The organism is Nocardioides nematodiphilus (assembly GCF_020216525.1).
In the GTDB taxonomy this organism is placed as follows: domain Bacteria; phylum Actinomycetota; class Actinomycetes; order Propionibacteriales; family Nocardioidaceae; genus Nocardioides; species Nocardioides nematodiphilus.
Window position 1 is genome coordinate 200,540 of the sequence record NZ_JAIWOY010000003.1, and the last position, 225,629, is coordinate 426,168.

Annotated in this window: 220 protein-coding genes, 4 tRNA genes and 2 riboswitches; of the genes, 172 read left to right on the forward strand and 52 right to left on the reverse strand. The window is 70.7% G+C overall.

The annotated features are described in order from the left end of the window. Positions 1-109 precede the first annotated feature (109 nt). The 6 genes from KSO98_RS06980 to KSO98_RS07005 all read left to right on the forward strand — a co-directional run bounded on the left by KSO98_RS06980 (position 110) and on the right by KSO98_RS07005 (position 6,246). Positions 110-610, forward strand: coding sequence for a hypothetical protein (locus KSO98_RS06980; protein ID WP_225284387.1), 501 nt, complete (start codon positions 110-112; stop codon positions 608-610). 238 nt (positions 611-848) lie between these two features. Beyond that, a complete protein-coding gene (locus tag KSO98_RS06985; RefSeq protein WP_225284388.1) occupies positions 849-1,730 on the forward strand; it encodes a universal stress protein in 882 nt (293 codons plus the stop codon). A gap of 9 nt (positions 1,731-1,739) precedes the next feature. Beyond that, positions 1,740-2,327, forward strand: coding sequence for a 2-oxoacid:acceptor oxidoreductase family protein (locus tag KSO98_RS06990; protein ID WP_225284389.1), 588 nt, complete (start codon positions 1,740-1,742; stop codon positions 2,325-2,327). Next, positions 2,320-3,576: a transketolase C-terminal domain-containing protein gene (locus tag KSO98_RS18800; RefSeq protein ID WP_225284390.1), complete on the forward strand. Its 1,257-nt coding sequence runs from the start codon at positions 2,320-2,322 to the stop codon at positions 3,574-3,576. The genes KSO98_RS06990 and KSO98_RS18800 overlap by 8 nt, the downstream gene beginning before the upstream one ends. A 26-nt stretch (positions 3,577-3,602) precedes the next feature. Beyond that, positions 3,603-4,610 carry a thiamine pyrophosphate-dependent enzyme gene (locus KSO98_RS07000; protein ID WP_225284391.1) on the forward strand — a complete coding sequence of 336 codons (1,008 nt, stop codon included), beginning with the start codon at positions 3,603-3,605 and terminating at the stop codon, positions 4,608-4,610. A gap of 1 nt (position 4,611) precedes the next feature. After that, complete coding sequence (locus KSO98_RS07005) at positions 4,612-6,246, forward strand: NAD(P)-binding protein (protein ID WP_225284392.1); 1,635 nt, start codon at positions 4,612-4,614, stop codon at positions 6,244-6,246. 198 nt (positions 6,247-6,444) lie between these two features. Here the strand turns inward: KSO98_RS07005 and KSO98_RS07010 are convergent, their stop codons facing one another. Then, complete coding sequence (locus KSO98_RS07010) at positions 6,445-7,251, reverse strand: ATP-binding cassette domain-containing protein (RefSeq protein WP_225284393.1); 807 nt, start codon at positions 7,249-7,251, stop codon at positions 6,445-6,447. Positions 7,252-7,430: 179 nt separating this feature from the next. On the opposite strand from KSO98_RS07010, the gene ppsA reads away from it, so the two are divergent. The 8 genes from ppsA (at position 7,431) to KSO98_RS07055 (ending at position 19,094) form a co-directional block, all read left to right on the forward strand. Then, positions 7,431-9,860 (forward strand): phosphoenolpyruvate synthase, encoded by a 2,430-nt coding sequence (gene ppsA / locus KSO98_RS07015; protein WP_225284394.1) that lies wholly within the window; start codon positions 7,431-7,433, stop codon positions 9,858-9,860. Between the two features lie 185 nt (positions 9,861-10,045). Next, positions 10,046-12,694, forward strand: a complete 2,649-nt coding sequence (locus KSO98_RS07020; RefSeq protein ID WP_225284395.1) for a cation-translocating P-type ATPase — start codon at positions 10,046-10,048, stop codon at positions 12,692-12,694. Continuing rightward, entirely contained in the window at positions 12,691-13,623 is a 933-nt protein-coding gene (locus KSO98_RS07025) for a universal stress protein (RefSeq protein ID WP_225284397.1), read from the forward strand. Before KSO98_RS07020 ends, KSO98_RS07025 begins: the two co-directional genes overlap by 4 nt. Continuing rightward, positions 13,620-15,164: a bifunctional aminoglycoside phosphotransferase/ATP-binding protein gene (locus tag KSO98_RS07030; RefSeq protein WP_225284399.1), complete on the forward strand. Its 1,545-nt coding sequence runs from the start codon at positions 13,620-13,622 to the stop codon at positions 15,162-15,164. Before KSO98_RS07025 ends, KSO98_RS07030 begins: the two co-directional genes overlap by 4 nt. A gap of 83 nt (positions 15,165-15,247) precedes the next feature. Then, positions 15,248-16,114, forward strand: coding sequence for a universal stress protein (locus tag KSO98_RS07035; protein ID WP_225284400.1), 867 nt, complete (start codon positions 15,248-15,250; stop codon positions 16,112-16,114). 54 nt (positions 16,115-16,168) lie between these two features. Continuing rightward, positions 16,169-17,122 carry a universal stress protein gene (locus KSO98_RS07040; protein WP_308012734.1) on the forward strand — a complete coding sequence of 318 codons (954 nt, stop codon included), beginning with the start codon at positions 16,169-16,171 and terminating at the stop codon, positions 17,120-17,122. Positions 17,123-17,573: 451 nt separating this feature from the next. Further along, positions 17,574-18,563: a zinc-dependent alcohol dehydrogenase family protein gene (locus tag KSO98_RS07050; RefSeq protein WP_225284638.1), complete on the forward strand. Its 990-nt coding sequence runs from the start codon at positions 17,574-17,576 to the stop codon at positions 18,561-18,563. Positions 18,564-18,728: 165 nt separating this feature from the next. Beyond that, positions 18,729-19,094, forward strand: a complete 366-nt coding sequence (locus KSO98_RS07055) for a Rossmann-fold NAD(P)-binding domain-containing protein (protein WP_225284404.1) — start codon at positions 18,729-18,731, stop codon at positions 19,092-19,094. A 13-nt stretch (positions 19,095-19,107) separates the two neighbouring features. On the opposite strand, the gene KSO98_RS07060 is transcribed toward KSO98_RS07055, so the two are convergent. Continuing rightward, positions 19,108-20,727, reverse strand: coding sequence for a PucR family transcriptional regulator (locus tag KSO98_RS07060; RefSeq protein ID WP_225284639.1), 1,620 nt, complete (start codon positions 20,725-20,727; stop codon positions 19,108-19,110). A gap of 137 nt (positions 20,728-20,864) precedes the next feature. On the opposite strand from KSO98_RS07060, the gene KSO98_RS07065 reads away from it, so the two are divergent. From KSO98_RS07065 to KSO98_RS07075, 3 genes are read left to right on the forward strand one after another with little or no spacing between them, the layout of a single operon-like run. Next, positions 20,865-22,391, forward strand: coding sequence for a CoA-acylating methylmalonate-semialdehyde dehydrogenase (locus KSO98_RS07065; RefSeq protein WP_225284406.1), 1,527 nt, complete (start codon positions 20,865-20,867; stop codon positions 22,389-22,391). Beyond that, on the forward strand, positions 22,384-23,754 hold the full coding sequence (locus KSO98_RS07070) for an aspartate aminotransferase family protein (RefSeq protein ID WP_225284408.1): 1,371 nt from the start codon (positions 22,384-22,386) through the stop codon (positions 23,752-23,754). Before KSO98_RS07065 ends, KSO98_RS07070 begins: the two co-directional genes overlap by 8 nt. A gap of 12 nt (positions 23,755-23,766) precedes the next feature. Then, positions 23,767-24,054: a type 1 periplasmic-binding domain-containing protein gene (locus tag KSO98_RS07075; RefSeq protein WP_225284410.1), complete on the forward strand. Its 288-nt coding sequence runs from the start codon at positions 23,767-23,769 to the stop codon at positions 24,052-24,054. Between the two features lie 68 nt (positions 24,055-24,122). On the opposite strand, the gene KSO98_RS07080 is transcribed toward KSO98_RS07075, so the two are convergent. Further along, positions 24,123-24,599 carry a MarR family winged helix-turn-helix transcriptional regulator gene (locus tag KSO98_RS07080; protein ID WP_225284411.1) on the reverse strand — a complete coding sequence of 159 codons (477 nt, stop codon included), beginning with the start codon at positions 24,597-24,599 and terminating at the stop codon, positions 24,123-24,125. A gap of 81 nt (positions 24,600-24,680) precedes the next feature. On the opposite strand from KSO98_RS07080, the gene KSO98_RS07085 reads away from it, so the two are divergent. Genes KSO98_RS07085 through KSO98_RS07100 form a run of 4 tightly spaced genes read left to right on the forward strand, consistent with a single transcriptional unit; the run spans position 24,681 to position 27,206 of the window. After that, on the forward strand, positions 24,681-25,025 hold the full coding sequence (locus KSO98_RS07085) for a hypothetical protein (protein ID WP_225284412.1): 345 nt from the start codon (positions 24,681-24,683) through the stop codon (positions 25,023-25,025). A 35-nt stretch (positions 25,026-25,060) separates the two neighbouring features. Continuing rightward, positions 25,061-25,237 (forward strand): hypothetical protein, encoded by a 177-nt coding sequence (locus tag KSO98_RS07090; RefSeq protein ID WP_225284413.1) that lies wholly within the window; start codon positions 25,061-25,063, stop codon positions 25,235-25,237. Then, positions 25,237-26,541 (forward strand): threonine/serine exporter family protein, encoded by a 1,305-nt coding sequence (locus KSO98_RS07095; RefSeq protein ID WP_225284414.1) that lies wholly within the window; start codon positions 25,237-25,239, stop codon positions 26,539-26,541. The genes KSO98_RS07090 and KSO98_RS07095 overlap by 1 nt, the downstream gene beginning before the upstream one ends. Before the next feature lie 29 nt (positions 26,542-26,570). Beyond that, positions 26,571-27,206 carry a YwaF family protein gene (locus tag KSO98_RS07100; protein ID WP_225284415.1) on the forward strand — a complete coding sequence of 212 codons (636 nt, stop codon included), beginning with the start codon at positions 26,571-26,573 and terminating at the stop codon, positions 27,204-27,206. Between the two features lie 13 nt (positions 27,207-27,219). Here KSO98_RS07100 and KSO98_RS07105 read toward each other — a convergent pair whose 3' ends face one another. Next, positions 27,220-27,786 (reverse strand): helix-turn-helix domain-containing protein, encoded by a 567-nt coding sequence (locus KSO98_RS07105; RefSeq protein ID WP_225284416.1) that lies wholly within the window; start codon positions 27,784-27,786, stop codon positions 27,220-27,222. 65 nt (positions 27,787-27,851) lie between these two features. Between KSO98_RS07105 and KSO98_RS07110 the strand changes: the two genes are divergently transcribed. Next, entirely contained in the window at positions 27,852-29,429 is a 1,578-nt protein-coding gene (locus tag KSO98_RS07110) for a bifunctional NAD(P)/FAD-dependent oxidoreductase/class I SAM-dependent methyltransferase (protein WP_225284417.1), read from the forward strand. Between the two features lie 15 nt (positions 29,430-29,444). Here the strand turns inward: KSO98_RS07110 and KSO98_RS07115 are convergent, their stop codons facing one another. After that, positions 29,445-29,798, reverse strand: coding sequence for a hypothetical protein (locus KSO98_RS07115; RefSeq protein WP_225284418.1), 354 nt, complete (start codon positions 29,796-29,798; stop codon positions 29,445-29,447). On the opposite strand from KSO98_RS07115, the gene KSO98_RS07120 reads away from it, so the two are divergent. The 3 genes from KSO98_RS07120 to KSO98_RS07130 all read left to right on the forward strand — a co-directional run bounded on the left by KSO98_RS07120 (position 29,776) and on the right by KSO98_RS07130 (position 34,150). Further along, a complete protein-coding gene (locus KSO98_RS07120; RefSeq protein ID WP_225284419.1) occupies positions 29,776-30,000 on the forward strand; it encodes a hypothetical protein in 225 nt (74 codons plus the stop codon). The two genes, KSO98_RS07115 and KSO98_RS07120, sit on opposite strands and share 23 nt — an antisense overlap. A 9-nt stretch (positions 30,001-30,009) precedes the next feature. Then, positions 30,010-32,841 (forward strand): aconitate hydratase AcnA, encoded by a 2,832-nt coding sequence (gene acnA / locus KSO98_RS07125; protein WP_225284421.1) that lies wholly within the window; start codon positions 30,010-30,012, stop codon positions 32,839-32,841. Positions 32,842-33,022: 181 nt separating this feature from the next. Then, the gene (locus tag KSO98_RS07130) at positions 33,023-34,150 is read left to right on the forward strand and encodes a methyltransferase domain-containing protein (protein WP_225284423.1); all 1,128 of its coding nucleotides are present in this window, start codon (positions 33,023-33,025) and stop codon (positions 34,148-34,150) included. 40 nt (positions 34,151-34,190) lie between these two features. Here KSO98_RS07130 and KSO98_RS07135 read toward each other — a convergent pair whose 3' ends face one another. Together KSO98_RS07135 and KSO98_RS07140 are read right to left on the reverse strand one after the other, a co-directional pair. Next, positions 34,191-35,237, reverse strand: a complete 1,047-nt coding sequence (locus KSO98_RS07135) for a hypothetical protein (protein ID WP_225284424.1) — start codon at positions 35,235-35,237, stop codon at positions 34,191-34,193. Continuing rightward, positions 35,230-35,460: a hypothetical protein gene (locus tag KSO98_RS07140; protein WP_225284425.1), complete on the reverse strand. Its 231-nt coding sequence runs from the start codon at positions 35,458-35,460 to the stop codon at positions 35,230-35,232. The genes KSO98_RS07135 and KSO98_RS07140 overlap by 8 nt, the downstream gene beginning before the upstream one ends. An 87-nt stretch (positions 35,461-35,547) precedes the next feature. Here KSO98_RS07140 and KSO98_RS07145 point away from each other — a divergent pair, with 87 nt between their 5' ends. Together KSO98_RS07145 and KSO98_RS07150 are read left to right on the forward strand one after the other, a co-directional pair. Then, the gene (locus tag KSO98_RS07145; protein WP_225284426.1) at positions 35,548-35,850 is read left to right on the forward strand and encodes a thiamine-binding protein; all 303 of its coding nucleotides are present in this window, start codon (positions 35,548-35,550) and stop codon (positions 35,848-35,850) included. Further along, positions 35,840-36,241, forward strand: a complete 402-nt coding sequence (locus KSO98_RS07150) for a secondary thiamine-phosphate synthase enzyme YjbQ (RefSeq protein ID WP_225284427.1) — start codon at positions 35,840-35,842, stop codon at positions 36,239-36,241. The genes KSO98_RS07145 and KSO98_RS07150 overlap by 11 nt, the downstream gene beginning before the upstream one ends. Here the strand turns inward: KSO98_RS07150 and KSO98_RS07155 are convergent. Beyond that, on the reverse strand, positions 36,225-36,449 hold the full coding sequence (locus KSO98_RS07155) for a hypothetical protein (RefSeq protein ID WP_225284428.1): 225 nt from the start codon (positions 36,447-36,449) through the stop codon (positions 36,225-36,227). The genes KSO98_RS07150 and KSO98_RS07155 overlap by 17 nt on opposite strands. Positions 36,450-36,499: 50 nt before the next feature. Here KSO98_RS07155 and KSO98_RS07160 point away from each other — a divergent pair, with 50 nt between their 5' ends. Genes KSO98_RS07160 through KSO98_RS07170 form a run of 3 tightly spaced genes read left to right on the forward strand, consistent with a single transcriptional unit; the run spans position 36,500 to position 40,890 of the window. Further along, complete coding sequence (locus KSO98_RS07160) at positions 36,500-37,441, forward strand: SMP-30/gluconolactonase/LRE family protein (RefSeq protein ID WP_225284429.1); 942 nt, start codon at positions 36,500-36,502, stop codon at positions 37,439-37,441. A gap of 26 nt (positions 37,442-37,467) precedes the next feature. Next, a complete protein-coding gene (dxs, locus tag KSO98_RS07165) occupies positions 37,468-39,369 on the forward strand; it encodes a 1-deoxy-D-xylulose-5-phosphate synthase (protein WP_225284430.1) in 1,902 nt (633 codons plus the stop codon). Between the two features lie 45 nt (positions 39,370-39,414). Next, on the forward strand, positions 39,415-40,890 hold the full coding sequence (locus KSO98_RS07170; RefSeq protein ID WP_225284431.1) for an amino acid permease: 1,476 nt from the start codon (positions 39,415-39,417) through the stop codon (positions 40,888-40,890). A gap of 114 nt (positions 40,891-41,004) precedes the next feature. Here KSO98_RS07170 and KSO98_RS07175 read toward each other — a convergent pair whose 3' ends face one another. Together KSO98_RS07175 and KSO98_RS07180 are read right to left on the reverse strand one after the other, a co-directional pair. Further along, a complete protein-coding gene (locus tag KSO98_RS07175) occupies positions 41,005-43,098 on the reverse strand; it encodes a 3-hydroxyacyl-CoA dehydrogenase NAD-binding domain-containing protein (RefSeq protein WP_225284433.1) in 2,094 nt (697 codons plus the stop codon). Next, the gene (locus KSO98_RS07180) at positions 43,098-44,294 is read right to left on the reverse strand and encodes a thiolase family protein (protein ID WP_225284434.1); all 1,197 of its coding nucleotides are present in this window, start codon (positions 44,292-44,294) and stop codon (positions 43,098-43,100) included. Before KSO98_RS07180 ends, KSO98_RS07175 begins: the two co-directional genes overlap by 1 nt. Before the next feature lie 224 nt (positions 44,295-44,518). Here KSO98_RS07180 and KSO98_RS07185 point away from each other — a divergent pair, with 224 nt between their 5' ends. Together KSO98_RS07185 and KSO98_RS07190 are read left to right on the forward strand one after the other, a co-directional pair. Continuing rightward, positions 44,519-45,460, forward strand: coding sequence for a proteasome assembly chaperone family protein (locus tag KSO98_RS07185; RefSeq protein ID WP_225284435.1), 942 nt, complete (start codon positions 44,519-44,521; stop codon positions 45,458-45,460). Next, positions 45,457-46,341 (forward strand): acyl-CoA thioesterase, encoded by an 885-nt coding sequence (locus KSO98_RS07190; RefSeq protein WP_225284436.1) that lies wholly within the window; start codon positions 45,457-45,459, stop codon positions 46,339-46,341. The genes KSO98_RS07185 and KSO98_RS07190 overlap by 4 nt, the downstream gene beginning before the upstream one ends. A gap of 99 nt (positions 46,342-46,440) precedes the next feature. Here the strand turns inward: KSO98_RS07190 and KSO98_RS07195 are convergent, their stop codons facing one another. Together KSO98_RS07195 and KSO98_RS07200 are read right to left on the reverse strand one after the other, a co-directional pair. Then, positions 46,441-47,328: a MaoC/PaaZ C-terminal domain-containing protein gene (locus KSO98_RS07195; protein WP_225284437.1), complete on the reverse strand. Its 888-nt coding sequence runs from the start codon at positions 47,326-47,328 to the stop codon at positions 46,441-46,443. 14 nt (positions 47,329-47,342) lie between these two features. Continuing rightward, a complete protein-coding gene (locus KSO98_RS07200; RefSeq protein ID WP_225284438.1) occupies positions 47,343-48,677 on the reverse strand; it encodes a 3-oxoacyl-ACP reductase in 1,335 nt (444 codons plus the stop codon). Positions 48,678-48,813: 136 nt separating this feature from the next. On the opposite strand from KSO98_RS07200, the gene KSO98_RS07205 reads away from it, so the two are divergent. Both KSO98_RS07205 and KSO98_RS07210 read left to right on the forward strand, forming a co-directional pair. Beyond that, positions 48,814-50,094: an acetyl-CoA C-acetyltransferase gene (locus tag KSO98_RS07205; protein WP_225284439.1), complete on the forward strand. Its 1,281-nt coding sequence runs from the start codon at positions 48,814-48,816 to the stop codon at positions 50,092-50,094. A gap of 112 nt (positions 50,095-50,206) precedes the next feature. After that, entirely contained in the window at positions 50,207-51,481 is a 1,275-nt protein-coding gene (locus tag KSO98_RS07210; protein WP_225284440.1) for a serine/threonine-protein kinase, read from the forward strand. A gap of 35 nt (positions 51,482-51,516) precedes the next feature. On the opposite strand, the gene KSO98_RS07215 is transcribed toward KSO98_RS07210, so the two are convergent. Continuing rightward, positions 51,517-52,239 (reverse strand): TetR/AcrR family transcriptional regulator, encoded by a 723-nt coding sequence (locus KSO98_RS07215; protein ID WP_225284441.1) that lies wholly within the window; start codon positions 52,237-52,239, stop codon positions 51,517-51,519. Between the two features lie 53 nt (positions 52,240-52,292). Then, positions 52,293-53,801 (reverse strand): ATP-dependent DNA ligase, encoded by a 1,509-nt coding sequence (locus KSO98_RS07220; protein WP_225284443.1) that lies wholly within the window; start codon positions 53,799-53,801, stop codon positions 52,293-52,295. Between the two features lie 23 nt (positions 53,802-53,824). Here KSO98_RS07220 and KSO98_RS07225 point away from each other — a divergent pair, with 23 nt between their 5' ends. The 9 genes from KSO98_RS07225 to KSO98_RS07265 all read left to right on the forward strand — a co-directional run bounded on the left by KSO98_RS07225 (position 53,825) and on the right by KSO98_RS07265 (position 63,001). After that, positions 53,825-54,751 carry a DNA-3-methyladenine glycosylase family protein gene (locus KSO98_RS07225; protein WP_225284444.1) on the forward strand — a complete coding sequence of 309 codons (927 nt, stop codon included), beginning with the start codon at positions 53,825-53,827 and terminating at the stop codon, positions 54,749-54,751. A gap of 193 nt (positions 54,752-54,944) precedes the next feature. Then, a complete protein-coding gene (locus KSO98_RS07230; protein ID WP_225284446.1) occupies positions 54,945-55,736 on the forward strand; it encodes an MlaE family ABC transporter permease in 792 nt (263 codons plus the stop codon). Continuing rightward, positions 55,736-56,563 carry an MlaE family ABC transporter permease gene (locus tag KSO98_RS07235; RefSeq protein ID WP_225284447.1) on the forward strand — a complete coding sequence of 276 codons (828 nt, stop codon included), beginning with the start codon at positions 55,736-55,738 and terminating at the stop codon, positions 56,561-56,563. Before KSO98_RS07230 ends, KSO98_RS07235 begins: the two co-directional genes overlap by 1 nt. A 26-nt stretch (positions 56,564-56,589) precedes the next feature. Continuing rightward, positions 56,590-57,675 (forward strand): MCE family protein, encoded by a 1,086-nt coding sequence (locus KSO98_RS07240; RefSeq protein ID WP_225284448.1) that lies wholly within the window; start codon positions 56,590-56,592, stop codon positions 57,673-57,675. Beyond that, a complete protein-coding gene (locus KSO98_RS07245) occupies positions 57,672-58,688 on the forward strand; it encodes an MCE family protein (RefSeq protein WP_225284449.1) in 1,017 nt (338 codons plus the stop codon). The genes KSO98_RS07240 and KSO98_RS07245 overlap by 4 nt, the downstream gene beginning before the upstream one ends. After that, the gene (locus tag KSO98_RS07250; RefSeq protein ID WP_225284450.1) at positions 58,688-59,668 is read left to right on the forward strand and encodes an MCE family protein; all 981 of its coding nucleotides are present in this window, start codon (positions 58,688-58,690) and stop codon (positions 59,666-59,668) included. The genes KSO98_RS07245 and KSO98_RS07250 overlap by 1 nt, the downstream gene beginning before the upstream one ends. Further along, complete coding sequence (locus tag KSO98_RS07255) at positions 59,665-60,744, forward strand: MCE family protein (protein WP_225284451.1); 1,080 nt, start codon at positions 59,665-59,667, stop codon at positions 60,742-60,744. The genes KSO98_RS07250 and KSO98_RS07255 overlap by 4 nt, the downstream gene beginning before the upstream one ends. Beyond that, positions 60,741-61,904, forward strand: coding sequence for an MCE family protein (locus KSO98_RS07260; RefSeq protein ID WP_225284452.1), 1,164 nt, complete (start codon positions 60,741-60,743; stop codon positions 61,902-61,904). Before KSO98_RS07255 ends, KSO98_RS07260 begins: the two co-directional genes overlap by 4 nt. After that, positions 61,904-63,001 (forward strand): MCE family protein, encoded by a 1,098-nt coding sequence (locus tag KSO98_RS07265; protein ID WP_225284453.1) that lies wholly within the window; start codon positions 61,904-61,906, stop codon positions 62,999-63,001. The genes KSO98_RS07260 and KSO98_RS07265 overlap by 1 nt, the downstream gene beginning before the upstream one ends. Before the next feature lie 21 nt (positions 63,002-63,022). Here KSO98_RS07265 and KSO98_RS07270 read toward each other — a convergent pair whose 3' ends face one another. Continuing rightward, the gene (locus KSO98_RS07270) at positions 63,023-64,276 is read right to left on the reverse strand and encodes a phospholipase D-like domain-containing protein (RefSeq protein WP_225284456.1); all 1,254 of its coding nucleotides are present in this window, start codon (positions 64,274-64,276) and stop codon (positions 63,023-63,025) included. A 60-nt stretch (positions 64,277-64,336) separates the two neighbouring features. On the opposite strand from KSO98_RS07270, the gene uvrB reads away from it, so the two are divergent. The 3 genes from uvrB (at position 64,337) to KSO98_RS07285 (ending at position 69,949) form a co-directional block, all read left to right on the forward strand. Continuing rightward, the gene (gene uvrB, locus KSO98_RS07275) at positions 64,337-66,466 is read left to right on the forward strand and encodes an excinuclease ABC subunit UvrB (protein WP_225284457.1); all 2,130 of its coding nucleotides are present in this window, start codon (positions 64,337-64,339) and stop codon (positions 66,464-66,466) included. Positions 66,467-66,708: 242 nt separating this feature from the next. Further along, the gene (locus KSO98_RS07280; RefSeq protein WP_225284459.1) at positions 66,709-67,992 is read left to right on the forward strand and encodes an MFS transporter; all 1,284 of its coding nucleotides are present in this window, start codon (positions 66,709-66,711) and stop codon (positions 67,990-67,992) included. 64 nt (positions 67,993-68,056) lie between these two features. Further along, the gene (locus KSO98_RS07285) at positions 68,057-69,949 is read left to right on the forward strand and encodes a sulfatase-like hydrolase/transferase (RefSeq protein ID WP_225284461.1); all 1,893 of its coding nucleotides are present in this window, start codon (positions 68,057-68,059) and stop codon (positions 69,947-69,949) included. Here KSO98_RS07285 and KSO98_RS18805 read toward each other — a convergent pair. Then, the gene (locus tag KSO98_RS18805) at positions 69,946-70,605 is read right to left on the reverse strand and encodes an ion channel (protein WP_225284463.1); all 660 of its coding nucleotides are present in this window, start codon (positions 70,603-70,605) and stop codon (positions 69,946-69,948) included. The two genes, KSO98_RS07285 and KSO98_RS18805, sit on opposite strands and share 4 nt — an antisense overlap. Positions 70,606-70,669: 64 nt before the next feature. Here KSO98_RS18805 and KSO98_RS07295 point away from each other — a divergent pair, with 64 nt between their 5' ends. The 4 genes from KSO98_RS07295 (at position 70,670) to KSO98_RS07310 (ending at position 75,004) form a co-directional block, all read left to right on the forward strand. Then, on the forward strand, positions 70,670-71,665 hold the full coding sequence (locus KSO98_RS07295; protein WP_225284464.1) for an NAD(P)/FAD-dependent oxidoreductase: 996 nt from the start codon (positions 70,670-70,672) through the stop codon (positions 71,663-71,665). Positions 71,666-71,850: 185 nt separating this feature from the next. Then, on the forward strand, positions 71,851-73,143 hold the full coding sequence (locus tag KSO98_RS07300) for a glycosyltransferase family 4 protein (RefSeq protein ID WP_225284465.1): 1,293 nt from the start codon (positions 71,851-71,853) through the stop codon (positions 73,141-73,143). Further along, a complete protein-coding gene (locus KSO98_RS07305; RefSeq protein WP_225284466.1) occupies positions 73,143-73,901 on the forward strand; it encodes a class I SAM-dependent methyltransferase in 759 nt (252 codons plus the stop codon). The genes KSO98_RS07300 and KSO98_RS07305 overlap by 1 nt, the downstream gene beginning before the upstream one ends. Next, positions 73,898-75,004: a glucosidase family protein gene (locus KSO98_RS07310; RefSeq protein WP_225284467.1), complete on the forward strand. Its 1,107-nt coding sequence runs from the start codon at positions 73,898-73,900 to the stop codon at positions 75,002-75,004. The genes KSO98_RS07305 and KSO98_RS07310 overlap by 4 nt, the downstream gene beginning before the upstream one ends. A gap of 8 nt (positions 75,005-75,012) precedes the next feature. Here the strand turns inward: KSO98_RS07310 and KSO98_RS07315 are convergent, their stop codons facing one another. Continuing rightward, positions 75,013-75,654, reverse strand: a complete 642-nt coding sequence (locus KSO98_RS07315; protein ID WP_225284468.1) for a class I SAM-dependent methyltransferase — start codon at positions 75,652-75,654, stop codon at positions 75,013-75,015. A 281-nt stretch (positions 75,655-75,935) separates the two neighbouring features. Here KSO98_RS07315 and KSO98_RS07320 point away from each other — a divergent pair. From KSO98_RS07320 to KSO98_RS07330, 3 genes are all read left to right on the forward strand, one after another. Continuing rightward, positions 75,936-76,008, forward strand: a tRNA-Gly gene (locus tag KSO98_RS07320). A 20-nt stretch (positions 76,009-76,028) separates the two neighbouring features. After that, positions 76,029-76,102, forward strand: a tRNA-Cys gene (locus tag KSO98_RS07325). 23 nt (positions 76,103-76,125) lie between these two features. Beyond that, positions 76,126-76,200: transfer RNA gene (locus KSO98_RS07330), tRNA-Val, on the forward strand. Between the two features lie 44 nt (positions 76,201-76,244). Here KSO98_RS07330 and KSO98_RS07335 read toward each other — a convergent pair. After that, positions 76,245-77,354: a lysylphosphatidylglycerol synthase transmembrane domain-containing protein gene (locus KSO98_RS07335; protein ID WP_225284469.1), complete on the reverse strand. Its 1,110-nt coding sequence runs from the start codon at positions 77,352-77,354 to the stop codon at positions 76,245-76,247. Between the two features lie 274 nt (positions 77,355-77,628). Here KSO98_RS07335 and KSO98_RS18810 point away from each other — a divergent pair, with 274 nt between their 5' ends. Both KSO98_RS18810 and KSO98_RS07345 read left to right on the forward strand, forming a co-directional pair. Beyond that, positions 77,629-78,183, forward strand: a complete 555-nt coding sequence (locus tag KSO98_RS18810; protein ID WP_225284470.1) for a 4'-phosphopantetheinyl transferase family protein — start codon at positions 77,629-77,631, stop codon at positions 78,181-78,183. A gap of 23 nt (positions 78,184-78,206) precedes the next feature. Beyond that, positions 78,207-79,028 (forward strand): aminotransferase class IV, encoded by an 822-nt coding sequence (locus KSO98_RS07345; RefSeq protein ID WP_225284472.1) that lies wholly within the window; start codon positions 78,207-78,209, stop codon positions 79,026-79,028. A gap of 9 nt (positions 79,029-79,037) precedes the next feature. Here the strand turns inward: KSO98_RS07345 and KSO98_RS07350 are convergent, their stop codons facing one another. Beyond that, the gene (locus tag KSO98_RS07350) at positions 79,038-79,469 is read right to left on the reverse strand and encodes an SsgA family sporulation/cell division regulator (RefSeq protein ID WP_225284473.1); all 432 of its coding nucleotides are present in this window, start codon (positions 79,467-79,469) and stop codon (positions 79,038-79,040) included. Positions 79,470-79,739: 270 nt separating this feature from the next. On the opposite strand from KSO98_RS07350, the gene KSO98_RS07355 reads away from it, so the two are divergent. Continuing rightward, positions 79,740-79,816, forward strand: a tRNA-Val gene (locus KSO98_RS07355). A 33-nt stretch (positions 79,817-79,849) separates the two neighbouring features. Here KSO98_RS07355 and KSO98_RS07360 read toward each other — a convergent pair. Next, entirely contained in the window at positions 79,850-80,713 is an 864-nt protein-coding gene (locus KSO98_RS07360) for a helix-turn-helix domain-containing protein (protein WP_225284475.1), read from the reverse strand. Positions 80,714-80,825: 112 nt separating this feature from the next. Here KSO98_RS07360 and KSO98_RS07365 point away from each other — a divergent pair, with 112 nt between their 5' ends. Next, positions 80,826-81,524, forward strand: a complete 699-nt coding sequence (locus KSO98_RS07365; RefSeq protein ID WP_225284476.1) for an SDR family NAD(P)-dependent oxidoreductase — start codon at positions 80,826-80,828, stop codon at positions 81,522-81,524. A 1-nt stretch (position 81,525) separates the two neighbouring features. On the opposite strand, the gene KSO98_RS07370 is transcribed toward KSO98_RS07365, so the two are convergent. From KSO98_RS07370 to KSO98_RS07400, 7 genes are all read right to left on the reverse strand, one after another. Next, positions 81,526-81,834 carry a GNAT family N-acetyltransferase gene (locus tag KSO98_RS07370; protein WP_225284477.1) on the reverse strand — a complete coding sequence of 103 codons (309 nt, stop codon included), beginning with the start codon at positions 81,832-81,834 and terminating at the stop codon, positions 81,526-81,528. A 91-nt stretch (positions 81,835-81,925) separates the two neighbouring features. Continuing rightward, positions 81,926-83,497: a fused response regulator/phosphatase gene (locus tag KSO98_RS07375; RefSeq protein WP_225284478.1), complete on the reverse strand. Its 1,572-nt coding sequence runs from the start codon at positions 83,495-83,497 to the stop codon at positions 81,926-81,928. After that, positions 83,490-84,818, reverse strand: coding sequence for a sensor histidine kinase (locus KSO98_RS07380; RefSeq protein WP_225284479.1), 1,329 nt, complete (start codon positions 84,816-84,818; stop codon positions 83,490-83,492). The genes KSO98_RS07375 and KSO98_RS07380 overlap by 8 nt, the downstream gene beginning before the upstream one ends. Further along, positions 84,815-85,837, reverse strand: a complete 1,023-nt coding sequence (locus KSO98_RS18815; RefSeq protein ID WP_225284480.1) for an ATP-binding protein — start codon at positions 85,835-85,837, stop codon at positions 84,815-84,817. Before KSO98_RS18815 ends, KSO98_RS07380 begins: the two co-directional genes overlap by 4 nt. 1 nt (position 85,838) lies before the next feature. Further along, a complete protein-coding gene (locus KSO98_RS07390; protein ID WP_225284481.1) occupies positions 85,839-86,255 on the reverse strand; it encodes an anti-sigma regulatory factor in 417 nt (138 codons plus the stop codon). Next, on the reverse strand, positions 86,236-86,640 hold the full coding sequence (locus KSO98_RS07395) for an STAS domain-containing protein (protein ID WP_225284482.1): 405 nt from the start codon (positions 86,638-86,640) through the stop codon (positions 86,236-86,238). Before KSO98_RS07395 ends, KSO98_RS07390 begins: the two co-directional genes overlap by 20 nt. After that, positions 86,640-87,476, reverse strand: coding sequence for an STAS domain-containing protein (locus KSO98_RS07400; protein WP_225284483.1), 837 nt, complete (start codon positions 87,474-87,476; stop codon positions 86,640-86,642). The genes KSO98_RS07395 and KSO98_RS07400 overlap by 1 nt, the downstream gene beginning before the upstream one ends. A 216-nt stretch (positions 87,477-87,692) precedes the next feature. On the opposite strand from KSO98_RS07400, the gene KSO98_RS07405 reads away from it, so the two are divergent. From KSO98_RS07405 to KSO98_RS07425, 5 genes are all read left to right on the forward strand, one after another. Then, the gene (locus KSO98_RS07405; protein ID WP_225284485.1) at positions 87,693-88,112 is read left to right on the forward strand and encodes an ATP-binding protein; all 420 of its coding nucleotides are present in this window, start codon (positions 87,693-87,695) and stop codon (positions 88,110-88,112) included. A 37-nt stretch (positions 88,113-88,149) separates the two neighbouring features. Then, positions 88,150-88,482 (forward strand): STAS domain-containing protein, encoded by a 333-nt coding sequence (locus tag KSO98_RS07410; RefSeq protein WP_225284486.1) that lies wholly within the window; start codon positions 88,150-88,152, stop codon positions 88,480-88,482. A gap of 10 nt (positions 88,483-88,492) precedes the next feature. After that, complete coding sequence (locus KSO98_RS07415; RefSeq protein WP_225284488.1) at positions 88,493-88,816, forward strand: STAS domain-containing protein; 324 nt, start codon at positions 88,493-88,495, stop codon at positions 88,814-88,816. 80 nt (positions 88,817-88,896) lie between these two features. Next, complete coding sequence (locus KSO98_RS07420) at positions 88,897-89,307, forward strand: ATP-binding protein (RefSeq protein ID WP_225284489.1); 411 nt, start codon at positions 88,897-88,899, stop codon at positions 89,305-89,307. After that, positions 89,304-90,086: a sigma-70 family RNA polymerase sigma factor gene (locus tag KSO98_RS07425; RefSeq protein ID WP_225284490.1), complete on the forward strand. Its 783-nt coding sequence runs from the start codon at positions 89,304-89,306 to the stop codon at positions 90,084-90,086. Before KSO98_RS07420 ends, KSO98_RS07425 begins: the two co-directional genes overlap by 4 nt. Positions 90,087-90,102: 16 nt before the next feature. Here KSO98_RS07425 and KSO98_RS07430 read toward each other — a convergent pair whose 3' ends face one another. Continuing rightward, positions 90,103-90,483, reverse strand: coding sequence for a S24/S26 family peptidase (locus KSO98_RS07430; RefSeq protein WP_225284491.1), 381 nt, complete (start codon positions 90,481-90,483; stop codon positions 90,103-90,105). Positions 90,484-90,572: 89 nt separating this feature from the next. Here KSO98_RS07430 and KSO98_RS07435 point away from each other — a divergent pair, with 89 nt between their 5' ends. The 29 genes from KSO98_RS07435 (at position 90,573) to KSO98_RS07575 (ending at position 119,360) form a co-directional block, all read left to right on the forward strand. Continuing rightward, entirely contained in the window at positions 90,573-91,391 is an 819-nt protein-coding gene (locus KSO98_RS07435; RefSeq protein WP_225284492.1) for an alpha/beta fold hydrolase, read from the forward strand. Beyond that, complete coding sequence (locus KSO98_RS07440) at positions 91,388-92,554, forward strand: SpoIIE family protein phosphatase (RefSeq protein ID WP_225284493.1); 1,167 nt, start codon at positions 91,388-91,390, stop codon at positions 92,552-92,554. The genes KSO98_RS07435 and KSO98_RS07440 overlap by 4 nt, the downstream gene beginning before the upstream one ends. A gap of 129 nt (positions 92,555-92,683) precedes the next feature. Continuing rightward, positions 92,684-94,666, forward strand: a complete 1,983-nt coding sequence (gene thrS / locus KSO98_RS07445) for a threonine--tRNA ligase (RefSeq protein WP_225284494.1) — start codon at positions 92,684-92,686, stop codon at positions 94,664-94,666. 171 nt (positions 94,667-94,837) lie between these two features. Further along, positions 94,838-95,857 (forward strand): AurF N-oxygenase family protein, encoded by a 1,020-nt coding sequence (locus KSO98_RS07450; protein WP_225284495.1) that lies wholly within the window; start codon positions 94,838-94,840, stop codon positions 95,855-95,857. A gap of 62 nt (positions 95,858-95,919) precedes the next feature. Beyond that, positions 95,920-97,578 (forward strand): FAD-dependent oxidoreductase, encoded by a 1,659-nt coding sequence (locus KSO98_RS07455; protein WP_225284496.1) that lies wholly within the window; start codon positions 95,920-95,922, stop codon positions 97,576-97,578. After that, positions 97,575-98,333: a TetR/AcrR family transcriptional regulator gene (locus tag KSO98_RS07460; protein WP_225284497.1), complete on the forward strand. Its 759-nt coding sequence runs from the start codon at positions 97,575-97,577 to the stop codon at positions 98,331-98,333. The genes KSO98_RS07455 and KSO98_RS07460 overlap by 4 nt, the downstream gene beginning before the upstream one ends. Next, entirely contained in the window at positions 98,330-98,902 is a 573-nt protein-coding gene (locus KSO98_RS07465) for an HIT family protein (protein ID WP_308012736.1), read from the forward strand. The genes KSO98_RS07460 and KSO98_RS07465 overlap by 4 nt, the downstream gene beginning before the upstream one ends. Before the next feature lie 211 nt (positions 98,903-99,113). Then, positions 99,114-100,235 carry a sugar ABC transporter substrate-binding protein gene (locus KSO98_RS07470; protein ID WP_225284499.1) on the forward strand — a complete coding sequence of 374 codons (1,122 nt, stop codon included), beginning with the start codon at positions 99,114-99,116 and terminating at the stop codon, positions 100,233-100,235. Positions 100,236-100,324: 89 nt separating this feature from the next. After that, positions 100,325-101,125 (forward strand): ATP-binding cassette domain-containing protein, encoded by an 801-nt coding sequence (locus KSO98_RS07475; protein WP_225284500.1) that lies wholly within the window; start codon positions 100,325-100,327, stop codon positions 101,123-101,125. Further along, positions 101,122-102,393 (forward strand): sugar ABC transporter permease, encoded by a 1,272-nt coding sequence (locus KSO98_RS07480; protein ID WP_225284501.1) that lies wholly within the window; start codon positions 101,122-101,124, stop codon positions 102,391-102,393. The genes KSO98_RS07475 and KSO98_RS07480 overlap by 4 nt, the downstream gene beginning before the upstream one ends. Positions 102,394-102,403: 10 nt before the next feature. Next, a complete protein-coding gene (locus KSO98_RS07485; RefSeq protein WP_225284502.1) occupies positions 102,404-103,645 on the forward strand; it encodes an ROK family protein in 1,242 nt (413 codons plus the stop codon). 21 nt (positions 103,646-103,666) lie between these two features. Next, positions 103,667-104,305 (forward strand): phosphatidylinositol phosphate synthase, encoded by a 639-nt coding sequence (gene pgsA, locus KSO98_RS07490; protein ID WP_225284503.1) that lies wholly within the window; start codon positions 103,667-103,669, stop codon positions 104,303-104,305. 44 nt (positions 104,306-104,349) lie between these two features. Beyond that, a complete protein-coding gene (gene pdxS / locus KSO98_RS07495) occupies positions 104,350-105,246 on the forward strand; it encodes a pyridoxal 5'-phosphate synthase lyase subunit PdxS (protein ID WP_225284504.1) in 897 nt (298 codons plus the stop codon). A 205-nt stretch (positions 105,247-105,451) separates the two neighbouring features. Further along, the gene (locus KSO98_RS07500) at positions 105,452-105,985 is read left to right on the forward strand and encodes an alternate-type signal peptide domain-containing protein (protein ID WP_225284505.1); all 534 of its coding nucleotides are present in this window, start codon (positions 105,452-105,454) and stop codon (positions 105,983-105,985) included. A gap of 25 nt (positions 105,986-106,010) precedes the next feature. Beyond that, positions 106,011-106,667: an alternate-type signal peptide domain-containing protein gene (locus KSO98_RS07505; protein ID WP_225284507.1), complete on the forward strand. Its 657-nt coding sequence runs from the start codon at positions 106,011-106,013 to the stop codon at positions 106,665-106,667. Further along, complete coding sequence (locus KSO98_RS07510; protein WP_225284509.1) at positions 106,664-107,230, forward strand: signal peptidase I; 567 nt, start codon at positions 106,664-106,666, stop codon at positions 107,228-107,230. Before KSO98_RS07505 ends, KSO98_RS07510 begins: the two co-directional genes overlap by 4 nt. Next, a complete protein-coding gene (locus KSO98_RS07515; protein WP_225284510.1) occupies positions 107,212-107,952 on the forward strand; it encodes a hypothetical protein in 741 nt (246 codons plus the stop codon). Before KSO98_RS07510 ends, KSO98_RS07515 begins: the two co-directional genes overlap by 19 nt. Next, a complete protein-coding gene (locus KSO98_RS07520; RefSeq protein WP_225284511.1) occupies positions 107,942-108,577 on the forward strand; it encodes a hypothetical protein in 636 nt (211 codons plus the stop codon). Before KSO98_RS07515 ends, KSO98_RS07520 begins: the two co-directional genes overlap by 11 nt. After that, positions 108,577-109,113, forward strand: a complete 537-nt coding sequence (locus KSO98_RS07525; RefSeq protein WP_225284512.1) for a hypothetical protein — start codon at positions 108,577-108,579, stop codon at positions 109,111-109,113. The genes KSO98_RS07520 and KSO98_RS07525 overlap by 1 nt, the downstream gene beginning before the upstream one ends. 16 nt (positions 109,114-109,129) lie before the next feature. Further along, positions 109,130-109,705, forward strand: a complete 576-nt coding sequence (gene pdxT / locus KSO98_RS07530) for a pyridoxal 5'-phosphate synthase glutaminase subunit PdxT (protein ID WP_225284513.1) — start codon at positions 109,130-109,132, stop codon at positions 109,703-109,705. Between the two features lie 10 nt (positions 109,706-109,715). Next, positions 109,716-110,486: a YebC/PmpR family DNA-binding transcriptional regulator gene (locus KSO98_RS07535; RefSeq protein WP_225284514.1), complete on the forward strand. Its 771-nt coding sequence runs from the start codon at positions 109,716-109,718 to the stop codon at positions 110,484-110,486. A 114-nt stretch (positions 110,487-110,600) separates the two neighbouring features. Next, complete coding sequence (gene ruvC / locus KSO98_RS07540; RefSeq protein ID WP_225284515.1) at positions 110,601-111,239, forward strand: crossover junction endodeoxyribonuclease RuvC; 639 nt, start codon at positions 110,601-110,603, stop codon at positions 111,237-111,239. Then, entirely contained in the window at positions 111,236-111,847 is a 612-nt protein-coding gene (ruvA, locus tag KSO98_RS07545) for a Holliday junction branch migration protein RuvA (protein WP_225284516.1), read from the forward strand. Before ruvC ends, ruvA begins: the two co-directional genes overlap by 4 nt. Positions 111,848-111,907: 60 nt before the next feature. Further along, entirely contained in the window at positions 111,908-112,945 is a 1,038-nt protein-coding gene (gene ruvB / locus KSO98_RS07550; protein ID WP_225284643.1) for a Holliday junction branch migration DNA helicase RuvB, read from the forward strand. Between the two features lie 131 nt (positions 112,946-113,076). Next, positions 113,077-113,475, forward strand: coding sequence for a preprotein translocase subunit YajC (gene yajC / locus KSO98_RS07555; protein WP_225284517.1), 399 nt, complete (start codon positions 113,077-113,079; stop codon positions 113,473-113,475). Beyond that, positions 113,475-115,172 carry a protein translocase subunit SecD gene (gene secD / locus KSO98_RS07560; RefSeq protein ID WP_225284518.1) on the forward strand — a complete coding sequence of 566 codons (1,698 nt, stop codon included), beginning with the start codon at positions 113,475-113,477 and terminating at the stop codon, positions 115,170-115,172. The genes yajC and secD overlap by 1 nt, the downstream gene beginning before the upstream one ends. Further along, complete coding sequence (secF, locus tag KSO98_RS07565) at positions 115,172-116,356, forward strand: protein translocase subunit SecF (RefSeq protein WP_225284519.1); 1,185 nt, start codon at positions 115,172-115,174, stop codon at positions 116,354-116,356. Before secD ends, secF begins: the two co-directional genes overlap by 1 nt. A gap of 23 nt (positions 116,357-116,379) precedes the next feature. Further along, positions 116,380-116,919 (forward strand): adenine phosphoribosyltransferase, encoded by a 540-nt coding sequence (locus KSO98_RS07570; RefSeq protein WP_263642451.1) that lies wholly within the window; start codon positions 116,380-116,382, stop codon positions 116,917-116,919. A 104-nt stretch (positions 116,920-117,023) separates the two neighbouring features. Then, complete coding sequence (locus KSO98_RS07575) at positions 117,024-119,360, forward strand: RelA/SpoT family protein (protein ID WP_372457769.1); 2,337 nt, start codon at positions 117,024-117,026, stop codon at positions 119,358-119,360. Positions 119,361-119,417: 57 nt separating this feature from the next. Here KSO98_RS07575 and KSO98_RS07580 read toward each other — a convergent pair whose 3' ends face one another. After that, positions 119,418-120,338 carry a type IV toxin-antitoxin system AbiEi family antitoxin gene (locus KSO98_RS07580; RefSeq protein WP_225284521.1) on the reverse strand — a complete coding sequence of 307 codons (921 nt, stop codon included), beginning with the start codon at positions 120,336-120,338 and terminating at the stop codon, positions 119,418-119,420. Between the two features lie 169 nt (positions 120,339-120,507). Beyond that, complete coding sequence (locus KSO98_RS07585; RefSeq protein ID WP_225284522.1) at positions 120,508-121,740, reverse strand: DUF349 domain-containing protein; 1,233 nt, start codon at positions 121,738-121,740, stop codon at positions 120,508-120,510. Between the two features lie 107 nt (positions 121,741-121,847). Between KSO98_RS07585 and KSO98_RS07590 the strand changes: the two genes are divergently transcribed. From KSO98_RS07590 to KSO98_RS07690, 21 genes are all read left to right on the forward strand, one after another. After that, positions 121,848-122,522: an MBL fold metallo-hydrolase gene (locus KSO98_RS07590; protein ID WP_225284523.1), complete on the forward strand. Its 675-nt coding sequence runs from the start codon at positions 121,848-121,850 to the stop codon at positions 122,520-122,522. A 27-nt stretch (positions 122,523-122,549) separates the two neighbouring features. Continuing rightward, entirely contained in the window at positions 122,550-123,890 is a 1,341-nt protein-coding gene (gene hisS / locus KSO98_RS07595; RefSeq protein WP_225284524.1) for a histidine--tRNA ligase, read from the forward strand. Positions 123,891-123,934: 44 nt separating this feature from the next. Beyond that, a complete protein-coding gene (aspS, locus tag KSO98_RS07600) occupies positions 123,935-125,731 on the forward strand; it encodes an aspartate--tRNA ligase (protein WP_225284525.1) in 1,797 nt (598 codons plus the stop codon). 281 nt (positions 125,732-126,012) lie between these two features. Continuing rightward, positions 126,013-127,683: an ABC transporter substrate-binding protein gene (locus tag KSO98_RS07605; protein ID WP_372457770.1), complete on the forward strand. Its 1,671-nt coding sequence runs from the start codon at positions 126,013-126,015 to the stop codon at positions 127,681-127,683. A gap of 121 nt (positions 127,684-127,804) precedes the next feature. Further along, entirely contained in the window at positions 127,805-128,710 is a 906-nt protein-coding gene (locus tag KSO98_RS07610; protein WP_372457771.1) for an ABC transporter ATP-binding protein, read from the forward strand. Continuing rightward, positions 128,707-129,795, forward strand: a complete 1,089-nt coding sequence (locus tag KSO98_RS07615; RefSeq protein WP_225284528.1) for an ABC transporter ATP-binding protein — start codon at positions 128,707-128,709, stop codon at positions 129,793-129,795. The genes KSO98_RS07610 and KSO98_RS07615 overlap by 4 nt, the downstream gene beginning before the upstream one ends. Continuing rightward, positions 129,792-130,733: an ABC transporter permease gene (locus tag KSO98_RS07620; protein WP_225284530.1), complete on the forward strand. Its 942-nt coding sequence runs from the start codon at positions 129,792-129,794 to the stop codon at positions 130,731-130,733. Before KSO98_RS07615 ends, KSO98_RS07620 begins: the two co-directional genes overlap by 4 nt. Further along, on the forward strand, positions 130,730-131,716 hold the full coding sequence (locus tag KSO98_RS07625) for an ABC transporter permease (RefSeq protein WP_225284532.1): 987 nt from the start codon (positions 130,730-130,732) through the stop codon (positions 131,714-131,716). Before KSO98_RS07620 ends, KSO98_RS07625 begins: the two co-directional genes overlap by 4 nt. Before the next feature lie 2 nt (positions 131,717-131,718). Further along, the gene (locus tag KSO98_RS07630) at positions 131,719-132,306 is read left to right on the forward strand and encodes a hypothetical protein (protein ID WP_225284534.1); all 588 of its coding nucleotides are present in this window, start codon (positions 131,719-131,721) and stop codon (positions 132,304-132,306) included. Positions 132,307-132,323: 17 nt separating this feature from the next. Continuing rightward, positions 132,324-133,709 carry a replication-associated recombination protein A gene (locus KSO98_RS07635; RefSeq protein WP_225284535.1) on the forward strand — a complete coding sequence of 462 codons (1,386 nt, stop codon included), beginning with the start codon at positions 132,324-132,326 and terminating at the stop codon, positions 133,707-133,709. Between the two features lie 26 nt (positions 133,710-133,735). Next, a complete protein-coding gene (locus KSO98_RS07640; RefSeq protein WP_225284536.1) occupies positions 133,736-134,284 on the forward strand; it encodes a hypothetical protein in 549 nt (182 codons plus the stop codon). Further along, complete coding sequence (locus tag KSO98_RS07645) at positions 134,281-134,571, forward strand: DUF6167 family protein (protein ID WP_225284537.1); 291 nt, start codon at positions 134,281-134,283, stop codon at positions 134,569-134,571. The genes KSO98_RS07640 and KSO98_RS07645 overlap by 4 nt, the downstream gene beginning before the upstream one ends. Positions 134,572-134,590: 19 nt before the next feature. Further along, positions 134,591-137,287, forward strand: a complete 2,697-nt coding sequence (gene alaS / locus KSO98_RS07650) for an alanine--tRNA ligase (protein WP_225284647.1) — start codon at positions 134,591-134,593, stop codon at positions 137,285-137,287. A 7-nt stretch (positions 137,288-137,294) separates the two neighbouring features. Continuing rightward, a complete protein-coding gene (ruvX, locus tag KSO98_RS07655) occupies positions 137,295-137,780 on the forward strand; it encodes a Holliday junction resolvase RuvX (RefSeq protein WP_225284538.1) in 486 nt (161 codons plus the stop codon). Beyond that, on the forward strand, positions 137,773-139,125 hold the full coding sequence (mltG, locus tag KSO98_RS07660) for an endolytic transglycosylase MltG (RefSeq protein ID WP_225284539.1): 1,353 nt from the start codon (positions 137,773-137,775) through the stop codon (positions 139,123-139,125). The genes ruvX and mltG overlap by 8 nt, the downstream gene beginning before the upstream one ends. A gap of 22 nt (positions 139,126-139,147) precedes the next feature. Beyond that, positions 139,148-139,999, forward strand: coding sequence for a shikimate dehydrogenase (locus tag KSO98_RS07665; RefSeq protein WP_225284540.1), 852 nt, complete (start codon positions 139,148-139,150; stop codon positions 139,997-139,999). Next, the gene (locus KSO98_RS07670; protein ID WP_225284541.1) at positions 139,996-140,742 is read left to right on the forward strand and encodes a prepilin peptidase; all 747 of its coding nucleotides are present in this window, start codon (positions 139,996-139,998) and stop codon (positions 140,740-140,742) included. Before KSO98_RS07665 ends, KSO98_RS07670 begins: the two co-directional genes overlap by 4 nt. Positions 140,743-140,764: 22 nt before the next feature. Beyond that, positions 140,765-141,949 (forward strand): chorismate synthase, encoded by a 1,185-nt coding sequence (gene aroC / locus KSO98_RS07675; RefSeq protein ID WP_225284542.1) that lies wholly within the window; start codon positions 140,765-140,767, stop codon positions 141,947-141,949. Further along, complete coding sequence (locus KSO98_RS07680) at positions 141,949-142,461, forward strand: shikimate kinase (protein ID WP_225284543.1); 513 nt, start codon at positions 141,949-141,951, stop codon at positions 142,459-142,461. Before aroC ends, KSO98_RS07680 begins: the two co-directional genes overlap by 1 nt. Continuing rightward, positions 142,458-143,585, forward strand: a complete 1,128-nt coding sequence (gene aroB, locus KSO98_RS07685) for a 3-dehydroquinate synthase (protein ID WP_225284544.1) — start codon at positions 142,458-142,460, stop codon at positions 143,583-143,585. Before KSO98_RS07680 ends, aroB begins: the two co-directional genes overlap by 4 nt. Continuing rightward, positions 143,582-144,016, forward strand: coding sequence for a type II 3-dehydroquinate dehydratase (locus KSO98_RS07690; protein ID WP_225284546.1), 435 nt, complete (start codon positions 143,582-143,584; stop codon positions 144,014-144,016). The genes aroB and KSO98_RS07690 overlap by 4 nt, the downstream gene beginning before the upstream one ends. Positions 144,017-144,074: 58 nt before the next feature. Here the strand turns inward: KSO98_RS07690 and KSO98_RS07695 are convergent, their stop codons facing one another. Both KSO98_RS07695 and yczE read right to left on the reverse strand, forming a co-directional pair. Next, complete coding sequence (locus KSO98_RS07695) at positions 144,075-145,046, reverse strand: threonine dehydratase (RefSeq protein ID WP_225284547.1); 972 nt, start codon at positions 145,044-145,046, stop codon at positions 144,075-144,077. Further along, positions 145,046-145,723, reverse strand: coding sequence for a membrane protein YczE (gene yczE / locus KSO98_RS07700; RefSeq protein ID WP_225284548.1), 678 nt, complete (start codon positions 145,721-145,723; stop codon positions 145,046-145,048). The genes KSO98_RS07695 and yczE overlap by 1 nt, the downstream gene beginning before the upstream one ends. 62 nt (positions 145,724-145,785) lie before the next feature. Here yczE and yczR point away from each other — a divergent pair, with 62 nt between their 5' ends. Further along, complete coding sequence (gene yczR / locus KSO98_RS07705) at positions 145,786-147,261, forward strand: MocR-like transcription factor YczR (RefSeq protein WP_225284549.1); 1,476 nt, start codon at positions 145,786-145,788, stop codon at positions 147,259-147,261. A 57-nt stretch (positions 147,262-147,318) separates the two neighbouring features. On the opposite strand, the gene KSO98_RS07710 is transcribed toward yczR, so the two are convergent. Both KSO98_RS07710 and KSO98_RS07715 read right to left on the reverse strand, forming a co-directional pair. Continuing rightward, positions 147,319-147,894 carry an RNA polymerase sigma factor gene (locus KSO98_RS07710; protein WP_225284550.1) on the reverse strand — a complete coding sequence of 192 codons (576 nt, stop codon included), beginning with the start codon at positions 147,892-147,894 and terminating at the stop codon, positions 147,319-147,321. Continuing rightward, on the reverse strand, positions 147,891-148,532 hold the full coding sequence (locus KSO98_RS07715) for a hypothetical protein (RefSeq protein WP_225284551.1): 642 nt from the start codon (positions 148,530-148,532) through the stop codon (positions 147,891-147,893). Before KSO98_RS07715 ends, KSO98_RS07710 begins: the two co-directional genes overlap by 4 nt. Before the next feature lie 225 nt (positions 148,533-148,757). On the opposite strand from KSO98_RS07715, the gene efp reads away from it, so the two are divergent. The 5 genes from efp to KSO98_RS07745 all read left to right on the forward strand — a co-directional run bounded on the left by efp (position 148,758) and on the right by KSO98_RS07745 (position 152,636). Further along, positions 148,758-149,324, forward strand: coding sequence for an elongation factor P (efp, locus tag KSO98_RS07720; RefSeq protein ID WP_225284552.1), 567 nt, complete (start codon positions 148,758-148,760; stop codon positions 149,322-149,324). Between the two features lie 2 nt (positions 149,325-149,326). Further along, the gene (gene nusB, locus KSO98_RS07725) at positions 149,327-149,731 is read left to right on the forward strand and encodes a transcription antitermination factor NusB (protein ID WP_225284553.1); all 405 of its coding nucleotides are present in this window, start codon (positions 149,327-149,329) and stop codon (positions 149,729-149,731) included. 125 nt (positions 149,732-149,856) lie between these two features. Continuing rightward, a complete protein-coding gene (locus KSO98_RS07730; RefSeq protein ID WP_372457772.1) occupies positions 149,857-151,278 on the forward strand; it encodes a fatty acid desaturase in 1,422 nt (473 codons plus the stop codon). Beyond that, positions 151,275-151,463, forward strand: coding sequence for a ferredoxin (locus KSO98_RS07740; RefSeq protein ID WP_225284554.1), 189 nt, complete (start codon positions 151,275-151,277; stop codon positions 151,461-151,463). The genes KSO98_RS07730 and KSO98_RS07740 overlap by 4 nt, the downstream gene beginning before the upstream one ends. Positions 151,464-151,466: 3 nt before the next feature. Beyond that, positions 151,467-152,636 carry an NAD(P)/FAD-dependent oxidoreductase gene (locus KSO98_RS07745; RefSeq protein WP_225284555.1) on the forward strand — a complete coding sequence of 390 codons (1,170 nt, stop codon included), beginning with the start codon at positions 151,467-151,469 and terminating at the stop codon, positions 152,634-152,636. Here KSO98_RS07745 and KSO98_RS07750 read toward each other — a convergent pair. Then, on the reverse strand, positions 152,605-153,813 hold the full coding sequence (locus tag KSO98_RS07750) for a PucR family transcriptional regulator (protein ID WP_225284556.1): 1,209 nt from the start codon (positions 153,811-153,813) through the stop codon (positions 152,605-152,607). The genes KSO98_RS07745 and KSO98_RS07750 overlap by 32 nt on opposite strands. Before the next feature lie 46 nt (positions 153,814-153,859). Here KSO98_RS07750 and KSO98_RS07755 point away from each other — a divergent pair, with 46 nt between their 5' ends. The 5 genes from KSO98_RS07755 (at position 153,860) to KSO98_RS07775 (ending at position 158,206) form a co-directional block, all read left to right on the forward strand. Continuing rightward, the gene (locus KSO98_RS07755; protein WP_225284558.1) at positions 153,860-154,879 is read left to right on the forward strand and encodes an NADPH:quinone reductase; all 1,020 of its coding nucleotides are present in this window, start codon (positions 153,860-153,862) and stop codon (positions 154,877-154,879) included. A gap of 66 nt (positions 154,880-154,945) precedes the next feature. Continuing rightward, positions 154,946-155,512 carry a bifunctional pyr operon transcriptional regulator/uracil phosphoribosyltransferase PyrR gene (pyrR, locus tag KSO98_RS07760; RefSeq protein WP_308012738.1) on the forward strand — a complete coding sequence of 189 codons (567 nt, stop codon included), beginning with the start codon at positions 154,946-154,948 and terminating at the stop codon, positions 155,510-155,512. Next, positions 155,509-156,456, forward strand: a complete 948-nt coding sequence (locus tag KSO98_RS07765; RefSeq protein ID WP_225284559.1) for an aspartate carbamoyltransferase catalytic subunit — start codon at positions 155,509-155,511, stop codon at positions 156,454-156,456. Before pyrR ends, KSO98_RS07765 begins: the two co-directional genes overlap by 4 nt. Beyond that, complete coding sequence (locus KSO98_RS07770) at positions 156,453-157,751, forward strand: dihydroorotase (protein WP_225284560.1); 1,299 nt, start codon at positions 156,453-156,455, stop codon at positions 157,749-157,751. Before KSO98_RS07765 ends, KSO98_RS07770 begins: the two co-directional genes overlap by 4 nt. A gap of 23 nt (positions 157,752-157,774) precedes the next feature. Next, positions 157,775-158,206, forward strand: coding sequence for a DUF1810 domain-containing protein (locus KSO98_RS07775; protein ID WP_225284561.1), 432 nt, complete (start codon positions 157,775-157,777; stop codon positions 158,204-158,206). A 31-nt stretch (positions 158,207-158,237) separates the two neighbouring features. Here KSO98_RS07775 and KSO98_RS07780 read toward each other — a convergent pair whose 3' ends face one another. Both KSO98_RS07780 and KSO98_RS07785 read right to left on the reverse strand, forming a co-directional pair. Continuing rightward, positions 158,238-158,624, reverse strand: coding sequence for a DUF1304 domain-containing protein (locus tag KSO98_RS07780; protein WP_225284563.1), 387 nt, complete (start codon positions 158,622-158,624; stop codon positions 158,238-158,240). Positions 158,625-158,629: 5 nt separating this feature from the next. Next, positions 158,630-159,163, reverse strand: a complete 534-nt coding sequence (locus KSO98_RS07785; protein WP_225284564.1) for a DUF1697 domain-containing protein — start codon at positions 159,161-159,163, stop codon at positions 158,630-158,632. Between the two features lie 175 nt (positions 159,164-159,338). Between KSO98_RS07785 and carA the strand changes: the two genes are divergently transcribed. The 10 genes from carA to metK all read left to right on the forward strand — a co-directional run bounded on the left by carA (position 159,339) and on the right by metK (position 170,078). Next, positions 159,339-160,478, forward strand: a complete 1,140-nt coding sequence (gene carA, locus KSO98_RS07790) for a glutamine-hydrolyzing carbamoyl-phosphate synthase small subunit (protein WP_225284565.1) — start codon at positions 159,339-159,341, stop codon at positions 160,476-160,478. Continuing rightward, positions 160,478-163,807 (forward strand): carbamoyl-phosphate synthase large subunit, encoded by a 3,330-nt coding sequence (gene carB, locus KSO98_RS07795; protein ID WP_225284566.1) that lies wholly within the window; start codon positions 160,478-160,480, stop codon positions 163,805-163,807. Before carA ends, carB begins: the two co-directional genes overlap by 1 nt. Beyond that, positions 163,807-164,847 (forward strand): quinone-dependent dihydroorotate dehydrogenase, encoded by a 1,041-nt coding sequence (locus tag KSO98_RS07800; protein ID WP_225284567.1) that lies wholly within the window; start codon positions 163,807-163,809, stop codon positions 164,845-164,847. The genes carB and KSO98_RS07800 overlap by 1 nt, the downstream gene beginning before the upstream one ends. After that, positions 164,844-165,656 (forward strand): orotidine-5'-phosphate decarboxylase, encoded by an 813-nt coding sequence (gene pyrF, locus KSO98_RS07805; RefSeq protein ID WP_225284568.1) that lies wholly within the window; start codon positions 164,844-164,846, stop codon positions 165,654-165,656. The genes KSO98_RS07800 and pyrF overlap by 4 nt, the downstream gene beginning before the upstream one ends. Before the next feature lie 90 nt (positions 165,657-165,746). Further along, a complete protein-coding gene (locus KSO98_RS07810) occupies positions 165,747-166,181 on the forward strand; it encodes a hypothetical protein (RefSeq protein ID WP_225284569.1) in 435 nt (144 codons plus the stop codon). 103 nt (positions 166,182-166,284) lie between these two features. Beyond that, positions 166,285-166,605, forward strand: coding sequence for an integration host factor, actinobacterial type (gene mihF / locus KSO98_RS07815; protein ID WP_225284570.1), 321 nt, complete (start codon positions 166,285-166,287; stop codon positions 166,603-166,605). After that, entirely contained in the window at positions 166,598-167,224 is a 627-nt protein-coding gene (gene gmk / locus KSO98_RS07820; RefSeq protein ID WP_225284571.1) for a guanylate kinase, read from the forward strand. The genes mihF and gmk overlap by 8 nt, the downstream gene beginning before the upstream one ends. Position 167,225: 1 nt before the next feature. Continuing rightward, positions 167,226-167,558, forward strand: a complete 333-nt coding sequence (gene rpoZ / locus KSO98_RS07825; RefSeq protein ID WP_308012739.1) for a DNA-directed RNA polymerase subunit omega — start codon at positions 167,226-167,228, stop codon at positions 167,556-167,558. Positions 167,559-167,565: 7 nt separating this feature from the next. Further along, on the forward strand, positions 167,566-168,813 hold the full coding sequence (gene coaBC / locus KSO98_RS07830; protein ID WP_263642542.1) for a bifunctional phosphopantothenoylcysteine decarboxylase/phosphopantothenate--cysteine ligase CoaBC: 1,248 nt from the start codon (positions 167,566-167,568) through the stop codon (positions 168,811-168,813). 65 nt (positions 168,814-168,878) lie between these two features. Continuing rightward, on the forward strand, positions 168,879-170,078 hold the full coding sequence (metK, locus tag KSO98_RS07835; RefSeq protein ID WP_225284572.1) for a methionine adenosyltransferase: 1,200 nt from the start codon (positions 168,879-168,881) through the stop codon (positions 170,076-170,078). Positions 170,079-170,218: 140 nt separating this feature from the next. Here the strand turns inward: metK and KSO98_RS07840 are convergent, their stop codons facing one another. Then, positions 170,219-172,309 carry a putative bifunctional diguanylate cyclase/phosphodiesterase gene (locus KSO98_RS07840; RefSeq protein WP_225284573.1) on the reverse strand — a complete coding sequence of 697 codons (2,091 nt, stop codon included), beginning with the start codon at positions 172,307-172,309 and terminating at the stop codon, positions 170,219-170,221. A gap of 187 nt (positions 172,310-172,496) precedes the next feature. Here KSO98_RS07840 and KSO98_RS07845 point away from each other — a divergent pair, with 187 nt between their 5' ends. From KSO98_RS07845 to KSO98_RS07870, 6 genes are all read left to right on the forward strand, one after another. Continuing rightward, positions 172,497-174,569: a primosomal protein N' gene (locus tag KSO98_RS07845; protein ID WP_225284574.1), complete on the forward strand. Its 2,073-nt coding sequence runs from the start codon at positions 172,497-172,499 to the stop codon at positions 174,567-174,569. Positions 174,570-174,599: 30 nt separating this feature from the next. Continuing rightward, on the forward strand, positions 174,600-175,145 hold the full coding sequence (gene def, locus KSO98_RS07850; RefSeq protein ID WP_225284575.1) for a peptide deformylase: 546 nt from the start codon (positions 174,600-174,602) through the stop codon (positions 175,143-175,145). After that, entirely contained in the window at positions 175,145-176,068 is a 924-nt protein-coding gene (gene fmt, locus KSO98_RS07855) for a methionyl-tRNA formyltransferase (RefSeq protein WP_225284576.1), read from the forward strand. The genes def and fmt overlap by 1 nt, the downstream gene beginning before the upstream one ends. Then, complete coding sequence (locus KSO98_RS07860; protein WP_225284577.1) at positions 176,049-177,449, forward strand: RsmB/NOP family class I SAM-dependent RNA methyltransferase; 1,401 nt, start codon at positions 176,049-176,051, stop codon at positions 177,447-177,449. Before fmt ends, KSO98_RS07860 begins: the two co-directional genes overlap by 20 nt. Then, entirely contained in the window at positions 177,446-178,063 is a 618-nt protein-coding gene (locus KSO98_RS07865; RefSeq protein ID WP_225284578.1) for a LysE family translocator, read from the forward strand. Before KSO98_RS07860 ends, KSO98_RS07865 begins: the two co-directional genes overlap by 4 nt. A gap of 107 nt (positions 178,064-178,170) precedes the next feature. Beyond that, positions 178,171-179,088 carry a putative endonuclease domain-containing protein gene (locus tag KSO98_RS07870; protein WP_225284579.1) on the forward strand — a complete coding sequence of 306 codons (918 nt, stop codon included), beginning with the start codon at positions 178,171-178,173 and terminating at the stop codon, positions 179,086-179,088. A 58-nt stretch (positions 179,089-179,146) separates the two neighbouring features. On the opposite strand, the gene KSO98_RS07875 is transcribed toward KSO98_RS07870, so the two are convergent. Beyond that, the gene (locus KSO98_RS07875) at positions 179,147-179,995 is read right to left on the reverse strand and encodes a hypothetical protein (RefSeq protein ID WP_225284580.1); all 849 of its coding nucleotides are present in this window, start codon (positions 179,993-179,995) and stop codon (positions 179,147-179,149) included. After that, a complete protein-coding gene (locus tag KSO98_RS07880; protein WP_225284581.1) occupies positions 179,995-180,495 on the reverse strand; it encodes a SigE family RNA polymerase sigma factor in 501 nt (166 codons plus the stop codon). The genes KSO98_RS07875 and KSO98_RS07880 overlap by 1 nt, the downstream gene beginning before the upstream one ends. Before the next feature lie 187 nt (positions 180,496-180,682). Here KSO98_RS07880 and ligD point away from each other — a divergent pair, with 187 nt between their 5' ends. Further along, positions 180,683-181,645, forward strand: a complete 963-nt coding sequence (gene ligD / locus KSO98_RS07885) for a non-homologous end-joining DNA ligase (protein WP_225284582.1) — start codon at positions 180,683-180,685, stop codon at positions 181,643-181,645. An 84-nt stretch (positions 181,646-181,729) separates the two neighbouring features. Here the strand turns inward: ligD and KSO98_RS07890 are convergent, their stop codons facing one another. Beyond that, the gene (locus KSO98_RS07890; RefSeq protein ID WP_225284583.1) at positions 181,730-182,296 is read right to left on the reverse strand and encodes an NADPH-dependent FMN reductase; all 567 of its coding nucleotides are present in this window, start codon (positions 182,294-182,296) and stop codon (positions 181,730-181,732) included. Between the two features lie 125 nt (positions 182,297-182,421). Between KSO98_RS07890 and rpe the strand changes: the two genes are divergently transcribed. The 10 genes from rpe to KSO98_RS07940 all read left to right on the forward strand — a co-directional run bounded on the left by rpe (position 182,422) and on the right by KSO98_RS07940 (position 189,558). Further along, positions 182,422-183,084: a ribulose-phosphate 3-epimerase gene (gene rpe, locus KSO98_RS07895; RefSeq protein WP_225284656.1), complete on the forward strand. Its 663-nt coding sequence runs from the start codon at positions 182,422-182,424 to the stop codon at positions 183,082-183,084. Between the two features lie 60 nt (positions 183,085-183,144). Further along, positions 183,145-183,289: riboswitch (FMN riboswitch) on the forward strand. Positions 183,290-183,383: 94 nt separating this feature from the next. Beyond that, entirely contained in the window at positions 183,384-184,436 is a 1,053-nt protein-coding gene (gene ribD, locus KSO98_RS07900) for a bifunctional diaminohydroxyphosphoribosylaminopyrimidine deaminase/5-amino-6-(5-phosphoribosylamino)uracil reductase RibD (RefSeq protein ID WP_225284584.1), read from the forward strand. Next, positions 184,436-185,035: a riboflavin synthase gene (locus KSO98_RS07905; protein WP_225284585.1), complete on the forward strand. Its 600-nt coding sequence runs from the start codon at positions 184,436-184,438 to the stop codon at positions 185,033-185,035. Before ribD ends, KSO98_RS07905 begins: the two co-directional genes overlap by 1 nt. 11 nt (positions 185,036-185,046) lie before the next feature. Further along, entirely contained in the window at positions 185,047-186,342 is a 1,296-nt protein-coding gene (locus KSO98_RS07910; protein ID WP_225284659.1) for a bifunctional 3,4-dihydroxy-2-butanone-4-phosphate synthase/GTP cyclohydrolase II, read from the forward strand. Next, a complete protein-coding gene (gene ribH, locus KSO98_RS07915) occupies positions 186,339-186,827 on the forward strand; it encodes a 6,7-dimethyl-8-ribityllumazine synthase (RefSeq protein ID WP_225284586.1) in 489 nt (162 codons plus the stop codon). Before KSO98_RS07910 ends, ribH begins: the two co-directional genes overlap by 4 nt. A 102-nt stretch (positions 186,828-186,929) precedes the next feature. Further along, positions 186,930-187,078, forward strand: a riboswitch (cyclic di-AMP (ydaO/yuaA leader). Positions 187,079-187,084: 6 nt separating this feature from the next. Next, complete coding sequence (locus KSO98_RS07920; RefSeq protein WP_308012740.1) at positions 187,085-187,414, forward strand: transglycosylase family protein; 330 nt, start codon at positions 187,085-187,087, stop codon at positions 187,412-187,414. A gap of 55 nt (positions 187,415-187,469) precedes the next feature. Further along, positions 187,470-187,886: a YccF domain-containing protein gene (locus tag KSO98_RS07925; protein WP_225284587.1), complete on the forward strand. Its 417-nt coding sequence runs from the start codon at positions 187,470-187,472 to the stop codon at positions 187,884-187,886. Between the two features lie 81 nt (positions 187,887-187,967). Continuing rightward, complete coding sequence (locus tag KSO98_RS07930; protein ID WP_225284588.1) at positions 187,968-188,231, forward strand: phosphoribosyl-ATP diphosphatase; 264 nt, start codon at positions 187,968-187,970, stop codon at positions 188,229-188,231. Between the two features lie 21 nt (positions 188,232-188,252). Continuing rightward, positions 188,253-189,110, forward strand: coding sequence for an ATP phosphoribosyltransferase (gene hisG / locus KSO98_RS07935; protein ID WP_225284589.1), 858 nt, complete (start codon positions 188,253-188,255; stop codon positions 189,108-189,110). Beyond that, the gene (locus KSO98_RS07940; RefSeq protein WP_225284590.1) at positions 189,094-189,558 is read left to right on the forward strand and encodes a PH domain-containing protein; all 465 of its coding nucleotides are present in this window, start codon (positions 189,094-189,096) and stop codon (positions 189,556-189,558) included. Before hisG ends, KSO98_RS07940 begins: the two co-directional genes overlap by 17 nt. 9 nt (positions 189,559-189,567) lie before the next feature. Here the strand turns inward: KSO98_RS07940 and KSO98_RS07945 are convergent, their stop codons facing one another. The 4 genes from KSO98_RS07945 to KSO98_RS07960 are packed head-to-tail and all read right to left on the reverse strand — an operon-like array spanning position 189,568 to position 192,700. Then, positions 189,568-190,485 carry an aldose 1-epimerase family protein gene (locus KSO98_RS07945; RefSeq protein ID WP_225284591.1) on the reverse strand — a complete coding sequence of 306 codons (918 nt, stop codon included), beginning with the start codon at positions 190,483-190,485 and terminating at the stop codon, positions 189,568-189,570. 10 nt (positions 190,486-190,495) lie between these two features. Further along, positions 190,496-191,050 (reverse strand): uridine kinase family protein, encoded by a 555-nt coding sequence (locus tag KSO98_RS07950; protein ID WP_225284592.1) that lies wholly within the window; start codon positions 191,048-191,050, stop codon positions 190,496-190,498. Further along, complete coding sequence (locus KSO98_RS07955) at positions 191,034-192,266, reverse strand: amino acid deaminase/aldolase (RefSeq protein ID WP_225284593.1); 1,233 nt, start codon at positions 192,264-192,266, stop codon at positions 191,034-191,036. Before KSO98_RS07955 ends, KSO98_RS07950 begins: the two co-directional genes overlap by 17 nt. Continuing rightward, positions 192,263-192,700 (reverse strand): hypothetical protein, encoded by a 438-nt coding sequence (locus tag KSO98_RS07960; RefSeq protein WP_225284594.1) that lies wholly within the window; start codon positions 192,698-192,700, stop codon positions 192,263-192,265. Before KSO98_RS07960 ends, KSO98_RS07955 begins: the two co-directional genes overlap by 4 nt. Positions 192,701-192,750: 50 nt before the next feature. Between KSO98_RS07960 and KSO98_RS07965 the strand changes: the two genes are divergently transcribed. The 7 genes from KSO98_RS07965 to KSO98_RS07995 all read left to right on the forward strand — a co-directional run bounded on the left by KSO98_RS07965 (position 192,751) and on the right by KSO98_RS07995 (position 197,151). Next, positions 192,751-193,269 (forward strand): SseB family protein, encoded by a 519-nt coding sequence (locus KSO98_RS07965; RefSeq protein ID WP_225284595.1) that lies wholly within the window; start codon positions 192,751-192,753, stop codon positions 193,267-193,269. A 288-nt stretch (positions 193,270-193,557) separates the two neighbouring features. Further along, a complete protein-coding gene (gene infC, locus KSO98_RS07970; protein WP_308012743.1) occupies positions 193,558-194,223 on the forward strand; it encodes a translation initiation factor IF-3 in 666 nt (221 codons plus the stop codon). Between the two features lie 61 nt (positions 194,224-194,284). Then, positions 194,285-194,479, forward strand: coding sequence for a 50S ribosomal protein L35 (rpmI, locus tag KSO98_RS07975; RefSeq protein WP_225284596.1), 195 nt, complete (start codon positions 194,285-194,287; stop codon positions 194,477-194,479). Positions 194,480-194,532: 53 nt separating this feature from the next. Continuing rightward, positions 194,533-194,916, forward strand: a complete 384-nt coding sequence (rplT, locus tag KSO98_RS07980) for a 50S ribosomal protein L20 (protein WP_225284597.1) — start codon at positions 194,533-194,535, stop codon at positions 194,914-194,916. A gap of 5 nt (positions 194,917-194,921) precedes the next feature. Continuing rightward, complete coding sequence (locus KSO98_RS07985; protein WP_263642456.1) at positions 194,922-195,719, forward strand: TrmH family RNA methyltransferase; 798 nt, start codon at positions 194,922-194,924, stop codon at positions 195,717-195,719. 50 nt (positions 195,720-195,769) lie between these two features. After that, the gene (locus KSO98_RS07990) at positions 195,770-196,777 is read left to right on the forward strand and encodes a sensor histidine kinase (RefSeq protein ID WP_225284599.1); all 1,008 of its coding nucleotides are present in this window, start codon (positions 195,770-195,772) and stop codon (positions 196,775-196,777) included. Continuing rightward, positions 196,774-197,151: a DUF1801 domain-containing protein gene (locus KSO98_RS07995; RefSeq protein ID WP_225284600.1), complete on the forward strand. Its 378-nt coding sequence runs from the start codon at positions 196,774-196,776 to the stop codon at positions 197,149-197,151. Before KSO98_RS07990 ends, KSO98_RS07995 begins: the two co-directional genes overlap by 4 nt. Before the next feature lie 43 nt (positions 197,152-197,194). Here the strand turns inward: KSO98_RS07995 and KSO98_RS08000 are convergent, their stop codons facing one another. Genes KSO98_RS08000 through KSO98_RS08020 form a run of 5 tightly spaced genes read right to left on the reverse strand, consistent with a single transcriptional unit; the run spans position 197,195 to position 205,188 of the window. Beyond that, a complete protein-coding gene (locus KSO98_RS08000; RefSeq protein ID WP_225284601.1) occupies positions 197,195-198,400 on the reverse strand; it encodes an MFS transporter in 1,206 nt (401 codons plus the stop codon). Further along, positions 198,400-199,155 (reverse strand): respiratory nitrate reductase subunit gamma, encoded by a 756-nt coding sequence (narI, locus tag KSO98_RS08005; RefSeq protein WP_225284602.1) that lies wholly within the window; start codon positions 199,153-199,155, stop codon positions 198,400-198,402. Before narI ends, KSO98_RS08000 begins: the two co-directional genes overlap by 1 nt. Beyond that, positions 199,152-199,841 carry a nitrate reductase molybdenum cofactor assembly chaperone gene (narJ, locus tag KSO98_RS08010; protein ID WP_225284603.1) on the reverse strand — a complete coding sequence of 230 codons (690 nt, stop codon included), beginning with the start codon at positions 199,839-199,841 and terminating at the stop codon, positions 199,152-199,154. The genes narI and narJ overlap by 4 nt, the downstream gene beginning before the upstream one ends. Then, positions 199,838-201,511 (reverse strand): nitrate reductase subunit beta, encoded by a 1,674-nt coding sequence (gene narH, locus KSO98_RS08015; protein ID WP_225284604.1) that lies wholly within the window; start codon positions 201,509-201,511, stop codon positions 199,838-199,840. The genes narJ and narH overlap by 4 nt, the downstream gene beginning before the upstream one ends. Further along, the gene (locus KSO98_RS08020) at positions 201,511-205,188 is read right to left on the reverse strand and encodes a nitrate reductase subunit alpha (RefSeq protein ID WP_372457773.1); all 3,678 of its coding nucleotides are present in this window, start codon (positions 205,186-205,188) and stop codon (positions 201,511-201,513) included. Before KSO98_RS08020 ends, narH begins: the two co-directional genes overlap by 1 nt. Before the next feature lie 154 nt (positions 205,189-205,342). On the opposite strand from KSO98_RS08020, the gene KSO98_RS08025 reads away from it, so the two are divergent. The 5 genes from KSO98_RS08025 (at position 205,343) to KSO98_RS08045 (ending at position 213,674) form a co-directional block, all read left to right on the forward strand. Further along, the gene (locus tag KSO98_RS08025; RefSeq protein ID WP_225284605.1) at positions 205,343-206,560 is read left to right on the forward strand and encodes a globin domain-containing protein; all 1,218 of its coding nucleotides are present in this window, start codon (positions 205,343-205,345) and stop codon (positions 206,558-206,560) included. Further along, positions 206,557-206,970: a hypothetical protein gene (locus tag KSO98_RS08030; protein ID WP_225284606.1), complete on the forward strand. Its 414-nt coding sequence runs from the start codon at positions 206,557-206,559 to the stop codon at positions 206,968-206,970. Before KSO98_RS08025 ends, KSO98_RS08030 begins: the two co-directional genes overlap by 4 nt. A 49-nt stretch (positions 206,971-207,019) precedes the next feature. Beyond that, a complete protein-coding gene (pheS, locus tag KSO98_RS08035; RefSeq protein WP_225284607.1) occupies positions 207,020-208,144 on the forward strand; it encodes a phenylalanine--tRNA ligase subunit alpha in 1,125 nt (374 codons plus the stop codon). Positions 208,145-208,148: 4 nt separating this feature from the next. Beyond that, complete coding sequence (pheT, locus tag KSO98_RS08040; protein WP_225284608.1) at positions 208,149-210,641, forward strand: phenylalanine--tRNA ligase subunit beta; 2,493 nt, start codon at positions 208,149-208,151, stop codon at positions 210,639-210,641. 81 nt (positions 210,642-210,722) lie between these two features. Continuing rightward, positions 210,723-213,674 carry an ATP-binding protein gene (locus tag KSO98_RS08045; protein WP_225284609.1) on the forward strand — a complete coding sequence of 984 codons (2,952 nt, stop codon included), beginning with the start codon at positions 210,723-210,725 and terminating at the stop codon, positions 213,672-213,674. Between the two features lie 16 nt (positions 213,675-213,690). On the opposite strand, the gene KSO98_RS08050 is transcribed toward KSO98_RS08045, so the two are convergent. Both KSO98_RS08050 and KSO98_RS08055 read right to left on the reverse strand, forming a co-directional pair. After that, a complete protein-coding gene (locus KSO98_RS08050) occupies positions 213,691-214,530 on the reverse strand; it encodes an ABC transporter permease (protein ID WP_225284610.1) in 840 nt (279 codons plus the stop codon). After that, positions 214,530-215,513 (reverse strand): ATP-binding cassette domain-containing protein, encoded by a 984-nt coding sequence (locus KSO98_RS08055; protein ID WP_225284611.1) that lies wholly within the window; start codon positions 215,511-215,513, stop codon positions 214,530-214,532. Before KSO98_RS08055 ends, KSO98_RS08050 begins: the two co-directional genes overlap by 1 nt. Before the next feature lie 80 nt (positions 215,514-215,593). On the opposite strand from KSO98_RS08055, the gene argC reads away from it, so the two are divergent. The 10 genes from argC to KSO98_RS08105 are packed head-to-tail and all read left to right on the forward strand — an operon-like array spanning position 215,594 to position 225,338. Beyond that, the gene (argC, locus tag KSO98_RS08060) at positions 215,594-216,631 is read left to right on the forward strand and encodes an N-acetyl-gamma-glutamyl-phosphate reductase (protein ID WP_225284612.1); all 1,038 of its coding nucleotides are present in this window, start codon (positions 215,594-215,596) and stop codon (positions 216,629-216,631) included. Beyond that, entirely contained in the window at positions 216,628-217,185 is a 558-nt protein-coding gene (locus KSO98_RS18820; RefSeq protein WP_225284615.1) for an ACT domain-containing protein, read from the forward strand. The genes argC and KSO98_RS18820 overlap by 4 nt, the downstream gene beginning before the upstream one ends. Next, a complete protein-coding gene (gene argJ / locus KSO98_RS08070) occupies positions 217,182-218,339 on the forward strand; it encodes a bifunctional glutamate N-acetyltransferase/amino-acid acetyltransferase ArgJ (RefSeq protein WP_225284617.1) in 1,158 nt (385 codons plus the stop codon). The genes KSO98_RS18820 and argJ overlap by 4 nt, the downstream gene beginning before the upstream one ends. Further along, positions 218,336-219,256 (forward strand): acetylglutamate kinase, encoded by a 921-nt coding sequence (gene argB / locus KSO98_RS08075; RefSeq protein ID WP_225284622.1) that lies wholly within the window; start codon positions 218,336-218,338, stop codon positions 219,254-219,256. Before argJ ends, argB begins: the two co-directional genes overlap by 4 nt. Continuing rightward, the gene (locus KSO98_RS08080; RefSeq protein ID WP_225284627.1) at positions 219,253-220,416 is read left to right on the forward strand and encodes an acetylornithine transaminase; all 1,164 of its coding nucleotides are present in this window, start codon (positions 219,253-219,255) and stop codon (positions 220,414-220,416) included. The genes argB and KSO98_RS08080 overlap by 4 nt, the downstream gene beginning before the upstream one ends. Before the next feature lie 5 nt (positions 220,417-220,421). Continuing rightward, entirely contained in the window at positions 220,422-221,363 is a 942-nt protein-coding gene (gene argF, locus KSO98_RS08085; protein ID WP_225284628.1) for an ornithine carbamoyltransferase, read from the forward strand. Then, on the forward strand, positions 221,360-221,902 hold the full coding sequence (locus KSO98_RS08090) for an arginine repressor (RefSeq protein WP_225284629.1): 543 nt from the start codon (positions 221,360-221,362) through the stop codon (positions 221,900-221,902). Before argF ends, KSO98_RS08090 begins: the two co-directional genes overlap by 4 nt. Next, positions 221,899-223,329 carry an argininosuccinate synthase gene (gene argG / locus KSO98_RS08095; protein WP_225284630.1) on the forward strand — a complete coding sequence of 477 codons (1,431 nt, stop codon included), beginning with the start codon at positions 221,899-221,901 and terminating at the stop codon, positions 223,327-223,329. The genes KSO98_RS08090 and argG overlap by 4 nt, the downstream gene beginning before the upstream one ends. Further along, the gene (gene argH, locus KSO98_RS08100) at positions 223,329-224,744 is read left to right on the forward strand and encodes an argininosuccinate lyase (protein WP_225284631.1); all 1,416 of its coding nucleotides are present in this window, start codon (positions 223,329-223,331) and stop codon (positions 224,742-224,744) included. The genes argG and argH overlap by 1 nt, the downstream gene beginning before the upstream one ends. Positions 224,745-224,747: 3 nt before the next feature. Next, on the forward strand, positions 224,748-225,338 hold the full coding sequence (locus tag KSO98_RS08105; protein WP_372457774.1) for a DNA-3-methyladenine glycosylase: 591 nt from the start codon (positions 224,748-224,750) through the stop codon (positions 225,336-225,338). Positions 225,339-225,629 lie beyond the last annotated feature (291 nt).

The following is a 225,629-nucleotide window of genomic DNA, read 5'->3' on the forward strand; positions in this document are numbered from 1 at the left end:
CCGCGGCTCGCCCGGCCGTCCCCGGGGTCGTCGGCGGGCTCTGTGCCTACGTCGTCTACACGGTCGTCACGGTGGTGCCGGCCAGGATTTCGGGCGCTATGCGGGCAATGTGGAGAAGGCGTTCCTGCTCTACGCCTCTATCGCCGCGGTGGCGATGGTTCTGCTGGTGGTCTGCGCGCGCATGCTCGCGCGCGCGGGTGACGTCACCGGGCCGCGGCAGGCGACGGCCTGGCTGCTGATCGTGGTCGCCACGGTCATCGCTCTGCTGTGGGTCGGCCAGCTGGCTGGGTTCTACCGGGACGGTCCGTCCCCGGAGTACGAGGCGGCCACCTCGCTCTTCTGGCTCGTCAAGCTCCTCGATCTGGCCATCGTGATCCCGCTGACCGGTTTCGTCGCGATCCTCCAGCACACGCCGTCGGCGGGATCGGACGCGGCGGCGGTGGTCGTCCTGGGCTTCATGAGCTGCCTGTTCCTCGCCCTGCTCGGCATGGCCGTCGAGATGCTGCGCCGTGACACCCCCGGGGCCAGCTGGGTCCTGGCGATCGGCGCACTCGTTCTCCTGGTGCCGACCGCGGCGCTCTGGGGGCGGTGGCTCCTCCATCGCGGGTGACCGGGTGTTGTCCAGGCTCGCCGGCTCTCGGACCTGCGCTCGCAGAGGTCATTGGTCCCACGCCGCCGGTGCCGAAGGTGCCGATCGTCGGGGACGGCCGGTGGGCCCTGCGCCCGTCGATCAGGAGCCCTAGGACCCTGTTCGTCCGCTCGCGTCCCGATGTGGGCTGAGACCTGACAGAACCACCACTTCCGGTCCGGTCGATCCGCTCGGGCCCGAGGACGCAACGGGAGGCGCCGTGAGCACCGAACAGCACAACGCAGTCGAGTGGGTGGTCGTCGGTTTCGACGGCTCACCCGGGGCGGAGGCCGCGGTGCGGTATGCCGTCGAGGAAGCGCGGCGCCGCCACGCCGGGGTACGGATCGCCCACGCGATGCCGGTGTTCCCCTGGGGCGTCGGAGCTGGAGTGATCGCACACGACGTACCGACGCCGACCGGGCGCAGCCTTCTCTCCGGCGCCGCCCGGTCGGCGCGCGACGCGGCGGGTGACGCCTCTGTTCCGGTCGAGTGCCGCCTGCTGGTGGGAGATCGCCGCGACGCGATCATCAGCGCGGCCGGCGAGGACGGCGTCGAGATCGTGCTGGGACGCGAGCACGAGCCGAGCCTGTTGCACGTCGCCACCGGCTCCACGGTCGTCGGTGTCGCCGCGCACGCCCCGGTCCCGGTCATCGCAGTCGCTCCTCAGAGCGAGGTGACCGTCCACCAGCGGATCGCCGTCGGCGTCAAGGACCCGCGCCGTGCCGACGCGATCGTGCACCGGGGTCTTGAGGCGGCCGCGGAGCGTGGTGCGAGCCTGTGGATCGTCAACGCCTGGGAGATGCCTCCCGGCTACGAGGCACTCGTCGCGACACCGGCCGAGCGCGAGAAGGTCGCCCGCAGCGTCACCGAGCAGCTCGAGACGACCATCGGCCGACTGGCCGCCGACTTCCCGCAGGTGGAGCACAAGATCTCGGTCGTGCACGGCAATCCCGCCCGCACCCTCGAGGAGGTCTCCCAGGAGTGCGACCTGCTCGTCCTGGCGCGACGTGCTCACCTCCTGCCGCGCGGTCACATCGGCGGCACGGCGCGCGCCGTACTGCGCCATGCTGCGTGCCCGGTGATGTTGGTACCGGCGGGCTGAGGACACCCGATGACCGGTTTCGAGATCAGGATCCACGGCCGCGGCGGCCAGGGGGTGGTCAGCGCCGCGGAGATGCTGGCGCGCGCGGCCTTCGAGGAGGGCCGCCACGCCCAGGCGTTCCCGACCTTCGGCTCCGAGCGCACCGGTTCGCCGGTGATCTCCTTCTGTCGCATCGCCGACGAGCCGATCCGAATCCACGACCCGATCACCCGTCCCGACGCACTGATCGTCCAGGATCCGACGCTGATCCACCAGGTCCGACTGTTCGAGGGGGTACGGCCGGACGGGTTCGTCCTGGTCAACACCGCCCGATCGTTCGTCGAGCTGGGACTCGGCCGACTGGAGGAGGGCCTCGATCCACACCGCGTGCGCTGCGTCCCCGCCACCGAGCTGGCCCGCGCCGAGCTGGGGCGGCCGTTGCCGAACACGGCCCTGCTCGGAGCCTTCGCCGCGATGAGCGGCATCGTGCGCCTGAGCTCGCTCGACGCTGCCATCCGTCAGACGTTCCCCGAGCCGCTCGCGGTCCGCAACATCGCGGCGGCACATGCCGCCCACGACCTCGTCTGCGCACAGAGCGGGCAGGTGAGCCGTGCTTAGCCAGCTCGAGGGATCGCAGGCGACCGCGAAGGCCGTCGCCCGCTGCCGCCCTGAGGTGGTGGCCGCCTACCCGATCTCGCCGCAGACCCATATCGTCGAGGCCCTGTCGGACATGGTGCGGCTCGGCGAGCTGGCACCCTGCGAGTACCTGACGGTGGAGTCGGAGTTCGGTGCCCTGTCCGCCTGCATCGGCGCCTCGGCGATGGGCTCGCGCACCTTCACAGCCACGTCCAGCCAGGGCCTGCTGTTCATGGCCGAGGCGCTCTTCAACGCCTCCGGCCTCGGGCTGCCGATCGTGATGACGGTGGCCAACCGTGCGATCGGCGCGCCGATCAACATCTGGAACGACCACTCCGACGCGATGGCGATGCGTGACAGCGGCTGGATCCAGCTCTTCGCCGGCTCCAACCAGGAGGCGGTCGACCTGCATCTGCAGGCGTTCGTGCTGGCGGAGCGCCTCGGGCTGCCGGTCATGGTCTGCATGGACGGCTTCGTGCTCACCCATGCCGTCGAGCGCATCGACCTGCCGACGGTTGAGGAGGTCGACGCCTTCGTGCCTCGCTTCGAGCCACGCCAGCTGCTCGACCCGGCCCACCCCGTCTCGATCGGGGCGATGGTCGGCCCCGAGGCCTTCACCGAGGTCAAGTACCTGATGCACGCCCGGCAGATGCAGGCCCTCGACGAGGCCCCGAGCATCGCTGCCGACTTCGGCGACGCCTTCGGGCGCACCTCGGGAGGCCTGATGCACTCCTACCGCACTGAGGGCGCTGACACGGTGGTGCTCGCGCTCGGATCCCAGGTCGGCACCATCGAGGTCGTCGTGGACGACTTGCGCGAGGAGGGCCACGCCGTGGGCGTGGTCGAGCTGGTCTGCTTCCGTCCCTGGCCCGAGACCGAGGTGCGTCGCGCCCTCGCGGGAGCCGAGCGGGTGCTGGTCATCGAGCGGGCCTTCGCACCAGGGGCCGGCGGGATCCTGGCCGCCGACGTACGCCTGGCCCTCGCCGGGACCGGAACCGAGGTGTTCGGGGTGGTGGCCGGTCTCGGCGGCCGACCGGTGACGCGCTCGGCGATTCGCGAGCTGGTCGACGACGTCCGCGCCGGGCGCCTGGCCCCGGAGGGAACCCACTTCCTCGGCCTGCGCACCGACGTGGTCGAGCACCAGCTGCGGCGCGCCGACGGCCCGCGCCCCGGGCCGCACGCCGAGAGCGTGCTCGCCGAGCTGGGCATCGTCGGCTCCGGCTCCCACTGACCACCACGCGGACGACGGAGGCACCCATGCCAGCACAACAGGTCAAGCTCTACCAGATCGGCACCTTCGCGGTCGGCAATCGGCTCCTCGACGCCGAACAGCGCACCGTCCAGGCCCGGATGGACCGCTCGAACTCCCTGACCTCGGGCCACCGCGCCTGTCGCGGGTGCGGGGAGGCGCTCGGTGCCCGCTACGTCCTCGACGCGGCGATGCGGGCGACCGGCGGTCAGATCGTCGCGGCCAACGCGACCGGTTGCCTGGAGGTCTTCTCGACGCCCTACCCGGAGACGTCGTGGCAGTTGCCCTGGTTGCACTCGCTGTTCGGCAACAGTCCGGCGGTGGCCAGCGGCATGGCGGCGGCGCTGCGCGCCCAGGGCCGTCGTGACGTACGCGTCGTGGGGCAGGCCGGCGACGGCGGCGCCGTCGACATCGGGCTGGGATGCCTGTCGGGCATGTTCGAACGCGACGATGACGTCCTGTTCGTCTGCTACGACAACGAGGGCTACATGAACACCGGCGTGCAACGCTCCGGGGCCACTCCGCCGGGTGCGCGCACCGCCACGACCAGACCCCTGGGGGCGCAACCCGGCAACGCCTTCGGTCAGGGCAAGAGCCTGCCTCTGATCGCGATGGCGCACGAGATCCCATATGTCGCCACGGCGACCGTCGCGGATCTGCACGATCTCGAGGCCAAGGTCGAGCACGCCATGACGCTGCACGGGGCGCGCTACCTGCACGTGCTGGTCCCGTGCCCTCTGGGCTGGGGCTCGGCGTCGGAGGACACCGTACGTGTGGCCAGGCTGGCCAAGGAGACCGGCATCTTCCCGGTGTTCGAGGCCGAGCACGGCGAGCTCACCTCCGTCTCTCGGATCCGGCAGCGGCGGCCGGTCGAGGACTACCTGATCCTGCAGAGCCGCTTCGCCCATCTCTTCGGCGAGCCGCGGCGTGACGACATCATCGCCCGCATCCAGCAGCAGGCCGACCGCAACATCGAGCGGTTCGGCCTCCTCGACCCACGAGCCCAGGAGGCATGACATGGACGAGCCCTTCGCCATCACGCTCGACGTCGGTTCGAGCCGCGCCAACAAGACCGGATCGTGGCGCACCGAGCGCCCGGTGTACGTCGACCTGCTGCCACCGTGCAGTGGCGCCTGTCCGGCGGGGGAGGACGTACGGGAGTGGCTCTACGAGGCCGAGGACGGGGCGGCGGGCTACGAGCGCGCCTGGCGCCGCATCATGGCCGCCAACCCGTTCCCTGCCACGATGGGTCGCGTCTGCTACCACCCGTGCGAGAGCAGCTGCAACCGCGGCCAGCTCGACGAGGCGGTGGGGATCAACTCGATCGAGCGCTTCCTCGGTGACGAGGCCCTCCGCCAGGGCTGGACCGTCGGCGTCGACGTGCCAGCGACCGGTCGGACCGTGCTGGTGGTCGGGGCCGGCCCCTGCGGTCTGGCCGCCGCCTACCATCTGGCGCGATCGGGACACACCGTCACCATCCGCGATGCCGGCCCGATGGCGGGCGGCATGATGCGCTTCGGCATCCCCGCGTACCGCCTCCCGCGCGATGTGCTCGATCGCGAGGTGGCCCGCATCGTGGCCCTCGGCGTACGTCTCGAGCTGGACACCAAGGTGGACGACCTCGATGCGGCCCTGCGGCGTGACGGCTTCGACGCGGCATTCCTCGCCGTCGGCGCTCAGGTCGGTCGCCGCGCCCACCTGCCCGCCGGTTCGGCGGCGCACGTGCTTGAGGCGATCACGATGTTGCATGACGTCGCCGAGGGGGAGCGGCCGCTGCTCGGTCGCCGCGTGGCCATCTACGGCGGAGGCAACACCGCGATCGACGCGGCCCGTACGGCACGGCGTCTGGGGGCGGAGGAGGCGGTGATCATCTACCGCCGCACACGTGAGCGGATGCCGGCCCATGACAGCGAGGTCCGCGAGGCCGAGGACGAGGGCGTGCTGTTCCGGTGGCTCAGCACGATCAAGCACGTCGACGGTGGTGTGATGAGGGTGGAGAAGATGGAGCTCGACGACACCGGCTTCCCCCAGCCCACCGGCGAGATCGAGGAGCTCGCGGCCGACTCCCTCATCCTCGCGCTCGGGCAGGACACCGACCTCTCGCTCCTCGATGCGATGGGTGACGTCGAGGTACGTGATGGAGCGGTCGAGGTCGACGCGACGATGATGACCGGACGACCGGGAGTGTTCGCGGGCGGAGACGTCGTCCCGGGAGAGCGCTCGGTCACCGTCGGCATCGGCCACGGTCGTCGTGCGGCCGCCTACATCGACGCGTGGCTTGCCGGCTTGCCGGACCGCAGCGAGGAGGTCCGCCGTACCGCCCCGTTCGAGCGGCTCAACACGTGGTACTTCAGCGAAGCGCCTCGCTCCCACCGCGCCCAGCTGGAGGCGGCACGGCGTGAGTCGACCTTCGACGAGGTCACCCACGGCCTGGCGCCCGACACCGCGCTCTACGAAGCGCGTCGGTGCATGTCCTGTGGGTCGTGCTTCTCCTGCGACAACTGTTACGGCGTCTGCCCTGACAACGCGGTCCTGAAGATCGGCGGACCGGGGCACGGCTACGAGATCGATCTGGACTACTGCAAGGGCTGCGGTCTCTGCGCCGCCGAGTGCCCGGCGGGGGCGATCGAGATGGTGCCCGAGCAGTACTGAGGCCCCGCCGTTCGGCCCTCCTCCTGCACGACCCAGGACCCTGCCTCGCGCGATGGCGCGCCCGCTCGGGGAGACGCCGCCGCTGGCGGAGACGCCCCCCCCCAGGACCACCGGGTGCAGGGGAGTCACGCCCCAGGGAACCGGATCGGCTGCCTGATCAAGGACGCCGCAGAACGCCGGAGTGCTCGTCGACGAGGGTCAGCGGCTCGACGGTGTCAGCGGGGTGGTCTGGCGCGCCGTCCCCGTCGTCATGAGCTCGACCACGCTGATCGGGTCGAGGGCGGCCGTCGCCCGGACCGCCACGAGGCGCCCGAGGGTGAGCACAGCGATCCTGTCCGCGACGGCGAAGACGTCGTTCATGTTGTGCGAGATCACGATGACAGCCAGGCCTCGGTCGGCCAGGCGCCGGATCAGATCGAGGACGACCTTCGTCTGCGCGACGCCCAGGGCTGCGGTGGGCTCGTCCATGATGACGAGCTTGGAGTGCCACAGCACGGACTTCGCGATCGCCACCGACTGGCGCTGACCACCCGACAGGTGCGCGACGCGCTGCCGGGGTGACTTCAGAGTCCGGACAGCGAGGGAGTCCAGGGTCTCGCGAGCCGACTTCTCCATCGAGTCCTTGTCGATCAACAGGTGGTGCACGGTCCGCTCGCGGCCGAGGAACATGTTCTCGACGATGTCGAGGTTGTCGCACAGCGCGAGGTCCTGATAGACGGTCTCGATGCCGAGCCCGGCGGCGTCGCGAGGTGTACGGATCGAGACCGGGCGGCCCTCCCAGAGGATGCGGCCCTCGTCCGGCGGGTGGATGCCGGCGATGCACTTGATCAGCACCGACTTGCCGGCGCCGTTGTCGCCCACCAGGGCGGTCACCTGGCCCGCGGGGATGTCGAGGCTCACGTCGGTGAGCGCCTGGATCTGCCCGAAGTGCTTGCTGACGTGCTGGAGCCGCAGCAGGGGCATGTCGTCGGTCGCGCTTACGGGGTCCGGCTCGATGGTTGTCATGCTCTCCTCCTGCGACGTGGCCCGTACGGGCACGGGACGTGTGGTGTCGAGATCGATGCTTCGCGTGCCGGAGGCAGGAGCGAACCGGCCCAAAGTCATCGGTGGGTGGGCCTTAGGGCCGTCACCGCCGCGGGACAAGGCCTCTCCACCGTGCCCCGCGGCGCTGGTGGAGTGGGAGCATGGAGAGTCAGGTACAGCCGAAGCAGGCCCGCGAGCCGGGCATCAACGACCACGACAGCCTCGTCCGGCGCTTCGAGGAGATCACCAACGCCGACGTCGGTTCCGTCGGAGGCAAGAACGCCTCGCTGGGAGAGATGTATCAGCGGCTCTCGGGGAACGGGGTGCGCGTGCCCGACGGGTTCGCGGTCACCGCGGAGTCCTATCGGCGCGTCATCGCCCAGCGGGACGTCGCAAGCCGCCTGCGCGACGTGCTCGAGGCGATCGAGGAGAGTGACAACGACAGCCTCGATCGTGGCGCCGAGCAGGCCCGCAGCATCGTCTATGAGGCCGGTCTCCCGGCCGACGTGGAGACGGCCGTCCGGTCGTCCTATGCGCGTCTGGAGAGCCAGTACGGCGCCGGCGTGAGTGTCGCCGTGCGCAGCTCGGCCACCGCCGAGGACCTGCCTGAGGCCAGCTTCGCCGGCCAGCACGAGAGCTACCTGGCGATCACCGGCGTCGTCGCCGTGTTGGACGCGGTCCGGCACTGCTTCGCCAGTCTCTTCACCGCCCGCGGCATCGACTATCGGCGGCGGCAGGGCTTCGACGACATGCAGGTGGCGCTCTCGGTCGGCGTGATGAAGATGGTCCGCTCGGACGAAGCCTCCTCGGGGGTGGCGTTCACCCTCGACACCGAGTCGGGTTTCCGCGACATCGTCCTTGTCACCGGCTCGTACGGCCTGGGCGAGACCATCGTTCAGGGCACCGTCGACCCGGACGAGTTCTCGGTGCACAAGCCGACCTATCTCGACGGCTACCGCGCGGTGCTGCGCCGGCGTCTGGGTGAGAAGGAGGTGCGGATGGTGCTCACCGACGACGGCCGCTCCACGCGGGTCATGCCGACGCCAGCGCAGGACCGGGAGCGGTTCTGCCTCACGGACGCCGAGGTGCTCGACCTGACCGAGATGGCTCTGACGATCGAGCGCCACTACGGCCGGCCGATGGACATCGAGTGGGCCAAGGACGGTCCCGGCGGGGAGCTCTACATCGTCCAGGCGCGCCCCGAGACCGCCGCATCACACCGGGCGCACGGGAAGGTCACCACCCGCACCGTGCTCGCCCATGGTGCGCTGATGGCGACCGGCCGTGCGGTGGGTGACGGGGTGGCCACCGGGCAGGCCCGCGTAATCACCGACGTGCGTCAGCTGCAGGACTTCCGCGAGGGCGAGGTGCTCGTCGCGGCGTCCACCACACCGGACTGGGAGCCTGCGATGAAGAGGGCCGCTGCGATCATCACCGACCACGGCGGTCGGACGTGCCACGCGGCGATCATCGCGCGCGAGCTCGGCGTGCCGGCTGCCGTCGGCACCGGGGACGGCACCCGAGCGATCGCGCCGGGACGTACGGTGACGGTCTCGTGCGCGGAGGGCGCCACGGCGCATGTCTACGACGGCGAGGCGACGGTGCGCTCGATCACCTCCCAGGCACAGGAGGCGGCGCGCCCCCGGACCCAGGTGATGATCAACCTCGGCAACCCGGACCTCGCCTTCGAGACCTCGTTCCTGCCCAACGACGGTGTCGGGCTCGCCCGGATGGAGTTCATCCTGGCGGCCGGGGTCAAGGTGCATCCGCTCGCCGCGCTGCACCCGGACCGGGTCGAGGACGACGCCCAGCGCGCACAGATCCTCGACCTGATCCGCGGCTACGCGGACGGTGCCTCCTACTTCGTCGAGCGACTCGCCGAGGGGATCGGCACGATCGCGGCGGCGTTCTACCCGAAGCCGGTGGTGGTCCGACTCTCGGACTTCAAGACCAATGAGTACGCCTCGCTGCTCGGGGGTGCGGCCTTCGAACCGGTCGAGGCCAACCCGATGCTCGGCTTCCGCGGCGCCGCACGCTATGCGCACCCGGCGTACGCGGACGGCTTCGAGCTCGAGTGCCGGGCGCTGTGCCGGGTGCGCGAGGAGATGGGCCTGCGCAACGTCATCGTGATGGTGCCGTTCGTCCGCCGCATCGCTGAGGCCGACCTGGTGCTGGCGAGGATGGCTGAGCTCGGGCTCGAGCGCGGACGCGAGGGGTTGGAGATCTACGCCATGTGCGAGGTCCCGAACAACGTGGTGCAGGTCGACGAGTTCGCGGCTCGGTTCGACGGCTTCTCGATCGGCTCCAACGACCTGACCCAGCTGACCCTCGGGGTGGACCGCGACAGTGAGGTCGTCGCCTTCGACTACGACGAGCGCGACCCTGGCGTCATGCGGATGATCGAGCTGGCCGTCGAGGGCTGCCATCGGCACGGCATCCACTGCGGGATCTGCGGGCAGGCGCCCTCGGACTACCCCGACTTCCTGGAGTTCCTCGTCCGCACCGGCATCGACGCGATCAGCCTCACCCCTGACTCCGTGGTGAGCGCGACCGAGGCAGTCGTGGCGGCGGAGTCGGCCCAGGAAGACTGACGGCCGCGGCCGCAGCGGGAACGAGGTCCCAGCCCCGGCACGAGCCGACGGCGGATCAGGCGCGGGCTGTCGGCATCCGCGGCCCGGGACGTTCGACTCCCGCTGTGAGGGACTCGGCCCCCTGTCCCAGGAGCGGTGCGCGACCAGACTGTGAGAGCAGCATCCCGACGAGCTGGAGGACCCCGATGGCTTCCGACCGCGGCGCACGGACTGCGTCGCAGACCGAGACAGGGGTCGAGCCGCCCGCTCGCTCCGCGGCCGTCTCAGCACCGACGCCCGAGGGCGGGCTCGACGCCGTCGACGTGCTGCAGCGACGCTCCGTGTTCGGGCCGAACACGCTGCCAGGGCGGGCTCCGGCGACGCTCCTTGATCGCGTCGTGGCGCAGCTCCGGGACCCCATGATCCTGCTCCTGCTGGGAGCGGCCGGGCTGAGCAGCGCGCTGCACGACTTCCGCGACGTCGCCATCATCCTGCTGGTGGTCGTGACCAACACCGCGATCGGCGTCGGACAGGAGGTTCGGGCGCAGCACGCCCTCGACGCGTTGCGTGCCCTCAGTCAGCCGACGGCCCGGATCTGGCGCAGCGGCTGCCTGATCGACCTTCCGACCGTCGAGGTCGTCCCTGGCGACCGAATCGTCGTCGAGGCAGGCGACATCGTGGCCGCAGACGCAACACTCGTCGGGGCTGCCGGCCTGGAGGTGGATGAATCGGCGCTGACCGGCGAGTCGCGCGCCGTCGAGAAGTCGGTCGGTCAGGACACCGATGAACGCCTCCTGGCAGGAACGGTCGTCACCCGCGGGAGGGGCACAGCGCTGGTGACCGCGACCGGAGTGAACAGCGCGATCGGCGGCATCGCCGCGCTGCTCGGTCACGAACCCACCCGGCCCACGCCGCTTCAGGACCGTCTGCGGGACCTGGGGCGGATCCTCGCGGCCACGGCCGTCGCGCTCGCCGCGCTGGTGATGGCTCTGGGCCTTCTCCGGGGCAGACCCGTCGGCGAGATGACCTTGATCGCGATCAGTCTGGCGGTGGCGGCGGTGCCCGAGTCGCTTCCTGCCGTCGTCACCTTGGCCCTGGCGCTCGGTGCGCGTCGGATGTCGCGACGAGCGGCGATCGTACGGCGCTTGTCGGCGGTCGAGACCCTCGGCGCTGTCACGGTGTTCTTGACGGACAAGACCGGAACACTGACGCAGAACCGGATGACCCTGGAGCGCGCGTATGCAGGTGAGCGTGAGTACGGCCTCGACGACATCAGCGCAGGGGCTGACGAAGGCCTGTTGCGCCTGTTGCGCGATGTCGCTCTGTGCAACGACGCCGATCTCGCTGCTCCCGATCAGCAGCATCCGGACTGGTGGCCGCGAGGTGAGGCGACGGACGTCGCTCTGCTCTCGGCGGCGCTGACCGCCGGCGTCCCCGTCCAGCACGACCGCGTGCACCTGCCGCGGGTGGGCGAGAGCCCCTTCGACAGCCAGAGAAAGCGGATGACCACGATCCACCGGACGGGAGACGACACAGACGAAGCTCTGGTGATCTGCAAGGGCGCACCGGAGGTGTTGCTCGCCGTCCCGGGTCTGCTCCGCAGGCCCGCCGGATCGCTTCAGGCTCAGATCGACCAGCTGACGGATCAGGGCCTGCGCGTGCTGATGGTGGCCGAAGGAAGGACGACCAGCCTCGACGCGGCGGCCGCGGAGCAGCACCTCGATATCGTCGGACTGGTTGCTCTGAACGACCCTCCTCGCGCCGATGCGCGTGCCGTCCTCGACTCGGTGAGGGAGGCGGGCATCGCGGTCGCCATGGTCACCGGTGATCACCCCGACACGGCTCGTGCCGTCGCCGAGCGGCTCGGCCTGGGGACCGACGTGGTCACGGGCACGGACCTCGAGCGCGGCGACGTCTTCGGAGACGCGTCGGGGGACATGGGAAGGATCCCTGCGGTGTTCGCCCGCACCCGCCCCGAGCAGAAGTACGACATCGTCACCCGGCTGCAGGCACGCGGGCACATCGTCGCGATGACCGGCGACGGGGTTAACGACGCGCCCGCCCTCGAGCGCGCCGACATCGGTGTAGCCATGGGCATGTCGGGCACGGAGGTCGCGAAGCAGGCCGCCGACCTCATCCTCACCGACGACAGCCTCGGCACGGTCGCCCATGCGATCGACGACGGCCGTCGCATCTATGCGAACATCAGAACGTTCCTGCGCTACGCACTCGCCGGAGGCGTCGCGGAGGTGGGTGTGATGCTGTTCGGGCCGTTCGTCGGGATCGGCGTCCCACTCCTGCCGGGGCAGATCTTGTGGATCAACCTGCTGACCCATGGGCTGCCCGGCCTCGCCTTCGGCGCCGAGCCGGGCGACCCCGAGGCGATGCACCGGCCGCCGCGATCGCCCCAAGCATCGGTTCTGGGCAACGGACTGTGGCGTCAGGTCCTTCTCATCGGTGCACTGATAGCGGTGGTGGCCCTGACAGCCGGTCTTCTCGTATCGGATAACGCCCAGGTGCAACGAAGCGCCGTGTTCCTGACGCTCGGCCTCGCACAGCTCGGGGTCGCTCTGGCGCTGCGACGCAGAAGCGACCGTCGGCACGTGCTGGGCTTCCTCGACCTGGCGGTCGCCTCATCGGTCGTGCTGCAGCTCGCCGCCGTGTTCGTGCCGTGGCTCGCCGAGCTGCTCGGAACCCGGCCGCTCCCGCTCGCTGACACTGCGGTCGTGCTGGCCCTCGGAATCGTGCCCGGCGTCGCCACATTCCTGGGGGCCGGTGGCCACGTGCTTCGGGACCTTCGCCTCCACCGCGCCGAGCTTCGGCGTCGCACGATGGCGGGGAAGGGAGAATCATGAACATTGAGCGAGACGCGCGGGTCGTACGGACCGCAGGCCGCGTCGTGGTGGGTGTGGATGACGGCGCGGCAAGCCGCGCGGCCCTGGTCTTCGGCGCGACGTTGGCGGGATGGCTCGGTGTGCCGCTCCTGGCGGTGCACGTGTATGCCGAGGGCCACGGGGGACCCGAGACGCCGTTGTTGCGGTTCGGTGACTCGGCGCGGCTGGCGCGCGAGACCCTCGACGGGGCCGTCGAGCGAGCTCAGGTCGAGGACGGCATCACCGTTCCGATCACACCGCTCCTGGTGAGTGGCCACCGTGCGCGGACCCTGATCGAGCACGGTCGCCGTGACGGCATCCTGGTCGTCGGGCGTCCTCAGCGTCACGGGCACGCCGCGCTGCTGCCGGAATGGTCGGTGCCGGCGCAGGTCGCGGGCCGCGCGAGGTGTCCGGTGGCGGTCGTACCCGCGTCGTGGCGTCCCGGTGCACTCCCAGCTCCGGTGTCGGTGGGCGTCGATCTGGCCCGGACAAGCGCGGTGCTACTGGAACAGGCCGTAGGACTGGCGCAGGCCGCTCAGCTTCCGCTCCGGGTCGTGCATGCGGAACCATCGCGCGGCCGTGCTGATCCGAGCGGGTCGGATCCGGGCCGGCTGCGTCGTATCCTCCAGACCGAGCTCGAGCGTGCCGCGCCACCCGCAGCGCGGGTGTCGCTCGCCGTCCGCGACGGTGCCCCGGGGCGCGTCCTCGAGGAGGCGTCGCACGATTCGGCGTTCCTCGTCGTGGGCCGCCACGGCGTCCGGCACCGCACGCCCCACCGTTTGGGGACCGTGGCGCGGCACGTCCTACGGACAGCCTCCTGCCCCGTCCTGCTCGTCGATGCACCGGACCGCTGCGTGCCGGCAGGGGAGCGGAGCGTGGCACGCGCCGTCTCGACCCCCGTCGGACGATGAACGGAGGCACCGCGCCGTACGCGGATCTCCATGAGACCCATTCGGGTGTCGTGCTCCTGCTCGGGGACGTGGCCTACAAGCTCAAGAAGCCCGTCACCCTGCCGTTCCTGGACTACTCCACCACGGCGCAGCGCCGCGAGGCATGCGAGCGCGAGCTCGCCCTCAACAGGCGGTTCAGCCCCGACGTCTACCTGGGCGTCGGCGCGCTCACGACGCCGAGCGGCGAGAGCGAGCCGACGGTGATGATGCGCCGCATGCCCGCCGACCGGCGGCTCAGCGCGATCCTCGACCATGCTGACACGGCCGATAGCGTCCGCGAGGTCGCCAGACTGGTGGCCCGTTTCCACAGCGGAGCGGAACGCAGCCAGGCGACCGCGGCCGAGGGGAGGCGCGACGAGGTACTGCGACGCTGGGAGCACAACCTCGATGAGGCGGCCCGTCTGCCGGGGACGCCGATCTCGTCCGAGCTCATCGCGGCCGTTCGTTCTGGGGCCGAGCGCTACCTCGCCGGTCGCGAAGTGCTCTTCCAGCAGCGCATCGAGGAGGGACGGGTGCTCGACGGCCACGGCGACCTGCTCGCCGACGACATCTTCTGTCTGCCGGACGGCCCGCGGGTGCTCGACTGCCTGGAGTTCGACGACCGGCTACGCCATCTCGACCAGATCGACGACGTCGCCTGCCTGGCGATGGACCTGGAGCGCCTGGGTCACGCCGAGCTGGCTGGCGGTCTGCTGCGTTGGTACAGCGAGTTCAGTGGCGACCACGCGCCCGCGTCATTGATTCACCACTACATCGCATATCGCGCGTTCATGCGCGCCAAGGTGAGTGCGGTCCGTCGTCAGGAGCCCGGCCCGCATCCGGCGTCGGGCGAGGAGCCGGTCGCACTCGCGCGCCTGGCACGCGACCACATCGACGCTGCCGCGGTCCGGCTCGTGCTCATCGGCGGGTCACCGGGCTCGGGCAAGTCGACGCTCGCCGGTCACCTCTCACACCGCCTCGGCCTCGCGGTGCTCGACAGTGACAGCATGCGCAAGGAGCTTGTCGGCCTCAGCGCCAGGAGCCCGGCCGCAGCGGGCTTCGAGGAGGGCATCTATTCGCCGACCAGCACCGCGCGAACGTACGACGAGCTGCTGCGCCGCGCGCGGCTGCTGCTCGAGCGCGGGGAGTCGGTCCTCCTGGACGCCTCGTGGAGCTCGGCACATCACCGGGCACAGGCTGCCAGGCTGGTGGATGCCGTCAGCGCGGAGCTGATCTCGTTGCGCTGCGACCTGCCCGCTGCCGTGGCGGACGTGCGGATCGCGGCCCGGCGTGTCGCCGGCGACGCGGTCTCGGATGCTGACCACAGCATCGCGGCACGGATGCGCAGCCGGCAGGACGTGTGGCCCGAGAGCGTCCGGCTCGACACCGCGCGCGACCTGGCCGAGACCGTGGACGAAGCCGTCGACGCGGTTCTTCGTGGGGCCGCCGGTACGGCCGGCTCGTCGGGGCGCCCTATCTCTGTGGCCGGACGGACTTTCGGCCCTGCGACACGGTGGGCCTAGGGCTCGACGAACAGGAGCCTTCGGCTCTGCCTCCACAGGTCGCTTCGCGCTGTGCTGGAGGCATGTCGACTTCAGGAGGAACGATGGTTGGAACGGGTTGGATCCTCGTCGGGGTCTCGGATTCACCGGGAAGCCGAGCCGCTGTGTTCTACGCGGCGCACGCGGCGGCGCGAGCCGAGTCGCGACTGCGGATCGTGCATGTGAGCCCTAGCTGCTCCTCACTGGTCGCGGCCGGCGGCACGGCCGCCACCACCCTCGCGCGTGCCGTCGACGAGGCGGGCTGGTACCTCTCCGAGGACCGGATCATGGGTGAGCTGGTGGTCGGAGACACCGGGAGGACCCTGTCCGACCTGGCCGACGGCGCCGTCATGATCGTGATGGGGCATGCCCGCGCTGAGGTGAGCGGGCATGCGTCGAGCGGCTCCCTCGTCGGCCGGGTCGCAGGCGCCGCCGCCGTCCCCGTGGTTGTCGTCCCCGACGCCTGGGCTCCGAGCGAGCCGCGCGCCCGCGTGGTCCTGGGCCTCAAGCTCGTCGACGAGATCCCCGAGATGCTGCTGCAGGCGGCGCTTCGCGTCGCCCGCACGCGCCACGCCGAACTCACCGTCGTCCACGTGCGCGAGCCGAACGACCCAGAGTCCCAGGCTCGTACGACCGAGGACACAGTGCACGACATCGAGCATCGGATCGCCGGGATCGTCCCCGCCGGCCGCTTCCCGAGGGTGCAGGTCGATGTCGTCGACGGTGCGCCGGGCGACGTGCTCGGACAGGAGTCCCGTAGCGCCGACCTGCTGCTCATCGCTCGTCGAGCAGGCACCACGCCGAGTGGTCGCTTCGGCGGCATCGGCCGCGAGCTCCTGAGCATCGCGCACTGCCCTGTCATGGTCCTCCCGGTCGCTGAGGCGCTCGACAGCGAGGACACCAGGCCCACCGCGGCACCGGCGCGCGGATGAGTTCCCCCTCCGGGGAGAAGGAGGAACGTGATGGACGGCAAGAGGCATGTCCTCGTGGGCATCGACGGCGAGGAGGGTGGTCGCATCGCCCTGAGGTACGGAGCGCAGGAGGCCTCCCGCCTGGGTATCGGGCTCCACCTGCTCCACGTGTGGCCAGACGCGCGGCCACTGATCGGTGACTGGAGGTCGTTCACTCCCGCCGTCGCCTCGGACAATGAGCGGATGGGCCGCCGGATACTCGACGAGCACGCGGCGATGGCGCGAGACCTCGCGCCCGGCGTGGAGGTCGCCACCACACTCGTGCACGGGGACCGCGTGGCCCACCTGGTCATCGCCGCGAACAGGGCCACGCTCACGGTGCTCGGCGACGAGAGCCAGCCGCTCTTGGACAAGATCCTTGTCGGCACGGTTCTGACGGGTGTCGCAGGCAAGGCATCCGCGCCGGTCGTCATCGTGCCTGCGGCCTGGTCCGGTGCGCCGGAGCCGCAGTCGGCGCGTACGGATGTCGTCGTGGCGGTGAAGTCCTGCGCGGGATCGGCAGAACTGGTGAGGCGCGCGATGCAGATCGCGAGCGATCGCCAGGCCCCGCTGACGCTCGTGCACGCCTGGCGACTGCCCCTGGTCTATGACGACGTCATCGCTGACCGGGTCGGAGAGGACGGATGGGAGGAGGCTGCGAGGACCGTGCTGCGTGCGGTGGTGGACAGCGTGCGCCGCGACGTCCCGGACGATCTCGAGGTTCGTATCGATGTCCGCCATGGGCAACCGGCCCGTGCCCTCGTCGACGCCTCGGAGAACGCGAGTCTCCTCCTGCTGGGAAGGCGATCGCACGGCTTCGCCTCGGGCCATCTCGGCGCGACCTCCCGGGCCGTGCTGCGAGCCGTCTCGTGCCCGGTCGAGGTTCTGCCGGAGCTGACGGGATCGGAGGGGCTGCCTGGCCTGGTCCTCGAGGAGGGTGGGGGGATGCTGAAGGCGGCAGAGCACCCCGAGACGATTACCTTCTCGTGAGGATGCGCCGCCCCAGGGGCAGCGCATCGCCGCCGGTGGAGGTCAGCCGCGCGTGATCGTCGAGTAGCCGCTGCTCTACTGCTGCTCGTACAGCTTCTCCCAGCCGTTGAGACCGGCGCCCGACGGGTGCCGGTTACCTGCGTCGGCGTACGTCGCAGGACCGCCACACCGCCGGGCGCGCGAGGGCCGACCGGACGGGGGTGCATCCGGGATCGGCCTGGCCTCTTGCTGTCACATCCTCAGTCCATCGCGGTTCTGTTCCCGTGCGCAGGGGAGGAAGTCCCCTGCGAGAAGGTCCTTCGGCTCGTGTAGCGACGGCATCGCCGGAGGAGCGTGGAGGAGTACCGGGAGACACCCGGTCGCGTGGTCACGGAAGGCACCTGCAATGAAGGCACTCGTCTATCACGGTCCCGGCCAGAAAGCGTGGGAAGAGGTCCCAGACCCCCAGATCGTGCAGCCCACCGACGTGATCGTGCAAGTTGACACCACGACGATCTGCGGCACCGATCTCCACATCCTCAAGGGGGACGTGCCGGCCGTGGCCGAGGGGCGGATCCTCGGGCACGAGGGCGTCGGCACGGTGATCGAGATCGGTCCGGCCGTCCGTACGCTCGCGCCCGGCGACCGGGTGATCATCTCGTGCATCAGCGCCTGCGGAGCCTGCTCCTACTGTCACGCCGGGCTGTACGCCCACTGTCTCGCCGATGAGGGTGCGAGCGGCATCGGGTGGGTCTTCGGCCACCTCATCGACGGCACGCAGGCGGAGTACGTGCGCGTCCCGTTCGGGGACAACTCGCTCTACCGTCTCCCCGACGGCGTCCCTGACGAGGCCGCTGTGATGCTCTCGGACATCTTGCCGACAGCCTTCGAGATCGGCGTGCGCTACGGCCAGGTGAAGCCCGGCGACACCGTCGCGGTGGTAGGCGCGGGCCCGATCGGGTTGGCATGCATGATGACCGCTCACCTGTACGGCGCCGCGCGGGTCATTGCCCTGGATCTGGATGCGAATCGGCTCACGCAGAGCCGATCCTTCGGCGCCACCGACGTCGTCGACAGCGCGGCGCCCGACTGGAGGGAGCAGGTGCTCGCCATGACCGATGGCCTTGGCGTCGACGTGGCGATCGAGGCGGTCGGCGTTCCGCAGACGTTCATCGCGTGCACGGAGATCGTGCGTCCGGGCGGCCGGGTCGCGAACGTCGGCGTGCACGGCGCCCCGGCCCAGCTCGCGCTCGACGAGCTGTGGATCAAGGACATCGCGATCACGATGGGACTGGTCAGCACCAACACGACCCCGATGCTTCTCAAGCTGGTGGCCCAGCACCAGATCCCGGCGGAGAAGTTCGGCACCCATCACTTCAAGCTGGACGACATCCTCGAGGCCTACGAGACCTTCGGCAACGCGGCTGACACCATGGCTCTCAAAGTGGTCATCCGACGGTGAGCCAGATGGCGCGCTGGCACGAGCGTGCTGTTCAGCGGTGATGTAGGCAGGGGCACGCATCCTCTGTTGCTCGCGCGTGCGCATCCGCCGTCGGCTGACGTGACGGTGGTCGAGTCGAGGATGGATCGTTCTCATCGGCCAGTCGACACGACCCTTCGGGACGCCGTGTGCCGTGCGGTCGAGCGGTGGACCGGTGGACCGGTGCTCATCCCGGCCTTCGCAGTGGACCCCACGGAGCTGGTCCTGCTGGAGCTCGGCCGGCTGATGGGCTGTCGCACCGATCGCAGGGAGGGCTGTGTGTGGACCGGATCATTTGTTCGATGTCGACCGGTCCACGGTGGGCAATGTCGCTCCTTCGAGGCTCAGGGCCGATTCCGGATCACCATCGTCAGCCCCACGGTGCTGACGGAGTCGAAGGCGAAGTACGCCGCGGTGTTCCTGGGATTCCCCATCGTGGACGGCCCGGCCGTGGGGGCGGCGCACCTTCGGTCAGTGGAGTCCTCGGAGACCGGGCAGGTGTACGCGCTCTGACGCCGCGGCGCCCTTACGCCGGTGCTCCGTCGCGGGCCAGTTGCGCCATCTCGTCGGCGATCAGCGCCACGTGCAACGAGACCCGCGTGTCCGCATCGTCCAGGGCTACGCCGAGCAGCCGTTCGAGTCGAGACAGCCGGTCGTAGAAGACCGGCCGGGAGACATGGATGCTCGCTGCCGCGTCAGACTTGCTGGCTGGGTGGTTGAGGAGGGCGACGAGCGCCGGCTCGAGCGCGTTCTCCGAACCGCGGTCGTGCTCGCGAAGGGCAGCGAGCTGGCGCTGGACGTAGGTCGCAACCCGCTCGTCGCCGGAGAGCATGGCCAGCAGTCCACGCAGGCCGACATCATCGAGGCGCCGCAACCGTCCGGACCGCAGCTCCCCGGAGGGCGTGGAGTCGACGACCTGTCGGCTCTCGCGCAGGGTGCGGTCGATCTCGCCCGGCCGGGCGCTGGTGCGCCCGGCACCGGCGACGACCGCATGGCGTCGCCCGACTCGCTCGGCGAGGTCGTCGACGAGTCGGTCGACGGGGGAGGAGATGGCCAGGGAGAGGACCGCGCGGACGTCACCGTCGAGGTGACAGACCAGGGCGGGGATCTTGAGCTCGTGCGCGGCGCGAACGGCGGCGGCGGCAACCTCCTCCACGCGCGTCCCGACGGTCGCCGAAGCCGGGGACGTGGGCGGCGCTGACCCGACGAGTGGGCGCAGGGTGATCCCTACGAACTGCCGGCGGGCGGTCGGCAGACCGGCCGCATCACAGCGTTGCACGAGGCCCGGAGCTGTGGGGTCTGAGAGGATGGCCACGATGAGTTCGTGGTGCGTACGCCGGACGGCGCTGTCGCGCTGCCGGTCGTGGAGACGGTGCAGGGCCAGAGCTGCGGCGGCCCGCTCCGCCATCGCCACCTGACGTTCGGTGGGACGCTCGGGGACCTGGACGACGAGACGGCCCCAGCCACGCTCCTTCTTGCCGACCCGCGTCACCAGCCAGCCGCGCTCCTCATCCCAGGTGGTGCGCTCGTCGAGGACGACGCCGCGTGACCGCGCCGGCCAGTCCGCCAGGAGGGTGGAGACGTCCTCGGGGCCGGAGCGGTAGTCCAGGACGTGGTGCTGCTCGCTCTCGAGCACGACCGCGGCGCCGGCGAGGCGCTGCACCGCCTCGAGGATGTCGCCGGGGCCGGCCTCGCTGATGCTGAGCTCGGTGAAGGTGTCATGGACGCGTTGGGCCTCGCGGAGCTCGACGAGCTGCTGGTCCACGATCCGCTCACCGATCGCCTGCGCCACGGCTGCGAACCGCACCTCACGCGCCAGGGCGATGAGGGGAAGACCGCGGGCGTCGCAGGCGGCGAGCAGCGCGGTCGGAAGCTCCTTCCAGCGGCGGCCGAGCTCGATCACCAGGCCGGCGGCGCCACTGTCCGCGAGGCTGCTGATCATCTCCGTCAGGCCGTCGTCGCTGTCCGGCATGGCGATGCCGGTGCTCAGCAGGAGGTCGCCCTCACGCAGCAGGGGGCCGATGTCGGCCAGCTCGGTGGTGTGCACCCAGCGGACGGGGCGGTGAAGGCCGTCGGAGCCGGCAACGAGCCGCGCCCCGGCGCTGCGCACGACAGCCATGGCCATCACATCGGTGACGCTGAGCATGCCCACGATGATCCTCTCGGCGGCAGGCCGTGTCTCCGACACTCTGTCGGAGAAACGTCGTTCATCCTACGACCTGTCGGGTCCCGACGAGGGCATCACGCATGAGGATCGGAGCATCGAACTGAAGGGACCCCTCCATGACCACCACCATCACCCACTGGCTCGACGGTGCTCCGTACGCGGGCGCCTCCGGCAACGTCGCCGACGTGACGAACCCCGCCACCGGCGTCGTGACCGGACAGGTCGCGCTGGCCAGTGTTGAGGACGCGCAGCGGGTCATCGGCTCGGCTGCCGCCGCCGCCGAGACATGGCGGAACACCTCGATCGCGCGCCGTACGCAGGTCATCTTCACCTTCCGCGAGCTGCTCAACGCCCGCAAGGAGGAGCTCGCCCAGCTGATCACCGCCGAGCACGGCAAGGTCCACTCGGACGCTCTCGGCGAGATCGCCCGGGGCCAGGAGGTCGTCGAGTTCGCGTGCGGCATCGCCCACCTGCTCAAAGGTGGCCACTCCGAGAACGCCTCCACCGGCTTGGACGTCCACTCCAAGCTCGACCCGGTCGGCGTCGTGGGCATCATCAGCCCGTTCAACTTCCCGGCGATGGTGCCGATGTGGTTCTTCCCGGTCGCCATCGCCGCGGGCAACGCGGTCATCGTCAAGCCCAGCGAGAAGGATCCCTCCGCCTCGCTCTTCATGGCGCAGCTGTGGAAGGAGGCTGGTCTCCCTGCCGGCATCTTCAACGTCCTGCAGGGCGACAAGGTGGCTGTCGACGCGCTGCTGCAGTCCCCGGAGGTCGCGGCGATCAGCTTCGTCGGCTCCACCCCGATCGCCCAGTACGTCTACGAGGAGGCCAGCAAGCACGGCAAGCGTGTGCAGGCCCTCGGTGGAGCGAAGAACCATATGGTCGTGCTGCCCGACGCGGACCTCGACCTGGCCGCTGACGCGGCGGTCAACGCTGGCTACGGGAGCGCTGGCGAGCGTTGCATGGCGATCAGCGTTCTCGTCGCTGTCGAGCCGATCGCGGACGACCTCATCGCGCGCATCGCCGACCGTACCCGCACTCTCCTCGTCGGAGATGGCAGCAAGACTCGCACCGAGCAAGGTGGCCGCGAGGCGGACATGGGTCCACTCGTCACCAAGGCCCACCGCGACAAGGTCGCGAGCTTCATCGACTCCGGCGAGAAGGCAGGGGCGAAGGTCGTCATCGACGGCCGCGATGTCCAGCCGCGCGGCGAGGCGGACGGATTCTGGCTCGGTCCCACGCTCTTCGACAACGTCACGACCGACATGGACATGTACACCGAGGAGATCTTCGGTCCCGTTCTGTCCGTCGTGCGGGTCCAGTCGTACGCCGAGGCCATCGAGCTGATCAACGCCAACCAGTACGGCAACGGCACCGCGATCTTCACCAATGACGGAGGCGCCGCCCGTCGATTCGAGAACGACGTCCAGGTGGGCATGATCGGCATCAACGTCCCGATCCCCGTCCCGGTCGCGTACTACTCCTTCGGCGGCTGGAAGAAGTCGCTCTTCGGCGACTCCCACGCCTACGGCCCGCACGGCGTGCACTTCTTCACCCGTACCAAGGCGGTCACCACCCGTTGGATCGACCCTGCCAACCGTCCTGAGGGTGGCCTTGAGCTGGGGTTCCCGCAGAATGTCTGAGTCGCTATCCGAGCCGCGCGCCTACCCGTCCTTGAACGACGACGCCGACCGCGCCTACGAGCTCGACCGAGCCCACGTCTTCCACTCGTGGTCCGCCCAGGCGACGCTGGACCCGGCGGTGATCACCAAGGCCGAGGGTTCCTACATCTGGGACCGTGACGACAATCGGCTGTTGGACTTCACCTCGCAGCTCGTCTACACCAATCTCGGTCACCAGCATCCGCGGATCGTCCGGGCGATCCAGGAGCAGGCAGCGACCCTGTGCACCATCGCACCCGGCTACGCCAACCCGGCTCGCTCCGAGGCGGCGCGTCTGATCGCGAGTCACACGCCCGGCGACCTGAACCGCATCTTCTTCACCAACGGAGGAGCGGATGCGAACGAGCACGCCATCCGGATGGCCCGTCTGCACACCGGTCGGAACAAGGTGCTCTCGACGTACCGCTCGTACCACGGCGGCACGCATCTCGCGGTCAACGTGACCGGCGACCCGCGTCGCTGGCCGAGCGACAACGGCTCCGCGGGCGTGGTCCACTTCTTTGGTCCGTTTCTCTACCGCAGCCCGTTCAACTCCACCACGGAGAGCGAGGAGTGCGAGCGAGCTCTGGCGCATCTCGAGAGCGTCATCACGCTCGAGGGCCCCGGCACCATCGCTGCGATCATCCTCGAGGCCATCCCGGGCACGGCCGGGATCATGCTGCCGCCGCCCGGCTACATGCAGGGCGTGCGCGAGCTCTGTGACCGGCACGGCATCATGTTCATCGCCGACGAGGTCATGTCGGGCTTCGGGCGCGCGGGCCGTTGGTTCGCGATCGAGCACGCCGAGGGTGTCGTGCCCGATCTGCTCACCTTCGCCAAGGGCGTCAATTCCGGATACGTCCCACTCGGCGGCGTCGCCCTCAGCGACGCCATCTACGAGACCTTCGCGCAGCGCCCGTACCCCGGCGGCCTGACCTACTCGGGCCACCCGCTCGCGTGCGCGGCCGCGGTGGCGTGCATCCAGGCGATGGAGGACGAGGGCGTCGTCGAGCACGCCCGACGTCTCGGCGACGAGGTGTTCGGACCGGGGCTGCGCGAGCTGGCCACCCGCCAGCCGTGGATCGGCGAGGTGCGGGGAACAGGAGTCTTCTGGGCGATCGAGCTGGTGCGGGACCAGGCGACCCGCGAGCCGCTGGCACCGTACGGCGGGAGCAGCCCGGAGATGGCTGCGTTGATCGGCGCCTGCAAGCGCCGCGGGCTCCTGCCGTTCGCCAACTTCAACCGGATCCACTTCGTCCCGCCCCTCACGGCGAGCGACGAGGAGGTCCGCGCCGGGATCCGGATCCTCGACGAGGCGCTGACCGAGGTCACTGCCCAGTCCTGAGGATCCCGAAGGATGCCCGTCGGGCTCAGCGATCTCGGCGTCGCTGTGCCGGAGCGCACGCTCCTGGCCACCCTCTCGGACTCGGAGAGCGCCCGCAGGAGCCGGCCCGCGATCACCGCCCTCGAGCTGAACCCGACCGCGACGATGAACGCGCGCCGTGCGTCACTCCTCGTCGAGCTGCTCCCGCTGGTCGACCTACTCCAGGCGCGGATCGCAGGTCTGCCGAGCGCGGGGCCGATCCTCACCAATACGCGCCTGCGGGTCCGCGCGTCGTCGCGTCGGGCCGAGGCGCCTCACTAGGCCGATGTGGACGCGCTTCGACGGTGCCAGCGAGGCCGCCGGAGGGTCACCGCGGGTGGCCCTCGAGGTCAGCGGGTAGCGGCCTGGATGACCTCGGTCAGGCGGGCGTGCAGGGCGTGCAGCTCGGTCAGGGGCATGCCGAGCCGGTTGATGATCGCCGGAGGGATGACCAGCGCGTCGTCGCGCAGGGCCCGACCGCGGTCGGTGGTCGCGATGGCGAGCGCACGGTCGTCCGTCGCGCTGCGCTCGCGACGTACGTAGCCGGCCGACTCCAGCCGCTTGAGAAGCGGCGAGAGGGTCGCGGGCTCCAGCTCGAGCTTGGCCGCCAACTCGTTGACGCGCAGCGGCTCGTGCTCCCAGAGGGCGAGCATGACGAGGTACTGAGGATGGGTCAGGCCGAGCGGCTCCAGCAGCGGGCGGTAGAGCGAGATGACGCTGCGGGCCGCGATCGCGAGGGCGAAGCAGACCTGCTGGTCGAGGGCCAGGAGGTCGTCTGCGGGCGCTCCGCTCGGGTCGTCCTCGTTGCCTGTGCTCACGTCCACCATGGGGTGAGGGTAAACCATGAGGGCGCTAACTGTGCGTGCCCTAGTTATGAGTGAGCGAATAATTAGTGTACAAACAATAGTGTGGAGACCTTGCCTGCCGAGCCGGCCAAGAAGCGGCCGCGCCACCTGATGGACCCGAACAACCCGGTCCGCCCGGTCAACGACAAGTCGCTGACCCACGTCCAGCGCTGGGTGCTCTCGGTGCTGGCCGTCTTCACGATCGCCCACCTGTGCGTGGGCATCGTGATCGCCGCGACCATGACCGACCAGCGCAGCGGCCAGATCGGGCTGAGCATCATCGCCGGCCTGTTCGGCGTCGGCGCCGTGATCCTCGGTCAGGGGATCCACAAGCACGACCCGCGCAACGGCTGGCTCCTGATCGGTCTGCTGCCGACCGCCGTCGGCCTCTTCCTCGTCCTGCGCTGAGCCCCGGCTCGGGGCCGGTGACGGTCTACTGCCGGGTGGGAGAGCGCAGCGCCCACAACCGGTTCGTCCTCCACGAGCAGCTCGACCTGCCGGACGTGCGCAACCACGACGGCTCCTGGGGTGAGGACGGCAGCCTCCTCGGCGCCCCGATCGAGGTCCGAGAGGCGGTCGGCTGGCATCACCCGGCCGGTCCCTGGCAATCTGGCGCCTGATGGACGTGCGCGAGGTGGCCCTGACACTCGACTTCTGCACCCGTGTCGGCGAGCTGCTCATCGCCTCGGGCACGGGCGCGGCCGACGCGGTCGACACGATGGGCATGGTCGCCCGGGCCCTGGGCCTGCGCAACTGCGACATCGACATCACGTTCGTCACCGTGGCGATGCAGTGCCAGCCGAGCCCGGACGAGCCGCCGATCACGGCGAGCCGACTGGTGAAGTCCCGCGCGATCGACTACGAGCACCTCACCCGCGTCGACCACCTGATCCGCGACGTGGTCCGCGGCGACGTCGACGTGCGCGCCGCACGGCAGCGCCTGGGCAGGATCACCTCGACCGGACACAGCCGCCCGCGGTGGGCGGCCACGCTCGGGCTCGCGGTGATGGCGGCGGCGGTCGCCGTCCAGCTCGGCGGTGACGGCGCGGTGGCGCTGCTGGCCTTCGTCTCGGCCGCGCTGATCGACCGGATCCAGCTGGTCCTGTCGCGACAGCGGATCCCGATGTTCTACCAGCAGATCGCCGGCGCAGGGGTGGCCTCGCTGCTCGCGGTCGCGACGGCGGCCACCCCGCTCGAGGTCGACGTCTCCTCGGCCATCACCGCGAACATCGTCGTCCTGCTCGCGGGCATCGGCCTGATGGGCGCCCTCCAGGACGGCCTGTCAGGCTTCTACATCACCGCGAACGCTCGAGTGCTGGAGGCGATGCTCTCGACCGCCGGCATCATCGCCGGTGTCAGCGCCGGGCTCACGATGGCGAGCTCGCTCGGCGTCGACATTCCCGCGATCGCGCCCGGCGCGACCAACCTCCAGAGCGTCGGGCTGACCCTCCTCGGATCTGCCGTCGGCGCCAGCGCGTTCGCCTACTCCTGTTATGCGCCCGGACGGATCCTCGTACCCATCGCGGTCATCTCCGCTGTCGCGATGGGCATCGCGACAGCCCTGCGCGGCATGGGTCGGGCCTGGCCCGTGGCGGTGGCGGCGTTCGTGATCGGCCTGGTGGCCTACGGCGTCGCCGCTCGGATGCGGGTGCCCCCACTGGTCATCGTGGTGCCGGCGATGGTGCCGATGCTGCCCGGCATCTCGATCTACCGCGGCCTCACCCTGCTGCTGTCGGACCAGGGGCCGAACAGCACGCCCGAAGGCCTGCTCGCGCTGTTCACGGCGGTGACCATCGCCGTCTCCCTGGCGGCAGGCGTGATCCTGGGGGAGTACGTCGCCCAGCCCCTCAAGCGCGGCGGCCGCCGACTCGAGGCGCGCCTCGCCGGGCCACGCCTCGTCGGCCCGTTGCGTGGCGGTCGCTGACGGCTTCCCGGACGCGGCACGCTGGTGCCGTGATCACCCCGCTCACGCAGGAGCGGTTCGAGCCCTGGTCGGGCCAGCACTACCTCCTGCTGGTCCTCACCGCGATCGGTGTCGTCACGGCCGCGGTGTGGGGCCGTAGCCACCGTGGGACGCCACGTGAGATCCACGCGCGCCGAGCCTTCGCACTGGTGGCGCTGTCGGTCACGATCGGCATGCAGATCTACTGGCTGATGCCGCACGTGCGCACCGTGCGCAACTCGTGGCCCCTGCAGCTCTCGGACCTCGCCGACTATGCCGCGGTCTTCGCGCTGTGGACCCGCGGGCGGCGTACGGCGGCCTTCACCTACTACGTCGGGCTCACCCTGACCCTGTCGGCGGTGGTCACGCCGTCGCTGTCCACGCCCTTCCCGGACCCGCGCTGGTTCGGGTTCTGGCTGCGGCACATCTTCGTGGTGTGGGCGGCCGTCTACCTGGTGTCGGGACTCGGGATCCGGCCCACCTGGCGGGTCTGCCGGACGACGGTCTTGGCCGCGTCCACGCCGCTGGATCTGCTCGGCCCGTGGCCCTGGTACGTCCTGGGTGCGCTCGCCTTCCTGATGACGCTGTGGGCGCTGGCGATGACGCTGCCTTGGCGACTCCTCGCCGCGCGGACCGCTCGAGGGTGAGGCGCAGGCGCGCTCAGTCGCTGCTGCGGTGGACGTGCGCCTGCTGGCCGTCGCGGTCGAAGATCATCAGCAGCTCGGCCGGCTCCTCGACCGCGGCGAACGCATGGGGTGTCATGGTCGCGAACTCGGCCGCCTCGCCCGCGTGCACGAGGATCTCCCGATCGCCGAGCAGGAGCCGGATGCGGCCGCTCAGGACGAAGAGCCAGTCGTGACCCGGGTGGACCCGCTGCTGGATCGGGATGTCCGTCGGCTCGAGGAGCATCTTGATCGCGATCTGACTGCTCCCGGGACGACTCAGGTTCCACGTCGTGCGCGCGCCGAGCCTGCTCGGCGTGGGGCGGATGACGACGTCGTCGTCCGAGCTCACGTCGAGCAGTGCTTCCAGGCCGACCTGCAGTCCGGCGGCCAGGGGGAGCAGCACGTCGAGGCTGATCGTCCGCTTGCCGGTCTCGACGCGACTGATGGTCGAGGGGCTGAGATGGGTCCGGGCGGCCAGCTCGTCGAGGGACAGCCCCAACGTCGTGCGCAGGCTGCGCAGCCGGGTGCGCACGACGTGCTCGATGTCGGTGAGGTCGGTCATCGGACTCCTTGCGAATACTGCAAGGAGTCTGGCGCAATCCGACAGGCGTGTCTACCGTCGGTGCCATGAGCCACCACCACGAGCCCGATCCCGCCGTCATCCGGCACTGCGATGTCGTCGTGATCGGCGGCTCTTCCGCGGGCCTGGCGACCGCACTGCAGCTCGGTCGTCAGCGCCGCTCGGTGATCGTGGTGGACTCCGGCGAGCCCCGCAACGCCTCCGCGGCACACATGCACAGCTTCATCGGTCGCGACGGCACGGCGCCGGCCGCGCTCATCGAGGACGCCCGTGCGGAGGTACGCGGCTACGGCGTGGAGGTGCTCTCCGGGCGGGCCGTCGGGGCGGGTCGCGCCGACGATCGCTTCGTCGTCGAGCTCGCCGAGGGGCACTCGGTGGTCGCGCGACGGATCGTGGTCGCCACCGGCCTCGTCGATGAGCTCCCGCAGATCCCGGGGCTGGCCGAGCACTGGGGCGACACGGTGATCCACTGCCCGTTCTGCCACGGCTACGAGGCCCGCGACCAACGGATCGTCCAGATCGTCACGCACCCGATGGGGCTGCACGCCGCGCCGCTCTTCCGTCAGCTGACGGCCGATCTCACCGTGCTGGTCGCCGAGGAGGTGGTGGCCGATGCCGCCGAGGTCGCAGCGCTCGTGGCGGCCGGGGTCGACCTCCGTACGGCGGACGTCGCGCGCATCGTCGCCAGCGGGGCCCGGCTGAGCGGGGTCGAGCTGGGCGACGGCACGCGCATCGATGCCGACGTCGTGGCCGTCGGCCCGCGCTTCCGGCCGCGCGCCGAGCCGTTCGCCGCGCTTGGCCTGCGCCCCGTCCCGCACCCCACCGGGCTGGGCGAGGTGATCGCGGTCGACGAGCTCGGCGCCACCTCGGTGGCGGGGATGTACGCCGTCGGCAACATCACCGACCCGGGGCATCAGGTGCTCCAGGCGGCGGCGCACGGCAGCCGGGTCGGCGGCATGATCGCCTTCGGTCTCGCGGCCGACGACGTACGCGACGCCGCTCGTCCATCTGGCTCGGCCGCGGACTGGGACCACCGCTACTCGGCCGAGAGGCTCTGGAGCGGCAACCCGAACGGCTCGCTGGTCGCCGAGGCGACGGGCCTGAGCGCCGGACGCGCCCTCGATGTCGGTGCGGGGGAGGGCGGGGACGCCGTCTGGCTCGCCGAGCAGGGCTGGGCCGTGACCGCGAACGACATCTCCTCGCGCGCGCTCGCCCGGATCCGCGCGGAGGCGGAGCGCCGAGGGCTGACGGTCGACGGGCTGCTCGCCGACGCCAACGCCCGCGAGCCCTTCGCCCGCGGCGCCTTCGATCTGGTGGCCGCCTGCTACGCCTCGATCCCGCGCACGCCGGACCGTCGCGGCGTGCACAACATCCTCGACGCCGTCGCACCCGGCGGCACGCTGCTCGTCCTCAGTCACGACCTCGAGGCGATGCACGACCCGCAGCATGCGCACCGCCCCTTCGACCCCGACGCCTACGTGCGCATCGAGGACTTCGTCGCCGTGCTGGAGGACGACGACGGCTGGGTCGTCGAGGTCCACGAGAAGCGTCCCCGTCCACCGGGCGCGGCATCCGCGCACCACCACATCGACGACCTGGTCCTGCGGGCACGACGGCGGGGCTGAGCGCGCCCACGCGGGTCAGGGGCCCGTGTGGACCCGTACCTCCGCGCGCACGCCCTCCTCGGCCAGCCGCTCGGTGAGCTCCTTGGCGGCCTGGTCGTAGACGAGCCGGTTGAGCAGCTGGGGCCGGACCTTGTGCAGCAGGCCGGCCGCCTTCGTCTTCTCGATGGCGAGCTCGAGCTCGCTGAGGATCCGCACGGTGATGATCCGCTCGCCTCGCTCGGGGCTCCGTCCGGACCCGCTCAGACCGGCGGCTTCGGCGTGCAGCGCCCCGATCTCGGCGCGGAGGCGCTGGTTCGCCTCGCGCAGGCGGATCAGGCCGCCGCTGCCGAGCGCGACGACCAGAGCGATGAGCACGATGACGATCCCCACGCTCCGCATCCTGACCCACGCCGGGCCTGCGGTGATCGGAAAGTGGGGGTGGACACGCCCTGAAAAATCGCTCGATCTCGTGTATCTTGATATCAAGACGTTGATCCAGCGGTGGGGCCGCCCAGGCAAGGGCAGCCTTACTACCCCGCTCGCGTGCGCACGGGGCAGGATGGCGTCCGAAGACTTCAAGCTCGTCGGTTGAACCTAGGAGATGTTGGCGTTGGCCAGTCAGGACAGCTTCGGTGCCAAGGGCACCCTGGACGTGGACGGCAAGTCCTACGAGATCTTCCGCCTCGGTGCGGTCACGGGTGAGGGCCTCGACGTGGCCTCGCTCCCGTTCTCGCTGAAGGTCCTTCTCGAGAACCTGCTGCGCACCGAGGACGGCGCGGACATCACCGCCGCCGACATCAAGGCGCTCGCGGGCTGGGACAAGGACGCGGACCCGGACAAGGAGATCCAGTTCACGCCGGCGCGCGTGATCATGCAGGACTTCACCGGCGTCCCGTGCATCGTCGACCTCGCCACCCTGCGTGAGGCCGCGGCCGAGCTCGGTGGCGACCCGACCAAGATCAACCCGCTCAGCCCGGCCGAGATGGTCATCGACCACTCGGTCATCGCCGAGGCGTTCGGCACCCCCGAGGCGTTCGGCAAGAACGTCGAGATCGAGTACGAGCGCAACCGCGAGCGCTACCAGTTCCTGCGCTGGGGCCAGACCGCGTTCGACGACTTCAAGGTCGTCCCGCCGGGCACCGGCATCGTCCACCAGGTCAACATCGAGCACCTCGCCCGCACGATCTTCACCCGTGAGGTCGACGGCGTGCTGCAGGCCTACCCCGACACCTGCGTCGGCACCGACTCGCACACCACCATGGTCAACGGCCTCGGCGTCGTCGGCTTCGGCGTCGGCGGCATCGAGGCCGAGGCGGCCCTGCTCGGCCAGCCCGTCTCGATGCTCATCCCGCGCGTCGTCGGCTTCAAGCTCACCGGCGACCTGCCGGAGGGCTCCACCGCCACGGACCTGGTCCTGACGATCACCGAGATGCTGCGCAAGCACGGTGTCGTCGGCAAGTTCGTCGAGTTCTACGGCGCCGGCGTCGCGGCCCTGCCGCTGGCCAACCGCGCCACCATCGGCAACATGTCGCCCGAGTTCGGCTCGACCATCGCGGTCTTCCCGATCGACGACGAGACGATCAACTACCTGCGTCTGACCGGCCGCTCGGACGAGCAGCTCGCGCTCGTGGAGGCGTACGCCAAGGAGCAGGGCCTCTGGCTCGACCCGGCCGCCGAGCCGCGCTTCTCCGAGAAGCTCGAGCTCGACCTGTCGACCGTCGTCCCCTCGATCGCCGGCCCGAAGCGTCCCCAGGACCGCGTCGAGCTGACCGACGCCAAGCAGGCCTTCCGCGGCGCGCTCGTCGACTACGCCGGCGAGGCCCAGGACAGCCAGGGCTACGACGAGTCGGTCGAGGAGAGCTTCCCCGGCTCCGACGCCCCGTCGCACGACCCGGCGCAGTCCAACGGCGCCCCGGCCCCGTCCAACCACCTGTCGGCCGCGCCGACGGACGGCGGCCGCGCCAGCAAGCCCGTCGAGGTCACCCTCGAGGACGGCACCACCTTCACCCTGGACCACGGCGCGGTCACGATCGCCTCGATCACCTCCTGCACGAACACCTCCAACCCGAGCGTCATGCTCGGCGCGGCGCTGCTCGCCAAGAAGGCCGTCGAGAAGGGCCTGACCCGCAAGCCGTGGGTCAAGACCACGCTCGCGCCCGGCTCGAAGGTCGTCACCAACTACTACGACAAGGCCGGCGTCACCCCGTACCTGGAGAAGCTCGGCTTCAACCTGGTCGGCTACGGCTGCGTCACCTGCATCGGCAACTCCGGCCCGCTCATCCCGGAGATCTCCGCCGCGGTCAACGAGCACGACCTCGCCGTCGTCTCGGTCCTCTCGGGCAACCGCAACTTCGAGGGTCGCATCAACCCCGACGTGAAGATGAACTACCTGGCGTCCCCGCCGCTCGTCATCGCGTACGCGATCGCCGGCACCATGGACATCGACCTGTTCAACGACGCCATCGGTCAGGACCAGGACGGCAACGACGTCTTCCTCAAGGACATCTGGCCCACCCCGGCCGAGGTCGAGCAGGTCATCGCCGAGTCCATCACGTCGGAGATGTTCACCAAGGACTACGCCGACGTCTTCGCCGGTGACGAGAAGTGGCAGAACCTGCCGACGCCGACGGGCTCGACCTTCACCTGGGACGACGCCTCGACCTACGTCCGCAAGGCGCCGTACTTCGACGGCATGAGCCTGACCCCGTCGCCGGTCACCGACATCTCCGGCGCCCGCGTCCTGCTGAAGCTGGCCGACTCGGTCACCACCGACCACATCAGCCCGGCCGGCAACATCAAGGCCGACAGCCCCGCTGGTCGCTACCTGGCCGAGAACGGCGTGGCACAGCGCGACTTCAACTCCTACGGCTCGCGCCGAGGCAACCACGAGGTCATGATCCGCGGCACCTTCGCCAACATCCGGATCAAGAACCAGGTCGCCCCGGGCACCGAGGGTGGCGTCACGCGTGACTTCACCCAGGCCGACGCCCCGGTCGTGGCTGTCTACGACGCCTCGGTCAACTACCAGGCCGCCGGCATCCCGCTGGTCGTCCTGGCGGGCAAGGAGTACGGCTCCGGCTCCTCGCGCGACTGGGCCGCCAAGGGCACCTCGCTGCTGGGCGTCAAGGCCGTCATCGCCGAGTCGTACGAGCGCATCCACCGCTCGAACCTGATCGGCATGGGTGTCATCCCGCTGCAGTTCCCGGCCGGCCAGAACGCCGACTCGCTGGGCCTGACCGGCGAGGAGACGTTCTCGATCGAGGGCATCACCGCGCTCAACGACGGCACCACGCCGAAGACGGTCAAGGTCACCACCGACACGGGCGTCACGTTCGACGCGGTCGTCCGCATCGACACCCCCGGTGAGGCGAACTACTACCGCAACGGCGGCATCCTGCAGTACGTCCTGCGCAACCTGGTCAACGGCAACTGACCTAGCCACAACGTCATACGCCCCGAGCGCTGCAAAGCGCTCGGGGCGTATGACGTTCCGGGGCTCGCCGCTTCTCGTACGGGATCCCTCTGATGGGGGATCCGCTGGGGTGCGCACCGGCGTAGCGTCGTGGAGGTCTCCACGACGGAATCGCCGTGGCGTCGGGAGCGAGGAGACCCCCATGTCCACCACCGAATCAACCCCCGGCGCCATGCCGCAGGGCAGCACCGCCGGCCCCACCGAGCCCGACATGGCGCGGCTCGAGGCGCAGGTCTTCCAGGCCGTCACCGACATCGGCGCAGCGCTCAACGGCGCCCTCGTCATCCTGGGCGTCGACCTGGGCTTCTGGTCCGCCCTCGGTGACGGGCACCCCATGTCGGCCGCCGATCTCGCGGAGCGGTGCAGCGTCCCCGAGCCGTATGCGAACCAGTGGCTCAGCGCCCAGGCGGCCAGCGGCTACATCGGCACCGACCTCGACCGGGAGAGCGGTGAGGTCATGTTCCAGATGTCGCCCGAGCAGGCGATGGTCTTCTGCGATCCGGACAGCCCGGTCTACATGGCCGGCGGCTTCCACATCGTGCGCTCGGTCTACGAGGACCTGCCGCGGATCCAGCAGGCGATGGCCGACGGGCACGGCTTCGGCTGGCACGAGCACGATGCGGAGCTCTTCTTGGGCACCGAGCAGTTCTTCCGGCCCGGCTACCGCATGCATCTCATCGACGAGTGGCTGCCCGCCCTGGACGGCGTGCACGAGGCGCTGACCGCGGGGGCGAAGGTCGCTGACGTCGGATGCGGGCACGGCGTCTCGACGGCCGTCATGGCGAAGCACTATCCGGCCTCGACCTTCGTCGGCTTCGACTACCACCAGGCCTCGATCGACCGGGCATCCGCACTCGCGCAGGAGGAGGGCGTCGAGGCCAACACGACCTTCGCCCGGGCGAAGGCGGACGACTATCCGGGCTCGGACTACGACCTGATCTGCTTCTTCGACTGCCTGCACGACATGGGTGACCCGATCGGCGCCCTCCAGCACGCCCGGGCCGCGCTCGCCCCGGGCGGCACCGTCATGCTGGTGGAGCCGCGCGCTGGCGACACGCTCGCCGAGAACCTCAACCCGGTGGGCCGGGTGTTCTACGCGGCCTCGACCATGATCTGCACACCGTCGTCGCTCGCCCAGGACGTCGGGGCCGCTCTCGGCGCCCAGGCCGGCGAGGCCCGGCTGCGCCACGTGGCCGAGAGCGCCGGCTTCACGCACGTGCGACGGGCGATGGAGACGCCGGTGAACATGGTGATCGAGCTGCGCCCCTAGATCGGCGCCGGGCCCGCGCGGACCCGTCCCCGCGGGCTCGTCACCGCAGACCCAGGGCCTCGAGGACCGGGACGATCAGCCGGGTGCCGACGCCGGCGTTGGTGACCAGCCAGTCCTGCAGCTCGGCAGAACGCAGCGCCTTGCTGTCGCGCAACACGTCGAGGTGCTCGTCGTCGAAGGCGAGCACGATCTGGACCAGGACGGGCGCGACGTCGAGGGTGCGCGCGTGCGCGACGACCCGGTCGACCAGCTCGGGGTCCATCGTGATCGGGACGTTGACCATCGCCTTGAGGACGTCCGGGTCGACGCTGTGCAGGGCGGGCAGGACGTTCGGCCACACGTCGTGGTGGGCGACGGCCGCGATCAGCTCCTCGCGCGCCTCGTCCGGGACCGCGCCGATCTGGCCCACCAGCCGGGTGCACACGTCCTGGGAGAGCGAGGCGAGCAGCGAGACGGCCGCGTCGTACAGGCTCGCGTCGGAGGCCGCCGTGATGATGTCGGCGAGCATCCGGTCGGGCAGGCGCTGCGCGATCGCGTCCAGCGCGGCCGGCTCGTCGCAGTAGATCGCGACCTGGAGCAGGTCGGCCCCGGTGGCGTCGGCGACGACGCCCATCGCGACGCTCACGTCGACGACCGAGACGAACCGCGACAAGGTGAGGTGCTCGTCCTGCTCGAGCAGCATCCGGCCGACCTCGACGACCAGCGGGTCGGCGAGGCCGCGCACGATGGGAGCGACCCGGGACGGGTCGAGGGAGGGTGCGAGCCGGGCCAGGAAGCCGGAGTCGAGGTGGCCGGCCAGCCGGGTGGCCTCGCGCGGGTCCAGGACGCCGGCGACGCGGGCGCTGAGCATCGGGCCGAGCGCGAACTCGGCGATCTTGGCGGTCAGGGACACCGGCAGCATCCGGCTCAGCGCGGCGAGCAGCTTGACCCGGTCCTCGTTGCGGGCGAACAGGGCGGTCTGCGCGATCTGGCGCAGCTCGCGGATCTCGGCCGGCGAGCTGGCCGTGAGGAAGGCGAGGTCGCCCTCGGGGGCGCCGAGCTCGTGCGCGAGCTTGGTGATCTCGATGCGGCTGAGCAGGTCACCCACGGCTGCCTCCGAACAGGATCTTCTTGGCGGCGGGACGCAGGGGTCGCGGTACGAACCGCAGCGCCTCCTCCAGACCGGCCTCGAACTGCTCGTCCTCGGCGCTCATGGCACCGGTGAGCAGCGTGTCGAGCCGTGCGAGCTGGCCCTCGTCGTACGACGAGAACGCGGTCAGCCGGTCGGCCCTGACGCCGAGGTGCTCTGCGAGCGTGTCGAGCGCAGCCATGTCCTCTTCCTCCCTGTGGATGTGGAACCCGCCGCACCCTACCGGTCAGTAGCCTCCGCGCGGGAGAGGCAGTCGTAGGCTGGTCGCATGCTTCTCGCCTTCAGCGTCGCGCCCACCATCGGAGATGAGACCGGTGGCGTCGCCGCCGCGGTCGCGGAGGCCGTGCGGATCGTGCGCGAGTCGGGTCTCCCGCATGAGACGACCTCGATGTTCACCACGATCGAGGGGGAGTGGGAGGAGGTGTTCGACGTGGTCAAGCGCGCCACCGACGCCGTCGTCGCGGTCTCGCCGCGGGTGAGCCTGGTGATCAAGGCCGACATCCGGCCCGGCTTCACCGGTCAGCTCACCGAGAAGGTCGAGCGCGTCGAGGAGATCCTGCGTGGACAGTGAGGTCCGCAGCTACCGCACCGGCGCGCGCGAGGTCGTGCTCGACATCACCGCGGACGTCGAGGAGTACGTCGCGGGTCGCGGCGACGGTCTCCTGCAGGTCTTCGTCCCGCACGCGACCGCGGGGATCGCGATCCTCGAGACCGGGGCCGGCAGCGACGACGACCTGCTCGCCGCGCTCGAGGACCTGCTTCCCCGCGACGACCGCTGGAAGCACCGCCACGGCTCGCGCGGGCACGGTCGCTCGCACGTGATGCCGGCGCTGATCCCGCCCTACGCCACCGTCCCGGTCCTGGCGGGGCGTCTCGCGCTCGGGACGTGGCAGAGTATCTGCCTGGTCGACCTCAATGTCGACAACGAGGTCCGCGAGGTGCGGCTCAGCTTCCTGAGCTGAGCTCCACGCCGCGCTTGCGACCGAGGATCCAGTACGCCGCCGAGCCGGTGGTGTTGATGCTCCCGAGGAGCCGCCACAGCCTCTTCGGGCCGCGGATCGCCTCGTCGGGGCGGTTGTTGATGTCCCGGATGGTGAGGGCCGCGACGACAGCCTGGACCGCCACGGCGACGACGACGAGACGGGTCTTCTGGTCCTTGGTGAGCGCCATGCTTGCGAGTCTGCCACGGCGTGCCAGAGCGGTGTGCCACGCTGCCTGACATGTCTGCGTCCGGCTCAGCGCTCGAGGTCATCGCCGTCCCCGCCCATGGTGCTGAGGATGTCGTCGTCGCGACGTCGGGCCCCGACGAGGGCTGTGTCTTCACCGGGACAGGTGACGGCTCGATCTGGCGGATCAGCGCGGACGCGCAGAGGGTCGAACGGGTCGCCGACACCGGCGGGCACCCGCTCGGCATCGAGCTCCACCCCGACGGGCGGCTGCTGGTCTGCGACTCCACCCTCGGCGTGCTGCTGGTCGACCCGCGCACCGGCGGCGTCGAGCGGCGGCTGGCCGAGGTCGACGGTCGGCCGATGAGGTTCTGCAACAACGCCGCCATCGCGAGCGACGGCACCGTGTGGTTCTCCGACTCTTCGACCCGCTACGGGCAGGAGCAGTGGAAGGACGACCTGATCATGCACACCCGCACGGGCCGGCTGCTGCGCCTCGACCCGTCCGGCGAGGTGAGCGTCGTCCTCGACGGGCTGTTCTTCGCCAACGGCGTCGCGCTGGCGGCCGACGAGTCGTTCGTCGCGGTCGCGGAGACCGGCGCCCGCACGGTCGTACGGCATTGGCTGACCGGACCGCAGGCCGGCACCCGCGACTACCTGGTCGCCGAGCTGCCGGGTCACCCCGACAACATCGCGCGCGGCTCCGACGGACTGATCTGGGTCACCATCGCCAGCCCGGCCAACGCCTCCCTCCCGCTGCTCGACAAGGCCCCGGCGTGGGTGAAGGTGGCCGCCACCAAGGCCCCGGAGTGGCTGCAGCCGAAGGTCGCGCCGTGCGTTCGCGTCCAGGCGTACGACCACACCGGGCGCCTCGTCCACGACCTCGAGCGCCCCGCCGACCACTACGCGATGGTGACCGGGGTGCGCGAGCACGACGGCACTGTGTGGCTGGGCAGTCTGGAGCAACCCGCAGTGGCCCGGGTGAGCCTGGCCTGAACCTACCGGGCCGTAGACTGCCTCGCATGGGTCTTCTTGGGTCGCTGTCCTCACCGCGCGAGTTGGGCGACCTCTCCGACGCCGACCTGACCCTGCTGGCCAGCGAGATCCGCGACCTGCTCGTCGCGACCTGCGCCCGTACCGGCGGCCATCTCGGCCCCAACCTCGGCGTCGTCGAGCTGACCCTGGCCATCCACCGGGTCTTCGAATCGCCGATCGACCGGATCGTCTTCGACACCGGCCACCAGGCCTACGTCCACAAGATGCTCACCGGCCGCGCCGGCGCCTTCGACCGGCTGCGCCAGGAGGGCGGGCTCTCGGGCTACCCGAGCAGCGCCGAGTCCGCCCACGACATCGTGGAGAACTCGCACGCCTCCACCGCCCTCTCGTATGCCGACGGACTCGCCAAGGCGTACCGGCTGCGCGGCGACGAGCGCCACACGGTCGCGGTCATCGGCGACGGCGCCCTGACCGGAGGCATGGCCTGGGAGGCGCTCAACAACATCGCGATCGCCAAGGACAGCCGGCTGGTGATCGTCGTCAACGACAACGGGCGCTCCTACACCCCGACCATCGGCGGCCTCGCCACCGCGCTCACCGCGCTGCGGACCAACCCGCGCTACGAGCCGCTCCTGGACGCGGTCAAGCGCCGCCTCAACCAGGTGCCCGGCGTCGGCCCGGCCGCCTACGACGTGCTGCACGCGATGAAGAAGGGCGTCAAGGACGCGCTGGCGCCGCAGGGTCTGTTCGAGGACCTCGGACTCAAGTACGTCGGCCCGGTCGACGGCCACGACCGGGTGGCGATGGAGAACGCGCTGCGGCAGGCCAAGAACTTCGGCGGGCCGGTCATCGTGCACGCCCTCACCCGCAAGGGCTTCGGCTACGACGCCGCCGAGCAGCACGAGGCGGATCAGTTCCACGCCCCGGGTCCGTTCGACGTCGTCACCGGCGCCGAGAGCCCGAAGGGGCGGATCTGGACCGACGCCTTCGCCGACGAGATCGTCGCGATCGGTGAGCGTCGTGCCGACGTCGTGGCGATCACCGCCGCGATGATGCACCCGGTCGGCCTCGACGGCTTCCAGCGGCGCTTCCCCGAGCGGACCTTCGACGTCGGCATCGCCGAGCAGCATGCCGCCACCTCGGCCGCCGGCCTCGCACTCGGCGGTCTGCACCCTGTCGTCGCGGTGTACGGCACCTTCCTCAACCGCGCCTTCGATCAGGTCCTGATGGACTGCGCGCTGCACCGCGCGGGCGTCACCTTCGTCCTGGACCGCTCCGGCGTGACCGGCGACGACGGCGCCTCGCACAACGGGATGTGGGACATGTCCATCCTCCAGGTGGTGCCCGGCCTGCGGCTCGCCGCGCCCCGTGACACCGCCCAGCTGCGGCTCCTGCTCAACGAGGCCGTCGAGGTCGAGGACGCCCCGACCGTCGTGCGCTTCCCGAAGGGCGCCCCGCCGGCCGACATCGCTGCCGTCGGCACGGCCGGGGGCTGCGACATCCTGCTGCGCCAGGGCACCCACGACGTCCTGGTGGTCGGCGTCGGCGCGATGGCCGGCTGTGCCGTCGAGGTGGGGGAGCGGCTCGCCGCCCAGGGCATCGGCGCCACCGTCGTCGACCCGCGCTGGGTCAAGCCGGTCGACCCGGCCCTCGTCGAGCTCGCCGGCAGGCACCGCCTGGTCGTCACCATCGAGGACAACGGCGTGATCGGCGGCGTCGGCGCGGTCCTGCTGCAGACGTTGGCCGCCGAGGGCGTGCACACGCCCGTACGGATCCACGGCATCCCGCAGGAGTTCCTCGACCACGCCAAGCGCGCCGCGATCCTGGAGCGGATCGGCCTCACCCCGCAGGCGATCGCGCTCGACACGATCACCCGGCTGACCGCCGCGGAGTCCGCGCCGCTGACGGGTGCGCAGATCGAGCGGTGAGCCGCTACCCGGTTTCGAGATCGCCGTTCGCGGACAAATAGGAGCATGAACGTGCTCCGTACCAAGTCGATCGAGCAGTCCCTGCGCGACACCGACGATCCGGAATATCAGCTCAAGAAGAAGCTCACCGCCGTCGACCTGACCGTGTTCGGCATCGGCGTGGTGATCGGCGCGGGCATCTTCACCCTGACCGGGCAGGTGGCCGCCACGTACGCCGGTCCCGCCGTCGCCATCTCCTTCGTGATCGCGGCGGTCTGCTGCGCGCTGGCCGCGATCTGCTACGCCGAGTTCGCCTCGACGGTCCCGGTGGCCGGGTCGGCGTACACGTTCTCCTATGCCACCTTGGGGGAGCTGGTGGCCTGGATCATCGGCTGGGACCTCGTCCTGGAGCTGATGTTGGGCGCCTCCGTCGTGTCCCAGGGCTGGAGCACCTACCTGGTGACCTTCCTGGACGAGATCGGTCTGGGCTGGCCGTCCGCCATCGGCCCGGCCGACGCCGAGCATTTCCAGTGGGGCCACCTGAACGTGGCGGCCGTCCTGCTGGTCGCGGTGCTGACGGTGCTGGTCGCGGTCGGGATCAAGGAATCGCTGCGGGTCAACCTCGTGCTCGTCGCGGTCAAGCTCTTCATCGTCCTGTTCGTGATCGTGGCCGGCCTCTTCTACGTCTCGGGCGCCAACTACTCACCGTTCATCCCGCCGTCCTCGGGCCCGATCAGCAGCGACGGCCTCGCGCAGCCCCTGATCCAGGCGGTGCTGGGCATCAAGCCGCAGACCTTCGGCGTCCTCGGCGTGATCTCGGCGGCCTCGGTCGTCTTCTTCGCCTACATCGGCTTCGACGTCGTCGCCACCACCGCCGAGGAGGCCCGGGACCCGCAGCGTGACCTGCCGCGGGGCATCATCGCCTCGCTGGCGATCTGCACGGTCCTCTACATCGCCGTCGCGCTGGTGATCACCGGCATGGTCCCCTACGACAAGATCGATCCCTCTGCGGCGCTCGCCACCGCCTTCCGCGACGTCGGTCAGGGAGGCTTCGCCACCGTGATCGCCGCCGGTGCGGTCGCCGGCCTGACCACCGTCGTCATGACGCTCATCATCGGCACCGTCCGCGTGGTGTTCGCGATGAGCCGCGACGGCCTGCTGCCGATGGGCTTCGGGCGGACCAACCCGACCACGGGCACCCCGGTGCGCATCACCGTGACGGTCGGGATCCTCATCGCGGTGGTCGCCGGTGTCACGCCGATCGGCAAGCTGGAGGAGATGGTCAACATCGGCACCCTCACCGCGTTCGCGCTCGTCTCGATCGCCGTCCCGGTGCTGCGCCGGCGTCGCCCGGACCTCACGCGCCCGTTCCGGGTGCCGTTCAGCCCGGTCCTCCCGATCCTGGCTGCCCTGATCTGCGTCTACCTGATGCTCAACCTGTCCATCGAGACGTGGCTGCGGTTCGTGGTCTGGATGGCGATCGGATTCGTCATCTACTTCGGCTACGGGCACCGACACAGCCGGCTGAGCACCGAGCGCTGAGAGGCGCACTGGACCCGCGAATTCAGAAGGGCGCCTCCCGCATGCGGGAGGCGCCCTTCTCAGTGACTCAGGGAGCAATCTGAGTTCACACCCAGTTTACCCCTCGTCCACCGATCAGTGGAACTTCGAGCCGGTGACCTTCTCCGAGATGCCCTCGCGGTCGAGGAGCTGGGTCAGACCGCCGTTCCAGAACTGGAAGCCGGCGCCGGTGATCATGCCGAGGTCGATGTCCTCGGCGGCCTGCGCGACGCCCTCGTCGAGCATCCGGCGGGCCTCGTCGGCGAGCGCCTCCAGGGTCTGGCGGCGCACCTCCTCGGCGGTCTTGACCACGTCGCCGACCTCGAGCAGCGCCTCGACCTCGGGGTCGAGGGTGCGGCCGTCGGGTCCGTAGAAGGAGCCCTTCTTGGCCTCCACGACCCGGTGCAGGTTCTCCGAGAGGTAGAACCGCTCGGGGAAGGCGTGCGCCAGGGTCTCGTTGTTGTGGTAGGCGATCGCCGGGCCGACCAGCGCGATCAGCTGGTACGGCGGCATCGGGGTCACGCCCGCGAACGCGGCGTCGACCGTGGCGATCGGGGTGCCCTCGTCGGCGATCTTGGCGACCTCGCCCATGAACCGGCCGAGCAGGCGGTTCACGATGAAGGACGGCGAGTCCTTCACCAGGATCGTGGTCTTGCCGAGACCGCGGCCGGTCGCGAAGGCGGTGGCCAGTGCGGCGTCAGAGGTGTTCTCGCCCTTGATGATCTCCAGCAGTGGCATGACCGCGACCGGGTTGAAGAAGTGGAAGCCGACGACCCGCTCGGGGTGCTTCAGCTCGCTGCCCATCTCGGTGATCGACAGCGACGAGGTGTTCGTCGCGAAGACGGCGGTCTCCGGGGCCACGGCCTCGGCGGCGGCGAAGACCTTCTTCTTGACCGACATCTCCTCGAAGACGGCCTCGATGATGAAGTCCGCGTCCGAGAACGCCTTCTCGTAGTCGACCTCGGCGGTGACCAGGGCCTTGAGCCGGTTGGTCGAGCCCACCGACGCCTTGCCCTTCGCGAGCTTCTTGTCCAGCTCGGCGTGGACGTAGGCGACGCCCTTGTCCGCGCGATCCTGGTCCAGGTCGACCATCACGACCGGCACCTTGAGCTTGGAGACGAAGAGCAGCGCGAACTGCGAGGCCATCAGGCCGGCGCCGATGATGCCGACCTTGGTGACCTTCTGCGCCAGCGCCTTGTCCGGGGCGCCGGCCGGGCGCTTGGCCCGCTTCTGCACCAGGTCGAAGGAGTAGAGCGAGGCGAGCAGCTCCGGCGTCTGCGCCATCGCGACGAGCGCGTCGTCCTCGGCGGCGAAGCCCTCGTCGCGAGTCGCGGTCTTGGCCAGCGTGAGGAGCTCGACGGCCTTCTTGGCGGCGGGGGAGGCGTCGCCGGTCTTGGCCCAGGCGAAGAAGCCGGCGTTCTTGACCGCCTCGTCCCAGGTCTCGTCGCGGGCGATCTCGGGACGCGTCACGGTGACCGTGCCGTTGAGCACGCCGTCGGCCCAGAGCATCGACTGCTCGAGGTAGTCGGCACCGTTGAACTCGACGTCGGCGATGCCGGCGGCGACGACCTCGCCGCCCTTGATCACGCGGCCCTGGTTGAGCGGGTTCTGGATGAAGAGCTCGGCGGCCTTGGCCGGGCCGACCAGGTTCGGCAGCAGGTACGCGCCACCCCAGCCGGGGACCAGGCCGAGCATGACCTCGGGCAGGCCGACGGCAGGCACGGAGTCGATCACGGTGCGGTAGTCGGCGTGCAGCGCGACCTCGAGGCCACCGCCGAGGGCGAGGCCGTTGATGAAGCCGAAGGAGGGCTTCTTGACCGAGCCGTCGCCGTCGCCCAGCTTGCGGAAGACCGCGTGGCCGAGCTCGGCGATCGCACGGATGCCGTCGGCTCCTCCCGCCTGGAGCGCGGTGAGGTCGGCGCCGGCGGCCAGGATGAACTGCTTGCCGGTGACCGCGATCGCGTCGATGGTCTCGTCGGCCAGCGCGGCGTCGTACGCCGTGTTCAGCGAGACGAGGCCCTTCGGGCCGAACGTGTTGGGCCGGGAGTGGTCCAGGCCGTTGTCGAGCGTGACCAGCCCGAGGACCTTGCCCGAGGGCAGGGTGACCTTCTGCAGCTTGGCCTCGGTCACGACCTCGTCGTCGGAGAAGAGCTTCTCGACATCCACGAGGAGCTTGTTGATGTCGGTCATCACTTGTCACCCTTCCAGTTCGGGTTCTCCCAGATCACGGTGCCGCCCATGCCGATGCCGATGCACATGCTGGTGAGGCCGTAGCGGACCTCGGGACGCTCCTCGAACTGGCGCGCGAGCTGCGTCATCAGGCGCACGCCGGAGGAGGCGAGCGGGTGGCCGAAGGCGATCGCGCCGCCGTACGGGTTGACGCGCGCGTCGTCGTCGGCGATGCCGAAGTGCTGCAGGAAGGCCAGCACCTGGATCGCGAAGGCCTCGTTGAGCTCGAAGGCCTCGATGTCGTCGATGCTCAGGCCGGCCTTGGCCAGTGCCTTCTCGGTCGAGGGGATCGGGCCGACCGCCATGATCTCGGGCGCGACACCGGCGAAGGCGTACGACACGAGACGCATCTTGATCGGGAGGCCGAGCTCCGTGGCCGTCTCCTCGGAGGCGAGGAGGCAGGCGGTGGCGCCGTCGTTGATGCCCGCCGCGTTGCCGGCGGTGACCCGGCCGGCCGGACGGAACGGGGTCTTGAGGCCCGCGAGCGACTCGAGCGTCGTGCCCGGGCGCATCGGCTCGTCGGTGGTGGCCAGGCCCCAGCCCTTCTCGGCGGACTTGGTCGCGACCGGGACGAGGTCGGGCTGGATCTTGCCGGCGGCGTAGGCCGCGGCGGCCTTCTCCTGGGAGGCCACGGCGTAGGCGTCGCAGCGCTCCTTGGTGATGTCCGGGTAGAGGTCGTGCACGTTCTCCGCGGTGTTGCCCATCACGAGCGCGTCGGGGTTGACGATGCGCTCGGAGACGATGCGCGGGTTCGGGTCGACGCCCTCGCCCATCGGGTGGCGACCCATGTGCTCGACGCCGCCGGCGATGGCGACGTCGTAGGCGCCGAAGGCGATGCCGCCGGCGAGCGTGGTCACCGAGGTCATGGCGCCGGCGCACATGCGGTCGATGGCGAAGCCGGGGACCGTGTTCGGCAGGCCCGCCAGCAGCGAGGCCGTACGGCCGATGGTGAGGCCCTGGTCGCCGATCTGCGTGGTCGCCGCGATGGCGACCTCGTCGATCCGCTCCGGGGGGAGGCTGGGGTTGCGACGCGTGAGCTCGCGGATGCACTTGATGACCAGGTCATCGGCTCGGGTTTCGGCGTACTGGCCCTTGGCCTTGCCGAACGGGGTGCGAACGCCGTCGACGAAGACGACCTCGCGCAACTGTCGAGTCACCGTTTCTCCTGCGGATCGGGTGGGGATATCAATGGGGCCCAGGGGCGGGCAGAGTGAGGTTACCCCTGGGTAACAATGTGGCGCAGTTGAACGTCGTGTGTGAGTGGTCACCCTCCGTCGCGAACGGGGCAGGGAATATCGTGGGGTGCGCGGGCGCTGCCAGAGGCGCCATGTGGAAGCGGAACCGAAATCGGAAGACCGATCAGTCCCAGGAGCACCAGGAGATGTCCGTGTCGAGATCCAAGCTGGTGCACATCGTCGATGAGGTGACCGAGCTCGACGATCTCGAAGGACCGCTCACCATGGTCCAGGTCCTCGACGGCTTCCTCGACGCCGGCAACGCGGCCGCCCGCGCGGCCCGTCACCTGATCGCCGAGTCGGACGGCGCGCCGGTGGTGGCGACCTTCGACGTGGACGCCTTCCACGACTACCGCGCTCGCCGCCCCGCGATCTCCTTCATCCGGGACCACTACGAGGACTACGACGCGCCGCGGCTGGTCGTCCGCCTGCTGCGCGACGCCGGCGGCACCCCGTACCTCCTGCTCACCGGCCCCGAGCCGGACAACCGCTGGGAGGCGTTCGCCCGCGCGGTGCGCGACGTGGTGGAGCGCTTCGGCGTCGACCAGGTGATCTCGCTGGGCTCGGTGCCGATGGCGGTGCCGCACACCCGTCCGCTGGCGGTCACCCACCACGCCAACAACCCTGACCTCGTCACGGAGGAGAGCCCCTGGAGCGGCGAGATCCGGGTGCCGTCCAGCGCCCAGGCCCTCGTCGAGCTCCGCCTCGGCGAGTGGGGCCACGACGCCCAGGGCTTCGTGGTGCACATCCCGCACTACGTCGCCCAGCTCGACTACCCGCTCGCCGCCGCCGAGCTCGTCGGACGCACCGAGATCGCCGGACGGCTCACGATCGACCTCAGCGAGCTGCACCGCGAGGCCGAGGTCCGGGCCGAGGAGATCGGCCGCTACCTCGAGGAGAACAGCGAGGTGGCCGAGGTGGTCGCCGCGCTCGAGCGGCAGTACGACGCCTTCGCCCGCGCCGAGCAGAGCGGCTCCTCGCTCATCGCCGAGGACCAGCCCCTGCCGACCGGCGAGGAGCTGGGCCGCGAGTTCGAGCGATTCCTGGCCGGGCTCGACGAGCCCGAGAAGGGCGAGGGCGAGAAGTGACCCAATCGGTGCTGAGCGTCCGTACGCCCGAGCAGGCCGTCGCCGATCTGGTCGGGATCCTCGACCTCGAGCAGCTCGACGGTGACCTGTTCCGCGGCGCCCCGTCGCCCAACGACCGCGGTCGCGCCTTCGGCGGCCAGGTGGCGGCCCAATCGCTGATGGCCGCGATCCGTACGGCCGGCGAGGGCTTCACCGTGCACTCGATGCACTCCTACTTCCTGCTGGCCGGCGACCCGATGGCGCCGATCGTCTACGACGTCCAGCGGATCCGCGACGGACGCTCGTTCCAGACCCGACGTGTCGCCGCGCGCCAGCACGGCCGCGACATCTACTACCTCACCGCGAACTTCCAGGTGTACGAGGACGGGTACGACCACCAGGACGCGATGCCCGCGGCGCTGCCCGCCGACGAGGGCATCGACATGCTCGCCCTGATGGCGAAGGGCAAGGAGGGCGAGGGCGCGGCACTGGCTCGCGAGTGGGCCGCCGTCGAGATCCGTGCCGTGGGGAACTCCCTGTTCGGCATGGAGCCCGACCCGGCGCGCCCGGCTCAGCAGCGGGTCTGGCTGAAGATCGCCGGGCAGCTGCCGGACGACCCGAACATCCACCTCGGGGCCTTCACCTGGGCCTCCGACATCAGCCTGCTCGGCGCCTCGCTCGCCGCGCACACCCTCGACAGCTCGCGGGTGCAGATGGCCTCGCTCGACCACGCCATCTGGTTCCACCGGCCCTTCCGGGCCGACGAGTGGTGGCTCTACGACCAGGAGTCGCCGTCGGCCGAGAACGGTCGCGGGCTCTCGCTCGGCCGGGTCTTCGCCTCGGACGGGCGACTGGTCGCTACGGTCGCACAGCAGGGGATCATCCGCCCGCCGCGCGGCTGACCCTGCGCCGGTCGGGTAGACGAGCGACGAACGAGCGGGGGCGTATCGAGAGGTCTCGATACGCCCCCGCTGCGCTCGTCACTGGCCCAGCCGAACCGCTCACAGGGCGGTGGTACGCCCCAGCAGGTGCAGGGTGTCGCTGCCGCGCTTGTGCAGGGAGAAGCCGAAGCCCTCGCCCCGCTCCTCGCTGCCGAAGGCGACCGCGCTCGGCAGCAGGACCGGCTTCTTGAAGGTCACCTCGACGGTGACCGCGTCGGGCAGCCGGTTCTCGAGCATCGCGACGCAGCGGGCCTTCGTCCACATGCCATGCGCGATCTGGCGCGGGAACCCGAGCGCCTTCGCCGACAGCGCGGTCAGATGGATCGGGTTGTAGTCGCCCGAGACGGCCGCGTAGCGGCGTCCCAGGTCGGCCTTGAGCGGCCAGGCCACCGGGCCCGGTGCGACGTCGGCCAGGTCGCCCGCCCAGGCGGCGTCCGGGTTGCGACGACCGCGTCGCAGGTAGGTGGAGACCGACTCCCACGCGACCTCTCCGTCGGGTGAGCCGGATCGGATGGTCGAGGTCAGCCGCCAGGCGGTGCCCACCGGGTGGGCGATCGGGCTGCTGACGTCGACGCGTACGTCGAGCGTCTCGCCGATCGCGATCCGTCGGTGCTGGGTGATGGTGTTCTCGAGGTGCACCATGCCCATCGCCGGGGCGGGGAAGCGTGCGTCGGCCAGGATCGCGAGGTGCAGCGGCTGGGCGAGCATGTGCGGGTAGGTCAGCGCCACGGTGTCCTGCGCCGGGAACCCGCACAGCTCGGCGTAGCGGGTGGCGTGCTCGCGCTCGACCGTGACCGGCGGGCGGGTGACGGCGAAGCCCTCGGTGGCCGAGGCGTCCTTGCGGATGCCCGGGAGCGCGGAGACGCCGGGGACCGACGGCAGCGCCGCCCGCAGGAGGGCGGCGACGCCCTCCCGCGCGACGACGGTCGGCTCCGTCGTGTCATCCATCGTGCCGGCCATGCTCAGGCTCCGAGCATCATCTGGCCGCACACGCGGACCACGTTGCCGTTGACGCCGGTGGAGGCGGGGGAGGCGTACCAGGCGATCGTCTCGGCGACGTCGACGGGCAGGCCGCCCTGCGACATCGCGTTGAGCCGCTGGCCGACCTCGCGGGTGGCGAACGGCACGGCGGCGGTCATCTGGGTGATGATGAAGCCCGGGGCGACCGCGTTGATCGTGATGCCGTCCTCGAGCTCCTCGGCGAGGCTGTCGACCAGGCCGATCACGCCCGCCTTCGAGGCGGCGTACGAGGTCTGGCCGACGTTGCCTGCGATGCCGGCGATCGACGCGACGCCGACGATGCGGCCGTTGGGATTGACGACCTTCTGCGCGAGCAGCTCGGCGGTGATCCTCTCGGGTGCCTCGACGTTGATCTCGAGGACCTTGCCGAAGCGCTCCGGGGTCTGGTTGGCGAGCTTCTTGTCCATCGTCACGCCGGCGTTGTGCACGACCACGTCCACGCCGCCGTGCTTCTCTTTGAGGTGCGCGGCGATGCGCTGCGGCGCGTCCTTCGCGGTGATGTCGAGGGTGAGCCAGTCGCCGCCGATCTCCTTCATCACACGCTGCAGGTCGTCGGCGGCCTGGGGTACGTCGAGGCCCACGACGGTGGCGCCGTCGCGGTGCAGGACACGGGCGATCTCCTCGCCGATGCCGCGGCTCGCGCCGGTCACGAAGGCGACTTTGCCGGCCAGCGGGCGGGTCCAGTCGCCGAGCGCGGTGGCCTTCTCCTCCCCGTGGGCGCCGATCCGGACCACCTGTCCCGAGACGTACGCGGACTTGGGGCTGAGCAGGAAGCCGAGCGTGGAGAGCAGCGAGTCCTCGTAGCCCTCGGCCACATAGACGAGCTGGACGGTGCCGCCCCTGCCGATCTCCTTGCCGAGGCTGCGGGTGAAGCCCTCGAGCGCGCGCTGGGCCGCTCGCTCGCTGCCCTTGAGCAGCTCCGGCGGAGTGCCGATCACGATCACCCGCGGACAGGTCTCGAGACTGCGCAGCACCGGGGTGAAGAACTCCTGGAGCGTGACCAGCTGCTTGAGGGAGGTGATGCCCGTGGCGTCGAAGACGAGGGCCTTGTACTTCTCGCCATCGGTGCGGGCGGTGGTGCTGGCGGCGCCGAGCTGGTCGAGGAGGCCGGCGAGATCGTCGGCGAGGCGACCGCGGCCGCCGGTCAGGACAGTGCCCTTCACCAGCGGGTCGCCGGCGGTGTAGCGCTCCAGCTTGGTGGGCTGGGGCAGCCCGAGGTTCTTGACCAGCAGCTTGCCGATCGAGGACTGGGTGAAGGCCTGGTACTTGTCGCTCATGATCCGGCTTCCTTGCTCACGTACGCGATGGACTGTGCGGACTTGATGTAACTAGAGGTGTAACTCGGTGTCCACATTTCGTGGTGTGCCTCTCATACCCTTCTCTCCACGCGCCCGCGAGGCAAGGATGTGCCGTATGAACAAGAGCACCCGTCGTGTCGCCGTCCTCGGCGGCAACCGCATCCCGTTCGCCCGCTCCAACGGCGCGTACGCGACCGCGTCCAATCAGGAGATGTTCACCGCCGCGCTCGATGGCCTGGTCACGCGCTTCGGTCTGGAGGGCGAGCGCATCGGCGAGGTCGCTGGTGGCGCCGTCCTCAAGCACAGCCGCGACTTCAACCTGATCCGCGAGTCGGTGCTCGGCTCCAAGCTCGCGCCCGAGACCGCGGCCGTCGACCTGCAGCAGGCCTGCGGCACCGGCCTGCAGGCGATCAACTACATCGCCAACAAGATCGCGCTGGGCCAGCTCGACTCCGGCATCGCCGGCGGTGTCGACACCACCTCGGACGCGCCGATCGCGATCTCGGAGAAGCTCCGCAAGAAGCTGATCGAGGTCAACAACAAGCGCACCACCGCCGACAAGCTCAAGGCGCTGGCCAAGATCCGCCCCGGCGACATCGGCATCGCGATCCCGTCCAACGGCGAGCCCCGCACCGGCCTGTCCATGGGCGACAGCCAGGCGCTGACCGCGCTGGAGTGGCAGATCACCCGCGAGGCCCAGGACGAGCTCGCCGTGACGTCGCACCACAACCTGTTCGCCTCCTACGAGGAGGGCTGGCAGGACGACCTGATCACGCCCTTCCGCGGCCTCGAGCGCGACAACAACCTGCGCGGCGACTCCTCGCTGGAGAAGCTCGCCACCCTCAAGCCGGTCTTCGGCAAGGGCGAGGCCGCGACGATGACCGCCGCGAACTCGACGCCGCTGACCGACGGCGCCTCCACGGTGCTGCTCGGATCGGAGGAGTGGGCGCAGGAGCACGGCCTGGAGCCGCTCGCCTACTTCGTCGACTCCGAGGTCGCCGCCGTCGACTTCGTCACCGGCAAGGAGGGTCTGCTGATGGCCCCCGCCTACGCCGTGCCGCGCATGCTGGCCCGCAACGGCCTCACCCTGCAGGACTTCGACTACTACGAGATCCACGAGGCGTTCGCCTCGCAGGTGCTGTCCACGCTCAAGGCGTGGGAGGACCCGATCTTCTGCAAGGAGCGCCTCGGCCTCGACGCGCCGCTGGGCTCGATCGACCGCTCGAAGCTCAACGTCAAAGGCTCCTCGCTCGCCGCGGGCCACCCGTTCTCGGCGACCGGCGGGCGGATCGTGGCCAACACCGCCAAGCTGCTCAAGCAGAAGGGCACGGGCCGCGCGCTGATCTCGATCTGCGCCGCCGGTGGCCAGGGCGTCGTCGCGATCCTCGAAGCCTGATCCACCCGCTCCCCACCCACCGGACCGCCCTGGACCGGCCTCGCTGAGGCCCGGTCCAGGGCGGTCCGGCGTGTGAGGACTGCCGCAGGCCCATCTCGGGTACAGCGCGACCGTGACGCTCCCCGCAGGCCTTGATGACCTCACCCGCCCCGGAGCGGTGCTGGGGGAGCGCTACGAGTTGGGCGCGCTGCTCGGCGCCGGTGGGGCCGGTGCGGTGCACCTCGCCCACGACCGACTCCTGGGCCGCGACGTCGCCATCAAACTGCTCCGCCCCGGCCAGGACGAGCACGCCGACGCGCGGCTGCGCGCCGAGGCCAGGATCGCCGGCTCGCTGTCCCACCCGGGCATCGCTCGTCTTCTCGCCTTCGGCGAGGAGCCCACCACCGCGGGCGTGATGCCGTACCTCGTGATGGAGCACGTCGACGGCCGCACCCTGCGCGACCTCCTGCGCAGCGGTGACCGACTGAGCGTCAACACCGTCCTGCGGCTGGTCGGCCAGATCGCCGACGCGTTGGCGGTCGTGCACCGTGCGGGCATCGTCCATCGCGACCTCAAGCCGGCCAACATCATGATCGCGCGCGACGGGCGGGCCGTGCTGCTCGACTTCGGCATCGCGCGACACCATGCCGAGGAGCCGCTGACGCTCACCGGCACGATCGTCGGCACCGTCGACTACATCAGCCCCGAGCAGGCCGCCGGCTCCTCGGCGACGCACGCCTCCGACCTGTACGCTCTCGGCACGCTGGCGTACGAGTGCCTGACCGGGCTGCGCCCGCTGAGCCGCGACACCCAGGTCTCCACGCTGATGGCGCACGCCACCATCCCGATGCCGCCGCTGCCGCCGAGTCACCCCGAGGGGGTGCGCGAGCTCATCGCCGCGCTCGCCGCCCTCGATCCCGCCCATCGGCCCCCGAGCGCGTACGCGGTCGCCCAGCGCGCGCGGGCCCTTCTCGACGACCCGACCCGCACCCGGGGTGCCGCGGGAGCGGGCGTGCCGGCCGCGCGGTCGACGTCTCGTGGCACCGCGTTCGTACGGGACGCGCGACGCCGGCACCTCGCCGCCGCGGCGTGTGCCGCGGTCCTCGCCCTCGTCATGGCCGGCGTGCTGGCCAGCCGCACCGACGCGCCGCGAGCCGTCGCGGCCGACGAGCCCCCGGCGCCCGTCGCGTCGTCGGCGGCCCCGAGCGCGACGTCCACTCCGCTGCCGGTGGATGCCGCGGCTCCGGTCGTCGCCGTGCCCCGGCATCACGCCGTCGCCCGGCCGGTCGCGCGGGTCCACCACGCGAAGCCGAAGCACCACGCGCCCCGGCCCACGGCGAAGCACAAGCCCAAGCACGGGCCGAAGCACGGGGCCAAGGCCAAACCGCACGGCCGCGGCCACCACTGAGCGCTCGCCCTCGCGCTGCCGAGAGGCAGCGTTGCTCAGGCGCGGGCGAGCGCGACCGCCGTCCGGACCAGGTGGTCGCGGACCTGCGCGGGGGTGATCGTCCCGACGGTCGGCACGCCGGGCGCGCTCTCGGTGACCGTGAGACCGACGTGGGCGAGCTGGAGGGCCCCGAGACCGGTGCCGTAGAAGAGGTTCGCCAGCAGGGCCGGGTCCTCGACGCGCAGCTCGCCGGTGCGCGCGCCGTCGGCGAAGACCTGGTGCAGCGGCGCCATCGCGCCGGTCATCGCGCGGCCGAGGCGCAGCATCGCGCTCTCGGAGATCTCGTCGAAGAGCTCCGGTCCACGCCGACGCATCAACGCGTGGGCGCAGTCGACGAAGGCGGGTCGGGCCACGCCGTACTCGACGAACGCGCCGACGACGGCGCCGAGCCGATCGGTGGCCGCAGCCGTGGCATCGTCGGCCTCGAGGAGGGCGGCGCGGAGCTCCTCGAGGTAGTCGATGAGGACGAGCGCGAAGATCTCCTCCTTGCCGGTGAAGTGGCGATAGACGATCGCACGATTGATCCCCACGGCACGGGCGATGTCCTCGATCTGGGCGTCGCGCACGCCGCGCTCGTCGAAGAGCTGCCGGGTGGCCTTGATGATCTCGGCCTCGCGCACCCGTCGTCGCGCAGCGGCCGCGGAGCGGCGGCCGTCGGTCCTGCCCGCCTCCGGGGCATCGGCAGGAGTGCCGTCGCGAGGCGCGAGATGAGGGGCCATGTCGCTACTGTACGACGTGTGCAACTCGGAGTTGCACCAACGTGCCACAGCCCTCAGCGCGCGAGTGACCGGACCGTCTCGATCGTGTCGGCCTCGGCGGCGGTCTTGTCGTCGCGGTAGCGCACCACGCGCGCGAAGCGCAGCGCCAGGCCGCCGGGGTAGCGGGTCGAGCGCTGGAGCCCGTCGAAGGCGATCTCGACGACCTGCTCGGGCCGGACCGGCACCACCCAGCCATCGGTGGGGCCGGTCGCCAGCTCCTGGAACCGCTCGGTCTGCCAGGCGAGCATCTGGTCGGTCATCCCCTTGAACGTCTTGCCCAACATCGTCCAGCCGCCGGTCTCGGGGTCGCGGGCGGCCAGGTGGATGTTGGAGAGCCATCCGCGGCGCCGCCCCGAGCCCCACTCCACGGCGGTCACGACCAGGTCGAGGGTGTGCACCGGCTTCACCTTCACCCAGCCGGAGCCGCGCCGGCCCGCCTCCCACGGGGCGTCCAGCGACTTCACCACCACGCCCTCGTGGCCGGCGCGGAGCACCTCGGCCGCGAAGGTCTCCGCCTCACCGGGGTCGGAGGTGACCAGCCGGGAGGCCCGATGCTCCTCGGGGACCAGCGCGTCGAGCGCCGCCAGCCGATCGCGCAGCGGCAGGTCGAGCAGGTCCCGCCCGTCGAGGTGGAGCAGATCGAAGAAGTACGGTGCGACCCGGGCCGTCGTCGCGCCCCGGCTCGCGGTGCGGGAGGCCGTCTCCTGGAACGGCGCCGGCCGGCCCTCCGCGCTGAGCGTCATCGCCTCGCCGTCGAGCACCACCCTCTGCGCCGGTAGGCCGCGGACCAGGTCGACCACCTCGGGAAGCCGAGCGGTGAGGTCGTCGAGGGTCCGGCTCGCGATCCGTACGTCGTCCCCGTCGCGATGCACCTGGATCCGGATGCCGTCGAGCTTGGTGTCGACGGCGACCTCGCCACCGATCTTCGTGAGCGCCTCGGCGACCGAGGGTGCGCTCGCGGCCAACATCGGGAGCACCGGTCGCCCGACCACGAGGCCCACCTCGGCGAGTGTCGCCTCGCCCTCGAAGGCGAGGTCGGCGATCGCGACCGTGGAACCCGCCAGCATCGCCGCCCGGCGCACCGCGACCAGCGGCACCGCCGCGGCGACGGCGAGCGCCTCCTGGACGAGCGAGTCGAGCGCGCCCTGGCGCAGCTCACCGGTCACCAGACCGCGCAGCCACTGCTGCTCGTCCGCGGTCGCCCGGCCGAAGAGGTCCGCCACCGCCGCCGAACGGGCGGCGGCCGATCCCGCGCCCGCCAGTGCCGCCATCCGCTCGAACGCGTCGTGGACCTCAGCCACCTGCAGCGTCGGCACGTCGGCGGGAGCGGGCAGGTCGGCGAGCCCCCGCCAGCCGAGGCCGGTGCGACGCTGGAGCAGGGCGCCGCCCAGGTACGACACCACCACCGCCCTCTCGTCGGGCTCGGTCGCGCCGAGCCGCTCGGCGAGGGCGGTGACCTTGGCCTTGCGGGATCGGGTCTGCGCGACGGCGGCCGAGGTCGCCACCAGATCAGCGAGCTGCATGAGTCCATGAAAGCCTATGGAGCGTGAGCCTGAGCCGTGCCTGGACGCCGACGTACGACGTGCGCCTCAACGCGCTGCTCGTGCACCGTCGCGGCCCGGGGGATCCGGCGTACCGATTGGTCGACGGCGTGCACTGGCGCGCGATCCGTACGCCCGCGGGCCCGGCGACCCTGGCGGTGCGTGCGCGCGGGGAGCGCGGGGGAGACGTGGAGGCGCAGGCGTGGGGCTCCGGCGCGGAGTGGGCCCTCGACCGGCTCCCGGCCCTGCTGGGCGCGGAGGACGACGACAGCGGGTTCGAGCCCGAGGACGGCCTGCTGCGCGAGGCGATCCGGCAGTACGGCAAACCACGACTCGGCCGCACCGGCTTGGTCTTCGAGGCGCTGATGCCTGCGATCCTCGAGCAGAAGGTCACCGGCCAGGAGGCGTTCGCCGGCTTCCGCAGGCTGCTGCAGCAGTACGGCGAGCCGGCACCTGGCCCGGAGGCCGCCGCCCGTCGCCTGCGGCTGCAGCCCACGGCCGAGGTGATCCGCCAGGTGCCGAGCTGGTCGTGGCTGCGGATGCACGTCGACCATGCCCGCTCGCGGGCGCTGGTCACCGCGGCCCGGGTCGCCGACAGCCTCGAGCGGACGGCTGACCCGTCCCAGGGCCTGAGCGGGGACGAGGTCGAGCGCCGGCTGTGCAGCCTGCCCGGCATCGGAGAGTGGACCGCCGCCGAGGTGCGCCAACGGGCGCACGGCGACCCGGACGCGGTCAGCTTCGGCGACTACCACGTCGCCAAGGACATCGGCTGGGCCGTCACCGGCGCACCGTTCGACGACGAGCAGATGCGTGCTTTCCTGGCGCCGTACCGGCCGCATCGGCAACGTGTCGTCGCGCTGCTCTATCGCGCCCGAGGCGCGCGGCCACGGCGTGGGCCGCGGATGGCGCCGCGCACTCATCTGCCCAGTTGAGAGACCGAAATCCTGCCCAGTATCCGGGAGCCGCGGTCGCCAAACATTTTGCACGTGACAACTGTCACAATTTTGGTACCCGTCGGTAGCCTGCGACTCCGTAACGCCTCTTTGTGAGCGCCGTTACATCAGCGACACGGATGGATGAGGGGGAACTCATGACACCGAACACGCGCGCCCGCCAGGGGGCTTCGTGAGCTTCACCGACCGGTTCCGAGCCGGAATCGTGACGAGTGGCAAGCTCGTCGTCCTGGGCGTGGAGTCGACCAGCACAGCGGTCGGCGACATCGCCCGAGGACGCTTCAGCTGGAGCGAGTTCCTGCTGCAGGCCTGGTTCATGACCAAGGTCTCGCTGCTGCCCACCATCCTGGTGGCGATCCCGTTCGGCGTCATCACGTCGGTCCAGATCGGCGCCGTGGCCTCCCAGATCGGCGCCGGCTCCTTCAGCGGCGCCATCAACGGCATCGGCGTGCTGCGCCAGGGCGCGCCGCTGGTGACCTCGCTGATGATCGCCGGCGCCGTCGGGTCCGCCATCTGCTCGGACCTCGGCGCTCGTCAGGTCCGCGAGGAGATCGACGCGATGAAGGTGATGGGCATCAACCCGGTGCAGCGGCTCGTCTCGCCGCGCGTCGTCGCCGCCCTCGTCGTCTCGCTCCTCCTGACGATCATCGTCGCGATGACCGCGATGGTGACCGCCTTCATCCTGAACGTCGGCAACGGCTCGATCTCGGCCGGCACCTACATCAACTCGTTCATCAGCTTCAGCAACACGATCGACCTGTGGGTGGCGCTGCTCAAGGCGTTCATCTTCGGCTTCATCGCCACGATCGTGGCCGCGCACAAGGGTCTCAGCGCCCATGGCGGACCCAAGGGGGTGGCCGACGCCGTGAACCAGGCCGTCGTGCTCAGCGTCATCCTGCTCGCCGTCGTCAACGTCGTCATCACGCAGGTCTACTCGATGCTCTCCCCGACCGGGGCCGCGTGATGGGGCGCGCGAGCTGGGCCAGCGACCCGATCCTCGACGCCTTCGCGGCGTTCGGGGACTTCGCCTCGTTCTCGGTCAAGGTGCTCAAGGAGATCCCGATCACCGTCAAGCTGTACCCCAAGGAGGTCCTGCGCCAGATCAAGGACGTCGCCTGGGGCTCCGGCGCCCTCCTGGTCGGAGGCGGCACCGTCGGCGTCATGGTCCTGCTCTCGCTCGCGGCCGGTACGTCGCTGGGCATCGAGGGCTTCAACGGCCTCCAGCTCGTCGGACTCGCGCCGCTGACCGGCTTCATCTCCGCGAGTGCCAACACCCGCGAGCTCGCGCCCCTGATCGCCGCCCTGGCGCTCGCCGCGCAGGTCGGCTGTCGCTTCACCGCACAGATCGGCTCGATGAAGATCCACGAGGAGGTCGACGCCCTCGAGGTGATGGGCGTCAGCTCGGTGCGCTACCTCGTCGCGACCCGCGTGGTGGCCTGCATGTTCGCGATCCTGCCGCTCTACCTGATCGGCCTGCTCGGCTCCTACATCGCCTCGCAGCTCTCGGTCGTCTACATCTTCCACCAGTCGCCGGGGCAGTACGCGCACTACTTCTCGATCTTCATCAACGGCCAGGACGTCTTCTACTCGATCATCAAGATCCTGATCTTCGCGCTGATCGTCACGCTGATCCACTGCTGGTACGGCATCAACGCCGGCGGTGGCCCGCAGGCGGTCGGCGAGGCGACCGGTGCCTCGATCCGTGCCTCGATCGTGGTCGTCGTGCTGGTCGACATGCTCCTGACGCTCATCTTCTGGGGCAACGACCCCGGCTTCCGGATCACGGGGTAGCCGCGATGGCCAGGAACAAGGGGCGCGTGACCCCCACCCGCAACCAGCTCGCGCTGCGTGGCCTGATCGCCGTGCTGGTGCTCGCGGTGATCGTCGAGGTCGTCCGGCTGCACAGCAGTGGGGCGATCGGCGGTCCGCCGCAGGTGACCGCGCAGCTGCGCAACGCCGGCGGGGCGCTCACCAAGGGCTCCGACGTGAAGCTGCACGGCGTCATCGTCGGCAAGGTCAAGGACATCCGGTCGGGGACCGACGGCGCCGTCGACGTGGGCATCACCATGGTCGAGAGCCAGATGGGCATGATCCCGGCCGACGTCGTTGCCCGGATCCTGCCGGCGACCGTGTTCGGCACCACGTACATCGACCTGCGCCCGGCCCACCAGCCGCAGGCCAGCCCCGGTGACGCCAACCCCGGTGACGCCAGCCCGGTGGCGGCCAAGGCCGCCGGAGGGACGAGGAAGCCCGGCTCGCTGCAGCCCGGCGCGGTCATCCCGGCCGACACCACCCAGCCGACCCTCGAGCTGCAGGACGCCCTCGATGACATCGACGGCCTGGTCAAGGCGCTCAACCCCGCCGAGCTCTCCACCGCGATCGGGGCCGCTGCGGTCGCGCTCGACGGTCGGGGCAAGGCCATCGGGGAGACCGCCGTCGCCCTCGACTCCTACCTGCGCAAGTTCAACCCGAAGGTCGCGATGCTGCGCGCGGATCTCGACAAGCTCTCCTCGTTCCTGCAGGTGGTGCAGCAGATCGCGCCCGACCTGCTCGACGCGACCGACGACGCGCTGGTCCCGCTCAACACGCTCGTCCAGCACAAGGACGACCTGACCGCGCTGCTCACCGGCGGCAAGAGCCTGGCCGACACCTCCGCATCGGTGCTGGCCAAGAACTCGGTCAAGCTGACCCGCTTCATCAACGACGCGTACGGCGTCATCGACGCCGTGTACGACAACCGGAAGGCCGGCATCACCGACACGATCGCGGTCAATCGGCGCATCGCTGGCATCGTCCGCGCCGCGGAGGAGAAGGGCTACCTCAAGGTGGACGCCTCGCTGCAGCTCAACGCGCCGCCCTACTACGGCGCGGGTGACCGCCCGTCCTACGGAGGTGGCCGATGAAGGGCGTACGCATCACCGGGCTGAAGTTCTTCACCTTCGCCCTCGTCGCCATCCTGCTCGGCGTCCTGCTGGTCAACACCATGCGCAACGGGGTCAGCGGGGACACGCGGTCCTACACCGCGCTCTTCACCGACGTCAGCGGCCTACGGGTCGGCGACGACGTGAAGGTCGCCGGCGTCCGAGTGGGACGCGTCCAGTCGATCGAGGTCGAGAAGGGCGGCGAGCTGGCCGAGGTCGGGTTCGACCTGGTCGCCCGGCAACCGATCCTGGCCAACACCGACCTGGTGATGCGCTACCAGAACCTCGTCGGTCAGCGGTACCTCGCCATGGTCCAGCCGGCCAACCACGAGGCTCCGCTCAAGCCCGGCACGACGATCCCGACCAAGCACACCGACCCCGGCTTCGACCTGACCCAGCTGCTCAACGGCTTCCGGCCGCTCTTCGAGGTGCTGCAGCCGGCCGACGTCAACAAGCTGGCCGCCTCACTGGTCCAGGTCCTCCAGGGCGAGGGCGGCACCGTCGACTCGCTGCTGCACCAGACCGCGACGCTGACCACCTTCGTCGCCAACCGCGACCAGGTCATCGACGCGGTGCTGACCAACCTCACCCCGGTGCTCAACAACCTGTCCGGACACGGCACCCAGCTCACCGCGACCATCACGTCGCTGGAGAAGCTGATGCAGGGCCTGGCCGCCGACCGCCAGCAGATCGGCGCCGCGGTCGACGGGATCGGCCAGCTCGTCGGATCCACCTCCGACCTGCTCACCCAGGCCCAGCAGCCCCTGATCTCCTCGGTGCACCAGCTGCGTACGGTGGCCGGCACGCTCGACCAGACCAGCGGTCAGGTCATCGCGGCGGTCAACGCCTTCCGTACGGTCTTCGGCGGTCTCGGCCGCGCGACCTCCTACGAGAACGCGATCAACGTGTACGTCTGCTCGCTGTCCCTCGCGCTCGGGAACACCAACATCAACACCGCCGTCGTCGGCGGTCGCTTCTCGAAGGTGTGCCAGTGATGATGAAGCCGCTCTCCGCACGCGACCCGTTCAAGATCGGCCTCGCCGCGATCGTCGTGATCGCCCTGCTGGGCGTCGGGGTCGTCCTCCTCTCCCAGGCCAACGTCGGGAAGGAGACCTACAGCGCCGTGCTGGCGCAGTCCGCCGGCCTCCGCGCCGGCGAGGCCGTCGAGGTGCACGGGGTCATCTCGGGCAAGATCAAGAAGGTCGCCATCCAGGGCACCGAGGTCAAGGTCGACTTCACCATGGCCAAGAACATCGCCCTCGGCAGCGACACCACCGCGGTGGTCAAGGTGGCGACCCTGCTGGGCACGCACTACCTCGAGGTCGACCCGAAGGGGTCGGGCGCGCTGCCCGGCGGCACCGTGCCGCTCGAGCACACGGCGGTGCCGTACAACCTCCAGGACGTCCTCAACGAGGGCAGCGCCAAGCTCGAGGAGCTCGACCCGGTGGTGCTCTCCAAGGCGCTGGCGTCGGCGGCCGACGTGATCGGCAGCTCCAAGGACCAGATCGCGCCGGCGATCAGCGGTGTCGCCGCCCTCTCGGACGTCATCGCCAAGCGCAACACCCAGGTGGCCGAGCTGCTCAAGGCGGCCCGCAGCGTCAGCGACCAGCTGACCGCGTCGAGCCCCGATCTGGTCGAGCTGATGAAGCAGGCGACGCTGGTCACCCAGGAGATCACCAGCCGGCGCGACGCGATCCACACCATGCTCGTCGAGACCACCCGGCTCTCGCACGCGCTGACCAGCGTGATCACCCAGAGCAAGGCCGACCTCAAGCCGGCCCTGGCCAGCCTCGACTCGGCGATCCGGTCGCTCAACAAGCAGAGCGCGACGCTCACCGGCGCCCTCGACGTGCTGGCGCCCGCGTCCCGCTACGTCGCGAACGCGCTGGGCAACGGCCCGTGGCTGGACCTCAACGTCCACGCCCCGCTGATCCCCACCGATGAAGGACGATGCGCGTTGGGAGACTGCTCGTGAAGCTCACGATGAAGAAGGTCGTCGTGGCCCTGGTGGCAGCCGTGGTCGTGCTCGGCGGCCTCGCCGTGATGAAGGCCATGAGCGGCGGCGACCAGAAGACGTACACCGCCTACTTCGCCGACTCCGCCGGCCTGTTCGTCGGCAACGACGTCGGCGTCCTCGGCGTCAACGTCGGCACGGTGAAGTCCATCGTCCCGGACGGCAACCAGGTCAAGGTGACCCTCGAGGTCGACGGCGACCGGCCGATCCCGGCGAAGGCCGGCGCGGTGATCGTCGCCCGTTCGGTGGCCACCGACCGCTACGTCGAGCTGACCCCGGCGTACAAGAGCGGCCCCACGATGAGTGACGGCGCCACGATCCCGATCGACCGCACCCGTACGCCCGTCGAGTTCGACGAGGTGCTCGCCAATCTCAGCACCTTCGCCACCGACATCTCCGGCAGCAAGCAGGCCAGCGACGCGGTCAAGCGGATCGTCGATGCCGGAAGCGAGGCTCTCGCCGGGCAGGGCCAGCCCCTTCACGACATGATCGGCTCGCTCTCCACGGCCACCGGCGACGTCGCCGGGCAGCGTGCGCAGTTCGCCGCGATGCTGACCTCCGTCGACACCCTGGTCAACCAGGTCGCCGACAACGAGCAGACCGAGCGCGCCTTCATCAAGCAGGTCGCCGACGCCTCCTCGATGCTCGCCGGCCAGCGCCAGGAGTTCAAGCAGACCCTCGACTCGCTCGACGATGCCGTCACCCAGCTGGCCGCGTTCTCGGCCGCCAACAAGGGCTCGATCGTCGGCACCCTCAACGACAGCGCGTCGTTGGTGAAGAAGCTCAACGCCAAGCAGGCCACCATCGCCGAGATCCTGCGCGACCTCCCGCTGGCCCTGCAGAACCTGCAGCGCGCCGACCGCGGTGGCACCCTGCCTGCCCGCATCGACCCGGTCGTCCTCACCCCGGTCTCCGGACTGCTGCAGCAGCTCTGCAAGGGCGGCCTGCTCGGGACCGTGTGCAACCTGATCGACGGCACCGACATCACCGGCAACCTGAGCGAGCTGCTCGGGCTGCTGACGGGAGGCACCAAGTGAACCGCCTCATCCGGGTCACGGCCTGCGGGGCCGCGGCGCTCGGTCTCACCGGAGCGCTGACCGCCTGTGGCCCCACGCTCGGCTCGATGCCGCTGCCCGGCACCGGCGTCTCCGGTGACGCGATCACGGTGAAGATGGACTTCGCCGACGCGCTCAACCTCGCCAAGGGCGCCACCGTGAAGGTGAACGGCGTCTCGGAGGGCAAGGTCGAGTCGATCGACGCGGCCGACTTCCAGGCGATCGCGGTGATGAAGGTGAAGACCGATGCCCAGCTGCGCGAGGGCGCGACCGCGCGCCTGCGCTACACCACACCGCTCGGTGAGCTCTTCGTCGACATCACGAACCCGGCGAAGGGTGCGCTGATGAAGGACGGCACCGAGCTGAGCACCCAGCAGACCAGCACCGCGCCGACGGTCGAGGACGCGCTGTCGGAGGCGTCGCTCCTGATCAACGGCGGCGGGCTCGGGCAGCTGCAGCAGGTCACCACGGAGCTCAACGCCGCCCTGGGCGGCAACGAGGGCACCTTCCGCGACCTGCTCGAGCAGCTCAACGGGTTCCTGATCCAGGCCAACCAGACCACCCAGGACATCGACACCGCGCTCCACGCGCTCTCCTCGGTGGGACAGACCCTCAACCAGCGGCGCGACACGATCAACAAGGCGCTGGCGCAGATCAAGCCGGCCGCCGACGTGCTGCGGGCCAACACGCCGGACTTCACCGCGCTGCTCACCTCCCTGCGGGCCTTCGCCGCCCAGGCCAACCAGACGGTCGGGGCCACCAAGACGCAGCTGCTGGCCACCATCAAGGAGGCCGAGCCGATCCTCGCCGAGATGGCCGCCAACAAGAGCACCTGGTCCGACTCGCTGGTCCAGCTCACCAAGCTGGCCGACGCGATCACCACGGCCGTCCCCGGCGACTACCTCAACGTCAACGTCAAGCTCCGCACCGACCTGAGCCATCTGCTCGCCGGCACCGGCACCGGTGGCAAGGGCGGTACCGGTGGCACGAGCGGCGGCTCGGGCGGGACGGGCGGCACCGGCGGAGGTGGCCTGCTCGGCGGCATCCTCGGCGGCGGCAAGACCGGCTCCGGCACGACCGGAGGCACCGGGTCCGGCGGCACCTCCGGGTGCACCCTCAACCTGCTGGGAGTGTGTCTGTGATGACCTGGGCCAAGAAGATCCTCACCGACCGGCTCTACCTCAGCGTGGTGGGCGTCGTCGTGGTCTTCGCGCTGTCGATCGCGTACCTCTTCGCGGTGGTCCTCGACCGCCCGCTCACCTCCACGCCGCCGACCGTCAAGGTGATGCTGGCCAGCACGGGCGGTCTGTTCGCCGGCTCGGAGGCGACCTACCGGGGCGTCAAGGTCGGCAAGGTCACCTCGATCAAGCTGACGCCCGAGGGCGTCCAGGCGGACGTGTCGCTCACCAACCGGGACCTCAAGATCCCGGCCAGCACCAAGGCCCGGGTCCGCAGCCTGTCGCCGGTCGGGGAGCAGTACGTCGACTTCGAGCCGACCACCCTGACCGGCCCGTTCCTCAAGGACGGCAGCGTCATCCAGGCCGCGTCCACCGAGCTGCCACAGACCCTCGGCTCGACCGTCGTGGCGGTCAACGGCCTGCTCAAGCAGATCGACGCCACCAAGCTGCACAACATGCTGGACGAGCTCGCCACCGGTCTCAACGGCACCGGGCTGCAGATCGGGCAGATCGTCGACCAGGGCCAGGAGATCCTGCAGACCCTGCAGACGGTGTGGCCGCAGACCTCGGACCTGATCGACACGTCCGGCAAGGCGCTCGACATCCCGACCTCGCAGGCCGGCGACCTCAAGACGCTCGCCAGCTCGGCCAAGCAGTTCGCCGCCTTCCTCAAGGACTACGACCCGACGCTGGTCAAGCAGCTCGAGAAGGCGCCCAAGCAGCTCCGGACGACCGAGGGCCTGGTCAAGGAGTGGGGCGCGATCCTGCCTGGCTTCTTCGACTCCGTCGAGCCGTTCCTGCAGCTGCTGACCTCGTACAACCCGCACCTGCGGGCCACGCTGGCCAACTACGCCCCGGGCCTCGACGCACTGAGCGACGTGCTCCACGGCGGCAAGCTCAACCTGGCACTGATCGCGGACAAGGACGCCCGCTGCTCGTACGGCACGTCGGCGACCGACCCGCGCACCACCGGCCGGCCCCTCCAGGCTGACGGCCACTGCTCGGCGGACTTCCCGCAGCTGCAGCGCGGTGCGGCCCACGCCCCGGGCCCGGTGGACTGAGCGGGCCGCTCCGGCCCTTGCTCAGAGGAAGGGCCGGAGCGGCGTCAGCACGAACTCGGTGAACTTGCGGTGCATGTCGCGCGCCTGCCACTCGTGCTCGGTCAGCTCGAGGCTGTTGGAGCAGTCGGTCGCGAAGATCTCCTCCATCGCGGCCGCCAGGTCGTGATCGATGATCTCGACGTTGATCTCATAGTTGCCCGAGAGACTGAGCCGGTCGATGTTGGCCGTGCCGACGGTCGTCCACGATCCGTCGACCGTCGCGGTCTTGGCATGGATCATGGCGTCGCGGAACCGGAAGATGCGCACGCCCGCCTCGAGCAGCTGGGCGAAGTAGCCGCGGCTGATCCAGTCGGTGACGATGTGGTTGGACTTCAGGGGCAGCAGCACCCGTACATCCACGCCGCGCTGGGCGGCGTCCTTGAGCGCGTCGACGAAGTCCTGGTCCGGTAGGAAGTACGCGGTGGTCAGCCAGACATTGGTGGAGGCGCGGTTGATCGCCTCCAGGTACATCGCGCGGATCGGGAACATCATCAGCCGCGGCACGTTGCGGTGGAACCGCACGGTGGCGTCCCAGGCGCTCGGCGCCTCGATCAGCAGCGGCGGCTGCGAGGCGCCCAGCCGCTTGCGGCGGTTGAGGTTCCAGAAGTCGGCGAACGCGCGCTTCAGGTCGACGACGCCGGGGCCGGTGATCCGCAGGTGGGTGTCGCGCCACTCGGTCGCGTACGCGGAGCCGATGTTGTACCCGCCGATGAACGCCGCGGTGTCGTCGACGACCAGGATCTTGCGGTGGTCGCGGCCGTAGCGGCGCAGGTCGTAGAACCGCAGACCGGCCGGGTAGACCGGATAGCGCAGCACCTTGATCCCCGGCGGCATCTGCTTGAACCGCGGCGGGACCACGAGGTTGGCGAACGAGTCGAAGACGCAGTAGACCTCGACGCCACGCGCGGCGGCCTCGGCGAGCGCGGTCTTGAAGAGCTGGCCGACCTCGTCGCCCTTCCAGATGTAGCTCTCGAAGAGCACCACCTTCTGGGCGCCCTCGATGGCGCGCAACATGTCGTCGTACAGGTCGCGTCCGTACGAGTAGGTCGTGATGGAGCCCTCGCCGACCTCGGTCGTCCTCGGCGCGGTCACCGGGAACGGCTTGGGCCGCTTGCCGCGGCTGCGGTACGCGTCGATCAGGGTCAGGCCCAGCGCTGCGGAGAGCGGCACGAGGACGACGGCCAGGAGGCTACGGCGCAGGAGGCGGAAGAACCGCTCGAGGTCGGGTGCTCGCACGCTCCCAACATAGTCAGGTGAGCCGCCGAAGTTGTCAGGGCCCGCCCGTACGCTGGCGACATGCGTCCCGTGACCGATCTCGAGCGCCGCGTCGCGCCCTTCGACGTCATCTCCGACTACCAGCCGGGCGGTGACCAGCCGGCCGCGATCGCGGAGATCTCGAGGCGGATCAAGGACGGCGTCCAGGACGTCGTCCTGCTGGGTGCGACCGGCACCGGCAAGACCGCGACCGTGGCCTGGGTGACCGAGCAGCTGCAGCGCCCGGTGCTGGTGCTGCAGCCCAACAAGACGCTGGCCGCGCAGTTCGCCAACGAGCTGCGCCAGCTCTTCCCCAACAACGCGGTCGAGTACTTCGTCAGCTACTACGACTACTACCAGCCCGAGGCGTATGTGCCTCAGACGGACACCTACATCGAGAAGGACTCCTCGATCAACGAGGAGGTCGAGCGGCTGCGCCACTCGGCGACCAACTCGCTGCTCACGCGGCGCGACGTGATCGTCGTGTCCACGGTGTCGTGCATCTACGGCCTCGGCACCCCGCAGGAGTACGTCGACCGGATGATCAAGCTGCGCGTCGGGCAGGAGCACGATCGCGACGACATCCTGCGCCGACTGGTCGGCAACCAGTACACCCGCAACGACATGGCCTTCACCCGCGGCACGTTCCGGGTGCGCGGCGACACCCTCGAGGTCTTCCCGGTCTATGAGGAGCACGCCATCCGGATCGAGTTCTTCGGCGACGAGATCGAGCGGCTGATGACCCTGCACGCCGTCACCGGCGAGGTGCTGACCGAGGACCAGGAGATCCACATCTTCCCGGCGACCCACTACGTCGCGGGTCCCGAGCGGATGGAGCGAGCGATCGCCGGCATCGAGGCCGAGCTCGAGATCCAGCTCGCGAAGTTCGAGCGCGAGGGCAAGCTCCTGGAGGCGCAGCGTCTGCGGATGCGCACCACGTACGACGTCGAGATGATGCGCCAGGTCGGGTCCTGCTCCGGTATCGAGAACTACTCGATGCACATGGACGGCCGCTCGCCGGGCAGCGCCCCCAACACCCTGCTCGACTACTTCCCGGAGGACTTCGTCCTCGTCGTCGACGAGTCCCACGTCGCGGTGCCGCAGATCGGCGGCATGTACGAGGGCGACATGTCCCGCAAGCGCAACCTGGTCGACCACGGCTTCCGGCTGCCCAGCGCGATGGACAACCGGCCGCTGCGCTGGGAGGAGTTCCTCGAGCGGATCGGGCAGACCATCTACCTCTCGGCGACGCCGGGCGACTACGAGCTCGACAAGGTCGGGGGAGACACCGTCCAGCAGATCATCCGCCCGACCGGCCTGATCGACCCCGAGGTCGTCGTCAAGCCGACCAAGGGCCAGATCGACGACCTGATCCATGAGATCAAGGAGCGCGTCACCAAGAGCGAGCGGGTGCTGGTCACCACGCTCACCAAGAAGATGTCCGAGGACCTCACCGACTACCTCCTCGACGCCGGCATCCGCACCCGCTACCTGCACTCCGAGGTCGACACGCTGCGCCGCATCGAGCTGCTGCGCGAGCTGCGGATGGGCGAGTACGACGTCCTGGTCGGCATCAACCTGCTGCGCGAGGGCCTCGACCTGCCCGAGGTGTCACTGGTCGCGATCCTCGACGCGGACAAGGAGGGCTTCCTGCGCTCCGACAAGTCGCTCATCCAGACCATCGGGCGCGCGGCCCGCAACGTGTCCGGCCAGGTGCACATGTACGCCGACCGGATCACGCCCTCCATGGAGAAGGCCATCGAGGAGACGAACCGGCGCCGGGCGATCCAGATCGCGTACAACACCGAGCACGGCATCGACCCCCAACCGCTGCGCAAGAAGATCGCCGACATCACCGACATGCTCGCCCGCGAGGGGGAGGACACCGATGCGCTGCTCCAGACCTGGGCCGGCACGGAGGCCAAGGGTCGAGCCGGCGCCGCCGGGCGCAAGCGGGCGCCGACGCCGGTGCTCGGGGAGCGGGCCGCGGAGGCCCGCGAGCACGGGCTGGTCGGCCTGCCGTCGTCCGACCTGGCCCAGCTCATCCAGGACCTCACCGACCAGATGAAGGGCGCCGCCGCGGAGCTGCAGTTCGAGGTCGCCGCCCGCCTGCGCGACGAGATCGGCGGCCTCAAGAAGGAGCTGCGCCAGATGATTGAAGCAACTAAGTGAGGAGGGAGTGCGCCGCGCGACGAAGTCGCGGGGGACGGTGGGTGGCCGGCCGGAGCCGAGCGAGGAACGAGCTCGAGCGGAGGTCGGACGCCCACCGGACTCGCCGAGGTACGAGGCGCGGCGCGCTCCCGACGAACGCGGGAGCCATGAGGCGCGAAGCGCCGATCGGCGACCAAGGCGAACGGAGGCGCCGAGCGTCGACCGAATGTGGGCTACTCGAGAGTCGCCCTTAACCTAGACCGGTGATACCGCGCCGTGCCCTCCTCGTGTGGGGCGCGGGCGTATCGGTCTACTTCCTCGCCGTCTTCGGTCGCTCCAGCCTCGGCGTGGCCGGCCTGCTGGCCAACGAGCGCTTCGGGATCTCGGCCGCGCAGCTGTCGCTGTTCTCGATGCTCCAGCTGGTCGTCTACGCCGCCATGCAGATCCCCGTCGGCCTGATGGTCGACCGGTACGGATCGCGTCGCGTCCTGATGGTGGGGGCGTGTCTGATGAGTGTGTCGCAGGCGGGGTTCGCGCTGGCCACCACGTACCCCGAGGCGCTGATCGCCCGCACCTTCCTCGGCGCGGGGGACGCGATGACGTTCATCTCGGTGCTGCGCCTGGTCGCGCGCTGGTTCCCGCTGCGCCGGGTCGCGATCTTCACCCAGCTCACCGGCAATGTCGGCCAGGTCGGCGCGATCGTCGCGGCCCTGCCGCTGAGCTGGATGCTCGAGGAGCACGGCTGGACCAGCGCGTACCTGAGCGCGGCGTTCGCCGGCCCGGTGGTCCTGGCCCTGGTGGTGCTCTTCGTACGCGACGACCCGTCCGCGCGGAGCCTGCGTGGGGAGTCGCTGCCGCTGCGCGCGCTGGGCGGGAGCCTCGCGGACGCCTGGGCCCAGCCCGGCACCCGGCTCGGCTTCTGGGTGCACTTCACGACCCCGTTCTCGATGACCGTGCTCGGCCTGCTGTGGGGCTTCCCGTTCTTCAAGCGGGCGGAGGGACTCGGCACCGGCGGCGCCGACGGGCTGCTCACCCTGCTGACCATCGCCGGCGTCATCGGCGGCCCGGTCCTCGGCTACCTCGCGGGGCGCCACCCGTGGCACCGCTCGACGATGGCGCTGGCCGTGATCGGCGCGATCGTCACGACGTGGACCGCCGTGATCGCCTGGCCCGGTCACGCCCCGTTGTGGCTGCTGGTCCTGCTCGTCGTGGCGGTCGGTGTCGGCGCGCCGGCCTCGATGCTCGGCTTCGACGTCGGTCGGACCAGCAATCCCGCCCACCGTCAGGCGAGCGCGAACGGCATCATCAACGTCGCCGGATTCACCGCTGCACTGATCACGATCGTGGCCGTCGGACTCATCCTGGACTGGCGCACCCCGCACGGCGCCGACTACACGCCGGGCGCGTTCCGGTGGGCGATGTCGTTCCAGTACGTCGTCTGGGGCCTCGGCACGGCGATGATCCTGCGCCAGCGCAGTCAGGTGCGGACGAGCGTGGCCCGCAGTGACGTGGATGCGGGCAACAGCATGGTGACGCACCACGTCTGAGGAGACACGCCCGATAGCAATGTAAGTCGAGTGAAGTAATACGAATTGCGGCATGATGCGGCGCATGCCTCTTCTGCGCAGCCTCGTCGCCGCCCTCCTCGTCGCCCTGGTGACCGGCACCCTGTGCTCGGGTCGCACCGGGGCGAGCGCGGAGAACCACGCCCGGACGGTCGTCCGCGCGGCGGTGGTGCCGGCGGGCGGGATCCAGTCCCGTTCGAGCGCGGCCGCCGGGCGGGGCCTGCGCACGAGCGACGGGGACAGGGTCAACATCGTCGAGGTGCTGCTCGACGACATGCGGGTCGATGACCTGGCCTACGCCCCGCACGTGCGGCGCCTGCTGGCCGACCACGGGATCACCGAGCGCAACATGTTCTCCTCCTACCCGTTGTGCTGCCCGGCGCGCGCGTCGTTCTACTCCGGCCTCCTGCCGCACAACCACCACGTCTACTCGGTGTGGAACCCGTACGCGTACCAGTCCTTCGACGACCGCGCGACCATCGCGACGTCGCTGCACCAGGCGGGCTACTCCACCGGCCTGATCGGCAAGTACCTCAACGGCTACGGCAGCGACGACGCCCTGGCGCCGACGCTGCGCTGGCGCCAGCGGCACCCGGGCGCGAGCCTGCGCCGGGCGCCGCGGGTCCGGTCGCAGTACTACGTGCCGGACGGGTGGGACCAGTGGTACGCCGGCCTCGACGGGACCAACTGCGCGCCCGCCTGCGGCGGTCAGTACAGCTACTTCCACTACGCGTACTCCCACAACGGCCGCCCGACGTCCGCGCCGCGCGGGACGTACTCCTCGGCGGTCATCGCGCACCAGGCCGACCACGTGATCCGGACGTTCCACGACACCCGCCGGCGCACCGGCAAGCCGTTCTTCCTCTCGGTCAACTTCGTCGCCCCGCACGTCGGGTCCGGGGAGGGCGGTCGTACACCGTCGTGCCGGTATCGGGTCGGGAGGCGCACCGGTACGGTCCAGTCGCCGGCGGCTCCGGCCTGGGCCTACCGGGCGCCGGTCGTCGCCGGGATCACCCGCGGGGCGGGGGTCCTGCGCAACGGCACCACCGAGCCCGGCGTGGGCGACAAGCCGGGTGCGTACGGCCGGCTGCGCGAGCTCAACGCCTCCCAGCGCGCCTGCGTCGATCGCACGACGAGGGACCGGGCGGCGGCGGTCTACGCGACCGACCGCTACGTCGGCGACATGATCCGCACGCTCAAGCGCCGCGGCGAGTGGGACCGGACCGTCTTCGTGTTCTGGTCCGACAACGGCTACTTCCAAGGTGAGCACCACCGGATGGACGGCAAGATCGTCACCTACGAGCCGGTCTCGCGGGTGCCGCTCATCATCACGGGCCCGGGGCTGCGGCGCCGGGAGGACCGGTACGACCCGATGACGGTGGTCGACCTCTCCCGCACGCTGACCGCGATCGCCGGTGCGGCGCCTCCGCACGACGCCGACGGCCGCGACCTCAGCGCGGCGCTCGCCGGGGCCGACACCGGGTGGGACGTCGCGGTGCCGTTCGAGTTCGCGGTCGCGGACCCGCGGCTGCCCGGCGACCACCACCGTGACCCGGCCTTCGCGCCCGCCCGGCGCGGGATGTTCCGTACGGGTGTGCGCGACGGGATCGTCGACCCGCGCACCGCCATCGGCCTGCACACCGGGCGCTACTACTACCTGCGCTACGCCGACGGCGAGCGCGAGCTCTACGACCTGTGGAACGACCCCGACGAGTGGACGAACCTCGCGGCCGGTCGCTCGTGGCTCGCGGCGCACCGGTCACTGCTCGGTGTCCTCGACACCGCGTGGCGCCGGATCAAGGACTGCGCCGGGTCGGGCTGCTCGGCGCGGCTGCCGTCCGAGCTGGTCGTCGACCGTGCGCTGAACGCGACACGATGGCAGCGGTGGTGGCGCACGATGGATGCCCAGTACGGCACCAACCACCCCCGTGGTCGCTAGCGGTCGGCGTGGTGGCGGCGCCCGGCCATGCCGACGATCCGGGCGACCACGAGACCGAGGTAGAAGACGCCTGCGATCTGCTCCAGCATCACGGCGGAGCGCGCGTGCTCCTGGACCGGCGCGAAGTCCGCGAGTCCGGTGTTGGTCAGGGTGGTGAAGGAGAGGAACAGGAGGTCGAACCACGACGGCTCGTGGGCGCCGAAGGAGCCGGGCCACAGCACCTGCACGGCGCTGTAGAGATAGGCGAAGCCCCACGCCACCACCGTGAACGCGGCGCCGGTCGCGAAGACCTCGTCATGCGTGAGGACGTCGTCGGTGAACAGATAGCGGATCATCGCGTACGAGACGAACCCGTAGAACGGGATGTGCAGCGCCGCCGAGGTGAGGACGACCCAGTCGGTGCCGGGCGTGACCGACTCCCACAGCGCGAAGACCATCGTCGGCACCCCGAGCGCTATCGCGACCGTCGACAGCGCCGGCGAGAGCCGCACGGCGCGGACCGCGGACAGCACCACGACCACCTGCACCACGCCCAGGATCGCGCGGCCCTGCGTCGATCCGTCGAGGAACGGGTACGCCAGCACCGCGGCGAGCTGCGCCGCGAGGATCACGGCCGAGGGCGTGTTGCGGATCCAGCGGAAGGCGTCGGCGAGCACGGGTCCACCGTAATGTGCGCGCGCCTCTTGAGGCCGACGGCCGCGCAGGAGCAGGATCGAGCGCGTGAGCGATCGCCCTGGGAGGAACACCGCGTCGACCATCGAGACCGACCTCGTGATCATCGGAGCGGGCCCCAGCGGTCTCTTCGCCACCTACTACGCGGGCTTCCGCGGGATCCGGGTCGCGGTGGTCGACTCGCTGCCCGAGCTCGGCGGGCAGATCACCGCGATGTATCCCGAGAAGCAGATCCTCGACGTCGCCGGCTTCCCGACGGTCAAGGGCCGTGACCTGGTCGAGGCGCTGGTCGAGCAGGCGAACGCCGCCGAGCCGGCGTACCTCCTCGACCGGACGGCCGTCGACCTGGCGTCCCGCGAGGACGGGCTCACCCTGACCCTCTCCGACGGCACCGTCGTCGAGGCCAAGGCGCTGCTCATCACCGCCGGCATCGGCACGTTCCAGCCCCGACCGCTGCCTGCCGGTGAGGGCTGGGTCGGGCGAGGCGTGGAGTTCTTCGTGCCGTCGTTCGCGCCGTACGCGGGCAAGGACGTGGTCATCGTCGGCGGCGGCGACTCCGCGTTCGACTGGGCGCTGCACCTGCACCCGATCGCGCGCTCAGTCACCCTGGTCCACCGCCGCGACGCCTTCCGCGCTCACGCCCGCACGGTCGAGCAGGTCGGGGCCCTCGGCGTCGAGATCGTCACCAACGCCGAGGTCGTCGAGCTGCGCGGCGCCACCACCGTCGAGGAGGCCGAGCTGAAGGTCGAGGGGCAGACGCGCGTGCTGCCGGCCCAGGCCGTGGTGGGCGCCCTGGGCTTCGTGGCCGACCTCGGCCCGATCCAGCGCTGGGGAGTGGAGACCAGCAAGCGCCACGTCGTCGTCGACCAGGCGATGCGCACCACCGTCCCGCGGGTCTTCGCCGCCGGCGACGTCACCGACTACCCGGGCAAGGTGCGCCTCATCGCCGTCGGCTTCGGCGAGGCCGCGACGGCGATCAACAACCTCGCCCCGGTCATCGACCCGCACGCCCACGTCTTCCCGGGGCACTCCAGCGAGGGCTGAGCGGCGAGGCCGTGATGCCGAGCCTGCCCGCGCGTCCGTGCCGCGCGACGCAGTCCCGGTGCCGTAGGTGACCGGCTGATCATCCGGACCCGGGCGCACGGAAAGTGGAACGTGATCTAGTCTTTCGTTTCATTACCGGCGGGTCACTTCGGTCCGTCGGCTCGACTCGGAAAAGGACGTGACGCATGCGGATCGCTCTGCTGTCGTACCGCAGCAAGCCCCATGTCGGGGGACAGGGCATCTACATCCGCCGCCTCAGCCGCGAGCTGGTCGCGCTGGGCCACACTGTGGAGGTCTTCTCCGGTCAGCCCTATCCCGAGCTCGACGAGGGCGTCCGGCTCACCAAGGTCCCGAGCCTCGACCTCTACGAGCCCGGCAACGAGTTCCGCAACCCGCACCCACGCGAGTTCCGCGACGCCATCGACGTGCAGGAGTGGCTGACGATGCGCAGCGGGGCCTTCCCGGAGCCGCTCACGTTCAGCAAGCGCGTCATCAAGCTCCTCAAGGCGCGTCGCGACGACTTCGACATCGTCTTCGACAACCAGACGCTGGCCACCCCGCTGCTCGAGATCGAGTCGTACGGGCTGCCGCTGGCTGCCGCGATCCACCACCCGATCACGATGGACCGCGCGATCGAGCTCGAGGTCGCGCCGTGGTTCCGCAGGAAGAAGAGGACGGGCTCGCGCCTGCGTCCTTCCTGGGGGATCGAGCTGCCCAAGATCGGGGTGTGGCGCTGGTACGCGTTCCTGCGCCAGCAGAAGCTCACCGCCCCGAGGATCCGGCACGTCATCGTGCCTTCCGAGTCCTCGGCGCGCGACGTGGTCCGTGAGTTCGCGGTCGACCCGAAGCGCATCACCACCGTGCTGCTCGGCGTCGACGAGCGCTTCAGGCCCTCCGGCGCCCAGCGCGTGCCGGGCCGGATCCTGGCGATGGCCAGCGCGGACGCCCCGCTCAAGGGCATCCACATCCTGCTGGAGGCGTTCGCCAAGCTCACCACCGAGCGCGAGCTCGAGCTGGTCCTGGTGACCAAGCCCAAGGAGGGCGGCGTCACCGAGAAGCTGATCGACAAGCTCGGCATCGCCGGCAAGGTCACCTTCGCCAACGGGCTCACCGACGACGAGCTCGTCGCGCTGATGGGCTCGGCGGAGCTGGCCTGCGTGCCGTCGCTGTACGAGGGCTTCTCGCTGCCGACCGCCGAGCTGATGGCCTGCGAGACCCCGCTGGTCGTCTCCCGCGCGGGCGCCATCCCCGAGGTCGTCGGCCCCGACGGCCTGTGCGCCGACGTCGTCGAGCCCGGCGACGTCGAGGCACTGAAGAACGCCGTCTCGGCCCTGCTCGACGATCCCGAGCGGCGTGCCAGGATGGGCGCCGCCGGCCGCCAGCGGGTGCTCGAGCTCTTCAGCTGGTCGGCCGTCGCGACGAAGACGGCGGCCGTGTTCGACGACGTGATCGCTGACTACAAGAAGGAGCGCGCCTGATGCTGACGGTTGACTTCGACCGCCTGGGCCTGAAGCCGGGGGACCGGGTCCTCGACATGGGAGCCGGGGCCGGCCGGCACAGCTTCGAGATGTACCGCCGCGGTGCCGACGTGATCGCCTTCGACATGGACGCCGAGGAGCTCGAGAACGTCCGCAACCTCTTCCACGCGATGAAGGAGGCGGGAGAGGTGCCCGAGGGCGCCGAGGCCGACGTGAAGCAGGGGGACGCCCTCGCCCTGCCGTTCGCCGACGGCGAGTTCGACCGGATCGTCGCCGCCGAGGTCCTGGAGCACATCTGGGAGGACGTCGCGGCCATCAAGGAGCTCGTGCGCGTCCTGCGCCCCGGTGGCACCCTCGCGATCTCGGTGCCGCGCTGGCTGCCCGAGGTGATCAACTGGAAGCTCTCGCCGGAGTACCACAACGCCACCGGCGGCCACATCCGGATCTACACCGACCACGAGCTCATCGACAAGGTCACCAAGGCCGGCCGGCCCAACGACGGCACGCCGGGTGACGCGATGGTCTTCGACGGCAAGGGCTATGCCCACGGCCTGCACTCGCCGTACTGGTGGATCAAGTGCGCGGTCGGCGTCAACAACGCCGAGCATCCCGCCGCGAAGGCGTACCACAAGCTGCTGGTCTGGGAGATCATGAAGCAGCCCAAGGCGCTCCAGTGGGCCGGGAAGGTGCTCGACCCGATGATCGGCAAGTCGGTCGTCCTCTACTTCCACAAGCCCCTGGCCGACGAGGCGCCGTGACCCCGGTCCCGTCCGTCGAGGGCATCCTCACCGCCGACCAGGTCCGGGCCACCGCGGCGTCGATCGCCGCGGTGCAGGACCCGTACGGCTTCCTGTCGGTGGGTGACGAGCACGCCGACATGTGGAACCACGTGGAGGCGGCGATGGCGTGCCTGGTCGGGGGAGAGGTCGAGGCGGCCGAGCGGGCCTATCTCTTCATGCCGTCGCTGCAGCGCGCTGACGGGTCCTGGCCCAAGGAGATCCGCGACGGCGTCGTCGTCGACGACCGCGGCGAGGTCAACATGAGCGCCTACCTGGCCGTCGGGCTGTGGCACCACTGGCTGGTGCGCCGCGACCTCGACTTCGTCCGCGCGCTGTGGCCCCACGTCCGGGCCGCGCTGGACTTCGTGGTCGGGCTGCAGCAGCCGTTCGGCGGCATCCAGTGGACACCGGTGGACGACCTCTGCCTGCTCACCGGCAACTCCTCCATCCACCACTCGCTGCGCGCCGGCGTGGCGCTCGCCGACCTGATGGACGAGCCGCAGCCCGAGTGGGAGCTCGCCGGCGGCCGGCTGGCGCACGCCATCCGCGAGCATCGAGATCTCTTCGCCGACAAGGCGACCTTCTCGATGGACTGGTACTACCCGGTCCTCGGCGGCGCCGTCCGCGACGACGATGCCCGCGCGCTGCTCGCGAGCCGATGGAACGACTTCGTCGTCCCGGGCCTGGGTGCCCGCTGCGTCGACACGAACCCCTGGGTGACGGGCGCCGAGACGTGTGAGCTGGTGATGGCCCTCGACGGCCTCGGTGACCATGCCCGGGCGCTGCGGCTCTTCGCTGACATGCAGCGGCTGCGTCACGAGGACGGCTCGTACTGGACCGGTTGGGTCTACCAGGACGGGACGGGGGCACCCGATGAGCCGCGCGACGTCTTCTGGCCCGTCGAGCGACCCACGTACACCGCGGCGGCGGTCATCCTGGCCGCGGATGCGCTGGGCGACCGCTTCGGCGCCTCGACCCCGGGCTCGGGCATCTACCGCGGCACCTCGCTCGCTCCGCACTTCCGCGAGATCGCACTCGAGTGCGGCTGCGAGAGCGCCGACTCGGCCCTCCCGCACCGCTGAGTCGGCCCTCAGACCCGGCGTAGCACCCGCATCGAGCCGAGCGCCTCGACCTCCTCGAAGCGCCCGCTCTCCAGCGCCGGCCAGTAGATCAGCTCGTACGGCGGGCGTCCGCCGTCGGCGGGGTCGGGGAACACGTCGTGGATGACCAGCAGGCCGCCGGGCATCACGTGCGGCGTCCACCCCTCGTAGTCGTCGCGGGCGGGCTGCTCGCCATGTCCGCCGTCGATGAAGAGCAGGCTCAGCGGCGTCGTCCACCAGTGGGCGACCGTGCGCGAGCGACCCACGACGGCGACGACCTGCTCCTCCAGGCCCGCGTCGTACATCGTGCGACGGAACGTCGGCAGCGTGTCCATCACCCCCAGCTCGGGGTCGACCAGGGAGGTGTCGTGGTGCTCCCAGCCGGCCTGGTTCTCCTCCGAGCCGCGGTGGTGGTCGACGGTGAAGGCCACCGCGCCCTCGCCGACCAGCTGCGCGGCCGCACCGAGGTAGATCCCGGACTTCCCGCAATAGGTGCCCACCTCGAGCGCGGGCCCGTACGGAAGCCGCTCGACCGCGTGGCGGAAGAGCAGGTCGCCCTCGTCTGCGGGCATGAAGCCCTTCGCAGCGTGCGCGCGGGCGAGCAGTTCGGCTGGCATGTGCGGTGCGGTCACCGGGCGACGGTAGCGCTGGCGGGGAGCCACCCCCGGGCTGGACACGCGTCCGGGGGCGACTCCCTCGCTGAACAACCCCTGTTGTGGGGACAGGGCCAGTCCGACCGTACGCCCGCAGTGACGACCGTCTCTCGGCTTTGCCGAACCTTTCCGGTCCTGTCTGGACAGGTCGCGGGGTGCGCCGGCGACACGCCGGGGACCCCCGATTTGGCACCGATGAGGCGCTCGGCTACTGTTTCCGACGTCGCCAAGACGCCCGCAAGGGAGTCAGCGGAGACAATGCGGACGTAGCTCAGTTGGTAGAGCGCAACCTTGCCAAGGTTGAGGTCGCGAGTTCGAGCCTCGTCGTCCGCTCTGAGGTGTATTGCCTCCGCGGTGGGTTGGCCGAGAGGCGAGGCAACGGACTGCAAATCCGTGTACACGGGTTCAAATCCCGTACCCACCTCCAACCCCGTACAATTCCATAGACCCGGACGATTGGCGCAGCGGTAGCGCGCTTCCTTGACACGGAAGAGGTCACTGGTTCAAACCCAGTATCGTCCACCAACATCAGCCCCCGACTCCGGTCGGGGGCTGTTTGGTCTCCCGCCTCAGAGCGCCTGCTGTGCGCGCTTGGGGACGAGCGCCATCCCGAGCAGGCCGAACGGCAGCGGCAGCCAGTAGGAGAAGAGCCGGTACGCGAACGTGGCGAGCACCGCGTCCGCGGCGCCGACCCCGGCCAGCACGAGCAGGGCGGTCATGCCGGCCTCGACGAAGCCCAGCCCGCCCGGGGTGACCGGGACGTTGCCGAGCGCCTTCGCACCGCAGAACGCCATCAGCACCAGCCCGAGCCGCGGCGGCGTGCCGATCGCGAGCAGGGCGACCTCGAGCGTCAGGAAGTCGAGCAGCCAGCGCCCGACCGTGGCGACCACCGCACGTCGCCAGCGCCCGGCCAGCACCCCGGCGATCTGGTCGCGCTGCCGCAGCAGTCGCTGCGGCAGGTCGGTCACCCGGTGCGAGTGGCGACGGATCCGGTTGCGCACCGCCTGGATGAGCCGCCCGACCTCGGCCAACGGCCGGTCGGTACGCAGCAGGAGCGCGGCACTGCCGGCGAGGAAGACGAAGACGGCGACCGCGCCGCCTGCGGCCTCGAGCAGGCCGCGCGAGACGGGTTCGGTCAGGGCGGTCGGGATCGCGAGCAGCGGCAGGCCGAGCACGATGGAGAAGATCAGCAGCTGCACGGCGGTCAGCGCGCGGACGACCTCCGTGCGCTTGAGGCCGGCGGCGACGAAGATCCGGTACTGGAGCGCTGCGCCCACCGGGCCACCACCGGGTGCGATGTTGGACAGCGCGTTGGAGGCGAGCTGGGCGGCGATCACCGGACGCCAGCCGATGTTGCGCAGCGTGACCCGCTGCAGGTCCCACTGGCAGGCGCAGACGCCGACCTGGAGAGCGAACATGACGATCAGCGACAGCCACGAGAAGCGAGTGATCTGGCGCCAGGACGCGAAGGTCGCCACCAGGCTGGGGAAGACCAGGTAGAGGGAGACCGCCGTGACGCTCAGCCAGATCACGTTGCCCAGCAGCGAGCGCGGCTTCTCCTTCTGACCCCGGTCGATCTCGCCGCCGGCATCCGTACGGCGCTCGATCGCCCGCTCGAGACGATCACCGACCGATTCATGATGGGCCGACTCGTGAGGGGGCGCAGTCGGTTCCTCCACGCCGACATCCTGACACGCGCGAGGTCAGCGGCGCGGCGCGACGCGGACCGTCCTCGAACCCGGAACGAGGACGGTCCGCGCCGACGTCGGGTGTCGGTCAGGCCGACAGGTTCAACAGGCCGAGGGCGATGGCCGCCGTGGCGGCACTCGTGCGGATCGAAGACATGCGGGTACTCCCTCCGACTGGGCCCAGGCTCCCTCCCGGCCCCTCGAGACCGTTGCCCGTTCCCCGATGGGATCCGCGCCACACCTGTCGGCCTGCAACACTTCGAGCGTGCAGGAGCCGTCGGTACAGGTGTGTGAGATCGCCGAGGCGCCCGCCGATCCCGCGATGCTCACCGCCGAGGAGCGCGTACGGTGGCAGCGCCTGGCCCGCGCCGAGGACCGGGACGCCTACCTGGCCGCCCACGGTCTGGCCCGGCTGGTGGCCGAGGAGCTGGCCGGCGTGTCCGGCCCGGTCCTGCGCCAGAGCTGTCCGAGGTGTGGCGGCACCGACCACGGTCGGCCGGCGATCGAGGGCCACCCGGAGATCCACGTCAGCCTCAGTCACACCCGCGGCATGGTGGCCGCCATCGCCGCCCGTACGCCCTGCGGGATCGACGTCGAGGTGATCGGACCCGTCCCCGACGACGTGCTCTCCGCCGAGGAGCGGTCGTGGGCCGGCTCGGACGCGGCGAAACGCACCCGCCTGTGGGTCCGCAAGGAGGCCTGGATCAAGGCCTCCGGAGCTGCGCTGGACCGGGCGGCCGACATCGACGCGCTCGACACGTCCTGGGTGACCGGGGCGTGCGCCACCGCGACGCACGCCGCGGCCTGGGTCGTCCGTTGAGGCCATTCCACTAATCTCGGCCCATGCGCGCATGGATCGACGGTCGGCTCCTCGAAGACCCGACCGCTCCCGCTGTCAGCGTCTTCGACCACGGCCTGACGGTCGGGGACGCGGTCTTCGAGGCGATCAAGGTCGTGGACGGTCAGCCGTTCGCGCTGAGGCGCCATCTCGACCGGCTGCACCGCTCGGCCGCCGGCCTCGGCCTCGGCCCCGTCGACGACGCCCTGCTCCAGGACGGCGTCGCGGCCGTCCTCGGCGCCGAGCACGTCGCGCTCGGGCGGATCCGGATCACCGTCACCGGTGGCGTGGCCCCGCTCGGCTCGGGGCGCGGCGACGCGGCCCCGACGACGATCGTCGCGGTCAGCGAGGTGCCGGAGTTCGCCGAGACCACCAAGGTCATCACCGTCCCATGGCCACGCAACGAGCGCGGCGCGCTCGCGGGGCTCAAGACCACCTCGTACGGGGAGAACGTCGTCGCGCTCGCCGAGGCGCAGCGCCGGGGCGCCGGCGAGGCGATCTTCGCCAACACCCAGGGCCACCTGTGCGAGGGCACCGGCACCAACGTCTTCTACGTCGTCGACGGCGAGCTGCGCACCCCGACCCTCGCGAGCGGCTGCCTGGCCGGCATCACCCGTGCGCTCGTGCTGGAGTGGTACGGCGGCGTCGAGGTCGACGAGCCGATCGAGGTGGTCGAGGAGCGGGCCAGCGAGGTCTTCCTCGTCTCCACGCTGCGCGACGCCCAGGCCGTGGTGGGCTGGAACGGGAAAGACCTCCCGTACGGCCCGATCACGCGGGCCGTACGAGAGGTCTGGCGGGGCAGAGAACCCGAGCTGCTCGGTCTCTAGGGAGACCGATCAGACGGCGTCGTTGAGCAGGTCGGAGATCAGGGCGTCCAGGTCGAGGTGCTCGCTCTCGGTGCCGACAGGCACCGCGGCGAACGTGCGGGCCAGGAAGGCCTGCAGCTCGTGGGTGTTGGCCTGGGCGACCAGGCGGCCGTCGGGGGAGGAGAAGTCCAGGACCGCGACGACGCTGGCGTCGTCATCGATGCTGGGGTAGACCTTCACGTCGCCCTCGCCGGTCGGCGAGGCCAGGCCCTGCAGCAGCAGGGTGCGGGCGACGATCCACTCGACGTCCCCGGCGCTGGAGTGGAAGGTCAGCGTCACCGCGTACGGGTCGTGCTTGCGGTAGCCGAGCGTCGTCGGGACGTCGACGTTGCGCCCCCACGGGTCGACGCACGCCAGGGTGATGTCCTGGGAGAGCACCGGGGTCGTCGGCTGCTGGTTCATCTCACTCGCTCCTGTCGCTGTGGTTTCAACGATGGGACGGGCCTATCGCTTGATCGTGACGCGACTTCCTGATCACTTTTCGTGACAGTCGTCTCGACGTGGACAACGGGGATGCCGACAGGGCGGTACGGCGGGACGGTCCTGCTGGTATGGACCACCGGGACCCATGTCCCGGACAGTCACTGAGACATGTCACGAGCCTGCCGAATGTGAACACCTGCGCGCTATGCGCTACTGTTTCGCACGTTCTCACGCGCCCTCGAGCGCTGCGGATGTATAGCTCAGTTGGTTAGAGCGCATCGTTCACACCGATGAGGTCAGGGGTTCGAGTCCCTTTACATCCACCACACGAAGGCCGGTCCACGCGGACCGGCCTTCGGTCATCTCCAGGTGCGCTCGGCCGCGCCGACGACCATCGCGAGCTCGAGCCGGCCGGCGTCCTCGCTGCCCGGGATCGCGGTGTAGATGATGATCTTGAGGTCGGTGTCGCTGTCGACGAGGACGTCGCAGTCGATGGTGATCGGGCCGACAGCGGGATGGTGGATCGTCTTGCGGTCCTCCGCGTGGCCCGCGACCACGCCTTCGCGCCACAGCTCGGCGAAGCGCGGCGAGTCGCGCACCATCTCCGTGATGAGGTCGGCGAGGCGCGGGTCGTCGGGATAGCGCCCCGAGGCGCGCCTGAGGTCGGCGACCAGGGCGCGGTCGGTGGCGCCGGGATCGTTGGAGATCACCGGCCAGCCGGCGAGCGGCTGGCACTCGGTCGCCGACGTGAACCGGGTGCGCACCAGATTGCGGGCCGCGACCGGGATCGCGGTGGGGTCGCCGAGCAGCGCGCTCCAGCCGGCGTTCCAGGAGACGAGCTGCCAGTCGGCGGCGAAGACGGCGGCGGGGGAGTCACCGAGCCGCGCCAGGATCCGTTGCAGGCCCGGCGGGAGGTGGTCGCTGACGATGGTGCTGCTCGGCGGCTGCAGCCCGGCCAGCCGGAAGAGGTGGTCGCGCTCGTGGCGGCTGAGCTGGAGCGCCCGTGCGAGCGCACCGGCGACCTGGGCCGAGGGGTTGGTGGCGCGACCCTGCTCGAGGCGCACCACGTAGTCGACCGACAGCCCAGCGAGATCGGCGAGGTCCTCGCGTCGCAGACCCGGCGTGCGGCGCCCGTGCGCCGGCGTACGGCCGGCCGCCTCGGGTGCGAGCCGCTCGCGCCACGTCCGTAGGGCCGGGCCCAGGCTCAACTCGTCACCGCTCACCGTTCCAGTGTGCCTGCCGCCCGGGGCGCACGGGGCGCCGAGCCTGGTACGGCCAGTCCCACCGTCACGGCGTCCCTGGCTGCCGGCGCGGGCAGCGACCAGGGTGGACGCCATGACCATCACCTTCATCACCGGAGCCAACAAGGGTCTCGGCCATGAGACCGCCCGCCGCCTCATCGAGGCCGGCCACAGCGTCATCCTCGGCGCCCGCGACGCGGAGCGCGGCGCGAAGGCCGCCGCCGCGCTGGGAGCGCGCTTCGTACAGATCGACGTCACCGACGACGACTCGGTCGCGGCCGCGGCGAAGGACGTCGCCGCCAACGAGGGCGCGATCGACGTGCTCATCAACAACGCCGGGATCACCGGCCGCCAGGTGGCAGGCCTGGACGAGCTCACCGGCCCTGATGCGGTCGAGGTCTTCGACACGAACGCGATCTCGATCGTCCGGGTCACGCACGCCTTCCTGCCGCTGCTGCGTCAGGGCACCGACCCGCGCGTCGTCAACGTCACCAGCGGGCTGGGGTCGCAGACGCTCACCCACGATCCCGCACGGGTGGAGTCTCACGTCATCTCGCCGCTCTACAACGGCTCGAAGGCGGCGGTCACGATGATGACGATGCAGTACGCCAAGGGCATCGCCGACGTGCGGTTCAACGCGGTCGACCCCGGCTACACGGCGACCGACCTCAACGGCAACACGGGGACGCAGAGCGTCACCGAGGGCACCGACGCGATCGTCGGCCTGGCCACCGAGCCGGCCGAGGCCGGCACCGGCCGGGTCGTCAACCGCCACGGCGTGGTGCCGTGGTGACTCAGTCCTCGGGCCAGTCGGTGATGTCCTCGTACTCCGGGTGCTTGTGGATGTAGGAGGCGACGAAGGGGCAGTGCGGGATCGCCCGCTTGCCCTGGGCGCGCACATCGTCGAGGGCCGTTCGCACCAGTACGCCGGCCAGCCCCTGGCCGGCGTACGCGTCGTCGATCTCGGTGTGCACGAAGTCGAAATGGGTGCGGTCGTGCGTCAGGTACTGGGTGAACCCGGCCGGTGCGCCACCGACCCGGATCTGGTAGCGGTGCTGCGACGTGTTCTGCGCGACCGTGACGTCGGCGGTGCCGTCCTCCATGCGGGGCTCCTTCGATAGCTGGGGGTTCGACCATAGAGCCCGAGTGGGCGGGGGACACAGGGGGTCCGGCGAAGGCCGACGGCGGTGTGCCTCAGGCGTCGGCGGCGGGATCCAGGTCCACGACGAGCAGCGCGACGTCGTCGTCGCTGGCGCCGAACGCGTCGAGCACCAGGTCGGCGACCGTCTGGGTGTCGGAGGCGGACGCTGCCTCCATGAAGGACGCGACCTCGGCGAGGCACTCGTCGATGGTCCTCGTACGGCGCTCGACCAGCCCGTCGGTGACCAGCAGGAGACGGTCACCGGGGACCAGCTCCTCGACGTGCTCGAGGTGCGTGGACCCCAGGCCGAGCAACACGCCCTTCTGGGCGAGCAGGGTCGCCTCGCCGGCGCGGGTGCGGATCATCGGCGGGTGGCCTGCGCTGACGAAGCGCACCCAGCGTCGGTCCGGGTCGATCATCCCGATACAGGAGGTGGCGATGACGCCAGGCACGTTCCGGACCAGCACGTCGTCGATGCGGCTCATGATCTCGGCGGGCCCGTAGCCGTCGTAGGCGTAGGCGCGCAGGGAGTAGCGCAGCTGGGCCATCACGACCGCTGCCTCCAGCGAGTGACCCTGCACGTCCCCGATCGCGATGAAGAGACTGCCGTCGACGTCGAAGGCGTCGAAGAAGTCGCCGCCGACCTCGGCGTGCCGCTCGGAGGCGCGGTACCGGGCGGCCAACGCCGCCCTGGGTACGACGGGAAGCGTCGCCGGCAGAAGGCTGCGCTGGAGGAGCAGGGCGGTGCGGTGCTCCCGTTCCAGGGTGCGCACGTTGTCCAGGGCGACGGATGCGAGCTGGCCGAGTCGCTCGATGACCAGGTCGTCGCCGTTCTCGTAGCCGTCCAGCGCGGCAGCGACCGCCACGAGTCCCAACCGCTCGCCGCCCACCGTGATGGGGTGCACCCGCCAGTGAGCTGCGCCCGCGGGCGGCACGAGGTCGGCGAGGGCGCCCTCCTGGGAGTGCACCGTCGCGGGCTCGCTCAGGCCGAGGAGCACCTCGCGGGCCGACCCGACGTCGAGGGTCCCGCTCAGGTCGACGGTCCCCCCGGGCGCGGCCGCGGCCCGGTGCGCGACCTCGTCGTCCAGCAGCACCGCGACCGCGGGCTCGTCGAGAACCTCGGCGGCGGCGCGGGCCACCCCCTCGGCGAGCCGGGCGATCGTCGAGGCGAGGTTGAGCCGCACCGCGGCACGATTGAGCCGGCTCATCCGGCCGGCGAGCTCCTCCGCGCTGCGTCGCGCCCCCGACGAGCGCAGCAGGGTGCGGATCGTGGAGAGCAGCTCCTCGGGGTCGATCGGGTCGACGAGGTACGCGTCCGCGCCGCTGTCGAGGCCGGCCACCCGGTCCAGGGTCTCCATGGCCACAGCGGAGACATGCACGACGGGGATGCCGGCGCGCTCCGGGTCGTGACGCAGGTCGCGGGTGATGTCGAGACCGCTGCCGTCGGGGAGGTGGACGTCCAGGACGGCGAGATCGATGGTGCGCTCGGCGAGGATGCGCCGCGCCTCGGCGGCGGTGTCGGTCTCGATGATGCGATAGCCGCTGCGCCGCAGCCAGCTCACGATCACGTAGCGCTTCGCCGGGGTGTCATCGCAGACGAGCACGAGAGGAAGACGATCAGGCATCGCGTGCCTCCATCGGCAGGCGCACGGTGAACGTGCTGCCCTCCCCGAGCGTGCTCATGACCTCGATGTGGCCGCCGAGCGCCGTCGCGACCACCTGGGCGAAGGGCAACCCGAGACCGGTGCCCTTGGTGCTCGCGTGCAACGGCGAGGTCGCCTGGTAGAACTCCTCGAAGATGCGGGCCTGGTCGTCCTGCGAGATGCCGAGGCCGGTGTCGCGCACGGTGAAGACGGCCTCCTGATCCTCGGCGTGCACCGAGACGGCGATCGCCCCGGACTCGGTGAACTTGGCGGCGTTGCTGAGCAGGTTGCGCAGGACGTGTCGCAGCAGGTCCGGATCGGTCACCATCGTCTCCGGACCGGCGACGTCGATCTCCAAGGCGACACCCGGGCGCACGATCGGCTCGATGACGCCGCGCAGCTCCTCGAAGAGGTCGCGCAGGTCGATCTCGGAGACGGTCGGCTGCAGGCGTCCGGACTCCGCCTTCGCCAGGTCGAGCAGCTCGTCGACCAGGCGCCGCAGGTCTCCGGTGCTCGTCCGGATGTACTGCACCTGCTCGGCGTGCTCGGGTCCGAGCCGCTCAGGCTGATGCGGATCGAGGAGCAGCCCCGTGAGCCCCAGGATCGAGTTGACCGGCGTCCGCAACTCGTGGCTGATGCTGCGCAGGAACCGACTCTTCGCCTCACTGGCGTGTCGCAGCTGGAGATTCTTGTCGTCGATCTCGGCGTAGAGGGCCACCACCCCCTGATTGGTGTGGTCCAGCTCCGCGGAGAGCTCGGCATAGAGCGCCATCACGCCGCGATTGGTCTCCTCCAGCTCGGCGTTGACGACCTCCAGCTCGGCTCGCTGGGCCCGAACCTCCTCCAGCGCGGCCAGCAGCTCGCGGTTCTGCTCACGCAGCTCGGCGGCCGGAGAGGACGGGTTCTGCGCGAGCAGGTCCCGCCGCAGCGTCTGGAGCTCGGACCGGGACGGCGGCGGGCCGGACAACCACTTCTCCAGAACCACCCGCACCCCGTCCTCCTGGGCGGGCTGCTCCTGGCGATCGACCAGCTTGCGCACCGAGGCGATCGCGTCGTCCCACCCGGACGGCCGGCGGGCGGCACGCAGCTCGACCTGCAGGGCGTCACCGCGGACCGTCAGGGTCAGGGCTCCGCTGCCGGTGGAGACGATTTCGCGGCCGACCTCGCTGACCGCCGTCGCCACGCGCAGCGCGTCGAGCCGGTCGAAGCCGAGCGTCAGCGCGCACTGACGCCCCAGCTGGCGCCCGACGAAGACGTCCTCCTCGGTGAGCATGGCCATCTCGGCGAGGACCGATGTGCTCATGCGACCGTCCGGAGGACGAGGAGGCCCGAGTCGTCACGACGGCTCGCGGCCTTGCGCAGCAGCGCCGCACAGACCACCGCCGGGCGGTGGGCCAAGATGCCGGGGAGGTCCTCGATGCCCCAGCGCTGGGAGAGTCCGTCGCTGTGCATCACCGCCATGGCCGAGTCGGCCGTGGAGTGGGTCTGCTCGCGCGGCTGCGGGGCCCGATGCCCGACGATGCCGGGCTGGGTGGGCAGCGTGCGCACCCCGGCAGGACCTGCCAGCCGTACGACGATGTTGCCGATCCCGGCATGGATCAGCGTGTCCGCGGCCGGATCGAAGGCCAGCACGGAGACCGCCGCTCCCCGGGTGCCGCGCAGTGCTCCGTGGATCAGGTCCAGCAGCGCGGCCGGTGCGACGCTGTCCGACGCCGCGAGGACCTCCGCGGCGCGCTGCGAGGCCTCCGCGGCGAGGGGGCCGTGGCCCAGCCCGTCGGCGACCATGGCGACATGGATGCCGTCGGTGAGGCGGTACGCGGCCGCATCGCCGCACGGGCCCTCCTCCGAGAGGGGCCGGGTCAGATCGGAGACTCGCGCGCCGGGCTCGTCGGGAGTGTCGGCGGTGCGGTGGAGGACCGCCTCCGCGATCGTGCCGAGGGCAGGCACCGAGTAGACGTCGAAGGCCGATGCGAGTCGCCGGCACGCGCCGAGTCCGATGCCGAGCGTCCCTCGCGTGGAGGCGCCGTCGGAGATGAGGGCGTTGATGTTGCGACTGCCGGGACCGGCGTCGATGGCGAGGACCCGCAGGGCCATCCCGTCGGCGCCGTCGATGAGCCGAAGCACCATCTCGCCCCCGCCGGCATGGCGCACCAGGTTGGTCGCCAGCTCGGTGACGACGATGCCGATCTCGCCGACCCGATCCTCGGAGAAGCCGGCCTCGGCCGACAGCGCGGTCGCGGCCCGGCGTACGGCCGGGACCGCGGCGTCGCCGTCGACGACCCACCAGCGGTCGGCGGTGTGACGCGAGCGTGCCGGTGGCACGTCAGCGCCGCCACTTCGCGATGGTCACCGTGGTGCCGGCGCCGGGAGCGGTGTCGAGGTGGAAGTCGTCCACCAGCCGACGCGTGCCCGACAGGCCCAGCCCGAGGCCGTTCCCGCTCGTCCACCCATCGGTGAGGGCGAGATCGGTGTCGGCGATGCCGGGGCCGTCATCGGAGAAGACGACCTCCACGCCGACCGAGGTCCCTTGCGTCAACCGTCGGACGCGCGCCTCGCCGCCTCCGCCGTAGACGAGCGTGTTGCGCGCGAGCTCGCTCGCGGCCGTCACGAGCTTCGTCTGGTCGACCAGCGACAGCCGTACCGCTGTGGCGACGTCGCGCACCAGCTGCCGGACCCGTACGACGTCGGAGTCCGCCTTCAAGGGCAGGACGGTCTGGTCGTCAGTCGGCGCGTCCGTCATCGGGGGTGACGCCCCTTTCCACGACCGGGAACTCCACGCTGTCGCGCAGCATCCGGAGGCCGCGGTCGACATCGAGCGCGGTGCGCACACCCGAGAGGGTCAGCCCCAGCTCGACGAGCGTGATGGCGACCGCGGGCTGCATGCCGACGACGACGGTCTCCGCGTCGAGCACCCGTGAGACCGCCGCGGTGGTGGAGATCATGCGCCCGATGAAGCTGTCGACGATCTCGAGCGCGGAGATGTCGATCAGGACGCCCTTGGCGCCCGTCTCCACGATCCGGTTGCTGAGGTCGTCCTGCAGCATCAACGCGGTGTGGTCCTGAAGGTCGACCTGGATCGAGACCAGGAGCATCTCGCCGATCCGGAGGATCGGGATGCGCTCCATCAGGACCTGCCGACGATGTCGAGGCCCGAACGGCGCATGGCGAGCAGCATCGCGTCGGACAGGTTCGCCTTGGTGTGGATGTCGCCGAACTCGATGCCCAGCGCCACGACCGTCTGCGCGATCTGCGGGCGGATGCCCGAGACGATGCACTCGGCTCCGAGCAGGCGAGCGGCCTGGACGGTCTTGAGCAGATGCTGCGCGACCTGCGTGTCCACGGCCGGCACGCCGGTGATGTCGATGATGGCGTGCTCCGAGCCGGTGTCGACGAGGGCCTGCAACAGCGCCTCCATGACCACCTGGGTCCGGGCCGAGTCGAGGGTGCCGACCAGCGGCAGCGCCACGATGTTGTCCCACAGCTTCACCACCGGGGTGGAGAGCTCGAGCAAGGTCTCGGCCTGCTGCGCGATCACGGTCTCGCGGGCGTTCGCATACGTCTCGAGCATGTACAGCCCGAGGTCGTCCACGATGATCGACAGGTTCGCGAACGCCCGATAGGCGGCGAGGTCGCCACGTCGTCCGAGCAGGTCCAGCACGACCTGCTTCAGCGCGAAGATGCTGGTAGCGGCCTCGGTGGGGGAGAAGCCCTGACGCGCGCGGGTGCGGCCGAGGTCGTTGAGAAGGGCGCGCAGTCCGTCGTAGACGCTGCTGCGGATATCGGTCTCGGCGCCCTCGCCGGCGAGGAGTCCGTTGTAGATCTCGCGGATGTCGTTGGCCAGATCGCTGCCGGTCATCCGGCCGGCGAGGCTGGCCTCGGCCGCCGCGGTCCACGCCGCGATCACCTCGTCCTCGTTCTCGCGGAGCAGGTCGATCCACTGGTGGTCGGGTTGTGGCGACACGTCTTGCCATCCTTCGTCGAGGCGATCGCGTGAGGGGCTCACGTCGCCCCGTATCTTGGCAGAGAAGGGCAACCGCCCGCGCCCGGCATCTTTACTTTGCGCTCGTTCCCGCGCGTTTGTTTAGGAATCGGCGCGCGAGGGGAGACATGCCTCGACAGGGGTGCGTGCGACGAGCCGCGACCGTCGCTACGAGGGGGCAGGGGAGGTGGATGCGGCATGGCGTTGAACGGAAGCGAGCGGCATGAGCTCCCCGCCGTCCCAGGAGCCGTCGCAGCGGCGCGCGCGATCGTGGACGAGGCCGCAACCAGCCTCTCGGTGGCGCTGCGCGACGACGCCGCTCTCCTCGTCTCGGAGCTGATGAGCAACGCGGTCCGCCATGGCGGCGCCATCGCCACGCTCACGGTGAGCCTGGCTGAGGGCTACCTGTCCGTCGCGCTGCACGACGACGGTGCTGGTCGGCCGGTGATGCCGTCCGGGGCTCTGGATCCGTCGGTCGCCTCCGGGCGGGGACTTCGGATCCTCGATCGGATCGCGGCCCAATGGGGCGTGGAGGACGATCGCGTCGGCAGCGGCAAGACGGTCTGGTTCCGTCTTGCGACCGGCGAGGGCACGACGGCCGTGAGGGCGAGAACATGATGAGCGACAAGTTGAGGGAGTACCAGACGGTATGGAGTTGACGATCAACCGGAGTAGTGACGAGGCGGAGAGGGACACCCTGATCCTGGACGGGTCGATCGACCTCGTCACCCGGCAGGCACTGCTCGACGAGGGTCACGCGATCCTCGAGCAGGGTGGTGGGCTCGTGCTCGACATGGCGGAGGTGGACTTCATCGACTCGACGGGCATCGGCGCCCTGGTCGAGCTGGCGCGTGCCGCCAAGGCCCAGGGCTCACGTGTGCTGATCGCACGCAGCTCGCCGCGGGTCGCGCGCGTGCTCGAGTTCAGCGGCCTCGACGAGGCGCTCGGTGGGCTCGCTCCGTCCGATACCGGCCCCGGTGCTCGGTAGGATGTCCTTGATGCCTCTCTTCGCCGCCACGCGCGAGACCGACCTCGAGGGCCAGGACGTCCTGGTCGTCACGGGTGACGTCGACCTGGCCACCGCCCCCGAACTCGTCTCCGTCGCCGATGCCTGGACCTCCGCCGGCCTCCACGGGCCCATGCGGCTCGATCTGACCGGGGTCACCTTCCTGGACTCCACCGGGATCAGTGCCCTGCTGGAGATCCGCCGCGCCGCGGCCAGCGCCGGCACCGGGGTCGCCGTCGTCGGCCGCTCTCCGATCGTGGATCGGGTCTTCACGTTGGCCGGGATCGACGACCTGTTCGCACGCGACGACGTCTGACATATCCGCAGTGTCCGACGGGATCCTCGTATCCCTCGGGCGCACAGGTCGCGGGCCGACGCCCGTGTAATGAGGTAGCAATGGTTCACCCTGGCAGCACCCCCTGGCCCTCCTATGGCACCTCGCTGCAGGTCCCGGCCCATCCGGACTTCGTCGCCGCGATCCGCGCGATGACCCGATCGATGGCCGTGCTCGCCGATGTCTCCCTCGAGGACGCCGAGGACCTGCAGATGGCTGTCGACGAGGCTGCCATCCTTCTGCTGCCGCTCGTCGACGACTCGGTGGCGCCGGCCCTGTCGGTCGAGTTCGAGCTGGGCGCCGACGGTGTCGTCGTGCGCCTCTCCGCGGCCTGCCGTCCGGGTGCGGAGGTGGACCGGAGCGGCATGCCGTGGGCGATGCTCGTCGCGATCGACCCCGCGACCGCCGTGCAGTCGCAGGACGGCCGGGTGGCGATCGAGATCTCTCGCCGCCGAGAGGACCAGCTTCGGTGACCGAGGAGACGTCCCGTTGGACGCCCCGGCAGACCGAGGAGGTGGCGGCGCTGTTCCGGCGACTCTCCACGCCCGGCATCGAGGTCGAGGAGTACCGCGCCGTGCGCGAGCAGATCATCGAGATGAATCTGCCGCTGGTGACCTATCTGACCCGTCGCCTCGCCAACCGCACCGCTCCGCACGAGGACCTGGTCCAGGTGGGCTCGGTAGGCCTGATCAAGGCGGTCGATCGGTTCGACCCCGGCCGGGGGCACGAGTTCGTGACCTACGCGGCGCCGGTGATCCTGGGTGAGATCAAGCGCTACCTGCGCGACGCGACGGCTCTGGTCCGCGCGCCGCGACGCGCCCAGGAGCTGCGCGGTGCCGTGATGGAGAGCCGGGAGGCGCTCCACCAGAAGCTCGGGCGCGCTCCGACGATCTCTGAGATCGCCGAGCACGTGGGGGCGAGCGGCGAGGAGGTGGTCGAGACCATCGAGGTCGTCCACAGCCGCACCGGCCACCCGCTCGACGCGCTCGTCGGCCCCTCCGCGGGCGCGCTGCAGCAGCTCGTCGCCATCGAGGAGGAGGGCTACGACAGCGCCGAGGCGAGGATCGACCTCCGCGGGGCGATCGCGGACCTGAGTGCGATGGAGCGGGCTGCGGTGACCCTGAAGTTCGCGGAGGGCAAGACGCAGGTCGAGATCGCCGAGCTCCTGGGCGTCTCGCAGATGCAGGTCTCCCGGCTGCTGCGCCGCAGTCTGGCCAAGATGCGGCTGATGCTCGACGAGCCGACGTCGTAGGTCTCGCCGACCAGCCTCAAAGCAGCGGGTCGAGCGGAGGATCCGCGGCGACCGCCACGCCCCATACATCGGTCGTGTGGTCGATCCAGAAGGACCCGTTGTCGGAGCGCAGGACCTTGCGGCCGAGCTGGGTGCCGAGGACACCGACCTCGAGCCGGCCACGGATGCGGGCGAACACGATGTCGCCTCGCTGCGGGGTGCGCTCGGTGTCGACGACCACGGAGGTGCCCGCGGGCAGACCCTGCGAGGTCAGGGCGTGGCTGCCGAGCCGGTGGACGAACTCCGAGGGCGGGCCCGCCGCGATGCTCCGGCGCCGGACGCGTGGCACAGCCGTCGGCGTCGGCAGGCCGAGGGGAAGTGTCGCCTCGTCGCCCCCACGCGCAGTGATCGAACGCATGTTCGACACCGTAGCAGGGGTGACGGGCGCTCCGCCCCGGCCGTGCGTCGGTGATTCCGCCTGCTGGAACGGTGAACTACGGTACGGCTATGTCCTTTGCCGTACGGCTCAACGCCACGGTGCGAGGCCTCCGGGATGCTCAGGCGATCGTGTTCATCCATGGCTACGGCTGCGGCCAGGAGGTCTGGCGCCACGTCGCTCCGGAGTTCGAGGCCGACCACCAGGTCGTGCTCATCGACCTGCCTGGGACCGACGGGGCCGATGGGTCGGCCTACGACCCTGCGCGCCACTCCTCCCTCCTCGGATACCGCGACGACCTGATCTCGCTGATGGACGAGCTCGACCTGCGGTCGGCGGTGCTCGTCGGCCACTCCGTATCGGCCATGATCGTCGCCCTGGTCCAGATCGAGCGCCCGGATCTCGTGGACCGGCTGGTGCTAGCGGCCCCCTCGCCGCGCTACATCGACGACGCCCCGTACGTGGGTGGCTTCAGCACGGCCGACATCGATGACCTGCTCGCTCTGATGAACCGCAACCACCTCGGCTGGCAGGAGCCGTTGGCCGAGATGGTCGCGGGCGCGGGATCGCCGCAGATCAAGGGCGAGCTGGTCGAGCTCTTCTGCCGGATGCGACCGACCGTGGCGGCCCAGTTCGCCGAGCTCACCTTCCGCGGGGACAACCGCGCCGACCTGGTCGAGATCACGACGCCGACCCTGGTGCTGCAGTGCCGAGACGACGTGGTGGCGCCCCTGACGGTCGGACGGTACGTGGCGGACGCCGTCGCGGGCAGCGAGCTCCGGATCATCGAGACGCGGGGCCACTGCCCGCAGCTGAGTGCGCCGGGGGAGACGACGAGCGCCATCCGCGACTTCCTCGCGCGCCCGCCCCACCGGGTGGCCGGCCGATGACCGTCGACGGTCGGCCCCCACCCGGCGGAGCGGGCGAGGAGCTGCTCGATCTGGCGCCGTGCGGCTACGTGGTCATGGACACCGGAGGTCGCATCCTCAGCTCCAATCGCGAGTTCGAGCGGATGGTCGGCTACGGCGGGACGGAGCCGGCCAGTGGTGATCGATCGCTGGCCTCACTGCTGCCCGCCGGTGCGAGGATCTTCCTCGAGACCCGCCTGTGGCCCATGCTCGAGCTCGAGGGGGCGGTCCGCGAGATCGCCCTCGACCTCGTGCGCACGGACGGAAGCAGGATCCCGGTGCTGTTCAACGCCGTCGTCGGTCCTGATCGCGACGGAGCGCCGACGACCATCCGCGCGGTCTTCATGGAGACCACGGAGCGGCACCGGTACGAGCAGGACCTGCTCGCGGCGACGACGGCGGCCGAGGCGGCCCGGGTCGAGGCGAACCGTCTCTCGGAGATCCTCCAGCAGACCTTCGTCCCGCCCCCGCCGCCGGCCATCCCGGACCTCCGTGTCGCGGCGACCTACCGGCCCGCCGGGGACGGCACCGTGGTCGGCGGCGACTTCTACGACTTCTTCCGTGTCGACCCGACCCACTGGATGATCGCGCTGGGCGACGTGAGGGGAAAGGGCGTCGAGGCGGCGGCGGTCACCTCGTTCGTACGTCACACCGTGCGCGCGCTGGCGATCGAGGATCCCGACCCGGCGCGGGTGCTGGCGATGGTGAACCGCGCGCTCCTCGAGCACGACACCGACCGGTACTGCACGCTCGTGCTGGCGAGTCTGCAGCGCGGCTCGCGCGGGTGGGACATCCAGCTGAGCCTCGCGGGTCACGCCCCGGCGTTGGTGCGGGCGGCGGGAGGAGAGGTCAGCGAGCTCGGCGTCCCGGGCACGGCCCTCGGCGTGCGTGAGGACCCGACGTTCCACACCGTGCGCCGCCGGCTCGGGACGGAGACCGTCACGCTCTACACCGACGGTGTCACCGACGCCCGCGAGGGCGGCGAGTTCTTCGGCGAGCAGCGGCTGCGGACTCTGATCGGCTCGTCGCGGCACGATCCGGCCAGCATCACCGACGGCATCGCCAGCACGGTGCTGCGCTACCAGGGCGGCGACGCCAGCGACGACATCGCCGTGGTCACGTTCCAAGGCGCCGAGGACCACTGACCGACGCCGCGTCGCTCCGACCTGCAGCGCCGGCGGCAGAACGGCTTCGCGGGCGCGCCGCCACCGCCGATAGGATCGGGGCGCCGGCGGCGTTCGCCGGATCCATGCCTCGAATCCAGGAGTCCCATCGTGTCCGAGTTGAAGATCGTCGTACTCACCCCCGAGGGTCGTGAGGAACGGTCGGTCACGACCGGCACGAAGGCGTGGGAGCTGTTCCGCGACGACGCGGACATCGTCGCCGCGCGCGTCGCCGGTGCGCTGAAGGACCTCGCCTACGAGGTCGCCGACGGCGACGAGATCGAGGGCGTGGCCATCGACTCCAGGGACGGCCGCGACATCCTGCGGCACTCCGCCGCGCACGTGATGGCCCAGGCCGTGCAGCAGCTCTTCCCGCAGGCCAAGCTCGGCATCGGCCCGCCGGTCACCGACGGCTTCTACTACGACTTCGACGTCGAGACGCCGTTCGTGCCCGAGGACCTCGCGAAGATCGAGTCGGCCATGAAGAAGATCATCAAGGCCAACCAGAAGTTCTCCCGCCGCGTCACCACCGACGACGACGCCCGCGTCGAGCTGGCCGACGAGCCGTACAAGCTCGAGCTGATCGGCCTGAAGGGCAACGCGGGCGAGGCCGCCGAGGGCGCCAGCGCCGAGGTCGGCGCCGGCGAGCTGACCATCTACGACAACCTCGACCGCAACGGCGAGATCGTGTGGAAGGACCTCTGTCGCGGTCCCCATCTGCCGACCACCCGCCGCATCCCGGCGTTCAAGCTCATGCGCTCCGCCGCGGCCTACTGGCGCGGCGACGAGAAGAACAAGCAGCTCCAGCGCATCTACGGCACCGCCTGGGAGTCGCAGGAGGCGCTCGACGAGCACCTGCACCGCATCGAGGAGGCCGAGCGCCGCGACCACCGCAAGCTCGGCAAGGAGCTCGACCTCTTCAGCTTCCCGGACGAGATCGGCTCCGGCCTGCCGGTCTTCCACCCCAAGGGCGGTGTGATCAAGCGGGAGATGGAGGACTACGTCCGCCGCCGGCACATCGAGGAGGGCTTCTCCTACGTCGGCACCCCGCACATCTCCAAGGACGGCCTCTTCCACACCTCGGGCCACCTGCCGCACTACGCCGACACCATGTTCCCGCCGATGGAGTTCGAGGGCTCGAACTACCAGCTCAAGGCGATGAACTGCCCGATGCACAACCTCATCTTCAGCTCGCGGGGTCGCTCCTACCGCGAGCTGCCGCTGCGGCTGTTCGAGTTCGGCTCGGTCTACCGCTACGAGAAGTCCGGCGTCATCCACGGCCTGACCCGGGTGCGCGGCTTCGCCCAGGACGACAGCCACTCCTACTGCACCAAGGAGCAGGCGCCCGCCGAGGTCAAGCACCTGCTGAACTTCATGCTGAGCGTGCTCCGCGACTTCGGCCTGGACGACTTCTACCTCGAGCTGTCGACGCGCGATGACAAGAAGAAGGACAAGTTCATCGGCTCGGACGAGGACTGGGAGAGCGCGACCAAGGTGCTCGCCGATGTCTGCGCCGAGACCGGTCTCGAGCTCGTCCCGGACCCGGGCGGCGCCGCGTTCTACGGCCCGAAGGTCTCCGTCCAGGCCAAGGACGCCATCGGCCGCACCTGGCAGATGGGCACCGTCCAGTACGACTTCAACCAGCCCGCCCGCTTCGGGCTGGAGTACCAGGCCGCGGACGGCACGCGCCAGCAGCCGGTGATGATCCACTCGGCGAAGTTCGGCTCGATCGAGCGCTTCCTGGGCGTCCTGGTCGAGCACTACGCGGGCGCCATGCCGCCGTGGCTCGCGCCGGTCCAGGTCGAGATGATCCCGGTCGCGGAGGCGTTCAACGACTACGTCTGGGATGTCGCCGACCAGCTGAAGAAGGCCGGCATCCGGGTCGAGGTGGACGAGTCGAACGACCGCTTCCAGAAGAAGATCCGCAACGCCCAGCTGCAGAAGATCCCGTTCATGCTCATCGCCGGCGGCGAGGACGTCGAGAACGGCGCGGTCTCCTTCCGCTACCGCGACGGCCGCCAGGAGAACGGCGTGCCCATCGCCGACGCCATCGCGCGCGTCGCCGCCGCCGTGGCCTCGCACGAGCAGGTCTGACGGTCGTTCTCAGGTCCGGTCCGCGCTCGTTCGACAGCCGCGGGCCGGACCTGAGTCTTTGCTTGCAATAGTTTCCGCGACACGCTGTCGCGGAAACCCTTGTGAAGAGCGGGTGGCTCGATATACCGTCGGTATGTCGCCAGTTCACCAACTCGTCACAAGGGGCTCGACATGACCGCAGTGAAGCCGGAGAAGACCGCGAGCGCGCACGTGCCGCAGGGCAGGCAGTCGTACTACGACACGCTGCGCACCCTGTCGGAGGCGTCGGTCACCCAGCACTTCCGGGCGTTCGAGGACATCGCGTGGGACGACCCCGCCTACGCGGTCCTGGCGAACGACGAGCGCTTCATCCTCACCGACGCCGACGAGATCGGCGCGAGCGCATGGTACAAGTCGCTGCCCAAGGAGCGTCAGATCGAGGTCGGTGCCTACCGCTACGCGCAGGTCGCCAAGGTCGGCCGTCAGTTCGAGCAGCTGCTCATCGCGGGCGTGATGCAGAACCTCATCGGGATGAGGGACGGCAACCCCGAGTTCCGGTACGCCATGCACGAGGTCACCGAGGAGACGCACCACATCCAGATGTTCCAGGAGGGCGTCAACCGCTTCGTGGGCAGCCCGGCGCTCAACCTCGACAACGTCGCCGGCGCAGCGCCCTGGTTCAAGTACGTGGTGCCGTTCATCTCCTCGGCGGGCATCTGGTTCCCGGAGGCCTTCTTCGTCGGCATCCTGGCCGGCGAGGAGCCGATCGACCACCTGCAGAAGAGCATCATGCGTGCCGGCGGCAGCCACCCGCTCATCGACCGCATCATGCAGATCCACATCGCCGAGGAGGCCCGCCACATCGGGTTCGCCCACCAGTACCTCGAGCAGCACATGCCGGAGATGGGCTTCGTGAAGAAGCAGGCGATGAAGGTCATCTTCCCGGTGCTGATGCGGGTGCTCTGCGACGTGATCATGGTGCCGAGCAAGCAGGCGCGCCAGGACATGGGCATCCCTGACGAGGTCGCCAAGGAGATCTGGTGGGACTCCGAGGAGTCGCGCAAGCGTCTGCGGGACATGTTCGGCGACGTCCGGATGCTCGCCGACAACGTCGGTGTCCGCGATCGCTTCTCCAAGGTCCTGTGGCGCGCGATGGGCATCGACGGCCGCCCGTCGCGTCATCGCAGCGAGGTCGCGTCCGCGGCCCACTGAGCCGCGTTCCCCTGTCGCCAGCCCGAGGCCGGTAGGTCTCCTGAGCAAGAAACGGCTCCTCCGTGCCTCACGTCGTCACCCAGTCCTGCTGCAGCGATGCCTCGTGCGTCGTCGCCTGCCCGGTCAACTGCATCCACCCCGCACCCGGTGACCCCGGTTTCGCGACCGCAGAGATGCTGTACGTGGACGCCGCGGCCTGCGTCGACTGCGGCGCGTGCGCCACCGCGTGCCCGGCGGACGCGATCGTCCCGCACACGACCCTGACCCAGAAGCAGCTGCCGTTCCTGGCGCTCAACGCCGAGTACTTCGCGACCTTCCCGCACGCCGACCGCACCCCGCTCGCCCTGGTGCACGAGCAGCGCCGGCTGCAGCGCACCGGTCCGTTCCGCGTCGCGGTCGTCGGCGCCGGCCCGGCAGGGCTCTACACGGCCGACGAGCTGCTGAAGCACCCGGAGATCTCCGTCGACGTCTTCGACCGGCTGCCCACGCCGTACGGCCTCGTCCGTGCCGGGGTCGCCCCGGACCACCAGCACACCAAGCAGATCGAGACGCTCTTCGCCCAGATCGAGAGCCAGCCGGGCTTCCGCTACTTCCTCGGGGTCGAGGTCGGCAAGGACGTGTCCCACGCCGAGCTGACCGCCCGCTACCACGCGGTCGTCTACACCGTCGGCGCCGCCAGCGACAAGCCGCTCAACATCCCGGGCGACGACCACGCGGGCTCGCTGTCGGCGACCGACTTCGTCGGCTGGTACAACGGCCACCCCGACAAGCAGGACCTCGCCGTCGACCTCAGCCATGAGCGGGTCGTCATCGTCGGCAACGGCAACGTCGCCCTGGACTGTGCCCGCATCCTGGCCGAGCAGCCCTCCCGCCTGGAGTCGACCGACATCTCCACCCTGCCCTTCGGCGCGCTGCTGACCAGCAAGGTGCGCGAGGTCGTCATCCTCGGCCGCCGCGGCCCCAACGAGGCCGCGTTCACGGTGCCGGAGCTGGTCGGGCTGGCCGGACACACCGGCATCAACGTCGTGGTCGACGCCGGTGACGGCGAGATCAGCGGCGACGACGTGAAGACGCGGCTGCTGCGCGAGCTCGCGGCGCGGCCCGTCGATCCGGCCAAGCGCACCATCGTGCTGCGCTTCCTCGCCTCGCCGGTCGCCGTCCACGGCGAGGGCCGCGTCACGTCCGTGGAGATCGGCCGCAACCGCCTCCAGGTCGACGCCGACGGGGTCCCGCGGGCCGTCGCGACGGGGGAGACCGAGCTGGTCGAGGCCGGCATGCTGCTGCGCGCGGTCGGCTACCACGGCCTCCCGGTCACCGATCTCCCGTACGACGCCGACAGCGGCACCGTCCCCAACCAGCAGGGCCGTGTCCACCCGGGCGTCTACGTCGCGGGCTGGGTCAAGCGCGGTCCGACCGGCTTCATCGGCACCAACAAGTCCGACGCCGAGGAGACCGTCGACGCGATCCTCGACGATCTCGACAGCGGCATCATCCCCGAGCCGGTCGGCACCACCCAGGGCCTACGCGGCGTGATCCGCGAGCGCCAGCCCGGCATGGTGGACCTGGCCGGATGGCAGGCGATCGACCGCGAGGAGAAGCGTCGCGGCGCCGCGGCCGGCCGACCTCGGATCAAGATCGTCGACGTCGACGAGATGCGCCGTGTCGCCGCTCGCGCCGCCGAGCCGCGCTACACCTCCCTGCGGCGGTGGGTCGGGGTATGACCGCCGGCGCGCGCAGCTCCGTGCAGGCGACCGCGTCCAAGGCGGACGGTCGCCAGGCCCGCTGGGCGCGCCACAACGAGGAGCGCCGCGCCCAGATCGTGGCTGCTGCGCTCGAGCTGATCGGCGAGTCCGAGCCCGGCACGGAGGTGCACGTCCAGCAGATCGCGGAGCGCGCCGGGGTCAACCGGACGGTCGTCTACCGCCACTTCGCCGAGCGCGCGGATCTCGACATCGCGATCCAGCAGGCGATCGTCGCGATGCTCTGGGGCGAGCTGATCCCGTCCCTGACCCTCGAGGGCACGATCCCCGAGATCATCGACCGGATCGTGGGGGCGTACGTGGGCTGGGCCGCGGAGCACCGCTCGCTGCACTACGTGGTCGACCGCAACAACGGCACCGGCGTGCTCGAGGAGGCGATCGACGACCTGGCCGGCGACATCGGACAGCTCGTCTCGTTCATCCTGGTGGGGCTCGGGTCGGCCGTCACGCTCGACGTCGATGAGCTCGATGCTCTGGTGCACGGCGTGATCGGCGCGGTGTTCGGCGCGGTCCGGCGCTGGCTCAACCGGCCCAACCGGGTGCTCAGCCCCGACCGGCTGCGCGCCATGATGAGCCAGTCGACGTGGTTCCTCATCGAGGGCAACGCCCGGGCGATGGGTGTCGTGCTCGATCCGGAGCAGCAGATCGCCGACCTGCTCGACCTCACCTCGGCGGCCTCGGGCGCCGAGGGGCCGCTCGCTACAGTCGCTCCGTGATCCCCGACGAGAGCACCACGCACGACCCCGCGCCGGAGACCCCGCTCGTCCAGGACGGCATCGGCCGACCTGATGAGCTCGAACGGCTCTGGACGCCGTACCGGATGGCCTACATCCGGGGCGACGACAAGCCCGCGGACGACTCCGTCGGCGCCTGCCCGTTCTGCCGGATCCCGTCGCTGGACGACGCCGCCGGGCTGATCGTGCATCGCGGCGAGCGCTGCTTCGTCGTCCTCAACCTCTACCCCTACGCGCCGGGGCACGTGATGGTCTGCCCCTACCGCCACGTCCCGAACTACGTGGACACGACCGTCGAGGAGGCCGCCGAGATGACGGCGCTGACCAAGGCGGCCATCGTCGCCCTGCAGCAAGTCTCGAACCCGGCCGGATTCAACATCGGGATGAACCAGGGCGTCGCCGGGGGAGCCGGCATCGCGGCGCACCTGCACCAGCACGTCGTGCCGCGGTGGGTCGGCGACCAGAACTTCATGCCTATCATCGGTCGTACGAAGACGCTCCCGCAGCTCCTCGGCGACACCCGCGAGCTCCTCGCGGCGGCGTGGTCCTGACGCGCACGCGCCCGCGGAAGCGGCCCCAGGGGACCGAATAGGTGCCGAATCGTGACCAACGGCGGTGGTTTCATAACGGCTCGGTCACGGTCGTGTCTCAGACGTGTGTAGTGGCTTGTCACGCCGGTCACATCCTCAATATGTTTCCGACGACAACAATCCAAGTGACTTGAGTCACGTCATTGTTCTCGGACAACGGAGGTCGAGGGAAATGAACACGAGCAAGACCGCCCGCCTGGGTGCGCTCGTCGCGACGGGTGTGCTGGCGTTTGGTGCGCTGGCCGCCTGTGGCAGCAGTGACAACAACAGCAGTGACAACGCCGCCGGTGGTGGCTCCGGTGGTGGCTCGATGGACGTGGGCGTGATCCTGCCGGACGCGACCACCTCCCCGCGCTGGGAGAGCCAGGACAAGCCGAACCTGCAGAAGGCGTTCGACGCCGCGGGTCTCAAGTCCGATATCCAGAACGCCCAGGGCGACACGGCCAAGTTCGGCCAGCTCTGCGACAGCATGATCGGTGAGGGCGTCGCTGTCCTCCTCATCACGAACCTCGACTCCGACTCCGGCGCCGCCTGCCTCAAGAAGGCTGCCGACGCGGGCGTCAAGACGATCGACTACGACCGCCTCACCCTCGGTGGTGGCGCCTCGTACTACGTGTCGTTCGACAACGTGAAGGTCGGCGAGCTCATGGGCCAGGGCCTGGTCGACGCCATGACCGCCGAGGGCCACAAGGGTGGCGACGTCGTCACCGTCGACGGCGCCGAGACCGACAACAACGCCGCGCTGTTCAAGCAGGGCTACGACAAGGCTCTCGCTGCCGCCCCGCAGTTCAAGGTCGTCGCGAACCAGTCCGGTGAGTGGGACGCCACCAAGGCCGGCGAGGTCTTCGACGGCATGTTCACCCAGCACAAGAACATCGTCGGCGCGGTCGTCGCCAACGACACCATGTCCGGCGGCGTCATCGCCCGTCTCAAGGCCAACGGCCAGGAGGGCAAGATCCTGACCACCGGCCAGGACGCCTCCACCGAGGGTCTGCAGAACGTGCTCCGCGGCTACCAGGCCGGCACGGTCTACAAGAACACCGCCCTCGAGGCCAAGGCTGCCTCGGACCTCGCCATCGCCCTGATCAAGGGTGACGACGCGGCCGCCAAGGCGCTCGCGACGGGCACCGTCAAGGACACCAAGCTCAACACCGACGTCGCGTCCGTCCTGGCCACCCCGGTCTGGATCACCAAGGACAACGTCAAGCAGGTCGTCTCCGACGGCCAGGCCGACGCCTCGCAGATCTGCGCCGGCGACGTCGCCAAGCTCTGCACCAAGTTCAGCGTTCAGTAAGTCCCACGGCTCGTCGGATCCGTACGCCGCGGCGTACGGATCCGGCGGGCCTGCTTCATCTTCAGCGCACCCCAAGCAAGGAGTTTCTCGTGAGCGTCGATACGCCCGAGCGCACCGGCCCCACCGGGCCGACGACCCAGCCGCTGCTCACGCTGCGCGGCATCCAGAAGAGCTTCGGCGCCGTCCACGTCCTGCGTGGCGTCGACCTCGACGTCCGTCCCGGCCGCGTCACCGCGCTCGTCGGTGACAACGGCGCCGGCAAGAGCACCCTGATCAAGGGCATCGCCGGCATCCACCCCTTCGACGAGGGTGACTACAGCTTCGACGGCCAGCCGGTGAAGGTGCACGGCCCGAAGGACTCCAACGCCCTCGGCATCGAGGTCGTCTACCAGGACCTCGCGCTGTGCGACAACCTCGACGTCGTCCACAACATGTTCCTCGGTCGTGAGATCACCAAGGGTGGCCTGATCGACGAGGACACCATGGAGAAGCGCGCTCGCGAGACCCTCGACGGCCTCTCGGTCCGCACCCTCAAGTCCGTCCGCACCCACGTCTCGGCCCTCTCCGGCGGACAGCGCCAGACCGTCGCGATCGCGCGCGCCGTCCTGTGGAACTCGAAGGTCGTCATCCTCGACGAGCCGACCGCCGCGCTCGGCGTCGCGCAGACCGAGCAGGTCCTCAAGCTGGTCCGGCGCCTCGCCGACCGCGGTCTCGGCGTCGTCCTGATCAGCCACAACCTCAACGACGTCTTCGAGGTCGCCGACGACATCGCGATCCTGTACCTGGGCGCCATGGTCGGCCAGGTCGAGACCAGCGACTACACCCGTGAGCAGATCGTCACCGCGATCACGACCGGCCAGCTTCCGGCCAAGACTGGAGGAGCGGCATGAGCACCGCCACCGATCCCACCGCCGCTGAGAAGTGGCACCCCGAGGACGAGTCGCCGCGCACCTTCGGCGCCCTCGTCTCCGGCTACGTCGACCGCCTGCGCGGCGGTGACGTCGGCTCGCTGCCGGCCGTCCTGGGTCTCGTCACCCTGGTGATCGTGTTCTCGGTGCTTCGCCCCGACACGTTCCCGACCGCGTACAACATCGGCAACCTGCTCGGTCAGTCCGCCGGCATCGTGGTGCTGGCGATGGGCCTGGTCTTCGTCCTGCTCCTCGGCGAGATCGACCTCGGCGCCGGCATCACCGGCGGCGTCTCGGCCGCGGCGATGGGCATCGTGCTGTCGCGTCACGGCTGGCCGACCGTCCCGGCGATCCTGGTCGGTCTGCTGACCGGCGCCGTGATCGGCTTCTTCATCGGCATCCTGGTCTCGCGCCTCGGCATCCCGTCCTTCGTCGTGACCCTGGCGACGTACCTCGGCCTGCAGGGCGTCCTGCTCAAGCAGACCGGCGCGGGCGGCACCATCCCGTTGCAGAACGACTTCATCATCAAGCTGAACAACGGCAACCTGTCGGTCGCCCTCGGCTGGGTGCTGGCGATCGTCATCATCGTCGGCTACGTCGGCGGCACCTTCTGGTCGATGCGCCGTCGCCGGTCCGCCGGCCTGACCGCGGAGTCCAACCTGCAGTGGGCCCTCAAGGCGATCACCCTGACGGTCATCGTGCTCGCGGTCGTGACGTTCCTGTCCGCCGAGCGCGGTCCGCACCCGAACCTGAAGTCCATCCGAGGTCTGCCGATCTCGCTGGTCCTCATGATCGGCCTGCTGCTGGTCCTCAGCTTCGCCCTGAGCCGTACGACCTGGGGCCGGCACGTCTACGCGGTCGGCGGCAACGCCGAGGCCGCCCGTCGCGCCGGCATCAACGTGGCCTGGATCAAGCTGACCTGCTTCGTGGTCGCCTCGACCATCGCCGCGATCGCGGGCATCCTGCTCGCCAGCCGGACCAACTCGATCAGCCCCACCACCGGTGGCGGCACGACCCTGCTGTACGCCGTCGGCGCGGCCGTCATCGGCGGCACCAGCCTCTTCGGTGGCAAGGGCCGGATCATCGACGCCCTCATCGGTGGCATCGTCATCAAGATCATCGACAACGGCATGGGCCTGCTCGACCAGGACCAGGGCACCGTGTGGATGGTGACCGGTGGCGTCCTGCTCCTCGCAGCGAGCGTCGACGCCGTCAGCCGCCGACGCGCCAGCGCCTCCGGCAGGGTCTAGAACAAGAAGGATGGCCGTCACGGTGACACTCTCGGGCGCCGTCTCGGGCACTGAGGAGCTGCGACGCAACAATCTCCGCGCACTGCTGCGTGCGGTGCACACCGGGGGACCGATGACCCGGGCGCAGCTCACCCGCCTGCTCGGGCTCAATCGCAGCACCATCGGTGGCCTCACGACCACCTTGATCGACCTCGGCCTCGTGGCCGAGCAGACAGCGGCTCAGAGCGCCGCTGCGGGTGCCGCCGTCGGCGGCACCCGCAGCGCGCGGCCCTCGCACCTGGTGGTGCCGAGGCCGGAGAACGCTGTGATCGCGATCGACCTCGGCGTCGACCGCGTCCAGGTCGCGCTCGTCGGCCTGGGGGGCATCGTCCTGGACCGCCGGGTCCGCGAGCACGAGCGCGGCGAGCACGACGTCCACCGGGTGGTGGAGCGGGTCGCGACGATGGCCGGCGAGCTCATCGCCGCCGCCGGGCACGGTTGTCGCATCCTCGGCGTCGCCGCCTCCGTTCCGGGCGCCATCCGATCCGAGGACGGCATGGTCCAGTTCGCACCCAACCTCGGCTGGCACGGCGAGCCGTTCACCCAGCTGCTCTCCGAGCGGCTCGGGCGCCCCGTACGCACGGGGAACGACGCCAACCTCGGCGTGATGGCCGAGCACCTGCGTGGTGCCGCGGTCGGGCGCCGGCATGTGATCTACCTCGGCGTCAGCGTCGGCATCGGCGGTGGCTTCCTCGTGGACGGACACCTCCTGTCGGGTGCCAGCGGATATGCGGGGGAGGTCGGTCATCTCCACGTCGACGCAGCGGGGCCGGAGTGCTCGTGCGGCGACCAGGGCTGCTGGGAGCTCAAGGTCGGCGAGAACCGACTGCTCACCCTCGCCGGGCGCGCGGCGGGCAGCGGCCCGGACGGCGTCGACGAGGTGATCGCGGCAGCGATCGCCGGGGAGGCCGTCGCCCAGGACGCGCTCACGGAGATCGCGTCGTGGACCGGCGTCGGGCTGCGCTCGCTGATCAACCTGTTCAACCCGGAGATGATCGTGGTCGGCGGCACACTGGCCCAGGTGTGGCCCAGCATCGGCGACCAGGTCGAGGAGATCCTCAGCCGCCGCGCGCTGCTCCCACCCCGGGCGGACGTCGCCGTACTGCCGGCGCGACTCGGGCGGGACTCCTCGCTCATCGGGGCGGCCGAGCTGGCCTTCGAGGCGATCCTCGAGGACCCGCAGTCGGCGGTGCACTGCATCGCGGCCTCCTGAGACCGGTAGCCTTCTGCCGCCATGCTTGAGAGATTCCGCGCCTTCTGGACCAAGGTCCTCACGCCCGTCGCCCGTCTGCTCCTCCGGATGGGAGTCAGCGCCGACGCCGTCACCTTCGTCGGCACGATCGGCGTCGTCGTCGGCGCGCTCGCGTTCTTCCCGGGCGGCCACCTGCTCGGCGGCGTCCTGTTCATCACCGCGTTCGTGTTCAGCGATCTGATCGACGGTCACATGTCGCGGATGTCCGGCACGTCGAGCAAGTTCGGGGCGTTCCTGGACTCCACACTCGACCGGGTGGGCGACGCCGCGATCTTCGGGGGCCTGGCGCTCTACTTCGCCGGCGTCGGCGACGACCGGCTCTACCTGTGGCTGTCGCTGATCTGCCTCTCGATGGGGTCCGTGACCTCGTACGCCCGCTCGCGCGCGGAGAGCCTCGGCTACCAGGCGAAGGTCGGCATCGCCGAGCGTGCCGACCGGCTGGTCTCGATCCTGGTCATGACCGGTCTGGGCGGCATCGCGCTCGACCTGGGCTGGGACTGGGGCATCTGGCTGCCGCGGGTCACCCTGTGGGCCCTCGCCGTCGCCTCCACCGTCACGGTGGGCCAGCGGATCTGGGTCGTGCGCCAGCAGGCGATGGCCGAGGGCAACCCGCAGCCGTAGACCCGGCCGGTGCACCTTAAGTAAACGGCCCTAGGATTCGCCCTATGGCTGATAGCACCACCGGAACCGGTACGACCCCCGTCAAGCGCGGCATGGCCGAGATGCTCAAGGGCGGCGTGATCATGGACGTCGTCAACGCCGAGCAGGCGAAGATCGCAGAGGACGCCGGCGCTGTGGCGGTGATGGCGCTCGAGCGCGTGCCCGCCGACATCCGCGCCCAGGGCGGCGTGTCCCGCATGTCCGACCCCGACATGATCGATGGCATCATCGAGGCCGTCTCGATCCCGGTGATGGCCAAGGCCCGCATCGGTCACTTCGTCGAGGCGCAGGTGTTGCAGTCCCTCGGCGTCGACTACATCGACGAGTCCGAGGTCCTGACCCCGGTCGACTACGAGAACCACATCGACAAGTGGGCCTTCACGGTCCCGTTCGTCTGCGGTGCGACCAACCTGGGCGAGGCGCTGCGCCGCATCACCGAGGGCGCGGCGATGATCCGCTCCAAGGGTGAGGCCGGCACCGGCGACGCCTCCAACGCCGTGGGCCACATGCGCACCCTGCGTCAGCAGATCCGCCGCCTCACGGTGCTCTCGGACGACGAGCTCTACGTCGCGGCCAAGGAGCTGCAGGCTCCGTACGAGCTGGTCAAGGAGGTCGCGCGCACCGGCAAGCTGCCCGTCGTCCTCTTCACCGCAGGCGGCATCGCCACCCCGGCCGACGCCGCGATGATGATGCAGCTCGGCGCCGAGGGCGTCTTCGTCGGCTCCGGCATCTTCAAGTCCGGCAATCCGGCTCAGCGCGCCGAGGCGATCGTGAAGGCGACCACCTTCTTCGATGACGCGGACGTGATCGCCAAGGTCTCGCGCGGTCTGGGCGAGGCGATGGTCGGCATCAACGTCGACGAGATCCCCCAGCCCCACCGTCTCGCCGAGCGCGGCTGGTGATCTGACCTCGACGAGTGGCCGGAGGGACTCACCCTTTCGGCCACTCGGCATGGCCCAGGTCACCGGAGAAAGTCCTCAAGTCGGCTCTACTGCCGCGTCATACCCCGGGTGTTTGCTCGTCTCATCGGTACCCGACTCGGCATACCGGTGATCGATCTCTCGCATCGGACGGTTCGCCGGGTCTCCTGACAGAGGGGACAACATCATGAAGAAGTCGACCAAGGGCGCGTTGGCCGCCGGCTCCGCCGCGGTGCTGCTGCTCGGTGGCGCAGGCTCGCTGGCGTACTGGAACGCGCAGCAGACCGTCGCCGGTGGCGCGATCAGCGCGGGCAACCTCGCGCTGAGCAGCCCGAGCTGCGGTAGCGGCTGGACCTACGACTCCGGTGAGCAGGCGCCCGGCGCGACCTTCACGCCCGGATCCTCGCTGCTCGTGCCCGGTGACGTCATCACCGAGACGTGCACCACCACGCTCACAGCCACGGGAGAGCACATGCGCGGCACCATCGGCGCGTCCACGCCGGGGTCGATCACCCCGTTCGTCGTCGGTGTCGGCTCCGTCACGGGCGCGACGCCGGCGCTCGGCGGCGCCGGCAGCAACGAGTTCACCGAGGCGAACAGCGGGAACACGCTCAGCATCCGGATCACCGTGACGTTCCCCGCCGGCAGCGACAACACCACCAAGCTGGCCTCCGCCACGCTTGACGCCATCACCCTCACCGCGACCCAGATCCACTCCTGACAGGTCGCGTCTGAGCAGTTCCACCATGTCCTCTCCGTACGCGCCGCGCCACCGCGCGGCGACGCGTCGGCGCACCCCTCGGGTTGCCGCCGGAGCCGTCGCCGCCGCGGTGGCCCTCGTGCTGCTGCTCGGAGGGCAGGGATCCTTCGCCACCTGGGCCACGAGTCGCTCGGTCGCCGGTGGCAGCGTCAAGGCGGGCACGCTCTCGATCGGTGCCCTCTCGTGCGGCTCGTGGCAGCTCATCCAGGCCGGTGGCACCACGACCGGCGCCCCGTCGCCGAACCCGACGACCTACACCAACCAGGTGCTCCAGCCCAACGACGTGCTCACCTTGACCTGCACCACGACGCTGACCGTGACGGGTGAGCATCAGCGCGGCACGCTCGCGCTCACTGGCGCCGGGTCGGCGCCGGCGCCGCTGGTGGTCGACGGGACGCTGAGCAAGACCGACGGCTCGACCGGGAGCACCAGCTACCCGATCATCACGGTCGGCGCCACCGCCGCCAACGGCGGAGCGCACACCGACAAGCAGTTCACCGACAAGGACGACGGCGCCACCGTCTCCGTCCTGGTCGCGCTGTCGGTCCCCAACACCAACACCGCCAACGGCACCGGCGACCAGTCGTTCCCCGGCTGGAACGCGACCCAGCTGAGCCTCACCGCGACGCAGGTGCACTCATGAGGGGCGTCGTCGGATGGGTCGGGCAGGTGATCGCGTGGGCGGTCATCCTGTTCGCCGTGGCGCTGATCGCGCTCGCCGTGGCGATCCCTCGCCTGGGCGGGGCGACGCCGTACACGATCCTCACCGGGTCGATGCAGCCGCACTACCCGCCCGGGACGCTTGTCGTCGCCCAGCCGGTCGACCCCGACCGGCTCAAGGTCGGCGACGTCGTGACCTACCAGCTCCACTCCGGCGAGGCCGAGGTGGTCACCCACCGGATCGTCGCCGTCGGAAGGACGCTCGGCGGCCAGCTGAGCTTCCAGACCCAGGGTGATGCCAACAATGCCGCAGATGACCCCTGGGTGATGCCGATCCAGATCAGAGGCAGGCTCTGGTACGCGGTCCCGTACCTGGGGAGGCTCAACGTCCTGTTCGACGGGCGCGAGCACCAGTGGCTGGTCTACACCGCCGCCGCCGGACTCGGCGGCTATGCGGTCGTGATGTTCCTGGGAGCGGCCCGCGATCGGACGCGGAGCCGAGCAGCGAAGCGGAAGGAGGGCACGACATGCGGACGGCACGCCTGATCGCCCTCGTGGTGGCCCTGCTCTGCCTCGTCTCGCCGGCGCGCGCGGCCGGCCAGCTCGGGCTGAGCTGGGACGGCAGGGCCTGGGCCAGCCAGCTCACCGGCGCGCTCTTCGATCGGCCCGGCACGATCGACCGTTGGGTGCCGGGGGACAGCGACAGCAGGCACTTCTACGTCCGCAACCAGGGCGGCGACGCCGCGCGGCTCACGATCGTGTACGACCTGCCGCCCGACACCCTGGTCAACGCCGACGACTTCGAGGTCACCGCGGCGGTCGACGGGGGAGCGCCGGTCGTGATCACCCCCGGCGTCGGCTGGCTCCCGCTCGACCAGACAACGCTGGCCGACGGCGCCGTCGCGGACGTCGCGGTCACGGCGACCTTCCGCTTGACCTCGACCAACCGGTCGATGAGCCAGGCCTTCCCGCTCGCCTTCCGGGTCACGCTCACCGAGGTCGTCGGGGCGACCCCGCTTCCCGATGCGACGCCCACCCCGGCCGGCGTCGCCCACCCGCACGGCTCCCCGGCACCGGGGTCGGGTCCCGCTCAGGGCTCGGGTCCCGCCGAGGGCTCGGGTCCCGCGCAGAGCTCGGGAGGCGGCGGTCTGCTGCCGGGCACCGGCGCGCCGGAGGTCGGCTGGTTCGTGGCGCTCGGCATCCTGTGCCTGAGTGGCGGCCTGCTCATCGTGGGGCTGTCGCGAAGGAGGGAGCGCGATGCTGACTAGGTTGCGACGCCTGAGCCTGCGCTCGCGCATCACCCTCGTGATCGTCCTGGCCCTCGTCCTGGGCGGCGCGCCCGCGGCCTGGGCGTACTGGACCTCGACGCAGGCGGCGAACAACACCCAGACCTTCACCGTCGGTCACCTCGACCTCCAGCTCAGCGGAACGCAGAGCGGCACGTTGGTGTTCGCGGACAACGTCACCGACTACACCCCCTTCGACACCGCCGCGATGTATCCGGGCGCGACCTACGCCGCGCTCCTGACGGTGAGGAACAACGGATCGATCCCGCTGTCGTACTGGCTCAGCGTCCAGGACACGCACGCCTCCCCGAACCTCGCCGGCTCCCTGACCACCATCGCCCGCGCGGCCGGGACGGTCAGCGGGACGGCGCCGAGCGCGACCTGCGGCGGTGGCACCAGCCTGGCGGCCGCGCAGACCGTGACCGCCACGGACACGACCTTCAACGCGATGGGCACGGCCGCGGCGCAGCGCCGGCAGCTGGCGCCCGGGGCGACCGAGTCGATCTGCGTCGAGCTCGACATGCTGACCAGCGCGCCGAGCTCCGCGCAGGGGCAGACGAGCACCGTCGTCTACACCGCCCACGCCGAACAGGTGGCCCAGCCGTGATGATCCGCACTCGCCTCGTGGCGCCGCTCGTCGTCGTGCTCGCGGTGGTCTCCCTGGCCCTCGCGCCGAGCGCCTGGGCCTGGTGGAGCGACACCGGCAAGGCGACCTCGACGGTCACCGCGACGACCCTGCAGAACCCGGTCGCACTGGGGACCTCGTCGAACTGCACCGCGAACAACTCCCTGCTCGGGAGCACGATCACGTTCAAGTGGACGGGCGTCACCCCCCTCGCCTCGCCGGCACCCCAGCTCGCGAACTACGAGTACGAGCTGCGCTTCATCAATCGCAGCAACGGCTCGCTCGTCGGCACCGCGACGGTCGCGCACAGCGGCGCGGCCGGCACGCAGCAGTCGTACCAGAACGGCGCCTCGACGCTCGCCAACCTGCTCGGGCTCAACCTGCTCTCGCAGAACAACATGACCGTGCAGATCCACACGCACCTCAAGGGCACCACCTGGTACGGCGCGTCGCCGGTCAGCATCAACTGGACCGTCACGACGATCGCGAGCATCGCGACGTTCACCTGCAACGCCTGACGTAGAGTGCCGCCTCGTGCGGATCGGTGTGCTTGCCCTGCAAGGTGACGTGCGGGAGCACGTCGCGAGTCTCGAGAGCCTGGGCGTGGAGACGCTGACGGTGCGCCGGCCCAGTGAGCTGGCGCAGTGCGACGGACTGGTCATCCCCGGCGGGGAGTCCACCACGATGATCAAGCTCGCGCGGATCTTCGAGCTGCTCGAGCCGCTGCGCGAGCGCGTCCGGGCGGGCATGCCGGCGTTCGGCACCTGCGCGGGGATGATCCTGCTCGCCGACCGGATCGTCGACGGCGCCGAGGGCCAGGAGACGATCGGCGGCCTCGACATCACCGTGCGCCGCAACGCGTTCGGCCGCCAGGTCGACTCCTTCGAGGGCGAGCTCGCCGTCCAGGGGCTCGACGAGCCGGTCCACGGCGTCTTCATCCGCGCTCCCTGGGTCGAGGAGACCGGGCCGGACGTCGAGGTCCTGGCGTCCAGCAACGGTCACCCCGTGGCCGTACGACAGGGCCATCTGCTCGCCACCAGCTTCCACCCGGAGGTGGCCTCGGACGCCCGGATGCATGGGGTGTTCGTGGAGATGGTGCGCGCTCAGTAAGATCCTGCCCATGTCTGGGCACTCCAAATGGGCCACCACGAAGCACAAGAAGGCTGCGATCGACGCCAAGCGCAGCAAGCTGTGGGCGAAGCTCATCAAGAACATCGAGATCGCGGCCAAGATGGGTGGCCCTGACCCCTCCGGCAATCCGACCCTCTTCGACGCGATCTACAAGGCCAAGAAGCAGTCGGTCCCCAACGACAACATCGAGCGCGCCCGCAAGCGGGGCGGCGGTCTCGACGGCGGCGGCGTCGACTACACCACGATCATGTACGAGGTCTACGGCCCGGCCGGTGTCGCGTTGCTCGTCGAGTGTCTGACCGACAACAAGAACCGTGCCGCGATGGAGGTCCGCACCGCGGTCACCCGCAACGGCGGCACCATGGCCGACCCCGGCTCGGTCTCGCGCCTCTTCGGCCGCAAGGGCATCGTCGTCCTCAACAAGGAGCAGGAGGGCAAGGAGGTCGACGAGGACGCCGTCCTCGAGGCCACCCTCGACGCCGGTGCCGAGGACGTCAACGACCTCGGCGAGGCCTGGCAGGTCTACTCCGAGCCGACCGACGTCGTCGCGGTCCGTACGGCCCTGCAGGACGCCGGTCTCGACTACGAGTCCGCCGACGTGGAGTTCGTGGCGAGCATGGAGATCCCGGTCGCCGATGCCGAGACCGCCACCAAGGTGATGAAGCTCGTCGACGTGATCGACGACCTCGACGACGTGCAGAACGTCTTCTCCAACGCCCAGATCTCCGACGAGATCCTGGAGCAGCTCGACGAGGAGTGACGCACGGCGCCATCCGGCGCTGATGCTTCCGAGGGCCCCGCGTGTCTCACGCGGGGCCCTCGCCGTCTTCCGATAGTCTGCGAACAGACGTTCGATTGGCGGGGCAGGGGAGGTATGGCGGTGCGCGTGCTCGGGATCGACCCCGGCCTGACCCGGTGTGGCATCGGTGTCGTCGACGGCGACCTCGGCAAGCCGCTGACCCTCATCGACGTCAACGTCATCAAGACGACCTCGACGCTTCCGGTCTGGGAGCGGCTGGTGACGATCGAGAAGGGCATCGACGCCTGGATCGAGGAGCACCGGCCCGACGCGGTCAGCATCGAGCGGATCTTCGCCCGCTCGGACGTCTCCACCATCATGGGCACCGCCCAGGCCAGCGGCCTGGCGATGGTCTGCGCCGCCCGCCGGGGCATCCCGGTCGCTCTGCACACCCCGTCGGAGGTCAAGGCCGCCGTCTCCGGCAACGGCCGCGCCGACAAGGCGCAGGTCGGCGCGATGGTGACCCGCATCCTGCGGCTGAGCGAGATGCCGAAGCCCGCCGACGCCGCGGACGCGCTCGCGCTGGCCATCACCCACATCTGGCGCGGCGGCGCCCAGGCCCGGATCGACCAGGCCGCCAGCAACGCCGGCGCCGGCACCACCGCTGCGCGCAACCAGGACCGCATCGAGGCGGCCCTCGCCGCCGCCAAGCAGTCGCAGGCGCGCCTCGCGCGCACCGCCCGCTCCACCCGTACGACGATGGGAACACCGTGATCGCTTTCGTCCGTGGCACCGTCGCCGCCGTCACCCTGACCAGCGCTGTCGTCGAGGTGGGCGGCATCGGCCTCGAGCTGATGTGCACGCCGGCCACCCTCGCCACCCTGCGCACCGGCACGGAGGCGAACCTCCCGAGCTCGATGGTCGTGCGCGAGGACTCGCTGACCCTGTTCGGCTTCGCCGACGAGGACGAGAAGCAGATGTTCGAGCTGCTCCAGACCGCGTCCGGCGTCGGGCCCAAGCTCGCCCAGGCGATGCTGGCCGTGCTGTCCCCGGACGGCCTGCGCACCTCGATCGCCGGCGACGACGTCAAGACGCTGACCCGCGTGCCCGGCATCGGCCAGAAGGGTGCCCAGCGGATCATCCTCGAGCTCAAGGACCGGATCGGCGCCCCGGTCCGCGCCGGCCTGCCGTCCGGTCCGCTCGGCACCGGTGCCGCGGCCCCGTGGCGCGACCAGGTCGTCCAGGGCCTCACCGGTCTCGGGTACGCCACCAAGGATGCCGAGAAGGCCGTCGACGCGGTCGCCGACCAGGCCGAGGCGACCTCGACCCCCGACGTGGGCGCGCTGCTGCGCGCCGCGCTGCAGTCGCTGAGCAAGGCGTAAGGCGGTCCGGAGATGTACGACGACGAGCTCACCGCGGCCGAGGCCGCCCACCTCGAGCGGATGGGAGGTAGCGAGCCCCTGTCCGTCGACGTCCAGGACGACGAGCGCGTCATCGAGGCGGCGCTGCGTCCCAAGAGCCTCGATGAGGTCGTCGGCCAGACCCGGGTACGCGCCCAGCTCGGACTCGTCCTCGAGGCCGCCAAGCAGCGCGGCCGCGCACCCGACCACGTGCTGCTCAGCGGCCCGCCCGGACTCGGCAAGACCACCCTGGCGATGATCATCGCCGCCGAGATGGGCACGCCGCTGCGCCTGACCAGCGGCCCGGCGATCACCCACGCCGGCGACCTGGCCGCCATCCTCAGTGGCTTGAACGAGGGCGACGTCCTCTTCGTCGACGAGGTCCACCGGATGAGCCGGCCCGCCGAGGAGATGCTCTACCTGGCGATGGAGGACTTCCGCGTCGACGTCGTGATCGGCAAGGGCCCCGGCGCGACGGCGATCCCGCTCGAGCTGCCGCCGTTCACCCTCGTCGGCGCCACCACCCGCGCGGGCCTGTTGCCCGGCCCCCTGCGCGACCGGTTCGGCTTCACCGGCCACCTGGAGTTCTACGAGCCCGACGAGCTCGACCTGATCGTCCGCCGCTCCGCCGGACTGCTCGGTGTCGAGGTCGACGCCGCCGGCTCCGCCGAGATCGCCTCGCGCTCGCGCGGCACCCCGCGGATCGCCAACCGCCTCCTGCGCCGGGTCCGCGACTACGCGCAGGTCCGTGCCGACGGCGTCGTCACCCGCGACCTGGCCCGCAAGGCCCTCGACCTCTACGAGGTCGACCCGCTCGGCCTCGACCGGCTCGACCGGGCGGTGCTCGACGCCCTGTGCCGTCGCTTCGGCGGGGGACCGGTCGGCATCTCCACGCTCGCGGTGGCCGTCGGTGAGGAGCGCGAGACCGTGGAGGAGGTGGCCGAGCCCTTCCTCGTCCGCAACGGCTTCCTCGCCCGTACGCCCCGTGGCCGGGTCGCGACGCCGGGCGCCTGGACCCATCTCGGCCTCACCGCGCCCGCGGGCGGCATGAACGGCTGGGAAACCCTGCTCGACGAGTGAGGTCCGCTCCGCCTCGGACCTGGGTCGGATGTGGCGTGGGTGACATTCTCTGTGCAGGTGATGGCTACACTTGCGCGTCGGCTGGTCGTAGGCCTGTCCCCGCCCCTTAACTCTGGAGTCTGAGTAGCGCCGTGCAGTTCTTGCCTTTCGTCCTCATCATCGCCGTCTTCTGGTTCCTGATCATCAGGCCGCAGCAGAAGCGCCAGCGCGCCGCCCAGCAGATGCAGACCACGCTCGCCGTGGACAGCAAGGTGATGCTGAGCTCCGGAATCTTCGCCACGGTCACCGAGATCACCGACGACTACATCGGAGTCGAGGTCGCCGAGGGCGTCTCGATCAAGGTCGTCCGGGCCGCGATCTCGCGCATCCTTCCGGAGGACTTCGGTGAGGAGACCGAGGGGGAGCTGGAGGACGAGGCCACCGACGCGACCGCCGCCGTCGAGGTCCCCGAGGCGGCCGACGAGAGCGTCGAGGAGACCCTCGCCAAGTACACCCCCGAGCCCGTGCAGCAGGCGGAGAAGAACGACTGATGGCCAACAAGAAGCCCCGTCCGGGGCGCACTCTCACCGCCTTCTTCCTGGCGCTCGTCGTGGCCTACGGCCTCGTCGCGCTGGGCGGCAAGTGGAAGCCCGAGCTCGGTCTCGACCTGCAGGGCGGCACCCGGATCACCCTGATCGCCTCGGGCCACCCGAGCACCGAGAACCTCGACGAGGCCCGTGGCATCATCGACCAGCGCGTCAACGGCTCCGGCGTCACCGAGGCCAGCGTCACCCGCCAGGGCAGCAACCTGATCGTGGTCGAGATCCCCGGCAAGAGCCGCCAGGACCTCGTCGACACCGTGGCGCGCCAGGCGCAGATGCGCTTCCGCCTGGTGGCCTGCCAGGACACCTGTGCGTCCAGCGCCGCCGGCGCCGGCGCCGCGGGCGGGGCGACCGCGGGCACGGGTGCCACCGGTGGCGGCACGGGCATCGCCGGCCAGCGTGCCGGTCTCGGCTTCGACCACAAGAAGCCCGCCGCCACGAAGAAGGCTCAGACCCCGGCCGCGTCCCCGACGCCGGTCAGCGGCGACACGGCTGCGCCGAGCGACGCCGCCAGTCCGACGACGTCCGGCGAGCCGGACGCGAAGGGCGACATCTCCGTCGACGACGCCGTGAAGTTCATGGGGAACCCGCCGGCCGACCAGGTCGCCAAGTTCGACGCGTTCACGTGCCCGACCGGCAGCACCGCCCCGGTCGTGGTGGACAACCCGAGCGCCCCGCTCATCACGTGTGACGCGCAGGGCCACAAGTACCTGCTCTCGCCGGCGATCATCGAGGGCACCGAGCTCAGCGGCGCCTCGGCCCAGGTCCCGCAGAACAGCGTGCAGTGGGCGGTGAGCCTGAGCTTCCACAGCGCCGGCCGCAGCGCCTTCGCCGACGCCACCGACGCCGTCCACCAGAACGGCGGCCTGTTCGCCATCGTCCTCGACGGACAGGTCATCTCGGCGGCGACCGCTGAGGGCCGGATCAACGGCGACGCCCAGATCACCGGCAACTTCACGCAGGACGAGGCGCAGAGCCTCGCCACCAGCCTCAAGTACGGCTCGCTGCCGATCGCGTTCGACAAGAACGGCACCTCCAGCGAGGTCATCGGACCCACGCTCGCCGGCAACCAGCTCAACGCCGGTCTGCTCGCGGGCGGCCTCGGCATCCTGCTCGTGATGGTCTACTGCCTCTTCTACTACCGCGGGCTCGGCATCGTCGTCATCTCGTCCCTGGTCTTCGCGGCCGGCTGGACGTACGCGATGGTCCTGCTGCTGTCCAAGACCGCCGGCTTCACGCTGACCCTGCCCGGCATCGCCGGTCTGATCATCGCGGTCGGCATCACCGCGGACTCCTTCATCATCTTCTTCGAGCGCATCCGTGACGAGATGCGCGAGGGCCGCTCGATGCGGGTCGCCGTGGAGACCGGCTGGGTCCGCGCCAAGCGCACCCGGATCGGCGCGAGCTTCGTCTCGCTCTTCTCCGCCGCGATCCTCTACATCTTCGCGACCGGCGTGGTGAAGGGCTTCGGCTTCGCGCTGGGCCTGTCCACGGTCATCGACCTCGCGGTCCTCTTCTGGTTCACCAAGCCGCTGGTGTCCTGGTTCGCGCGCTTCCACTTCTTCAACGGTGGCGGCAAGCTCTCCGGGCTCAGCCCCGAAACACTGGGCATCGACGCTCCCGTCGCTGCTGGAGGTAAGGCCTGATGGGTAAGTTCTCTCGGCTCGGTCACGAGCTGTCCACGGGCCACAAGTCGTACGACTTCATCGGCCGCCGCCCGTTCTGGTACTCGCTGTCCGGCGGCATCGTCCTCGCGGCACTGCTCGTCGTGATCTTCAACGGCTTCAACTTCGGTGTGGAGTTCACCGGCGGCACCGAGATCCAGGTCAGCGGCCTGTCCTCGACCGACGCCGGCCAGGGCACGGCCGACACCCTGCGCGAGAAGGTCGCCGCCACCGGCATCGAGGCGGCCGCGCAGCCCGAGGTCGCCACCGCCGGCAGCAACGGCGTGACGATCACGGTCAAGGAGCTCACCGAGAGCGAGCAGGCGAAGGTCACCGACGTGATCGAGTCGGTCGTGACGATCGACAACCCCAAGGACCAGCTGACGGTCTCCTCCATCGGGGCCAGCTGGGGCCAGCAGGTCGCCCGCCGTGCGCTGATCGGCGTCGGCGTCTTCCTCGTCATCGTGATGCTCTTCATCGGGATGTACTTCCGCGAGTGGAAGATGTCGATCGCCGCGCTCTGCGCGCTGATCCACGACGTCCTCATCACGATGGGCATCTACTCGCTCTCCGGCTTCTCGGTCACCCCGGCGGCGGTCACCGGTCTGCTCGCGATCCTGGGCTTCTCGCTCTACGACACCGTCGTCGTCTTCGACAAGGTCCGGGAGAACACCCACGACCTGCGCGCCTCCAAGACCACGTACGCCAAGGCGGCCAACCTGGCTGTCAACCAGACCCTGGTGCGCTCGATCAACACCGGCATCGTCGCGCTCATCCCGATCGGCGCGATCCTCGCGGTCAGCATGATCCAGCTCGGCGCGAGCACGCTGAAGGACCTCGCCCTGGCGCAGTTCGTCGGCATGGCCGTCGGCGTCTTCTCCTCGGTCTGGGTCGCCCCGCGCATCCTGGTCCACCTCAAGTCCAACGAGTCCGAGGTCGTCCTGGCCGAGCGTCGCGCCAAGGCGAAGGCCAAGGCCAACGTCGACCCGTACGCCAACGTGCCGTCCTTCGCCGAGGACATGCCCCTCGGCGAGGGCGCCGAGCTCGGTGTCCCCACCGACGCGGAGCAGGGCCCCGCGCGGGCCCGTGGCCCCGTCGTACGCGACAGTCGCGCTGCGGGTCGCCCGCAGCCGTCGCGCGAGCCGCGCTCCAAGCGCACCAAGTGAACCCAGCAGCAAGGAGCGGCGTGATGAGCCTCGAGGACACCCTGGACCGTCTGGTCGTCGACGTCATCGACTACCCCAAGCCCGGGATCGTCTTCAAGGACATCACGCCGCTGCTGGCCGATCACGCCGGCTTCACCGAGGTCGTCGAGGCGCTCGCCGTCGCCGGCCGTGACGCCGACGGACGACCGATCGTCGACAAGGTGCTCGGCATGGAGGCACGCGGCTTCATCCTCGCCGCCCCCGTCGCGCTGGCGCTCGGGGCCGGCTTCATCCCGGTCCGCAAGGCCGGCAAGCTTCCCCGCGAGACCCATGCGGTCTCCTACTCCCTCGAGTACGGCGACGCCACACTCGAGCTGCACCAGGACGCGGTCGCGCCGGGGGAGCGGGTGCTCCTGGTCGACGACGTGATCGCCACCGGCGGGACCGTCGCCGCCACCATCGACCTGGTGCGCCGCAGCGGCGCCGAGGTCGTCGGCGTCGCGGCGCTGATGGAGCTGGCCGCGCTCGCGGGTCGCACCGCGATCGGCACCGATGTGCCGATCACCGCGCTGATGCAGGTCTAGGCGACCACGCGAGGGACGGCGCGAGCGAGGGAACGAGCTCGGGCACGGGCCGCGAGTGCGGGAGCCCACCGCAGGACGCGGGGCGCGCCCACTAGACTCTGTGCATGACTGAGGAGCGCACGTCCGCCACCCCGCGCGAGCCGGTGGTGCGGGTGCGCGAGGGCGGATCCACGGGCGCCCCGAGCGGGCGCCGGATGCGTGCCCGACTCGCCCGGATGGGCCAGCGCAACCCGGCGGCCAACCCGATGCTCGAGCCGCTCTTCCGGGCCGTGCGCGCCAACCACCCCAAGGCCGACCTCGCCCTGCTCGAGCGGGCGTACGTCACCGCCGAGCGCCTGCACGAGGGGCAGATGCGCAAGAGCGGCGACCCGTACATCACCCATCCGCTCGCGGTGACCACGATCCTCGCCGAGCTCGGCATGACCGAGCCGACGCTGGTCGCGGCCCTGCTGCACGACACCGTCGAGGACACCGCGTACACGCTCGACGAGCTGCGCCGCGACTTCGGTGACGAGGTCGCCGTGATGGTCGACGGCGTCACCAAGCTCGACAAGGTCCAGTACGGCGACAACGCCCAGGCCGAGACGATCCGCAAGATGATCGTCGCGATGGCCAAGGACATCCGCGTCCTGGTCATCAAGCTCGCCGACCGGCTGCACAACATGCGCACCCTGCGCCACGTGCCGCAGAAGTCGCAGGAGCGCTCCGCGCACGAGACCCTCGACATCTACGCGCCGCTGGCCCACCGGCTCGGCATGAACACCATCAAGTGGGAGCTCGAGGACCTCGCCTTCGGGACCCTGCACCCCAAGATCTACGACGAGATCGTGCGGCTGGTCGCCGAGCGCGCGCCCTCGCGCGACCAGTTCCTCGCCCAGGTGATCAGCCAGGTCGAGGAGGACCTGCGCGAGGCCAAGATCAAGGCCACGGTCACCGGGCGACCGAAGCACTACTACTCGATCTACCAGAAGATGATCGTCGGCGGTAAGGACTTCTCCGACATCTACGATCTGGTCGGCATCCGCATCCTCGTCGCCGAGGACCGTGACTGCTACTCCGTGCTCGGCGTCCTGCACTCGCGCTGGAACCCGGTGCTCGGCCGGTTCAAGGACTACATCTCGCTGCCGAAGTTCAACCTCTACCAGTCGCTGCACACCACCGTGATCGGCCCGCAGGGCAAGCCGGTGGAGATGCAGGTGCGCACGTTCGCGATGCACCGTCGCGCCGAGTACGGCGTCGCGGCGCACTGGAAGTACAAGGAGGACGGGCGCAGCGGCGAGACCGGGCAGAGCTCCGGGGGCGAGCGGCGTGCCGACCTCGACGACATGGGCTGGGTGCGTCAGCTGCTCGACTGGCAGTCCGAGGTCGAGGACCCGGGGGAGTTCCTGGAGTCGCTGCGCTTCGAGATGCACCGCGCCGAGGTCTACGTCTTCACCCCGCGCGGCGATGTGATCGCGCTGCCTGCGGGCTCGACACCCGTCGACTTCGCGTACGCCGTCCACACCGAGGTCGGGCACAAGACCATCGGTGCGCGGGTCAACGGCCGGCTGGTGCCGCTCGAGTCGACGCTCGAGAACGGCGACGTGGTCGAGATGTTCACCTCCAAGGCGCCCACCGCCGGCCCGTCGCGGGACTGGCTGGGCTTCGTGAAGTCGAACCGGGCCCGCTCCAAGATCCGCGCCTGGTTCACCAAGGAGCGACGCGAGGAGGCCATCGAGAAGGGCCAGGACGCGATCGCCAAGCTGATGCGCAAGGAGGGGCTGCCGCTCAAGCGGCTCATGTCCCACGAGTCGCTCAACCTGGCCGCGGCCCACTTCAACATCGCGGACGTCTCCGCGCTCTACGCCGCCGTCGGCGAGGGCAACCTGTCGGCCCAGGCCGTCGTACGCCGCGTCGTCGACGAGCACGGTGGTGACGCCGGGGCGGCGGAGGACCTCGCCGAGGCCGTCACCATCACCCGCCCGCGGCGCTCCAAGATCACCACCGGCGGCGACGCCGGCGTGGTGGTCAAGGGCAGTGACGCCGACGTGTGGATCAAGCTGGCCAAGTGCTGCACCCCGGTGCCGCCCGACCAGATCCTCGGCTTCGTCACCAAGGGCGGCGGCGTCTCGGTCCACCGGCTCGACTGCACCAACACCGCCGAGCTCAAGACCCAGCCCGAGAAGCTCCTCGAGGTCGAGTGGGCCCCGACGTCCTCCTCGACGTTCCTGGTCAACATCCAGGTCGAGGCGCTCGACCGCGCGCGGCTGCTCTCCGACATCACGATGGCGCTCTCGGACGCCCACGTGAACATCCTCTCCGCGCAGCTCACCACCTCCCGCGACCGGGTCGCCAAGTCCCGCTTCACGTTCGAGATGGCGGATGCGAAGCACTTGGACACGGTGCTGAAGGGCGTACGGAACGTGCCGGGGGTCTTCGACGCGTACCGCGTCACCTCCTAGCTCGAGAGGTCACGTGTTGCGGGTCGAGTGGTCACTTCTTGAGGGGCGAGTGTCCGATCACCAGCGACGGGTGGTGTACGCCGACGCGAGCTCGGCGCGCAGCTCGCGCAGCCAGCGCTCGAGCGCATCGCCGCTGAAGTCACCGAGGCGTACGACGATCCGCGTCCAGCCAAGTGCGCGCAGCCACTGGTGTCGCTCCCGGTCGTACGTGCGTTGCTCCTCGGTCATCTCATGGAACTCGCGGCCGTCGTACTCGACGTACAGCCGGTGCTCGGGGTAGGCGAAGTCAAGGCGGAATGTCGGGACGCCGTCCACGTCGATCCAGTACTGGGGCGTCGGCAGCGGCAGCCCGGCATCGTGGATCGCGAGGAGTGTCCAGGCCTCACGGTGCGACTCGACCCGTGGCTCGACGAAGGGCGCCAGCTCGCGAAGCTGAAGCACGCCGCGACGACGCTGGAATCGTTCGCCGCCCGCGACCAGGTCGGGGACGGTGACGCCGTGCCCCCGGGCCAGCAGGCACAGCGCGGCGTACGCCTCGCGGCGACGAAGGTGGCAGCCGAGGTCGAGCGCCGTCCGAAGCGGCGTCGTCACTCGTACGCCGCCCAGCTCCGTCACATCGCTCGCGCCGAGGTCGCGGGTCCGTCCGCGCACCCCGGTCAGGCGGCTCCTGGTGCGACCACGCAATGCGCAGGTCTCGACCGGCGCACCGTGACTCGACTCGGCCGATGCGTAGGTGTCGACACCGTGCAGCCACGCGGCGGTCCGGTCGACCACCACCTGCGTCGGCTCGACCACCAGCCGCAGGGCCGCAGTGCGAAGGGCCACGGAGTCCTCGATGGTGGCGTCGACGTAGACGCCTCGCAGGAGACGTCGGAGCCGTCCTGCCTCGAGGGCACTCCTCAGCGTCCAGGGGCTCAGACCGAGACCGGCGCACTCGGCATGGGCGAACGGCGCGGCAGGGAGCGCTACGGGAGACATGGCGCCCAGCCTCTTCGTCCCTCCGGTGCTGCGCCACGGGCCGCTCGTCGCCTGTGGAGAAGCGGAGGCAGGGCGTGTCTGTGAACGGAAAGTGGCCGCTGCCGACCGGCAGCGACCACTTATACCGCAAAAGGTGACCTCTCAACCCACGAGAAGTGACCTCTCAACCTCAGCTGAAGTCTTCGGAGGCTCGCTTCGCCATCTCGAGGAACTGCTTGCGGGACTCGAGGTTCTCCTCCAGGGAGGCGAGCTTCTTGGTGTCTCCCTTGGCCTTGGCCTTCTCGATGTCGGCCTCGACGGCGGCGATCGCCTCGGTGAGCTTGGTGATCATGTCGTCGGCGCGGGCGGACTTCTCCGGGTCGGACTTGTTCCACTGCTCGTCCTCGACGGCCTTGATCGCCTGCTCGACCTTGCGCATCCGGCCCTCGAGGTCGCGGATGCGGTCGCGCGGGACCTTGCCGGCGGCGTCCCAGCGATCCGCGATGTCGCGGAACGTGGCCTTGGTCGCGGCCAGGTTGTCGGTGGTCACCGGCAGCAGGGCCTCGGCCTCGACCAGGATCTGCTCCTTCACCTCGGCGTTGGCGGCGAACTCGGCGTCGATCGCGGAGTTCTCGGCGTCCCGGGCGCCGAAGAAGGCGTCCTGCGCGCCGCGGAACCGCTTCCACAGCGCGTCGTCGATGTCCTTGGGGGCCGGACCGGCGGCCTTCCACTGCTGCATGAGGTTGCGGTAGGCGGCAGCCGTGGCGCCCCAGTCGGTGGAGGAGGCGAGCTTCTCGGCCTCGACGACCAGTCGCTCCTTGATGCCGCGGGCGCCCTCGCGCTTCTCGTTCAGCTCGGCGAAGTGCGTCTTGCGACGGCGGGTGTACGCCGTACGGGCGGTGGAGAACCGGCGCCACAGGGCGTCGTCGGAGGCGCGGTCGATGCGGGGGAGCGCCTTCCACTGGTCGAGCAGCTCGCGCAGCCGGTTGGCGCCGTTGCGCCAGTCGTTGCTCTCGGCCAGCTTCTCGGCCTCGCCGACGACCTTCTCCTTCTCGGCCTTCGTCTCGGCCGACTTGGCGGCGCGCTCGGCCTTGCGGGCCTCACGCTGCGCGGCCAGGAGCGGGGTGAGCGCGTCCAGGCGGGCGGTGAGCGACGCGAGGTCGCCGACCGCGTTGGCCTCCACGACCTGCGTCCGCACGTTCTTGACCGACTCGGCGGCCTCCTCGGGGGTCAGCTTGGCGCCGTGCACCCGCTTCTCCAGGAGCTCGACCTCGAAGGCCAGCGCGGCGTACCGCTCGGTGAAGAACTTCAGCGCCTCCTCCGGGGTGCCCTCGGGATACTGCCCGACGGCCCGCTCGCCCTCGGCGGTGCGCACATAGACCGTGCCGTCGTCGTCGACCCGGCCCCACTGCTCGCTCGTCACTGGTCATCCTTCTCGTCGGCTGAACCACATTCGCGCCCATCGTAGTCAGACGGGCCTCCGGCGGTGGCGATGCGGTGGTGCCCCGCCCCGCTGGATAGGGTTGCGGGGTGTTGATCGCCGGCTTCCCCGCAGGGCCGTGGGGGACGAACTGCTACGTGGCCGCCACCGGGCCGGGCACCGAGTGCGTCGTCATCGATCCGGGCATGGACGCCTCCGACGGCATCGCCCAGGTGATCGCCGAGCACCGGCTCAAGCCGGTCGCCGTGCTCGTCACCCACGGGCACGTGGACCACATGTTCTCCGTGGCTCCGGTCGCCGGCACGTACGACGCCACCGCCTGGATCCACCCGAAGGACCGGCATCTGCTGGCCGACCCGATGGCCGGCATGTCGCCCGACACTGCCCGGATGCTGCTCGGCGGCGACCACACCTGGGCCGAGCCCGACGACGTCCGCGAGCTCGCGGACCGCCAGACCCTCGAGGTCGCCGGCCTGAGCTTCGTCGTCGACCACACCCCGGGTCACACCCAGGGGTCGGTCACCTTCCGCAGCCCGTACGCCGCCTCCGCCGACATCTCCGAGGTGATGTTCTCCGGCGACCTGCTCTTCCAGGGCTCGATCGGCCGTACGGACCTCCCGGGCGGCGACCACGCCCAGATGCTCACCAGCCTGCGCACCAAGGTGCTGACCCTGGCCGACGACATCGTCGTCCTGCCGGGCCACGGTGAGCAGACCTCGATCGGGCGCGAGCGCGCCACCAACCCCTTCCTCCAGGACCTCTGAGAGAGCAACAGATGGCACGGTGTTCCTTTGTCTAGGCCGACCCCGCTGAGCGGGTTCCCCGAGTTCCTGCCCGCCCAGCGCATCGTCGAGCAGCAGGTGCTCGCCACCCTCGCGCGCACCTTCGAGCTGCACGGCTTCGCCAGCCTCGAGACGCGCGCGGTCGAGCCGATGGACCAGCTGCTGGCCAAGGGGGAGACCTCCAAGGAGGTCTACGTCCTCAAGCGTCTCCAGGACGAGGGGACCGGCGACGCGGGCATGGGCCTGCACTTCGACCTCACCGTGCCGTTCGCCCGCTACGTCATGGAGAACGCCGGCAAGCTGGAGTTCCCGTTCCGCCGCTACCAGATCCAGAAGGTCTGGCGCGGCGAGCGCCCCCAGGCCGGCCGGTTCCGTGAGTTCACCCAGGCCGACATCGACATCGTCGGGCGCGACACCCTCGGCTTCCACCACGACGTCGAGGTCGCCCGCGTCATGGCCGAGGCGCTCGGCAAGCTGGAGTTCCTGCCCGGGTTCCGGATCCAGGTCAACAACCGCAAGCTCATCCAGGGCTTCTACGCGGGCCTCGGGGCGAGCGACCCGCTGCGCGTGATGCAGCTGGTCGACAAGCTCGACAAGATGCCGGCCGAGAAGGTCGGCGAGCTGCTCGTCTCCGACGCGGGCCTCACCGCCGAGCAGGCCCAGCAGACCCTCGCCCTGGCGCAGATCTCCACCACCGACAGCTCCTTCGTGGGCGCCGTGCGCGCCCTCGGTGTCGAGCACCCGCTGCTCGACGAGGGCCTGGTCGAGCTCGCCGCCGTCATCGAGGGCTGCGCCCCGATCACCAGCGAGCGGATCCGGGTCGTCGCCGACCTGTCGATCGCGCGTGGCCTGGACTACTACACCGGCACCGTCTTCGAGACCCGTCTCGACGGCTTCGAGTCGCTCGGCTCGATCTGCTCGGGCGGCCGCTACGACTCGCTGGCGAGCGACGGGCGCAGCACCTACCCGGGAGTCGGCATCTCGTTCGGCGTCAGCCGCGCGCTCGTGCCGCTCCTGGGCGACGGCGTCGTCACCAGCAGCCGGAGTGTGCCGAGCGCCGTGCTGATCGCGCTCACCGACGAGGAGAGCCGCCCGGTCGCCGATGCCACCGCCCAGCTGCTGCGCGCCAACGGCGTCGCCACCGAGGTCGCGCCCAAGGCCGACAAGTTCGGCAAGCAGATCAAGTACGCCGAGAAGCGGGGCATCCCGTACGTCTGGTTCGCCACCGCTGACGGCGACCAGGTGAAGGACATCCGTAGTGGTGACCAGGTGGCCGCCGACGCGGCCACGTGGCAGCCTGCCCCTGAGGATCTGCGGCCTCAGATCGTCCTCTCGGACCGCGACAACTGACCTCTCGACCCACAACTTGTGACTTCTCAACGTAAGGACATGAAGTGATCCGCACCCATGACGCCGGAACCCTCCGCGTCGAGCACGTCGGCCAGACCGTCACCCTCGCCGGGTGGGTGGCCCGCCGCCGCGATCACGGTGGGGTCGCCTTCATCGACCTGCGCGAGTCGACCGGCGTGGTCCAGCTCGTCATCCGCGACGAGGCCCTGGCCGGCAGCCTGCGCTCGGAGTTCTGCCTCAAGGTGACCGGCGAGGTCATCGCCCGTACGGAGGCGAACGTCAACCCCAACCTGGCCACCGGCGAGGTCGAGGTCGTCGTCTCCGACCTCGAGATCCTCAACCCCAGCGCCCCGCTGCCCTTCCCGATCGACGACGCGGCCGCCCACGGCGCCGGCGACATCTCGGAGGAGGCGCGCCTCAAGCACCGCTACCTCGACCTGCGCCGCTCCGGCCCGGCCCACGCCATCCGGCTGCGCTCGAAGGTCTACCAGGCCATCCGCGAGGTCCTCGGCGGGCGCGACTTCGTCGAGGTGGAGACCCCGACGCTGACCCGCTCCACCCCTGAGGGCGCCCGCGACTTCCTGGTCCCGGCGCGTCTGCACCCGGGCAGCTGGTACGCCCTGCCGCAGTCCCCGCAGCTGTTCAAGCAGCTGCTCATGGTGGGCGGCCTCGAGCGCTACTACCAGATCGCGCGCTGCTACCGCGACGAGGACTTCCGCGCCGACCGCCAGCCGGAGTTCACCCAGCTCGACATCGAGATGAGCTTCGTCGACCAGGACGACGTCATCGAGATGATGGAGGACATCATCAAGGCGATGTGGTCCACCATCGGCGTCGAGGTGCAGACGCCGCTGCCGCGGATGACCTACGCCGACGCGATGAGCAAGTACGGCTCGGACAAGCCCGACCTGCGCTTCGGCTTCGAGCTCGTCGAGTGCGCCGACTACTTCAAGGAGACGCCGTTCCGCGTCTTCCAGAGCGAGTACGTGGGCGCCGTCGTCTACCCGGGCGGCGCGAGCCAGCCCCGCAAGGTGCTCGACGCCTGGCAGGAGTGGGCCAAGCAGCGCGGCGCCCGCGGCCTCGCGTACGTCCTGTTCCAGGAGGACGGCACCCTCGGCGGACCGGTCGCCAAGAACCTCTCCGAGGCCGAGCAGGCCGGCCTGGCCGCCCACCTCGGGGCCAAGCCCGGCGACTGCGCCTTCTTCGCCGCCGGCGCCACCAAGCCCAGCCGTGCGCTGCTCGGTGCCGCCCGCGTCGAGATCGCCCGCCGCCTCGACCTGCTCGACCCGGACACCTTCGCGTTCACCTGGGTCGTCGACGCCCCGATGTTCGAGTCGGCCGCCGACGCGGTGGCCTCCGGCGACGTCGCGGTCGGCGCCGGCTCCTGGACCGCGGTGCATCACGCCTTCACCGGCCCCAAGCCGGAGTTCGAGGCGACGTTCGACACCGACCCCGGCAGCGCGCTGGCGTACGCGTACGACATCGTCTGCAACGGCACCGAGCTCGGTGGCGGCTCGATCCGTATCCACCGCGAGGACATCCAGAAGCGTGTCTTCAACGTGATGGGCATCAGCGACGAGGAGGCCCAGGAGAAGTTCGGCTTCCTCCTCGACGCCTTCAAGTTCGGTGCTCCGCCGCACGGCGGCATCGCACTCGGCATGGACCGGGTGCTCCAGCACCTCACCAAGACCGACTCGATCCGGGAGGTCATCGCCTTCCCGAAGTCGGGCGGTGGCTTCGACCCGCTGACCGCCGCGCCTGCTCCGATCACCCCGGAGCAGCGCAAGGAGGCCGGGGTGGACAGCAAGCCGGAGGTCAAGAGCGAGACAATGGCCGGGTAACCGACCTGTGACGTGCCTGGGCACGAATGATGGCCACGCGGTGTAGTTCCCGTGACATCTTCTTGACCCAATTGTTACTAGTCCCATCTGACTAGTGGAGGGCGCGTCATCTAATGTCCGAATCAGGTACTGCATCGCGGTATCTCGGGAACGATGGCCTAGGAGGGCTCATGCATAGGGTTACGCGTCGGGTAGCGCCGTTGATGGCTGCTGCTCTGGTTGGTAGCGCGGCGTTGACAGGTTGTGGCGGTAGCGGGAACAGCGCCTCGAACGACTCGGGGATGACGCTGACGGTTCTGTACCGCAACGTCTCGCAGGGCAGCACGAAGACGGCACAGGTGCTCGAGCAGGAGCTGAGCGCCGCCGGCGTGAAGGTCAAGCTGCTCGGAACGTCCAACGCGGACTTCTACACCAAGTACCTGCAGTCGAAGACGGCCGCCAAGGACGGCACGTTCGACATCGCGATCGCAGGGTGGGGCCCCGACTGGTACGGCGACGCCGCGGCGTCGTTCTTCCTGCCGCTCTTCAGCGGCGAGCAGTCGTACCCGTGGAACGGCGGCAGCAACTTCGGTCTCTACAACAGCGACGCGACCAACGCGCTGATCGCGAAGGCGCAGTCGGCGAAGACGCCGCAGGAGGCCCAGGCCATCTGGGCCCAGGCCGACAAGCAGGTCATGACGGACGCGGCGATCTTCCCGATCACCGACCCGCAGGAGGCCAACTACCACTCGAAGAACATCAGCAACGCGGTTCCGATCCCGTCGCTGCAGCAGATCGACCCGCTGAACGTCACCAAGACGGGTGCCGACAAGGACACGCTCCACGCCCTCGGCGTCGGCGACGTGGACTACATGGACCCGAGCGTGACCTACTACAGCACCGGCTACATGGCGATGCGCTTCTTCCAGCGCCAGCTGTTCAGCTACTCGGCCGTGCCGGGTCACACCACCGAGACCAGTCCCGACCTCGCCACCGAGCTGCCGACCAAGGCGAACGGCGGCATCAGCGCGGACGGCAAGACCATCACCGTCCACCTGCGCCCCGGCGCCATGTGGAACAGCAAGCCGGCCCGTCCGGTGACCGCCTCCGACGTCGTCCTCGGCGTCAAGCGCAGCTGCAACCCGGTCCAGCCGTTCACCGGCCAGTCCGACTTCGCCGGTCTGCTCGACGGCTACACCGACTTCTGCAAGAAGTTCGCCGCGGACGCGGGCAAGACGCCCACCGTCGCCTCGATTAAGAAGGCCATCGCCGCCCCGTTCAAGGCCGTCACGGCCCCGAACCCGACGACGGTCGTGTACCACCTCACCCAGCCGGCGTCGTACTTCGTCTCCGAGCTGACGCTGCCGGCGCTGAGCGCCCCGGTGCCGGAGGAGTACCTCAACTACCTGCCGGCGAGCGCTGAGCTCGCTCAGCACACGCTGTCGAACGGTCCCTACCAGATCGACTCCTACGAGCCGACGAAGTCGATCGTCTTCACCCAGAACCCGGTGTGGAAGCAGGAGACCGACCCGATCCGCAAGCAGAACTTCACCAAGGTCATCGTCGACGAGGCCGGTCAGCAGGAGTCGATCCAGCAGCAGCTCCAGGCTGGTAGCCCGTCGGCTGACATCGAGTGGGACACCTTCCCGCCGCCGACCTCGGTGCCGGCGCTCAAGAAGGCGAACGACCCGAACCTGTCGATCACCCCGGAGTCGTCCAGCAACCCGTACGTCGTCTTCAACACCCAGTCGCCGAACAACGGCGGTGCCCTGCAGCGTCCCGAGGTCCGTCAGGCCCTCTCCGAGGCGATCGACCGCTCGGCCCTGATCAAGGTCCTCGGCGGCGAGCTGCTCAACATCCCGCTCACCCACATCCTGCCCAAGGAGATCGACGGCTCGCAGGACTTCGCGATGTGGCCGTACGACACGGCCAAGGCGAAGAAGGATCTGGCTGCGGCCCTCAAGAAGAAGTAGTGAACCTGTGGTCCTGCTCCATGTGACAGACCTGAATGTCTCGTTCGACACCGATGACGGCGTCGTCAAGGCAGTCAGGGGTATCTCTTTCGACGTGGACCGGGGCAAGACACTCGGCATCGTGGGTGAGTCCGGTTCGGGGAAGAGCGTTTCGACGCAAACCCTGGCCGGGCTCACCCGCGGCGCGCGGGTCTCCGGCTCCGCCCAGTTCGACGGGCTCGACCTGATCAAGGCGAGCCCGTCCCAGCGTCGTTCCGTACTCGGGCGGAAGATCGGCATGATCTTCCAGGACCCCCTTACCTCGCTGCACCCGGCCTACCGGGTCGGCGCACAGATCGTCGAGACGATCCGCGCCCACGACCGCAGCATCTCCAAGCGCGCAGCCCGGCTGCGCGCCATCGAGCTGCTCGGGATGGTCGGGATCCCGTTCCCGTCCGAGCGGGTCGACGAGTTCCCGCACCAGTTCTCGGGCGGCATGCGCCAGCGCGTCATGATCGCGATGGCGATGGCGCTCGACCCGACGCTGCTCATCGCGGACGAGCCCACCACGGCACTGGACGTCACCGTCCAGGCCCAGGTGCTCGAGCTGATGCGCAAGGTGCAGGCCGAGTTCGGCACGGCGATCATCCTGATCACCCACGATCTCGGCGTGATCGCCGACGTCGCTGACGACGTCGCGGTGATGTACGCCGGGACGATCGTCGAGCGCGCGCCGCGCGACGAGATCTTCTACCAGCCGCACCACCCGTACACCGAGGGGCTGCTCGACTCCATGCCCGGCCGGGTGGAGCGCGGTCAGCCCCTGCGGCCGGTCAAGGGCTCGCCCCCGAGCCTCATCGACCTGCCGCCGGGTTGTCCGTTCGCGCCGCGGTGTCCCTACCGGTTCGACCGCTGCGACCAGGAGGTGCCGGTGCTGCAGACCGTCTTCGGCGACGAGCAGCACCAGTCGGCGTGCTTCCTGCCCACTGAGATCGAGGAGCGCAAGGCCTTGCGCGAGCAATTGGTCGAGAAGGGAGGGATCCGATGAGCAGCGATGAAGTGCTGCTGTCGGCGAGTGGCGTCTCGAAGCGCTTCAACGTCGGCAGCCGTGGGCTGCTGGGCGGACGCCTCCAGCTGTCCGCCGTCGACAACGTCTCGCTCGAGATCAAGAAGGGCGAGACCCTGGGACTGGTCGGGGAGAGCGGGTGCGGCAAGTCGTCGCTGGCGCGCTGCCTGACCCGTCTGTACGACGTCGACGAGGGCACCATCACCTTCGACGGACGTGACATCACCAACCTCGGGCGCCGGCAGATGCAGCCGCTGCGCAGCGAGATGCAGATGATCTTCCAGGACCCGTACGGCTCCTTGAACCCGCGCCGCCGCGTCGGCTCGATCATCGGCGACGCCCTGGCGATCCACGGCAACCGTGGCAAGGGCACCCGCCGTCAGCAGGTCCAGGAGCTGATGGAGATCGTCGGCCTCAACCCGGAGCACTACAACCGGTACCCGGCGGACTTCTCGGGCGGCCAGCGCCAGCGCATCGGCATCGCCCGCGCCCTGGCGCTGAAGCCGAAGCTGATCGTGTGCGACGAGCCGGTCTCGGCCCTCGACGTCTCGATCCAGGCCCAGGTCATCAACCTGCTGCAGGATCTGCAGCGTGAGTTCGACCTGACCTACCTGTTCATCAGCCACGACCTGTCCGTCGTGCAGCACATCAGCGACCGGATCGCTGTGATGTACCTCGGCCGGATCGTGGAGAGCGGACCCGTCGAGGAGGTCTTCACCGCGAGCAGCCACCCGTACACGCGGGCGCTGCTGTCGGCGAAGCCCATCGCCGACCCGCGCGCCGCGGAGCAGCGTGACCGCATCGTCCTCGCGGGCGACCTGCCCTCGCCGATCTCCCCGCCGTCGGGATGCCGGTTCCACCCGCGCTGCCCGAAGGCCGAGCAGGACTGCGTGACCGTGGTGCCGACCCTCGAGATCCTCCGTGGCGCCGGCCCGGACGCCCAGAGGGTGGAGTGCCTGCACCCGCTCGAGGCGGACCAGGACCTGTCGTCCTTCACACCGTCCATCGCCGACACGATCATCGGGGCCGACGCTGCCGCGACCGGCTCCCGGGAGGTGGCCTCATGAGCGCGACACCCGCAACCGCGCCCCCGACCGCGCCCAAGACCACCATCGTGGCGCGCGGTCCCTGGGCGCTCGCCTGGCGCCGGTTCCGCAAGGACAAGGTGGCGTTGATCGCCGCGGCCGTGATGGCAGTGATCATCCTCGTCGCGATCTTCGCGCCGCTGATCAACTCCGCCCTCGGCCAGGACCCGAACTACCAGGACCAGGTCAACGGCCTGGACGTCAACGGCCTGCCCCTGGGGCCGAGCGGGGCCCACTGGCTCGGCACCGACGCACTCGGCCGCGACGTGTTCGCACGCCTCGTGTACGGCGCCCGGATCTCGATCGGCATCGGCATCCTCTCGACCGGGATCGCGGTCGCGGTCGGCGTCGTGCTGGGGCTGCTCGCCGGCTACTTCCGCGGCATCGTCGACGTGATCATCGCCCGCCTGCTCGACGTCGTTCTCGCGCTGCCGGTGGTTCTCGCCGCGGTCGCGCTGGTCGCGGTCTTCGGGCAGAGCCCGCTGGTCACCGTGCTCGTGCTGGCGTTCTTCAGCTGGGCGACCATGGCCCGCATCGTGCGCGGTCAGGTCATCTCGCTGCGTGAGCGCGAGTTCATCGAGGCCGCACGCTCCCTGGGTGCCAGCAGCACCCGCATCATGTTCGTCGAGCTGCTGCCCAACCTGGTGATGCCGATCATCATCTACTTCTCGCTGCTGGTGCCGGTCAACATCGTGACCAACGCCGTGCTCGCCTTCCTCGGACTCGGCATCCCGGTGCCGACCGCCGACTGGGGCGGCATGATCAGCGACGCCGAGGCCGGAGGCCTGTACCAGCAGGCCTGGTGGCTGGTCTTCTTCCCCGGCGGCGTGCTGGTGCTCACGACCCTGGCCTTCAACCTTCTCGGGGACGGCATCCGTGACGCCCTCGACCCGCGCATCGAGAGGTTGCTCCGCAAATGATCCGCTTCATCTTCGTGCGCCTCATCACCGGACTCCTGGTCGTCTTCCTGGTCTCGGTGGCCACGTTCCTCATGTTCTTCGCCGCGCCCAACGACGTGGCGCGGACCATGGCCGGCAAGGCGGCCACGCCGGAGACGATCGCCCTGATCAACCACCGGCTCGGTCTCGACCAGCCCCTATGGCACCAGTACGGGCACTTCATCTGGCGTGCCCTGCACGGCGACCTGGGCTACGACTACTACCACCAGCGGTCGGTCGTCTCGATCATCAAGGGTGCCGCGCCGGTCAGTCTCTCCATCGCGTTCGGAGCGGCCATCCTGTGGATGATCCTCGGCGTGGGCTCGGGGATCATCTCGGCGGTCCGCCCGCGGTCGTTCATGGACCGTGCGCTGAACGTCCTGGCGCTGATCTTCTACTCGATGCCTACGTTCGTGCTCGGCAGCATGCTGCTGTTCTTCCTCTACTTCAAGCTCACCTCGGCCGGGCACGCCTGGTTCCCGGCCGCGGGCTACGTCCCGTGGTTCGGCAAGCCGGACCCGTCGAACCCGCAACACGGGTTCTGGCCGTGGATGCACCATTTGATCCTGCCGTGGGTGACGCTCGCGCTGGTGACGGCGGCGGCGTACACCCGCTTCACGCGCGGGTCGATGCTCGAGGTGCTGAGTGAGGACTACATCCGCACCGCGCGGGCCAAGGGCATCTCGGAGCGCCGGGTCGTCTTCCGTCACGCGCTGCGCAGCGCGCTGACGCCGGTGGTGACCCAGTTCGGCATCGACCTGGCGATCCTCGCCGGTGGCACCGTCGTGACCGAGCAGCTCTTCGGCATGCACGGCCTGGGGTGGAACTCGCTGACCGCGATCACCAACCAGGACCTCCCGGTGATCGTCGGCATCCTGCTCGTGGTGAGCGTGTTCGTGGTGGTCGCGAACTTCCTCGTCGACCTCATCTACGCGGTCCTCGATCCTCGGGTCAGGCTCTACTGAGCGTGCGCACTCTTCCGCTGGCCGGCCCCCGGGCCGAGTCCGCGCAGGGCACCGGGATCCGGGGAGTCGGCTGGCTCGCCGGTGGGGTGGCCGCCGCTCTGGGGATCTTCTTCGTGGTGTCGAGCCCGACGCTCGGCGGCGTCCGCGCGTGTCTGGTGGTGTGGCTTGTCACCTGGTGCGCGTGGGCGGTGCTGATCCGTCCGCGCGTGGACGTGCAGGACGACGTCATCGTGCTGATCGGATCGGTGCGAGACGTACGGATCCCGGCGGCGCGGGTCGATGCCGTCCGGGTGCGGGCCTACCTGGAGCTCGTCGTCGGCCGCCGCCGATACACCTCGGCGGCGGTCGGCTTCCGGCCCAGCAGCCTCGCGCGCGGTCACGCCGACCTCGCGCGCGGCCTGGTCTCCGAGGGCGGGCGCCGGGAGGTGGAGAGCGCCACCGCGTACGCGGCCGAGTACCTGCGCTCAGTGGTGGCGCAGGCCCGCGAGCGAGGCGGGGAGGCGCCGCCCATCACCTCCTCGGTAGCCTGGATCCCGCTCGGGTCGCTCATCGTCCTGGTGCTGGCAGCGGTCGCTGCGTTCTCCCTGTGAAGTCGTAGCGAGGTGGGATGGTGGAGGGTCTCTTCGAGATCCCGGACGAGCCAGCCGGATCCACCGACCCGGCGCGTGCTCGCGAGGGCGGATCGCTCTCCGACGCCGATCACGTCGCCGCGCCGCTCGCCGTACGGATGCGTCCGCGCACCCTCGACGAGCTCGCCGGCCAGGCGCAGCTGCGCGCCCCCGGCTCGCCGCTGCGTCAGCTGATCGAGGGCGACCAGTCGCTCTCGCTGCTGCTGTGGGGCCCGCCGGGCACCGGCAAGACCACGATCGCCTCGATCGTCTCGCGCCAGACCGACCGTCGCTTCGTGGAGGTCTCGGCGGTCAGCGCCGGGGTCAAGGAGGTCCGCGCCGCGATCGACTCGGCGCGCGCGACGCTGGTGCGCACGGGCAAGGAGACGGTGCTCTTCGTCGACGAGGTGCACCGGTTCTCCAAGGCCCAGCAGGACGCCCTCCTGCCCGGGGTGGAGAACCGTTGGGTCACCCTGGTGGCGGCGACCACCGAGAACCCGTTCTTCTCCGTCATCAGCCCGCTGCTCTCGCGCAGCCTGCTGCTGCGCCTCGAGTCGCTCACCGATGACGACGTCCGCGCCGTGCTGGAGCGGGCCCTCGAGGACGAGCGCGGCCTGGGTGGGCGACTCGCCATCGAGGACGAGGCGCTCGACCACCTCGTCCGGCTCGCCGGGGGAGACGCGCGCCGCTCGCTCACCTATCTGGAGGCCGCGGCCGGAGCCGCGGACTCGATGGGCTCCGAGGCGATCACCCTGGAGGCCGCGGAGACCGCTGTCGACCAGGCCGCGGTCCGCTACGACCGCCAGGGCGATCAGCACTACGACGTGATCAGCGCCTTCATCAAGTCGGTGCGGGGGAGCGACGCCGATGCGGCGCTGCACTACCTGGCTCGGATGCTCGAGGCCGGCGAGGATCCTCGCTTCATCGCGCGCCGCCTGATGATCCTGGCCAGCGAGGACATCGGACTGGCCGACCCGACCGCGCTCACCACGGCGGTCGCCGCGGCCCAGACCGTGCAGCTGATCGGGCTGCCGGAGGCGCAGCTGACGCTGGCCCAGGCGACCATCGCGCTCGCGGTGGCACCCAAGTCCAACGCGGTCACGAACGCGATCTTCGCCGCGATCGCCGACGTGAAGGCCGGCAAGATCGGCCAGGTCCCGCCGCACCTGCGCGACGCCCACTACGGCGGGGCGAAGAAGCTGGGCCACGGCGTGGAGTACAAGTACGCCCACGACGAGCCGTTCGGGATCGCCGAGCAGCAGTACGCCCCCGACGCCATCGGCGACGCCGCGTACTACCAACCCACCACGTACGGCAACGAGGCTGCGGTCAAGGACCGCTGGGAGCGGATCCGTGCGATCATCCGTGGGCGAGCCGAGCGCTGACCGGCACCGCGATAGGGTCTGGCTCCATGACCACGCTCGCCATCGTCCTCGCCCTCGTGGCGCTGGTGGCGGCTGCTGTGGCGGTGATCGCGCTCGTCGCCTGGCGGCGTGACGTCGCCGCGCTGCGCGTCCGCCTGGAGGCGCTCGACGCGGAGGTCGCGAGGCTCGCCGGCGCGCGCACCGCGACCGTCGCGGAGCCGGAGGTCGCGACGGCCGCTCCGTCCGGACCGGGCGCGAGCGTCCCGCGCCTCCCGACCGCCACGGAGTTCGTCATCACCCACCTCGGCGAGGACGACCCGGAGCCCGAGCGCGCTCCGGTGAAGGTCAGCCTCACCGGCCCCGCGTTCGCCGACGCGGTGGTGCGCGAGACCGTCGTCCAGACCGCCTCCCTGGTCCACGGCGTGCGGCGCGCGCTCGCCCCCGAGACCCGCAACCGGATCCGCTTCGAGATGAAGCGGGAGGTCAAGCGCTCCCGCAAGGACCGCAGGGCCGAGATGAAGCAGGCGCTGCGAGAGCACCGGGCCCGCCAGCGCCAGGGCATGACCGCGATCCCGGACGAGGAGGGCGTGGCATGAGGCGCGGACTCTGGTTCGCCGCCGGCGCAGGTGCCGGCATCTACGCCGTCGTACGCGGCCACCGTGCGGCCGAGGCGCTGACCCCCGACGGTCTGCGGGACCGCTGGCAGGCGATCGGGCTCGGCGCCCGGATGCTGCGCGACGAGGTCGCCCAGGGCAAGGCCGAGGCCGAGCCCCGGCTGCGCGAGCGATTCACCCCTTCGTACGACCCCACTCCACAATTGACCTCCGGGCGCGACCAGAACGCGCTTGAAGCACCTCAGGAAGGCACCCGAAGCAGTGAGTGACAACCGTCCCGACACCTGGCTGAGCACTGCGGAGATCCGTCGCCGCTTCACCAGCCACTTCGCCGACCACCCGACGCTGGCCCACACGGCCGTGCCGTCGGCGTCGCTGCTGCTCGACGACCCGAACCTGCTCTTCGTCAACGCCGGCATGGTGCCGTTCAAGCCGTACTTCCTGGGCCAGGCCACCCCGCCGTTCCAGCGCGCGACGTCGGTGCAGAAGTGCATCCGCACGCCGGACATCGAGGAGGTCGGCAAGACCACCCGTCACGGCACGTTCTTCGAGATGTGCGGCAACTTCTCCTTCGGCGACTACTTCAAGGAGGGCGCCATCACGCTCGCCTGGGACCTGGTCACCAAGTCCCTCGAGCACGGCGGCTTCGGTCTCGACGAGGGTGTCCTCTACCCGTCGGTCCTCGAGGGCGACGACGAGGCCGTCGCGATCTGGAAGCGGGTCTCGGGCCTGCCCGATGACCGCATCGTCCGGCTGCCCCCGCGCGAGAACTACTGGTCGATGGGCGTCCCCGGCCCCGGCGGCCCCTGCTCGGAGATCCTGATCGACCGCGGCCCGCAGTTCGGCGCCGACCGCGACTGGGACGCCGGTGACCGCTACCTCGAGTTCTGGAACCTCGTCTTCATGCAGGACGACATCTCCGCCGCCCGCTCCAAGTACGACGTCGACATCGCCGGCAAGCTGGCGCAGACCGGCATCGACACCGGCCTCGGCCTCGAGCGGGTCGCCTACCTGCTCCAGGGCAAGGCGAACATGTACGAGACCGATGTCGTCTTCCCGGTGATCGAGAAGGCGATGGAGCTCACCGGCAAGACGTACGGCGCCTCCTACGACGACGACGTCCGCTTCCGCGTGGTCGCCGACCACGTCCGCTCCTCGATGATGCTGATCAGCGACGGCGTCACGCCGGGCAACGAGGGCCGCGGCTACGTGCTTCGCCGCCTGCTGCGGCGCGCGATCCGCAACCTCCGCCTCCTCGGGTACGAGGACCCCGCGCTGCCCGAGCTGCTGCCGGTCTCGCGCGACAAGATGGGCGAGACGTACACCGAGCTGCACTCCGGCTGGGACCGGATCATCCGGGTCGCCAACGCCGAGGAGGAGGCGTTCCGCAAGACGCTGGCGTCCGGCACCCAGATCTTCGATCTGGCTGCCAACGACCTCAAGCAGAAGGTCGCATCCAGCGGCGCGCCGGCCGTCCTCTCGGGCGACAAGGCGTTCCAGCTGCACGACACCTTCGGCTTCCCGATCGACCTCACGCTCGAGATGGCCTCCGAGGCCGGTCTGAGCGTCGACGAGCAGGGCTTCCGCACCCTCATGGCCGAGCAGCGCGAGCGCGCCAAGGCCGACGCGAAGGCGAAGAAGGGTCAGCACGCCGACCTGTCGGTCTACCGCGACATCCTCGACACCGTCGGCCCGACCGACTGGCAGGCCTACTCCACGCTGACCACCGAGTCGAAGCCGATCGCGCTGCTGCGCGAGGGCAAGCGGGTGGACGCGCTCGGCAGCGGCGAGATCGGCGAGCTCGTGCTCGACCGCACGCCGTTCTACGCCGAGTCCGGTGGCCAGGCCGCCGACGCCGGCATCATCGAGTTCGATGGCGGCCGCTTCGAGGTCATCGACGTCCAGCGTCCGGTCAAGGGCCTCGTCGTGCACCAGGTCCGCGTCGTCGACGGCGAGTTCGCTACCGGCTCCGCGGCCAACGCCGCGCTGCACGCGCAGGTCGACGCCGACTGGCGTCTCGGCGCCCGTCAGGCCCACTCCGGCACCCACGTCGTGCACGCTGCGCTCCGGGAGGTGCTCGGCCCGACGGCGCTGCAGTCCGGCTCGTACAACCGACCGGGGTACCTGCGACTCGACTTCGGCTGGACCCAGGGCCTGACCCCGGGCCAGCTGACGGAGATCGAGGAGGTCTCCAACAACGCGCTGCGCGCCGACCTCGCGGTCTCGGCGCAGTACATGTCGCTGAGCCAGGCCAAGGACTGGGGCGCGGTCGCGCTCTTCGGCGAGACGTACGACGACACCAACGTCCGCGTCGTCGAGATCGGCGGCCCCTGGAGCCGTGAGCTCTGCGGCGGCACCCACGTCGACCACTCCTCGCAGATCGGCACCCTGGTCGTCACCAGCGAGGCCTCCGTCGGCTCCGGCAACCGCCGCATCGAGGCCTTCACCGGCGTCGAGGGCTTCAAGTACCTCGCCCGCGAGCGCGACGTCGTCCACAGCCTGACCGACCTGCTCAAGGCCCAGCAGGGCGACGACCTGGTCGGCCGGGTCGGCGAGATGATGGAGCGCCTCAAGGCCGCCGAGAAGGAGATCGAGAAGGTCCGCATCGCGCAGCTGCTCGCGAACGCCGGCTCGATCGCCGAGAAGGCCATCGACGTCGACGGCGTCGCCGTCGTCGCTGCCCGCGCCGCCGGGGCCGGCGGCGGGGACGTCCGCACGCTGGCGATGGACGTACGCGCCCGCTTCGCCGCCGACCGCCCGGCCGTCGTGGTCGTCCTCGGCGACGCCGACGGCAAGGTCGCGGTCGTCGCGACGGTCAACGAGGCCGGCCGGGCGCGCGGCCTCAAGGCCGGCGACGTCGTGAAGGCCCTCGGCCCGGTCCTCGGTGGCCGCGGCGGCGGCAAGGACGACCTGGCCCAGGGTGGTGGCACCGAGGTCGGGAAGATCGACGAGGCGATCGCCCTGGTGCCCACCCTGGTGCGGTGATCCGCTGATGCGGACGGGGGTCCGGCTCGGGATCGATCCCGGAGACGCCCGGATCGGGGTCGCGAAGAGCGACCCCACCGGGTTCCTCGCCACGCCCGTCGAGACAGTCAAGCGCGGTCGCGGAGATCTGCAGCGGCTCCAGGCGATCGCTGCGGAGATCGCTGAGGAGTCCGTCCTCCTCGAGGTCGTCGTCGGCCTCCCGCGCTCGCTCAAGGGCGGCGAGAACCCGGCCACCGCCAAGGTCCGCGAGTTCACCGCGTCGCTGGCCAGGCGACTCGCCCCCACGCCCGTGCGTCTCGTCGACGAGCGGCTCACCACGGTCAGCGCCGAGGCTATGCTGCGCGATCGGGGCCGCAAGGGCCAGGACCGTCGCGCGGTGGTCGACCAGGCCGCCGCCGTCTTCATCCTGCAGCACGCCCTGGACACCGAACGCACCTCGGGACAAGCGCCCGGCGAGGTCGTCGCGCTCGAAGGAGACACGCAGCATGACTGATCATCCGTTCCAGGGCATCGCGCCCGAGCCGTCCGGCGAGGAGCCGGTCGGCCCCGAGGGCGGTCGCCACCAGGCCGCACTGCCGGACTACGTCGCCGGTGACACCGGCACCCGCGCCGTCCCGGTCGAGCAGATCGCCGCGGCCGGGTCGGAGGCCCCGTACGACCAGTCCGCTCCCGAGCCCGCGGTGGAGCACGAGCCCTCCTTCCTGGCCGGCCACACCGGCGGCGGACGCCGGGTCGCGCCTCGTCCCAAGCGCCGCGCCTCCGGCTGCCTGGCCGTGCTGGTCGCGCTCGCGGTCATCGGCGGTCTGGCGGTCGTCGGCGGCACCAAGGGCTACCACTTCCTCAAGGACCACGTGGGCAACTCGGCCGCCGACTATCCGGGCCCCGGCTCCGGCTCGGTCACGTTCGAGGTGCACCAGGGCGACACCGCCGCCGAGATGGGCCGCAACCTCAAGGCGGCGGGCGTCGTCGCCTCGGTGGAGGCGTTCGTCGACGCCGCCACCGCCGACACCCGCTCCAGCGGCATCCAGGTCGGCTTCTACCCGCTGAAGAAGAAGATGCGAGCCTCCGCCGCGCTCGCGGTCCTGGTCGACCACAAGAACCTCGTCCAGAACGCCGTGCTGGTCCGCGAGGGCGTCCGCGCCGCCGATGTCGTCGCCGCGGTTGCCAAGGCATCCAAGACCTCGACGCAGAAGGTCGCCCAGGCCCTCTCGAAGGTGTCGCTGCCGCAGACCGCGGGCGGCAACCCGGAGGGCTACCTCTTCCCGGCGACCTACGACTTCGGTCCGCACGCCACGGCGGCGGACATGCTCGCCCAGATGGTCGGCACGTGGCGCAAGCAGGCCACCGCCGCGGGTCTCGAGGACACCACCATCGACGGTCACACCTACACCGTGCAGCAGCTGCTGACGGTGGCCAGCCTGGTGCAGTCCGAGGGCAAGACCCCCGAGGACATGGCGAAGATCGCCCGGGTCATCTACAACCGCATCGAGCACCCGGGGGAGCAGGGCCAGGCCGGCTACCTCCAGATCGACGCCACCGTCGACTACGCGCTCCACCGGCCGCTCACGGTCGGACTCACCCAGGCCGAGCGCGAGGGCACCGACTCCCCGTACAACACCTTCGTCACCAAGGGTCTGCCGCCGGGTCCCATCGGCAACCCGGGCGCGGCCGCGATCAAGGCGGCGCTGCACCCGGCGGACGGCGACTGGTACTACTACGTCGCGGTCAACCTGGCGACGGGCGAGACGAAGTTCGCCCACACCTACGCCGAGTTCCAGACCTACGTCGCGGAGCTCCACCACTACTGCGAGACCGAGTCCGCCTCGGGCTGCCAGTGACAGTCCTGCCAGTGAGGTCCTGATGCCTGTCCCGTTCCACTGTGCCGTCCTCGGCGACCCGATCGAGCACTCGCTGTCACCGGTGCTCCACCGCGCGGGCTACGAGGCTCTCGGGCTCACCACCTGGACGTACGAGCCGCGCCAGGTCCGCTCCGGCGACCTGTCGTGGTTCCTCGGCACGCTCGACGAGTCCTGGCGCGGCCTGTCGCTGACGATGCCGCTCAAGCGCGAGGCGCTCGCGCTGATCGGGTCGCGCTCGCGTCGCGCCGAGCTCGCCGGCGGGATCAACACCCTGGTGCGGACCACGTACGGCTGGGCCGGTGACAACACCGACTATCCGGGCGCGGTCGCCGCGGTCCAGGAGCGGTACGACAGGTCGATCCGGACGGCCGCGATCCTCGGCGCGGGCGCCACCGCCGGCTCGACCGGGCTCGCCCTGGCCGAGCTCGGCGCCCGCAGCATCACCCTGCTGGCCCGCGACGCCGCCCGGGCGGAGGAGTCGCGGGCGGTGATCGCCGCTCACCCGAGCCGTCCCGAGGTGCTGGTCGCGCCGTTCGAGGCGCGTCCCGACGTCGACGCCCTCGTCTCCACGATCCCCGCCATCGCCCAGATCCCGCCGCTGGTCGCGGCCTGGTGCCAGGTCCCGATGCTCTTCGAGGTCGTCTACGACCCGTGGCCCACGCCCCTGATGCAGTCGGTCGCCGGCGTCGGCGGCACGGTGGTCAGCGGTCTCGACCTGCTGGTCCACCAGGCGGTGCTCCAGTTCGAGCTGTTCACCTCCCAGCCCGCACCGCTCGCCGCGATGCGCACGGCCGGCGAGATCGCGCTGGGCATCGCGCAGCCCGAGCCGGCCGAGGTCGACGCCACCGCATGAGCGCAGGGCTGGTCGGTGCGCTCTGCGGCCTGATCGGCCTGCTCGCCCTGGGTGTACCCGCGGGGATCCGCGCGCTCCCGGAGCCACCTCCCGAGGACCTCCCGGAGGACCCCGAGCAGGACACCAGGCTCCAGGCGATGCTGCGGGCCGAGGGCCCGAAGGAGCTGTACGCGGACCTGGCCGCCCGACCCCGGCTGGCCTGGTGGGCCACCGCCGCCAGCGTGGTCGTCGCCGCCGCGATCGGCGTCCGGCTCGGCAACCACCCGGCCACCTGGGCGCTGGCGCTGCTCACGCCGGTCCTGGTCCTGCTCGCCGTCGTCGACTGGCGCACCCGGCTGCTGCCGCGGGTGGTCGTCCTCCCGGCGACCGGGATCCTCATCCTGCTCGCCGGCCTCGAGTGGCTCGTCCAGCGCGACACCCACGTGCTGGTCCGCACCCTGATCGCGATGCTGGTCGCGCGGTCGTTCTTCTGGATCCTGTGGTTCATCCGCAGTGCCGGGATGGGCTTCGGCGACGTCCGCCTCGCCGCCCTGCTCGGTCTCGTCCTGGGCCGGCTCGGCTGGAGCGAGTGGATCATCGGCCTCTACGGCGGTCTGGTGCTCTTCGGCGTCTTCGGCATCACCCTGGCGATCGTGCGCCGGGACCGCGCCACCCTGAAGAAGGCGTACCCGTTCGGGCCCTTCATGATCGCCGGCGCCCTGCTCGGTGTCCTGACCAGCGGATCCGTGGTCCTCCTGCCCTGAGTGGCATGGGAGAATGACACCCATGTTGCGCTGGCTCACCGCGGGCGAGTCCCACGGCCCTTCCCTGGTCGCGATCCTCGAGGGTCTCCCTGCTCACGTCGAGATCACCTCCGAGCAGATCGGCGACGCCCTTGCGCGTCGCCGCCTCGGCTACGGCCGCGGAGCTCGGATGAAGTTCGAGCGCGACGAGATCACCATGGTGGGCGGTGTCCGCCACGGCGAGACCCAGGGCGGCCCGGTCGCCATCCAGGTCGGCAACAGCGAGTGGCCCAAGTGGGAGACCGTGATGTCGGCCGACCCGGTCGACGAGGAGGTGCTGGCCAAGCAGGCCCGCAACGCCCCGCTGACCCGCCCGCGCCCCGGCCACGCCGACCTGGCCGGCATGCAGAAGTACGACTTCGACGATGCCCGCCCGATCCTCGAGCGCGCCTCGGCCCGCGAGACCGCCGCCCGTGTCGCCCTGGGCGCGGTCGCCACCGCGTTCCTCGAGCAGGCCACCGGCGCCCGGATCGTCAGCCACGTCATCGAGCTCGGCGGCATCCGTACGACCGGCACCGACCTGCCGACCCCCGACGACGTCGTGAAGCTCGACGAGGACCAGGTCCGCTGCTTCGACGCCGACTCCTCGGCCGCGATGGTCGCCCGCATCGACCAGGCCCACAAGGACGGCGACACCCTCGGCGGCGTCGTCGAGGTCGTGGTCTACGACCTCCCGCCGGGCCTCGGCTCGCACGTGCACTGGGACCGCCGCCTCGACGCGCGCCTGGCCGGTGCGCTGATGGGCATCCAGGCGATCAAGGGCGTCGAGGTCGGCGACGGCTTCGAGCTGGCCGCCACCCCGGGCAGCCTCGCCCACGACGAGATCATCGTGGACGAGGGCAGCGGCAGGATCAGGCGTACGTCGGGCCGCTCCGGCGGCACCGAGGGCGGCATGACCACCGGAGAGGTGCTGCGGGTGCGTGCCGCGATGAAGCCGATCGCGACCGTGCCGCGGGCGCTGCGCACCATCGACGTCGCCACCGGCGGGGAGGCCGTCGCGCACCACCAGCGCTCGGACGTCTGCGCCGTCCCGGCCGCCGGGATCGTCGCCGAGGCGATGGTCGCGCTGGTGCTGGCCGACGCGGTGCTGGAGAAGTTCGGCGGCGACTCGGTCGGCGAGACCAAGCGCAACGTCGACGCCTACCGCGCCAACCTCCGCTACAGCTGATGGCCGGTCCGCGCGCGATCCTCGTCGGCCCCATGGGCGCCGGCAAGACCACCGTCGGTCGGCTCCTCGCCGAGCGGTGGGGCGTCGGGGTGCGCGACACCGACCACGACGTCGAGGCGGCGGCGGGCAAGAGCGTGCAGGAGATCTTCGTCGACGACGGTGAGACCGCCTTCCGCCTGCTCGAGCGCGCGGCCGTCACGACCGCGCTGACCGAGCACGACGGCGTGCTGTCGCTCGGGGGCGGCGCGGTGCTCGACCCGGCCACCCAGGAGGCGCTCTCCGGCCGCCCGGTGGTCTTCCTGCGCGTCGGGCTCGCCGACGCCTCCAAGCGCGTCGGGCTCGGCCACGGGCGCCCGCTCCTGCTGGGCGACGTCCGCAGCCGGATCAAGAAGCTGCTCGACGAGCGCACCCCCGTCTACGAGTCGGTGGCCGCGCTCGTGGTCGACACCGACGGCCGCGCGCCGATCGAGATCGCCGCCGAGATCGCCACCCGCCTGGAGGACCAGTCTTGAACGCCGCAACGCCCACCACGACGATCCCCGTGGGCACCTCGTACGACGTCGTGATCGGCCATGACCTCGCCGACCACCTCCCGATCATGCTCGGCGAGGGCGTCCAGCGCGTCGCGCTGCTGTACGCCGGCGAGCTCGGCAACCTGGCCGAGCCGGTCATCGACGTGCTGGTCGAGCACTACGAGGTGCTCGCCCTCGGTCTGCCCGACGGCGAGGAGGCCAAGACCGCCGCGGTCGCCAACGAGTGCTGGGAGGCGCTCGGGGAGAAGGGCTTCACCCGCTCCGACGCCGTCGTCACCTTCGGTGGCGGCGCCACCACCGACCTCGGCGGCTTCGTCGCGGCCTCGTGGCTGCGCGGCGTCAAGGTCGTGCACGTGCCGACCACGCTGCTCGCCATGGTCGACGCCGCTGTGGGCGGCAAGACCGGCATCAACACCGGCGCCGGCAAGAACCTCGTCGGCGCCTTCCACGAGCCCGCCGGGGTGCTGTGCGACCTCTCCCTGCTGGCCACGCTGCCGGCCGACGAGCTGACCGCGGGCATGGGCGAGGTCGTCAAGTGCGGCTTCATCGCCGACCCCGAGATCCTCGCGATCGTCGAGGCCGCGTCCGGTCCGATCACGGCGGACTCGCCGCAGCTCGCCGAGCTGGTCGAGCGCGCCGTCCGGGTCAAGGCCGAGATCGTCGCGGCGGACCTCAAGGAGACGGGCGGCGCGGCAACGCTCGGGGCCGGCCACCCGGGTCGTGAGGCGCTGAACTACGGCCACACCCTGGGCCACGCGATCGAGAAGAACTCCGGCTACCAGATGCGCCACGGCGAGGCCGTCGCGATCGGCTGCATCTACGTCGCCGAGATCGCCGCCCGATCCGGCCTGATCGACGCCGACCTGCTGGCGCGCCACCGCACCGCGTTCGCCACGGCCGGGCTGCCGACCACGTACCCGTGGGGCGACTACTCCGCCACCTTCGACGAGCTGATCGGCGCGATGCGGGTCGACAAGAAGGCTCGCGGCTCGCTGCTGCGCTTCCTCGTCCTGCACGGTCTGGCGAAGCCGGCGATCCTCGCCGGACCCGACGAGCAGATCCTGCGCGACGCCTTCGACGCGCTGGCCCCCGCGGCGGTGTGAGCATGCGCGTGCTGGTCCTCAACGGCCCCAACCTCGGCCGGCTCGGGAAGCGGCAGCCGGAGATCTACGGCTCGACCACGTTCGCCGAGCTGATCGACCTCTGCGTCGGCTGGGGTCGCGGCCTGGGCCTCGAGGTCGAGGTCCGACAGACCAACCACGAGGGCGACCTGCTCGACTGGCTCAACACCGCCGCCGACGAGCAGACCCCGGTCGTGCTCAACGCCGCGGCGTGGACGCACTACTCGTACGCCCTCTTCGACGCCTGCGCCCAGCTCACCGCGCCGCTCGTCGAGGTGCACATCAGCGCCCCCTCCAAGCGCCCCGAGGCCTTCCGGCACACCTCCGTGGTGACGCCGCACGCGATGAAGGTGATCGAGGGCGAGGGCATCGACGGCTACCGCCAGGCGCTCGAGGCCATCGCCGGCTCGTGACGGACTGACACGATCCGCACCCGGCACGTCCCAGTGAGCGGGTGCGGATCGTGTCTGCTCAGGCGCCGAGCACCTTCGACAGTACGTCGAAGTCGGCGTTGCCCCCGGTGAGGACGACCGCGACCCGACTGCCCGCCGGGAGGTCGCGGTCCGCGAGCAGGCCGGCGACGGCGAGCGCCCCGGCCGGCTCGGCGAGGTTGTGGGTCGTCCGGTAGACGGAGGCCATCGCGGTGGCGGCGGCCTCCTCGGAGACGCGCAGGATGCGTGCGGCCCCGCCGGCGATGATCTCGACGGCGGTCGGATCGGGCGTACGGCACGCGACCCCGTCGACGAAGGTGTCCGCGGTCTCGGTCGGCACCGGCACGCCGGCGTCGTACGACAGCGCGTATGCGGGGGCCCGCTCCGCCACCACGCCGATGATCTCGGTCGAGGCGCCGAGCAGGTCGCGGACCGCGATGTTGGCGCACGCGCCACTGCCCATCCCGATCGGCACGTAGATCGCGTCGAGGTCCGGCACCTGCTCGTGCAGCTCGGCGGCGTAGGTCGCGACCCCCTCCACCAGCCACGGGTGGTACGACGGCACCGCGAGCAGGCCGTTCGCCTCCGCGAGCCGCCGGGACTCCTCGACCGCCTCCTGGAAGTCACGACCGTGCACGACGACGTCGGCGCCGAGGGCGGCGGTGGCGGCGTTCTTGTCCGGCGAGTTGCCCTCCGGCACCACGATCGTGACGGGAAGGCCGAAGGCACGTCCGGCGTACGCGAGGCTCTGGGCGTGGTTGCCGCGACTGGCCGAGATCAGTCCCGCGGGACGCTCGCCGCGCAGCAGCTGCTCCACGAACCACAGCCCGCCGCGGACCTTGAAAGCTCCGATCGGGGTGTGGTTCTCGTGCTTGACCCAGGTCTCGACGCCGGTGAGGGACTCGAGCAGGGGCCAGCGGTAGGCGGGCGTCGGTGGCACGTGCTGCCCCACGAAGGCACGCGCCGCGGTCAGACGCTCGGCGCTCAGCCCGGCACTCGACCCGGTGCTCATCAGGCGGCCGCCGGCGCCTCGGCCAGCACCGGGGCGACCGGACGCTCGGGCAGGGTGACCACCCAGAACGGCAGCATCCGCTGGGTGAGCGGGCCGATCAGGAGGGCGAAGCCGATGGTGCCGAAGCCGAGCCCGCCGCCGAGCAGCAGGCCGAGGACGACGACGGCGATCTCCAGGCCGGTGCGGACGAGGCGGATCGAGGCGCCCGTACGCCGGACCAGGCCGGTCATCAGCCCGTCACGCGGGCCACGGCCGAACTGCGCGCCGATGTACATCGCGGTGGCCAGCGCGCACAGCACGATGCCGGCGAGGGTGAAGATCACCCGGACCACGAAGTGGTGCTGGGTCGGCACACCTGCCATCACCAGGTCGGCGCTGGTGCCGATCAGGAGCGCGTTGGCGATGGTGCCGATGCCCGGCTTCTCGCGCAGCGGGATCCACAGCAGCAGCACCACGAAGCTGGTCGCGATGACCATCTGGCCGAGGTCGAGGGGGAGGAACCGGATCAGGCCGGAGTGGAGCACGTCCCACGGCGCCAGGCCGAGACCACCGCGCACCATCACAGCCAGCGAGGCGCCGTAGAGGAACAGGCCGACGAGGAGCTGGGTGAGCCGCCGGGGGAGTCGGCCGGCGCGGAGCTGCGCGATCGGGCCGAGGTCGGCGAGGAGCGTGGTCATGGATCCATTCTGAAACCCGATTGGACTGTTGCGAAATAGCCAATCGTGGCAGAGTGGACTGCATGTCCCATGCCACTGGCGCGATCAGCCCCGCCCGGCTCGCCGAGCTGGTCACCGGTTTCTCCCGGACGCCGGCCTACTCCGGTCTCGCCGAGCAGCTCACCCTCCTCGTCGGCGACGGCCGGATCGGGCTCGGCACCCGGCTGCCCAGCGAGCGCGACCTCAGCGTCGCCCTGGAGGTCTCCCGGACCACCGTCACCCGGGCGTACGCCGCCCTGGTCGAGAGCGGATTCGCGGAGGCCCGCCAGGGCGCCGGCACCTTCACCCGGCTGCCCGGCGATCGGCGCCGCGCGCTCGACCACGCCCTGATGCCGAGCGGGCGCCCCGACCAGGTCATCGACCTCAACTGCGCGGCCACCTCCGCGCCGCCCGGCATCGCCGCGGCGTACGCCGAGGCGGTCGCCGAGCTGCCCGCCTACCTGGGCGGTCACGGCTACTTCCCGGCCGGTCTGCCGCGCCTGCAGGAGGCGATCGCCCGCGCGTACGAAGCCCGCGGGCTGCCCACCCGGCCCGAGCAGATCATGATCACCGCCGGTGCGCTGGCCGCCTCCGCGATCGTCTCCCAGGCGCTCATCGCCCGGGGCGACCGGGTGCTGGTCGAGACGCCGTCCTATCCCAACGGGATCGACGCGCTGCGCAACGCCGGCGCGCGGCTGGTCGGCCTGCCCGTCTCGCCCGACGGCTGGGAGCTCGACGGGCTGCCGGCGCTGCTCGCCCGCTCCCGCCCCACGCACGCGATGCTCATCCCGGATCTGCAGAATCCGACCGGCCGGATCATGAGCGCCGCCGATCGCGAGCGTGTCGCGGTCATGCTGCGCAACGTCGGCACCCGCCCGATCGTGGACGAGGCACACCAGAGCCTGCTGCTCGACCGGCGCACCGGCGAGGACGGCCCTGGGATGCCGCCGCCGTTCGCCACCTTCGCGCCGGAGACGATCACGCTCGGCAGCGCCTCGAAGAGCTTCTGGGGCGGCCTGCGCATCGGCTGGATCCGCGTCCCGGAGAAGGACGGCGCGGCGGTGATGCAGGCGCTCACCCAGGCCAGGATCCGGCTCGACCTCGGCGCGCCCGTGGTCGAGCAGCTCGCCTTCGCTCATCTCCTCGACGACGCGGAGCCGGTCGTCGGGGTCCACCGTGAGCGTCTGCGCGAGCAGCGCGCGGCGCTGGTGACGGCGGTGCGCGAGCACCTGCCCGACTGGGACGTCCGGGTGCCGGCCGGCGGGCTGTGCCTCTGGTGCCGGCTGCCGGCACCCCTGGCCACCGACCTGGTCATCGAGGCCGAGCGTCGCGGCGTCGTGGTCGCGCCCGGTCCGGTGTTCGCCCTCGAGGGCGGGCTCGACCACTTCGTCCGCATCCCGTGGAGCCGGCCCGGGCACGAGCTGGAGCGCGCGGTCGAGATCCTCGCCGAGGCCTACGCCGCGGTCAGCTCCCGGCGCCCGCGGGCCCTCCGGGCGACCGAGCGCGTCATCGTCGCGTAGCCGCTTCGCGCCCGGCACCCGCGCTCGGCCGGCTCCGGAGCTCGGGCGCCTCGGCGCTCACAGCGCCCAGCCGGAGGCGCGCAGCCGCTTGAGGCCGCGCTGGCGCGCCACCCGTACGGCCGGGCGACTGATCCCCAGGATGCGCGCGGTGGTCTCCACGTCGAGATCGACCACGTCGATGCAGGCGATCGCCTCGCCCTCGCGCCGGGGGAGCGCGGCGAGCGCGTGCCGGATCGCCTCCGCGGTCTCGGCGGGGCCGGTGACGGTCTCCATGGGCAGCGTCGTCTCGGGCAGGTCCGCGGTCGCGTAGGTCGCACGCCGGGCCGAGCGGCGGCGGATGTTCATCACGTGGTTGCGGGCGATCCCGAAGAGCCAGCCGGCGAACGCGTCGTCGTCCCCGTGGAAGTCCGCGATCTTGGAGGCGGCCACCGTCCAGGCCTCCATCGCCAGGTCGTCGGCGTCGGCCGCGGGGTCACCGGTCGGCGACTGCCGCAACCACAGCACGAGCCGCCCGGCGTGCGCGTCGTACAACGCGCGCCAGGCGGCTGGATCGCCCTCGCGGGCCCGCTCGACCCACGAGGAGTGCGGATCGGGCGGAGGCGGAGGAACGGGTACGGGGGCGGGACCGCTCACCCAGCCCCCTGCGCGGTCGTGGGCAGGGACGGGCCGTTGGACGGCCGCGTGGACGGACGTCCGCTCGGGTGGACCGGGCTCGCAGCGGTGGTCGGCCTGGTGCCCTTGGTGTGCTTCCCGCGTCCGGGCGCCGCCGTGCTCGGCTCCCCGGGTGAGCTCGGCTTGCCGTGCGCCTGGTCGCTGCGGCCCTGGTCGGCGGGCGTGCTCGCGCCGTGTCCCTCGCTGCGGACGACCTGCCCGGGAGCGCTGGTCAGCGCCTCCGCGCTGCGGCCGCGCCCGGTGTGGTCGCCCCCGGTGATCGCGGCCTGCGAGCGGTCGGGCACGCCGGGGCTCGAGGCGGGTGCCGTCTCGTCGGTCGCGTCGTCCGCCGAGGACGGCAGCGGGGCGAGGCTGAGGTCCGAGCCGGGCACGACCACGGACGGGACGTGGTGGCTGTGCACGACCGCCTGGGTGCCGTACGCGAGGCCGCCGGTGCCGACCACGATGGCCAGTCCGGCCAGCGGCGCCCGCCACGCGCGCCGGCGTACGGTCGTGGGCGTCGAGGCCTGGGCGAGCAGCGCCAGGCGCTCACCGAGCGCGGGGTCGGAGCGTCGGATCGGCGGCTGCAGTCGCAGCGGGTTGTCGTGCTTGTCGTTCATCGGGTACCTCGAGAAGAAGCCGGCTCGCATCATCATCCCCCGAGAGACGCGAGCCGGCGGCATAGTGGGGTGGGTGTCTCCTGCCTGCACATGTCGCGGGAGGCCTGGAAGGCGACATGGCTGCGGGTTTCCGCCCCGTACGCGCGCAGGGATAGGATCGGCCGCTGGCGCTCGGGCGCCGTACGACCTCTTGACAACTGACGACGAAGGCTGGCGCGCAAGCACATGGCAACCACGAACGACCTGAAGAACGGCATGGTTCTCAACATCGACGGCCAGCTCTGGGCTGTCGTCGAGTTCCAGCACGTGAAGCCGGGCAAGGGCCCCGCCTTCGTGCGGACCAAGCTGAAGAACGTCGAGTCGGGCAAGAACGTCGACAAGACCTTCAACGCCGGCACCAAGGTCGAGACCGCCACGGTCGACCGCCGCAGCTACCAGTACCTGTACAACGACGGCATGAACTACGTGTTCATGGACACGGGCACGTTCGAGCAGATCGAGGTCTCCCCGGAGATCATGGGTGACACCACCGACTTCCTGCTCGAGAACATGGACGTCAACATCGCCACGAACGAGGGCCGCGTCCTCTTCGTCGAGCTCCCGGCCTCGGTCGAGCTCACCATCACCTACACCGAGCCGGGCGTCATGGGCGACTCGGCCACCGGCCGCACCAAGCCGGCCACGCTGGAGACCGGCGCCGAGATCCAGGTGCCGCTCTTCATCGAGAACGGCGAGAAGATCAAGGTCGACACCCGCGAGGGTGGCTCCTACCTCAGCCGCGTCAAGGGCTGACGTTGTCGGCTCGTAGCAAGGCTCGTAAGCGGGCCCTCGACATCCTCTTCGCCGCCGAGGCGCAGGGCACCGAGGCGCTCGACCTCCTCGTCGAGCAGAAGGGTGCGGGGGAGCTCAACAACCCCTACACCGCCACCCTCGTCCAGGGCGTCATCGCCCAGCGGGAGCGGATCGACGAGATCCTCGGCCAGTACGCGCAGGGCTGGACCCTCGACCGGATGCCGGCCGTGGACCGCAACGTCCTGCGCCTGGGCGCCTGGGAGCTCCTCTTCGCCGAGGACGTCCCCGAGCACGTCGCGCTGAGCGAGGCGGTGGAGCTCGTCCGCGAGCTCTCCACCGACGAGTCGCCGGCGTACGTCAACGGCGTGCTGGGCTCCATCCAGCGTGCGAAGGCCGACCTGGTCTGACCCGCTCCGCGGAGCCCGCTCACCTGAGCACCCGACGGCCGCTTTGTGCTTATGCACAAAGCGGCCGTCTGTTTTGGATGTCCGGACCAGTGACCGCTGTGCTGGGGTCCTGTGACACTCGTCTCATGAGCACTCTGAACGCCTCCGGCACGGTCCCGGCCGGCAGCACCGAGCAATGGCGGGACAAGAAGCGCTACCTGTGGCTGATCGGCCTCGTGGTGCCCTCCCTCGTCCTGATCGCCCTCGCCGGGCGCGCCTACCTGGGGCTCGACTTCCTCGTCTGGATCGGCCCGATCGTCCTGTTCCTCGTCGTCCCGGCGATCGACCTCATCGCGGGGCTCGACGGGTCCAACCCACCCGACGACGTGATCGAGGCACTGGAGAACGACCGCTACTACCGCTGGATCACGTTCCTGTTCCTGCCGGTGCAGTACGTCGGATTCGTGGTCTCCTTCCACGCGATCGCCCACGGTGACCTGTCGACCCTGGACAAGGTCGGTCTGTCCGTCACCCTCGGCGTGGTCGGTGGCATCGGCATCAACACCGCGCACGAGCTGGGGCACAAGAAGGAGAGCCACGAGCGCTGGCTGTCCAAGATCGCGCTGGCGCAGAGCTTCTACGGCCACTTCTACCTCGAGCACAACCGCGGTCACCACGTCCGGGTCGCCACTCCTGAGGACCCGGCCAGCTCCCGGCTGGGTGAGAGCTTCTACCGGTTCTGGCCGCGCACCGTCCTCGGCTCGCTCAAGAGCGCGTGGAACCTCGAGCGGAAGCGCTACGCCCGCAAGGGTCAGCACCCGTTCCGGATCGGCAACGACGTGCTGAACGCGTGGCTGATGTCGGTGGTGCTGTACGGCGCGATGATCGCCTGGCTCGGGATCGGCATCGCGCCGTACCTCCTCATCCAGGGCATCTTCGGCTTCTCGCTGCTGGAGGTCGTCAACTACCTCGAGCACTACGGCATGCGCCGCCAGAAGGTGGGCCAGCCCGGCAAGGAGCGGTACGAGCGCGTCGCGCCCTCGCACAGCTGGAACTCCAACAACATCGCCACCAACGTGCTCCTGTACCACCTGCAGCGTCACAGCGATCACCACGCGAACCCGACGCGCCGCTACCAGACGCTGCGTGACTTCAAGGAGAGCCCGGTCCTGCCCACCGGCTACGCGGGCATGATCCTGCTGGCGCTCGTGCCCCCGGCGTGGCGGAAGGTGATGGACCCGCGGGTCGTGGCCCACTTCGACGGCGACATCCGGCTGGCCAACGTGCAGCCGGGCAAGCTGGACCGGTTGCTCCAGCGCTATCCGGTCCCGGTGGCGACCGCCGCAGCCGCGCCGCAGGAGGACCTCGGTCGACACGTCTTCGACGACGGCGTCCGCGCGGCCCGCTGCCCGGGGTGTGGCTACACCTACGAGGTCGACGCCGGCAACGAGCTCGAGGGGTTTGCCGCAGGTACGGCCTGGAAGGACATCCCCGACGACTGGTGCTGCCCCGATTGCGGCGTGCGCGAGAAGGTCGACTTCGTTCCCCTGACGGAGGTCGTGCGATGAGTCGGATCGTCGCTGACCACGCCGTCTGCGAAGGCATCGGCATGTGCGAGACGACCGCCCACGAGATGTTCGTCGTCGGCGACGACGGTCTGGTCGAGGTGCTCCAGTTCGAGCCCGACGACGTGACACTGGCCCGCGCCGCGGTGGCCGCGTGCCCGGTCTCGGCTCTGCGCCTCCAGGACTGAGTCATGGTTCGAAGGCTGGTCGTGGTCGGCGCCTCGCATGCCGGGGTCGCCGCCGCGACGGCGGCACGCGACGCAGGTGCGTATGACGAGGTCGTGGTCGTGGGTGCCGAGGAGCGGGCGCCGTACCAGCGCCCGCCGCTGTCCAAGGAGGTCCTCACCGGTGCCGCGGAGCCGGCGCAGCTCGGCGTCCTCGACCAGGTCACGCTGCACACGGGGATGCGTGCGCGCGGGCTCGATCCGGTGCGCCGGGTGCTCGTCACGGACGCCGGCGAGGTCGGCTACGACGCCCTGGTGATCGCCACCGGAGCGCGGCCGCGCACGCTGCCTGCCATCCCCGAGGCGCTGACGCTGAGGACCTACGACGACGCACGAGGTCTGGGGGCGGCCCTCGCCGGCGCGCGGCGGGTCGCGGTCGTCGGGGCCGGCTTCATCGGCGCGGAGGTCGCCTCGGCGGTCCGCTCGCGCGGTGGGGCGGTGACGCTGCTCGAGCAGGCACCGCTGCCGCTGTGCGGGCTGGTGGGTGAGGACGTCGCCCAGCGCCTGCTGGCCCTGCACGCGGCCCATGGCACGTCCGTACGGGTGGGGGCGCGGGTCATCGGGGCGCGCCGGGCGGCCGGCCGGGTGACCGGTGTCGAGCTGGCCGACGGCGAGCTCGTCGCCGCGGACGTCGTGGTCGCTGCCCTCGGGGTCGCACCCGACACCGGGTGGCTGACCGCCTCGGGGATCGCACTGGACGCCGACGGCGCGGTCCGCTGCGACGACCGGCTGCGGACCTCGTTGCCCCACGTGCTCGCGGCGGGCGATGTCGCCCGGGTGGCCGGCCACGGCTGTGGTCACGTGCTGACCGCGACCGAGCAGGGCCGCGCCGCCGGGATGAACGCCGCGGGCGCCGATGAGGCCTGGAGCCCGCGGCCCTTCGCCTGGTCGCAGTGGTACGGACACCGGCTGCAGCTCGTCGGTCGGTTCCACGGGCTCGCCACGCCGGCGCTGATCGCGCGCGACGAGGACGGCTCGCTGCTCGCGGTCGCGGGCGAGGCGGACCGGCTCCTGGGGGTCTTCGGGCTCGACCGGCCGCGTCAGGTCGCCGCGCTGCGCCGCGTCGTGGGGGAGCCGGGGTCGTGGGAGCGGGCACTCGAGCAGATCAGTCCCGCGCCGGCTCCGATTCCGGCGTGAGCGGGAACGCCGCCAGGTAGTCCAGCGCGACCGCGATGTCGGTACGGCGCTCGCTGATCGGATGGCCGAGCAGCGTCTCGGCCTGGCCGAGCCGGTAGCGCACAGTGTTCTTGTGGATCCCGAACGTCCGGGCGGCGGCGTCGACGCTCGCGCTGAGCAGCACCTGGCGCACGGTCTCGCGGATCTTGTCGCGCCCCGGGTCGTCGCGGGCGAGGGCGCCGAGCGTGCTCGTCGCGAAGCGCCGAGCGGCCGCGTGGTCGCGGGCCAGGAAGGTCAGCAGGGCGACATCGGCGTACGGGATCCAGGTCCGGCCCTGCTGCTGGGCGAGTCCCAGATCGAGTGCCTGACGCGCTTCCTGGTGGCTGATCCGGAACCCGTCCGGGCCGGTCGCGGGGTTGCCGCTCGCGACCAGGACACCCTTCTCCGGGAGCAGCTCCGCGAGCTGCCCGGGGAGATCGGGCAACCACAGCCACAGCTCGCGTCCGCCCGGCTCGACGGTCAACGTGCGCCCGCGCACCGCGGCGCACAGGGCCGATGCGGTCGGCTCCAGCAGGCGGGTGCCGCCGGGCGCGAGCGCCCGCAGGACCAGCGCGCGATGGGTGCCCTCGATCGGATAGCCACCCAGTGCGATGGTCAGCTCCCGCAGCTCTGGCTCCTCGCCGTCGAGGACGGCGCGGACGACGTCGTAGCGGTGGGCGGCGCCGCTGTGCTCGACCCGGCGGCGCTCCGCCTGGTGCACCACGATCGAGGCACTGGTGACCTCGTCGAGCCAGCGGCCCGCGCGACTCCACAGCTCCACCAGCAGCGCACCTCCGTCCACCTCGGGCGGTGCGAGCGCGACCACCTCGGTGGCATACGCCCACGTCTCGCCCTGCGCCGCCCGGTAGGCGGTGAGGAGCACCGTGAGGTCGAGGTGGCGCCGGGCGACCTCCAGGGCGACCTGCTCGGCGCTCGGCACCAGGCGGGGCGCGCTGGTCGGGTCGGTCAGCTCGGCCAGGAACGCCTGCCACTGCTCGCGCACGGTCGCGGCGAGCAGGACGGCGAGATCGGGGTCGCTCGCAACCTCCGGCGTGGCGGCGAGCACGGCGGCGCCGATCCGCTCGGCCCACGAATCGACCGCCTCGGGCGCCGCCGCGGCGGCCACGAAGTCGGCCAGCCACGCGGTGCTCTCGACCATGGGCTCCAAGATAGGCCCTGCCGGGGTTCTCGGTAACGTGCGTGGCATGCGCGCGATCGTCTACTCCGAGCCCGGCCCGTCCTCCGTCCTGCGCCTCGTCGAGCGCGACCTGCCCGAGCCCGGTCCGGGTGAGGTCCGCGTGCGGATCGTGCGAGCGGGCGTCAACCCGACGGACTGGAAGCAGCGCGCCGGCGGCACGTACGCGGCTTTGCCCTACGAGGAGATCACGCCCGGTCAGGACGGTGCGGGCGTCGTCGACGCCGTCGGCGAAGGGGTGCGCGGCGTGGCCGTCGGTGACCGGGTGTGGCTGCACATGGTCCAGCACGGCCAGGCCTACGGCACCGCGGCCGAGTACGCGGTCGTGCCGGTGCACAAGGCCGTACCGCTCCCTGAGGCGGCGTCCTTCGACCTGGGTGCCGCCCTCGGCGTGCCGGCGGTGACGGCACACCGCGCGCTGACCAGCGGCGACGTCACGCGGCTCGCGCCGGGCACCCTCGCCGGTCGCACGGTGCTCGTCCAGGGCGGCGCGGGAGCGGTCGGCAACGCCGCCATCCAGCTCGCCCGCTGGTCCGGCGCCACCGTCATCACGACTGTCAGCAGCCCGGAGAAGGCCGCCCTGGCCACGGCCGCGGGTGCCCAGCACGTGGTCGACTACCGGACCGACCCCACCGAGGCCGCGATCCGTGCGATCGCGCCCGAGGGCGTCGACCTGATCGTCGAGGTCGCCCCGGCGGTCAACAACGACCTCGACCGGGCGGTGATCCGCAACGGCGGGACCATCGCGATCTACGCCAACAACGGCGGCGACGACCTCACCCTCCCGTTGCGCGCGACCTTCTCGCTCAACCTCCGCTACCAGTTCGTGCTGCTCTACGGCGTCGCATCGGACCTCCTCGCCGCAGCCGTCGAGGACATCACCGCCGCCGTGGCCGCGGGCGCGCTCGGCGTGGGGGAGCCGCACGGGCTGCCGCTCACCCACCTTCCGCTCGACCAGGCCGCCGCCGCGCACGACGCGGTCGAGGCCGCCGCCGTCGGCAAGGTGCTCCTCGACGTCTCGGCCGGGTAGGGTGGCCGCGCAGTTCCGACGTTCCTTTAAGAGCCGTCCCGTGAGGCGGAGAAGGAGGTCCGGGCCATGCCCGATCCGACCGCAGAGCCCCTGGACGCAGGCCGTATCGTCCTCGACGACGCCGACATCGCCCGCGCGCTGACCCGCATCTCCCACGAGATCCTGGAGCGCAACAAGGGTGCCGAGGACCTCGTCCTCCTCGGCCTGCACACCCGTGGTGTGCCCCTGGCCAAGCGGATCGCCGCCGGGATCGCGGAGGTCGAGGGCACGCCCGTCCCGACCGGCAGCCTCGACGTGACGATGTACCGCGACGACCTGCGCAGTCACCCGACCCGCGCCCCGCACAAGACCGATCTGCCCGCCGGCGGCATCGACGGCCGCATCGTGGTGCTCGTCGACGACGTGCTCTACAGCGGCCGCACCATCCGCGCCGCGCTCGACGCGCTCTCCGACCTGGGCCGGCCCTCGGCCGTACGCCTCGCGGTCCTGGTCGACCGCGGCCACCGCGAGCTGCCGATCCGCGCCGACCACGTCGGCAAGAACCTGCCGACCGCCCGCAGCGAGAAGGTCCGCGTGCGCCTGGCCGAGACCGACGGCGCCGATGCGGTCACCATCACCGGAGGCACCGAGTGAAGAAGCACCTGCTCTCCATCGACGACGTCACCGCCGACGACATCGCGGCGCTCTTCGAGACCGCGGCCGAGATGCACGACGTGCAGCGTCGTGAGGTCAAGAAGCTGCCGGCGCTGCGCGGCCGTACGGTCATCAACCTGTTCTTCGAGGACTCGACCCGCACGCGCTCGTCCTTCGAGATCGCCGGCAAGTGGCTCTCCGCCGACGTGATCAACCTGTCCGCCAAGGGCTCCTCGACCTCCAAGGGCGAGTCGTTGCGCGACACCGTGCTGACGGTCACCGCCATGGGGATCGACGGCCTGGTCATGCGCCACTCGGCCTCCGGTGCGGCGCACCAGGTCGCGCAGTGGCTCGACATCCCGGTCATCAACGCCGGCGACGGGACGCACGAGCACCCGACCCAGGCACTCCTCGACGCGTACACCCTCGTCCGGCACCTCGGCTCGCTCGAGGGCAAGCACGTCGCGATCATCGGCGACCTTACCCACTCACGGGTCTTCCGCTCCAACATCAAGTCGCTGGCCAAGCTCGGCGCGCGGGTGACGGTGGTCGCCCCGCCGACCCTGATGCCCAGCGGCGTGGGCCCGTGGTCCGCGGAGGCCGGCTTCGCCACCTCGTACGACCTGGACGGAGTGCTGGCCGGCGACAACGGTCCGGTCGACGCGGTGATGATGCTGCGCGTGCAGAAGGAGCGGATGAGCGGTGGGTACTTCCCGACCGCCCGCGAGTACACCGTCGGCTACGGCCTGACCCGCGGCCGCCTCGCGATGCTCCAGCCCGGCACCCCGATCCTGCATCCGGGCCCGATGAACAGGGGCCTGGAGATCTCGCCGGACGCCGCCGACGCCGCCGACAGCCTGATCCTCGACCAGGTCAGCGCCGGCGTCGCCGTGCGCATGGCCGTGCTCTACCACCTGCTTGCCGGAGAGGAGGCCGTCCAGTGACGAGCCTGCTGATCAAGGGAGCCTCGCTCCTGGGGACCACCACCGCCGACGTCCTCGTCGAGGACGGCGTCATCCGCTTCGTCGGTCGAGCGAGCGGCGACGAGGGCATCGAGACCCCCGACACGACGGTCGACGCCGACGGCCTGGTGCTGCTGCCCGGCCTGGTGGACCTCCACACGCATCTGCGTGAGCCGGGCCGCGAGGACGCCGAGACCGTCCGGACGGGCTCGGCGGCCGCTGCCGCCGGTGGCTACACATCCGTGCTCGCGATGGCGAACACCAACCCGGTCACCGACACCGCCGAGGCCGCGGAGCGGGTCTACGACCTCGGCCGCGCCGCCGGCCTCGTGGACGTGCAGCCGGTCGGCGCCGTCACCAAGGGCCTCGAGGGTCACGAGCTCGCCGAGCTCGGCCTGATGGCCCGCTCGCGCGCCCAGGTCCGGGTCTTCTCCGACGACGGCAAGTGCGTGGGCGACGCCCGCGTGATGCGCCGCGCGCTCGAGTACGTGAAGGCCTTCGGCGGCGTCATCTCGCAGCACTCGCAGGACCCGTCGCTGGCTCCGCACGCCTCCTGCTGCCACGAGGGCCCGATCTCCGGCGAGCTCGGCCTGCCCGGCTGGCCCGGGGTCGCCGAGGAGGTCATCGTCGCCCGCGACGTGATGCTCGCCCGCCACACGGGCTCGCGCGTGCACGTCGCGCACGTCTCCACCGCCGGCTCGGTCGAGGTCGTCCGCTGGGCCAAGTCCCAGGCCGAGAAGGATGGGCACTGGCAGGTCACCGCCGAGGTGACCCCGCACCACCTGCTGCTGACCACCGACCTGCTGCGCGGCTACGACCCGACCTTCAAGGTCAACCCGCCGCTGCGTCCGCAGGAGGACGTCGAGGCGCTCCGTACGGCGTTGGCCGACGGCACCATCGACGCGGTCGCCACCGACCACGCCCCGCATGCGCGCCACGACAAGGAGCACGCCTTCGTCGACGCCGCCTTCGGCATGCTCGGTCTCGAGACGGCGCTCTCGGTGGTCGCCACGGTCATGGGGGAGCGGATGGACTGGTCCCGGATCGCCGAGGTCATGTCGGTCAACCCGGCCCGCATCGCCGGCCTCGACGCTCACGGCCGCGCGATCGCGGTGGGCGAGCCGGCCAACCTGGCCCTCATCGACCCGTCGGCCAGCTACGTGGTCGACCGCGACGCCTCGCTCTCGCTGAGCCGCAACAACCCCTGGCACGGACGGACGGTCACCGGCCAGGTCGTCGGCACCTGGCTGCGGGGTCAGCGCACCTTCGGGTCCTAGAGGCTCCGCGTAGCCTCGGTGGGGTGAGCGACGACTTCGACCTCGACCGCTTCGTCCAGGCGCAGGCCGGGGGCGTCTACGAGCAGGCGCTGGCCGAGCTGCGCGCCGGACGCAAGCGCAGCCACTGGATCTGGTTCGTCTTCCCACAGGTCGCCGGGCTCGGATACTCCCCGACGTCCCAGCGTTACGCGATCGGCTCGCTCGCCGAGGCCCGCGCCTACCTCGGGCACCCGGTCCTCGGCCCGCGGCTGCGGCAGAGCGCGAGCGCCGCACGGGACTTCGACGGCACCCCCGAGGAGCTCCTCGGACCCGTCGACGAGGAGAAGCTGCGCTCCTCGATGACCCTCTTCGAGGCCGCCGATCCCGACGAGTCGGTCTTCGCCGCGGTCCTCGACGGCCCGTACGCCGGCTCCCGCTGCCGGCACACCCAGAGGTTCCTCGCCGAGCATCCGTGATCTGCCCCGGGCTTCGGCGGGGCGATGTCGGTCAGAGGGCGAGGGCGACCAGCACGACGCCGACCAGCGGGATGACACCCTGCTTGAGCGCGGCACCGCGCTTGTCCGGGCTGCTCAGGAGGAGCACCAGGCTCGCCGCGACCATCGAGCCGGCGCCGGCCAGTACCAGGGCAGCGCCCGGGGCGCGCTCGTCGGCAGCGATCAGCACGGTGCCGATCGCCACGAGGATCGCCAGGAACAGGTTGTAGAAGCCCTGGTTGTAGGCCAGCTCCTTGGTCGCCTGGGCCTCCTCGAGGGAGGTCCCGAAGACCTTCCGCGCCGCGCCCGTCCAGGCCAATGACTCGAGCCAGAAGATGTAGACGTGGACCAGGGCGGCGAGCCCGGTGAAGGCGAGCCCCGCGCTCAACAGTGTGTTCACGCCGATCACCCTTGCATCTTCTTGAGGATCCGTCCGAGAGTCAGGGGAGTCCGCGACGTCGTCGACTTCCGATACGTCTTGTCGAGCCACTTCATCACCTCGGGCCCGCCGGTCACGGTGGTGTCGTGCACCGTGCACAGCACGCCGTCCACCATCCCGAGCACCTGGACGCCAGGCTGCGCCGGCGGATCGGGCGGCGAGTCCGGCGCGGTCTTGAAGAACGTCACCAGCTGGTACGACTCCTTGCCGTGCGGCGCATCGCCGAACGGCAGCCGATCCACGAGCTCCGTCAGCTCCTCGCGGGAGCGCACGATCGTCGCGGCGGTGAAGCCGCGCAGCTCCGGCCAGGCCGCCTCGATCCGGTCGCCGAGCTCCTCGGAGGACGAGCCGTCGGGCGCGGAGAAGACGACGTTCCCGCTCGAGATCACGGACCGCACGTCCTCGTACCCGAGCTCCTCCAGCACACCGCGCAGCGACTCGTTGGACTTGCGCGGATCACCCGGACCGATGCCTCGGATCAGTGCGACATAGGTGCTCATGGACACAACGTAGGGGACGTGAGCGAGACCATCGAGCGCGCTCGTCCGTGCCGAGCGATCGAGCCCTGGGCGTGGAGCGCGAGCGATGCCGGAACAGGCATGTCTGGCTGATAGGGTCGGGCCCGACCGAAAGTCCTTTAAAGAGCCGTCCCGTGAGGCGGAGAAGGAGGCCCGGGTGCACTTGCGTGCCGCCACCACCCCTGCATTGCTCGTCCTGGAGGACGGGCGCACCTTCCATGGTGAGTCCTACGGAGCCGAGGGTGAGACCTTCGGCGAGGCCGTCTTCGCGACCGGGATGACCGGCTACCAGGAGACGCTGACCGACCCGTCCTACCACCGCCAGGTGGTCGTCCAGACGGCCCCGCACATCGGCAACACCGGTGTGAACGACGAGGACCCCGAGTCCCGCCGGATCTGGGTCGCCGGCTACGTCGTGCGTGAGCCCGCCCGGATCCCGTCCAACTGGCGCTCGCAGCGCAGCCTGGACGACGAGCTCAAGGAGCAGGGCATCGTCGGCATCGCCGGCATCGACACCCGCGCCCTGACCCGCCACCTGCGGGAGCGAGGCTCGATGCGCGTGGGGATCTCCACCACCACCCTCGACGCCGACGCGCTGCTCGAGAAGGTCAAGGCCGCCGCCGAGATGGCCGGCTCCGAGCTCTCCTCGGACGTCACCACGAGCGAGGCGTACGTCGTGCCCGCCATCGGCGAGAAGCGCTTCACGGTCGCGGCGCTCGACCTCGGGATCAAGGAGATGACCCCGCACCGGATGGCCGAGCGCGGCATCGAGGTGCACGTCCTGCCCGCCACCAGCGCCATCGACGAGGTGCTCGCCGTCCAGCCCGACGGCCTCTTCTACTCCAACGGCCCCGGCGACCCGGCGGCCACCACCGCCCAGGTGGAGCTCCTGCAGCAGGCGCTGGACCAGGGCGTCCCGTACTTCGGGATCTGCTTCGGCAACCAGCTCTTCGGTCGCGCGCTCGGCTTCGGCACCTACAAGCTGAAGTACGGCCACCGCGGCATCAACCAGCCGGTCCAGGACCGCACCACCGGCAAGGTCGAGGTCACCGCGCACAACCACGGCTTCGCCGTCGACGCGCCCCTCGACAAGGACACCGAGACCCCGTACGGCGTCGCGTCGGTCAGCCACGTCAACCTCAACGACGACTGCGTCGAGGGTCTCGAGCTGCGCGATGCGGCGAGCAGGAAGCTCAAGGGCTTCTCCGTCCAGTACCACCCGGAGGCCGCGGCCGGCCCGCACGATGCCGCGTACCTCTTCGACCGTTTCGTGAACCTGCTCGAGGGGACCATCTGATGCCGAAGCGCGAAGACATCAAGAGCGTCCTGGTCATCGGCTCCGGGCCGATCGTGATCGGCCAGGCCTGCGAGTTCGACTACTCCGGGACCCAGGCCTGCCGGATCCTGAAGGAGGAGGGCCTGCGGGTCATCCTGATCAACTCCAACCCGGCCACGATCATGACCGACCCGGAGTTCGCCGACGCCACCTACGTCGAGCCGATCACCCCGGAGTTCGTCGAGAAGGTCATCGCCAAGGAGCGCCCCGACGCGATCCTGCCGACCCTGGGCGGCCAGACCGCGCTCAACGCGGCCATCGCCGCGCACGAGTCCGGCGTCCTGGAGAAGTACGGCGTCGAGATGATCGGCGCCTCCTTCGAGGCCATCCACCGCGGCGAGAACCGCGAGCTGTTCAACGACATCGTCCGCAAGGTCGGTGGCGAGGTCGCCCGCTCGTTCATCTGTCACTCGATGGACGACGTCGAGAAGGCCACGGCCGAGCTCGGCTACCCGGTCGTCGTGCGCCCGTCGTTCACCATGGGCGGCCTCGGCTCCGGCATCGCGTACGACGAGTCCGACCTGCACCGCATCGCCGGCGCCGGGCTGTCCGCCTCCCCGACCACCGAGGTCCTGATCGAGGAGTCGATCCTCGGTTGGAAGGAGTACGAGCTGGAGGTGATGCGCGACAAGAACGACAACGTCGTCATCATCTGCTCCATCGAGAACTTCGACCCGGTCGGCGTGCACACGGGTGACTCGATCACCGTCGCCCCGGCGATGACGCTCACCGACCGCGAGTACCAGCACCTACGTGACCTCGCCATCGGCATCATCCGCGAGGTCGGCGTCGACACCGGCGGCTGCAACATCCAGTACGCCGTGAACCCGGCCGACGGCCGTGTCATCGTCATCGAGATGAACCCGCGGGTGTCCCGCTCCTCGGCGCTGGCGTCCAAGGCGACCGGCTACCCGATCGCGAAGATCGCCGCGAAGGTGGCGATCGGATACACCCTCGACGAGATCGAGAACGACATCACCGCCGGCCCGCAGGGCTCGACCGCCGCCTCCTTCGAGCCGACGCTGGACTACGTCGTGGTGAAGGTGCCGCGGTTCGCGTTCGAGAAGTTCCCGACCGCCGACGCCACCTTGACGACCCACATGAAGTCGGTCGGCGAGGCGATGGCGATCGGCCGCAACTTCACCGAGGCGCTGAACAAGGCGCTGCGCAGCCTGGAGAACAAGAACGCACCGTTCAGCCTCGGGCAGACGTGGGTCGGTCACGCCGACGGTGAGGAGCCGGCTGCGTCGCTGCTCGAGCAGATCAAGGTCCCGCACGACGGCCGCATCCAGAAGGTGATGCAGGCGATCCGCGCCGGCGCCACCCCGGAGCAGATCTTCGACGCCACCAAGATCGACCCGTGGTACGTCGACCAGCTGTTCCTCATCCACGAGGTCGCCCAGCAGGTCAGCTCCGCGGACGACCTCGACGCCGCCACGCTCCGGCTCGCCAAGCGGCACGGCTTCTCCGACGCCCAGATCGCCGACATCCGCGGCCTGGACGAGGCCGCCGTTCGCAGCGCTCGCGCGCAGCTCGGCGTCCGGCCGGTGTTCAAGACCGTCGACACCTGTGCGGCCGAGTTCGCCGCCAAGACGCCGTACTACTACTCCTCCTACGACGAGGAGACCGAGGTCGCGCCGCGCGAGCGTCCGGCCGTGATCATCCTCGGCTCGGGTCCGAACCGCATCGGTCAGGGCATCGAGTTCGACTACTCCTGCGTGCACGCCTCGCTCGAGCTGTCCAAGGTCGGCTACGACACGATCATGGTCAACTGCAACCCCGAGACGGTCTCCACCGACTACGACACCTCCGACCGGCTCTACTTCGAGCCGCTCACCCTCGAGGACGTCCTGGAGATCTACGAGGCGGAGAAGGCGGCCGGCCCGATCGCCGGCGTCATCGCCACCCTCGGCGGCCAGACCCCGCTGGGTCTCGCCCAGGGCCTGCAGGACGCCGGCGTCCCGATCGTCGGCACCAGTCCCGCGGCCATCGAGCTGGCCGAGGAGCGCGGCGCCTTCGGCAAGGTGCTCGCCGAGGCCGGTCTGGTCGCCCCGAAGCACGGCACCGCCGTCTCCTTCGAGGACGCCCGCGCGATCGCCCACGAGATCGGCTACCCCGTCCTCGTCCGCCCGAGCTACGTCCTCGGCGGTCGCGGCATGCAGATCGTGTACTCCGACGACTCGCTGGAGACCTACCTCGAGGCGGCCACCGAGCTGATCAGCGAGGACCGCCCGGTCCTCATCGACCGGTTCATCGACGACGCGGTCGAGATCGACGTCGACGCCCTCTACGACGGCACCGATCTCTTCCTCGGCGGCGTCATGGAGCACATCGAGGAGGCCGGCATCCACTCCGGCGACTCGTCGTGCGCGCTGCCTCCGATCACCCTCGGTGCCGCCGAGATCGACCGGATCCGCGCCGCGACCACCGCCATCGCGAAGGGCGTCGGCGTGCAGGGCCTGATCAACATCCAGTTCGCGCTGGGTGCTGACGTCCTGTACGTCATCGAGGCCAACCCGCGTGCCTCCCGTACGGTCCCGTTCGTGTCCAAGGCGACCGGCACCTCCTTGGCCAAGGCCGCCTCGCGCGTCATGCTCGGCGAGTCGATCGCCGACCTGCGTGCCGCGGGCATCCTGCCGCAGGAAGGCGACGGCGGCATGCTGCCGGCCGACGCCCCGATCGCGGTGAAGGAGGCCGTCCTCCCGTTCAACCGGTTCCGCACCAAGGAGGGCCAGTTCGTCGACACCGTCCTCGGCCCCGAGATGAAGTCGACCGGCGAGGTGATGGGCTTCGACGCCGACTTCGGCAAGGCGTTCGCCAAGGCGCAGGCCGGCTCGTTCGGCCCGCTCCCGACCGCGGGCAAGGTCTTCGTCTCGATCGCCAACCGCGACAAGCGCACCATGATCTTCCCGGCACGGGTCCTCGCGGACTACGGCTTCGAGATCCTGGCCACCGAGGGCACCGCCGGCGTGCTGCGCCGCAACGGCATCCCGTCGACGATCGTGCGCAAGCACTCCGCAGGCGTGGGCCCGGACGGCGAGAAGACGGTCGTCGGGATGATCCTCGACGGCGAGATCGACCTGATCGTCAACACCCCCAACGGCTCGGCCACCGGTGCCCGCGCCGACGGGTACGAGATCCGCTCGGCCGCCGTGCTGTCCGGCACGCCGTGCATCACCACGGTCCAGGGTGCCGCTGCCGCGGTCCAGGGCATCGCGGCGCTGCGCCAAGGCGACATCGGCGTGCGCTCGCTGCAGGAGTGGGCGGCGATCACCCGCGGAGCCAACTGATGGGCGCCTACCGGTTCCTCTTCGACCAGTTCCTGGTCAGGTCCGATCCGGAGAAGGCCCACCACCAGGCCTTCGCCGCCATCCGGGCGGCGAGGCCGGTGCTGGCCCGTCGGTCGTTCCCCGGTGAGCCGGTCCAGGCGCTGGGGCTGACGTTCCCCAACGCCCTGGGCCTGGCCGCGGGCTTCGACAAGAACGCCGTCGGCATCGACGCCCTCGGCGGCCTCGGCTTCGGCCATGTCGAGATCGGCACCGTCACGGGCGAGGCCCAGCCGGGCAATCCGCAGCCGCGGCTGTTCCGTCTGGTCAACGACCGGGCGGTCGTCAACCGGATGGGCTTCAACAATGACGGCGCCGAGGTGGTCGCCGCCCGGCTCAAGGCGCGGCTCGACAAGCGCGGCTCGGGCGAGCTCGGCCCGGTGCTCGGCATCAACATCGGCAAGACCAAGGTCGTCCCCGAGGACGACCAGGCCGCCGTCGAGGCCGACTACGGCACGTCGACCCGCCTGCTCGCCCCGTACGCCGACTACCTGGTCGTCAACGTCAGCTCCCCGAACACGCCGGGACTGCGCAGCCTGCAGGCCGTGGAGCGGCTCCAGCCGCTGCTCGAGCACGTCCGCCGTACGGCCGACGAGGTGACCACCGCGCGGGTCCCGCTGCTGGTCAAGATCGCCCCCGACCTGGCCGACGAGGACGTCCTGGCCGTCGCCGACATGGCGAAGGAGATCGGGCTCGACGGCATCATCGCCACCAACACCACGATCTCGCGCGCGGGCCTGCGGGCCCACCCCGACGAGCTCGAGGAGATCGGCGCGGGCGGCATCTCCGGCGCACCGGTCAAGGCCCGGGCGCTCGAGGTGCTGCGGATGCTGCGCGCCCGCGTCGGTGACGAGATGACGCTCATCGGGGTCGGCGGCATCAGCACGGTGCAGGACGCGATCGAGCGGCTCGACGCCGGCGCGGACCTGTTGCAGGGCTACACCGCGTTCATCTACGAAGGCCCGCTGTGGCCCGCCCGGATCACCAAGGGGGTTGCTCGATGAGCACGTTCGGAGAGCGGCTCGACGCCGCCGTACGCGCCCGCGGACCGCTGTGCGCCGGCATCGACCCGCACGCGGGCCTGCTGGCCGAGTGGGGCCTCGACGACGACATCGCCGGGCTGGAGCGCTTCGCTCTCACCGCGGTCGAGGGCCTCGCCCCGCACGTCTCGGTGATCAAGCCGCAGAGCGCGTTCTACGAGCGCTTCGGCTCGAAGGGCATCGCCGTGCTCGAGCGTGTCATCGCCGAGTCGCGCGCCGCCGGTGCGCTGGTGCTGCTCGACGTGAAGCGCGGCGACATCGGCTCCACCTCGCAGGCCTACGCCGACGCCTACCTCGACCCGGCCTCACCGCTGGCCTCCGACGCGATCACGGTGTCCCCGTACCTGGGCTTCGGCTCGTTGGCGCCGTTCATCGCCTCGGCGAGCATGTTCGACGCGGGGCTGTTCGTCCTCGGGCTCACCTCGAACGCGGAGGGCCCGGAGGTGCAGCGCTCGACGACCGACACCGGCGAGAGCGTCGCCGAGCGGATGTTCGCCCACCTCGCGGCCCTCAACGAGGGCGCGACGCCGTACGGCTCCTTCGGCGCCGTGGTCGGAGCGACCATCGGCGACGCCGGTGCCTCGTTGGACTTCGGCGGCCCGATCCTCGCTCCCGGCTTCGGCGAGCAGGGCGGCACCGCCGCCGACATCAAGCGCATCTTCGGTGACCTGCCGGTGCTGCCGTCGTCCTCACGCGGCCTGCTGCGCAAGGGCCCGGACACCGCCGCTCTGCGCGACGCGGCCCTGGCCACCAACGCCGAGCTGCGCGGCTGACCGATGCCCGCCTGTAACGCGGTGTTACACCGTCTTCTGCGGTGCTGCAACACCGCAGAAGTTGCTGTAACACCGCGTTACAGGGGCCGGGTGGCCGCGGTCGCGGGCCTCGTCCTGGCTACCGCCCTGACGGCCTGCGGCGGCTCGTCGTCCACCGACGACTACTGCGCGACGGTCACCTCGCACCGCGACGACCTGTCGAGGATCCTCGGCGACGGGGGAGGGGCCGCCCTGCTCGACGCCCTGCCCATCTTCCGCGAGCTCCGGGCCAAGGCGCCCAGCGACATCGCGGACGACTGGACCACCGTGATCGACCGGCTCGCCGCCCTCGACGCGGCGCTGAAGACAGCAGGCGTCGACCCCAGCACGTACGACGCCGCCCACCCGCCGGCCTCCCTGGCCGCTGCGCAGCGCGAGGCGATCGCCACGGCGGCCACCGCCCTCGGCAGCCCGGCGACCGTGTCCGCCCTCGACGCCGTCCAGCAGCAGGCCCGCGACGTCTGCCACACGCCGATCACCCTCTGATCCGGCCCGACACGGGACCGCCGTTGCCGCTCCCGTGTCTTCTGACTAGATTGGCGCGGACTGCATCGGCCAGTCGCCCACCGATCTCATGAAGTAGGACTCTGTGGCACTTCCTCCGCTCACCCCCGAACAACGTCAGGCCGCGCTGGAGAAGGCCGCCGCCTCACGACGCGTCCGGGCCGAGGTGAAGAACCGGCTCAAGACGGGTGGGGCCGACATCATGGAGGTCATCCAGGAGGGTCAGTCCAACGAGGTCGTCGGCCGGATGCGGGTGCTCGACCTGCTGCAGGCGATGCCCGGTCTGGGCAAGGTGCGCGCCCACGCGATGATGGAGCGGGTCGGCATCGCCGAGAGCCGCCGCGTCGCGGGGCTCGGCGCCAAGCAGATCGTCGGTCTGGCGCAGGAGTTCGGCCGGCGTGTCTGAGGCCGCACCTGCTCGTCTCGTCGTTCTCGCCGGGCCCACCGCGGTGGGCAAGGGCACCGTCGCGGCCGAGATGCGCGCCGCCCATCCCGACCTGTGGATGTCGGTGTCCGCCACCACCCGCGCCCCTCGCCACGGGGAGGTCGACGGCGTGCACTACCGGTTCGTCTCCGACGAGGAGTTCGACCGGATGATCGCCGAGGACGAGCTCCTGGAGTGGGCCACGGTCCACAAGGTCGCCCGCTACGGCACCCCCCGCAAGCCGGTCGAGGAGGCGCTCGCGGCAGGCCGCCCGGCCCTGCTCGAGATCGACCTGCAGGGCGCGCGACAGGTCCGCGAGGCGGTCGCCCGGCAGCCCGGGCTCAACCCGCTCTTCGTCTTCTTGGCGCCGCCGTCGTGGGACGAGCTCGTCCGCCGGCTGATCGGCCGGGGCACCGAGACCGAGGCTGAGCGGACCCGCCGGCTGGAGACCGCGAAGGTCGAGATGGCCGCCGAGTCGGAGTTCGACGTGACGATCGTCAACCGGGAAGTTCGTGAGGCTGCTGCCGAGTTGGTAGCCTTGATGACGCGCGGTGCCGGTGACGGCATCAGCACCCCCGACTCGAAAACCAGTGAGGCTTAACGTGGCTGCTCCCGCAATCGACGCCCAGGGCGTGACCAACCCGTCGATCGACGACCTCCTCACGAAGACGGACAGCAAGTACAAGCTGGTCCTCTACAGCGCCAAGCGCGCCCGCCAGATCAACGCGTACTACTCCCAGCTCGGCGAGGGCCTGCTGGAGTACGTCGGCCCGCTCGTCGACACGCACGTCCAGGAGAAGCCGCTGTCGATCGCGCTGCGCGAGATCAACGACGACCTGCTGACCTGCGAGGACATCGACCCGGCCGAGGTCGCCGCCGAGGAGGCCGCTCGCGCCGCCGCCGCGAACGACGACCCGTTCGCCGTCAGCGAGTGAGCCGATCCTGACCACGCACGACATCACGTCGGCCGCTTCCCGGAACGGGGAGCGGCCGTCGGTCGTTCTCGCGGTCTCCGGTGGCATCGCCGCGTACAAGGCCGCCGAGCTGCTGCGCCGCTTCACCGAGGGCGGCTACGACGTCACCGTCGTCCCGACCCGCTCCGCGCTGGAGTTCGTCGGCGCCCCCACCTGGGAGGCGCTCTCCGGCAAGGCGATCGCCACCGAGGTCTGGCAGAACATCACCGAGGTCCCGCACGTCCGGATCGGCCAGCAGGCCGACCTGGTCGTGGTCGCCCCCGCCACCGCCAACACCATGGCGCGCGCCGCGCACGGGCTGGCCGACGACCTGCTCACCAACGTGCTGCTCACCGCCCGCTGCCCGGTCGTCTTCGCCCCGGCGATGCACACCGAGATGTGGGAGCACCCCGCCACCGTCGACAACGTCGCCACCCTGCGCCGGCGCGGCGCCGTCGTGATCGAGCCGGCCGAGGGCCGGCTCACCGGCAAGGACACCGGCAAGGGCCGTCTGCCCGACCCGGCCGAGATCTTCGAGCTCTGCGAGGCGGTCCTGGCCCGGGGCGGCGTGACCGACCTGGCCGGCCGTACGGTCGTCGTCAGCGCCGGCGGCACGCGTGAGTACCTCGACCCCGTCCGCTTCCTCGGCAACCGCTCCAGCGGCCTGCAGGGCTACGCCATCGCGCGCGCCGCCGCGGCCCGGGGCGCCGAGGTCACCGTCGTCGCCGCCAACGTCACGCTGCCCGACCCGGCGGGCGTGAAGGTCCTCCGGGTGGAGACCACCGCCCAGCTGCACGACGCGATGCTCGCCGCGGCGCCGACCGCCGACGCGATCGTGATGGCGGCCGCACCGGCCGACTTCCGCCCGACGTCGCAGAGCGACGCCAAGATCAAGAAGGCCGCCGACGGCTCGGCGCCGATCATCGAGCTGGTGCAGAACGCCGACATCCTCGCCGAGCTGAGCGCCCACCGCGCCCACCCCGGCCAGTTGGTCGTCGGCTTCGCCGCCGAGACCGGCGACGCGACGGGATCGGTCCTCGACCTCGCCCGCGCCAAGCTCGCGCGCAAGGGCTGCGACCTGCTCGTGGTCAACGACGTCAGTGGTGGCGCGGTCTTCGGCAGCCCCGAGAACGCCGCCGTGATCCTCGGTGCCGACGGCACGGCCGCCGAGGTCCCCCAGGGCGCCAAGAGCGCTCTCGCGCAGGTGATCGTGGATCACATCGCGGCACGGCTCTGACCGGTGCCGACGGCACCTATACGCTGTGCATGGCACTCAACAGACTGAGGAACGGAGCGCTTTTCGTGACTGGACGTCTTTTCACGTCGGAGTCGGTGACCGAGGGTCACCCGGACAAGATCGCCGACCAGATCAGCGACACCGTCCTGGACTACCTACTCGCCCATGACCCGAAGAGCCGGGTCGCGGTCGAGACGCTCCTGACCACCGGCTTGGTCGTGGTGGCCGGTGAGGTCACCACCGAGGCGTACGCGCCGGTGGCGCAGCTGGTCCGCGAGAAGATCCTCGAGATCGGCTACGACAGCTCCGAGAAGGGCTTCGACGGCAACTCCTGCGGCGTCCAGGTCGCGATCGGCGCGCAGTCGGCCGACATCGCCCAGGGTGTGGACACCGCCGAGGAGCAGCGCGCCGAGGGCTCGGTCGACGAGCTCGACAAGCAGGGCGCGGGCGACCAGGGTCTGATGTTCGGCTACGCCTGCGACGACACCCCGGAGCTCTTCCCGCTGCCGATCAAGATCGCGCAGACGCTGGCCGAGCGGCTCACCGAGGTCCGCAAGGACGGCACGCTCGCCTACCTGCGTCCCGACGGCAAGACCCAGGTCACCATCGAGTACGACGACGAGAACCGGGCCGTCCGGGTCGACACCGTCGTCCTCTCCACCCAGCACGCGGAGGAGATCAGCCAGGAGCAGATCGCCGCCGACGTGAAGGCGCACGTCATCGAGCCGGTCCTGGAGCGCTTCAAGACCTCGGTGCCGTTCGACGGCTACAAGCTGCACATCAACCCGACCGGCAAGTTCGTCGTCGGCGGCCCGATGGGCGACGCCGGCCTGACCGGTCGCAAGATCATCGTCGACACCTACGGCGGCATGGCCCGCCACGGCGGTGGCGCGTTCTCCGGCAAGGACCCGTCGAAGGTCGACCGCTCCGCCGCCTACGCGATGCGCTGGGTCGCCAAGAACATCGTCGCGGCCGGCCTGGCCCGTCGCGCCGAGGTCCAGGTCGCGTACGCGATCGGCAAGGCCGCCCCCGTCGGCGTCTTCGTCGAGACCTTCGGCACCGGCGTGCTGCCCGACGAGAAGATCCAGGAGGCGGTGCTCGAGGTCTTCGACCTGCGCCCCGCCGCGATCCTGCGTGACCTCGACCTGCTGCGCCCGATCTACGCCAAGACCGCTGCGTACGGCCACTTCGGCCGCGAGCTGCCCGAGTTCACCTGGGAGCGCACCGACCGCGCCGAGGCCCTGAAGGCTGCCGCGGGGATCTGACCGATCACGCTCCGTGCGAGTGGGCCGTCCCTTCGGGGGCGGCCCACTCGTCGTTGCACGGGCGGCGTGGGCTCGTCGTCCGCGCCGCATCACCGAGGAAGAGGCGTCGACCTCGATCGCCGGCCCTCAGCGCCGCTCGGTCAGTGAGGGCGCTCGCCGATGATCGGGGCGGCCAGCCCACCCGAGCGCCTGAACTGGCCCGTCCGAGCGATGTCGTCGGGGGACGAGGGTCGGCCGAACAGGAAGCCCTGCGCCTCCAGGCACCCCGCCAGGGTCAGCAGGTCGCGCTGCTCGGGGGTCTCGATGCCCTCGGCGATCACGGTCATGCCGAAGGTCCGGCCGAGGGTGAGCACGGTCTGGATCAGCTCGATCGTCTGCTGGGGGCTGGTGCCGGTCAGGAAGGAGCGGTCGATCTTGAGCCGGTCGAACGGGAAGGACCGCAGCACGTCGAGCGAGGAGTAGCCGACCCCGAAGTCGTCGAGCGCCAGGCCCACTCCCATCGCCTTGAGCTCGACGAGCGTGCGCATCACCTGGTCACGGTCGTTGAAGACGGCCGTCTCGGTCATCTCCAGCTCCAGGCGGTCGGCCGAGAGGCCGGATGCGGCGAGGGCGGCGCGCACGGTGTCGACCAGACCGGGCTCGGAGAGCTGCACGGGGGAGACGTTCACCGACACGCGGTACGGCGGGTCCCAGCGGACCGCCTCGGCGCAGGCCTGGTGCAGCACCCAGGCGCCGATCGTCACGATCAGCCGGCTGGACTCCGCCAGCGGGATGAACTCGGTCGGCGAGACCAGCCCGTGCTTCGGGTGGTCCCAGCGCAGCAGCGCCTCGTACCCGAGGACGTCACCCTTCGGCAGCGCCGTCTGGACCTGGTAGTGCAGCAGGAACTCATCGCGCACCATGGCCTCGCGCAGGTCCGCGAGCAGACCCTGGCGCGAGCGGGTGCGCTCGTCGATGGCCGGGTCGTACAGGCACAGCTGGCTGTACGGGTCGGCCTTGGCGCGGTACAGCGCCAGGTCCGCGTTGCTGATGAGGGTCTCGGCGTCGGTGGCGTCCTCGGGGAAGATCGCCGCGCCGATGCTCGCCTGGGGGCGGATCACGTCGGAGCCGAACTCGATGGGCGCCGACGACACGTCGAGGAGCTCGCGCAGGAACGCGTCCAGCTCCTCCTGCAGCTCCGCGGACTCGAGGCGGTGCAGGGCGACGAACTCGTCGCCGCCGATGCGGGCGATGAAGGTGCCGGGCGAGGCGTCGACCAGGCTGGTCATCCGGTGGCCGAGCGTACGGAGGACCTCGTCGCCGACCGGGTGGCCGCGCAGGTCGTTGATCTCCTTGAACCCGTCGATGTCGATCACCGCCAGCGAGAGCCGGCTGCTGCTCTCCCGGGTCGCGATGATCTCGAGCTCGAGGCGCTCGCCGAGGCTGGTGCGGTTGGGCAGGCCGGTGAGCGAGTCGTGCATCGCCAGGGTCCTGAAGCGCTCGAGGGCGGCGGCGCGGGTGCTGCCGTCGATCAGGTAGCCGACCATGCCGGCGCCGATCGTCGCCAGCGCCATGATCGCGATCGCGACGGCGAGGACGGACTCCGAGTCCCGGTCGATCGAGGAGTCGAGCGTCATCGCGTTGCCGCTGTGGGTGATGCTGAAGGCCCACATCCCGGTGAAGTGCAGCGACAGGATCGCCAGCGCGTACAGCAGGGCCATCGCGTTGCTGCGCGGACGCTCGCCGGTGGGGCGCCCGCCGATGTGCAGCGCGGCGATGCTCAGGCCGCCGCCGAGCACGACCGAGAGCACGACGATGGGCACGCTCCACGAGACCGGCGTGTAGGTGCGCATGGCACTCATGCCGACGTAGTGCATGGTGGCGATCGAGATGCCGACGATGGCACCGCCCACGGCCCGCCGGGAGCCCGTACGGTCGCCGAGGACCGCGACGGTGAAGCCGGCCGCGCTGCCGATCACGGCGATCGTGAGCGACACGAGGGTCGGGGCCCAGGCGATGCCGATCGGCATGTCCGCGTGATAGCCGAGCATCGCGACGAAGTGGGTGCACCAGATGGTGACGCCGCTGGAGACCGAGGTCAGCAGCAGCCAGTCGGCGCGCAGGCCGTCGCCGCTGTTGGCGATGCGCTGGAAGAAGCGCGACGTGGCCCAGGATCCGGCGAGGCACAGCAGCGCCGCAAGACCGATCAGCGCCGGGCTGTGCTCCGCAAACAGATGCGGGGAGTGGATCATCTGGCCTCTTCAATCATCACTGCGTCCGGCTGCCGAGCCCCACCGGATGACGAGCGCAGCGATCACATCATCTGATCGGCAACGGGTTGCCATCTATGAGACCAATGTCCCGGGACTGCCTCTCGTTCGTGTCCGAACGGGCCAGGTGGCCGAACGCGCTGTCGGTGCGCGCTGGTACAACAGCGCCATGGCACCCTCCGCGCACGACGACCAGCTCCTCGAGCTGCCCGGTCTCGTCCGCGACCGAGTGGCCGAGGGGCGGGCGAAGGCGCGCGCGACCAAGCAGCGCAAGGCCGCCGAGGCAGAGGTCACCGAGGTGGACCCGGTCGCGCAGGTGCTGCTCGACCTGCCGTTGGCCCATCTCGACAAGCCCTTCGACTACAGCGTTCCGGTCGCGATGGCCGAGACCGCGCAGCCGGGCGTACGGGTCAAGGTGCGCTTCGCCGGGCAGGACGTGGACGGCTTCGTGGTGGGCCGCGCCGCCACGACGGAGCATGCCGGCGCCCTGAAGCCGCTGCGCCGGGTGGTCAGCGCCGAGCGGGTGCTCTCACCCGAGATCGCGGCCCTGACCGCGGCGGTGGCCGAGCGCTACGCCGGTACCCGCTCCGACGTCCTGCGGCTGGCGGTGCCCGCCCGCCACGCCACGGCCGAGGGGGAGCCACCCGTCGCGCCAGGTGGCCCAGCCCGGTGGGATCCGGCAGCGGCGGAGGAGGCCTGGGCCGGACACGAGCCCGGCGCGACGTACCTGCGCCATCTGCACGACGGCGGTGCCCCGCGCTCGGTGTGGCACGCGGCGGCCGGCACCGACTGGCCGGTGCTGATGGCCCATGCCACGGCGGCGACGCTCGCGGGTGGCCGGGGGAGTCTGCTGGTGGTGCCCGACGGCAAGGCCGTGGCCCGGGTCTCCGCTGCCCTGGGCGCCGTGCTCGGCGACGGTCACCATGTCACCCTCACCGCCGACGCCGGGCCCGCTGAGCGCTATCGGGCGTTCCTGGCCGTCGCGCGGGGCAGCGTCCGGGTCGTCGTCGGCACTCGTGCCGCCGCCTTCGCGCCGGTGCGCGACCTGGGCCTGCTCGGGCTGTGGGACGACGGGGACGGCAACCTCGCCGAGCCCCGTGCGCCCTATCCGCACGCCCGCGAGGTGCTGCTGCTGCGTGCCGAGCAGGAGGCGGCCGGGCTGCTGATCGGTGGCTTCGCCCGGACCGTGGAGGCCGACCAGCTGCTGCGGACCGGCTGGGCACATCGGATCGCTCCGACCCGGGCGCTGGCCCGCGGCCGCGTCACCGTCGGCGTCACCGGCGCCACCGACTTCGACCTGGAGCGCGATCCGCTGGCCCGCGTCTCGCGCGTGCCCCGCGATGCCTTCGCCACGATCAAGACGGCGCTCGAGGCCGGACCGGTGCTCGTCCAGACGCCGCGGCGCGGCTACGCCGCGGCACTGGCGTGCGACACGTGCCGGACGTCCGCGCGGTGCCCGGCCTGCACGGGGCCGCTGCGGCTCAGCGGGCCGGTCGCCCCGCCGGAGTGCGGCTGGTGCGGCGCCGTGGCCGAGTCCTGGTCCTGCGCCGTCTGTGGTGGGCGAGGGCTGCGGGCACCGATCGTCGGGGAGGCCCGGACCGCCGAGGAGCTCGGCCGGGCGTTCCCGGGCGTGCGGGTCGCCGGCTCGAGCGGCGATCGGCTCCTGACGCGGGTCAAGGCCGGGCCCTCGATCGTGGTGGCCACACCGGGGGCCGAGCCTCCGGCCGACGGCGGTTACGCCGCCGTGCTGCTGCTCGACACCTGGCTCCTGCTGGGGCACCCCGATCTGCGCACCGAGGAGGAGGCGCTGCGCCGCTGGAGCAACGCCGCCGGTCTGGTCGCACCCGGCGGACGGGTGCTGATCGTCGGCGACCCGGCGCATCCGACCACCCAGGCGCTGGTTCGTTGGGATCAGCCCGGCTTCGCCGGACGCGAGGCCGAGCAGCGCGCGCTCGCGCATCTGCCGCCCGCCTCGCGGCTCGCCTCCCTCACCGGTGCGCCCGGCGCGCTCGCCGACGCCCGCACCCTGCTCGACCTGCCGGAGCACGCCGAGCTGCTCGGCCCGGTGCCGCTGGCCGCGGGCGCCGAGGTGGGCGAGGACGACGAGGAGCAGCGACTCGTCGTCCGGGTCCCGCGAGGGGAGGGGCCGGCGCTGTCGGCGGCCCTCGGCGAGCTGCAGCGGCTCCGCTCCGCGCGCCGACTCGAGCCGGTCCGCGTCCAGGTCGATCCGCCGAGTCTCTGACCCGCCCGTCGGGTCCATAGGATGGAGGGCATGGCCATCCAGCCCATCCGCCTCTTCGGCGATCCCGTCCTGCGCCGCCGCGCCGACGAGGTCGTCGACTTCGACAAGGAGCTGCGCAAGCTCGTCGAGGACCTCACCGACACCATGCTCGACGCGCCCGGCGCCGGCCTGGCCGCGCCCCAGATCGGCGTCGGCCTGCGGGTCTTCACCTGGAACGTCGACGACGAGGTCGGTCACCTGATCAACCCGCGTCTCGAGCTCTCGGAGGAGTGCCAGGACGGCGGCGAGGGCTGCCTGTCCCTGCCGGGCCTGACGTACGACACCAAGCGCGCGCTCCACGTGGTCGCGCACGGGTTCAACATGCACGGCGACGAGGTCACCATCGAGGGCTCCGAGCTGCTCGCCCGTGCGATCCAGCACGAGACCGACCACCTCGACGGCGTGCTGTTCATCGACCGTCTCGACGACGCCGCCCGCAAGGCCGCGATGCGTGAGATCCGCGAGTCGGAGTGGTTCGGGCTCGAGAAGCCGACCGTCAAGGTCAGCCCGCACGCGACGTTCGGGTCGGGCCGCTGATGCGCGTCGTCTTCGCCGGCACCCCCGAGGTGGCCGTGCCCTCGCTCGACGCGATCGCCGACAGCCAGCACGAGCTGGTCGGCGTCGTCACCCGCCCGGACGCGGCCGCCGGCCGCGGCCGCAAGCTGGTCGCCTCCCCGGTCGCCCAGCGCGCCGAGGAGCTCGGCATCCCGGTGCTCAAGCCGGAGCACCCGCGCGACCCGGAGTTCCAGGAAGCGCTCAAGGCGCTCGATCCGGACGTCTGCCCGGTGGTCGCGTACGGCGCCCTGCTGCCGCAGTCCGCCCTCGACATCCCCGAGCACGGCTGGGTCAACCTGCACTTCTCGCTGCTGCCCGCCTACCGTGGCGCGGCCCCTGTGCAGCGCGCGATCTGGGAGGGCGAGGAGATCACCGGTGCCACCACCTTCCGGATCGTCAAGGAGCTCGACGCGGGTCCCACGTACGGCCTGATGACGCAGCTCATCCGCCCCGAGGACACCGCCGGCACGCTGCTGGCCAAGCTCGCCGAGGGTGGCGCGGGCCTTCTGGTCGCCACCCTCGACGGCCTCGCCGACGGGTCGCTGGTCGCGCGCGACCAACCCACCGACGGCGTCACCTACGCCGCCAAGATCAACCCCGAGGACGCCCAGCTCACCTGGAGCCATCCGGCCGCCGGCATCGAGCGCCAGGTCCGGGCCTGCACGCCCGCGCCCGGCGCCTGGACGCTGCTCGAGGGGGAGCGGTTCAAGATCGGCCCGGTCACCCTGACCGACGAGCAGCTCGCGCCCGGCACCCTCGAGGTCCGCAAGAACGACGTCCTCGTCGGCACCGGCACCGTCGCGGTCCGGCTCGGCCTGGTCAAGGCGTTCGGCAAGAAGGAGATGGCGGCCGCCGACTGGGCACGCGGAGCGCGGGTGGAGACCGGTGTCCGGTTCGACGGGTAACTACCGCAACAAGCGTCGTGGCGGGCGCCCCGGTGCACCGCCGAAGGCGAGCCGTGCGCCGATCGATCCCGCTCGGCTGGCCGCGTTCGAGGTGCTGAAGGCCGTCCGCGTCGATGACGCGTACGCCAATCTCGCCCTCCCGCACGTCCTGTCCCGCCTCGGGCTGAGCGGTCGCGACGCCGCGTTCGCCACCGAGCTCGCCTCCGGCACGCTGCGCGGGATCGGGACGTACGACGCCGTGCTCGCCCGCTGCATCGACCGGCCGCTGGCCAAGGTCGAGGCGAAGGTCCTCGATGCGCTCCGCCTGGGTGCGCACCAGCTCCTCGCGATGCGCGTGCCGAGCCACGCCGCCATCGCGACCACGGTCGACCTGGTGAAGTCGAAGGTCGGCCCCGGCGCCGGCGGCTTCGCCAACGCCGTGCTGCGCAAGGTGGCCGCCAAGCCGCTCGCCGAGTGGACCGCGGACCTGCCGCTGCCCGAGCGCACCTCCCACCCGGCGTGGATCGTCGACGTGCTCCGGGATGCCGTCGGCGCCGATGAGATCGAGGCGCTGCTCGCGGCCGACAACGAGCCACCGCGGGTCACGCTGGTGGCGCGCCCGGGCCGCGCGACGCCGCAGGAGCTGGCCGAGACCGACGGCAGCGAGCGGACTCGCTTCTCCCCGTACGGCGTCACGCTCTCCGGCGGCTCTCCGGTCGGCATCGCCGCCGTCGCCGAGGGCCGCGCCGGCGTGCAGGACGAGGGCTCCCAGCTGGTCGCGCTCGCCCTGACCGAGGCGCGCCTCGACGGCCGCGACACCCGCTGGCTCGACCTCTGCGCCGGCCCCGGCGGCAAGGCCGCCCTGCTCGACGCCCTCGCCGCGCAGGCGGGCGCCACCTTGGTCGGCAACGAGCGCCAGCCGCACCGCGCCGGCCTGGTCAAGGGCAACGGCGTGGCCAGCGTCGTCGCCGCCGACGGCACCCGGCCTCCGTTCCGCCCCGGCACGTTCGACCGCGTCCTCGTCGACGCGCCGTGCTCCGGCCTCGGCGCGCTGCGCCGTCGCCCCGAGGCGCGCTGGCGGCGCAAGCTCGCCGACATCACCGAGCTGGTGCCGCTCCAGGAGGACCTGCTCCGCTCCGCGCTGGACCTCGTCCGCCCCGGCGGCGTCGTCGTCTACGCGACCTGCAGCCCGGCCCTGGCCGAGACCCGCGCGGTCGTCGAGGCCGTGCTGGGTGAGGACCCGACGCTCACGCTCGAGCCGACCGCAGGCGTCGTCGCAGAAATCAGTGACGCCGAGGGGCCGCTGCCCGGTACGGTCCAGCTCTGGCCGCACCGACACGGCACCGACGCCATGTTCATCGCGGTGCTCCGCAAGGCCGCGCTCGACGACGAGGACCGATGAACCACTACCTGACCTTCCTGGTCTTCGCGCTGCTGATCGCACTCGCGCCGGGCCCCGACACGTTCATCACGCTGCGGGTCACCGTCGCCGGCGGCCGTCACCGGGGTCTGTGGACGGTCGCCGGGATCATCGCTGCCAACGTCGTCCTCGGCGTGCTCGCCGCGACCGGGCTCGGCGCGGTGATCACCAACGCGCACACCGTCTTCCTGTGCCTGCGCATCGTCGGTGTCGTCTACCTGGCCTGGCTCGGACTGCAGGCCGTCGTCGGGGCGCTGCGCGGCGGGGGAGACGGCTGGCAGGCCGCCGGCAGCGGTCGGCTGGCGCCGCACCACGCGATGCGGCAGGGCTTCATCTCGACCTTCACCAACCCGAAGGCACTGGCGTTCTACCTCGCGGTGCTGCCGCCGTTCGTGGGCCGCCACCCGAGCCTGGGCACGCTGATGGCGTACGCCCTGACCCTGGCCGTGCTCGGCGCGATCTACCTGGTGACCGTCGCCCTGGTCGCCGACAAGGCGATGAGCTTGATCAAGCAGGACAAGGTCCGGCGCTGGATCGACGGCGTCGTCGGCATGATCATGCTGGGCTTCGCCGGCGCCCTCGCGCTCGACGAGTGATGGCGTTGTGAGTGCCAGCGCACGCCAGGGCGTGCGCTGAGACTCACAACAGGGGGCCTGTGGAGAGCTCCCGATGTGGTCGTGGGATCTCGGGCAGGCTGAGTCGCATGACGGAGAGCTCGTGGCGAGACATCGCGCGGGCGCAGTGCGGTCTCATCACGCGAGCGCAGCTGGCGTCGGTCGGCATCCGGCGCAGTGGTGTCTCCCACCGGATAGCGTCCGAGCGATGGCAGCTGCTCTCGGCCACCGTCATCGCGACGACGACCGGCGAGCTGACGCGAGCCCAGCGCCTGTGGCATGCGGTCCTCCACGCCGGTGACGGCGCGCTGGCGGGCGGCCTCACCGCCGCGGAGGACGCCGGGCTGCGGAACTGGTCTCGCGAGACGTTGACGGTCTTCGTGCCCTACGTCAACGATGTGCCCGCACCGCTCCCGGGGATCTCGTTCGTCAGGTCACGTCGCGACCTGGGTGCGATGCGGGCAACTGACTCGGCCCCGCCTGCGATCCGGATCGAGCCGGCGATCCTGCTCTTCGCCTCGGCCGATCGCTCGGAGCGGACCGCGCAGGGTGTGGTCGCAGCGGCCGTCCAACAGCAGCACAGCACCCCGGACGCTCTGCTCGAGTGGATCGATTGGCTCCGCCCACTCCGCCGCGCCGATGCCCTGCGCCGCGCACTGCAGGAGATCGCGGGCGGAGCACAGTCGGTCGCGGAGCTCGACATCCGCAGGTTCTGCCGCCGGTACGGCTTCGCGATGCCGCGGCGCCAAGTGAAGCGCAGTGACGCGTCGGGACGTGTGCGCTACACCGACTGCGAGTGGGACCTGCCAGGAGGGGTGGTCGCCGTCCTCGAGATCGACGGCTCCTTCCACATGGAGGTGGAGCACTGGGAAGATGACATCGCCCGGCAGCGGGCGTTGACCTCGCCGAACCGGCTCGTCATCCGCTGCACGGCACGCGAGCTGCGCGAGGACGATGCGGGCCTGGCCCGTGATCTGCGCCGGCTCGGCGTGCCGCGAGCGGCATGAGTCGGCGTTGTGAGTGTCAGCGCACGCCAGGGCGTGCGCTGACACTCACCACTCGGGGTCACTTCCAGGTGAGGGACGCCCCGAGCGCCTGGATCTCGACGTCCGTGGTGCCCTGGCCGCCCTGGATGGTGACGAAGACCCCGTCGTGGACCTCGCTGGTCCAGGTCAGGGGGTCCGCGCCCTTGTCCGGCTGGCCGGACCACGCGGCGTAGTCCTTCGCGGCGCGCCACACGATGCCGGCGACGGCGCCGTGCGGCCCCTCGAGCGTCGCCTTGTCGTCGGCGACCGGGCCGACGAGCTTCCAGCCCGGGAGGTGGACGGCGACGTCCTGGCCCTGGTAGATCGGCTGGATCAACGGGTCGGAGGCGGGCAGCGCATACGTCAGCCCCTGGTACGCCGCGAGCTGGGGCGAGTCGAAGCTCGAGCTCCACGAGTCTTCGATGGCCGCGGCGGGTCCGACGAGCACGACCGCGAAGCCGGTGCCCGGTCCCGGGATCGTCGAGGACCCCTCGATGGCGTACTTCTTCGGCAGGACGCAGTCGGGGCTGACACCGGCCTCGCCCGACGGCTTCGTCGACGTGCAGGCGACGACCGTGCCGGTGACGCCCTGGCCCAGGTCGAAGGTCTGGCCCGCCCGCAGCGGTGCGGGTCCGGTCGGGGAGGCGTTCGCCGGACCGCTCGCCGCGGGTGCCAGGTCATCGCGCGCCGTGCCGGAGCCGGCCTGCGTGCCGGCCATGACAGCGCCCGCTGACGCGATCGCGGCGACCGCGAGGCCGACTCCGGCGTACGACATCCGCCGGCGGCGCTGGAGCCGCTGTCCGTCCCGGATCGCACCGGCCAGGAGCCGGTCGACATCGGGGCGCTCGCCGTCGACGGAAGCATGCATCAAGGAGTTGAGGTCGTTCATCACAAGATCCCTTCGAGGTCGCGCACGAGCGGCCGCAGCCGGTCGATGGCGCGTTTGGCACGGGTACGGACGGCGGTCTCGGTCAGCCCGAGATCATGCGCCGTCTCGGTGACGGAGCGGTCCTCCCAGTAGCGCGCGACCAGCACGGCCCGGTCGGTCGGCGACAGCTGCGCCAACGCAGCCAGCAGGTCGACACGGGTGCTGGGGTCGGCATCGCTCGCGCCCTCGCGGGCGAGCGTCTCGGTCAGGTCGGCGGCGCGGCCGGGCGTCTCGCCCGTACGTCGCAATCGCCGGTGGGAGAGGAACGTGTTCATCAGGATGGTGCGGGTGTAGCCCACCGGGTTCCCGGCGCGGCTCACCTTCTTCCAACCGGCGAAGACCTTGGCGTAGGTGGACTGCGTCAGGTCCTCGGCCAGGTGGTGGTCGCCGGTCAGCAGCAGCGCGGTCCGATAGAGCTGGGCACTGGTCGTCTGGACGAACGACGCGAACTCCTCGGCCATGATGCTCCTCTGCTCGACGCTCACATCCACTCTGACGCCTCGACTCCACCATCATGTGGCACCCACGACGCGACGAATCTGATTAACCTGCGAGATGTGACGACGACGCCGCCGGCCTGGCACATCGACCCGCAGGATCCGAGCAGGATCATCCGGGCGGTCTCCGCGGCCCAGGGGCAGACCGCTCATGGGTGACGCGATCGAGGTCGAGGTCGACTCGCGGATCATCAGGATCTCGAACCCCGACCGGATCTACTTCCCGGAGATCAACGCGACCAAGCACGACCTAGTCGACTACTACCTCGCCGTCGGACCCGGGATCGTCAAGGCCCTCTACGAGCGTCCGTGCATGCTGCACCGCTTCCCCAAGGGCGTGCTCGGCGAGCCGGGGGAGAAGGTCCACCAGAAGCGGATCCCGTCCGGGGCACCCGACTGGGTCGAGACCGTCGAGCTCTTCTTCCCGCGCTGGAAGCGGACCGCCGACGAGCTGTGCGTGACCGAGCTCGGCTCGGTGATCTGGGCCGTCCAGATGTCGACGGTGGAGTTCCACCCCTGGAACAGTCGTCGTGCGGACACCGAGCAGCCCGACGAGTGGCGCATCGACCTGGACCCGGGGGAGGAGTGCGACTACGACCGGGTCCGTCGGGTCGCGCACGTCGCGCACGAGGTCCTCGACGAGCTCGGCGCGGTCGGCTACCCCAAGACGAGCGGCAGCAAAGGGATCCACATCTACGTCCGGATCAAGCCGGAGCACGGCTTCCAGGACGTACGACGCGCGGCGCTGGCCTTCGCCCGCGAGGTCGAGCGTCGTGCGCCAGCGGACGTCACCACGGCCTGGTGGCGCAAGGACCGCGACCCGGCCGCGGTCTTCGTGGACTACAACCAGAACACCCGCGACCACACGATCGCCTCGGCCTACTCCGTGCGCGGTCTCCCGGACGCCCGCGTGTCGACGCCGATCCGCTGGGAGGAGATCGACGACGCCGACCCCCGTGACTTCACCATCCTCACGGTGCCGAAGCGCTTCGCGAAGATCGGCGACCTCCACGCCGACATCGACGACCACGTCTTCGACATCCGCCCCCTGCTCGAGTGGTCCGACCGCGACGAGCGCGACGGCCAGGAGACTGCCGGCACTGACGAAGCCTGAGCCCGCGGCGGAGCAACAGGTGAGAAAACGGGTGTCACGCCGAGGCCGAGGCCCACGTTCTCACCTGTTGCCCCGGTTGCCGCGCTACTTGCGTGGGATGACCGTCAGGACCCGCTCGATGTGGTTGCGGAACTCGCGCATGTAGTTCTCCAGGAACTCCGCGCTGGCGTCGTTGGTGACCTCACCGTCCGCGGTGATGAGGCCGGGGGTGAGCTGGATGTAGGCCTCCGGGGCGGTCATCTGGCGGGCGTTGCAGAAGCTCAGCACCGAGCGCAGCGACTGCTGGGCCACCGCGGTGCCGATGGCGCCCGGGGAGGCGCCGATGACGGCGGCCGGGACGTGGTCGAAGGAGTTCGTGCCCCACGGCCGCGAGGCCCAGTCGATCGCGTTCTTGAGCGCGCCGGGGATCGAGCGGTTGTACTCCGGGGTGACGAACATGACCGCCTCCGAGCGCCGGATCGCGTCCTTGAGCGCGGTGGCCTCGGGCGGGTAGTTCGCATCGAAGTCGGGGCTGTAGAGCGGGAGGTTCCCGATGGGGATCTCGGTGAACTCCAGGTCGTCCGGCGCGAGCCGGATCAGCGCCTTGCTGAGCACCCGGTTGATCGAGTTCGAGGAGAGACTGCCGATGAAGTAGCCGACCTGGTAGGCCATGTCACGCTCCTTGGTAGAGGGGTCGGGCCCACTCTCGTCCGCTTCACCTGGCCCGACAAGCGCCCGGAACGATCCAAGTCGCCTGCGCGCCACGACGCACTAGGCTCCCCGGCGTGACGTCCCACATGCAGATCACCCCCAGCATCCTCAACGCCGACTTCGCGAACCTCGCCGGCGAGATCGCGCGGATCCCCAGCGCCGACTGGGTGCACGTGGATGTGATGGACAACCACTTCGTGCCGAACCTGACCTTCGGCCCGACGATGGTCGAGGCGCTCTCGAAGGCCACCGACGTCCCGCTCGACGCGCATCTGATGATCGCCGACGCCGACCGGCACGCGCCGGCATACGCCGAGGCCGGCGCCGGCAGCGTCACCTTCCACGTCGAGGCCGCCGCTGCGCCCGTACGGCTCGCGCGCGAGATCCGCAAGCAGGGCGCCCGCGCCTCGATGGCGCTCAAGCCCGCCACCCCGATCGAGCCGTACGAGGACCTGCTCGCCGAGCTCGACATGGTCCTGATCATGACCGTGGAGCCCGGCTTCGGCGGGCAGAAGTTCCTCGACCTGTGCCTGCCCAAGATCCGTCGCGCCCGCGCCCTGATGCACAAGCACGGCCTCGAGACCTGGCTGCAGGTCGACGGCGGTGTCAGCCTGGAGACCATCGAGCGCTGCGCCGAGGCCGGCGCCGACGTCTTCGTCGCCGGCTCGGCCGTCTACTCGGCCGACGACCCGGACGCGATGGTCAGCGCCCTGCGCGCGAGTGCCGCGAGCGCCTCGACGCTGCCGTGACGCAGCCCACGATTGTCTAGCGGCGGGCTGTGCTTAAATGTGTGCACACGAGTGAACAACTCGCGTGCTCTGGGGGCGGTGGAAATCCGCACCGGCGGTGATCGACGAGAGTCGGAAGTCCGCGACCCGGCCGCAGCCAGCGTCCGGTTGACCAGGTGAGAGTCCTGGACCGACGGTCAAAGTCCGGATGGAAAGAAGCACGCAGTCACCGCTCGACCCGGAGGTCCCGTACGTGGGGCGTCGGGCGTCGGCCGTGATCAGCCCCGGAGTCCGCGCAGTACGGACAGGAGGGGCCAACGATGAGCAGTGCGACCGACGTCGAGATCGCCGCGATGCGCCGTGCCCTCGAGCTCGCCGCCCTGGGACCGTTCAGCCCCAACCCCCGCGTCGGCTGCGTCCTGCTCGCCGATGACGGCACCACCGTCGCCGAGGGCCATCACCGCGGCGCCGGCACCGCCCATGCCGAGGCCGACGCTCTCAACCAGGCGGGCGAGCGCGCCCGCGGCACGACCGCGGTCGTCACCCTCGAGCCGTGCAACCACACCGGTCGCACCGGCCCGTGCTCCCGTCGCCTCATCGAGGCGGGCGTACGCCGTGTCGTGTTCGCCCAGCCCGACCCCAACCCGCTGGCCACCGGGGGAGCAGAGACCCTCCGCGGCGCGGGCCTCGAGGTCGTCTCGGGCGTGCTCGAGGAGGAGTCCCGGCACCTCAACCGGGTCTGGTCCCGCGCCCTCGAGCTCGGCCGCCCGTTCGTCACCTGGAAGTTCGCCACCACCCTCGACGGGCGCAGCGCGGCCGCCGACGGCACGTCGCGCTGGGTCTCCTCCACCGCGGCCCGTCTGGACACCCACCGGCTGCGCGCCCAGTGCGACACGATGCTGGTCGGCACCAACACCATCGCGATCGACGACCCGTTGCTCACCGTCCGCGACGCCGCCGGCGAGCCACTCGAGCACCAGCCGCTGCGGGCCGTGATGGGCCTGCGCGACCTGGCCGCCACCAGCAGCGTCTTCAACGACGACGCCGAGACCGTCCGGCTGCGCACCCACGACCCGCGCGCGGCCCTGGCCGAGCTCTGGGCGCTCGAGCGCCGCCACGTCTTCCTCGAGGGCGGCCCGACGCTCGCCGCCGCGTTCATCCGCGCCGGCCTGATCGACGAGATCGTCACCTACGTCGCACCGATGCTCCTGGGCGCCGGCCGCAACGCGGTCGCCGATCTCGGAATCTCGACGATCGCGGCGGCGTTGCGCCCCCGAGTCACCGACATCACCGTCCTCGACCCGGCCGCGCCGGGCGAGGAGCCCAACGTCCGGATCACCCTGACCCCGGACACGAAGACAGAGGAGAGCTGATGTTCACCGGCATCGTCGAGGAGCTCGGCATCATCGCCGCGATCGAGGACCAGGGGGACGCGATCCGCCTGACGGTCAGCGCCGCCACCGTCCTGCAGGACGCGGCGCTCGGCGACTCGATCGCTGTCAACGGCTGCTGCCTCACCGTCGCCACGCGGGACGACGGCACCTGGACCGCCGACGTCATGCAGGAGACCCTCGACAAGACCTCGCTGCGCGGCATCGCCGTCGGCGACGTGGTCAACCTCGAGCGTGCCGTCACCCCCCAGACCCGGCTCGGCGGCCACATCGTGCAGGGCCACGTCGACGGCGTCGGCGAGATCCTCGCCCGCACCCCGAGCGAGCACTGGGAGGTCGTCGAGGTCTCCCTGCCCGCGCACCTGGCCCGTTACCTCGTCGACAAGGGCTCGATCACCGTCGACGGCGTCAGCCTCACGGTCGTGGAGGCCAAGGACGCGAGCTTCACGGTGAGCCTCATCCCCGAGACCCTCGCCCGCACCACCCTCGGTCGTCGCCAGGTCGGCGACCGGGTCAACCTCGAGGCAGACGTCCTCGCCAAGCACGTCGAGAAGCTGCTGCAGTCAGGAGTCACCCAGTGAGCGACCAGAACATCGAGCCGGCCACCGCCCCGGTCCACGGCCAGGCCCAGCACGGCGGCGTACGGCTCGACTCCGTCGAGCGCGCCATCGCAGACATCGCCGCCGGCAAGGCCGTCGTGGTCGTCGACGACGAGGGCCGCGAGAACGAGGGCGACATCATCTTCGCCGCCGCCAAGGCGACCCCGGAGCTGATGGCCTTCACCATCCGTCACTCCTCCGGTGTGATCTGCGTGCCGATGCCCGGCCCGATGCTCGACCGCCTCGAGATCCCGCTGATGACGCCGCACAACCGCGACAAGCTCCGCACGGCGTACACGATCTCGGTGGACGCCCGCGACGGCGTCTCCACCGGCATCTCGGCCGCCGACCGCGCGCACACCGCCCGCGTCCTCGCCGACTCGGCGACCGAGCCGTGGGAGCTGACCCGCCCGGGTCACGTCTTCCCGCTGCGCTACCGCGAGGGCGGCGTCCTGGTCCGCCGCGGTCACACCGAGGCCGCCGTCGACCTGGCGATGCTCGCCGGGCTCACCCCGGCCGGCGTCCTGGTCGAGGTCGTCAACGACGACGGCACCATGAAGCGCGCCACCGAGCTGCGCGAGTTCGCCGACGAGCACGGCCTGGCGATGATCTCCATCGAGGATCTCGTCCGCTACCGCCGCCGCGTCGAGGTGCTGGTCGAGCGCAAGGCCGAGACCCAGCTCCCGACCAAGTACGGCGCGTTCACCGCGTACGGCTACACGGTCACGACCGACCGCTCCGAGCACGTCGCGCTGGTGTACGGCGACATCTCGGGTGACGCCCCGGTCCTGACCCGCGTGCACTCCGAGTGCCTGACCGGCGACGTGTTCGGCTCCGAGCGGTGCGACTGCGGTCCGCAGCTCGACGAGGCGATGGAGCGCATCGTCGCCGAGGGCCGCGGCGTGGTGGTCTACCTGCGTGGGCACGAGGGCCGCGGCATCGGCCTGGTCGCCAAGCTGCAGGCCTACCAGCTCCAGGACGGCGGCCGCGACACCGTGGACGCCAACCTGGACCTCGGCCTGCCCGCCGACGCGCGTCACTACGGCGCCGCGACCCAGATCCTGCGTGACCTCGGTGTCACCAACGTCCGGCTGATGACCAACAACCCGGACAAGATCAGCAACCTCGAGGACTACGGCATCGCGGTCGCGGAGCGGGTCGCGCTGACGCCGCACCCCAACGACCACAACATCAACTACCTGCTGACCAAGCGCGACCGGATGGGCCACGTCCTGCCCGGTCTCGAGCAGCTCGCCACCCACCACCAGACCGAGGAGCAGGACGCATGAGCGGCCACGGAGCACCCCAGACCCAGATCGCCGACTGCCACGACCTCCGCGTCGCGGTCGTGGCCGCCTCGTGGCACGAGGTCGTCATGGACGGCCTCATCGCCGGCGCCCAGCGAGCCCTGGACGACCACAAGGTCGAGGTCCCCGTCGTGGTCCGTGTCCCGGGCACCTTCGAGCTGCCTGTCGTCGCCGACGCGCTCGCCCGGGAGGGCTACGACGCCGTCATCGCCCTGGGCGTGGTCATCCGTGGCGGCACGCCGCACTTCGACTACGTCTGCTCGGCGGCCACCGACGGTCTCAACCGGGTCGCCCTGGACCACTCCGTACCGGTCGGCTTCGGCGTCCTGACCTGCGACAACGAGCAGCAGGCGCTCGACCGCGCGGGCCTTGAGGGCTCCGCGGAGGACAAGGGGTACGAGGCCACCGCCGCCGCCCTCGCGACCGCGCTCACGCTCAAGAAGATCAAGAGCCACCTGCTCGGCTGATCGGCACCGGCGATTTGGCCGGGGCGATGGTGGTCTGCCTACTCTCGTAGGGTCCTGGGACCCCCGGGACGGCTGCCGCGTGACGCCGAGTCCTGTCCAACGCGGTGCGTCACGACGAACCGATCGGGCAGGAGCGGGGGAACCACGTACGTGGGTCCACCGGACCCTGGGGGTGAAGCCGCACCTGGTGCGGCCGGGCACACTGCGCCCGAATCCGACAGCTAACTCCGCAGGCGCGCAGGAGATCCACATTGCGCATGCGCACCATGCTGTCCACGGCCGTCCTCTCGGTCGCCACCCTCGCCCCGGTCGCCTTCGCGGCGCCGAGCCACGCGGTCACCACGCACACCTGGGAGCGCCTGGCCCAGTGCGAGTCCAGCGGCCGTTGGCACATCAACACCGGAAACGGCTACTACGGCGGCCTGCAGATCAGCCCGAGCACGTGGCGTGCCAACGGCGGCCGTCGCTTCGCGGCCCTGCCCAACCACGCCTCCAAGCGCCATCAGATCAAGGTCGCGGAGCGGATCAAGCGCAGCCAGGGCTGGGGCGCCTGGCCGGCGTGCTCGGCGCGCATCGGCGTCCGCTGAGCGAGCTTTCGCCACTGGCCCCGAGGGGAGGGCTTGTCGGGGCTAGTGTCGGAGCGTGCGACTGCTCCTGAACCTGATCTGGCTGGTCCTGTGCGGCTTCTGGATGTTCCTCGCGTACGTCTTCTTCGGGGTCATCTGCTGCATCCTGATCATCACGATCCCGTTCGGGCTCGCCGCCTTCAGGATCGCGGGCTTCGCGCTGTGGCCGTTCGGCCGCACGGTCGTCCGTCGCACCGATGCGGGCGCGCCCTCGGCGATCGGCAACGTCGTCTGGTTCGTCTTCGCCGGTCTGTGGCTCGCCATCGGTCACCTGTTCACCGGCGTCGCGCTGTGCCTGACCATCATCGGCATCCCGCTGGGTCTGGCGAACTTCAAGCTCATCCCGGTGTCCCTGATGCCGCTGGGGCGCGTGATCGTGCCGGTCGACGTGGCCCAGCGGATGTACGCCGACCAGCACGCCCCGACGTTCTGAGTCGACCTCCAGGCCGGCCTCGCGTCCACAACGGCGGCCCGAGGACGCCCGCGGGGCCTGCACGGCCTAGGCTTGTCCCTCGTGAAGACGTTCGAGGAGCTGTGGGACGAGCTCAGCGAGAAGGCGCGTACGCGCCCCGAAGGCTCCGGCACGACCAGGCTGCTCGAGGGCGGCACCCATGCGATCGGCAAGAAGCTGGTCGAGGAGGCCGCCGAGTCGTGGATGGCCGCCGAGCATGAGGGCAAGGACGCGACCGCGCTGGAGATCAGCCAGCTGCTCTACCACGCCCAGGTCATGATGCTCGCCGCCGGCTTGAGCCTCGACGACGTCTACGCCCACCTCTGAGCCCTGAGGACCCCGATCCCCATGAGTGACTACCTCCGCATCGCCGTCCCCAACAAGGGTGCGCTGTCCGAAGCGGCCTCCACCATGCTCCGCGAGGCCGGCTACCGCCAGCGCGAGGACGCCAAGCGTCTCAGCCTGATCGACGATGACAACGGCGTCGAGTTCTTCTACCTGCGCCCGCGCGACATCGCGCTCTACGTCGGCGAGGGCACCCTCGACGTCGGCATCACCGGCCGCGACCTGCTCGCCGACTCCGGCGCCAAGGCCGAGGAGGTGCTCCAGCTCGGCTTCGGCCGCAGCCGGTTCCGCTTCGCCGGTCCCGCCGGGCAGTTCAACAGCCTCGCCGATCTGGCGGGCAAGCGGATCGCCACCTCGTACACCGGTGTCGTGCGTGCCTTCCTGCAGGCGAACAACATCGAGGCCAGCGTCACCCGCCTCGACGGCGCCGTCGAGTCGTCGATCCAGCTCGGCGTCGCCGATGTGATCGCCGACGTCGTCGAGACCGGCACCAGCCTGCGCGCCGCCGGGCTCGAGGCGTTCGGCGAGCCGATCCTCGAGTCCGAGGCGGTCGTCATCTCCGGCGGCCACACCAACGGCCACACCGCCACGTACGAGACGTTCAAGCGCCGCATCGACGGCGTCATGATCGCCCGCCGCTACGTGATGATGGACTACGACATCCGCGCCCAGGACGTTCCGGCGGCGACCGAGTTGGCCCCCGGTCTCGAGGGCCCGACGGTCAGCCCGCTGCACCGCGAGGGCTGGGTCGCCGTCCGGGTGATGGTGCCGCGCGACGGCTCACAGAAGCTGATGGACGACCTCTACGCCATCGGTGCCCGCGCGATCCTGCTCACCGACATCCATGCCTGCCGACTCTGAGCCTGCGGCTCTCACGCCTCTGCCCAAGACCTGGCGCCCCTTCGGCGTCCGGGCGATGGGGATCGTGCTGGTCATCGCGCTCTACGGCCTGACGATCTTCATGTGGTTCGCGTTCGACGACGAGACCCGGGCGAAGTTCACCGTCTTCCAGAAGGGGACGCTGGTGTTCTTCGGCCTGCTGATCCTCGCGGTCGTGCACGCGCTGACCCGCTCGCGCGTCGAGGCGCGCGAGGAGGGACTCGTGATCGTCAACGGCTACAAGCGCCGCGACTTCGCCTGGGAGCAGGTCGTCGCGGTCCGGATGCCGCCGGGCGCGCCCTGGGCCACGCTCGACATCGCCGACGGCACCACGGTTCCCGCGATGGGCATCCAGGCCTCCGACGGCGGTACCGCCAAGAAGGCCGTACGGGACCTGCGCGCTCTCGTCGCGGCCCCGCACGGCTCCTAGCCGCCGGCGTCAGCGGGCGCGGATGCCCCAGACGCCGCTGAAGGTCTCGCCGGGCGCCAGCACGATGAGGCCCTCGCCGGAGTTGAACGCGTCGACCGATGCGGTCATCGGCTCGATCGCGATGGCCGTACGGGCGGGGTTGCGGTTGTTGGCCGTGTAGACCATCAGCCACCGGTGCTGGCTGTCCTGCCACAGGTCGACGGCCCGCTCCTCGCCCCCGGCGGTCACCGTCGAGAGGGTGACGGTGGCGATGCCGTCGGCGTCGAACTCCAGGTCCGCGAAGCAGGTGTCCATGCCGATGCCGTCGAGCGACTTGCCGCCCCGGAAGTCGTAGACGGTGCCCTCGACCGACTCGGTGCCCGTCGGGAGCAGCCGGTCGTCGGCGAGCACGCGGGTCGCGGCGGGGGAGTCGAGCGTCCAGGCGTCGATGGTCCCGCCCGTGTCGAGGGTGAAGTACGGGTGCGCGCCGGTCGCGAAGGGCGCGTTGGTCGCCGCGTGGTTGGTGGCCTTCTGGGTGACCCTCAGGCCGTCCTCACCGAGCTCGTAGACGACGCCGAGCTCGAGGGTCCACGGGTAGCCGGTCTGGGCCATCAGCCGCAGACCGAGCTCGATCCGGGCCTCGGTGTGCTCGACGACGTGCCAGGTGGCCCAGCGGACCAGGCCGTGGATGGCGTTGTGGGTGTGCGGCTCGGTGAGCCCGAGCTGGTGCTCCTGGCCCTCGAAGGTGTAGTGCCCGTCGCGGATCCGGTTGGGCCACGGCATCAGGAGCTGGCCACGGCACGCACCCGGGATCTCGTCCTCGGGGAAGCCGTCGACGACGTTGCGGCCGTCCTTCGTCAGCAGGCGCAGCGTGGCACCTGACTCCGTGATGGTGGCGGCGTAGCCGGCCGCCTTGATCTCGTACTGCTCACCAGTGGGGGCAACCATGCGGAGAACGCTATCGAACCGTGCGCCAGATCACGTCGGCGGCATCGCGGGTGCGCTCGCGCTCGAAGAGCGCCTCCTGATCGCGCTCCCACGCGGCGATGTACGGCTCGACCTCGGCGCCGTCGCGGGCGCGCCAGCGCGCGAGCCGGATGTCGGTCGGGGCCTCGATCCAGACGAGCGCCGTGCGCAGGTGGGCATACGCGGCCATTCCCGCCCCGACGCCCTCGACGACCAGCAGGGCGGCGGGCTCGACGGTCACGGTCTCGGCGTACGCGTCCGCGTGCCAGTCGTGGCGGCGATAGCTCCCGGGCCGGCCCTCGGCGAGCGGGAGCAGGAGCGCGTCGAGCTGCGTGGCGAGCCGGGGAAGCCCGCTCCAGCCGTCGTAGAGGTCGTCGAGGTGGACCACTGTCGCCGGGGTCAGTGCCGCGACGGCACCGGCGAGGGTGGTCTTGCCGGAGCCGGCCGGTCCGTCGAGACAGAGCAGGCGCCCGTCGGCGAGCGTCGGAGCGCGACCATGCACCAACGCGACCACGCCGGGGGCATCGACCTCAGAAGGCGAGTCCATGACCCCGGTACGTGGTGGCGGCCTCGACGATCCGATCGCCGCTGATCAGGTAGGCGGTCGGGGTGTGCTCGAAGAGCTCACCGGACTTCGCGTGCCGGAACCACACCAGGTCGCCGATCCGCAGCCGGTCGGCCGCATCGCCGCGCAGCGGGGTCTGCACCTCACCGGCGCCCTCGAGGTCGGTCAGCGCCAGACCCGCCGGAGCCCACGGGGTCGGCAGCCGGTCGGGACCCGCGGGGCCGGAGGCGCCCAGGCCGCCGCCATGCACGGCGACGAGGCCGGCGGCGGGCCGGCGCGTCACCGGTACGCCGAAGAACGCCGCCGGGCGCGGCGAGAACGCGCGGTAGTGGTCGAACAGGCCCGGCACCAGCAGCCCGGAGCCGGCCGTCACCTCGGTGACCGTCGGGTCGGCCGAGGAGGTCTCCAGGGAGCCCGACCCGCCGGCGTTCCAGAACTCCAGCCCCTCCGGGCCCAGCAGCTCGTCGAGCCCGAGCCCGATCGAGGCGCGCCGCTCGGCGAGCTGTGCCACCGAGAGCGCCTTGATCCGGCGCACCGCGAACGAGCGCGCCGCCTGCCCGGGGACCTCGTCGGCGAGTCCGGCGACCTGCCCCTCGTACGTCATCACGCCGACCAGCCGGAAGCCGGGGCGCGCGACGATCGCACGGGCCAGCTCGAGCACCCCCTCCGGAGCGAGCAGGGGCGAGCGCTTCGGTCCCAGGTGGCGGCCCGCGACCTGCAGCCCGGCGTCGACGTCGATCGCGACCCGCACCGGGACGGCCTTGGAGGCGCGCACCGAGTCGATCACGTCGAGGTGCTCGACGGAGTCGACCATCAGCGTGATCTTCGCGGCCGCCGACGGCGACCCGACCAGCCGCGTCAGCGCCCAGCGGTCGACGCTCGGATAGGCGACCACCACGTCGTCACTGACGTTGCTCTCGACCAGCCACAGCGCCTCGGCCAGCGTGTAGCCGAGCACACCCGCGAAGCCGGGAGCCGCGAGAGCGCGCGAGATCAGTGCCGGCACCCGCAGTGACTTCGACGCCACCCGGATCGGCGTGCCGCCCGCTCGCCGGGCCAGGTCGGCGGCGTTGGCGTCGAACGCGTCCAGGTCGACGACCATCGCCGGCGTGGCCACCGGTCGGTCGTGCGCGGCGACGGCGCCGCCGAGCCGCGCCCAGAGCCGGTTGCGATCGGCTGCGGAACCTGCCCCGCTCACTTGATCCCGTGCTTCTTCAAGATGGCCTCGATGTCGTCCAGGTCGTCGCCCAGGCCGAGATCGGCGCCCGCCGGCGCCTTGCCCTTCACCGCCTTCGCCGGCTTCGCTCGCTTCGCCGCCGCGGGCGCATCGCTGCCCGCCCCGTTGGACAGGCGCGCCGAGACGCCGATCAGCGCGAACGCGATCACGGCCAGGACCAGGCCGAGCCAGACCACCGGGCTCCAGACGAAACCGGTCGCCCAGTTGGCGATCGCGGTGCCGATCCGGCCGAAGAGGCGCAGCGTGTGGGTGAAGTACGCGGCCAGCGGCAGCAGCGTGATGCCGCTCCACCGGGCGAGCGAGGCCGCACCCTTCGCGCGAGCGCGCGTCCAGGTGTAGAGACCCGAGAACAGGGTCAGTGCGAGCGCAAGAGCGCCCCAGGCGACGTCGTCCATAACGCCATCCTCCCACCCACCCCTCAGGGAGCGCTTGATTGAATGACCGCGTGGACCACGACCACCTCCGGCCCGACGCCAAGCGCCTCCAGGCGCCCGCCTTCCCCGATGACGACGGGACGACCTCCGAGCCGGTGGCGACCGCCTTCGCGGCCTACGCCGCCGACCGCTCCTCGTACCCGCTGCTCCTCGGGGCGCTGAGCGAGAGCCGACTGCTGGTGCCGGTGGTCGCGGTCCTCGGCGAGGTGGAGTACGACGCGCAGGGGCTCGCCCACGACAAGACCAGTGACATGGCCACCGTCCTGCTCACCGGGGCCGACGGACGGCAGGCGCTGCTCGCCTTCACCAGCATGGAGACGATGGCCGCATGGCGGCCCGACGCCCGGCCCGTCCCGGTCGCGACCCGCGACGCCGCCCGCGCCGCGGAGCAGGAGGAGGCGGCCGCCGTCGTCATCGACATCGCCGGCCCGGTGACCGCGGTGATCGAGGGCGAGGACCTGCATGCGCTGGCGCGCGGCTGGACCCTGACGCGGGTGGGGGAGCAGACCGCGTGGATCGCGCCCGCGTGAATTGGTTCACGCGGGAATCCTCCGGTAGTCTCTCGTGTTGACCGAGCAGTTGACATCCGTCAGCTGCTCTACAAGCGGAGACAGCGACACCGTTTCCCACCCGCATCGACCAAGGCAGCACAGGTCGTCGGGTCCGGTCCAGGAGTAGGAATCAGAGGATATCTGGGTCCTGTCTTCCGGTGTGAGCCATGGGAATTCTTCCCCCGTGGCCCGCAGTGACTGGCTTCCGCTTGGACAAGCGGAAGCCTTTTTTCGTTCTCTGGAGGACACATCAGCACCGAGCTTCGTATCAACGACCGGATCCGAGTACCCGAGGTCCGCCTCGTTGGTCCCAACGGCGAGACCGTCGGCATCGTGCCGACCGGCGACGCACTGCGCCTTGCTCAGGAGGCGGACCTCGACCTCGTCGAGATCGCCCCGATGGGCAAGCCCCCGGTCTGCAAGCTCATGGACTACGGCAAGTTCAAGTACGAGAACGCGCAGAAGGCGCGTGACGCTCGCCGTAACCAGACGAATGTCGTCATCAAGGAGATGAAGCTTCGTCCCAAGATCGACCAGCACGACTATGACACCAAGAAGGGTCACGTCGAGCGGTTCCTGAAGGCCGGCGACAAGGTCAAGATCACGATCATGTTCCGCGGTCGCGAGCAGCACCGCCCCGAGCTGGGCTTCCGCCTCCTGCAGAAGCTCGCCGAGGACGTCCAGGAGATCGGCTTCGTCGAGTCGTCGCCGAAGCAGGACGGCCGCAACATGATCATGGTGCTCGGCCCGCACATCAAGAAGGCCGACGCCAAGGTCGAGCACCTGGAGGCCAAGGAGGCCAAGGCCGCCGAGCGTGCCGCCGACGCCGCCCTCGAGCAGGCCGAGCGTGACGCGTCCAAGGCTGGACGCCCGGTCGCGCAGAAGAAGGAGAAGCGCCGCAACGAGGCGCTCGATCCCGACATCGACCTCTGAACCACCCCTAGTACTTCGAGCCCGGCACCTCGGGCTTGATCGAGCAAGAAAGAAGAACGAGATGCCGAAGAACAAGTCGCACTCCGGTGCGGGCAAGCGCTTCAAGGTGACCGGCTCCGGCAAGATCCTTCGCGAGAAGGCCGGCAAGCGCCACAACCTTGAGAAGAAGGCCTCCAAGGTCACCCGTCGCCTCACCGGCACCGTCGAGGTTGCCGCGAACGACGTCCCGCGCGCCAAGAAGCTGCTGGGTCTCTGATCTTTCCCCCGGGCTGAGGCCCATCAAGTTTTTTTCATCGCAAGGAGTACGAAATGGCACGCGTCAAGCGCGCAGTAAACGCCGCCAAGAAGCGCCGCGTCACCCTCGAGCGGGCCTCCGGCTACCGCGGTCAGCGTTCGCGCCTCTACCGCAAGGCCAAGGAGCAGGTCACCCACTCGCTCGTCTACGCCTACAACGACCGGCGTAAGAAGAAGGGTGAGTTCCGCAAGCTCTGGATCCAGCGCATCAACGCCGCGGCGCGTGCCGAGGGCCTGACCTACAACCGCTTCATCCAGGGCCTCGGCCTGGCCGGCATCGAGGTCGACCGCAAGATCCTGGCTGAGCTCGCCGTCAACGACGTGGCCGCGTTCAACGCGCTCGTCGCTGCTGCCAAGGCCGCCCTCCCGGCCGACGTCAACGCTCAGGTCTCCGCCTGAGTCGTATGACGTCCGTGCCCCTCACCCCGAGCAACGCTCGGGTGAAGGAGCTCCGGAAGCTGAGCCGCCGCTCGGGGGGAGCCGGGCGGGGGGTTTTCCTTTCCCCGGGCCCCCAGGGCGTGGAAGGCGCCATCCGTGCAGACGTGTGGCGGGAGCTCTTCGCCACCCCCACCGCCGTGGAGACGTACGCCGACCTGATCGGCGAGCGTCCCGTCACCCTGGTCAGCGACCAGGCGATGGCGGCGATCTCGGATGCCGTCTCACCCGCAGGCATCACCGCCCTGTGCGACTTCTTCGACCAGTCCTGGGATCGCGTGATGGATCCGTCGCGGTCCAGTGATGCGTTCGTCCCGCGTCTGGTCGCGATCTGCGCTGACGTCCGCGACCCCGGCAACGCCGGCACCGTGATCCGCTGCGCCGATGCGGCGGGCGCAGATGCGATCGTGCTGGCCGGTGACGCCGTCGACCTCTACAACCCCAAGACGATCCGTGCCTCGGTCGGCTCGGCCTTCCACGTCCCGATCGTCATCGAGCGCGACCCGCTGCGGGCCATGGAGGCGGCCAAGGCCGCCGGACTGACCGTGCTCGCGGCGGACATGGACGGCGAGTCGCTCTTCGAGACCGACCTCGGCGCACCGACGGCATGGCTCTTCGGCAACGAGGCATGGGGCCTGCCCGCGGAGCTGGCCGGCGAGGCCGATCGGATCGTCAGCATCCCGATCTACGGCCAGGCCGAGAGCCTCAACCTCTCCACCGCAGCGGCCGTCTGTCTCTACGCGAGCGCGCGGGCGCAACGCGCCTGACCCTCACGCGGCGGCGACCGAGCCATCAGACGACCCGATAGGTTGGCGGCATGGATCCGCTGGACACGCTGCCCGACGGAGTCGTGATCGCCGACGGCGAGGGCCGGGTGCAGGTCGCCAATCTGATGGCCCGTCGGATGCTCGCCATCACCGGCGACCCCGTCGGCGCGCCCCTCGCCGACGTGCTGGCGCTGAGCGACCAGCGCGGCTGCGGGTGGGTCGAGACCAACAACCCGTACGGCGGGCTCTCCTCGCGCACGGGCGTGCCGGAGCAGTCCTGGCTGCTCCCCGACGGCACCGAGGTGCTGGTCACCGCGCGGATCACCCGCGACAAGCACCTCGGGATCGCCATCCGCAGCGGCCGCGGGCGCGCCCGGCTGGACCGGGAGCGATCCGACCTGGTCGCCACCGTCGCTCACGAGCTCCGCAGCCCCCTCACCGGCGTGAAGGGGTTCGTCCAGGCACTGCTCAACCGCTGGGACAAGCTCAACGACGAGCAGAAGAAGCTGATGCTCACCACGGTCCACGCCGACTCCGACCGGCTCTCGCGACTGATCGCGGAGCTGCTCGACGTGGCCCGGATCGACACCGGCCGCCTCCAGCTCTACCCGAGGCCCAGCGACCCGGCCACGCTCGTACGCCGGGTCGTCGACTCGGTCAGCGCCGCGACCTCGCGTGCCATCGAGCTGACGGTCACCACCGACGAGGGCGCGGAGATCTTCGTCGATCCCGACAAGTTCACCCAGGTCGTCACCAACCTGGTCGAGAACGGCGTACGGCACGGGGACGGTGTCGTCCGGGTGCGTCTCGAGCCGGGCGACCCCGGCCTCCTGCGGCTCATCGTCGACGACGAGGGCACCGGCATCGCCCCTGAGCTGCGCAAGCGGGTATTCACCAAGTTCTGGAAGAACGGCGCCCGTGGGGGCTCCGGCCTCGGCCTCTACCTGGTCGGCGGCCTCACCAAGGCGCACGGCGGCACGGTCACCATCGCCGATGCCCCCGGCGGCGGCGCCAGGATCATCACCGAGTGGCCCACCGAGGACCGGCGGTCGGCATGACCCGGAGCGACCCGCAGGCGATCGAGCGCTACCTGGAGGACGTCGAGCCGGCGAAGCGCTCGCTGATCGAGCACTACTACGCGCGCCTGGTCGCGCAGGTGCCGGAGACGCAGATCGGAACCAGCTACGCGATGGCCGGTCATCTCCACCGCGGCAAGGGCCTGATGAGCGTCATGGCCACCCGCGCCGGGCTCTCGATCGTGCCGTTCAGCGGTCAGGTCTCCCGGGCGCTCCGCGATGCCCACCCCGACGCCGGCCTGGATCTGTCCGAGAAGGCGGGCACCGTCCGGATCACCGTCGACGCCCCGCTGTCGGACGAGCTCTTCGACGAGCTCGTCCGTCTGCGCGTGGCTGAGATCGAGGCGAAGGCCTAAGCCTCCGACCCGAGCCGGCCAGGACCTGGGGCCGGCACCCGTCTCAGACTCGCGCGGGCGCCGGGAGCTCCGGCTCGGAGCCCCGCTTCGGCGTGATCAGGAACTCCGTCAGGATCAGGGCCAGCGCCGTCACCACCGCGAGCAGCACCAGCCCGTGGGTGTAGCTGTGATGCACCTCGTCGTAGGTCGCGCCCATGACCAGCGGCGGGAAGAAGCCGCCGAGACCACCGGCCGCGCCGACGATGCCGGTGACCGAGCCGACCCGGTCCGACGGAGCGAGCTGCGCCACCCAGGTGAAGACCGCGCCGCTGCCCAGGCCCATGAAGGCGGCCATCAGCACGAACGACAGCCCCGCACGCCACTCGAGGGCGGGCCGGGTGGCGAGGATGACCGCCATCAGGAGGGCGCCGAGGAAGGCGATGAACAGGACCTTCCGCGGTCCGATCCGGTCCGCGACGATGCCTCCGATCGGGCGGGCGACGACCGCGGCGATCGCGAAGCCCGCCGTGCGGGTGCCGGCCTGGGGGAGCGCGAAGCCGTAGACGTCGTGCAGGTAGGTCGGCAGGTAGGTGGAGAAGGCCACGAAGCCGCCGAAGCACGCGGCGTACAGGAACGCCATGTCCCAGGTGATCGCCAGCCGTGCGGCACCCATCACCTTCGGCACGAACGCGGTGTGCTGCGGCGTCCAGCCCGGCGCGTTGCGCAGGAAGGTCCAGGTCACAAAGGCCGTGACCGCCAGCGCCACGCTGATGATCAGGTGGGTGGGGACGTACCCGAACCAGTTCACGAACCGCGAGGTGAAGAACGCCGACAGCGCGGTGCCGCCCATGCCGGCGCCGAAGACACCGGTCGCGAAGCCGCGCCGCTCGGGCGGGAACCAGGCGTTGAGGAACGGGATGCCGACGGCGAACGTGGTGCCGCCGATGCCGAGGAAGAAGCCGAAGACCAGGAGCAACGGGTACGAGTTCGCCTGGCCGGCGATCGCGACCAGGATGACGGCGGGGATCGTGGCCAGGGTCAGGATCGGGAACATCACCCGCGCGCCGTAGCGGTCGGTGAGCGCGCCGGCGGGGATGCGCCCCAGGGAGCCGACGAGCACGGGCACGGCGACCAGCAGGGACTTCTGGCCCGCCGACAGACCGAGGTCGGTGGCATACCGGATGCCGAGCGGGCCGATCATGTTCCACGCCCAGAACGTGATGCAGAAGGCCCACGTGGCTAGGAAGAGGTTCCTCATCTGTCCGGGCATCAGCGTGCTCCTCGCTCGCGGTCATGGGTTCCGATGGGCTGCCAGCCGGGTCGCGCTGCTCGGGCACCGGCATGGGGCCGAGCATCGCGGCTGCGATAGACGATGTACGGGCGGAACAGGTAGTGCAGCGGCGCGGTGAAGGCGTGCACGAGCCGGGTGAAGGGCCAGATCGCGAAGAGCAGCAGTCCGACCAGCGCGTGGATGTGGAACTGCACCGGAGCCGCGGCCATGGCGTCCACGTCCGGGTTGAGGTAGAAGAGCGACCGGAACCAGGGCGAGACCGTCTCGCGGTAGTTGGCCGCCTCCGACCCCGCTGAGATCGCCAGCGCGGTGGTCCACAGACCCAGGCACAGAGCGGAGGTGAGCACGACGTACATCACCTTGTCGTTGGTGGTGGTCGCCATGAAGACCGGGCCGGTCGTGCGGCGACGGTAGATGAGGATCCCGAGCCCGACGAGCGTGCAGATGCCGGCGATCGTGCCCCAGAAGAGCGCGTTGCCGTGGTACATGTGCTCGCTGATGCCGAGCTTCTCGGTCCACGACTCCGGGATCAGCAGACCGACGACGTGCCCCACCACGACGACCAGGGCACCGAAGTGGAACAGCGGCGAGCCGATCCGCAGCAGCCGGGACTCGTAGAGCTGGGACGAGCGGGTGGTCCAGCCGAACTTGTCGTAGCGGTAGCGCCAGATCGTGCCGCCGATCAGCAGCGCCAGCGCCAGATAGGGCAGCACGCCCCACAGGACGGTGCTCACGGTCGGACCTCCTCACGCGCACGGGTGGGCATCAGGTCCATCACGGCGAGACCGACCGACTCCGAGGGCGGTCCGCCGCGCAGGTGCGGCGGTGCCATTGCCATCGCCGAGACCCGGTCGGCGGGGGAGTCGCCCGGGAGGGTCGCGCAGAGCGCGATCAGGACGTCGGCGTACGCACCGGCCTGCTCGGCCGGGCGCTCGAGGAGCGCCAGCCGGATCAGCTCGAGGCTCGCCCGGTACTCCTGGAGGAGATCGGCGCCGCGGACCGGGTCGGCCATCGCGGCATACTCCAGCACCATGGGCAGGTAGTCCGGCAGCTCGCCACCGAGGTCGACCAGGAACCCCGAGTCTCGGTAGCGCTGCTTGAACCCGGCCAGGGTCTCGCCGCGCCGCCGCGTGTCCCCATCGGTCCAGTACGACAGGTAGAGCGTCTGCGAGCGGTGCAGGTCGAAGAGCTCGACGTAGGCCGTGCGCAGGTCCTCGGGGTCTGCGGCCTCGAGCCGGTCCAGGGCCGCCAGCAGTCGGGTGACCGCCTCGGAGGCCGGCTGCTCCGCGAGCGCCTGCCGCAGCAACGGGAGCTGTGCCAGCATCCGCGCATCGGGATAGCCGAGCGCCCAGGCGCAGACCTGGTGCACCACCCGCCAGTCGCTCTGTCGCCGCCCCAGGCCGAGGAGCCCGCCGATCACGACTTCTCCTTGGCCGGGAACAACCCCTCGGGGCGGCCGTTGCCGTCCCAGTTGAGCAGGTTGACCCGCCCGCGCAGGGACTCGCTCGAGGCGGCGGTGTCGGCCGTCTGGCGGTCGCGCAGCGCGTGGAAGGTCTCCACGGCGACCGGGGTGGGTACGCCGCTCGCCTCGCCGAAGGCGCCGGACTCGTACATGCCGGGGCCCTCGTCGAAGTCGAGCGAGCAAGCCATCTCCTCGAGGTTGTGCGCGTCCTCGTGGTGCGCGGTCGGGATGACGTAGCGCTCCTCGTACTTGGCGATCGCGAGCAACCGGTACATGTCGTAGACCTCCTCCTCGCCCATGCCGACGAAGGCCGGGATGGAGGCGTCGGGATCGCGCCCGAGCGAGACGTCGCGCATGTAGGACCGCATCGCGGCCAGGCGGTTGAGCACCCGCTCGATCTCTGCGGTATCTCCGGCGGTGAAGAGCTCGGCCAGGTACTCGACGGGGATGCGGAGCTCGTGGATCGCGCCGAAGAGACTGCCCGCCGCCTCGGCGTCGTGACCCTGGTCCTTGAGCAGGTCGACGACCGGCGACAGGGGCGGGACGTACCAGACCATCGGCAGCGTCCGGTACTCCGGGTGCAGCGGCAGCGCGACCTTGAACCGCTTGGCCAGTGCGTAGACCGGCGACCTGCGCGCCGACTCCATCCAGTCATCGGGGATGCCCTGGGCGCGGGCCGCTGCGATCACCTCGGGGTCACTCGGGTCGAGCATGATCTCCAGCTGCTTGGCGTAGAGCGCCTGGTCGTCGGCGGTCGCGGCGACCTCGGTGACTCGGTCGGCGTCGTAGAGCACCAGGCCGAGGTAGCGCAGCCGCCCCACGCAGGTCTCGGAGCAGACCGTCGGCAGGCCCACCTCGACGCGCGGGTAGCAGAAGGTGCACTTCTCGGCCTTGCCGCTCTTGTGGTTGAAGTAGATCTTCTTGTACGGGCAGCCGGTGATGCATTGGCGCCAGCCACGGCAGCGGTCCTGGTCGACGAGGACGATGCCGTCCTCCTCGCGCTTGTAGATCGCGCCCGAGGGGCACGACGCCATGCACGCGGGGTTGAGGCAGTGCTCGCAGATCCGGGGCAGGTAGAACATGAACGTCTGCTCGTACTCGAACTTGATCTTCGCGTTGGCCTCGGCGCTCGCGTCGGCGCGCAGCTTGGCGATGATCGGGTCGAGCTCGCCCATCTGGGCGGCGCCGCCGAGGTTGTCGTCCCAGTTGGCCGACCAGGTGATCTTGGTGTCCTCGCCCGTGATCAGCGACTTGGGTCGGGCCACCGGGAAGTCGTCACCGAGAGGCGCGTCGACCAGGGTCTGGTAGTCGTAGGTCCACGGCTCGTAGTAGTCCCCGAGCTGCGGTTGGACCGGGCTGGAGAAGATCGTGAGCAGCTTCTTGAGCCGGCCGCCGGCCTTGAGCCTGAGCTGGCCGTGCCTGCCGACCTCCCAGCCGCCGCGCCACTTCTCCTGGTCCTCGTACTGCCGGGGGTAGCCCTGGCCCGGCCGGGTCTCGACGTTGTTGAACCAGACGTACTCGGTGCCGGCGCGGTTGGTCCACGCCTGCTTGCAGGTCACCGAGCAGGTGTGGCAGCCGATGCACTTGTCGAGGTTCATCACCATCGACATCTGAGCCATGACGCGCATCAGTACGTCACCTCCTGCGAACGCTTGCGCACGGTCGAGACCATGTCTCGCTGGTTCCCGGTGGGGCCGAGATAGTTGAAGGTGTACGAGAGCTGGGCGTACCCGCCGATGAGGTGGGTGGGCTTCACCAGCAGCCGGGTCACCGAGTTGTGGATGCCGCCGCGCCGGCCGGTCGCCTCCGACTTCGGCACGTCGATCGTGCGCTCCTGGGCGTGATGCACGTAGACGACCCCGTCGGGCATCCGGTGCGACACGATCGCGCGCCCGACGAGCACGCCGTTGGCGTTGGTGCACTCGACCCAGTCGTTGTCCTGCACCTCGATCGACGCGGCGTCGGCCGGACTCATCCAGACCGTCGGGCCGCCACGCGAGAGCGAGAGCATGAAGAGGTTGTCCTGGTACTCGGAGTGGATCGACCACTTCGAGTGCGGCGTCAGGTAGCGCACGGTGATCTGCTTGGCGCCGTCCGGCCCGAGCTTGGGCTCACCGAAGAGCCGGTGCATGTCCAGGGGCGGGCGGTACGTCGGCAGCCCCTCGCCCAGATCGGACATCCAGTCGTGGTCGAGGTAGAAGTGCATCCGCCCGGTGAGCGTGTGGAACGGCTTGAGCCGCTCGATGTTGACCGTGAACGGCGCGTAGCGCCGTCCGCCCGTCTCCGAGCCGGACCACTCCGGGCTCGTGATGACCGGGACCGGGGCGGACTTGGTCGCCGCGAACGTGATGCGCTTCTCCTCCGAGCCCTCGGCCAGGTCCGCCAGCGGCTTGCCGACGCGTCTCTCGAGCGTCCTGAAGCCCTGCACGGCGAGCTCGCCGTTGCTGGTCCCGGAGAAGGTCAGGATCGCCTCGGCGAGCTTCTCGTCGGTGTTGATCGCCGGTCGGCCCGCGCCCGGGCCCGAGGGCAGCACGCCGTTGAGCCGGCCGAGCAGGTCGACCTGCTCCTTCACGTCGAAGGTGACGTTCTTGACCGTGAAGCCGAGCTTGTCGGCCAGGGGACCGATCGAGGCGAGCTTGTCGGCGATCGCGGTGTAGTCGCGCTCGACGACGGTGACGACCGGTCTGGTGTCGTACGGATCCCTCGGCGTCTCGCCGGGGGTGTCGTGCTGTAGCGGGACGCTGACCAGGTCGTGCCGGGTGCCGAGGTGGGTCCTGGACAGCTCGGAGAGCTTCGCGGCGAGCCCGTGGAACAGGTCGAAGTCGCTGCGTGCCTCCCACGGCGGGTCGATCGCGGGCGTGAAGGCGTGTACGAACGGGTGCATGTCGGTGGAGGAGAGGTCGTGCTTCTCGTACCAGGTGGCCGCCGGCAGCACGACGTCGGAGAGCAGCGTCGTCGACGTCATCCGGAAGTCGGCCGAGACCAGCAGGTCGAGCTTCCCCTCCGGGGCCTCGTCGTGCCAGGCGACGCTCTCGGGGCGCGGGGTGTTCGGGTTCTCGCCGCCCTGGCCATCGACGCCGAGCACGTTGTGGTGGGTGCCGAGAAGGTGACGCAGGAAGTACTCGTTGCCCTTGGCCGAGGAGCCCATCAGGTTGGAGCGCCACAGGATGAGCGTCCGCGGCCACGACTCGGGCGCGTCGATGTCGGCGATGGCGGGCTTGAGCGTGCCGTCGTCGAGTGCGTTCGCGACGTACGTGGCCGCGTCCGGCACGGTCCCGGCCTCGACGGCCGCGGCGGCGTCGTCGGCGACGTCGAGCGAGTTGCGGTCGAACTGCGGGTAGAAGGGCATCCAGCCCTTCTTCGCCGACTGCGCGATCACGTCGGCGGTGTGCCCCCGTAGGTGACCCTTGGCCAGCGGCGAGGCGAGCGAGTCGGCGCTGTAGCCGTCGCTGCGCCACTGGTCGGTGTGCATGTACCAGAAGCTGGTGCCGGTCATGGTCCGCGGCGGCCGGCTCCAGTCGAGGCCGTTGGCCAGCGAGATCCAGCCGGTGATCGGGCGGCACTTCTCCTGGCCCACGTAGTGCGCCCAGCCACCGCCGTTGCGGCCCATCGCGCCGGTCAGGATCAGCAACGAGAGGATCGCGCGGTAGGTCGCGTCGCCGTGGAACCACTGGCAGATCCCGGCGCCCATGATGATCATCGAGCGACCCTGCGACTCCTCGGAGTTCTTCGCGAACTCGCGGGCGACTCGGATGCAGGCCTCGGCCGGGACCGAGGTGATCTCGGCCTGCCAGGCGGGCGTGTACGGGGTGGAGGCGTCGTCGTACCCCGTCGGCCACTCGCCGGGCAGGCCCGGACGGCTCACGCCGTACTGGGCGAGCATGAGGTCGAGGACGGTGGTGACCAGGTGGCCGCCGACGCGCTGGGCGGGCACGCCACGGCGCAGCACCGAGCCGGTGCCGTCGGCCTCCGTGAAGGCGGGCAGCAGCAGCTCGTGGGACTCGGAGGCACCGTCACCGTGCAGGGTGAGGCGCGGCGTGACGCCCTCGAGGTCGAGGTTCCACTTGCCGACACCGGACTCCGCGTAGCGGAATCCCATGGAGCCGTTCGGGACGACCGGCTGCCCCGTCGCCTCGTCGAGCACCACGGTCTTCCAGCGCTCCTCGTCCGCGCTGTCGGCGGGCACGGCCGCGAGGTCGGCGGCGGTGAGGAACCTCCCAGGCACGTACGCCCCGGGGTGATCGGGGTGCTCCTCGAGCCGGATGAGGTGCGGCAGGTCGGTATAGGTACGGGTGTAGTCGGCGAAGAACGGCACCGTGCGGTCGACGAAGTTCTCCTTGAGGATCACGTGCCCCATCGCCATCGCCAGCGCGGCGTCGGTGCCGGCCTGCGCGGGCAGCCACTCGTCGGCGAACTTCGTGTTGTCGGCGTAGTCGGGGGAGACCGTGACCACCTTGGTGCCGCGGTAGCGGACCTCGGCCATCCAGTGCGCGTCGGGGGTACGGGTGACGGGGACGTTGGAGCCCCACATCATCAGGTAGGTCGCGTCCCACCAGTCGCCCGACTCGGGCACGTCGGTCTGATCGCCGAAGACCTGCGGGGAGGCGACCGGCAGGTCGGCGTACCAGTCGTAGAACGACGTCATCACGCCGCCGATGAGCTGGGTGTAGCGGGTGCCGACGCAGTGCGACACCATCGACATCGCCGGGATGGGGGAGAAGCCCGTGTTGCGGTCCGGCCCGTGGGTCTTGATCGTGTGGACCTGCGCGGCCGCGACGATCTCGTTGGCCTCCGCCCACGAGATGCGGACCAGGCCGCCTTTGCCGCGGGCCCGCTGGTAGCGGCGGCGACGCTCGGGGTCGGCCTGGATGTCGGCCCAGGCGAGTACCGGGTCGCCGAGGCGTCTCTTCGCCTCGCGGTACATCTCGACGAGCACCCCGCGGCCGTACGGGTAGCGCACCCGGGTCGGCGAATAGGTGTACCAGGAGAACGCCGCGCCACGAGGGCAACCGCGCGGCTCGTACTCCGGGCGATCGGGACCGACCGACGGATAGTCGGTCTGCTGGGTCTCCCAGGTGATGATCCCGTCCTTGACGTAGACCTTCCAGGAGCAGGAGCCGGTGCAGTTCACGCCGTGCGTGGACCGTACGACCTTGTCGTGACTCCATCTGTCGCGATAGAAGACGTCGCCTTGGCGACCGCCCTGACGGAAGACGGCCCGGCCGTCGTCCGTCTCGTCCCACTTGGTGAAGAACCTGCCTGTCCTGAGCAGCAGGTCGCTGGCCGTTCCATCGATCCGAGGCACGACTTCACTATGCCCACATCGTGGGTCCGGCGTGAAGCAGGATGCGATGGCCAAACGTCCCGGAACAAAGGCCTGCGACCGCCGATTGGGAGCCCGCCGCACCTCCTTGCCTAGCGTGGGTGACCCGCCAACACCACCTGCTGAGGAGCCTGTCATGGCCCGTCTCTCCGCCGCCTCCACCGAGGTCGTCCGCGCCACCCTCCCCGTGATCGGCGCCGCAATCGGCGACATCACGCCGGTCTTCTACCGCCGCCTCTTCGCGGCCCACCCGGAGCTGATCCGCGACCTGTTCAACCGCGGCAACCAGGCCCAGGGCGACCAGCAGCGCGCGCTCGCCGGATCCATCGCCGCGTACGCGACGCTGCTCGTTGCGGAGGACGGCCCGGAGCCCGAGAGCGTGCTGGCCCGGATCGCCCACAAGCACGCCTCCCTCGGCGTCACCGAGGAGCAGTACCCGATCGTCCATGAGCACCTGTTCGCCGCGATCGTCGAGGTCCTCGGCGACGCCGTGACCCCGGAGATCGCGACCGTCTGGGACGAGGTCTACTGGAACATGGCGCACGCGCTGATCGCGGTCGAGAAGGGCCTGTACGAGGAACAGGACGTGAAGCCCGGCGACGTCTGGCGCAACGTCGAGGTCGTCGCCAAGGTGACCCAGACCTCCGACACCGTCACCTTCGTCGTCACCTCGACCGACGGCTCGCCGCTGCCGGCGTCGAAGCCCGGCCAGTACCTCTCGGTCGGTGTCCGGCTTCCGGACGGCGCACGCCAGATCCGGCAGTACAGCCTCATCGGCGCCCCCTCCGGGCAGGAGGAGAGCACCGCGTGGGGGTTCTCGGTCAAGCGCGTGCCCGCGGCCGACGGCATCCCGGCCGGCGAGGTCTCGAACTTCCTGCACGACCACGTCACCGTCGGCGACGTCCTCGAGGCCACCACTCCGTACGGCGAGCTCACCCTCACCGAGGAGGGTCCGCTCGTGCTGGTCTCGGCCGGCATCGGCGTCACGCCGATGCTCGGCTTCCTGCGTCACCTCGACCGGATCGGCTCCGAGCGTGAGGTCGTGGTGCTGCACGCCGACCGCGCCGAGGAGCGCCATGCCCACCGCGCGGAGGTCGCCGAGCTGGTCGCCGCGCTGCCCGGCGCGCGCCAGGTCCGCTGGTACGAGGAGCTGGCGGGGGAGCCGGTCAGCGACGAGCTGCTGCTCGGCCGGATCGACCTCAGCGGGGTCGCGCTCCCCCTGGACGCGACCGCCTACCTGTGCGGTCCGGTGCCGTTCATGGCCGTGGTCAGGTCGAGCCTGATCGAGCGCGGCATGCCGGCCGAGAGCATCCGGTACGAGGTCTTCGGCCCCGCTCGGGGGCTCGAGGCATGATCTCGCTGGCGGTCGCCGTGGCCTGGCTGTGGCTGGGCATGGTGCTGGCGATCTCGTTCCTGGAGGCGCCGCTGAAGTTCCGGGTGGTCGACATCGCGACCGGACTGGGCATCGGACGGGTGGTCTTCCGGGCGTTGAACGCGGTCGAGGCGGTCCTCGCCGTCCTCCTCGGCGTCGCGCTCCTGAGCGCGTATCCCGGTGCGACGGCGGCGACCGCCGGCATCCTCGCCATCGCTGTCCTGGTCGGCCAGCTGGTCGCCGTACGGCCCGCGCTGACGCGGCGCTCGAACGCGGTCCTGGCCGGCACCTCGCCGACCGACGCACCCCGCTCGCACGCGCACTACTGGTACGTCGGCCTCGAGGTGATCAAGGTGGCGGGACTCCTCACCGCCGGGATCGTGCTGCTCTGAGCGGCAACCGGTTCGCCGGTCGGGCGGGTCGCTTCCTAGACTGAGCGCCATGTCCGGCCCGAACTCCGATTACGACCCCGTGGAGGTCACTCCCTTGAAGGCCGAGGAGGTCGAGGCCGCGCGAGACGCTGCCCTGGCCGCGATCGCTGCCGCTGCCGATCTCGAGCAGCTGAAGACCGTACGTCTCGACCACGTCGGAGACCGCTCCCCGCTCGCCCTCGCCAACCGCGAGATCGGCGCGCTCCCGCCCGCCGCCCGCAAGGAGGCCGGTGCCCGCGTCGGCCAGGCCCGCGGCGCGGTCAACAAGGCGCTCGGCGAGCGCCAGGCGGTGCTCGAGACCGAGCACGAGGCCCGGATCCTGGTCGAGGAGGCCGTCGACGTCACGCTGCCGGTCGACCGTCGCCCGGCCGGCGGCCGCCACCCGCTGACGACCGGCGCGGAGCTGATCGCCGACATCTTCGTCGCGATGGGCTGGGAGGTCGCCGAGGGCCCGGTCATCGAGGCCGAGTGGCTCAACTTCGACGCGCTCAACCTGGGCCCGGACCATCCGGCGCGCACCATGCAGGACACGTTCTGGACGGACCCGGCCGAGAACCACCTCGTGCTGCGCACCCACACCAGCCCGGTCCAGGCGCGCACCATGCTGAGCCGCGGCGTCTCCGAGGACGCTCCGATCTACGTCGTCTGCCCCGGTCGCGTCTTCCGCACCGACGAGTACGACGCCACCCACAGCCCGATGTTCCACCAGGTCGAGGGCCTCGCCATCGACAAGGGCATCACCATGGCCCACCTCAAGGGCACCCTGGACCACTTCGCCGGCCAGATGTTCGGCGAGGGCATCAACACCCGCTTCCGCCCCTCGTACTTCCCCTTCACCGAGCCCAGCGCCGAGGTCGACCTGGTCTGCTTCGTGTGCCGTGGCACCGGGCTGAACGACGCGGGCACCGACCCGTGCCGCACCTGTCGCGGCGAGGGCTGGATCGAGTGGGGCGGCTGCGGCATGGTCAACCCCCGCGTCCTGCGCGCCTGCGGCATCGACGCCGACACCTACTCCGGCTTCGCGTTCGGCATGGGCATCGAGCGCACGCTGATGTTCCGCCACGGTCTGGAGGACCTGCGCACGCTCTTCGAGGGCGATGTCCGCTTCACCACTGCTTTCGGATCGGAGCTGTAAAGCGATGAAGGCCCCCGTCTCCTGGATCAAGGAGTACGTCGACCTGCCCGCCGAGGTCACCACCGAGGCGCTCACCGACCGACTCACCGCGCTCGGCCTCAAGCTCGAGGCCATCGAGGCGGCCGGCGCCGGCATCACCGGTCCGCTCGTGATCGGCCGCGTGCTGACGCAGGAGAAGGAGCCGCAGAAGAACGGCAAGGTGATCAACTGGTGCACCGTCGACGTCGGTGACGCCAACGGCACCGGTGAGCCCCAGGGCATCATCTGCGGCGCCCACAACTTCGGCCCCGGCGACAAGGTCGTCGTCATCCTCCCGGGCGGCGTGCTGCCCGGGAACTTCCAGATCAGCGCCCGCAAGACGTACGGCCACGTCTCGGCCGGGATGATCTGCTCCGCCGCCGAGCTCGGCCTGCCCGACGACGGCACGCACGGCATCATCGTCGTCCCGGAGGACGGTCCCGAGCCCGGCACCGACGCCCGGGCCTTCCTCGGCTTCGGCGAGGAGGTCATCGAGTTCGAGATCAACCCGGACCGCGCGTACGCGCTGAGCCTGCGCGGCATCGCCCGTGAGGCGGCGCTGGGCTTCGAGGGCACGACCTACCGCGACCCGGCGCTGCGCGAGACGCCCGCCGCCAACGGCGAGGGCTACCCGGTCGTCGTCGACGACGCCACCGGCTGCCCGCTCTTCGTCGCCCGTACGGTGTCGGGCTTCGACGCCTCCGCGCCCACGCCGGAGTTCATGACCAAGCGCCTGGAGCAGGCCGGGATGCGCTCGATCTCGCTGGCCGTCGACATCACCAACTACGTGATGCTCGAGACCGGTCGCCCGATCCACGGCTACGACCGCGACAAGCTCCAGGGCACGATCCGGGTCCGCCGCGCGACCGAGGGCGAGCAGATGGTCACCCTCGACGGTGCCAAGCGCACGCTCTCTGCCGAGGACCTCGTCGTCACCGACGACTCCGGCATCATCGGTCTCGGCGGCGTGATGGGCGGCGAGACCACGGAGATGTCCGAGACGACCACCAACGTGCTGATCGAGGCCGCCCACTGGGAGCCGGTCTCGATGTTCCGCACCGGCAAGCGTCACAAGATCAGCTCCGAGGCCGGCAAGCGCAACGAGCGCGGCGTCGACCCGACGATCTGCGAGGCGGCCGCCGACCGCGTGGTCGAGCTCCTCGTCCAGCATGGCGGCGCCACCGCGGACGGCGGCGTCACGGTCGTCGGCACCGCCCCGGCCAGCCCGACCATCACCATCGACGCGACCCTGCCCGCGCGCCTCAGCGGCATCGACGTCCCGGCCGCCGACACCGTCGCGCACCTGCGCGCCATCGGTGCTGACGTCGTCGAGGGCTCGGAGGGGACGATCGCGGTCACCGCCCCGGCCTGGCGCCCCGACCTCAACGACCCGTACGACCTGGTCGAGGAGGTCGTCCGGATCGTCGGCTACGACCAGGTGCCCTCGGTGCTGCCGCGCCGCGCCACCGGTCGCGGCCTGACCCGCGGCCAGCAGCTGCGCCGGCGCGTCGGGCGCACGCTCGCCGGCTCCGGCCTGGTCGAGGTCGTCTCCTTCCCGTTCGTCGGCGACGACGCCTGGGAGAAGCTGGGTCTGGCGGAGGACGACCCGCGCCGCGTCACGGTCAAGCTGGCCAACCCGCTCTCCGCTGAGGCCCCGGCCTACACCACGACGGTCCTGCACGGCCTGCTCGAGGCCGCCGGCCGCAACCTGGGCCGGGGCGCCACCGGCGTCGCGCTCTTCGAGACCCAGATCGTCGCGAAGCCCTCCGAGTCCGGCGCCGCGCCGATCTACGGCGTCGACCGGCGACCCACCGAGGATGAGATGGCGGCCCTGTTCGCCGCGGTCCCGACCCAGTGGACCGAGCTCGGGGTCGTCCTCGCGGGCGAGTACGAGCGAGGCGGCTGGTGGGGCGCCGGTCGCACCGCCGGCTGGGAGGAGGCGCTCGCGACCGTCCGCCGCCTGGCCGACGAGCTCGGCGTCGAGATCACCGTCCAGTCGGCCGCGGTCATGCCGTGGCACCCGGGCCGCTGCGCCCAGGTGAGCGCCGGTGACGTGACCCTGGGCTTCGCTGGCGAGCTCCACCCCAACGTGTGCAAGGCGTACGGCCTTCCGGCGCGCAGCGCCGCGGTCGCCCTCGACCTGGACACGCTGATCTCGCTGGCGCCGGACCGCACGCCCGGCCCGGTCTTCTCGACCATGCCGCAGGCGAAGGAGGACGTCGCGCTCCTGGTGGACGCCGACGTCACCGTGGCGGCGGTCGAGGCCGCGCTGCGGGAGGGCGCCGGCGAGCTGCTGGAGTCGGTCCGCCTCTTCGACGTCTACACCAGCGAGCAGCTCGGTGCCGACAAGAAGTCGCTGGCCTTCGCGCTCCGCTTCCGGGCCGCCGACCGCACGCTGACCGCCGAGGAGACGGCCGCCGCCCGCGACGCCGCCGTCGCCCGCGCGACCGAGCTGACGGGTGCCAACCAGCGCACTTGATCCGTCTGTCGTCGCAGGAGCGTCGGCGCCACCTGGTGGCGCCGGCGCTCCTGCGCATCACCTGACTGGCATGATCGGCGCGTGGTTCGACTGCGCGTCCTCGACGAGGTGACCTGGGACGGCAGTGCCGTGCCCGGGGAGCGCACGCACGCCCTGCTCCGCGCGCTGGTCGACGCCGGCGCGCGCGGCCTGAGGGAGCAGAGCCTGATCGAGGAGATCTGGCCCGAGGAGCAGCCCGCCAACCCGACCAAGGCGCTGCAGGTCGTGGTCTCCCGTGCCCGCTCGGCGACCGCCCCCGACGCGATCGAGAGGACGGCGGCCGGATATCGGCTCGCGCTCGACGGCAGCGAGGTCGACGCCTGGTCGTTGCGTCCCGATGCGCTCCGGCTCGCCGCCGAGGGCCGGTACGCCGAGGCCCTCCCGCTGCTGCGCGAGCTCGACGGCACCGACGACGAGGCGGTCGAGGCGCGCCTGCGCGCGACGGCCGCCGTCGAGGGCACCCCGGCGGCGCTCGACGCCTTCGAGGCCTACCGGGAGCAGCTCTCCGACCGCCTCGGCATCGATCCCGCGCCCCGCCTGCAGCAGCTCCACCAGGAGCTGCTCGCTCGCGACGCCCCCGTCCGGGCCGGACTGCGCTTCGACGCCGACGAGATGATCGGCCGTGAGGCCGACGTCGCCGCCCTGAGCGCCCTGGTGCGCACCCACCGCGTCGTCTCGATCGTCGGAGCCGGGGGACTGGGCAAGACCCGGCTCGGCCACCTGATGGGTCGTCTGGCCGAAGAGCCGGTCGTCCACTTCGTGGAGCTGGTCTCGGTCACCAGTGACAGCGGGGTCCCGGTCGAGGTCGCCGACGCGCTCGGCGCGCGTGAGGCCGTCGCCACCCGGCGCGGCCAGATCACCGGCCAGCGCAGCGACCCGATCAGCCGGCTCGTCGACCTCATCGGCACCGTCCCGACGCTGCTCATCCTGGACAACTGCGAGCAGGTCGTGGACGGCGTCGCCGACCTGGTCAGCGCCCTGCTCGCGCGTACGCCAGCGCTGACCGTCCTCACCACCACCCGGATCCCGCTCGGGCTCGCTGCCGAGCGCACCTACCTCCTGCCGGAGCTGAGCGTCCAGGACGCCGCCCGGCTCTTCTGCGAACGGGCCCAGGCCGCGCGTCCGGGTGCGGTCCTCGACCCGGAGCGCGTGACCGCCCTGGTCGCCCGGCTCGACGGCCTGCCGCTGGCGGTCGAGCTCGCCGCTGCCAAGGTCCGGGTGATGAGCGTCCCCGAGATCGAGCGTCGCCTGGAGAACCGCTTCGCGCTGCTGCGCGGTGGCGCGCGCGACGCCCCCGAGCGTCACCAGACCCTGCTGGCCGTCATCGACTGGTCCTGGAACCTGCTCGAGGAGTCGGAGCGGATCGCCCTGCGCCGGCTCAGTGTCTTCCGCGACGGCTTCTCGCTCGACGGCGCCAGTGCCGTGATCGGGTACGAGAGCCTCGACGTGATCACCGCCCTGATCGAGCAGTCGCTCGTCGTGGTGTCCGAGGGGGAGACGCTGCGCTACCGCCTGCTCGAGACCGTCCGTGAGTTCGGCCGGATGCAGCTGGTCGATGCGGGGGACGACGCCGAGGCGGGCGCCCGGCTGCGGTGCTGGGAGATGGCGCTGTGCTCGGAGGCGCGTGCGCAGCTCTTCAGCCGCGACCAGGTCGCGGCGATGGCCCGGCTCCGCGCGGAGGAGGGCAATCTCGTCGAGGGCCTGCGGCGCGCGAGCGACACCAGCGACGCGGAGGCGGTGGCCACCCTGCTCTCGGCCCTGATCGCCTTCTGGTCGGTCGAGGGCAGCCACCTGAAGGTGCTGAGCCTCGCCGTGCCGGCGCTGCCGCTGCTCGCCGAGGGGGAGGTGTCGCCGGAGGCGGAGGACAACCTGCGGGCGGCGCTCGCGAGCATCCTGTTCACCCGCCGCATCTTCGGCGGCGCCTCCTCGATGACGGCCGGTCTGGAGCGGTTGCGGACGCTCGGCCCCGCGTCCCCGGATCCCCGGACGCGCGCCCTGGTGACCGGCATCCTCGCCCTCAGCGACGCGCCCGAGGAGGCCGTCTCCGGTGTGCTCGACGAGCTCGCCGCGAGCGACGACCGGCATCTGGCCCAGTGGGCGTCGATCCTGGCCAGCCAGGCTGCCGAGAACTTCGGCGAGCTGGCGCGTGCCGTCACGATGGCGGAGCGGGCGCTGACGCTGTGCGATCCCGACGACGGGCCCTGGTACGAGGGACTGCTCCACGCCCATCTCGCCGGCCTCCAGCTCCAGCAGGGCGAGCGGAGCAAGGCCAAGGGGTACGCACTGGCCGCGGTCCCGGTGATGGCCGACCTCGGGGCCACCGAGGACCTCATGCAGACCCAGGCTGCGCTCGCCCTGATCGCGATCTCCGAGGACGACATCGCCGAGGCGGAGCGGATCTTCGACGTCCTGGCCGGCGACGAGCGCTCGGGGTCGGTCTTCGGCGGCATCATCAGCCAGCTCTGCGGTCGTGCCGAGCTCCTGCTCGCGCAGGGCCGCGTCGATGAGGGCTTGGCCGCCTACCGGGCCGCCACCGCGCGGCTGGCGAGTCTCCTCATCCCCGGCTTGGAGGATCTCGAGCTGGACGGCTTCGAACCGTGGATCCTCTTCCCCCGCACCGCCTCGATCGCCGCCCACTGCCGCTTCGGCCGGCGTGACGAGGCCACGCCCGACCGCGAGGTGCTGCTGTCCGACCTGATCGAGCTGCTGGACAGTGACGTCACCCTCGACCACCCCCTGACCGGCTGCGCGCTCTTCGCCCTCGCGGCCTGGGAGGCCACGGGCGATGAGGTCGACCCCGACCGCATGGAGCTCGCGCGGCGACTGATCGCGCTGGCGTGCGGGTTCAGCATCAACCAGATGCTCCCCAGCCACGACCCGGCCTGGCTGCTCCCGAAGCTCGCCACGATGGCCGGGCCCGTCGTGTACGCGACCGAGCCCCGCCCCGCGCCGGAGCTGCGGGACGAGGCTCGCGCCCTGCTGGCCTCGCTCTGAGGAGCGGGCCGGCGACTCACATCTTGCGGCTGTAGCTCTGCACGGCCAGCGGGGCGAAGATCGCGACGACGATCGAGCAGCCGAGCACGGCCCAGAGCACGTGCGCGGTGACGTCGCCGTTGTTGATCAGGTCGCGGCAGGCCGTGACGACCTGGGAGACGGGGTTGACGCTGACGAACTTCTGCAGCCAGGTCGGCATCGTCTTCGGGTCGGTGAAGACGTTGGAGAGGAAGGTCAGCGGGAACATGATCATCATCCCGATCCCCTGCACGGCCTGGGCCGAGCGCGCCACGGTGCCGAGCCAGGCGAAGATCCAGGATAGCGACCAGCCGGCGAAGAGGGTGAGCAGCCAGCCGCCCAGGACGCCGAGCACGCCGCCGCCGGGGCGGTACCCGATGGCCATGCCGGTCAGCAGGGTGAGTGTCGCGGCGATGCCGTAGCGGATCAGGTCGGCCAGCATGGGGCCCGCCAGCGGGGCGATCCGGGCGATCGGCAGCGACTTGAACCGGTCGAAGACGCCCTTGTCCATGTCCTCGCGCATCTGGGTGCCGGTCGCCATCGAGGCGGTCAGCGCCGTCTGGGCGAGGATGCCCGGGATCAGCCACGGCAGGTAGTCCTCGACCGAGCCGGCCAGGCCGCCTCCGAAGATGAAGGCGAACATCGCCGTGAACAGCAGCGGCTGGATGGTGACGTCGAAGAACTGCTCCGGGTTGCGGCGCATCTTCTTCAGCGCCCGCCATGCCATCGCGAGCGTCTGGCGCCAGGTGTCGGCCACGCTCGGGCGTACGGACAGCGTCCGCTCGCTCGGGGGCGTGACGCGGCCCTGGGGGAGCAGGGTCTGGGTGGGGGCGCTCATCAGGCCACCTCCTCATCGGTCTCGGGGGAGTCGGACTGCTCGGCGCCGTGGCCGGTGAGCGCCATGAACACCTCGTCGAGGGTCGGCTGGCGCACCGTCGCCGTCGCGATGGACAGCGACGCCTGGCGCAGACCGATCAGCACGTCGGCGGCGCGGTCCGCGTCGGGCAGGGCGATGGTGAGGCCACCGGCCTCGGGCGTCAGGACGGGTGCCTCGCCGAGGAGGCGCTCCACGATGCGCGCTGCGGCGGCGGTCTGCTCTTTGTCGCTGAGCCGCACGTGCAGCGTCGAGTCGCCGACGCTGGTCTTGAGCTCCTCGGGCGTGCCCTCGGCGACCTTGCGACCGCGGTCGATGACCGCGATCCGGTCGGCGAGCTGGTCGGCCTCGTCGAGGTACTGGGTGGTGAGCAGGATCGTGGAGCCGCCCGCGACCAGCTCGCGGATGGTCGACCACATCTGCCCGCGCGTACGCGGGTCGAGGCCGGTGGTCGGCTCGTCGAGGAAGATCAGCGGCGGCTGCGCGATCAGCGAGGCGGCCAGGTCGAGGCGCCGTCGCATGCCGCCGGAGAAGTTCTTGATCTGCCGGGTCGCGGCCTCCTGGAGGCCGAAGCGCTCCAGCAGATCGCCGGCCGTGGCCCGTGCCCGCGGGCCGGAGTGACCGAGGAGGCGCCCGAAGAGGACGAGGTTCTCGGTGGCGGTCAGGTTCTCGTCGACCGAGGCGTACTGGCCGGTGACGCCGACGAGCTGGCGGATCTGGTGGGGCGAGGACGCGACGTCGACGCCGAAGATGGAGGCTCGACCGCCGTCGATCGGCAGGAGCGTGGCGAGCATGGAGAGCGTGGTGGTCTTGCCGGCGCCGTTGGGGCCGAGCACGCCGAAGACCTCGCCAGGCCGTACGGCCAGGTCGACGCCGTCGACGGCGGTGAACGTGCCGAAGCGCTTCACCAGGCCCTCGGCGCTGACAGCCAGTTCAGTAGTGGTCATGTGGCTATCGTGGGGTCCACCGGTTTCACGACACTTTCACGAGACTCTTCGTTCGGTTTCATGCAGAGGTGTGTATAGTCATGCATATGACGAAGGTGCGGGTGGCGGTTGCAGGCGCGAGCGGCTATGCGGGCGGCGAGATCCTCCGCCTCCTCTGCGGCCACCCGGGCGTCGAGATCGGCGCCCTGACCGGTGCCTCCAACGCCGGGCAGCTCCTCGGTGCGCTCCAGCCCCACCTCCTCCCGCTCGCTGACCGGGTGATCGAGGAGACCACGATCGAGGTTCTCAGCGGCCACGACGTGGTGTTCCTCGCCCTGCCGCACGGCCAGTCCGGAGCGATCGCTGCGGCCCTGCCCGAGGGCACGGTCGTGATCGACTGCGGCGCCGACTACCGGCTCGCCGACGCCGCCCTGTGGGAGCGGTTCTACGGCTCCGAGCACGCCGGCACCTGGCCGTACGGCCTGCCCGAGCTGCCCGGCCAGCGGGCCAAGCTCCAGGGCGCGACCACCATCGCCGTGCCCGGCTGCTACCCGACGGTCTCCACCCTCACCCTCGCCCCGGCGGTCGCCGCCGGCCTGATCGAGCCCGACGTCGTCGTGGTCGCCGCCTCCGGCACCTCGGGCGCGGGCAAGGCTGCCAAGACCAACCTGCTGGGCAGCGAGGTGATGGGCTCGATGAGCGCGTACGGCGTCGGCGGCGTCCACCGCCACACGCCCGAGATCATCCAGAACCTCTCCGCCCTCACCGACGAGCAGGTGACGGTCAGCTTCACCCCGCTGCTCGCGCCGATGCCGCGCGGCATCCTGGCCACCTGCAACGCCAAGCTCAAGCCCGGCGTCACCGCCGAGCGGGTGCGGGAGGCGTACGCGACGGCGTACGAGGACGAGCAGTTCGTCCACCTGCTGCCCGAGGGGCAGTGGCCCCAGACCCAGTCGGTGGCCGGCTCCAACGCCGTCCACCTCCAGGTGACCGTCGACGAGTCCGCCGGGCGGCTCGTCGCCGTCGGCGTCGTCGACAACCTCACCAAGGGCACTGCCGGCGCCGCCGTGCAGTGCATGAATCTCGCCCTCGGTCTCGACGAGACCACCGGCCTCAGCACGATCGGACTCGCCCCGTGACCCAGCAGACCCCCGAGACGCCCGAGACGCCCCACTGGAGCGAGCAGATCGTCACCCTCGCGGAGTACCCCGAGAAGCTCGCCATCGTGAAGCTCCCGCCGGGTGCCGAGGTCCCGCGCTGGGCCGAGTCGTCCTCGCTCTTCTCGGTCACCGCCACCGCGTACGAGACCAGTCTGATCTGCGCCGGGCGCTCGGTGCCGACCAAGACCCCCTCGATCCACCCGCTGAAGGCGTTCCGCGTCGTCGGCCGCATCGAGGAGGGCACGGTCGGCGTCCTGGCGGCGCTGCTGACCCCGCTGGCCGAGGCCGGCATCCCGGCCTACCCGTTCACCACGTACGAGACCGACTGGGTGATGGTCCGCGTCGTCGACGTCGAGAAGGCCGCCGAGGCATGGCGCGGCCGCGGCCACACCGTGATGGCCGCCGTGCCGATCACCAAGGCCGAGACGAAGTCCACCACGCGCAAGCCCACCGACGACAAGACAGGCAAGACCGGCAAGGCCGGACGGACCGCGAAGCGACAGGCGGTCTCGAAGAAGGGAACGGGTCGATGAGCACCACTGCTCCGAAGGGCTTCGTCGCCGCGGGCGTCGTGGCCGGCTTGAAGTCGTCGGGCAACAAGGACATGGCGCTGGTGGTCAACCAGGGCCCCTCGTACGCCTCCGCCAGCGTCTTCACCGCCAACCGCTGCCAGGCCAACCCGGTGCTGTGGAGCAAGGAGGTCGTCAAGGACGGCGTCGTCAAGGCGGTCGTGCTCAACTCCGGCGGTGCCAATTGCTACACCGGCGCCGAGGGGTTCCAGACCACCCACCAGACCGCAGAGCGCGTCGCGCACCATCTCGGCATCGGCGCCGGTGACGTGGTCGTCTGCTCCACCGGCCTGATCGGTCTGATGAACAACCGCGACGACCTCCTGGCCGGCGTCGACGCGGCCGCGGCCGCGCTCAGCGCCGACGGCGGCGACGACGCGGCGCACGCGATCATGACCACGGACACGGTCGCCAAGCAGATCCACGTGACCAGCGCGGACGGCTCCTGGTCGATCGGCGGCATGGCCAAGGGCGCGGGCATGCTCGCGCCGGCGCTGGCCACGATGCTCGTCGTCATCACCACCGACGCCGACCTCACCGCGGCCGAGCTCGACCAGGCGCTGCGCGCCTCGACCCGGGTCAGCTTCGACCGGCTCGACTCCGACGGCTGCATGTCGACCAACGACACGGTCACGCTGCTCGCGAGCGGCGCCTCGGGCGTCAGGCCATCGCTCGAGGAGTTCACCGCCAAGCTCGCCGAGGCGACGACCGATCTCGCGCTCCAGCTCCTGCAGGACGCGGAGGGCGCCGACCACGCGATCGCGATCTCGACCATCAACGCCGCCTCCGAGGAGGACGCCGTCGAGGTGTCGCGCTCGGTCGCCCGCTCCAACCTCTTCAAGGCCGCGATCTACGGCAAGGACCCGAACTGGGGCCGCATCCTGGCCTCGGTCGGCACTACCCAGGCGGCCTTCGACCCGGCCGACCTCGACGTCGCGCTCAACGGCGTGTGGGTATGCCGCAAGTCCACGCCGGCCGAGGACCCGAGCCTGATCAGCCTCGAGGAGCGCGACGTCACCGTCACGATCGACCTCAAGTCCGGCAACGCCTCGGCGACCGTCTGGACCAACGACCTCACCCACGCCTACGTCCACGAGAACAGCGCCTACAGCTCATGACCGAGTACGCAACGACCCCGCACGTCGACACGGCCAAGGCTGCGACGCTGGCGGCCGCCCTGCCGTGGCTGAAGAAGTACAACGGCAAGGTCATCGTCATCAAGTACGGCGGCAACGCCATGATCGACGACACCCTCAAGAAGGCCTTCGCCGAGGACATCGCGTTCCTGCGGCTGGCCGGCTTCAAGCCGGTCGTGGTGCATGGCGGCGGCCCGCAGATCTCCCACATGCTCGACCGCCTCGGCATCGAGTCGGAGTTCCGCGGGGGCCTGCGGGTGACCACCCCCGAGGCGATGGACGTCGTCCGGATGGTCCTGGTCGGCCAGGTCCAGCGCGAGCTCGTGGGCCTGCTCAACCAGCACGGCCCGCTGGCCGTCGGCCTGTCCGGCGAGGACGCGGGGCTGTTCACCGCCAGCCGTACGAACACCATCATCGACGGCGAGGAGGTCGACCTCGGCCTGGTGGGCGAGGTCACCACCGTGCGCCCCGAGGCGGTGCTCGACATCGTGGAGGCCGGCCGGATCCCGGTCATCTCCAGCGTCGCCCCCGATGAGGCCGGCCAGGTGCACAACGTCAACGCGGACACCGCCGCGGCCGCGCTCGCCGTCGCGCTCGGCGCGGAGAAGCTCCTCGTCCTCACCGACGTCGAGGGCCTCTACCGCGACTACGGCAACTCCGACGACCTGATCCAGGAGATCAGCCCCGAGAACCTGGCCGAGCTGATGCCCTCGCTCGCCAGCGGCATGGTCCCGAAGATGGGCGCCTGCCTCCAGGCCGTGCAGGGCGGCGTCCCGCGCGCGACCGTCGTCGACGGCCGCGAGCAGCACGCCGTGCTCCTCGAGATCTTCACCGACGAAGGCATCGGCACCCAGGTCCTCCCGGGCGTCGACACCAAGCTCCGGAAGGCCCGCTCATGACCACGACCGAGCGCTACCAGCATGCGCTGATGAACACCTTCGGCACGCCCAAGCTCGTCCTCGCCCGCGGCGAGGGCGCGAGGGTGTGGGACGAGGACGGCAAGGCGTACGTCGACCTCCTCGGCGGCATCGCCGTCAACGCCCTGGGCCATGCCCACCCGGCGCTGATCAAGGCCGTCACCGAGCAGCTCTCCACCCTCGGCCACATCTCGAACTTCTTCGCGTCCGGTCCGCAGATCGCGCTCGCCGAGAAGCTCCTCGCCCTCACCGGCGCCGAGGGCAAGGTCTTCTTCACCAACTCGGGCACCGAGGCCAACGAGGCCGCCTTCAAGCTCACCCGCCGTACCGGTCGCACCCACCTGGTCGCGATGACCGGCTCGTTCCACGGACGCAGCATGGGCGCGCTCGCGCTCACCTCGAAGGAGGCCTATCGCGCGCCCTTCGAGCCGCTGCCGGGCGAGGTCACGTTCGTCCCGTACGGAGACGCCGACGCCCTCGCCGCCGCGGTCACCGACCAGACGGCCGCGATCGTGATCGAGCCGCTCCAGGGCGAGGCCGGCGTCGTCGTGCCGCCCGCCGGCTTCCTGGCCGGCGCACGCGAGATCGCGGACGCGCACGGCGCCCTGCTCTGGTTCGACGAGGTCCAGACGGGCATGGGCCGCACGGGCACCTGGTTCGCGTTCCAGCAGGCCGGCGTCACCCCCGACGTCATCACGCTCGCCAAGGGTCTCGGCGGCGGCTTCCCGATCGGCGCCTGCCTCGGCCTCGGTGCCGCGGCGGAGCTGCTCCAGCCGGGCAACCACGGCACCACCTTCGGCGGCAACCCGCCGGCGTGCGCCGCCGCGCTCGCCGTCATCAGCACGATCGAGGCCGAGGGCCTGCTCGAGCGTGCCACCGTCCTCGGCCGGAAGCTGCGCGACGGCCTCGCCGCGGACCCGCGCGTCGTCGAGACCACCGGTGACGGCCTCCTCATCGGCATCGTCACCACGGTCGACACCGCCACGATCGCGGCGGCGGCCCTCGAGCGCGGCTTCATCCTCAACAACGCCACCCCCGAACGGGTCCGGCTCGCACCGCCGCTGGTGCTGACCGACGAGGACGCCGAGGCGTTCCTGGCGGCCTGGCCCGCGATCCTCGACGCCGCGGAGTCGGTGTCGTGAGCAGCATGACCGCGCCCGTGCGCTCGTTCCTGCGCGACGACGACCTGACGGCCGCCGAGCAGGCCCAGGTCCTCGACCTCGCCGCGGCGCTCAAGGCGGACCCGTACGGCCCCAAGCCGCTCGCCGGCCCGCGCACCGTCGCGACGATCTACGACAAGCCGACCCTGCGGACCCAGTCGTCCTTCGCGGCCGGGATCGCCGAGCTCGGTGGCCACTCGATGCTCGTCGACGGCAACCTGGCGGGGATCGGCGTGCGTGAGTCGGTCGTCGACGTCGCCCGCGTCCTCGGCCGCCAGGCCAGCATGATCGTGTGGCGCACCTTCGCGCAGGCCAAGCTCGACGAGATGGCCGAGCACTCCGGCGTCCCGGTCATCAACGCGCTCACCGACGAGTTCCACCCCTGCCAGCTGCTGGCCGACCTGCTCACCATCCGCGAGCACAAGGGCGTCACCGCCGGCCTCACCGTCGCGTTCCTCGGCGACGCCGCCTGCAACATGGGCAACTCGTGGGCCCTCGCGGGCACGACGGCGGGCATGCACGTGCGCTTCGGCGCCCCGGAGCATGCCGCGCCCGACGCCGGGGTGCTGGCCACGGCCGCCACCATCGGCGGGACCACCGGCGGCAGCGTCGCGGTGTTCACCGACGCCGCCGAGGCGGTCGCCGGTGCCGACGTCCTGGTCACCGACACCTGGGTGAGCATGGGCAAGGAGGACGAGGCCGCGGCGCGGATCGCGATCTTCTCCGCGTACGCGCTCACCGAGGAGCTCGTCGCCCGCGCCGCGGCGGACGCGATCGTGATGCACTGCCTGCCCGCCTACCGCGGCAAGGAGATCGCCGCCGAGGTGCTCGACGGCCCGCAGAGCGTCGTGTGGGACGAGGCCGAGAACCGGCGCCACGCCCAGAAGGCGATCATCGCCTTCCTCGCCGGGGCGACCGAGCTGCGATGACCGAGCAGGCCGCCCGGCCGGCGACGAAGAACGCCCGCCACCAACTGATCGTCGACCTCATCTGGAACAACGAGGTCCACTCCCAGATCGAGCTCGGCGACCTGCTGGCCGGCAACGGCGTCCACGTCACCCAGGCCACGCTCTCGCGCGACCTGGTCGAGCTCGACGCGGTCAAGGTCCGTACGCCCTCGGGCGCGCTGGTCTACGCGCTGCCCGCTGAGGGCGGCGATCGTCGCCCGGTCAGCGCGGGGGAGTCCGCCGCGGCGCGTACGCGTCTGGCCAGGCTGTGCGGCGAGCTCCTCGCCAGCGCGGACTCCAGTGCCAACCTGGTCGTCCTGCGCACCCCGCCCGGCGCGGCCCAGTTCCTCGCCAGCGCCATCGACAAGGCAGAGTTTCCCGAGATCCTCGGGAGCATCGCCGGGGACGACACCGTCATGGTGATCTCCCGTGACCCGGAGGGAGGGGAGGACCTGGTGCGCCGGTTCCTCGCCCTCGCTCACCACAGCACCAGCACTGAACACCCGGAAGAGGAAGCATGAGCAAGGTCCTGACCTCCCTGCCCCAGGGAGAGCGCGTCGGCATCGCGTTCTCCGGAGGCCTCGACACCTCCGTCGCGGTCGCCTGGATGCGCTCGAAGGGCGCGATCCCGTGCACCTACACCGCTGACATCGGGCAGCCCGACGAGCCGGACATCGCCGGCGTCCCGATCCGCGCCAAGCAGTACGGCGCCGAGATCGCGCGCGCCGTCGACATCAAGCCGCAGCTCGTCGAGGAGGGTCTCGCCGCCCTCGCCTGCGGCGCCTTCCACATCCGCTCCGGTGCCAAGGTCTACTTCAACACCACCCCGCTGGGTCGCGCGGTCACCGGCACGATGCTGGTGCGCGCGATGCAGGCCGACGACGTCAACATCTGGGGCGACGGCTCGACCTACAAGGGCAACGACATCGAGCGGTTCTACCGCTACGGCCTGCTGGCCAACCCGGAGCTGCGCATCTACAAGCCGTGGCTCGACAACGACTTCGTCACCGAGCTCGGCGGCCGCCACGAGATGTCCGAGTGGCTGGTCGAGCACGGCCTGCCGTACCGCGACTCCACCGAGAAGGCGTACTCCACCGACGCCAACATCTGGGGCGCGACCCACGAGGCGAAGATCCTCGAGCACCTCGACGTCTCCTTCGAGGTCGTCGAGCCGATCATGGGCGTGAAGTTCTGGGACCCGAGCGTCGCGATCGAGACCGAGGACGTCGCCATCACCTTCGAGGCCGGTCGCCCGGTCGCGATCAACGGCAGGCGGTACGACGACGCCGTCGCCCTGGTGCTCGAGGCCAACGTCATCGGTGGTCGCCACGGCCTCGGCATGTCCGACCAGATCGAGAACCGCATCATCGAGGCCAAGTCCCGCGGCATCTACGAGGCGCCGGGCATGGCCCTGCTGTTCGCCGCGTACGAGCGCCTGCTCAACGCCGTGCACAACGAGGACACCCTCGCCAACTACTACAACGAGGGCCGCAAGCTCGGTCGCCTCCTGTACGAGGGCCGCTGGCTGGACCCGCAGTCGCTGATGCTGCGCGAGTCGATCCAGCGCTGGATCGCCTCGCTGGTCACCGGCACCGTAACCCTGCGCCTCCGTCGCGGCGACGACTACACGATCGTGAAGACCGAGGGCTCCAACTTCTCCTACCACCCGGAGAAGCTGTCGATGGAGCGCGTCGAGAACGCCGCCTTCGGCCCGACGGACCGGATCGGCCAGCTCACCATGCGCAACCTCGACATCGCCGACTCGCGCGCCAAGCTCGAGCTGTACGCGGGCCAGCCGCTGGACCAGGGCACCGTCCTGGTGGAGAACGGCACCCTCTTCGGTGAGCTCCCGGCCGGCGGCTTCGACCAGATCGCGACCGCCGCCGACCTCGACGCCGACGCCGAGGCCGTCATCGACGAGGTCGCGATGGAGTCGGGCACCGACTGATGACCGACGCTCACGGCACCAACGAGGGCAAGCTCTGGGGCGGTCGCTTCGCCGGCGGCCCGTCCCCGGAGCTCGAGGCCCTGTCGCGCTCGACCCACTTCGACTGGCGGCTGGGTCTCTACGATCTGGCCGGCTCCCACGCGCACGCCAAGGCGCTCGGCGCCGCCGGCCTGCTGAGCGCCGAGGAGGAGGCCGAGCTGCACCGCGGCCTCGATGTCCTGGCGGCCAAGTGGTCCTCCGGCGAGCTGCGGCCGTCGCTGTCCGACGAGGACGTGCACGGCGCCCTCGAGCGGCTCCTCATCGAGGAGGTCGGTCCCGAGGTCGGCGGCAAGCTCCGCGCCGGCCGGTCGCGCAACGACCAGATCGCCACGCTCTTCCGCTCGTACCTGCTCGACCACGGCGACACGATCAGCGGGCTGGTCCTCGACCTGGTCGACGCGCTCGCCGGTCAGGCGGACGCTCACCTGGGCGCCATCATGCCGGGGCGCACCCACCTCCAGCACGCGCAGCCGGTGCTGCTCTCGCACCACCTGATGGCGCACGGATGGGCGCTGCTGCGTGACGTCCAGCGCCTCGCCGACTGGCGCGCCCGCGTGGTGAGCGACTCCCCGTACGGCTCCGGTGCGCTCGCCGGCCAGAGCCTGGGGCTCGACCCGGAGCTGGTGGCGCGTGAGCTCGGCTTCACCGGCTCGACGGCCAACTCGATCGACGGCACCGCGTCGCGCGACTTCGTCGCGGAGTTCGCGTTCGTCTGCGCGCAGATCGGCGTCGACATCAGCCGGATCGCCGAGGAGATCATCCTGTGGGCGACCAAGGAGTTCGACTTCGTCACGCTGCACGACTCCTGGTCGACCGGCTCGTCGATCATGCCGCAGAAGAAGAACCCGGACATCTCCGAGCTCGCCCGCGGCAAGGCCGGCCGCCTCATCGGCAACCTGACCGGTCTGCTCGGCACCCTCAAGGCCCTGCCGCTCGCGTACAACCGCGATCTGCAGGAGGACAAGGAGCCGGTCTTCGACTCCGTCGACACGCTCGAGGTCCTGCTGCCGGCCTTCTCCGGCCAGGTCGCCACGCTGGTCTACAACACCCCGCGGATGGCCGAGCTGGCGCCGCAGGGGTTCTCGCTGGCCACCGACATCGCCGAGTGGCTGGTCCGCGAGGGCACGCCGTTCCGCATCGCCCACGAGGTCGCGGGCGCCTGCGTGCGTGCCGCGGAGGCCAAGGGCACCGAGCTGGACGGCCTCACCGACGAGGAGTTCGCGGCGATCTCACCGGCGCTCACCCCGGCAGTGCGCGACGTCCTGACCGCGGAGGGCTCGGTCGCCTCCCGCAACGGTCGCGGGGGCACTGCTCCCGAGCGCGTCCAGGAGCAGCTCGCCGAGCTGCGCGCCAAGGCCGCGGGCCTGCGCGGCTGACCCATGCACATGCTCGAGGAAGCGCTGGCGGGACCTGTCGAACAGGTCGCGCCGCGTCTCCTCGGCGCATTTCTGAGCCACGGCGGCGTCACGGTGCGGTTGACCGAGGTGGAGGCGTACGCGGGGGAGTCCGACCCGGGCTCGCACGGCTACCGCGGACGCACGGCCCGTAACGCGGTGATGTTCGGCCCGCCGGGACGCCTCTACTGCTACTTCACCTACGGCATGCACGTGTGTGCCAACGTGGTCGCGGGGTCCGAGGGCACGTCGAGCGGGATCCTGCTCCGGGCCGGCGAGGTCGTCGACGGTCACGAGCTGGCACGTTCGCGCCGCCTCGGCGCGAGCGACCGTGACCTCGCCCGTGGGCCTGCCCGGCTGTGCCGTGCCCTGGACATCACGCTGGACATGAACGGCACGGACCTGCGCCAGGGGGAGCCCGTGTCGCTCCGACTGCAGGAGCCGGTGACCGCGTACGAGGCCGGACCGCGGGTGGGCCTTCGCGGAGCGCCCGAGCGACCGTGGCGGTTCTGGATCGCGGGGGACCCGACGGTGTCGGCGTACCGCCCGGCGAAGCGGCTAGACCGGGGCGGCTAGAGCCCCCGATAGCCCCGTGCGGATCCGATTTGGCCATCTGGCCGTCCGTGCGTAGTGTTCTCTTTGTCGCCGCGAGCGGCTCCCGACACCGGGCCTGAAGGCCAGGGGAAGAGGAGCAACGGACGGTGACCATCGATCTGCCAGAACTTGGCCAACATCAAGTTGACCGGGCCGGGACACTCCGGTAAGTTTCTGCAGGTTGCCCCGCAGCAAGGCCGAGAGGCTGAGCACGGTGCGCGTGTGATTCTTGAGAACTCAACAGTGTGTCAAATAGTCGACGAATTAATTTTG

Bases quoted from the DNA above. Each gene is read 5' to 3' on its own strand.
- KSO98_RS07615 (WP_225284528.1), top strand. From the start codon at position 128,707: ATGAGCAGCGATGAAGTGCTGCTGTCGGCGAGTGGCGTCTCGAAGCGC.
- fmt (WP_225284576.1), top strand. From the start codon at position 175,145: ATGCGCGTCGTCTTCGCCGGCACCCCCGAGGTGGCCGTGCCCTCGCTC.
- secD (WP_225284518.1), top strand. From the start codon at position 113,475: ATGGCCAACAAGAAGCCCCGTCCGGGGCGCACTCTCACCGCCTTCTTC.
- KSO98_RS07065 (WP_225284406.1), top strand. From the start codon at position 20,865: ATGACCACCACCATCACCCACTGGCTCGACGGTGCTCCGTACGCGGGC.
- pyrF (WP_225284568.1), top strand. From the start codon at position 164,844: ATGAGCACGTTCGGAGAGCGGCTCGACGCCGCCGTACGCGCCCGCGGA.
- hisG (WP_225284589.1), top strand. From the start codon at position 188,253: ATGAGTGACTACCTCCGCATCGCCGTCCCCAACAAGGGTGCGCTGTCC.
- rplT (WP_225284597.1), top strand. From the start codon at position 194,533: ATGGCACGCGTCAAGCGCGCAGTAAACGCCGCCAAGAAGCGCCGCGTC.
- KSO98_RS07110 (WP_225284417.1), top strand. From the start codon at position 27,852: ATGAGCCACCACCACGAGCCCGATCCCGCCGTCATCCGGCACTGCGAT.
- KSO98_RS08080 (WP_225284627.1), top strand. From the start codon at position 219,253: ATGACCACGACCGAGCGCTACCAGCATGCGCTGATGAACACCTTCGGC.
- KSO98_RS07155 (WP_225284428.1), bottom strand. From the start codon at position 36,449: ATGGCGCTCACCAAGGACCAGAAGACCCGTCTCGTCGTCGTCGCCGTG.
- rpe (WP_225284656.1), top strand. From the start codon at position 182,422: ATGCAGATCACCCCCAGCATCCTCAACGCCGACTTCGCGAACCTCGCC.
- KSO98_RS07845 (WP_225284574.1), top strand. From the start codon at position 172,497: ATGGCACCCTCCGCGCACGACGACCAGCTCCTCGAGCTGCCCGGTCTC.
- KSO98_RS07510 (WP_225284509.1), top strand. From the start codon at position 106,664: ATGAGGGGCGTCGTCGGATGGGTCGGGCAGGTGATCGCGTGGGCGGTC.
- KSO98_RS07305 (WP_225284466.1), top strand. From the start codon at position 73,143: ATGCTGACGGTTGACTTCGACCGCCTGGGCCTGAAGCCGGGGGACCGG.
- KSO98_RS07010 (WP_225284393.1), bottom strand. From the start codon at position 7,251: ATGACAACCATCGAGCCGGACCCCGTAAGCGCGACCGACGACATGCCC.
- KSO98_RS07985 (WP_263642456.1), top strand. From the start codon at position 194,922: ATGACGTCCGTGCCCCTCACCCCGAGCAACGCTCGGGTGAAGGAGCTC.
- KSO98_RS07680 (WP_225284543.1), top strand. From the start codon at position 141,949: ATGGCCGGTCCGCGCGCGATCCTCGTCGGCCCCATGGGCGCCGGCAAG.
- KSO98_RS07635 (WP_225284535.1), top strand. From the start codon at position 132,324: ATGGTGGAGGGTCTCTTCGAGATCCCGGACGAGCCAGCCGGATCCACC.
- KSO98_RS07740 (WP_225284554.1), top strand. From the start codon at position 151,275: ATGAGTCGGATCGTCGCTGACCACGCCGTCTGCGAAGGCATCGGCATG.
- KSO98_RS07575 (WP_372457769.1), top strand. From the start codon at position 117,024: ATGACTGAGGAGCGCACGTCCGCCACCCCGCGCGAGCCGGTGGTGCGG.
- KSO98_RS07105 (WP_225284416.1), bottom strand. From the start codon at position 27,786: ATGACCGACCTCACCGACATCGAGCACGTCGTGCGCACCCGGCTGCGC.
- secF (WP_225284519.1), top strand. From the start codon at position 115,172: ATGGGTAAGTTCTCTCGGCTCGGTCACGAGCTGTCCACGGGCCACAAG.
- KSO98_RS07130 (WP_225284423.1), top strand. From the start codon at position 33,023: ATGTCCACCACCGAATCAACCCCCGGCGCCATGCCGCAGGGCAGCACC.
- KSO98_RS07000 (WP_225284391.1), top strand. From the start codon at position 3,603: ATGCCAGCACAACAGGTCAAGCTCTACCAGATCGGCACCTTCGCGGTC.
- KSO98_RS07750 (WP_225284556.1), bottom strand. From the start codon at position 153,813: ATGGTCGAGAGCACCGCGTGGCTGGCCGACTTCGTGGCCGCCGCGGCG.
- KSO98_RS07730 (WP_372457772.1), top strand. From the start codon at position 149,857: ATGAGCACTCTGAACGCCTCCGGCACGGTCCCGGCCGGCAGCACCGAG.
- argH (WP_225284631.1), top strand. From the start codon at position 223,329: ATGACCGACGCTCACGGCACCAACGAGGGCAAGCTCTGGGGCGGTCGC.
- uvrB (WP_225284457.1), top strand. From the start codon at position 64,337: ATGCGTCCCGTGACCGATCTCGAGCGCCGCGTCGCGCCCTTCGACGTC.
- KSO98_RS07365 (WP_225284476.1), top strand. From the start codon at position 80,826: ATGACCATCACCTTCATCACCGGAGCCAACAAGGGTCTCGGCCATGAG.
- KSO98_RS07645 (WP_225284537.1), top strand. From the start codon at position 134,281: ATGAGGCGCGGACTCTGGTTCGCCGCCGGCGCAGGTGCCGGCATCTAC.
- KSO98_RS07745 (WP_225284555.1), top strand. From the start codon at position 151,467: ATGGTTCGAAGGCTGGTCGTGGTCGGCGCCTCGCATGCCGGGGTCGCC.
- KSO98_RS07265 (WP_225284453.1), top strand. From the start codon at position 61,904: ATGACCTGGGCCAAGAAGATCCTCACCGACCGGCTCTACCTCAGCGTG.
- KSO98_RS07865 (WP_225284578.1), top strand. From the start codon at position 177,446: ATGAACCACTACCTGACCTTCCTGGTCTTCGCGCTGCTGATCGCACTC.
- KSO98_RS06990 (WP_225284389.1), top strand. From the start codon at position 1,740: ATGACCGGTTTCGAGATCAGGATCCACGGCCGCGGCGGCCAGGGGGTG.
- KSO98_RS07120 (WP_225284419.1), top strand. From the start codon at position 29,776: ATGAGCACGATGACGATCCCCACGCTCCGCATCCTGACCCACGCCGGG.
- KSO98_RS07535 (WP_225284514.1), top strand. From the start codon at position 109,716: ATGTCTGGGCACTCCAAATGGGCCACCACGAAGCACAAGAAGGCTGCG.
- efp (WP_225284552.1), top strand. From the start codon at position 148,758: ATGGCAACCACGAACGACCTGAAGAACGGCATGGTTCTCAACATCGAC.
- KSO98_RS07185 (WP_225284435.1), top strand. From the start codon at position 44,519: ATGTCCGTGTCGAGATCCAAGCTGGTGCACATCGTCGATGAGGTGACC.
- pyrR (WP_308012738.1), top strand. From the start codon at position 154,946: ATGCCCGATCCGACCGCAGAGCCCCTGGACGCAGGCCGTATCGTCCTC.
- KSO98_RS07370 (WP_225284477.1), bottom strand. From the start codon at position 81,834: ATGGAGGACGGCACCGCCGACGTCACGGTCGCGCAGAACACGTCGCAG.
- KSO98_RS07990 (WP_225284599.1), top strand. From the start codon at position 195,770: ATGGATCCGCTGGACACGCTGCCCGACGGAGTCGTGATCGCCGACGGC.
- KSO98_RS07570 (WP_263642451.1), top strand. From the start codon at position 116,380: ATGAGCCTCGAGGACACCCTGGACCGTCTGGTCGTCGACGTCATCGAC.
- KSO98_RS07095 (WP_225284414.1), top strand. From the start codon at position 25,237: ATGGACGTGCGCGAGGTGGCCCTGACACTCGACTTCTGCACCCGTGTC.
- argG (WP_225284630.1), top strand. From the start codon at position 221,899: ATGAGCAAGGTCCTGACCTCCCTGCCCCAGGGAGAGCGCGTCGGCATC.
- KSO98_RS07215 (WP_225284441.1), bottom strand. From the start codon at position 52,239: ATGGCCCCTCATCTCGCGCCTCGCGACGGCACTCCTGCCGATGCCCCG.
- KSO98_RS08000 (WP_225284601.1), bottom strand. From the start codon at position 198,400: ATGCCCGGACAGATGAGGAACCTCTTCCTAGCCACGTGGGCCTTCTGC.
- KSO98_RS07470 (WP_225284499.1), top strand. From the start codon at position 99,114: ATGAACACGAGCAAGACCGCCCGCCTGGGTGCGCTCGTCGCGACGGGT.
- narH (WP_225284604.1), bottom strand. From the start codon at position 201,511: ATGCGCGTCATGGCTCAGATGTCGATGGTGATGAACCTCGACAAGTGC.
- KSO98_RS07075 (WP_225284410.1), top strand. From the start codon at position 23,767: ATGCCCGTCGGGCTCAGCGATCTCGGCGTCGCTGTGCCGGAGCGCACG.
- KSO98_RS07170 (WP_225284431.1), top strand. From the start codon at position 39,415: ATGAACGTGCTCCGTACCAAGTCGATCGAGCAGTCCCTGCGCGACACC.
- carB (WP_225284566.1), top strand. From the start codon at position 160,478: ATGCCGAAGCGCGAAGACATCAAGAGCGTCCTGGTCATCGGCTCCGGG.
- KSO98_RS07800 (WP_225284567.1), top strand. From the start codon at position 163,807: ATGGGCGCCTACCGGTTCCTCTTCGACCAGTTCCTGGTCAGGTCCGAT.
- KSO98_RS07030 (WP_225284399.1), top strand. From the start codon at position 13,620: ATGAACGGAGGCACCGCGCCGTACGCGGATCTCCATGAGACCCATTCG.
- KSO98_RS07905 (WP_225284585.1), top strand. From the start codon at position 184,436: ATGTTCACCGGCATCGTCGAGGAGCTCGGCATCATCGCCGCGATCGAG.
- KSO98_RS07890 (WP_225284583.1), bottom strand. From the start codon at position 182,296: ATGGCCTACCAGGTCGGCTACTTCATCGGCAGTCTCTCCTCGAACTCG.
- aroC (WP_225284542.1), top strand. From the start codon at position 140,765: ATGTTGCGCTGGCTCACCGCGGGCGAGTCCCACGGCCCTTCCCTGGTC.
- KSO98_RS07580 (WP_225284521.1), bottom strand. From the start codon at position 120,338: ATGTCTCCCGTAGCGCTCCCTGCCGCGCCGTTCGCCCATGCCGAGTGC.
- KSO98_RS07500 (WP_225284505.1), top strand. From the start codon at position 105,452: ATGAAGAAGTCGACCAAGGGCGCGTTGGCCGCCGGCTCCGCCGCGGTG.
- ribH (WP_225284586.1), top strand. From the start codon at position 186,339: ATGAGCGGCCACGGAGCACCCCAGACCCAGATCGCCGACTGCCACGAC.
- ruvX (WP_225284538.1), top strand. From the start codon at position 137,295: ATGCGGACGGGGGTCCGGCTCGGGATCGATCCCGGAGACGCCCGGATC.
- ruvC (WP_225284515.1), top strand. From the start codon at position 110,601: ATGGCGGTGCGCGTGCTCGGGATCGACCCCGGCCTGACCCGGTGTGGC.
- KSO98_RS07195 (WP_225284437.1), bottom strand. From the start codon at position 47,328: ATGGATGACACGACGGAGCCGACCGTCGTCGCGCGGGAGGGCGTCGCC.
- KSO98_RS07440 (WP_225284493.1), top strand. From the start codon at position 91,388: ATGACCGTCGACGGTCGGCCCCCACCCGGCGGAGCGGGCGAGGAGCTG.
- KSO98_RS07415 (WP_225284488.1), top strand. From the start codon at position 88,493: ATGCCTCTCTTCGCCGCCACGCGCGAGACCGACCTCGAGGGCCAGGAC.
- KSO98_RS07505 (WP_225284507.1), top strand. From the start codon at position 106,011: ATGTCCTCTCCGTACGCGCCGCGCCACCGCGCGGCGACGCGTCGGCGC.
- KSO98_RS07605 (WP_372457770.1), top strand. From the start codon at position 126,013: ATGACGCTGACGGTTCTGTACCGCAACGTCTCGCAGGGCAGCACGAAG.
- KSO98_RS07520 (WP_225284511.1), top strand. From the start codon at position 107,942: ATGCTGACTAGGTTGCGACGCCTGAGCCTGCGCTCGCGCATCACCCTC.
- KSO98_RS07625 (WP_225284532.1), top strand. From the start codon at position 130,730: ATGATCCGCTTCATCTTCGTGCGCCTCATCACCGGACTCCTGGTCGTC.
- dxs (WP_225284430.1), top strand. From the start codon at position 37,468: ATGGGTCTTCTTGGGTCGCTGTCCTCACCGCGCGAGTTGGGCGACCTC.
- KSO98_RS07995 (WP_225284600.1), top strand. From the start codon at position 196,774: ATGACCCGGAGCGACCCGCAGGCGATCGAGCGCTACCTGGAGGACGTC.
- KSO98_RS07005 (WP_225284392.1), top strand. From the start codon at position 4,612: ATGGACGAGCCCTTCGCCATCACGCTCGACGTCGGTTCGAGCCGCGCC.
- KSO98_RS08025 (WP_225284605.1), top strand. From the start codon at position 205,343: ATGGCCCGTCTCTCCGCCGCCTCCACCGAGGTCGTCCGCGCCACCCTC.
- KSO98_RS07070 (WP_225284408.1), top strand. From the start codon at position 22,384: ATGTCTGAGTCGCTATCCGAGCCGCGCGCCTACCCGTCCTTGAACGAC.
- KSO98_RS07375 (WP_225284478.1), bottom strand. From the start codon at position 83,497: ATGCCTGATCGTCTTCCTCTCGTGCTCGTCTGCGATGACACCCCGGCG.
- KSO98_RS07350 (WP_225284473.1), bottom strand. From the start codon at position 79,469: ATGAACCAGCAGCCGACGACCCCGGTGCTCTCCCAGGACATCACCCTG.
- KSO98_RS07140 (WP_225284425.1), bottom strand. From the start codon at position 35,460: ATGGCTGCGCTCGACACGCTCGCAGAGCACCTCGGCGTCAGGGCCGAC.
- KSO98_RS07235 (WP_225284447.1), top strand. From the start codon at position 55,736: ATGGGGCGCGCGAGCTGGGCCAGCGACCCGATCCTCGACGCCTTCGCG.
- KSO98_RS07940 (WP_225284590.1), top strand. From the start codon at position 189,094: ATGCCTGCCGACTCTGAGCCTGCGGCTCTCACGCCTCTGCCCAAGACC.
- ligD (WP_225284582.1), top strand. From the start codon at position 180,683: ATGGGTGACGCGATCGAGGTCGAGGTCGACTCGCGGATCATCAGGATC.
- pheS (WP_225284607.1), top strand. From the start codon at position 207,020: ATGTCCGGCCCGAACTCCGATTACGACCCCGTGGAGGTCACTCCCTTG.
- KSO98_RS07450 (WP_225284495.1), top strand. From the start codon at position 94,838: ATGACCGCAGTGAAGCCGGAGAAGACCGCGAGCGCGCACGTGCCGCAG.
- KSO98_RS07035 (WP_225284400.1), top strand. From the start codon at position 15,248: ATGGTTGGAACGGGTTGGATCCTCGTCGGGGTCTCGGATTCACCGGGA.
- argF (WP_225284628.1), top strand. From the start codon at position 220,422: ATGACCGCGCCCGTGCGCTCGTTCCTGCGCGACGACGACCTGACGGCC.
- KSO98_RS07480 (WP_225284501.1), top strand. From the start codon at position 101,122: ATGAGCACCGCCACCGATCCCACCGCCGCTGAGAAGTGGCACCCCGAG.
- KSO98_RS07205 (WP_225284439.1), top strand. From the start codon at position 48,814: ATGAACAAGAGCACCCGTCGTGTCGCCGTCCTCGGCGGCAACCGCATC.
- KSO98_RS08030 (WP_225284606.1), top strand. From the start codon at position 206,557: ATGATCTCGCTGGCGGTCGCCGTGGCCTGGCTGTGGCTGGGCATGGTG.
- KSO98_RS07345 (WP_225284472.1), top strand. From the start codon at position 78,207: ATGCGCGCATGGATCGACGGTCGGCTCCTCGAAGACCCGACCGCTCCC.
- KSO98_RS07620 (WP_225284530.1), top strand. From the start codon at position 129,792: ATGAGCGCGACACCCGCAACCGCGCCCCCGACCGCGCCCAAGACCACC.
- KSO98_RS07220 (WP_225284443.1), bottom strand. From the start codon at position 53,801: ATGCAGCTCGCTGATCTGGTGGCGACCTCGGCCGCCGTCGCGCAGACC.
- KSO98_RS08090 (WP_225284629.1), top strand. From the start codon at position 221,360: ATGACCGAGCAGGCCGCCCGGCCGGCGACGAAGAACGCCCGCCACCAA.
- yczR (WP_225284549.1), top strand. From the start codon at position 145,786: ATGTCCCATGCCACTGGCGCGATCAGCCCCGCCCGGCTCGCCGAGCTG.
- pdxS (WP_225284504.1), top strand. From the start codon at position 104,350: ATGGCTGATAGCACCACCGGAACCGGTACGACCCCCGTCAAGCGCGGC.
- acnA (WP_225284421.1), top strand. From the start codon at position 30,010: ATGTTGGCGTTGGCCAGTCAGGACAGCTTCGGTGCCAAGGGCACCCTG.
- KSO98_RS07715 (WP_225284551.1), bottom strand. From the start codon at position 148,532: ATGAACGACAAGCACGACAACCCGCTGCGACTGCAGCCGCCGATCCGA.
- KSO98_RS07430 (WP_225284491.1), bottom strand. From the start codon at position 90,483: ATGCGTTCGATCACTGCGCGTGGGGGCGACGAGGCGACACTTCCCCTC.
- KSO98_RS08050 (WP_225284610.1), bottom strand. From the start codon at position 214,530: ATGAGCGCCCCCACCCAGACCCTGCTCCCCCAGGGCCGCGTCACGCCC.
- KSO98_RS07870 (WP_225284579.1), top strand. From the start codon at position 178,171: ATGACGGAGAGCTCGTGGCGAGACATCGCGCGGGCGCAGTGCGGTCTC.
- mltG (WP_225284539.1), top strand. From the start codon at position 137,773: ATGACTGATCATCCGTTCCAGGGCATCGCGCCCGAGCCGTCCGGCGAG.
- KSO98_RS07390 (WP_225284481.1), bottom strand. From the start codon at position 86,255: ATGACGGACGCGCCGACTGACGACCAGACCGTCCTGCCCTTGAAGGCG.
- KSO98_RS07880 (WP_225284581.1), bottom strand. From the start codon at position 180,495: ATGGCCGAGGAGTTCGCGTCGTTCGTCCAGACGACCAGTGCCCAGCTC.
- KSO98_RS07200 (WP_225284438.1), bottom strand. From the start codon at position 48,677: ATGAGCGACAAGTACCAGGCCTTCACCCAGTCCTCGATCGGCAAGCTG.
- KSO98_RS07485 (WP_225284502.1), top strand. From the start codon at position 102,404: ATGGCCGTCACGGTGACACTCTCGGGCGCCGTCTCGGGCACTGAGGAG.
- KSO98_RS07080 (WP_225284411.1), bottom strand. From the start codon at position 24,599: ATGGTGGACGTGAGCACAGGCAACGAGGACGACCCGAGCGGAGCGCCC.
- pgsA (WP_225284503.1), top strand. From the start codon at position 103,667: ATGCTTGAGAGATTCCGCGCCTTCTGGACCAAGGTCCTCACGCCCGTC.
- KSO98_RS07300 (WP_225284465.1), top strand. From the start codon at position 71,851: ATGCGGATCGCTCTGCTGTCGTACCGCAGCAAGCCCCATGTCGGGGGA.
- yczE (WP_225284548.1), bottom strand. From the start codon at position 145,723: ATGACCACGCTCCTCGCCGACCTCGGCCCGATCGCGCAGCTCCGCGCC.
- argC (WP_225284612.1), top strand. From the start codon at position 215,594: ATGCATATGACGAAGGTGCGGGTGGCGGTTGCAGGCGCGAGCGGCTAT.
- KSO98_RS07920 (WP_308012740.1), top strand. From the start codon at position 187,085: ATGCGCACCATGCTGTCCACGGCCGTCCTCTCGGTCGCCACCCTCGCC.
- KSO98_RS07025 (WP_225284397.1), top strand. From the start codon at position 12,691: ATGAACATTGAGCGAGACGCGCGGGTCGTACGGACCGCAGGCCGCGTC.
- KSO98_RS07665 (WP_225284540.1), top strand. From the start codon at position 139,148: ATGCCTGTCCCGTTCCACTGTGCCGTCCTCGGCGACCCGATCGAGCAC.
- ribD (WP_225284584.1), top strand. From the start codon at position 183,384: ATGAGCAGTGCGACCGACGTCGAGATCGCCGCGATGCGCCGTGCCCTC.
- argJ (WP_225284617.1), top strand. From the start codon at position 217,182: ATGAGCACCACTGCTCCGAAGGGCTTCGTCGCCGCGGGCGTCGTGGCC.
- argB (WP_225284622.1), top strand. From the start codon at position 218,336: ATGACCGAGTACGCAACGACCCCGCACGTCGACACGGCCAAGGCTGCG.
- KSO98_RS07405 (WP_225284485.1), top strand. From the start codon at position 87,693: ATGGCGTTGAACGGAAGCGAGCGGCATGAGCTCCCCGCCGTCCCAGGA.
- KSO98_RS07640 (WP_225284536.1), top strand. From the start codon at position 133,736: ATGACCACGCTCGCCATCGTCCTCGCCCTCGTGGCGCTGGTGGCGGCT.
- KSO98_RS07435 (WP_225284492.1), top strand. From the start codon at position 90,573: ATGTCCTTTGCCGTACGGCTCAACGCCACGGTGCGAGGCCTCCGGGAT.
- KSO98_RS07460 (WP_225284497.1), top strand. From the start codon at position 97,575: ATGACCGCCGGCGCGCGCAGCTCCGTGCAGGCGACCGCGTCCAAGGCG.
- rpmI (WP_225284596.1), top strand. From the start codon at position 194,285: ATGCCGAAGAACAAGTCGCACTCCGGTGCGGGCAAGCGCTTCAAGGTG.
- ppsA (WP_225284394.1), top strand. From the start codon at position 7,431: ATGGAGAGTCAGGTACAGCCGAAGCAGGCCCGCGAGCCGGGCATCAAC.
- KSO98_RS07285 (WP_225284461.1), top strand. From the start codon at position 68,057: ATGCCTCTTCTGCGCAGCCTCGTCGCCGCCCTCCTCGTCGCCCTGGTG.
- KSO98_RS07160 (WP_225284429.1), top strand. From the start codon at position 36,500: ATGTCTGCGTCCGGCTCAGCGCTCGAGGTCATCGCCGTCCCCGCCCAT.
- KSO98_RS07695 (WP_225284547.1), bottom strand. From the start codon at position 145,046: ATGAGCACCGGGTCGAGTGCCGGGCTGAGCGCCGAGCGTCTGACCGCG.
- KSO98_RS08105 (WP_372457774.1), top strand. From the start codon at position 224,748: ATGCACATGCTCGAGGAAGCGCTGGCGGGACCTGTCGAACAGGTCGCG.
- KSO98_RS07515 (WP_225284510.1), top strand. From the start codon at position 107,212: ATGCGGACGGCACGCCTGATCGCCCTCGTGGTGGCCCTGCTCTGCCTC.
- KSO98_RS07020 (WP_225284395.1), top strand. From the start codon at position 10,046: ATGGCTTCCGACCGCGGCGCACGGACTGCGTCGCAGACCGAGACAGGG.
- KSO98_RS07525 (WP_225284512.1), top strand. From the start codon at position 108,577: ATGATCCGCACTCGCCTCGTGGCGCCGCTCGTCGTCGTGCTCGCGGTG.
- def (WP_225284575.1), top strand. From the start codon at position 174,600: ATGGCCATCCAGCCCATCCGCCTCTTCGGCGATCCCGTCCTGCGCCGC.
- KSO98_RS07960 (WP_225284594.1), bottom strand. From the start codon at position 192,700: ATGGACGACGTCGCCTGGGGCGCTCTTGCGCTCGCACTGACCCTGTTC.
- KSO98_RS07755 (WP_225284558.1), top strand. From the start codon at position 153,860: ATGCGCGCGATCGTCTACTCCGAGCCCGGCCCGTCCTCCGTCCTGCGC.
- KSO98_RS07250 (WP_225284450.1), top strand. From the start codon at position 58,688: ATGATGAAGCCGCTCTCCGCACGCGACCCGTTCAAGATCGGCCTCGCC.
- KSO98_RS07175 (WP_225284433.1), bottom strand. From the start codon at position 43,098: ATGACCGACATCAACAAGCTCCTCGTGGATGTCGAGAAGCTCTTCTCC.
- ruvB (WP_225284643.1), top strand. From the start codon at position 111,908: ATGGGAGGTAGCGAGCCCCTGTCCGTCGACGTCCAGGACGACGAGCGC.
- KSO98_RS07840 (WP_225284573.1), bottom strand. From the start codon at position 172,309: ATGATCCACTCCCCGCATCTGTTTGCGGAGCACAGCCCGGCGCTGATC.
- KSO98_RS07670 (WP_225284541.1), top strand. From the start codon at position 139,996: ATGAGCGCAGGGCTGGTCGGTGCGCTCTGCGGCCTGATCGGCCTGCTC.
- KSO98_RS07395 (WP_225284482.1), bottom strand. From the start codon at position 86,640: ATGGAGCGCATCCCGATCCTCCGGATCGGCGAGATGCTCCTGGTCTCG.
- KSO98_RS07785 (WP_225284564.1), bottom strand. From the start codon at position 159,163: ATGAGCACCTATGTCGCACTGATCCGAGGCATCGGTCCGGGTGATCCG.
- KSO98_RS07875 (WP_225284580.1), bottom strand. From the start codon at position 179,995: ATGAACGACCTCAACTCCTTGATGCATGCTTCCGTCGACGGCGAGCGC.
- KSO98_RS07945 (WP_225284591.1), bottom strand. From the start codon at position 190,485: ATGGTTGCCCCCACTGGTGAGCAGTACGAGATCAAGGCGGCCGGCTAC.
- KSO98_RS07060 (WP_225284639.1), bottom strand. From the start codon at position 20,727: ATGCTCAGCGTCACCGATGTGATGGCCATGGCTGTCGTGCGCAGCGCC.
- KSO98_RS07950 (WP_225284592.1), bottom strand. From the start codon at position 191,050: ATGGACTCGCCTTCTGAGGTCGATGCCCCCGGCGTGGTCGCGTTGGTG.
- KSO98_RS07145 (WP_225284426.1), top strand. From the start codon at position 35,548: ATGCTTCTCGCCTTCAGCGTCGCGCCCACCATCGGAGATGAGACCGGT.
- KSO98_RS07245 (WP_225284449.1), top strand. From the start codon at position 57,672: ATGAAGGGCGTACGCATCACCGGGCTGAAGTTCTTCACCTTCGCCCTC.
- KSO98_RS07380 (WP_225284479.1), bottom strand. From the start codon at position 84,818: ATGAGCACATCGGTCCTCGCCGAGATGGCCATGCTCACCGAGGAGGAC.
- KSO98_RS07420 (WP_225284489.1), top strand. From the start codon at position 88,897: ATGGTTCACCCTGGCAGCACCCCCTGGCCCTCCTATGGCACCTCGCTG.
- KSO98_RS08055 (WP_225284611.1), bottom strand. From the start codon at position 215,513: ATGACCACTACTGAACTGGCTGTCAGCGCCGAGGGCCTGGTGAAGCGC.
- pheT (WP_225284608.1), top strand. From the start codon at position 208,149: ATGAAGGCCCCCGTCTCCTGGATCAAGGAGTACGTCGACCTGCCCGCC.